This window comes from Rhodovulum sulfidophilum DSM 1374, from assembly GCF_001633165.1.
GTDB classification, from domain to species: Bacteria; Pseudomonadota; Alphaproteobacteria; order Rhodobacterales; family Rhodobacteraceae; genus Rhodovulum; species Rhodovulum sulfidophilum.
The window spans coordinates 2617657-2844299 of record NZ_CP015418.1 but is presented as its reverse complement, the minus strand read 5'-3'; the positions used below and the strand labels follow the sequence as shown (position 1 = coordinate 2844299).

Here is a 226643-nt window from a genome sequence, read left to right as displayed (position 1 = left end):
GCGTAGAAGCCCCGCGCCGCGACCGAGACGGTGGCGAAGTCCGCTTCGCTTTCCACCACCGGATCGGCATCGGCGATCAGCCCGGACAGGGTCCTCGGCGTCATCCCGCGCGAGTCGGGCCAGAAGGCCAGCGCGAAGGCGCGATTGTCGGTCTCGGTCGGGCCGAGCCGCAGATGGCTGACCGCAAGCCAGGCATCGAAGGCCTCGTTCCAGGCGGCGCGAAGCGGCTCGGAGCCGGGATCGCAATCGGCCTCGGCCGCGGCTTGCAGCTTGGCGGTCGAGGCTTCGAACCGGGCGAAACCGGGCAGCACATGGCGGTCGATCACCGCATCGGCAATATCGGCGGGCGCGGCAGCGAGAGGGCTGGCCAAGGGGGTGGCGCCGAGCGCCAGCGCGAAGGCAAGGACGGTTCTTCGGATCATAGGCTCTCCAGGAAACGGATCAGGGCGGCACGGTCGCTGGCGGGCATCGTCGCGACCCGGTCGCGGGCGGGGGCGGCCTCGCCACCATGCCAGAGCACGGCTTCAAGCAGGGTCCGGGCGCGGCCGTCATGCAGATAGCCCGCCTGCGGTTCCAGCGCACGGGCCAGCCCCAGACCCCAGAGCGGCGGCGTGCGCCATTCCCGCCCCGAGGCCCCGGCACCGCCCCCGGCCAGACCCTCGCCCATGTCATGGAGCAGAAGATCGGTATGGGGCCAGATCAGCTGAAAGCTCAGCGCGGGCGCCTCGGGCAGGCGGCGGGTGACGAAGGCGGGGCGGTGACAGGCGGCGCAGCCGGTATCGTGGAACAGCTTCTTGCCCGCCAGCACCTCGGGCGCATCCGCGTCGCGCCGGGCCGGCACGGCGGTATGGCGGGCATGCCGGGTCACCAGATCGAGCGCGGTGGCCGAGATCTCGAAGCCGTCCTGTTCGGGATCGCCGCCATCGGGCGCGGCGCGGCAACCGGTCTGGACCGGGGTGCAGTCGCCATGGCCCGAAGGGTAAAGCGGCGAGCTCAGCCCGATGTCATGGGCGAAGGCATGGGCGATCTGGGCCTGAAGCGTCGGCTGCGCGGCGGTCCAGCCGAAGCGGCCCAAGACCGGCTGGCCCCCGGGGCCGGGCAGCAGACTGGCCCGCCCGGAAATGCCGTCGCCATCGGCATCATCGGGATCGGCCAGCGCAAGGATCGCCTGTTCGGGGATCGCCTCGAGCAGCCCCAGCCCGGCCAGCCCGGGCGCGATGCGCGGGCTGATGACGGTGGCCTCGTCCAGCGGGCCGAAACCGGGCTCGGCCAGCTCATAGCGGGGCCGGCGCAGAGTCGCGCTTTCGCCCTCGGACAGCGTGACCGCGATCTCGTCATAGGCGACCCGGGGGCGGCCTTCGGCGGTTTGCCCGGGCAGGCCCAGCGGCTGGATCTGGCGGCCATAGACCGGGTCGGGATGCGCGCTCAGATAGCCCTCGATGGCGGCCGGGTCGGGGACCCCGAGCTGAAGCATAAGTGCTGCGGGCAGGTCTCCGGGGCCCGCAGGCGCCGCGCCGCGGCCGCCGCCCGGATGGCAGGCCAGGCAGGAGCGCGCGTTGAACAGTGGCCCGAGCCCGTCCGAGGCGATGGTCGAGGCGGGGGCCGAGACCCAGCCGCGGTCGAAAAGCGCCTGCCCGCCGCGAAAGTCGAGCCCCTCGCCCGGGGGCAGGTTTGCCAGCGGCGAAGAGAAGGCCGCCGCCCCCGCGACCGTGCCCGCCCCGCCTGCCAGCGCCTCGAAGGGCTGCGGGCGCGTGAAATCGCGCGGCAGGGCGGTTGCCTGTGCGATGCGGGCCTGTTCGGCGGCGGTGAAGGGCAGGGCGGTGAAAGGCAGGGGGGACAGAGCCGGGCCGGTGACCACCTGGGTCAGGGGGCCGGCGACGGCCGCCGACCCCATCCAGATCCCGAGAAGGGCGGCCTTACCCGGCCTCGTCCATCTTCGAGGCGTTGAGCAGCGCGTAATTCTCGTCACCGACACGGCCGTAAAGGTCGAGCTGGGTTTCCAGGAAGTCGATATGGCCTTCCTCATCGGCCAGAAGCTCATCGAACAGCTCCTTGGTGACATGATCGCCGACCTCGGCGCAGTATTCCCGCGCTTCCTTGTAAAGCGCACGGGCATCCTGTTCGGCGGCCAGATCGCATTCGAGGGTCTCCTTGGGGGTCTGCCCGATCCGGAGCGGGTCGAGCTTCTGCAGGTTCGGGTGGCCTTCGAGGAACAGGATCCGCGCCATCAGCTTGTCGGCGTGGTTCATCTCTTCGATGCTTTCCTCGCGGCTCTTCTTGGCCATGTGGCCGAGCCCCCAGTCATCCTGCAGACGGTAGTGAAGCCAGTACTGGCTGATGGCGGTGAGTTCGCTGCGGAGCGCGCTGTTCAGGTATTCGATGACCTTGGGGTCGCCTTGCATGAGGTCTTGTCCTTTCGATGCTGGGGCCTGAGGTTCTGTAGGTCCGGTGGAACCTCAAGATTAGCGTTTGCGCGCATCGTGTCTAGGAAGAGAGTCATGCAGTCGCCGCAGTCGGCACGTTTGCCGAGCGAACGGAATACCTTGCCAGGGGTGACGATGGTCTTGGGATCCGACGCCCGCATCCAGTCGATGGCGGCGTTGATGTCGTGATCGGTGATGCACTGGCAGTGACAGACGATCATGCGGGGGGCTCCTTCAGGAAGGCCCGGGGCCCCGCGAACGGGGCCCCGGGGTCAGAACCTCACTGGAAAACGGCGGTCGGGTTGTCGAGGCTGTCCGAGCCCTCGACCGAGACCCCGCCGACGCCGAGCGCCTCGACCACGCGCTCGATGCTGGCGGTCTGGGCGACCAGCCCGTTCACGCCGCCCATGATCAGCGCCTCGCCGGCCTCGTTGCCGCGGGCCAGCATCTGGTCATAGGCAAAGCCCGCCTCGGCGGCGGTCTTCAGCCGGGCAAGCGCGGCCATGGTGGTGTCGAGCTTCATCTTCATCTCGGCGTCGAGATCGGCATCCTTCGCCGCGACCAGATCCGAGACCGAGGGCCCCGAGACCTCGGTGCCGTCGATCCGGGTATAGCTGCCCAGATAGACGTTCCGGATGCCCAGCCCGTCATAGTAATGGCTGTTATGGGTGTTGTCCGAGAAGCAGTCATGCTCTTCCTCGGGGTCGTTCAGCATCAGCCCGAGGCGCATCCGCTCGCCGGCCTGCTCGCCATAGGACAGGCTGCCCATGCCGGTCAGGATCGCCGAAAGCCCGGCCGCGCTATCGGCCATCACCGCCTCGCGGGCCTCGCCGCCCTCTTGCCATTGCGCCACCATCCAGCCGAGATCGGAGACCAGAAGGTCGGTCGCGGCCTTGAGATAGGCGCCGCGCCGGTCGCAATTGTCGTTGGTGCAGGCCTCGCCCTCGGCATAATCGGTCCAGGACCGCTGGCCCGCGCCCGCGTCGGTGCCGTTCAGATCCTGGCCCCAAAGCAGGAATTCGATGGCGTGATAGCCGGTCGCGACATTGGCCTCGATCCCGTCGGCCTCATGCAGCGTCTCGGCCAGCAATTCGGGGGTGATCTCCGAGGCGTCGACGGTCTCGCCCGCGATCTCGAAGCTCGGCGAGGCGATGACGTTGATCGCGGCCAGCGGGTTCTCGTCGGTCGCGCCGCCATAGCCGGCATCGACATAGTCGATCAGCCCCTCGTCGAGCGGCCAGGCATTCACCTTGCCCTCCCAGTCATCGACGATCGGGTTGCCGAAGCGGAAGGCCTCGCTTTGCTGATAGGGAACGCGGGCGGCCAGCCAGGCGCGGCGCGCGGCGTCGAGCGCCTGCGGCGAGGGCTCGGCGACCAGCGCGTCCACCGCCTTTTGCAGCCGCTCGGCGCCGGTCAGCGCATCGCCATAGGTGGCGGCGGCGATGTCGGCATAGGTGGACAGCACCGCATCCGGGGCCGGGGCGTCGGCCAGGGCTGCCGTCCCGGCCAGTCCCATGGCCAGCGTGCAGGTGGCGAGCGTCGGTTTCGTCATGCGTTCCCTTCCTTCTGTCTTCGGGTCTTGCGTCAGTGCAGTGTTGCCCGGCGCGAGGGCCGGACGTTCGGGGCGCTGTCGGGCGCCCTTCGGGCCGATACCGCGGCAAGCGCGAGGCGCCGGAGCGCCATCGCCAGCCGCGCCGCCGGATCGACCAGGCCCGGCGCCATGTCGGCCCGGACCAGCATCGTCGCCATCAGCATCGCATCTTCGCGATCTCCCGCGCCGGCGGCGGCGACAAAGGTTGCAAAACAGGATTCGTCTGCCCCCAGGCAGGGGCAGGAGGCCGAGTGCCGCATCAGCGGCCGTCGGCCATACATGGCGCAGAGCGAACAGATCATGTGCAGGCTGTCGGCCGCATCGCTGCCCTGACGCGGCCCGAGCCGGTCCGAGAACTCGCTGCGCAGACGCTCCTGCGCGTCGTCGCCATCGGCCCAGAGCCGGAGACAGCGCACCGCGCCCGCCTCCACCGGATCAAGATCGTCGAGAAAGCCCACGGCGGCGCTGCCGCGGCGATTTGGATCGGCATTCATCTGTCGGTTCTCCTCAGCATCCGGCCAGGCCGGAGCCGGGCTGACCCGCCCTGCCTGTACCGTCATGTCCTGGTCGGTCAGAATGCCCGGGCCTTCCGTCAGGTGGGTTCGGGTCGGTGTTCGCGTTGGCTAGAAAGCTGACGAAAATGCTCGGATAAGTCAACCTGAGTTTTTCTCTCGGATAAACGTCGGGCCGCCCCGCGACTGGCCCCGACTGCCCCGGGGCCGCCCCTTCGGCGCCACGCCGAAACGAAACAGGGGCGCGCCAGACCGGCACGCCCCTGCAGGGAAACGCGGTTGCGGCGGGGGCTCAGCCCACCTTCAGCGCCGCGCGTTCGGGAAAGAGGCGCGCCAGGCCCTCGGCGCTGGCCTCGGCCACGCCGCGCTCGGTGATCAGCCCCGAGACCAGCCGTGCGGGCGTCACGTCGAAGGCCGGGTTGCGCGCGGGCGTGCCATCGGGCGAGATCTGCACCAGCCCGACCACGCCGCCCGGCATCCGGCCCTGGACATGGGTGACTTCTCCGCCGTCGCGTTCCTCGATCGGGATCTCCTTCACCCCGTCGCGCACCGTCCAGTCGATGGTGGGCGAGGGCAGGGCCACGTAGAAGGGCACGCCGTTGTCCTTCGCGGCCAGGGCCTTCAGATAGGTGCCGATCTTGTTGCAGACATCGCCCTGCGCCGTGGTGCGGTCGGTGCCGACGATGCAGAGGTCGATCTCGCCATGCTGCATCAGGTGGCCGCCGGCATTGTCGACGATCAGATCATGGCTGACACCGTGATGGTTCATCTCCCAGGCGGTGAGCTGGGCGCCCTGGTTGCGGGGCCGGGTCTCGTCGACGAAGACATGGACATCGATGCCGGCCTCGAGCGCGTGATAGATCGGCGAGGTCGCGGTGCCCCAGTCGACCGTGGCCAGCCAGCCCGCATTGCAATGGGTCAGCACATTGACCCGCCTGCCGCCCTTCCGCTCGGCGATGGCGCGGATCAGCTCGAGCCCGTTCAGCCCGATCTGCCGGTTGATCTCGACATCCTCGTCGCAGATCTCGGCGGCGCGGCGGAAGGCGGCCTCGGCGCGGTCGGCCGGGGCCAGCGGTTTCAGCACCCGTGTCATCTCGTCAAGCGCCCAGCGCAGGTTGATCGCGGTCGGCCGGGTGGCGTGCAGCACCTCCCAGGTCTCGGCCAGCGCCGCGTCCGAGGCGTCATGGGCCATCTGCACTGCCACCCCATAGGCGGCCGTGGCCCCGATCAGCGGCGCGCCCCGGACCCACATGTCGCGGATCGCCGAGGCGAAATCCTGCCGGTTGCTCAGCGCCACGATCCGCAGCTCGTGCGGCAGCCAGCGCTGGTCGATGATCTTCACTGTTCCATCGGCCTCGCGCCAGATGGAGCGATAATGGGTCCCGTCGATCTTCATGGCCCCTCGGTCCTTTCCTTCACCCTGTCCACCCCGCCGTCTTTTCGCCTGCCCGGTGCCGGTGCGAAAACGCGGTCAGTCGTCTCACTCGGTCCTTGCCAGAAAGCTTGCGCATCCGGTCAGCGCCGCGAAATCGTCGATCACGGTCGAGACCCGGAACTCGGCCATCAGCGCCGAGAACCGGCCCTTGCGCCGGAACGTCCCGGCAAAGCCCATCGCCCCGGCATGGGGCGTGACCGCGCGGGCCATGCCGCCGATCAGGTAGATCCCGCCATAGGGCAGATGCTGCAGCGCCAGATCGCCCGCGACCGTGCCCAGAAGCCGCACGAAAGTCTCGGCCGCCCGGAGCGCCTGGGGATCGGTGTCGAGCGCGGCCAGAACGCCATGGCCGTCCAGCTTGCGTGGCGTTCCGGCCCCGGCCGTCGCCCAGTCGTACAGGCGCCCGAGCCCGCGCCCCGACAGCGCCTCTTCGACCGCGGCGAAGCCGTCGGCTCCGGCCAGGAATTGCGCCAGCGACAGCGCCTCGGCATCGGCGACCGGCAGCGAGACCTGGCCCGCCTCGGCCTCGCCGACCATCAGCCCGCCCGGCAGCGCATGCACCGCCGCCGCGTTGAACCCGGTGCCGATGCCGATCACCAGCCGCGTCGCGCCGGGCTGGGCGGGGCCGTCCAGGACCGGCACCAGCGCCTCGGGCGCGAGCTGATCGAGCGCATGGCCCTGGGCGGCCAGATCGTTCAGAAGCTTGACCCGCGGTGTGCCGCTGACCCGCGCGATGGCGGCTTCCTCGATCGTCCAGTCGAGATTGGTCAGCCGCCCCCGCCCGTGCCGGACCGGCCCGGCCAGCGCCGCGCAGGCGCCCGCGATCTCGGGCGAGCCCGCTTCCCGCAGATAGTCGGTCAGCACGTCGGTCAGGTCGGCATGGTCGGCATTGCGGTAGCGCCGGACCGTATCCGGCATCAGACCGGGCCCTTCGGCCAGAGCGACACGGGTATTGGTGCCCCCGATATCGGCAACGAGCGATGTCACGGCGCGGCATCCTCCAGCATGCGTCTCAGCGCGTGGTAGGACGCCTTGGGGGTGCGCTGCAAGCTCTCGAAATCGACATGGACGAGGCCGAAGCGCCTGTCATAGCCGAAGGCCCATTCGAAATTGTCCAGCAGCGACCAGATGATATAGCCCTTCAACGGCACCCCGCCGGCAATGGCCTCGCGCGCGGCGGCCAGATGGCTCGACAGGTAGGCGATGCGGTCCTCGTCGCGGATCTCGGGGCCGTCCTTGCCCATGACGAGGGCGTCGGGCGCGGCCATGCCGTTCTCGGTCACGTAAAGCGGCAGATCGCCGGTATGGCTGCCGCTGATCCAGCGCAACAGGTCCGGCAGGGCCATCGGCGCGATTTCCCAGCCCATGTCGGTCTTGCGCCCCGGCCCGGGCCTCTCGGCCCAGTTGGGCCAGGGGCCGGGGGCATGGGCGATGCGCTTGACGGTGTAATAATTCACGCCGAGCCAGTCGATCGGCGCCGAGATCGCCGCCATGTCGGCCTGCCATCCCGGCGGCAGATGCGGTCCGAGCCCCTCGAGCGCCGGTTCGGGATAGTGCCCGCGGGTCACGCCGCCCAGAAAGAAGCGGTTGAAGACCGCGTCATAGCGCAGGCTCGCCGCACGCGCTTCCTCGCCGGGTTCGGCCGGGAAGGCGGGTTCGAAATTCAGCACGATCCCGATCTCGCCGACCCCGGAGGCGCGCAGCGCGGCGAGGCTCAGCCCGTGGCCCAGCGCCAGGTGGTGCATCGCCCGGGCGGTGGCGCGGATGTCGCGCAGGCCCGGCGCATGGCCGCCCTCGAAATGCGCGAGCCATCCCGCGCACCAGGGTTCGTTGACGGTGGCCCAGGACCAGACCCGGTCGCCCAGCCTGTCCGCCATCAGCGCCGCGAAATCGGCAAGGCGGAGCGCCGTGTCGCGATTGGCCCAGCCGCCCAGATCGGCCAGCGCCGAGGGCAGGTCCCAGTGATAGAGCGTCAGCGCGGGTTTCAAGCCCCGCGCCAGCGTCGCGTCGACCAGCCGGTCGTAGAAGTCGAGCCCGGCGGCATTCGGCGCCCCCGCCCCCTCGGGCAGCACCCGCGGCCAGGAGGTCGAGAAGCGGTAGATGTCGAAGCCTGCGGCTGCGACCAGATCGAGATCGGCCTCGTAGCGGGTGAGGTGATCGCAGGCCCGTGCCCCGGTCGCGCCATGCGCGACATTGCCGGGCGTGGCGGCGAAGCTGTCCCAGTGGCAGGGGCCGGCGCCGCCCTGGGCCGCGCCCTCGATCTGATAGGCCGAGGTGGCGGTTCCGAACAGGAAACCGGGCGGAAAATCGGCGCGGGTCGGGATCATGCGCTCCTCCGGGGCGGGCCGGGGGCCGGGCTTTTGCCTCGGCCGGTCCCGGCGGGTCAAGGGGCCGGGGCGTTGGGCGGGGGTGCTGCGATCTGGTTCGCCTGCATGCTTGCCTTCGGGACGGGGCGCGTCAAGCCTGCCGCCGCGTTTCCCGGACAGAGCGGGGAAAAGCGGGCCGTTACGGGCGACGTGCGCGGACAGACGCGGAGCGGCGCAAGCGGGCAGGGGGCGGACGAATCGGGCAGCTGCAACGTCTTTCCGGGATGCGGCAGGGCCATGCCTCGCGCCTCGGTTGACAGCTTCGCGACCATCGGCCACCGTTCTGAGGCGACTCCCCCCGGGGCGTGCCTGCCCCCGGACGGGAGCAAGACGACATGACGGCAAGATAAAACGACAAGATAAAACGACAGGGGCCTGTCCGGTTCGGTCAGGTCCGAGGGGAGGTCGATATGCAACTGATCGCGATGGCGGGCCCTGTGGCCGCCGCGCTGACCCTTGCGGCGGGGGCGGCCCATGCGCAGGGCCTCGTATTCACCCCCGGCGAGGATGACCGGTTCTCGTGGCCAAGCTATGAGGCCTTTGCCGAAAGCCACGATCTGAGCGGGAAGACGCTCGACATCTCGGGGGTCTGGACCGGCCCCGACAAGGACCTGGTGGAAAGCGTGCTGGCCTATTTCGAGGCCGCGACCGGTGCCCGGGTGCGCTATTCGGGCTCGGAAAGCTTCGAACAGGATATCGTCATCGCGGCCCAGGCCGGATCGGCGCCAAATATCGCGGTATTCCCGCAGCCGGGGCTGGCCGCCGACATGGCACGGCGCGGCTTTCTTTCGCCGCTGGGTGCGGACACGGCCGACTGGGTGCGGGCCAATTACGCCGCGGGCGAGAGCTGGGTCGATCTGGGCACCTACGAGGACGAGATCGGCGCCGAGGCGCTGTACGGCTTCTTCTACAAGATCGACGTGAAATCGCTGGTCTGGTACGTGCCGGACGCCTTTGCCGAGGCAGGCTACGAGGTGCCCGACACGCTGGAGGATCTCAAGGCGCTGACCGAGCGGATCGCCGAGGAGGGCGGGACGCCCTGGTGCATCGGGCTGGGCTCGGGCGCGGCCACCGGCTGGCCCGCGACCGACTGGGTCGAGGACCTGATGCTGCGCCGCGAGGCGCCCGGGACCTATGATGCCTGGGTCAGCCACCAGATCCCGTTCAACGACCCCGCGGTGGTCGGCGCGATCGAGGATTACGGCTGGTTCGCGCGGAACGACGCCTATGTCGAGGGCGGCGCGCAGGCAGTCGCCACCACCGATTTCCGCGAAAGCCCGGCCGGGCTCTTCACCTTCCCGCCGGGCTGCTACATGCACCGCCAAGCGAGCTTCATCGACACCTATTTTCCGGAAGGCAGCGAAATCGGGCTCGATGTCGATTTCTTCTACTTTCCCGCCTATGCCGAACGCGATCTCGGCAGGCCGGTTCTGGGTGCGGGCACGCTCTGGGCGATCACCCGCGAGAGCGAGGCCGCGCATGTCTTCATCGACTTCCTGAAGACCCCCATCGCGCATGAGGTCTGGATGGCGCAGTCGGGCTTCCTGACGCCCTTCACCGGCGCCAGTCCCGAGGCCTACGCGACCGACAGCATGCGGGCGCAGGGCGAGATCCTGACCAGCGCCACCACCTTCCGCTTCGATGGCTCGGATCTGATGCCGGGCGAGATCGGGGCGGATGCGTTCTGGAAGGGCATGGTCGCCTACACCACCGGCCGGAGCGATGCCGAGACCGCGGCGCAGGAAATCGAGCGGCGCTGGAACGCGATCCGCTAAAGCGCGCCCGCCTGTCCGGGGTCGCCTTGACGGGGCGCTGGCCTCGGGGGCTGCGGGCGCGTTCGAGGGAGGGGGCCCGGAGAAAGGGGCGGGCCCGGGAAGCAACGCCGGAGATGCCGGCAAGCCGCGCGAAAGGAGCGCCGATGTCGCCGCTGCTGCAGGGGATCGCGACGATCCTGATCGGGGTCGGGGGCTGCGTCGGCTATTTCTACGGCGCCAATCTGCTGCTCGACCGGGTGATCTTTCCGCCCTCGGGCCGCGATCCGGGAGCCAACATCTCGCGCGCGAATGCCGTCAGGCCCTGGCTGTTCATGGCGCCGGCGATGGCGGCGCTGGGGCTTTACCTCGTCTATCCGGTCCTGGGCTCGTTCTGGCGCTCGCTGTTCAACCGCGACGGCGGGAGCTTCATCGGCCTTGGCAATTACACCGACCTGGCCGCCGATCCGGCCTTCCGCACCGCGGTTCTCAACAACCTTCTCTGGGTGCTGGTGGTGCCCGCGGCCTCGACCTTCCTCGGGCTTGTCGCGGCGCAGCTGACCGACCGCATCCGCTGGGGCAACATCGCCAAGTCGATCATCTTCATGCCGATGGCGATTTCCTTCGTCGGCGCCTCGCTGATCTGGAAATTCGTCTACGCCAACGAGGCCGATATCGGGCTTCTCAACGCGATCCGGGCGGCGCTGGGATTCGACGATCCGATAGACGTGATCCAGATCCCGTTCTGGAACAACTTCTTCCTGATGGCGATCCTGATCTGGATCCAGACCGGCTTTGCCATGGTGATCCTGTCGGCCGCGCTGCGCGGCATTCCCGACGAGACCATCGAGGCCGCGATCCTCGACGGCGCCAATCCGTTCCAGATCTTCTTCCGGATCATGGTGCCGCAGATCACCGGCACCATCCTCGTGGTCTGGACCACCATCACCATCCTGGTGCTGAAGGTCTTCGACATCGTCTACACCATGACCGGCGGCAATTTCGGCACCCAGATCCTGCCCAGCTACATGATGAGCTACATGTTCAAGGATGACGGCCGCGCCACCGCCGTGGCCTTCGTGATCATGCTGATCGTGCTGCCGGTGATGGTCTGGAACATCCTTCAGGCCCGCAAGGAGATGCGGTGATGGCGGGACATGCGGGGCGGAAATCGGGGCTGGTCTGGGCGGTGCACCTGAGCGTGGCGGCGCTGGTCGTGATCTGGCTGTTGCCGACCGTGGGGCTGTTGGTGTCCTCCTTCCGCGATCGCGACCAGATCTCGGCCTCGGGCTGGTGGAAGGCGCCGCTGCCGGTCGAACAGACCTACCGGGTCCGCACCGATCCGGAGGCGGCGGTCGAGCGCCACGGGCGGGTCATCCTCAGCGGCAATGTCTTCGACAGCGAGGACAGCGCCGGGGCGGGCACCGTCACGGGCTTCGGCGTCACGGGCCGCGCGCCCGCCGAATTCGCCCCGGGCGAGAGCGCGCCCCTGCGCGGCGGCGGCCGGCTGACGGTGGCGCCCGATGGCAGCTTCACCGCCGAGGCCGGGTCGCCCTTCGGCCGGCGCGGGCCCACGATCTATTTCGAGGCCGCGAGCCCGCCCAAGGTCACGCTCGACAATTACCGCATGGTTCTGGGCGCCGACGGCATGGACCGGGCCTTCATCAACACGCTGACGGTGACGATCCCGGCCACGGTCATCCCGATCCTGATCGCGGCCTTCGCGGCCTATGCGCTGTCCTGGATGGAGTTCCCGGGCCGGGGCCTTCTGATCGCGGCGGTGGTCGGGCTTCTGGTGGTGCCGCTGCAACTGGCGCTGGTGCCGCTTCTGCGGCTGCATGAGACGGTGGGGATCGGCCAGAGCTTCATGGGCATCTGGTTCGCCCATACCGGTTTCGGTCTGCCGCTGGCGGTCTATCTCTTGCGCAACTACATGGCCGGTCTGCCGCGCGACATCATCGAAAGCGCCAGGGTCGACGGTGCCACCGATTTCCAGGTCTTCACCCGGATCGTGCTGCCGCTGAGCTTTCCGGCGCTGGCAAGCTTCGCGATCTTCCAGTTCCTCTGGACCTGGAACGACCTCCTGGTGGCCAAGGTCTTCCTGCCCGCCGCCTCGGAAACCAAGGTGATGACGGTCAAGATCGCCGATGACCTCCTGGGCTCGTACGGGGGCGACTGGGGCATCCTTGCGGCGGCGGCCTTCATCTCGATGGCGGTGCCGCTGGTCGTCTTCTTCGCGCTGCAACGCTATCTGGTGCGCGGCCTTCTGGCCGGGTCGGTGAAATGAGGAGGCGGCCTTGGCGCTGAGCGAGGACCCCGACTGGTGGCGCGGCGCGGTGATCTACCAGATCTACCCGCGCAGCTTTCAGGATTCGAATGGCGACGGGATCGGCGATCTCGGCGGCATCCTCGCGCGGCTGCCGCATGTCGTCTCGCTCGGCGTCGACGCGATCTGGATCTCGCCCTTCTTTCCCTCGCCGATGAAGGATTTCGGCTACGACATCTCGGAATATTGCGACGTCGATCCGATGTTCGGCAGCCTTGCCGATTTCGACGCGCTGGTCGCGGCCGCGCATGGGCTGGGGCTGAGGGTGCTGATCGACCTGGTGCTGTCGCATTCCTCGGACCGCCATCACTGGTTCGTCGAAAGCCGCTCGAGCCGCGACAATCCGAGGGCCGAGTGGTATGTCTGGTCGGACCCGAGGCCCGATGGCACGCCGCCCAACAACTGGCTGTCGATCTTCGGCGGGTCGGCCTGGAGCTGGGACCCGGGGCGCGAACAGTATTACCTGCATAATTTCCTGGCCTCGCAGCCCGACCTGAACCTGCATTGCGAGGCGGTGCAGCAGGCGATCTTCGAGACCGCGCGGTTCTGGCTGGATCGCGGCGTCGATGGCTTTCGCCTCGACACCATCAATTTCTACTTCTGTGACAAGGAGTTGAGATCCAATCCTGCGCTGCCGGTCGAAGACCGCAATGACAATATCGCGCCACGGGTGAACCCCTATAATCACCAGCTGCATCTTTATGACAAGAACCAGCCAGAAAATATTGAATTCCTGAAAAAATTCAGATCCATCCTGGATGAGCACGGCGCCGTCGCCCTGGGCGAGGTGGGCGATGCGCAAAGCGATCTGGAAATCCTCGGGCAATATACCTCGGGCGGCGACAAGGTGCAGATGTGCTATGCCTTCGATTTCCTCGCCTCGACGCCTTTGACCGCCGCGCGCATCGCCGCCGTCTATGAGCGGCTCGACCGGGTCGCGGGCGATGGCTGGGTCTGCTGGGCGCTGTCGAACCATGACGTCATCCGCCACCCGACCCGCTGGAACCTGTCGCCCGCAGCGCTTCGCGGGTTCCTGACCCTGACGCTCTGCCTCAAGGGGACGGTCTGTCTTTATCAGGGCGAGGAGCTGGGCCTGCCCGAGGCCGATGTGCCCTTCGAGGCGCTGCAGGACCCTTACGGCATCGCCTTCTGGCCCGAATTCAAGGGCCGTGACGGCTGCCGTACGCCGATGGTCTGGGCCGCCGAGGACCTGCATGCCGGGTTTTCGCGCGCGCCGCGCACCTGGCTGCCGATCCCCGAGACCCATATCGGGATGGCCGTGGCGGCACAGGAACATGCGCCCGAGGCGCCGATCCACCATTACCGCCGCGCCATCGCCTTTCGCCATGCCAATCCGGTGCTGGCGCGGGGTCGGATGGAACAGGTCCGCGCCGAGGGCAACGTGCTGTCCTTCCGGCGCTGCGACGATGCGGCCGAGATGTTCGTGGCGATCAATCTGGATGAAAACCCGGCTGCCATGCCCGCCCCCGACGGCGACTGGCGGCCGCTGGGCGCCGAAATCAACGCGGCCCGGCCGGGGGCGGACGGGCTGGTGCATCTGGGGCCCTGGCAGCCCTCGCTCATGATACGGCGAAAGGAGACGGGATGGCGGGTCTGACACTCAGCGGCGTGGGCAAGAGCTATGGCGCGGTCGAGGTGCTGAAGGGGATCGACCTCGAGATCGAGACCGGCGAGCTGGTGGTGTTCGTGGGGCCCTCGGGCTGCGGCAAGTCCACGCTTCTGCGGATGATCGCGGGGCTCGAAGGCATCACCGCGGGCAGGCTGACGATCGACGGGGTGCCCATGAACGATGTGCCGCCGGCGCAGCGCGGCATCGCCATGGTGTTCCAGTCCTACGCGCTTTACCCGCATATGAGCGTGCGCGACAACATGGCCTTCGCGCTGAAGATCGCGGGGCAGTCGCGCGACGAGATCGACGCCGCCGTGACCCGGGCCGCGCGCATGCTGCAGCTGGAGCCCTATCTCGACCGGCTGCCCAAGGCGCTGTCGGGCGGGCAGCGCCAGCGCGTGGCCATCGGCCGGGCCATCGTGCGCGACCCCAAGGTCTATCTCTTCGACGAGCCGCTGTCCAATCTCGACGCGGCGCTGCGCGTGGCCACCCGGATCGAGATCGCCCAGCTGAAGGAGGCGATGCCCGACAGCACGATGATCTATGTCACCCATGACCAGGTCGAGGCGATGACGCTGGCCAGCCGCATCGTGGTGCTGGCCGACAAGGGCGTGGCCCAGGTCGGCCCGCCGCTCGAGCTTTACGAGAAGCCGCGCTCGGAATTCGTGGCGCAGTTCATCGGCAGCCCGGCGATGAACCTGCTGGAGGGCGCGATTTCGGGCACCGGCGAGACGACCGAGGTGCGGCTGACGGCGGGCGGCGGCACGATCCGGGCGCGGGTGCCGACCGAGCCCGGCGACAAGGGCCGCAAGGTCCGGGTCGGCATCCGCCCCGAGGACATGGCGGCGACCGATGGCGCGGATTACGCCTTCGAGGGCCGGGTCGAGATCCTCGAGGCCCTGGGCGAGGTCACCCAGCTCTATTTCGAACGCGAAGACCCCGAGGCCGATCCGGTGATCGCCAAGCTGTCCGGGGTCCATGCCGGGCTGCGCGGCAAGACCCTCAGGATGACCGCCGATCCGGGCCGTGTGCATCTTTTCGCCGGCGGGCGGTCGCTGCTCTGGCGATAGCCCGCCGAGGCGCGCGGGCGGCGCTTGACGGGGCGCGGGGCAGGGCCGAGAAGGGCGCGAAAGCCCTCCTGGTGCCGGATCTGCCCGGGACGGGCAACCATGAAGGAAGGATCCCCTCCGATGCCGCGTTCTATGGCCCGCCGGTCGCTGCTTGCCGCGCTTCCGCTCTTGTTTCTGGGGGGCTGTGTCCAGACCGGGCCGATGGGCTCGATGGCGCCCGGGGTGATCGGCCCGGTGGCGCCCGGCAGCATCTGGGCGGGCCGGATCGGCCGTGTCACCGGCACCGACGGGATGGTCGACAATCCGCTCTGGACGGCCGAATTCTCGGAGCCGGGCTTCCGGTCGGATCTGGCAAGCTCGCTGACGCGGGCGGGGATAATGACCCCGGGCGGGACCAACAGGCTGAATGCCGATGTCGAAAGCGTGACCCAGCCCCAGACCTGGACGAAGGTACAGGTGACGATGGTGGTGCATTACACCATCCATGACGCGACCGGCCGGACCGTGTTCGACCAGACCGTGACGACCTCCTATACCTCGCCGCTGGGGCAGTCGGTGCGCGGCATCGACCGGCTGCGGATTGCCAGCGAAAACGCCGCCAAGGACAATATCGCGCTGCTCCTGCATGCGCTTGGCGCCAGCGCCGAGGGCGCGCCAACGGGTGGGCCGTTCTGAGCCCGGCCGGTTGCGGCAAGCGGTCGTCTCGCGGGGTGGCTCGGGTCTGGCATTCTATTTGAGACGCCGCCCGGCGCGGCCCGTGACGGAAGAGGGCCATGCCTATGATCCGTCCTTTCGGACCGCTTGCGCTTTGTGCGGTTCTGGTCGCCTGCGCCCATGGCGCGGACGAGACCGCGATGGTCCCCGCCGCGATCGCGCCGCTCTCGCCGGGCAACCCGCATCGCGGCGCGATTTCCGATATCGAGACCGCGGGCGGCAAGGAGACCAATCCGGCGCTGGCCTCGCAGATCGCCGATGCCGATTTCAAGGCGGCGCTGCGCAGCGCGCTGCTGTTGTCGGGCGCCCTGTCGGCCTCGGGGCGCTATGTGCTGAGCGCCGAGATCGAGGACATCACCCTGCCGCTTTTCGGGGTCGACATGCAGGTCGGGCTGACGGTGCGCTACCGGTTGCAGGACCGCGCCGGCAAGACCCGCTGGGAACGGCGCATCGTCACCCGCCATACCGCGCGGCTGGGCGAGGCCTTCCTCGGGTCCGAGCGGCTGCGCTATGCCAATGAGGGCGCGGCGCGCGAGAATATCGCGGCCTTCCTGCGTGCGCTTGGCGCCGAGGCACGGGCCGGGGGCGTTGCGGGCGTCTCGTAGCGGCCCGGGCGATCAGGCGAGGCCCGGCAGCCACAGCACGATGCCCGGCACCGCGATCAGCACCGCGATGGTGATGGCATCGGCCAGGAAGAAGGGTGCGACGCCGCGAAAGACGTCCTGAACCGTCAGATCGTCGCGGACCCCGGCCACCACGAAGCAGTTCAGCCCGATCGGCGGCGTGATCAGGCAAAGCTCGGCCATCTTGACGACGAGGATGCCGAACCAGATCGCGCACATCGGCCCCGACATGCCGAAGGCGCTGTCCGCGGCCGATACATATTCGCCCCCGTTCAGCGCCATCACCGCCGGAAACACGACCGGCAGCGTCAAGAGCAGCATCCCGATCGCATCCATGAACATGCCCAGCACCGCATAGGCCAGCAGGATCATCACCAGCGTCAGCAGCGGCGGGTGGGACAGCCCGGCGATCCAGTCGGCAAAGGCGCCCGGCAGATCAGCGAAGCCCAGAAAGCGGACATAGATCAGCACCCCCCAGATGATGGTGAAGATCATCGCCGAGAGCTTGGCGGTCTCTAGCAGCGCGTCCTTGAATTGCGGCCAGCGCATCCCGTGCGCCAGTGCCATCAGGAAGACCACGAAGGCGCCGATGGCTCCGCCCTCGGTTGGCGTGCCCCAGGCATCTCCGCCGAACGGGTTGTAGACGAAGAAGACGATGGTCCAGACCACGAAGAGGATCGGCAGCGCCTTGGGCAGGGCGCGCAGCCGCTCGCCCCAGCTGAAGCCCCGGACGGCCGGGCCGAAGCGGGGCAGGGCCAGCGCCATCGCGACGATCAGAAGCGCATAGATGCAGGCCGAGACCATGCCCGGCACGAAGCCCGCCAGCAGCAGCTTGCCCACATCCTGCTCGACGATGATGGCATAGATGACAAGGATGGCCGAGGGCGGGATCAGGCTGGCCAGCGTGCCGCCCGCCGCGACGACGCCCGCGGCAAAGCGCTTTTCATAGCCGATCTTCAGCATCTCGGGGATGGCGATCCGGGCGAAGACGGCCGAGGTCGCGACCGAGGCGCCCGACACCGCGGCAAAGCCCGCCGTGGCAAAGACGGTCGAGACCGCAAGCCCGCCCGGCAGCCAGCCGAACCATTTCTTCGCCGCATCGAACAGCGCCCGGGTGAGCCCCGCATAATAGGCCAGATAGCCGATCAGGATGAAGGTCGGGATCAGGCTCAGCGCCTGGCTTGCCACCTTCGAATGCGGCACCTGGCCTGCGGTCTTGACCGCGACCGTCAGCGCCCAGCCGAAGGCCTCCGGATCATAGCCCTTCTTCGACCAGAAGATCCAGACCAGCCCGACCAGCCCCGCCAGCGCGGCGGCAAAGCCCACCCGCATGCCCAGCAGGACCGTGACGAAAAGAAACCCTGTGACCGCGAGGCCGATCTGGATCGGATCCATGGCAGCCTCCTAGTCGTCCGCGCCCGAGACATGGGTCGCCTCGGACGCCGCCTGATCGGCCACCGACACCACCAGCGGCACCGCCACCGGGGCGCTCAGCCCCAGCAGGAAGGCCCGGCCATAGCCCCAGAGCTGAAGCGCAAGCCGCAGGCACAGGACCGAGAAGGCGACCGGCGCCAGCAGCTTGGCGGGCCAGAGCGGCAGGTTGATGTCGATCGAGCTGTCCCGGCTGAAGAGCGGCGCGCCCCAGTCGAAGCTGCGCTGGAAATGCGCGAAACTGCCCCAGACCAGCAGCGCCATGACAACCAGCATCGCCAGCGTCGTCACCGTCTCGGCCGCCCACAGGGCCCGGCCCGACAGCCGCGAGACAAGGATATCCATCCGGATATGGCCGCCATCCCTCTGGGTATAGGCGATACCCAGAAAGGCGATCAGCGGCATGCCCTGCTGGATCCAGTCGACAGAGCCGGGCAGCGGCTGGTTGAAGAAATGTCGCCCGCCGACCGAAATCACCGCCAGCAGCATCAAGACGAAGACGGTGAGCCCGGCGACCAGCGCAAGCTGGCGTTCAAGCCGGTAAAGCCCGCGATCGAGCCGCGAGAGCGGGCTGTCATCCTCCAGCACCGGGGCATGGATGGCCATGGGCGGTATCCTCGCAGGTTCTCAGGGCGGGCTGTGGCTTGGGCCGGGCCGGGGGCGCCCGTCCCGAACCTGTTTCCGGATCAGTTTCGGGGCCGGGCGGGGGACTACTGTCCGATCTGCCCGGTCACGCTGTCGTAAAGCTCCTGCGCGGGCAGGCCGCGTGCGCTCATCTCCTCGATCCAGGCCGTGGCCACCGGGCCTGCCGCCGCCTCGCGGAACTCGGCCATCGCCTCGGGCGCGAAGGTGATCCGCTCGATCCCGCGCTCGTCAAGCGCCGGGCCCCAGCGCGACATCGTCTCGCTGTTGTAATAATCGATGTAATGCGCCAGCGCCTCGTCGACCGAGCCCAGAAGGGCCGCGCGATGGTCCTCGGACAGCGCTGCCAGCGCGTCGCTGTTGACCACGACCGGGCAGTTGACCGTGCCGGGGTTGAGGTTCGTCGTCCACCAGCTGCCGGTGTCGATGGTGCCGAAGGACATATGCGCATGCGGCGCGAAGGAGACCGCCTTGACCACGCCGGAATCAAGCGCCTGGCGCACCTCGGTCGCACCCATCGAGGTCGGCACCGCGCCGACGATCTCCATCGCCTCGCCGATACCGCCGGTTGCGCGCACGGTCATGCCCTTGAAATCGGCAAGGCTCCGGGGCGGCGCGCCGACGCCCACGAAATTGTATTGCGGCATCGGTGTCGGCATCAGCAGGGTCGCGTTCCAGCGCGCCAGATCGGCCTCGACCGCCGGATGCCGGTACAGCGCCATCGACAGGTCGCGTTCCTGTTCCAGGCTGTCGACGCCGAGGAAGGGCAGCTCCAGCACGGTCAGCGTCGGGTTCTTGTCGCGGTGATAGCCGGCGCAGATCTGCGCCATCTCGAAGGCGCCGATCTCGATGCCGTCGAGGTTTTCGGTGCTTTTCGACAGCCCGCCATAAGACAGCGACAGCGTGAATTCACCGCCGGTCTTCTCGCTGACCAGCTCGGCCAGCTTCTCGACATTCTCGGTGAATGCGCGCCGCTTGCCCCAGAGCGAGACATTCCAGGTCTCGGCCAGCGCCTCGCCCGCCAGACAGCAGCCGAAAGCGCCCAGCGTCATGGCGCCGATCGCAGCTTTCATCGGTGGATCCTCCCTGATCTCCCTGTCCGATCGAGAGTAACCGGCCGCGCGCATCGGTAAAGCAAAAACTGGCGCCCGGGCGATGCGCTTGCCCGGAGCGGCCCGCCATGGCACATCGGAGCCGCACAACAAGGAGAGACGGTCCGATGTTCGCCCCGCGCCCGCGTTTCGGCAGCCAGACCCCGCCCGCCATCTTCCCCCCGGTCCTGGGCGCCTTGGGGCTCGGGCTTGCCTGGCGGCGGGCGGCAGACCCCTTCGGGATGCCCTCGGCCGCGGGCGATCTGATCCTTGGTGCAATCACCATGCTTTTTATTTTTATCATAGTGGCTTACGGGCTGAAGCTCTGGCGTCGCCCGAAGGTCGTGGCCGAGGATCTGCGGGTCCTGCCGGGCCGGGCCGGGCTCTCGGCGGCGGTGCTGTCGGTATATCTGCTGTCGGCGGCGCTGGTACCGCTGATCCCGGCGCTGGCCGAGATCCTGCTCTGGGCGGGGCTTTTGCTGCAGGCCGGGCTGGTGGGGCTGCTGCTATGGCTTTTCGCCACCGGCCCGGCCGAACAACGCCGGGTCACGCCGGTCTGGCACCTGCATTTCGTGGGCTTCATCCTCGCCTGTCTTTCCGCCGTGCCGCTTGGCCATACGGGGCTGGCCACCGTCCTGCTTTACGCAACGACCGGCGTCGCGCTGGCGATCTGGGCGGCGAGCCTCGTACAGATGCTGCGCCAGAGGCTGCCCGCGCCGCTGCGCCCGCTGCTGGCGATCCATCTGGCCCCGGCCTGCCTGATCGGCAGCGTGGCCGCATCGCTGGGCCTGATGCCGCTTGCGCTGGCTGCGGCGGCGGTCGCGGTGGCGCTGCTGGCGGCTCTGCTGGTATCGGCGCGCTGGCTGCTGGCGGCGGGGGTCTCGCCGCTCTGGGGCGCGCTGAGCTTTCCGATGGCGGCCTTCGCAAGCCTGATGCTGGCGCTGGCCGCGGCGCTCGAGGGTCAGGCCCCGGGCGAGGCCTTCCGCATCGCGGGCGGCATCGCGCTGGTCGCGGCGACGCTGGCAATTCCGCCGATCCTCGTTTTCGTGATGCAGCTTTGGGCAAAAGGCCGGCTCGCGGCGCAGACCAATGCCGCGTGCGCCTGAGCGGCTCTGGCCTTGGGCCGCCGAGGCGCGCTAGGATCTGACCATGCAGGATGTCGCCACATGTCCCCATTCCGCCTGGATCGGCGAGCTGCCCGGCGGGCTCCGCCGCCGGTTCGAGCCGGGCGCGGCCATCGCGCGGCCCGGCGACGTGGACGGATACGGCGATGGAAAGGGCCCCGACCGGCTTTTCGTTCTGGACGAGGGGCTTGCCCGGATCTGCCTGAACGGCGCGGCGCGCGCGCTGACCATCGGCTACCTGCGCCCGGGCGGCGCCTATGTCACCCATACCCGGGCCTGGGTCGAGGCGGTCAGCCCCTGCACCGTGATCTCCTGGCCGGTCGGCGAGATGCTGGCGCTGCTGACCCGCCAGCCCGCGCTTGGCCTCGCCGCCTTTCGCGAGGTGGGCCAGCTTCTGCACGGCGCGCTGAACCTGATCGAGGATCTCGCCTTCCGGCCGGTCGAGTCGCGCTTCGCGCGGTTCCTGCTGAACGAACGCGCCCTGCAAAATAGCGATCTGATCCGGCAGATCGACAGCACCGAATCCCTCGCCGCGGCGCTCGGCACCTCGCGGCAGACGCTCTCGACCCTGATCAACCGGCTGATCCGCGAGGGCGTGCTGGCCCGCCCGGACCGCCGCCATCTGAGGCTTCTCGACATCGCCCGGCTCGAGGCCATGGTCGACCTGTCGGCCGGCTGACAGAACCGCTCGCCGCCATCGCCTATCAGCACCCGGTCCCCGGGCGACCTCCGGGCCGGAAGAGGAGCGCATGGCCATGACCGACCAGACCCCCGACCGTTACGTGAGCTTCTGCGGGATCGAGTGCGACCGCAAGGCCGACCGCCTGATGGCGATGCTGGCGGCGCATATGGCCGAAAGCCAGTCCCGCTGGGTCGGCTATTTCGAGCAGAAGCTCGCCGAGAAGGCCCGCATGGGCAATGACAACCTGCATTTCGTGGGCAGCCAGGTGAACAGCCTCTCGGCCTTCTTCGAGGAACTGGGCGACAGCGCCGCCGAAGATCTGCTCTACGATCTCGAACAGACCTGCTGCTGACCCGGACGCCCACCCTAAAGCCCGGTCTTCTTCTTGGCCGAAATACCCCCGCCGGAGGCGCCTTGCGGTCCCCGGAACGGGGCCGCAAGGCCCGGCCCAAGGCCGGACCAGCGGCGCCACCGGCGCCGTGCAGGCCGGGGGCGCGAGAGCTTTCCGGCCGATTGGCCCTTTTCTTTTCTTCCCTTGCGTGAAATAGGGAAGCGCCAAACGAAAACTCCCCCAGGAGAACTCCCATGGAGATTCGCGAGGCCCTCACCTTCGATGACGTCCTTCTCGTTCCCGCCGCAAGCTCGGTTCTGCCCAGCACGGCCGATACCTCGACCCTTGTCAGTCGCAAGATCAGGCTGAACATCCCGCTTCTGTCTTCGGCCATGGATACCGTCACCGAGGGCCGCATGGCGATCGCCATGGCCCAGGCCGGCGGCATCGGGGTAATCCACCGCAACCTGACGGTCGAGGAACAGGCGCGCGAGGTCAGCCGCGTCAAGCGCTTCGAATCCGGCGTGGTCTACAACCCGATCACGCTGCGTCCCGACCAGACCCTGGGCGATGCCAAGGCGATGATCGAGCGCTACAACTTCACCGGCTTCCCGGTGGTCGACGAACGCGGCCATGTGGTGGGCATCCTCACCAACCGCGACATGCGCTTCGCCTCCAGCGACGCGATGCCGGTCAGCGCGATGATGACCGGCAGCGAGCTTGCCGTGCTGCGCGAGCCGGTGGATCGGAGCGAGGCGCTCAACCTGATGAAGGCGCGCCGGATCGAGAAGCTTCTGATCACCGACGACAAAGGCAAGCTGACCGGGCTGCTGACGCTGAAGGATACCGAGAAATCGGTCCTGAACCCGCAGGCGGTCAAGGACGAGCTCGGTCGGCTCCGCGTTGCCGCCGCGACCACGGTCGGCGATGCCGGGTTCGAACGCTCGCTGGCGCTGGTCGATGCCGGTGTCGACATGATCGTGATCGATACCGCGCATGGCCATTCCGAGGGCGTCGCGAAGGCGGTCGAGCGGCTCCGGAAGGCCTCGAACGACGTCCAGATCATGGCCGGCAACGTCGCCACCGCCGCGGCCACCCGGGCCCTGATCGATGCCGGCGCCGATGCGGTCAAGGTGGGCATCGGCCCGGGCTCGATCTGCACCACGCGGATGGTGGCGGGGGTGGGCGTGCCCCAGCTGACCGCGATCATGGATTGCGCCACCGCGGCGGGCGATGTGCCGGTGATCGCCGATGGCGGCATCAAGTATTCGGGCGATTTCGCCAAGGCGATCGCGGCGGGCGCCTCCTGTGCCATGGTCGGCTCGATGATCGCGGGCACCGACGAGTCGCCGGGCGAGGTGGTGCTGTATCAGGGCCGCTCGTTCAAGGAATATCGCGGCATGGGTTCGCTCGGCGCGATGGCGCGGGGCTCGGCCGACCGCTATTTCCAGAAGGACGCGGCTTCCGACAAGTTGGTGCCCGAGGGGATCGAGGGTCAGGTGCCCTACAAGGGGCCGGCCGGCACCGTGGTGCATCAGCTGGTGGGCGGTCTTCGAGCCGCGATGGGCTATACCGGCTGCGCCACCGTCGAGGAGATGCGCCGGAACTGCAACTTCGTCCGGATCACCGGCGCGGGGCTGAAGGAAAGCCATGTCCATGACGTGACGATCACGCGCGAAAGCCCGAATTACCGCGTGATGTGAGGCGGCGCAGGGCCCATGAGCAGGGCGCGGGATCGGGGCTTCGGCCCGTTTCCGCGCCCGCTGACAGGTGCTGAAGCCCATGGCCAGAGCCATCCGCCGGTCCTGCCTGAGCCTCACCGCCGACAGTGGTGCTCGCCTGAAGATGGTTTCGCGGGTGTGCTAGACTGCAAGGGCGGGCTCGATCCGACCGCCTAAGGCTGCATTGCCATAATCTCTCTGGCTGGCGACCTGACCGACATCGGTGCCAGGGGCTGCATCGCTGTGAAGGGGCGCGTGGTGATGAAACCGAGCATGGCTTGTGCCACCTGCCTGACCCGCATCCATAACAGCCAGATGCAATCCCAAGGCCCGCGTCTATGGTCTAGGCACCATCGTCTGCGCGATTCTGTTCTTCGGGCTGCGGGTCCGGCGTCGCGAGGTCAGCCGGGAGCGCGAGACCCGGGATGAGAGCCGGATGACCGTCTTTCCCGATCAGGAGCTTCCACGTACCGATACCCGGCATGGCGTTCTGTTTCGGTTTTATGCCGAGAAGGGCAAACTGGTCGCGGGCACCCAATCTCATTCAATACCTTAGATATTATTCGTAAGTTTATGTAAATGAATGAATATAATTCATAGAAACTGGGGCTTCATTAACCCCTGACTTACCTGTTTCCCCTGATCCTCGGTTCGGGCGCAACCCGCGTCCCGAGGAGGATCGGAATGAGTATCGCAGCGTTGCAGGCGCCTGCCGCCAAGGCGGGGGCGATACCGACGGACCGGCTGGGCGGCTATCAGGGCAAGCGGGCGCTCGACCTGCTGGCCGCGGCGCTGCTTCTGGCGCTGACGGCACCGCTGATGCTGCCGATCTGGCTGCTTCTGTGGGCGGAAACCGGGCAGGGCTTCGCCCGCCGCCTGCGGATCGGGCGTGGCGGCAGACACATCCGCTGTCTCGTCTTTCACGTTGAGCGTCGCGGCGCGATGCTGGCGGGGCCGGTCGCCCTTTGGGTGCGGCGCGCCGGGCTGTCCGGGCTGCCGCTGCTCTGGTCGGTGCTTCGGGGCGAGATGAGCCTTGTCGGCCCGCGCCCGGCCACGCGCGCGGATCTGGCGCGTTACGGTCTGGCGCAAAGCGGCTATCTGGCGATGCGGCCGGGGTTGACCGGGCTTGCCGATGCCCGGGACGGCGGGCGTTTCTGCGACCGGGTCCATGACGATCTGCGCTACGGCCGGATCGCCAGCCCCAGGGTCGATCTGGGGCTGATCGCGGCGGCCCTGATGCGCCGATGGCGGTCGGGCAGGCCTCAGCCGGACCTCGCACTCCTGTCCGGGAGGGTGCCGCTGATAGTCAGCTCTCATAGCGGGTCTTGCCGCGCCGGTCGGCATCCATCGGCAGGTCCATGTGCAGCGGCTGGTGGGCGCGCTGCGAACAGGCCTGGCGCGGACAGAGCTGGCAACTGACCCCGATCTTCGCGACCGGCCCCTCGGCGTCCAGATTGACCGCCTGGGCATAGCCGATCCGATGCGCCTCGCCGCGTTCGCAGCCCAGCGCCACCGCCAGCCGGTTGTCCTGCAGATGCGGGCTGAAGACCGGGCGCTTGACGGTGCGGCTGAGGGTGAAGAACTGGCTGCCATCGGGCATCTCGACCAGCTGCGGCAGGATCACCCCGGGCGTCGCGAAGGCGTTATGCACGTTCCAGACCGGGCAGGACCCGCCCTTTTCGGCCAGCGCGAAGGGGGTGGCATTGACCCGCTTGGTGACGTTGCCGGCCTTGTCGACCCGGATCAGGAAGAAGCCCACGCCGCGCGCGCCGTCGCGCTGCAGCGCGGTCAGTCGGTGGCTGACCTGCTCGAAGGAGGTGCCGAAGGCCGCCCCCAGCCGGTCGACATCATAGCCGGTCGCTTCGGCCAGGGCGAGGAAGGGGGCATAGGGCATCAACAGGGCTGCCGCGAAGTAGTTGGCCAGCTCGACCCGGCAGCGGGCGGCGGCCAGATCGCCGTCGATACCGCCTTCGCCGATCATAGAGTCGAGCAGATAGGGAATGTCGGCCAGCGCCAGGACATGGGCCAGCTGGAACGCCCGGTTGGCATGGTCGAGCGCCTGCGACAGCCGGACCTCGCCCGCCTGCCGGTCGAACACCCTCAGCGCGTCGGGCATGTCATCTGCGGGGGCGAGCCGGACCTCGATGCCGAGCTTCTGCCGCAGGTAGCGCTTGAGCTGGGCATATATGTCATCGGCATCGCCCGCGAACTGGCCGCGCACATTCTCTGCCGCGGTTTCCAGCGCGTCGAAATAGTTGCGGTTGTCGCGGAAGAAATCATGCACCGCGGTTTCGGGCGAGGTGACCAGCAGCGCGGGCTCGGTGCCACTGCCGCCGATCCGGGAGATCCGGTCGACGGCGGTGCGGTGGCTGCGATAGAGCTGCAGGAACAGATCGACGAGCCGGGGGGCGTGATCGACCGCGCCGCGCAGCTCCTGCAGGTCGGGACGGTCGCGGCCGAAGGCCGGGTCGGCGACCGCCGCGCGCAGATCGGCCAGCCGTCCGGCATTGCGGTCGCTCAGCAGCTCGCGGATCTCGATGCCATAGGCCTCGGCCAGCGCCATCAGCACCTTGACCGACAATGATCTCTGATTGTTTTCCAGAAGGTTGACATAGGCCGGGCTGATATTCAGCTGCCGCGCCATTTCGGCCTGGGTCTGACCATGATCGCGCCGCAACTGACGCAGTTTCGATCCGATTAACGCTTTCCGCATGATTTACAACATTACACAACTGGCGCTTGTGAACTCCGACCTTAACAGATCAACGCGGTTTCGTGTGAAAAATCAGGCGCCATGCCTATTCTCGACACGGCGTCGCGACGGGATCTGCGGGCAGGGAGGGAACACGCCCGCAGGTTCTGTGCCGCGCTCAGTTCGGGAGGATCAACATGACACAGCACCTCACACGTCGGGCAAGCCTCGCCCTGATGAGCGCCGCGGCCCTGACCGCCGCAGCCCCCGCCCTTGCCGATGACTGGAAGCCGATCAAGCCGGTCGAGATGGTGATCATGGCCGGGCAGGGCGGCGGCGCCGACCAGCTGGCGCGGCTGTTCCAGGCGATCATCCAGAAACAGGGCCTGTCGCGGATGCCGATCCTGCCGGTCAACAAGGGCGGCGGCTCGGGGGCCGAGGCGCTGCGCTATCTCAAGGACCGCGAGGGCGATGCCCATACCATCATGGCGACGCTGAACAGCTATTACACGACGCCTCTGCGCACCGATATCGGCGTCGATATCGCCGAGTTCACGCCGATCGCGCGAATGGCGCTGGACAGTTTCGTGCTGTGGGTCTCGGCCGACAGCGACATTCACAGCCTCGACGATTATGTCGCCGCGGTGAAGGAGGCCGGCGGCGGCTGGAAGATGGGCGGCACCGGCACCGGGCAGGAGGACAGCCTGGTCACCGCGATGCTGGAAAAGGAATTCGGCATCGACGTCACCTATGTGCCCTACAAGGGCGGCGGCGACGTCGCGACCGCGCTGATCGGCGGGCATGTCTCCTCGACCGTCAACAACCCCTCGGAACAGATGGGCTTTTACCGCGCCGGCAAGTCGCGCCCCATTGCCGCGCTGACCGCCGAGCGGCTGACCCGCTTCCCCGATCTGCCGACCTTCACCGAGCTTGGCCATCCGCTGGTCTATACCATGCAGCGTTCCTTCGTCGGGCCGAAGGACATGCCCGCGGGCGCGGTCGATTACTATACCGAGATGTTCCGCCAGCTCAGCGAGACCCAGCAATGGCGGACCTATACCGAGGAACAGGCACTGCTGGCCGATTTCCTGACCGGCGAGGCGCTGCAGGACTATTTCCTCAAGGAACGCGACAAGCATGCCGAGATCCTGCGCGGCATGGCCTCGTCGAGCTGAGCCTGACCCGGCCCGAGCTGGCGGGCGCCCGCATCATAGCGCGCCCGCAGGTCTGGCATCCCCGGCAGAAGGAGGACCGACGCCCATGCTTGCCGCCGACCGTCTCATCGCCCTGGCCCTGATGGGCTTTTCCGTCATCGTCATGTGGTATGCCCAGCGGTTGCCGGTCGGCTGGGAGGCCGAGACCGGACCGGGGGCGGGCGCGTTTCCGTTCTGGCTGGGCCTCGGGATGCTGCTGGCCTCGGGGGCGATCCTGGCGCGCAGCTTCGTGACGCGGCCGCATTCGGGCGAGACCTTCATCCCCGATGCCGATGCGATCCCGCAGGTTCTGGGCGTGGTCGGGCTGCTGCTGGGGGCGATCGCGCTGATCCCGCTGCTGGGCGCCTATATCGCGCTGATGCTGTTCCTGCTGGCCTATCTCAGGCTCATGGGCGGGCATGGCTGGCTGCTGACCGGCATCCTGACGCTGACGACGCCGGTCTTCCTGTTCTTCTTCTTCGAGGTGACGCTGAAGATCCTGCTGCCCAAGGGCGTTACCGAGCCGCTGTTCTATCCGCTTTACGCGATGTTCTTCTGAGGAGGCCCGGAGATGGACGTTCTTGCGCTTCTGGCCGACGGTTTTGCCGCCTCGATCTCGCCCCTGAACCTGATGATCGTGCTGATCGGGGTGACGGTCGGCATCTTCATCGGCGCGATGCCGGGGCTCGGGTCGGTGAACGGGGTGGCGATCGTGCTGCCCTTGACCTTCATCGTGCCGCCGGGATCGGCCATCATCCTTCTGGCCGCGATCTATTACGGGGCGATGTATGGCGGCGCGATCAGCTCGATCCTGCTGGGCATTCCCGGCGCCTCGACCGCCGTGGCCACCACCTTCGACGGCCGCCCGATGGCCCAGAAGGGCGAGGCGGGGCTGGCGCTGATCGTGGCGGCCGTCGCCTCCTTCATCGGTGGCACGATCTCGGTCCTGCTGTTCACCGTCTTCGCGGTGCCGCTGGCCGACATGGCGCTGGCATTCGGCCCGGCCGAGGAATTCGCGCTGGTCCTGCTGGCCTTCACCACCTTCGTGGGGCTGGGCGGCGACGACATCCTCAAAACCATCGTCATGATCTGCTTGGGGCTCGTACTCTCGACCGTCGGGCTCGACATCATCTCGGGCGAGCCGCGGCTGATCTTCGGCGATCTGCCGGGCTTCTATTCGGGGATCTCGTTTCTGGTGCTGGCGATCGGGGTCTATGGCGTGGGCGAGGTGCTTTACACCATCGAGACCTCGCGCAACGCGCCCATGGTCACGCCCGCGCGGCTGACCTTTTCCGAACTGCGCGCGGGGCTGTCGAAGATGCGCGGCATGTGGCGCACCATGAGCCTTGGCTCGGTCATGGGCTTCTTCGTCGGCATCCTGCCGGCCGCGGGCGCGACGCCGGCCGCGCTGATGAGCTATGGCGTGGCGAAGTCGATCTCGAAACGTCCCGAAAGCTTCGGGCGGGGCAACCCCGAAGGCGTGGCCGCGCCCGAGACCGCCAACAATGCCGCCTCGACCGGCTCGCTCCTGCCGATGCTGACGCTGGGCATTCCGGGCTCGCCGACCACGGCGCTTCTGCTGGGGGGCATGGTGATGTGGGGGCTGACGCCCGGGCCGATGCTGTTCGTCGAGCAGAAGGAGTTCGTCTGGGGGCTGATCAGCTCGCTTTACACCGCGAATGTGGCGGCGGTGCTGGTCAATATCGCGCTGATCCCGGTCTTCGTCTGGGCGTTGAGGATGCCTTTGACGGTGCTCTGCGCCATGGTGCTGGTGCTCTGCATCGTCGGCGGCTACGCGCCCGGCCAGCGGCTGCACGATGTCTGGATGATCGCGGGCTTCGGGGTCGCGGGCTACCTGTTGCGCAAGGCCGATTATCCGCTGGCGCCGCTGGTGCTGGCGCTGGTGCTGGGCCCCTTGATGGAAAAGAGCTTCCGTCAGACCATGATCGCCGAACATGGTGATGTGACCGTCTTCGTCGAGCGGCCGATCGCGGCGGTCTTCGTGGCGATCTCGGCGCTGCTTTTCGCGCTGCCGCTGATCCGGGCCCTGCGCCGGGGCCGCAATGGCAGCGCCCGTCCGGCTCCGGCCGAGTGATGTAACGAGACAGAAAGGACATGACCTTGCAGACCATCTCGGATCTTCTTCAGGGACAGGACGGCAACCGTCCCGCCATCGGGGCGCCGGGGCGCGACTGGCTCGATTTCGCCGGGCTTCGCGACCAGGCGCGGCGGGTGGCGGAGGCGCTGCATGGCGCCGGTATCGGCCGGGGCGACCGGGTGGCCATCGTGCTGCCGAACGGGCCCGAGATGGCCGCGGCCTTCGTCACCCTGGCGCAGGCGGCGGTGACGGCACCGCTGAACCCGGCCTATCGCGAGGAGGAATTCGCCTTCTATCTCGAGGATCTGAAGGCCCGGGCCATCGTCCTGCCCGAGGGCTATGACGGTCCGGCGGCGGCCGCGGCCGAGCGGCTCGGGCTGATCGTGCTGCGGCTTTCGGTCGATCCGTCCGAACCCGCCGGGCGGTTCTCGCTGAGCGCCGGAGGGGCGGGCGGCGATTGCGACGCGGGCGCGCCGGGTCCCGGGGATGTGGCGCTGATCCTGCATACCTCGGGCACCACCTCGCGGCCGAAGATCGTTCCGCTCAGCCAGGCGAATGTGGCGGCCTCGGCGGTTCATATCCGCGACTCGCTGGCGCTGAGGCCCGAGGATCGCTGTCTGAACGTGATGCCGCTGTTTCACATTCACGGGCTTCTGGCGGCGGTGACGGCGTCCTTGTCGGCGGGGGCCTCGATCTGGTGCGCGCCGGGCTTCGATGCGCTGAAATTCTTCGGCTGGATGTCCGAGGCGCGGCCCAGCTGGTACACCGCCGTGCCGACCATGCATCAGGCGATTCTGTCGCGCGCGGCGCGAAACCGCGATGTGATCCAGGCGGTGCCGCTGCGCTTCCTGCGGTCGTCCTCGGCCTCGCTGCCGGCGCAGGTGATGACCGAACTGGTCGAGACCTTCGACGCGCCGCTGATCGAGGCCTATGGCATGACCGAGGCCGCGCATCAGATGTGCTGCAACCCGCTGCCGCGCGGGTCCCAGAAGCCCGGATCGGTGGGCGTGGCGGCGGGCCCCGAGGTGCGCATCGCCCATGAGGCCGAGAGCCGGCTGATCGAGGGCACCGGCGAGGTGGTGATCTCGGGGCCGAACGTGACGCCGGGCTATGAGGGCAATCCCGAGGCCAATGCCAGGAGCTTCTTCGAGGCCGAGGGCCGGCGCTGGTTCCGCACCGGCGATCAGGGGGCGTTCGATGCCGAGGGCTATCTGCATCTGACCGGCCGTCTCAAGGAGATCATCAACCGGGGCGGCGAGAAGGTGAGCCCGCTCGAGGTCGATGGGGTGCTGATGGACCATCCGGCGATTGCCCAATGCGTGAGCTTCGCGCTGCCGCATCCGAAGCTGGGCGAGGAGGTCGCGGCGGCCGTGGTGCTGAAGGAAGGCGCCGAGGCCGACGAGCGCGAGATCCGCGAGTTCGCGGCCGCGCGCATGGCCGATTTCAAGGTGCCGCGCAAGGTGGTGATCCTCGACGAGATCCCGAAAGGGGCGACCGGCAAGCTGCAGCGGATCGGCCTGGCCGAGAAACTGGGCCTGTCGGAACCCGCCTGAGCCGGTTTCCGGGCTTTGCCCGGACGCTGCGCGGCGGGTATTTTTCCCAAGAAGAAGATGGAAGCGGCGGGCCTCGCGGGCCCGCTGGCGGGATCAGGGACATGTGTGCATGAAGATCTGTGTGTTCGGGGCGGGCGCCATCGGCGGCTATATGGGGGCGAAGCTGGCGCAGGCGGGCGCCGAGGTGAGCCTTGTCGCGCGCGGTCCGCATCTGGCGGCGATGCGGGCGCGGGGACTTCGGCTGATCGAGGAGGAGAGCGGCACCGACGAGACGGTGCCGGTGCGGGTCGCGGAGGATGCGGCCGAGCTGGGCGAGCAGGACTATGTGATCGTCACGCTGAAGGCGCATTCGGTGCCGCCGGTGGTGGGCAAGATGCAGCCGCTGATCGGCGCGGGCACCACCGTCGTTTCGGGGGTGAACGGCGTGCCCTGGTGGTATTTCCACAAGATCGGCGGCCCGCTTGAGGGCACGCGGCTGGCCTCGGTCGATCCGGGCGATGCGCAATGGACCGGCTTCGGGCCCGACCGGGTGCTGGGTTGTGTGGTTTATCCGGCCGCCGAGGTGATCGAGCCCGGCATCGTCCGGCATATCGAGGGCAACCGCTTTTCGCTAGGCGAGCCGGATGGGTCCAGATCCGAGCGCGCGCTGCGGCTGTCGCGGGCGCTGGCCTCGGCCGGGCTGAAGGCGCCGGTGCGCCCGAAGCTCCGCGACGAGATCTGGGTCAAGCTCTGGGGCAACCTCTCGTTCAACCCGATCTCGGCGCTGACCCATGCCACGCTTGACGTGCTGTGCACCGATCCGGGCACGCGGAGCGTGGCGCGGGCGATGATGCTGGAGGCGCAGGCGATTGCCGAGAAACTGGGGGTGAAATTCCCGATCGATGTCGAGCGCCGGATCGAGGGCGGCGCCGCGGTCGGGGCGCACCGGACCTCGATGCTGCAGGATCTCGATCTCGGGCGGCCGATGGAAATCGACGCGCTGGTGGGCTCGGTGCAGGAGCTTGGCCGGATCACCAGTACGCCGACGCCCGCCATCGACACTGTGCTGGCGCTGGTTGCGCTGCGGGCGCGGGTCGCGGGGCTTTACGGCGGGTGATCCGGGGCGCTCGGGCCCGTGTTTCAGGCCCGTTCGCGCTGTGCGATCTCGGCGAAGAAGGCGCGAAGCGCCGCGGGCGAGAGCGGCTTGGTCAGAAGCTCGGCGCCGCGCGCCCGGCAGGCGGCGGCAAGATCCGGGCTGCGCTCGGCGCTGACGATGCAGGCCGGGATCGGGCCGTAGCGGGTCTCGATCAGGCTCAGCGCCCCGAGCCCATGGCCCGGCCCGGTTTGGGCGCCATGGCGGTGTTCGATCAGCGCGGCATCGGGCTTGAGGTCGATCTCGGCCAGAAGCGTCAGCGCCTCGTCGATATCGGCGACGTCGATGACATCGACCCCCCATTTCCCCACCAGCATCGGCAAGGCCCGGCGGATCTCGGGATCGGCCTCGATCAGCAGCGCGACGAGTCCCGGCGAGGGCTCGGCGGCTGGGGCCTTCGGGGCGGGCTTCGGGGCGGCGGTTTCGGCCAGCGGCACGGTCACGAAAAAGCCGCTGCCATGCCCGGGGCGAGACCAGAGCCCGAGCGGATGGCCGAGCCGGGCGCAGGCCCGCTCGACGATGGCAAGTCCGAGCCCCATCCCCTCGCTGGCCGAGGCGCGGGCGTTCAGGCGATGTAACTCGCGGAAGATCGCCTCCTGATCCTCCTCGGCGATGCCGGGCCCGGTATCCCAGACCTCGAGCCGGAGCGACTGGCCCTGACGCCGCGCCCCGACCAGAACCCGGCCGCACCCGGTATAGCGGATCGCGTTCGAGACCAGGTTCTGCAGGATCCGCCGGATATAGCCCGGATCGGTCCGCAGCGTCAGATCGCGCGGCAGCACCCGCAACTCGAGCCCCTTCAGCGCGGCATGGGGTGCGAAATCGGTCTGAAGACGGGTGTACAGCTCGCGGAGCGGGACCGGCCCCGGCGCGACCGCCGCCTGGCCGCTGTCGAGGGTCGAGATGTCGAGCAGCGCCTCGAGGATCTGCTCGACGCTTTCCAGCGCGGTCTCGGCCCGGCCCAGCACCTCGCGATGGGCGGGCAGGGTCGCGTCCTCGGCGATGGAGGAGACATAGAGCCGCGCGGCCGAGAGCGGTTGCAGCAGATCGTGGCTGGCGGCTGCGACGAAGCGCGATTTCGAGGCATTGGCGCGCTCGGCGACGGAGAGCGCATCCTCGAGAGCGAGCGTGCGGGCAAGGACGCGCTGTTCGAGATGGGCCTTGGCCTCGGCCAGCGCGCCCGCGGCGCGGCGCTCGGCGGTGATGTCCGAAACCGAGATCACGAAGCCGCGGTCGGGCATCTCCTCGGCCAGAACGTCCAGCATCAGGGTCTCGCCCCGGCCGAGCCCGAAGCGCAGCGGCGGGCGGCGGTCGATGTGATGCACCCAGTCGAGCAGCTCGGTCGGGGCGATGTCGAAGCGCAGCGCCCGGTCGGCGGCAAGCTGGCCGAAGAGCCGGTCGAAATCGGCGCCAAGCCGGAACTGCGCCACCGGGATCGAGAGCATCGCGCCGACCTTGCGGTTCCAGCCCACCAGCCGGTGCGCGCTGTCGAAGATGCAGACCCCCTGGTTGATATGGTCGAGCGTCGCGCGCACCAGCCGGGCCTGATCGTCCAGCATCCGGCTGCGCTCGCGCCGTTCGCTGCGCATGATGTCGGTGATGTCGGTCTGCAGGATCACCGTCTTGCCGTCTTCGGTGCGATGGTCGCTGACCTGCACCCAGCGATGGCCGAGCAGGCTGATATTGATCACGGTATGGGGGTTGTCGCGATGCCGGGCGCGGCGGCGGCTGGCCCAGATCTCGGGCGTCTCGCCCTCGGGCAGGGTCAGGTAGCGCGAGCGCGAGACCGCCTCGACATAGTCGTGAAAGCGGAGCCCGGGGCAGAGCCGGTCGCGCACATCCGGCATCTGCATCACGAAGCGGCTGTTGAACAGCACCAGATGGTCGGACTGGTCGAACAGCGCGAAGCCCTCCTGCAGCGTCTCGATGGCATTGGCAAGATCGGCGCGGGCGGTTTCGGTGGCGCGGTTGGCCTCGGCCAGCCGGGCATTCGACTCGTTGAGAAGATCGAGCGCATGTTCCAGATCGCGGGTGCGGGCGCGGACCTGATCCTCGAGCAGCACCGCGCGCTGGAACTGCGCATAGGCCGCGCCGCCATCGTCGGTGGCCTGCTCGACCCTGCGCATCAGCACCTCGGCGATCTGGCGCAGCTTCTCGGCCTGGCGCTCGGGCGGGTCGGTCGGGTCGATCAGGCTGTCGGACATGGCGGGGCCTGCTCGGGATCGGGGCCGGAGGCCGGTGGCGGGTAGATCGCGAGGCCGGTCAGGGTCTGGTTGACATGCAGCCCGCTGATCTGTTCGCCATAGGTGGAAAAGCCGCGCACCCGGTGGCGCGCCAGGATCGTGGACAGCGCCGGGCGCAGCTGGCGTTCCTCGGCCTCGATCCGGCGCAGCACGCAATCGCAGCCCAGGATCACGTCGGGCGGCTTGTGCCGGGCCAGCCCGGCCAGTTCCGCCTCGATCCGGTCGGCCATCGGCAGGGCCTCGGCCAGGGTCAGCACCAGCCCCTCGTCGATGGCCGAGAAGAAGACCAGATCGCCGTTCTCGGCGACGCGCTGGATCGCGCGGACATGGTGCCGTCCACCGATCCGTACCACGACCGGATGCGCAGCGAAGGTCAGCGGCGAAAGCTGGTTCGGGTCCTTGCCCAGCAGCCTTGCATATTCGCGCGCGGCGGGCTCGGCATTGATGCGCTCGACGATGCGGCGCTTCGGATCGGCCGCGGTCACCACCATCCGCACCCGGCCGGGCATCAGGTGGTCGTGGCTGAAGGCCCGGACCGGGCAGTCGGTCCGCACAAAGCTGAGCACCGCAGCCGAGCGGAAGGCGCGCCCGCCCGCGCCGACCAGGGTGCGGCCGAACCGGGTGCCGTCGCCCGCCGAGCCGCCGATCAGCGGCGCGGTGCCAAGCCCGGCCAGCATCGCCGAGGTCAGGGCGTCCTCGCAAAGCGACAGCCCGTCGACCATCAGGAAGGCGAAATCCTGCGGCCAGCCGGGCGCGGCCCGGGCCAGCGCCACCCGGCGGCGGATCATTTCGCCGATCAGCGTTTGCGGGTCGAGCGCGGCGAGGTTCTCGATCACCATCGTCTCGGCCCGGAAATGCGCCGCGGGCAGGGCGAGGGCAATGATTGCGCCTTCGGCATAGCCCTCGGGCCCGATCTCGCCCGCGGTGGTGCAGCCGGTCACCGAGACATCGGGATAGGCCTCCTGGGTCCCGGCCATCACCGCGGCGAAATCGGCATCGGGGCTGACGAAGAGGGTGATGAGGGCGAAGGGACCGGGACCGAGCCCGCGCCTCAGATGCCCGACGGCCCCGGGGTCGCGGCTGTCGGCAACGGCTTCGCGCACCAGCGGCGGCTGGCGCGAGAGCGTCCGCGCGGGCGTCGCGTTCCGGTCCATCCATCCCCTCCCAAAGACGGTCTTCGCCAGAAACGGCCGCCGTCTTCGCGGGATGCGCCTAGCCTGGATCGCTCATCACCCCGGAGAAGCTGGCCTCCTGGGCGATCAGCACCGCCTGGGTGCGGCTCTGGACCCCGAGCTTGCGCATGATCGCGGTGACATGGGCCTTAACAGTGGTTTCGGCAATCGAGAGGTCGAATGCAATCTGTTTGTTGAGCTTGCCTGCACAGATCGCCTGCAGGATCCGTCCCTGCTGCGGCGTCAGCAGCGCCAGCCGCCGGATCGCATCGTCGCGGCCGGTGGCGGCGGTTTGTCCGGGATCGCCGAGCTCGATGCCCTCGGGCACATAGACCCTGCCCTCGGCAATGGCGGCGAAGGCGGCACGGAACACATCGCGCGGGCTGTGCTTGGGCACGAAGCCGATCGCGCCGGCCCGGATCGCCGAGCCGATGATCCGTGGATCGGCCATCGAGGAGACGACGATCACCGGTATGTCCCCGACCGCGGTCTTGAGCCGGATCAGCCCGTCGAGCCCGCTTACATCGGGCAGGTTGAGATCGAGCAGCACGATATCGGGCCGCGGCGCCCTGTCGAGCCGGCTGAGCGCATCCTCGAGATGGTCGCTGGTCTCGACCTTGCCGATGCCGACCGCCGATTTCAGCGTCATCGACAGGGCGTCGCAGAACAGGGGGTGATCGTCGATCACCATCGCGCTGGCGAAGCGTCTGGGGACGGTCGGGCGGATCGGATCGGGGCTCATGGGGCATCTGCCTTTCGGCTGGTCGGACGTCAGGACCGAGCAGGGACCCGGGTAGGATCGAAGCCTAGCACGCGGCTTGAGCGGCGCCCATCGGCACCAAGGTCGAAGCGCGGTGCGGCGGCTCTAATCCATTGGTCGAATAGCAGGCCGGGCGGGCAGGTCCTAGTCTGAGCACCGGGACGGGGAGGACGAAGGGGGAGAGGCGCAGATGAAATTCGCCGCCACGCATGACATCGCCGCACCGCGCGCGACGGTCTGGGAGGCGCTGTTGTCCGAGGCGGTGCTGGAGGAGTGCCTGCCGGGCTGCCGCGAATTGTCGGGCACGGCCGAGGACGGCTTCGAGGCGACGGTGGTCCAGAAGATTGGCCCGGTAAAGGCGACCTTCAAGAGCCATGTCAGCCTGAGCGACATGGAGGCACCTTCGGCGCTGACCCTGTCGGGAGAGGGCAAGGGCGGCGCGGCGGGCTTTGCCAAGGGCAGCGCCCGGGTCACGCTTGAGGAGATCGCCGAAGGCACGCGGCTTGCCTACGATGTCGATGTCGAGATCGGCGGCAAGCTCGCGCAGCTCGGGAGCCGGATGATCCATGGCGTGGCGCACAAGCTGAGCGACCAGTTCTTCACCCGTTTCAAGGAGGTGGTCGAAGGCCCCGAAGAGGCGGAAGACCCCGCCGCCGAAGAGAGCGCGGAGGCGCCCAAGGGCAAGGGCTGGCTCGGTCGGATGATGACCCGCAAGGCCGAGGCGGAATGACGGGGACCCAGGGAGGACAGGAATGACCAAGGTCAGCATGAAGGTGAACGGCAAGCCCGTCTCGGGCGAGATCGAGGGCAGGACGCTGCTGGTGTCCTTCCTGCGCGACAATCTGGGGCTGACCGGCACCCATGTCGGCTGCGATACCAGCCAGTGCGGCGCCTGCGTGGTGCATGTCGATGGCAAGGCCGTCAAGTCCTGCACCATGTTCGCGGCCGAGGCGGAAGGCCGAGATGTGACGACGATCGAAGGTATGGCCAATGCCGACGGCTCGCTGTCGCGGATCCAGCAGGCCTTTCAGGACCATCACGGGTTGCAGTGCGGCTTTTGCACGCCCGGCATGGTGATGTCGGCCGCAGCACTTCTGGCCGAAACGCCGAAGCCGAGCGAGGCCGAGGTGCGGCACTATCTCGAGGGCAATATCTGCCGCTGCACCGGATATCATAATATCGTCAAGGCGATCCTCGCCGCCTCGGGCCAGGATGTCAGCGGCATCGGCGGCGACGCGATCGCCGCGGAATAGGGCGGGCACGAATTTTCGTCGAAAATTCGGACCGATCTTTCGCTGAAAGATCGTATCAGGGAGGAGAACAATGCCGAAAGACCACGGCATCGGCGCCAGTTCGAAACGGCGCGAGGACAAGCGGTTCCTGACCGGGAAAGGTCGCTATACCGACGACATCAACCTGCCCGGACAGGCTCATGCCTGGTTCGTGCGATCGCAGGTCGCCCATGGCCGGCTGACCAGCGTCGACACCTCCGAGGCCGAGGCCATGCCGGGCGTGCTGCGCGTCTTCACCGGCACCGATTTCGAGGGCGTTGGCGGTCTGCCCTGCGGCTGGCTCATCACCGACCGGTTCGGCCAGCCGATGCAGGAGCCGGGCCATCCGGTGCTGGCCAGGGACAAGGTCCGCCATGTCGGCGATCCGGTCGCGGTGGTCGTGGCCGAAACCGCGGAACAGGCCCGCGACGCCGCCGAGGCGGTCGAGGTCGAGATCGACGAGCTTCCGGCCGTTCTCGACATGAGGGCCGCGCTCACAGCCGACGCGCCGCTTGTCCATGACGGACTCAAGAACAACCTCTGCTACGATTGGGGCTTCGTCGAGGAGAACCGCGAGGCGGTGAATGCCGCCTTCGAGACCGCGGCCCATGTCACCACCCTCGATCTGGTCAACCAGCGTCTGGTACCGAACGCGATGGAGCCGCGCGTCGCGCTGGGCGATTTCAACCCGGCCACCGAGGATTCGACGCTTTACACCACCTCGCAGAATCCGCATGTGATCCGGCTTCTGATGGGCGCCTTCGTGCTGGGTATCCCCGAGCACAAGCTGCGCGTCGTCGCCCCCGATGTGGGCGGCGGGTTCGGCTCGAAGATCTTTCATTATGCCGAAGAGGCCTTCTGCACCTTTGCCGCCAAGCAACTCCGGCGTCCGGTGAAATGGACCTGCACCCGGTCCGAGGCCTTCATCTCCGACGCCCATGGCCGCGACCATGTCACCCGGATCGAGCTTGCGCTGGATGCCGAGGGTCATTTCCAGGCGCTCCGGACCGAGACCCATGCCAATATGGGGGCCTATCTCTCGACCTTCGCGCCTTCGGTCCCGACCTGGCTGCATGGCACGCTCATGGCGGGCAATTACAGGACGCCTCTGATCTATGTGAACGTCAAGGCGGTCTTCACCAATACCGTACCGGTCGATGCCTATCGCGGCGCCGGACGGCCCGAGGCCACCTTCCAGCTCGAGCGTGTCATCGACAAGGCCGCCCGCGAGATGGGGATCGACCCGGTCGAGATCCGGCGCCGGAACTTCGTCACCGAGTTTCCCTATTCGACGCCCGTCGCGGTCGAATACGATACCGGCGATTACCATGCGACCATGGACAAGCTTCTCGAGATCGCCGATGTCGCGGGCTTCGAGACGCGCCGGGCCGATAGCAAATCCCGGGGCAGGCTGCGCGGGCTCGGGCTCAACTGCTATATCGAGGCCTGCGGTATCGCGCCCAGCCAGCTTGTCGGTCAGCTCGGCGCCCGCGCCGGGCTTTACGAAAGCGCGACCGTCCGGGTCAATGCCACCGGCGGGCTGGTGGTGATGACGGGCTCGCACAGCCACGGCCAGGGGCACGAGACGACCTTTGCCCAGGTCGTGGCCGACATGATCGGCATCGGCGAGGACATGGTCGAGATCGTCCATGGCGACACCGCCAATACGCCGATGGGCATGGGCACCTACGGCTCGCGCAGTCTCGCGGTCGGCGGGTCCGCCATGGTGCGGGCGACCAACAAGATCATCGCCAAGGCGAAGAAGATCGCGGGCCACATGATGGAGGCCGCGCCCGAAGACATCGAGCTGAAGGATGGCAGATTCACCGTCGCCGGCACCGACAAGTCCGTGGCCTGGGGCGATGTGACCCTCGCGGCCTATGTCCCTCACAACTACCCCCTGGAGGAACTCGAGCCCGGGCTTGAGGAGACCGCCTTCTACGACCCCAACAACTTCACCTATCCCGCCGGGGCCTATGCCTGCGAGGTCGAGGTCGATCCCGAGACCGGCAAGGTCACTATCTGCTCTTTCGCCGCGGCCGACGATTTCGGCAATATCGTCAATCCGATGATCGTCTCGGGGCAGGTCCATGGCGGGGTGGCGCAGGGCATCGGCCAGGCGCTGATGGAGGCGGCGGCCTATGATGAATACGGCCAGCTTCTGTCGGGCTCCTACATGGATTATGCCATGCCGCGCGCGGATGATGTGCCCTTCTACCGGGTCGATCATTCCTGCGCGACGCCCTGCACCCATAACCCGCTGGGCGTGAAGGGCTGTGGCGAGGCGGGCGCGATCGGGGCGCCGCCCGCCGTCGTCAACGCGGTGATCGACGCGCTCCATCGCGGCGGTTTCACCGATGTGGCGCATATCGACATGCCGCTGACGCCGTCGCGCGTCTGGGCGGCGATGCAGGGCTGAGGAGGGGACCATGTACGCGTTCGAATTCGACCGTCCGACCACGCTCGATGCGGCCGTCGCCGCACTCGGGCAGGAAGAGGCGCAGGCGCTGGGGGGCGGGCAGACCCTGATCCCGGCGCTCAAGCAACGCCTGGCAAGCCCGGCGCGGCTGGTCAGCCTGACCGGCATCGAAGAATTGAAGGGGGTCCGCAACACGGCCGACGGCGTTCTGTGCATCGGCGCCGCGACACCGCATGCGGTGGTGGCGGCCGAGGCCGCCGAGACCTACCCGGCGCTTGCCGATCTCGCGGGGCATATCGGCGATCCGGCGGTGCGCAATCGCGGCACCATCGGCGGATCGCTGGCCAATAACGACCCCTCGGCCTGCTACCCTGCGGCCGTGCTGGCCTCGGATGCCACGATCCGCACCCATACCCGAGAGATCGCGGCCGGGGATTATTTCGACGGCATGTTCGCCACTGCGCTGGAAGAGGGCGAGATCATCACCGAGATCCGCTTTCCGGTGCCCCGGCAGGCGGCCTATGTCAAATTCGTCCAGCCGGCCTCGCGTTTTGCATTGGTCGGCGTCTTCGTGGCACGTTTCGCCGACGGGGTGCGGGTGGCCGTTACCGGCGCCGCCGAGGAAGGGGTGTTCCGCTGGGGAGATGCGGAAGAGGCGCTGTCGGCGGATTTCCGGCCCGAGGCGGTGTCGGAACTGACGGTCGCAGCCGAGGGCATGATCGGCGATCTGCATGGCAGTCCCGACTACCGCGCGCATCTGGTTCGGGTGCTGACCGGACGGGCGGTGGCCGGGGCCTCCTGAGCCTTGGGCCGCCCCTTCATGGAGCGGTGGCATGCCGCCCGGGCAGACCATACGCGGGGCAGACCAGACAAGGCCCCCGATCCTTTGTCCGGGATCGGGGACCGGTCTGTCCGGGGCGCAATGGGGATGACGCCAGTCGCGGACGAAGAGGCAGGGCGTAGCGTCAGGCGCCGAACCGCCGTTCGGCCGCGGAACTGCCTTCGAGCAACTGACTGACCATCGCAGCGATGCTCTCCTGGGTCGCGTTCAGCCGGTCGAGCACGGCATCGAGATTGCCCTGCCGCTCTTCTCCCCGGCCGGCCATCAGCTGTTCCGACAGCGCGGTCACGAGGCTTGACAAGGCATCGATCTCGATGGCTCGGGCGGCGATATCGTCGGCACTGACGCTGCCCTCGGGCTGGGCCTCGGCCAGTCGCTCGATCCGTTCGAGCAGGGCCGCGATCTCGCCCGAATGCGAGGACTGGACGTCGCCCAGACGTTCGGCAATGGCTTCGATCCGCTCCTCGATCGCTTCGATGGCGGCCTGCGAATTGTCGGTATCGTCGGCATCTTCTTCCGGGGCGGTCGACGGTTGGGCGAGCGTGTCAAGCGCCGCTTCGATCCGCGCGACGGCGACTTCGACCCGTTCGAGGCCCTCGGCCAGACGCTGTTGGTTGGCCTCGACCCGTGCCATTGCGGCCTCGATGGTCGCGATGCGCGTTCCGAGGCTTTCGCCGGGATCAGCGTCGCCCAGATCGTCGCGCGGACTGCCGAGCATGAATTCGATCAGGTCGAGCCTGTCCATCACCCGGTCGAGAGCCGCGCCGAACGTCTCATCCGAAGCTTCTGCCGGTTCGGCAGTGTCATCGGGGCTTTCGTTCCCGGTTTCGTCCAGTGCCGCGATGTCCGAGCTGTCGGTTGCGGCCAGATCATCTTCGGCCGCTGCCTCGGCCTCGGGCATGTCGGGAAGGATGTCGTCTTCTCCGAGCCCGATGTCGGGCCCGGGACCGGCCTCCTTCGGGAGGTCGGCCAGGCCGGTGGCGGTTTCGTCCCCGGTCTCGGGCTCCGGGGCATTCGGCAACTCTTCCTCCGCACCCGCTTCGGGCGTCGGGTCGGCGAGGGAGGCTTCCGTGTCGGGCGCGTCGACGTCCTGGCCTTCCGAGCTGTCGAAATCGGCTGCGTCCTCCTCCGCGACGACTGTCTCGGAGGCGGCCTCGTCTTCCGCCTCTTCGGGCATCGGGAGCCCGGGGTCGGAAAGCTCATCCTCTGCGGCGGCATCAGCGGCGATTTCGTCGCGCATTCCAGCCGTTTCGTCCGCATCCCCGACAGGGGCGGTCTCGGCCTCCTCTTCGCGCAGGCCCGCCTCGAGACCGGGATCATCACTGGGATCATCGGGGACGACCCCTGCCTCATCTTCGGCGGCGGGCGCGGGGGCCAGATCGGTAAGCCGGAACGGGTCGAGCCGCAGGAAATTCGGGATCTCGCGCCGGAAGGTCAGGCCGACGCCCTCGCCGGGCATCATCACCGCCTCGACGCCCATCGCGCGGAGCACGCGCATCGCCGAGGCCGGAACCGCCTCTGGCGCGCCGCGCGACATGGTCAGAAGGTGTGTGGGCCGAGGCTCGACGGTGGCATCCGCCGCCGCGGCCGCGCTGTCCGGGCCGGAGCTTGCCGACGCCGGGGACATCTCGTTCGCAAAACCAGTCACGGGATTCTCCCTGCTCATCCAGTCACTCCCGGTGGTACGCCCAATGGGTTACGAAAGTCTTGAAGCCTGGCGGAACAGGCCGCCGCCACATGGGTCAGGCGACCGAGGAAGCGCCCGGGCGGCGGTCGCCGAACCGGCCCGCGGCCAGCCGGGCGCAGAAATCGTCCGCCGCCAGCGGCCGGGCGAAATGAAAGCCCTGCAACGTGTCGCAACCGAGCCCGGCCAGGATCTCGGCATGGGCGGAGGTCTCGACACCTTCGGCCGTCACCCCGATCCCGAAGGTCCGGCCGATATCGACGATGCTGCGCACCAGCCGTCGGGCGCGCTCTGTCCGGGTGACGGGAACGACCAGACGCTGGTCGATCTTCATCACATCGGGCGCAAGCTGCATCAGCCCCACGACCGAGGCATGGCCCGATCCGAAATCGTCGATCTCGATGCCAAAGCCCTGTTCGCGCAAGAGATCTATGTGAAAGCCGAATTCGTCGCTTTGTTCTTCGACCAGCACGCTTTCGAGCACTTCGAGCGCGATCCGCGTGGGCCCGATATCGATGGTCGCGGCGATGCCGGGCAGGTCGGTATCGCGCAATTGGGCGACGCCCGCATTGAACGAGATTTTCGGGATCGAGAAGCCCGCGCGGTTCATCGCGGCGACCTCCTCCAGCCCCTTGCGATAGATGATGCGATCAATCTCGGGCAGCACCGACATCTGCCCCGCCAGCCCGAGAAACGCCGCCGGGGTCAGGATGCCGCGCAAGGGATGGCGCCAGCGCGCCAGCGTCTCGATCCCGACCAGGGCATGGGTCGCGGCATCGAACTGGGGCTGGAAATAGGGCAGGAATTCCTCGCGCAGCACGGCATGCTCGATCTCGAGGGCAAGGCGGCGCTTTTGCTGGACGTCGCGGTGCAGGGACGGGGTGTAGAGCGTGATCGCGTTGCGTCCGCCGTCCTTCGATGCGTAAAGCGCGGCATCGGCACTGACCAGCAGCGCGGAATTGTCGACCAGCCGCTTGTCCGCGGCGCAGATGCCGAAACTGGCCCCGATCCGACAGGTCTTGTTCTGGAACGGGATGTCGCGCAGGATCTCGTCGCGCAGCCGCTCGGCCATGGCCTGCGCCTCAAGGGCATCGCGCCCGGGGCCGAGCAGGATCACGAATTCGTCGCCGCCGATCCGTGCCGCGACATCGCCCGGCGCGATGCCCTCGCGCAGGATCTCGGCGATCCGGATAAGCACATGATCGCCCGCGGCGTGGCCATGGGTATCGTTGACGTTCTTGAAATGGTCGAGATCGATGCGGATGATGGTGCGGGGATCCGCCTCCGAAGCGAGCTCCTCGAACAGGTTTTCAAGCGCGCGCCGGTTCGGCAGGCCGGTCAGGCTGTCTTGCAGGGCCTGCTGTTCAAGCTTGTGCCGGGCGGCCTCGAGCTGGGCTTCATAGGCCTTGCGGCGGGTGATGTCGGAGGAAATCGCCGCGAAACGGGTCACCTGCCCGTGATTGTCGAAGATCGGCGTGATGCTGAGATAGGCCCAGAACGGCGTGCCGTCGCGGCGGTAATTCAGGATTTCGGCGCGAACCGGACGTTTTTCCGCGATCGCCTCGCGCAGGGTGCGGCTGACGGCCGGGTCGGAGCCGGGCCCCTGAAGCAGCGCGTCCGCATCCCGGCCGAGCACCTCTTCCGCCGCGTAGCCTGTCAGGGTCAGAAAGGCCGGATTGGTCCAGACGATACGCCGGTCGCGGTCCGAGACCATGATCGAATCGTGGGACATCCTGGCGATCTGCGCCAGTTCGGCCAGTTCCGCCTTTTGTGCGGTCAGGCGTCGTCGGCTGTCTTCCAGCGCGCGATGCGGCGCGACGATAAAGCGGTGCCCGGCCAGCCCCATCGCCATGAAGGGCAGCAGCAATGCGAGACCGGTGAACAGGAAGACCTCGCTTCCCATTTCCCAGGCGAGCCGGGCGGTCAGCCCGGTATTGCGCGCGATCATCACGTAAAAATCGGTGCCTGCGACCGGCGCGGCGATCAGATCGTCGCGGTCGCCGCTCCAGTCGGGATACATCCGGACCTGAAACCCGGTGGCCAGCCGTGTTGCCGCCGAGACCGCGTCGCCCGCCAGAATCCGGCTGAGGTCGAGATGCTTCTCGATCACCAGCATGCCGCGCGGCTGGCCGTCGGACAGGATGGGCAGCGAAATCAGGAAGGCCGATTCGACCGGGGTCTTGCCGGGCCGGTACGACACGATGGGCGCGCCGCCGAGGCGCCCGCTTTCGAGAAGGCTGAGCCCCTGGCGGGTTTCGGCCAGGCCGAAGACCGGATGCCCGATCCGGCCCGGCACCCTCAGCCGGACATTGCCCCGACGGTCGAACAGCAAGGCCTGCGCCGTCACCCCGTCGACAAGCCGTTCGAGGTCGCGGCGCATCTGTGCGGGACGAACCCGGCCCGACCCGGCAAGATAGGCGGCCGTACCCGGGGCCTCGGCCAGCGTCCGGGCATCCGCCAGAACCAGCGTCAGCGCATCCTGCACTCCGGCCGCACGGGTCTGGGCCTGGGTCTCGAGCGCGGCCCGGTGCAGCTTGTGCAGCGTGGGTATGGCCACCAGCCACAGCGCCGCGGCAATCGCGGCCAAGGCTGTCAGATAACCCGCCGCCGTCAGCAGCAGGAACCTTCGGTCGACATCGAGCCGGGTCATCGGAACGGCATGGCCGGTCGATGCGCGCCGGACCGGTCGGTGGGGGGCGGGCGGTGGCGGGGCATTTCCGTTCACAATTTGTTCGCCCGGCCATCCTGCGGTACGGGATTTGGCGCAGTCTTAACGCGCCCGAAGAAAGCCCGGACAATTCGAGCTGTCCGATGCGGGGCGGCAGGTACAGCGGCCGGGTCGGGGTTTCGGCCCTTGCCTTGATCCCTGCCTGAGGTCACACTTTTCGGCATCCGGTCCGGGGGGACCGCTTTGACGAGGCGAGGGACGGATGCGTTACGCTTGGCTGGCCGCGGCGGCGGCCGTGCTGTCCGTATCGGGCACGATCGGAAACTGTCAGGAGACCGAAACGCCGGGCGAGGCCGGTGTCGGCGCTTTGTCGGAACAGGCGGCCTCTTACCGACGCATCATCGCGGCCCTTTCCGAAGAGAGCGCCCAGGCCGAGGCGGTTCTGGAAAAGACGCAGGAGCGTTTGCGCAAGGCGCTGAACGCGCTGGCCGAGGCCGAGGCCGAGCTGGAACAGACCACCCGGCACCAGTCCGAGGCCGAGGCGGCGGGAGAGGCCCGGCTCGCGGAGCTGACGGCCCGTATCGAGGCCGCGCGCGCCGAGCTGGCCGGTCTGGAGGCCGAGCATTCCGCGCTGACGGCCCGGATCGAGACCGCGACCGGGGCCGCCGAGACGGCGGAGCGTGCGGCTGACGAGGCCCGCGCCGCGCGCGATGCCGCCGGAACCGAGGCGGCGGATCTTGCCGAAACGGTTGAACGGGCGAAGGCCTCGGCCGAGACCGCGCAGGCGGAACGGCGCGAGACCGAGGCGGCGCTGGCCGATATGCAGGCCCGGCTCGAGGCCGAAACCGCGCGGATGGCCGAGGCCCGGGCCGCATTCGAGACGATCCGCGCGCAGACTGCCGACGCCCGGACGGCGCTGGAGACGGCCGAGACACTCCGGGAGGAGAACGAGGCCGCGGCAAGACAGGCCGGGTCGGATCGCAGCGCGGCAGAGAGCCGACTGGCCGCTCTTGAGGCCGCGCAGGAAAAGGCGGCCGAGGCCGAACGCGCCGCTCGGGAACGCGCGGCAACCGCCTCGGCGGCGGCCGATGCGGCCGAAGCCAGGGCCGCCGCACAGGCCCGGAAGATCGCCGAGGCCGAGGCCCGGCAAGAGGCCCTGCTGGCGGAAGGACAAGAGACCGAAACCGCTCTGGCGGCCTTGCGCGAAGAGCTCGAGGCGGCGGCCGGGGCGCGCGATGCGGCCGAGGCGGCACGGCAGGCGGCCGAGACCGCGGCGGAAGACGGCCGCGCCCGGGCCGCGACGCTGGTCGAGGAGGCGCGGGTCATGGCCGAAGAGCGCGAGCGGGCGGCCGAGGCGAAGGTCGCGGCACTCGAGGCGCGGGCAGCACAGCTTGCCGCCGATATCGAGGCCGCGCGGCGCCTGCTGCCCGCAACCGGTGCAGACATGACCGAAGCCGCGGAGGCCGCGCCGCCTGAACCACCGGCGCCTGCTGCCCGCGCGCCGGGCGCGCGGCCGGCCTTTCGTGCCGGACCCGCGCCCTCGGCCGAGGCGGTCGCCCGGGCGGTCTCCGAGGCGCCCGGGCTTGGCGAGGCCAGCGCGGCCGAACGTGCCGAGCTTGAACGGCTGCTCGGCGAGGGCATGTGCGCGCCCGACGCGCTGCGCACCGTGTTCGGCGGGATCAACCGCCAGACTCTCGTTTCGCTGATCCGCGGTCTCGGCCGGTGCTAGCTATCTGGTGCCGCCCGGCCGCACCGTGAGGAGTGTTGCCGAATGTCCCTTTTCAGTCGTCCCTTTTCCGGCCTGCAGGCAGGCCTTCTTGTCATTTTCACCGCAATCGCGGGCCTGGTTACGGCGACGTCCGTCCCGGCCCAGACCTTCGAGAAGAACATCCTGACCGGCGGCCCGACCGGCACCTATATCCAGTTCGGCCGCGACATCGCCGGTATCGCCGCGGAATGCGGCATTACGCTCAATGTCCGGGAAAGCGCCGGCTCGCTCGAGAATTTCGTCGGCGTCCGGCAACGGAGCTTTACCCAGTTCGGCATCGTCCAGAGCGACGTGCTGGAATATCTGCGCACCTATGCCGCGAACGATCCCGAGATGGCGCGCACCATCGCCGGCGTGCGGATCGCCTTTCCGCTTTACAACGAAGAGGTCCATCTGCTGGCCCGCGCCGATATCGGCAGCCTTGCCGATCTGGCGGGCAGGCGCGTCGCGGTGGGCGTCGAGAACAGCGGCACCCATGTCACCGCGACGCTGGTGCTCGACCTTGCCGAAGTGGCGGCAGAGCGCGTGCAGATCGGTCCCGACGAGTCGCTGCGCCAGCTGCTGGCAGGCGAGATCGACGCCTTCTTCTATGTCGCTGGGGCGCCGACGAAGCTGTTCCAGACCCCCGAGATCGCGGCCGGGCAGTTCCATCTTCTGGCGCTGACGGACCCGGTGCTGCAGGCGGTCTATACGCCCGCGACGATCCCCGAGGGCACCTATCCGTTCCAGACCGGGCCGGTCGAGGCGGTGGCGGTCAAGGCGGTGCTGATGACCTATGATTACCGGATCCGCAAGAACCGCTATCACCGGGCAAGCTGCGACGCGGTCCGCAGCATCTCGCATCTGGTGCTGAGGAGGTTCGATGCGCTGAAGGAGACCGGCCACTCGAAATGGAGCCAGGTGGACCTGACCGATATTCCGCCCGGCTGGGAGGTCGCAGCCTGCGTCAATATGGGGATAGATCCCGAATTCTCGCTGCCCTGCACGCGTGAGGACGCCACAGCCGGTCCCGGTGCGAATGAGGCAAATGCGCTCTATCGCCGCCGGGTCTGCGCCGCCATCGGCGGCTGCTGATCCGCGCGCGCTGCAAGTCGGCAGTCCGAAGCAGGGCGTGCCGTTTCCGCGCTCGGATCTGAGCGCGCCGGGGCGGTCTCCAACTGGGGACGCGGCCTGCTAGCGCGGGTCGATCCTCTGCCACTCGGTGGGGGCGCTGCGCCCGGCGCGTATCCGCCACCACAGCAGGGACGGGTGCGCGGGCAGGGTCAGGCGCGCCGCCGTCAGAGCCGTTGCGAAGCGGGCCGCGGGCGGGCCGGGCTCGGCGGCCAGTTCGACCACGAAGGGACCGCTTCCCTGCCAGACCAGTTCGATCACGCCATCGCTCCGGCTTGAGGCCAGCGGCCGGGCCGTGGCCCGGTCGGGATCGGCGGGAGCTTCGGGCAGGTCCTCGAGCCTGACCTGAGCCGCTGCCACCTCGGCCGCGGCGATCCGGTACCATTGCCGCGCGGTGTCGATATCGCGCTCGACGCCGTCGCCGACCTCGTAGATCTGGCCGAGGTAATAGGCGGCGCGGCTCTGCCCGTTCACCGCCGCCCGGGAATAGGCGATGGCGATATCAAGCGGATCGGTGCTGCCGAGCGCATGCCGGTACTGGCGCTGCGCCACCCGTGGATCGGCCGACGCGGCGTCGAGCTCAAGCGGCGAGGTGGCCGGGAGCGGCGCCGGGGCTGGATCAGACCGGGGCTTGGGGGCGGGCGGCGCGGCGGTGGCCTGCAATCCGGTCAGCCGGTCGGCGTCGCCCTCGGCCAGCCGTCGGTCCAGCGCGTCGAGGCGCAGTTCCGCTTCGGCGATCCGGTCCTGCAATTGCGCGAAGTCGGCCGCGGCGCGCTTGGCCGCGTCCCGCGCCGCGTCGCGCCTGGCTTCGGCCGCGCCGGTTTCTTTGGTGGCGTCGCGCAGCCGTGCCGCGAGCCGCTCAAGCTCGCTCAGGGTGTCCGCAAGCCGGGTCTCTGCCGCCTCGATCCTGGTTCGGGTCCGGGCCAGCCGCTCGGCCGCAGAGCCTGTTTCCGTGGACCCTGTTTCGGCGCTTCCTGCGCCGGGGACCGTCCCCGCCGCCTGCGACCGATCCGAAAGCCGCGCCGCGCGACGGCTTTCGGGAACCGCGCCCGCACCGGCCAGGCGGGGGGAGGTCGCGTCGATCGGCGTTCCGGGCCCGCTCGGCAAGCCGACGATCAGGGCGCCTCCGACGAAGACCGCCGCAAGGCCGAGCCCGGCGCCGGTCGAGGCCGCCAGAAGCCGCCTGCCGCGCGGACGGCGGCGCGGCGGCGGCGCGGGTGAGGGCCCAGGCGCAGAGACCGCCCCGGAAGCCGATACGGAAGATGACGCGGAAAGCGGCGCAGATATCGGCGGTGGCGGGATGGAGGGGACCGCGGCCGCGTCGGGCGGCGGAGGCTGCGCAACGGGGCGCGGGCGGGCGCCGGGTGGGGCCGTCTGTGGCGCCCGCGGCGGCGAGGGGGCGGGGCACTCCAACAGGCAGAGGGGGTCGCCGCTATCCTCCTGCCATTCGGCCAGCACCTCGCGGATGAAAGCGCCATCGAGGCGGGGCCGGCCCGCGCCGAAGGCGGCGTTCAGGCTACGGTCGCAGATCGTATTGACCAGACGCGGCAGGCCATGGGCCTGGTCATGGATCAGCGCCAGCGCCCCGGGGTCGAAAAGCCCATCGGCATCGCCTCCGGCAGCCACGATCCGGCTGCGGATGTAATCGGCGGTTTCGGCCGCGGTCATCGGCTGCAGCCGGACCATGCTGTCCCGTGACAGGCCGAGACGCGAGGGATGGCTCTGTTCGAGATGCGGTTCGAGATCGGGCAGACCGGCCAGCACGATCTGGAGGGCCGCACCTTCGCCTTGCAGGGCGCCTTGCCGGGGGCACGCCACCCGGTCGAGCATCTGAAGACCGGCAGCGGACAGACCCTGTGCCTCGTCGATTGCCAGCAGCGGCAACCGGCCGGCAGCGCGGATCTCGGCCAGCACGGTCCCGACCCGGGCCAGGAGCCTGTCGGGATCGGCCGCGCCCGCTTCGGCGCCGAAGGCCGAGAGGATCCAGCGCAGGAGTGTGGGGCCATCTCCGGTGGGATTGGTGTGGAAGGCCGGCCGGAAGATGTCGGTCAGGGTTTCGTCGCGAAGGAGCGCGCGCAGAAAGGTGGTCTTGCCGGTGCCGGGCCTGCCCAGCACCAGCGCCAGAGGCGCGCCGTCGATCAGCGCCAGGCGCAGGCGCTCGAAGTCATGCCAATGCGGGTCGGTCCAATGCAGGGACCCCTGGCATGGCGCGGGGCCGAACGGTCGATGCGCCAGTCCGAAGAATGCAACATACATGCGTTATGCCGTGTTGCCCTTGCTACCTGAGCGATCATGCGGCAAGGCGGCCGCCCCGTCGAGTCCCGCGTGTTGCGGGTGTGATCTTCGGCCGGGAGCGCCCAGCGAAGACCGGGGCGTCGGCAGCGCAGTCCGACACCCCCGGGGCTGCACCGTCTCAGGTCAGAAGCCAGGCCCGGCCGGCAGCATAATCGTCCTCGTCGAAATACTTGGCCTTGGCGTCGAGCATCAAGGGCAGCAGGGTTTCGGCCAGCTTCATCCACGACTTGTCGCCGACGACGGCGATCCGGTAGGGTTGATGGCGGTGGTGGCGGACCAGGTTGACATGCTCGCCGAGCGCCGACGGCCCCTGCCAGCCCTCGAAACGGCGCAAGTCGACCATCAGGCGGAACCGGTCATGGGCGGCGGCATAGGCGTCGAGATCGGGGCTGCGGGTCTTGTAGCTGGCGCTGTCGAGCCGCCCGATGAGCTGGACCTGAAGCGCGTCCGCGCCGATTTCCTCGAAATGGATCGTGCCGAGCGATTCGCGCAACCAGAGCCGCGCGGCGTCGATCTCGTCCAGATCGAAGGTCCGGACCGGGCAGGGCAGGGTGAAGCCGAACATCCGGACCCCGGCCTCGATCTTGTCGCTGTCGGTGACGACGGCGATCTTTCCGAAACCGCGCCAGTGCTTCAGCCCGAGCCGGGCATCGGCCCAGAGCGCGCCTGCGGAATAGCCCTCGAAATCGGGGCCGACCTGATAGAGCAGCCGGACCGGCGCGCCCCAGTCGAGGGCGCGGGTGAGGGCGGGGATCAGGATGGTTTCGTAATCCTGTTCGGTGACGCGACCGGTGGCCCGGATTTCGAGCAGGCCTTCGGCGGTCTCTTCGGTAATGTCGATCATGGGTCGGGGATCCTCGCTGATGACGTCTCGAAGAATATGTAGGAACGTCCCGCCGCGGGTCCATCCCCGGGCGTCGGGACGGCAGGCGGGCCGGGTCATGGGTATTTTCGCCAAGAAGAAGGGGCCGCGCCTTTCGGGGGATCAGCCGGCCGGGCAGGGGCGGCAGAGCGCGGGGAGGGTCGCGTGCAGCCGGGCGATCCCGCCGGGTTCCCAGCCGAGGGAGGCGAGGCGGTCGCATCGCATGGCGCTGACCGGGCTGTCCGAGCGGGGCGGCAGGAGGCGCTCGATGCGTTCGGCCCGCGCCATGAGCGCCAGGAGGTCGTGGCGGTCGAGCAGGATGTCGGAGGCGTTGAAGATCCCGCGGGCGCCGGTGTCGCGCAGTATCCGGGCGGCGGCGGCGAGGTCCTCGCCATGAAGCTCGGTGCCGCGGCGGGGCGAAATCGGGCGGCCCTGGCGGAAATCGTCGAAGAGCGATTGCCATTTATGGGCCCGGCCGGGGCCTGCGGGGCCGTAGATGCCGGTGGCGCGCAGGGCGACCGGGGCGAAGCAGTCGCTGGCGAGGGCGAAGAGGCGGCGTTCGGCCTCGGCCTTGACCTTGCCGTAAAGCGTGTCGGGATAGGGGGGCAGGGTTTCGGTCAGGCCGGTGCCGGGCGGATAGCGGCCATAGACCGCGCGGCTGGACAGGAACAGGACGGTACCGGTTCCGGCCGCGCGCGCGGTTTCGAAAAGCGCGACCGAGCCATCGAGATTGGCGCGGGTGAAGCCCTCGGGGTCGCTGCCCTCGCCGCCCCGGTATCGCCCCGGCAGATGCGAGAAGGCGCAATGGATCAGCGCGTCGATGCCGCTCAGGTCCGGGCGGTCGCCAAGCGCGTAGGGGCGAAACCCGGTCGGGGCGGAAAAGAAACCGGGCGGCGGCGGCGTGCGGCCCAGCACGGTGACGGGCTCGCCCGCCGCCAGCGCCTCTTCGACGAAGAAGCGCCCGACAAGGCCGGTGGCACCGGTGACGGCGAGGCTCATGGCGCGGGCGGTCCGGGCAGGGTGGTGGTATCGGGGATGGCGGCGCCCTCGGCATGGGCGCGCCAGAGATCGATCAGCGGCTTGAGACGGTCGGCCTTGGCGTGGTCCTGCCAGGGCTTTTCATACTGGAAATGCAGCACGCGGATATCGGGCCAGGACCAGAGCCCGGGCAGGTTGAACCACACATATTGCAGCATGTTGCAGAAGACCGGCAGCCCGTGCCAGTCCGGGAAGAACGCCTGCAGGAAGGTCTGGTCGGTCCTGCGCCAGAACGCGCCCGGCGCATCGAGCCGCGTCATCATTGCCTCGAAGGTGGCGGGATCGGGGCGCGCGCTGAAGACGCCCGAATTCATCCGCCGGAAATCGGCGAGGCTTTCATAGACATTCGGCGCGGCGCAGAATTCGGGATAATCGAACAGCCGGTCGATCGGTTGCAGCACCAGCGTATCGGCATCGAGAAAGATCACCCGCTCGTAATCGAGCTGCCAGAGCCTGAGCTTGCAGAAATTGTCGAGGGGCGTGTGAAAGGCGGGCTTGGTTCCCTTGGTGAATGGCGCGTCCCGGTGCAGCTTGTCGCGGGCATGGGCAACGTTGAAGGCGTCCGATGTCGGCAGCAGGTCGGTCTCGACCAGCCGCGCGCCCAGATCGGCCAGGGGCGCCAGATCGGCCTCGGCCACGCCGCCGGTATGCAGCACGCATATGTCCGAGGCCCGGCCGTCCGTCCGTTTCAGGGACCGCAGCAGGGCCCTGGCCCCCAACGCGAAATCCGCGTTGGTGACCAGGGTGACATAGGCATTCGGGCTGCCCGCCGGACGGGCGGGCCTCAATCCGTCTGTCACGCGAACGCCCCGGTCACGAGACCGATTTCAGGCGCTTGCCTTCGGGATCGCGCTCGACCCGGCTGGCAAGATCGCGGGTCCAGGCCGAGACGCAGGGCACGCGCTTGCGGTCGACCCGGTGGGCGAATTTCTTCGCGATCTCGACCACCTCTTCCAGAAGCCCCTCCTGCAGGGTGATCGGATCGAGCCCGAGGCCGAGGAAATTGTCGTTCTTCACGATCAGCTCGTTCTCGGCGGCTTCCTTGCGGGGGTTCGGCAGATAGGCGATCTCGGCGCCGGTCATCTTCGCCACCAGCTCGGCCAGATCGCGGACCCGGTGGGTCTCGGTCATCTGGTTGAAGATCTTGACCCGCTCGCCCTTGGCGGGGGCATCCTTCAGCGCGAGCTCGATGCAGCGCACCGTGTCCTGGATATGGATGAAGGCGCGGGTCTGCCCGCCGGTGCCATGCACTGTCAGCGGATAGCCGATGGCGGCCTGGGCCAGGAAGCGGTTCAGCACGGTGCCGTAATCGCCGTCATAATCGAAGCGGTTCACCAGCTGCGGGTGGCGCCGGGTCTGGTCGGTATTGGTGCCCCAGACGATGCCCTGATGCAGGTCGGTGACGCGCACCCCGTCATTCTGGGCGTAGAACTGGAACAGGATCTGATCGAGCGACTTGGTCATGTGATAGACCGAGCCGGGCCGGGTCGGATAGAGGATCTCCATCTCCTTCGACCCATCGGGCGTGTCGATCGAGACGTCGAGATAGCCCTCGGGGATCGGCGCGCCGACCGTCGAATAGCCGTAGACCCCCATCGTGCCCAGATGCACCAGATGCGCGTCGAGCCCGGTTTCGACCATCGCCACCAGAAGGTTGTGGGTGGCGTTGATGTTGTTGTCGACGGTGTAGATCTTGTGGCGGTCCGAGATCATCGAATAGGGCGCGGCGCGCTGCTCGGCGAAATGGATCACCGCGTCGGGGCGGTTTTCCGACAGCCAGTCGCGCAGGCGGTAATATTCCTTGGCGAGGTCGATCAGGTGGAAATGGATCTGCTCGCCCGAGGTTTCCTTCCATATCCGGCAGCGTTCCTGGATCGAATCCATCGGCGTCAGCGACTGTACGCCAAGCTCGGTATCGATCCAGCGTCGGCTGAGATTGTCGATGATGTGAATCTCGTGACCGAGGCTGGACAGGTGCAGCGAGGTTGGCCAGCCGCAGAAACCGTCGCCGCCAAGTACCGCAATCTTCATCGACATCTCCTTTCGGGGTCTCAAAACCGGCGGCATCGTGCCGCCCATGCGGCGTTCGTTACCGGAGCGGCGTGGGGACTGTCATTTGAAACTTTCATGTCAGCCGCCTTGACAGGGAAATCACTCTGGGTCCGGGCGCTTTTTCCAGCCGATGCGGGGCCGGGATTGCGCGGAATCGTGCTCAGGGCGCCGGCGGGTCGGAGCCGAGTCGCGGATTGGCCTGACATGAGGAACCGAACGGCATGTCCGGCGTTGGGAGGGCATGAGGTCGAAGACGCAACCGATCTGCGAGAGGCTTCCGGGGCGGGCCATGCCAGGCAACCGCCCGCCGCAACACGACTGGCGGCGCGGCTTTTGCAGGCCAGCGCAGTTCCAGCCCGCTTGGACGCGGCCCACGTCATTCGGAAGTCTCGCCGGGCGCGCCTCAGCGGCCCCAGCTGCGCACCGGCCCGCAATCCATATGCACGAAGTTGGACCGCGAATAGCGCCCGACGCCGCCGGCATGGCAGGCCCCCGCCGCGCGCGCGATCTGATCGACCGAGCGGCTCTTGAGACGGACATCCGCGGCCTGTCCCTTGATGTGCAGGGATTTCTTGGCCACGCCCGACGAGCGCGACCGAAGCATCGCGTTGGTCTGCGCGGTGCGATAGCCCGACAGCAGCATATAGGGTTCCTGCAGGTCCATGAGACCATGCGCAGCCGCCAGGATGTCGAAATTGCGAAGGTCCATCGGGATCACCGAGCCCGAGCGCCAGTCGCGCATGAAGTGGTTAATTTCCTTCACGGCCTCACCGATATACTCGCCGTCGATCCAGTAGACCGTGTCGATGCTTTCGCCGGTCCGGCCGGAATACATTCGCAGGCGCCGGACATCGCCGGCCCCCCGCATCAGCCCGAAAGCATTCGAATATGTCGGTGCAGCCACCGCGGCCGTCGCCGCAAAAGCCGCCAACACGCCACGGCGTGTCAAACAGTGTCTGGGTGTCGTCATGTTTACTCCGCCCGCCCCAATTCGCTCCAATCCCGCGTTTTCGCGGTGTTTTTTATGGTCGGGTCCGTCCCCGGAGCCCTGTCACCCTATCTCACAACTCGACGACCGGGCCAAGAAAGGAATCGCCGCACCCCCTTCGGGGCGGCCAAATTGGCAAGATCTTGCTCATTTCAGGGGTGCTGTGCGCTTTTTTTTCGTGATGCGGCGGAACGGCCACGGTTAACCTCGCGTTGTGGTTTAGGCGCCTAATGGATGTGGACAGAGGTCGGCAATTGACCGATTGTGGGCGCCATTCGCGCGACTGGAACTGCCTGACGGGAAAGAATTGATGCCCATATCCTTCCTCCGCGGGGCCGCTTTTGCGGGCCTTGCTGCTGCTTGTATTGGGGTTGCGGCCCCGGCGCTTGCCGAGACCGAACTGACTGCCTTCAAACAAGCGGTCGCCGTGGCCGCCGCGCAGGACGATGCGATCGCCGCCTTCTATCGCGACCGCGACTACGCGCCGTTCTGGACCTCGGCCGATGGCGAGGCCCGGCGCCGCGCGCTGGTGACGGTGCTTCAGGAGGCGCCGGCGCAGGGGCTCCCGGCCGCGCGCTACGATGTCGGGCGCCTGGTCGAGACCTTCCAGGACGCCCGCACCCAGCGCGGCATCGGCCGGGCCGAGGTCGCGGCGATGCGGATGTATCTCGACTATGCGCATGATGCGAGCCGGGGCGTGCTGACCCCCGGGGCGGTGGTTTCGGACATCAAGCGCAAGCTCGACCGGCCCGCCCCCGCGACGCTGATCGCCGGACTTGCCGAGGCATCCTCGCCGCTGGCCTATCTGCGCGGGCTTTCGCCGCAAAACCCCGAATATGCCCGCCTGATGCGCGAGAAGATCCGGCTTGAACGGCTGATCGCCGAAGGCGGCTGGGGCGCCGAGATCGGGGCTGGCGGCAAGATCGAACCCGGCCAGTCCGGCCCGCGCGTCGTCGCGCTGAGAAACCGCCTGATCGCGATGGGCTACCTGCCGCGCATCGCCACACGGACCTATGATGCCACGGTGCAGAAGGCGGTGCAGGCGTTCCAGTTCGATCACGGGCTCAACGCCGACGGCATCGTCGGTCCCAGCACCCGCGAAGAACTCGACGTGTCGGCCGAACGCCGGTTGCGCTCGGTGCTGGTGGCGATGGAGCGCGAGCGCTGGCTGGGCAATGCGCGCGGCGACCGGCATGTGCTGGTCAATATCGCCGATTTCCATGCCAGTATCGTCGATCACGGCGAGACCGTCTTCGAGACCCGTTCGGTCGTCGGCCGCAATGCGCGCGACTACCGCACGCCGGAATTCTCGGACATGATGAACCACATGGTCGTCAACCCGACCTGGAACGTGCCGCGCTCGATCGCGGTGCGCGAGTATCTGCCGAAGTTCCAGAACAACCCCAACGCGGCCGGGCATCTGATGCTGGTCGACGGGGCAGGGCGCGTGGTCACCCGCGCCGCGGTCGATTTCAGCCAGTATACCGCCTCGAATTTCCCCTTCGATCTCAAGCAGCCGCCCTCGAACGGCAATGCGCTGGGACGGGTGAAGTTCATGTTCCCCAACCGCTACAACATCTACCTGCATGACACGCCGTCGAAGTCGCTGTTCAATCGCGAGACCCGCGCCTTCAGCCATGGCTGCATCCGGCTGAGCGACCCGTTCGACTTTGCCTATGCGCTGCTCGCCGGACAGACCGACGACCCGAAAGGCCTGTTCCAGTCCAAGCTGCGCAGCGGTCGCGAAACCCGTGTCAATCTTGACCCGCCGCTGCCGGTGCATCTGATCTACCGCACCGCGATGGGCAAGCCCAAGGGGCGGATGCAGTATCGCCGCGATATCTACGGGCGCGATGGTGCCATTTTCGACGCATTGCAGGCCGCCGGGGTGGCGCTGCCCGAGGTTCAGGGGTAGATCTCCGCCAGAACCAGCCGGTGCGCCCCGCGGTGGACCGGATAATCGGGCAGGAGGATGGCATGAGCTTCACGATCCAGGAGATCGCAACCGCCCTCGGCGCACCTGCCGAGGGCGATCTCGACTTCAAGGTAACCGGTGCGGCCGAACCGACGATGGCAGCCGGGGACCAGCTGGCCTTGGCCATGGACCCGAAATATGCGGACGGTCTGGCCGAAGGCGGGGCGCAGGCCGCGCTGCTGTGGTCCGGCGCCGACTGGCGCGCGATGGGGCTGAAGGCGGCGATCTTCGCGCCGCGCCCCCGTCTTGCCATGGCCGGGCTCACCCGGATGATGGATCCGGGGCCTGAAATCGGACCCGACATCCACCCGACCGCCATCATCGATCCGTCGGCCATGATCGGGCCGGGGGCGGCCATCGGCCCCTATGCGGTGATCGGCGCGCGGGCCCGGATCGGGGCCAATGCCCGGATCGCCGCCCATGCGGTGGTGGCCGAGGATGTGCGCATCGGCGATGACGTGCTGCTGATGTACGGCGTCCGGATCTGCGCCCGGGTCAGGATCGGCGACCGCTTCATCGCCCAGCCGGGCGCGGCGGTGGGCGGCGACGGCTTTTCCTTCGTCACGCCCGAGAAATCGGCAGTCGAGGCGGTGCGCGAGACCCTGGGCGAGACCGGCAGCGCCCGCCAGCAGCATTACACGCGCATCCATTCGCTGGGCTCGGTCACCATCGGCGACGATGTCGAGCTCGGCGCCAATTCGACCATCGACCGCGGCACGATCCGCGACACGAGCATCGGCTCGGGCACCAAGATCGACAACCTCGTGCAGATCGGCCACAACTGCCAGGTCGGTGAAGACTGCCTGATGTGCGGCCTGGTCGGCGTTGCCGGCTCGGCCCGGATCGGCAACCGCGTGGTGCTGGCCGGGCAGGTCGGCGTCAATGACAACATCTTCGTCGGCGACGACGTGATCGCGGGGGGCGCGACCAAGATCTTTTCCAATGCGCCGGCCGGCCGGGTGCTGCTGGGCTATCCCGCGATGCGGATGGAAACCCATATCGAAGCCTACAAGGGCCTGCGCCGCCTGCCACGGCTTTTCGCACAGGTGGCCGAGCTGCAAAAAGCGGTTTCAAAGCTGGCCGATAGAGACTAAACCCACGCTGATTCAAGGGCAGAGAGGCTTTTCATGTCTGATAGCGTCAAGGACAAGGTGATCGAGATCATCGCCGAACAGGCGGTGCTGGAACCCTCGGACGTGAAGATGGACTCGACGCTGGAAGATCTGGGGATCGACAGCCTCGGCCTTGTCGAGTCGATCTTCGCCATCGAAGAGGCCTTCGACATCCAGGTGCCGTTCAACGCCAACGAACCCACCGAAAGCGAATTCGACATCTCCTCGGTCGAGGCCATCGTGAAAGCCGTGGAAGGCCTGGCAGCCGAAAAACAGGCATGAAGCGCGTCGTCATTACCGGTCAGGGCACGATCAACGCGCTTGGCCATTCGGTGAGCGAGACCCTGGCAGCCTTCCGCGAGGGACGCTGCGGCATCGGCGAGCTCGACATCCGCGATCTTGACCGGCTGTCGATCCGGATCGGCGGTCAGGTGCGGGGCTATGAACCCGAGGCCCATTTCAATCGTCAGCAGATCGCGCTTTACGACCGGTTCACCCAGTTCACGCTGCTCGCTGCCCGTCAGGCGGTGGCCCAGTCCGGGCTGACCTTCACGGACGACCTGTCGGAAGAGGCGGGGGTGGTGCTCGGGACCTCGGGCGGCGGCATGAACACGCTCGACGAGAATTACCGCTCTGTCTACGAAGAGGGCAAGAACCGCGTCCATCCCTTCGTCGTGCCGAAGCTGATGAACAACGCGGCCGCCAGCCATGTCTCGATGGCCTATAACCTCAAGGGGCCGAGCTTCACCGTGGCGACGGCCTGCGCCTCCTCGAACCACGCCATGGGGCAGGCCTTCCAGATGATCCGCGCGGGGCTGAGCCGGGTGATGGTCACCGGCGGCTCGGAATCGATGCTGTGCTTCGGCGGCATCAAGGCCTGGGAAGGGCTCCGGGTGATGTCGAAGGATGGCTGCCGCCCGTTCAGCGCCAATCGCAACGGCATGGTCCAGGGCGAGGGCGCGGCGGTCTTCGTCTTCGAGGAATACGAGCATGCCAAGGCCCGCGGCGCCGAGATCCTGGCCGAGGTGATCGGGTTCGCCATGACCTCGGATGCCTCCGACATCGTGATGCCCTCGCGGCAGGGCGCGGCCCGCGCCATTGCCGGGGCGCTGCGCGACGCGCGGCTCGCGCCCGGGGATGTGGGCTATATCAATGCCCATGGCACCGGCACGGCGGCCAATGACAAGACCGAATGCGCCGCGGTGGCCGATGTCTTCGGTGCCGATGCGGACCGGCTGATGATGTCCTCGACCAAGTCCATGCATGGCCATCTGATCGGCGGCACCGGCGCGGTCGAGCTTTTGGCCTGCATCATGGCGCTGCGCGAGGGGGTGATCCCGCCAACCGTGGGCTATCAGGAGCCGGACCCGGAATGCGCGCTCGATGTGGTGCCCAATGTGGCGCGCGAAGCCGAGGTGAGCGCAGTGCTGTCGAACGCCTTTGCCTTCGGCGGGCTGAACGCGGTTCTGGCGCTGCGCAAGGTCTGAGCAAGGTCTGAGTCGGCCGCGCTGCGGGATCGCCGAACGCAAAACGCCGCCCCTCGGGGCGGCGTTTTTCTGTTTCGCCGGAGCGGGAAGCTCCCGTGTCTCAGTTGCCGGACATCGTCGACAGGGCATCGTCGAACGCGGCGGTGAAGCCCGAAAGCGACATCTTGATATCGGCTTGCTGGTCGGGAGCGGCCAGCGGCACGATGGTGACAGAGGCTTCCTTGCCGCCCTTGAACGCGGCCAGATCCTCGGCCGACAGCGCAAAGCGCGCCACGCAGGCCTGCGGGGTGCAGAAGGAGAAGCGATAGCGCTTGGCCTGGCTGGAATCGATCTGGATCCGCAGATCCTCCGACAGCAACGTCTCAAGCGGGGTCGCGATTTCGACCGCGGCGACGCGCGGTGCGGCGGCGGGCGGCATCGGCGCCACCGAGACCTGCGCCACGGCATTGTCGTCGCTGTCGCGCATCAATTGCTGCATGTTGCAGGATTCACGCTCGTTGATCTCGACGCAGACCACGCGCCAATCCTTGAAGGTGTCCTTCACGAAGGCTTGCGGCGGCTGTTGTGCCTCTTTCTCGCCCATCTGCAAGTCTCCGGCCGGAGTGCTGTCGACCTGGGCCGGAGCCGCGTTGCCCTCGGGCTGGGCCGGGGCCTCCTGGGCCAGAGCCGGCGCCGCGATCGCGGCCATCATGGCCAGTCCAAGGGGTCCGATAAACTCTCGCATCGTCATGCCTGCCTTTCTTGGATGCTCGTCGCTGCCGGTCTACACCAGCTGCGGCGTGCTGTCAGTGGGCAATTGCAGGACAGGCGGGGCTTTTCCGAGCGTGAAAAAAGGGCCGCGCTGCGACCCTTTTCCCTTAGTTCTTGCTCCCTGTCGGACGGGCCGACCTTTTTTGTGAAGCTCAGGTTACGAAGTTTGCCGTGAAGCGTCAACATGCAAAGATTTCGCTAAATGCAACCTGAGGATGACAAAAAAGGCCGCATCGCGAAGATGCGGCCAGTCCATCAGGGAGGAAGACCCGCCCGAACCGAAGGCCCGGAAAGCGGGATAAAAACAAGATTGGCACTGAAAAGTTAAATAAGTATTGTCAAATCTGCATAAATCTTTCGAAGAAACGGAACTGACGGGCGGGATGCGGCTGACCGCGACAGTATGGCGCACCCCACAACCGAGCCGTCGCAGCTCGAAGTGACCGACCGCGCAGCCCGGTCATCGCTCCTCCCCGCACCGACAGGGCGATCCATCCTTTCGGCTGTGAGTGCGGTGTCCCGCGGCCACAGGGACCTGACCGTGCCGCTGGGAGAGGGGGCGGAGGGGCCTGCCTTTCGTGCGGACCCCAGAAATCGCCGCCCGGAAACCTACAAGGCTGGACAGCGCCGCCGCCTGCGTTTCCATGCCAGGGACGGTCGAGCCCTCACCGCCGATCCGCAGTCGCCCTTCGCCGCGACAGGCGCGTTCCGGAAGGATGCCTGCTCAGGCCCATCCCTTTTCTTCTTGGCAGAAATACCCCCGCCGGAGGCACCGCGCCCGGCACGGGCGCGGCCCGGCCCAACCCCGGACAAGGGGCGCCGGAGGCGCCATGCCGGCCGGGGGCGGGAGCGCCCGATCCTACAGCGGACGGATCTTCAGCCGGGTGATCCGGTTCGCCTGACGCTGCAACACCTCGAACCGGAAGCCGTGGAACGAGAAGACCTGACCCGGGGTCGGGATCGACTGGGCTTCGTGGATCACCAGCCCGGCGATGGTATTGGCCTCATCGTCGGGCAGGCTCCAGTCCATCGCCCGGTTCAGGTCGCGGATCGTCATCGCCCCGTCGACCAGAACCGCCCCGTCCTCGCTCCGGCGCAGCGGGCGCTCGCTGTCGACATCGAACTCGTCGGTGATCTCGCCGACGATCTCCTCGAGGATGTCCTCCAGCGTGATCAGGCCCCTCAGCGCGCCATATTCGTCGACCACCAGCGCAAAATGGGTGTGGCGACGGAGGAATTCGCGCATCTGATCGTCAAGCGTGGTGGTGTCGGGCACGAAATAGGGCTTGCGCGCCAGTTCGAGCACGCGCATCTCCGAAAGCTTCTCGGGCGCGCCCTCGGGCCCCCGCATCAGCCGCTCGACCGCCCGCAGAAGGTCCTTGGCGTGGATGACGCCGATGATGTTCTCGGGATCGTCCTTGTAGATCGGCAGCCGGGTATGCGAGCTTTCGAGGCATTGCGACAGGATCGCCTCTGGCGACATGTCGGCATCGACCACCTCGATCTGCGAGCGGTGCAGCATGATCTCCTCGACGGTCCGGTCGCCGAGATCGAGCGCGCCGAGGATGCGGTCGCGGTCTTCCTTTTCAACCACGCCCTCGGAATGGCCGAGCTGCAGCGCGCCGGCGATCTCGTCGCGCACCGCCATGATCTGGCTGTCGGGATCGGCCCGGACGCCGAACAGCGCCAGGATCTGCCGCACCAGCACCCGCACCGCGCTGACGACCGGCGACAGGATCAGGATGATCAGCCGGATCAGCGGCGACACCCGCGAGGCGGCGGTCTCGGGATTGGTGATGGCATAGGTCTTGGGCAGGACCTCGGCGAAGACCAGCACCACGAGCGTCATCACCAGCGTTGCCAGCGCCACGCCCGAATCGCCGAAGATTCGGGTGAAAAGCGAGGTCGCAAGCGAGGTTGCGAGGATGTTGACGAAGTTGTTTCCCAGAAGCACCGAGCCGATCAGGCGCTCGTTGTCCTCGGTGATGTTGAGCGCGGTCTGGGCGCCGATCTCGCCCTTGTCGGCCCGGGCCCGGAGCTTGCCGCGCGAGGCGGCGGTCAGCGCTGTTTCCGAGCCGGAGAAGAAGGCCGAGATCAGCAGCAGGGCAATGATGGCGCTGGCGGAAATGAATAAGGCCGCATCTGCGACCGCGGTGGGGCTGTCCATGGATCTCTCTGTTCGGGACCGTCCGTCTGGTTATGGGGGCAGGGGAGCCCCCGTTCAAGACGGGTCGGCGTCGCGGGCCAGCGGGTGATGCGTCAGAACCAGCTCGCGCAGCCTCTCGTCCAGCACATGGGTGTAGATTTCGGTGGTGGCAACATCGGCATGGCCAAGCAGGGTCTGGATCGCGCGCAGATCGGCCCCCCCGGCCAGAAGATGGGTTGCGAAGGCATGACGCAGCGTATGCGGCGTGACCCGGGCCGGATCGAGCTCGCCCGCCAGCGCGAATTCCTTGATCAGCACATAGAATCGGTGCCGGGTCAGATGCCCGTCCCGGCCGCGGCCCGGAAAGAGATAGCGGCTGGCGGGCAGCCCCCTGGCCTCTGCCGCCGCCTCTGCCGCGTCGCGCTCGGCCAGCCACGCGGTCAGCGCCTCGCGCGCGCCGGGCGTCAGCGGCACCATCCGCTCCTTGCCGCCCTTGCCCCTGACCAGCAGCATGCGCGGATCGCCCCGCGCCGCCGCCACCGGCAAGGTGACCAGCTCGCTCACGCGCATGCCGGTCGCATAGAGCACCTGCATCAGACAGGCGTTCCGGGTCGCGTCGCGGGGGCTTTGGCCCGCGGCCGCGATCAGCCTCTCGACCTCGTCATGGCTGAGCGTCATCGGCAGCCGTCGCGTCCTTCCGGGGCCGCGGATCTGCAACGCCGGATTGTCCGGGCGCCAGCCCTCCTCATAGGCGAAACGGTAAAGCTGCCTGATCGCGGACAGCCGCCGCGCGCGCGTCGTCCTGGCCAGCCCCTCGGCCTCGCAGGCAACGAGATAGGCGGTGATGACGGCCTCGTCCGCGGTCTCGAAACGTCCCCCACGGCGGTCGAGAAAACCCGCGAAATCCTTCAGGTCGCGGCCATAGGCAAGCTGGGTATTGGCGGTGGCATCCTGTTCGGCGGCCTTGGCCTCGAGAAAGGTCGAGATCCAGCGCGCGGCATCCGGTGTCATCCGCGCCGCTCCAGCAGCATCAGTTGCAGCGCCGATTTCCGGGCCGCATCCTCCAGCCCGAGTCGGCGCAACAGCCCGAGCCCGCGGGTCACGTCGAGAATGTCGCCCTGCGCGCCGTCGGTCAGCAGGTCGATGGCGGCAAGGACCGCCTCGCCAAGCCGGCCCTCTTTGATCAGCCGCGACGGTCCGGTCCCCAGCCCGGGCCGGTCGAACCCGTCCCGGAGCGCGGCGGCCAGCGAACCGAGCGGCGGCACCCCCTGCAAGTCGCCGCCCCGGGCGATGCCGATCAGGAAGGCCTCTTCATTGGTCTGCGGCTCGCGCCCCTGGGCCAGCGCCTCGTATTCGTCGCTGAGAAGCCCGATCCGGAAGGCCAGCGCTCCGGTCGCGCCGGGCAGGTTCATCCGGACCAACTGCGGCCCGTAAAGCTGGGCGAAGGGCACTTCGAGCTCGGCCGAGGCCATCGCCTTCCAGGCCGGTGCGAGGGTTTCGGTCACCGCATCGGGCTCGCCCGACAGAATCGCCAGATCGAAGGCCTGCAGGGCCGCAACACGGTCCCAGAGCCCGCCCGAGGCGGCGGGCTTGCGCTCGGTCCAGACCCCGAGCAGCTCGTTCGGCGCCAGCGCCCCGGTCCGGGCCAGACGTTCGGCGGCCTCGATCCGCGCCTTCCAGCCGGCGGTCGGGCGCATGTCGGCACGGGCGAAGGCAACGGGCAGGGTGGTGGTCGAGAGCGGCTCGCCGATCGCCTCGCGCATCCGGAAGATCAGCGGCGAGGGCCGGGTCGGCAGCCGCAGCGCCTCGCTCTCCTCGGCCAGCGCCGGGTCAAGAAAGCGGGCCAGAAGCGCGTCTTCCTCGGGTTTGACAAAGCCGAGCGCAAGCCCGGTTTCCAGCGTCAGGGCGGCCGCGTTCCAGTCGCCGCCGCGCGCAAGGCAGAAGATCCGCGCCGGGAAGGTGGGCGCGATGCCCGGATTGGCGCGCATCGCCGAACAGGCGCGGTCCTCCTGCCCGGTCAGCAGCGAGATGTCGAACCAGCGCCGGAACAGCGAGGGCGCGGTGGGGCCGGCGCGTTCGACCAGCGCCTGGGCCTGATCGAGCGCACCCAGATCGAGCAGCTTGTCGAGCCGCGCCAGCAGAAGCTGGCCGTCGGGGCCGCCGCCGGTCGGCGGGTCGAGTTCCGCCAGAAGCAGCTTGACCAGAAGCGCCTGTACCGCGGGCAGGGTATCGACCCGCTCGGCCCGCACCGCGCGGGCGATGGCCTGGGTCTCGCCCGGCCCCCAGAAGGTGCGCGGCAAGCCGCTGACCTGCGGCGGCAGCAATCCGACCGCATCGAGCAGCGTCGTGCCCAGCGGCATGACCGTGATCGGCTCGGCGCCGGGCACCGGGGTGATGGTGGGCGGGGGCCTCCGGGGGCCTGTGGCCGCGACCGAATCCGACAGCCAGTCGATCGCCGAAAGCGGCCGCTCGGCCAGCGCGGGCGCGGCCCATGCCAGGGCGCCCGCGACCAGTGCCGCGGTGCGCGCGCTAGTCGACATCGAGCGTCAGGCTTTCGGTCACCGTCTGCTGCGCGGGGTCCATGTCGCCCAGATAGGCAAAGCCCACCAGCCCGAGGAATAGGAGAATAATGATGATAAACAGTGCCTTGATCAGTCGCACCATGCTGCTCTGCCTTTTTTTGGTCTGCTCGCGCGTTTCCCGCTTTGGCCCGATTATAACTGGCATTTCTCCGGAGTTCACGCCATTCAGGGGCAGAAATCGACAACAGTGGCGGGAGGTTGCCCAGGTGGGCACACAGCTGAAGAAGACGGTGGTCCTGGTCGGGCTGATGGGGGCGGGAAAGACGGCGGTCGGCACGGCGCTGGCGCGGCGGCTCGGCGCGCCCTTTCTCGATTCCGACGCCGAGATCGTGAAAGCCGCCAACATGACGATTCCCGAGATCTTCGCACGCGACGGCGAGGCCTTCTTCCGGGCCCGCGAGGCGGAGGTGATCGCCCGGCTTCTGCGCTCGGCGCCGGGGGTGCTGTCGACCGGGGGCGGCGCCTTCATGGGGGCGGCGAACCGCGAGGCCATTTCCGAGCTGGGGGTCTCGGTCTGGCTCGATGCCGGTCTCGATCTGCTGTGGCAGCGGGTGCGGCACAAGGATACCCGGCCGCTTTTGCGCACCCCGGACCCCTATGCCACGCTGGCCGGGTTCTACCATGAGCGTCGGCCCGTCTATGCGCAGGCCGATCTGGCCGTCCGCGCCGATCCGGGCTATTCGGTCGAGGACATGGCCGGGCGCGTGATCGAGGCGCTGAAGACCCGGCCCGACGTATTGGAGGCGGCGTGAGCGCAACGATTGAAACGGTGCATGTGGCCCTGCCGGGGCGCGAGTATGACATCCGCATCGGCGAGGGGCTCCTGGCCCGGGCCGGGGCCGAGATCGGGCCGCTGCTGCAACGCCCGCGCGTCGCGATCCTGACCGACGAGACGGTGGCGGCGCGGCATCTCGAGGCCTTCCGCGCCGGGCTCGGGCCCATCGAGGCGCCGGCGCTGGCGCTGCCCGCGGGCGAGGCGACGAAATGCTGGGAACAGTTCGGCCGCGCCGTCGAATGGCTGATCGAAGAGAAGATCGAGCGGCGCGATATCGTGGTCGCGCTTGGCGGCGGGGTGATCGGTGATCTGGCGGGCTTCGCCGCCGCCGTGCTGCGCCGGGGCGTGCGCTTCGTGCAGGTGCCGACGACGCTTCTGGCCCAGGTCGACAGTTCGGTCGGCGGCAAGACCGGCATCAACTCGCCCCGCGGCAAGAACCTGATCGGCGCCTTCCACCAGCCCGCGCTGGTCCTGGCCGATACCGGCGTGCTGGAGACGCTCGCGCCGCGCGATTTCCTCGCGGGCTATGGCGAGGTGGTGAAATACGGGCTTCTGGGCGACGCGACCTTCTTCGACTGGCTCGAGGCGCAGGGCCCGGCGCTGGCGGGGGGCGATACCGCGGCCCGGATCGCGGCGGTGAAACGGTCCTGCGAGATGAAGGCGCGGATCGTCGAGCGCGACGAGACCGAGCAGGGCGACCGCGCGCTTCTGAACCTCGGCCATACCTTCGGCCATGCGCTGGAGGCCGCGACCGGCTATTCCGACCGGCTGCTGCATGGCGAGGGCGTCGCCATCGGCTGCGCGCTGGCCTTCGAGCTGTCGGCGCGGATGGGGCTCTGTTCGCAGGAGGACCCCAGCCGGGTGCGCGCCCATCTCGACGCGATGGGGATGAAGAAGGATCTGGCCGACATTCCGGGCGATCTGCCCGATGCCGAGGCTCTGATCGCGCTGATGGCGCAGGACAAGAAGGTGCTGGACGGCAAGCTGCGCTTCGTTCTTGCCCGCGGGATCGGCGCGGCCTTCGTTGCGCCCGAGGTCGATGCCGGGCAACTGCGCGACCTGCTCGACGAGGCGCTGGCCGGGCGCTGAAGCGTCCCGGCGCCAGGTCCCGGCCGCTCGGAACGGGCCGGGAGACGCGGGCGGGCGGCTAGATCCCGCGCCGCGCCATGAAGGCCAGCCGTTCGAAAAGCTGCACGTCCTGCTCGTTCTTCAAAAGCGCGCCATGCAGCTTCGGCAGCGCCGAGCGGCCCTCCTTGCGCAGATCCTCGGACGACATGTCCTCGGCCAGCAGCAGCTTGAGCCAGTCGAGTACCTCGGAGGTCGAGGGCCGCTTCTTCAGCCCGTCGGTCTCGCGGATCTCGTAGAAGCGGGTCAGCGCGACATGCAGGAGATCCTGCTTTATCCCCGGGTGATGGACCTCGACGATCTTCTTCATCGTGTCGAGATCGGGGAAACGGATATAGTGGAAGAAACAGCGGCGCAGGAATGCGTCGGGCAATTCCTTTTCGTTATTCGACGTAATTATGACAACCGGACGTTCCAGCGCTTTCACGGTTTCGCCGGTCTCGTAGACATGAAACTCCATCCGGTCGAGTTCCTGCAAAAGATCGTTCGGAAATTCTATATCCGCCTTGTCTATTTCATCGATCAGCAGCACGACCCGGCCGGGCGCGGCGAAGGCCTGCCAGAGCTTGCCGCGGCGGATGTAGTTGGCAACGTCATGCACCCGGGCATCGCCGAGCTGGCTGTCGCGCAGCCGACTCACCGCATCGTATTCGTACAGGCCCTGCTGGGCGCGGGTCGTGGATTTGATATGCCACTCGATCAGCGGCATGCCCAGCGATTGTGCAACCTGTCGCGCAAGCTCGGTCTTGCCGGTCCCCGGTTCGCCCTTCACCAGCAGCGGGCGCTCCAGCGTGACTGCGGCATTCACGGCGACAGACAGGTCGTCAGCCGCGACATAGGCGTCGGTAGAGCCGAATTTCATCGCAATTCCGCCTTTCAATACATTGAAATCGGGGGCGACCCTAGCACCCCTTCACAAAGCTTCAAGCGGCATGTAAGGGACCATAAACCTCGTGACACGATACGGCGATTGGGCTAAACGCGAGCCCAGATGCGCCGGGGGAGAATGATTATGAAACAGGTTTCACCCGGCCCGGCAGAAGGAGCAGGGATGAAAACCGAAGTTTTCTTGCCCGACGATTATCGTCCCGCCGAGGACGAACCGTTCATGAACGAACGCCAGCTTGAATATTTTCGCCGCAAGCTCATTGCCTGGAAGAACGACCTCATGAACGAAAGCCGGGAGACACTGGAAGGTCTCCAGGATTCGAGCCGCAACATTCCCGACATTGCCGACCGTGCCAGCGAAGAGACCGACCGCTCGCTGGAATTGCGGACCCGGGACCGGCAGCGCAAACTGGTTGCCAAGATCGACGCGGCGCTTCGGCGGATCGAAGAGGGTGAATACGGTTATTGCGAGGAAACCGGCGAGCCGATTTCTCTCAAGCGGCTCGATGCCCGTCCGATCGCGACCCTGAGCCTCGAGGCCCAGGAACGGCACGAGCGGCGTGAAAAGGTTCATCGCGACGACTGACGGCGGCGCGTGTGCGGGCCGGATGGCCCAGGTGTAAGAGGTGCCGGGATGTCGCTGGGCAATCGGAAGATCACGGTGCTCGGGGCCGGCATCGCAGGGCTGGCGGTCGCCACGGCCCTGGCCCGGCAGGGCGCCGATGTGGTGGTGCTGGAACGCGCCGACGCGATCCGCGAGGTCGGCGCGGGGCTTCAGATCAGTCCCAACGGGGTAGCGGTGCTGCGGGCTCTCGGGCTTGTCGAGGCGCTGGCCGCGCGGTCCGGGCGTGCCCGGGCGGTGGTGTTGCGCGACTTTCGCCATGGCAACCGGGTTCTGAAACTTGATCTGGGGCGGCAGGCGAAGGATTACTTCTTCGTCCATCGCGCCGATCTGGTCGACATCCTGGCAAGGGCCGCGCGGGCGGCGGGGGTGCAGATCCGGCTGTTGCACGAGGTCACGCGGCTCGATTTCGACGGCGCGCGGCCGGCATTGATCACCGCGCAGGGGGCGCGGTCCAGCAGCGACATCGTGATCGGTGCGGACGGGCTCCATTCGGTGGTGCGGGCTGCGCTGAACGGGGCGGTCGCGCCCGGTTTCACCGGTCAGGTGGCTTGGCGCGCGGTGATTCCGGCCCGCGGTCACGTCCCGGCAGAGGCCCATATCCATATGGGGCCGCACCGGCATCTTGTGCATTATCCGCTGCGCGGTGGCGAGCTGATCAACATCGTCGCCGTGGAAGAGCGCGAGGCCTGGGTCGAGGAGGGCTGGAACCGGCCCGGCGATCCCGACAGGATGCGCACGGTCTTTGCCGATTTCGGCGGCGAGGTGCCGCGCCTGCTGGAGCAGGTGCACAGCGTCAATCTGTGGGGGCTGTTCCGGCATCCGGTGGCGGAACGCTGGTATCGCGGCTCGTCGGCGATCCTGGGCGATGCCGCCCATCCGACGCTGCCCTTCATGGCGCAGGGCGCGAACATGGCGCTGGAGGATGCCTGGGTGCTGGCCGCGGCCTTGACGCGCCATCCCGAGCCAGAGGCGGCCTTCGCCTCCTATCAGGCCGAGCGGCGCCCGCGCACGCAGCGGATCGTCGAGATGGCCTCGCGCAATGCAAGGAACTACCATCTGAGCTTTCCTCCGCTCCGGGTCGCGGCCCAGACCGCCCTTCGGATCGGCGGGATGATGGCGCCGGGGGCCGCGTTGCGCCGGTTCGACTGGCTTTACGATTACGACGCCACGCTGCGCTATCCGGCGGCAAGCTGAGCGGCGTCCGGACGCGGGGCCGGACCGGACGACGCCCTTTGTCGCTAATCAGGATCCCGGGGCGGCTCAGGCGTCGAGGCTCAGCCAGACCGGAACGTGATCGGAGGGCTTCTCGCCCGCCCGAAGCTCGGTCTCGATCCGGCAGCCGGTCATCAGATCCGCCGCCTGCGGGCTGAGCAGCATGTGATCAATGCGGATCCCGTCATTCCGGTTCCAGGCGCCGGCCTGGTAATCCCAGAACGAATAATGCCCCGGGCCCTGCTCCCGGGCGCGGAAGGCCTCGGTGAAGCCGAGATTCAGCAGCCTGCGGAAGGCCGCGCGGGTTTCCGGCAGGGCCAGCGCATCCCGGGCCCAGGCCTCGGGCCGGGCGGCATCCTCGTCCTGCGGGATGACGTTGTAATCGCCTGCCAGAACCAGCGGTTCCTCGGTCGCCAGCAATTCCCGCGCGCGGGCTTCGAGCCGCGCCATCCAGGCCAGCTTGTAGTCGTATTTCGGCCCCGGCGCCGGATTGCCGTTCGGCAGGTAGAGCCCGCAGAGCCGGACCGCGCGCTTGTCGATCACGGTGGCCTCGATCCAGCGCGCCTGGCTGTCCTCGTCATCGCCGGGCAGGCCGCGCCGGACATCCTCGAGCGGGTATTTCGACAGGATCGCGACGCCGTTGAAGCCCTTCTGGCCGTGGGTTTCCAGATTGTAGCCGCGATCCTCGAACGGCGCGCGCGGGAAGGCCTCGTCGACCGACTTGATCTCCTGCAGCAGCGCGACGTCGGGCGCGGCCGCGTCGAGCCAGTCGAGCACCGTCTGCAGCCGGGCCTTGACGCCGTTGATGTTGAATGTCGCGATCTGCATGGGACCTCCGCTTCGGATCTCGGGGCGGACTATCCCTGCCGGGCCCGCGAATGTCCACGCGGAAACGGCCCGCCAAGGCGGGCCGCGCGGGGCTGTCTCAGGGGATGATGCGGGTGTATTTGGTGCCTTCGAGCGTCGCGCCGAAGATCAGCCCGGCCTGGCCGAAGACCACGGCGATCACCGGGTCGAGCGCGGTGATGGTATCGGCCGAGACCATGCCGCCATCATTGGTCACCGCATATTCCAGATCGGCCCCGGCCGACCAGCCCATGCCCGAGCGGAACTGCCGGAGCGCCTCGGGGGTCATGAAGAACAGCGCATGGGCATATTGCTGGGCGCCGATCTGCAGCCCGAAACTGGCCTGGGTCGCCGAATAGTAGTCGACCGTCACGTCGTCGATCCGGAGCGCCCCGCGCCCGTAGGCGCCGCCGAACCAGAGCCCGGCCTTGGTCATCAGCGGCATCCACAGGATGCCTTGCGCCTTTCGGGACAGATCGCGGGTGGCCGGGTAGCGGTTGAACAGGTAGCTGCGGGTCTTGTCGACGCGGGCATCGAGCGCGGCGGCGCCATTGCTGCCCACGCCGTTGCCGCAGGCCGCCAGCGTTGCCGCGGCGCCAGCCGACACGACGAAGCCGCGTCGCGAAATCAGGTTGGTGGTCTCGTCCTTGAACATTGCTCTCTTGCCCCATGCGGTTGTGGCCTTGGTGGCCTTTTGCGCAAACTATAGAGAGCAGAGGCGAAGCTGTCACCCAGCGAGACGACGCGGCAGGGGGCTTCGCGGTCGCATCGGCGCCGACCGGCCGATCGGGCCGGTCGGAACCTGCGCGGCTTCAGCGCGCGTTCAGGATCTTCGCCGCGGCGGGGGCGAAATAGGTCAGGATGCCGTCGCAGCCCGCGCGCTTGAACGCCATCAGGCTTTCCATCATCACCTTGTCATGGTCGAGCCAGCCGTTCTGGATCGCGGCCATCAGCATCGCGTATTCGCCGGACACCTGATAGGCATAGGTCGGCACGCCGAATTCGGTCTTCACCCGGCGGCAGATGTCGAGATAGGGCATGCCGGGCTTGACCATCACCATGTCGGCGCCTTCCATCAGGTCGCGCTCGATCAGCCGCACTGCCTCGTCGGTATTGGCCGGGTCCATCTGATAGGTCTTCTTGTCGCCCGTCAGCGCGCCCGCGGCGCCGACCGCGTCGCGGAACGGGCCATAGAAGGCCGAGGCGTATTTCGCCGAATAGGACATGATGGTCACGCCCTGATGGCCGTTTTCCTCCAGCGCCTTGCGGATCGCGCCGATCCGGCCGTCCATCATGTCCGAGGGCCCCAGGATGTCGGCCCCCGCATCGGCCTGGGCCAGGGCCATCTTGACCAGCGCCTCGACGGTCTCGTCATTGACGATCTCGCCATCGCGGACGATGCCGTCATGGCCGTTGGCATTGTAGGGATCGAGCGCGATATCGGTCATCACCGCGATCTCGGGCACCTCGGCCTTGATCGCGCGGATCAGTTGGTTCGACAGGTTGTCGGGGTTCCAGGCCTCCTCGCAGAGCTCGGTCTTCAGCGAGGCGTCGGTATAGGGGAAGATGCACACGGCCGGGATGCCCAGAGCCGCCGCCTCCTTGACTGCCTCGACCGACAGATCGACCGAGCGGCGCATCACGCCCGGCATCGAGGGCACCGGTTCCTCGATATTCTCGCCCGCGCGCACGAAGATCGGCCAGATCAGGTCGCCCACCGACAGCGTGTTCTCGCTGGTCAGTGCGCGCAGCGCAGCGCTGCGGCGGGTGCGGCGCAGCCGCGTGGTGGGGAAGGGGGCGACGGTCGGGCGCATGGCAAGGGCTCCTTCAACAATTGCTGCGACTGCGTTACACCCAACCGGGTCCGGCCGAAAGGGCGGGAATCGTCTCAGGCGCGGGCAGCGCCCGAGGCGGCGCAGGAAAGGCAGGCGGGTGGATCTTTACGGCAAACTCTTCGAGCTGATCGACATGCGGTCCTTCTCTAATCTGTGGTACTGGATCGCGCTTGCACTGCTGTGGTCGGGCGCGAGCCACTGGGTGCTGGGCGTGCCCTTTGGCCTGATCCAGCGCGCGCAGCGCCAGGGCGGGCAGGCGGCACGGGATGTGACGACCCTGGTCGGCGTCAATGCGCGGCGGTATCTCGCTGTCGCGTCCGAGGCCGGGCTGTGGATCGCAGCGCTTGGCGGCTTCGTGCTGACCCTGCTGGCGGTGCTGGGCTTCGGCTACCGGGTCGAGTTCTGTCAGGCGGTGTTCCTGCTCGTGGCGCCGATGACGCTGGTCGGGCTGTGGTCGGTCAGGACCGCGCGGCTTTATGCGGCATGCGGGCCCGAGGGCGAGGCGCTTTACGGGATGCTGCGCGGGCACCGGCTGGGGGTGCAGGCGATGGGCATCGTCTCGGTCTTCGTCACCGCGCTCTGGGGCATGTGGATGAACATGCTCGTGACCGGGCTCTAGACCGGTGCGGGTTGCGGTTGACACCGGCCGCCCCGCCCGTATCTGAACCGTCCCATGGAAGAGCTGCGTCACATCACTGCCGGCGGCGCCCCCGAAGGGTACGACGCCCGGCTTCTGGCCCGCGAGCTGACCCGGAGCGGCCGGCCCATCCTTCATGTCGCCCGCGACGACAAGCGCCTGGCGGCGATGCGCGCGGCGCTGGCCTTTTTCGCGCCCGAGGCGGTGGTTCTCGACTTTCCGGCCTGGGATTGCCTGCCCTATGACCGGATCTCGCCCAATGCCGATGTCGAGGCGGCGCGGATGGCGACGCTGGCGGGGCTGGCGGCGGGGCTGCCCGGCCCCTTCATCCTGCTGACCACGCTGAATGCCGCGACCCAGCGGGTGCCGGCGCGGGCGCTTCTGCAGGGCGCCTCCTTCACGGCGCGGGTCGGCATGCGGATCGACGAGGCGGCGCTCCGGGCCTTCCTTGTCCGGATGGGCTTTACCCAGGCGCCGACGGTGATGGAGCCCGGCGATTACGCGATCCGGGGCGGCATCGTCGACATCTATCCGCCGGGCGAGGCCGGGCCTGTGCGGCTCGATCTGTTCGGCGATGTGCTGGATGGCGCGCGCCGCTTCGATCCGGCGACCCAGCGCACCACCGAAAAGCTGAAAACGGTCGAGCTGGCGCCGGTCTCCGAGGTCATTCTGGACGAGGCCGCGATCACCCGGTTCCGGCAGAATTACCGGATCGAGTTCGGCGCGGCGGGCACCGACGACCCGCTTTACGAGGCCGTCAGCGCGGGGCGCAAGCATGCGGGCGTCGAGCACTGGCTGCCCTTCTTCCACGACCGGCTGGAAACCCTCTTCGACTATCTGCCGGGGGCGGCGGTCTATCTCGACGATCAGGTGACGCCGGCGCGGCTGGCACGCTGGGAGACCATCGAGGACCAGTACCAGAGCCGACGCGAGGCGATGACGCAGAAGGGCCGGATCGACACCGTCTACAAGCCCTGTCCGCCGGGGCTGATGTATCTTGACGATGCCGCCTGGGAGGCGGCGCTGGCCGATCACCGGCTGGTGCAGCTGGCGCCGCTGCAACAGGGGCTGGGCCCTGGCGTGATCGACGCGGGCGGCCGCATCGGGCGCAATTTCGCGCCCGAGCGCAAGCTGGAACAGGTCAGCCTTTTCAGCGCCCTGAAGGATCATATTCAGGCGCGGCGCGAAGAGGGCGCGGTGGTCGTCGCCTCCTATTCCGAGGGCGCGCGCGAACGGCTGAAGGGCCTGCTTGAAGACGAAGAGCTGACCGACGCGACGCTTGTCTCGGATATTCGCGAGGTGCCCGAGGGGCGCGGGCTGCATCTGGCGGTCTGGGCGCTGGAGCATGGCTTCGAGGGGCCGGGACTGACCGTCATCTCGGAACAGGACGTGCTGGGCGAGCGGCTGATCCGCGGCCCGAAGAAGCGCCGCCGGGCCGAGAATTTCCTGACCGAGACGCAGTCGCTCTCGCCCGGCGATCTGGTCGTGCATGTCGAGCACGGGGTCGGCCGCTACATGGGGCTCGAGACCGTGGCGGTGCCCGATCCGGCCACCGGCAAGCCCGGCGCGCCGCATGAATTCCTGCTTCTGGTCTATGCCGAGGATGGCAAGCTTTACGTCCCGGTCGAGAATATCGAGCTGCTCAGCCGCTATGGCCATGACGAGGGGCTGCTCGACCGGCTGGGCGGCGGCGCATGGCAGGCGCGCAAGGCCAGGCTCAAGGAACGCATCCGCGAGATGGCCGACAAGCTGATCCGGGTCGCGGCCGAGCGGGCGCTGAGGCAGGCCCCGATCCTCGAACCCGGTCATCACATGTGGGAGGCCTTCTCGGCGCGTTTCCCCTATCAGGAGACCGACGACCAGCTGGCCGCCATCGAGGATGTGCTGACCGACATGGCCTCGGGCACGCCGATGGACCGGCTGATCTGCGGCGATGTCGGCTTCGGCAAGACCGAGGTCGCGATGCGCGCGGCCTTCGTCGCGGCGCTGTCCGGGGTGCAGGTCGCGGTGGTCGCGCCGACCACGCTGCTGGCGCGCCAGCATGCCAAGGGCTTTGCCGAACGCTTCCGGGGCTTTCCGGTCGAGGTGCGGCAGCTGTCGCGTTTCGTCCCCGCCAAGGAGGCGGCTGCGACGCGGGCAGGGCTGGCCGAGGGCACGGTCGATATCTGCATCGGCACCCATGCACTTCTGGCCAAGAGCGTGAAGTTCCGCAATCTCGGCCTTCTGATCATCGACGAGGAGCAGCATTTCGGCGTCGCCCACAAGGAACGGCTCAAGCAGATGCGCTCGGACGTGCATGTGCTGACCCTGACCGCGACCCCGATCCCGCGCACCCTGCAGATGAGCCTGACCGGCGTGCGCGACCTGTCGATCATCGGCACGCCGCCGGTCGACCGGCTGTCGATCCGCACCTATGTCAGCGAATTCGACAGCGTCACCGTCCGCGAGGCGCTGTTGCGCGAACATTATCGCGGCGGGCAGAGCTTCTTCGTGGTGCCGCGCGTCAAGGACCTGCCCGACATGGAGCATTTCCTGCGCGAACAGGTGCCCGAGGTCAGCTTCATCACCGCCCATGGCCAGCTGGCGGCGGGCGATCTCGACGAGCGGATGAACGCCTTTTACGACGGCAAGTATGACGTGCTGCTGGCCACCACCATCGTCGAATCCGGGCTCGACATCCCGACCGCCAATACCATGATCGTGCACCGCGCCGACATGTTCGGGCTGGCCCAGCTTTACCAGATCCGGGGCCGGGTCGGGCGCTCGAAGGCGCGGGCCTATGCCTATCTCACCACGAAACCCCGCGCGCCGCTGACGCCGCAGGCGCAGAAACGGCTGCGCGTGCTGGGTTCGCTCGACACGCTGGGGGCGGGCTTTACGCTGGCCAGTCAGGATCTCGACATCCGCGGCGCGGGCAATCTGATCGGCGAGGAGCAGTCGGGCCATGTCCGCGAGGTGGGCTTCGAGCTTTACCAGTCGATGCTGGAAGAGGCGATTGCCAAGATCAAGTCGGGCGAGCTGGAGGGAATGGCCGATACCGACAGCGACTGGTCGCCCCAGATCAATCTGGGCGTGCCGGTGCTGATCCCGGACGATTACGTGCCCGATCTCGACGTGCGGCTGGGGCTTTACCGGCGGCTCTCGACGCTGACGACCAAGGTCGAGCTGGAAGGCTTTGCCGCCGAACTGATCGACCGTTTCGGCAAGCTGCCGAAAGAGGTCAACACCCTGCTGCTGGTGGTCCGCATCAAGGCGATGTGCAAGCGCGCGGGGATTGCCCGGCTCGATGGCGGGCCCAAGGGCGCGACGGTGCAGTTCCACAATGACAAATTCGCCAATCCCTCGGGGCTGGTGGCCTTCATCCAGGACCAGCAGGGGCTGGCCAAGGTCAAGGACAACAAGATCATCCTGCGCCGCGACTGGAAGAAGGACAGCGACAAGATCAAGGGCGCCTTCGCCATCGCCCGCGATCTGGCCGAAAAGCTGCGCAAGGCCGCCTGAGCGGCGCGCCTAGCGCTTGGGCACCGCCAGCATCACCGCCAGCGCCACGCCGACCGAGAGGAAGCAGCCGATGGCCAGCGGCCGGGGCGTGCCGTCGAAGAGAAGCCCGATCGGCGCCGCCAGCAGCGCCGAGACCCCGGTCGCGAAGGCGCCGATGATCGAGGCCGCCATCCCCGCGACATGGCCGAGCGGCTCCATCGCCAGCGCGTTCAGGTTGCCGATGGTCAGCGCGTTCATCCCGAAGAAGGTGATCGACCACAGCACGAAGGCCGGAAACTCGGCCCAGCCGGGCAGAAGATGCAGCCAGAACGCGGCCATCATCAGCCCCGACAGCACGAATTGGCCGATCAGCGCGCTCCGGATCATGAAGCGCATGCCCAGCCGTCCGACCAGCATGGCGTTGAGAAAGCTCGCCGATCCGGCGCAGAGCGCGACCACCCCGAACCAGAGCGGGAAGCTGTCGGCGCGGTCGAAATAGATGTCGTAGATCTGCTGGGTCGAGGTCAGGAAGCCGAAGAACCCGGCGAAGATGAAGGTCTGCACCAGGGTCGCATTGCGCGCGACCGGCGAGGCCACCACCTCGCGCGCGGCGGCCAGAAGCGGGCCGGGGCGCATCGGGCGGCGGTTTTCCTGCGGCAGGGTCTCGGCCTGGCGGAAGGCGAACCAGCCCATCGAGACCAGCGAGAAGACAAGGAAAGACCCGAAGATGCCGCGCCAGCCGAAGCCCGCCATCACCACCGCCCCGACCGAAGGGGCAAGGGCGGGCAATATCGTGAAGATGGTCATCACGAAGGAGACGATCTTGGCCATGTCTCGCCCCGAATAGAGGTCGCGCACCACGGCCAGCGCCACCACCCGGACGCCCGCCGCGCCGAAGCCCTGGATCACCCGCCCGATCAGCAGCCATTCGAGGCTTTGCCCGAGCCCGGCAATGGCCGCGCCCAGCATGTAGGCGGCGGCGGTGCCGAGGATGACCGGCTTGCGTCCGAAACAGTCCGAAAGCGGCCCCATGATCAGCGTGCCCGCGCCCATGCCCAGCATGAAGCTGGTGACCACGAATTGCGCCTTGTTCAGGTTGTCCGGGGTCAGTTCGGCACCGATTTCGGGCAGGGCGGGCAGCATCGCGTCGATCGAGAAGGCGACCGTGGCGAAGAGCAGGGCCGTCATGGCAACGAATTCGACTCGCATAAGACGCCTTGCGGCCATGGCAGGTCCTTTCAGGAAACGGAAGACATCCGCGCAGGCGCCCATCCTGCGAGGGGCAATCCGGCACGAGACAGGGCGGCGCGAGGCCGGAGCATGGGGGCTAGACCATTCGACCCGGCCGGACAAGGCACGCCCGCTGTGCGATGCCGCACAAGGAAGCGTGTCCCTGCGGCCTCCGGCCGGGCGTGGCGGCCGGCCAGGCCTATTGCAGACCGGCCTTCGGCGCCGCGCCGACCAGTTCGGCAATGACCTGCAGCCACAGCGCCGTCGGCTGCGCGCCGACCAGCACATGGGTATCGGCAACGATGAAGGTCGGTGCCCCGGTCACGCCGCGGGCGCGGGCATGGGCGTCGCGCTCGCGGATGCCGTCGAGATCGGCGTCGCTGGCCAGAAGCCGCGCGACCAGCGCGCCGTCCAGCCCGGCCGATGCGGCGATCCCGGTCAGCACCGCCGCATCGCCGATATCCTGCCCGTCGATGAAATAGGCCTGGAACAGCGCCTCGACGACCATGGACTGGCGATGCTCGATCCCGGCCCAATGGATCAGACGCTGCGCGTCGAGCGTGTTCGGGGTGCGGGCGATGGCGCCGAGGTTCAGCTCGATCCCGGCGGCGCGGGCGCGCTGGTCGATCTCGGCATAGGCGCGGACGGCCTCGGTCTGGCCGCCGAACTTGGCCTCGAGATAGGTGCGCCGGTCCATGCCCGCGCGCGGCATCTCGGGGTTCAGCTGGAACGGCTGCCAGGCGATGGTGAAGGGATGGTCGGGGCGCTCGGCCAGCGCCGCTTCCAGCAGCCGTTTGCCGATCAGGCACCAGGGGCAGATCGGGTCGGCGAAGATGTCAAGCCGGACCATGCGCGGCCTCATGGGTTTGCCGGATCAGGCGGCGGTTGAGCTTGCCATTCGGGTTCTTCGGCAGCTCGTCGAGATGGACGTAAAGCCGGGGCTGCTTGTAGCGCGCCAGACGCTCGGCGGCGAAGGCGGCAAGCGCGGCCTCGTCCTGCGGCGTGCCGGTATAGAAGGCGGCGATGACGGTGGTGTCGGCCTTGACCGCGATTTCTGTGGCGGCGACCTCGTGGATCCCGGGATGCTCCATCAGCGCGCGCTCGACCTCGAGCGGCGAGACCCGGACCCCGCCCGCGTTCAGCATGTCGTCGCCGCGCCCGAGATAGGCGATGGCGCCGTCCTCGGCCATCTCGACCATGTCGCCGGTCAGGAACCATTCGCCGTCGAAGCGCGCGCGGGTCTCGGCCTCGGCCTTGAGATAGCCCAGCATCAGCCCCGGATCGCAGCTCGAGATCGCCAGCTGACCGGGCTCGCCGCGCGCGACGGGGGCGTTGTCGGGGCCCAGAACGGCGATGCGGCGCCCGGCCTGCGGATAGCCCGAGGCCGGAAGCGGCGCGGGCCGCGCAGGGCTGCCCGAGACGAAGGTCGAACATTCCGACATGCCGAGCGCCTCGTAGACGAAGGTGCCGGTCGCCTCGCGCCAGGCGCTCCGGGTGGTCTCGGGCATCTTCTCGCCCGCCGACAGCCCGTGGCGCAGCTTGGGCAGCACGATCTGCGGATGCTTCTTCAGCATCTGGCGATAGACGCCCGGAGCGGCGGCGAAGAGGGTCGCATCGAAGCGGCGCAGCAACAGCGGCAGGTCGTCCGGCCGCACCCCCGGCGCCGGGATCAGCGCGGTCGCACCGATGGTCCAGGGATCGAGCAGACCGGTGCCCAGCGTATAGGTCCAGTTGAAGGCCCCGGCATGGAGCAGCCGGTCATCGGCGCGAAGCCCGTACCAGCCCTCCCACATCATCCGGCGCGCCCAGACCGCGCGATGGGCATGGATCACGCCGCGCGGCTGCCCCGAGGTGCCCGATGTGTAGACGATATAGGCCGGCCGGTCCGGATCGCCGAGGACATAATCGGCGGGCGCATCGTGATAGAAGCCGCGCTGGGTCTTTATGTCGAGCACCGGCGCCGGGCAGTCATCGGGCAGCGCCACGTTCGGCCCGGCGAGGATCGCCACCGGCTCGATCTGGGCGGCAAGCTTGCCGATCTCGGTCCGGGTCAGCATCGCCGAGGTCGGTACCGGCACCAGCCCGGCGGCGATGGCCGCAAGATAGCCGATCGGGAATTCGACCCCGTTGCCGAGCCGCAGCAGGACGCGCCCGCCCTCGGGCAGGCCCATCGCCTGCAGCCCCGCAGCAAGGCCGCGCACGGCAGCTTCGAGCCGAGCATAGGACCAGCGCTCGGCGCCATGCGGGCCGACGATGGCCAGCGCCACCTTTTCCGGGGAATGCGTTGCCGGGGCCAGCACATAGGCGGCCAGGTTGAACGGGGCGGGGCAGGGCGCGGGGGCGCCCTCATCGAAGATCGCATGCATGGGACCGGTGCTAGCCGCGCGGCCTTGCGGTTGCAAGGGGCAAGCACTAAGAGCCGGGGGCATGGCCGAGGAGCGCGAACATAGCCTGATCCGGATCATCCGTGCCGAGAGAGAGGCGGAGGCTGCCGAGCCGCTCGATCTGGGCCGCCGGGTCCGTGAATTGCGCAGCGAGAAGGGCTGGACCCTGGAACAGGCCGCCCGCCATGCCGGGCTTGCGCGCTCGACCCTGTCGAAGATCGAGAACGACCAGATGTCGCCGACCTATGACGCGCTGAAGAAGCTTGCCACCGGGCTGGGCGTGTCGGTGCCGCAGCTGTTCACGCCGATGCGCGGCGCGCGGGCGGGCGGGCGGATGGCGGTCACGCGCACCGGCGAGGGCGCGGCCCATGCCACGGCCACCTACGAGCATGAGCTGATGGCGGGCGCGCTGGCGCGCAAGCGCATGATGCCCTACCGGACCCGGATCCGCGCCCGCGATATCGGCGAATTCGACGGCTGGGTGCGCCACGAGGGCGAGGAATTCCTCTATGTGCTGACCGGGGTCGCGCGCCTTTACACCGAGTTCTACGCCCCGGTCGACATGCGCCGCGGCGACAGCGCCTATTACGACGCGACCATGGGCCATAACCTGGTCTCGATCAGCCAGGAGGACGCGACGATCCTCTGGGTGACCTCGGTCGAGTGAGAGCCGGACCGGCCCCCGTTAGGTTCAGGCCCCGGTGAGGTTGAGCCGCGGTCTCAGAGCGCGTTGCGCACGGTGCGGGCCCCGGCCGAGATGTCCTTGCCCACGCCCTCGACGGTGGAACAGCTCGCCAGCGTCAGCGCGAGCAGGATAAAAAGCAGTCGTGTCATCTCAGTTCTCCTCTGACCACCAGACATCCGGCAGGAAGCCGACCCAGTCGCCATAAACCGGAATCCGGGCCGGGTAATGCAGCCGCGCGGAATGGGCAAGATGGGACTGCGGCGCGTACCAGATCGGGATCACATAGCGCCCGCTTGTCAGCACCCGGTCAAGCGCCCGCGTGGCCGCGACGAAATCGGCGCGCTCATCCGCGCTCAGCAGGCGGCGGATCATCGCCTCGGCGGCCGGGCTGTCGATGCCCATCCAGTTGCCGGTGCCGGGGGTGTCGACCCCGGCCGAGCCCCAGTAGAGCCACTGCTCGTTGCCCGGCGAGAGCGACAGCGCCCGGGTATAGAAGGTCATGTCGAAGTCATAGCTGGTGGTGCGCTGGACATATTGCGCGGTATCGACCTCGGTCACGTGGACCTCGGCCCCCAGACGCTGCAGCGCATCGGCAAAGAGCGTCACGATCCGCGTGCTGTCGGTGGCGCCCTGGGACAGCAGGATCTCGAAGCGGAAGGGCTGTCCCTCGGCATTGCGCAGGACCCCGTCGCGGCCCACCGTCCAGCCCGCCTCGGCCAGCCGCGCGAGGGCCGCGCGCAGGTTCCGCCGGTTCTGTGGCCGGCCGTCCGAAACCGGCAGGGCATAGCCCTCGAGCGCGCCGGGCAAAAGCGTATCGGCAAAGGGGGCGAGCAGCGCGCGCACCTTGCCCTCGGCGGGGCCCGGGCGCATCCCGAGCTCGGAATTCGAGAAATACGAGGTGATCCGGGGCTGGACGCCGCCGGTCATGGTCTGGTTGATGAACTCGAAGTTGAAGGCGAGGATCATCGCATCGCGCACCCGCCAGTCGGCGAAAAGCGCCCGGCGGGTGTTCATCGCGAGCCCGGTGATGCCCGAGGGGCGGCCATGCGGGATGTCGGCCTTGACGACCGCGCCCGAGCGGATCGCGGGGAAGTCGTAGACGGTCTGCCACTTGGCCTCGTTGGTCTCGCGGAAGACGTCGACCTGGCCTGCCTTCAGCGCCGAGAACAGCGCCGCGCCGTCGGCGTAATAGTCGTGGCGGATCTCGTCGAAATTGTGCTTGCCGCGGTTGAAGGGCAGGTCGCGGCCCCAGTAGTCCGGGTTCCGCCGGAGCGTGACCTGACGCCCGGGCTCGGCCGAGGCGACCACATAGGGCCCGCTGCCGATCGGCGGTTCGAGCCCGCTTTGCGCGAAATCGCGGCCCTGCCACTGTGCCTTCTTCAGGATCGGCTTGAGGCCGAGGATCAGCGGCAATTCGCGGTCGGGCGCGTTGAAGGTGAAGCGCACGCTGCGCGGCCCAACCGCCTCGGCCCGGGCGATCTTGTCATGGCCGTTGCGATAGCGCGGATGGCCGATCCGGCCCAGCGTCTCGACCGACCAGAGCACATCCTCGACCGTGACCGGGCTGCCATCCGAGAACCGCGCCTCGGGGCGCAGGGTGAATTCGACCCAGTCCCGGTCAGGGCCGGTCTCGACGGTTTCGGCCAGAAGCCCGTAAAGGGTGAAGGGCTCGTCCCAGGACCGACCCATGAGGCTTTCATAGCTTTCATGCGCCAGTGCCCAGGGCGGGGTGCCTTTCAGGATGAAGGGGTTGAGGCTGTCGAAGCTGCCGGGCTCGCCCAGCACGATCCGGCCGCCCTTGGGCGCGTCGGGATTGACATAGGGCAGGGCCGCGAAACCGGCTGGCAGCGCCGGCTCGCCATACATGGCGATGCCATGGGCCGGGGTCCCGGCGGGAGCCTGTCCGGCCGAGAGAATCGCCGGGAGAATCGTGGTAAACGCGAATCCCGCGACTCGGGCTGCGCGCTGGAGAATGCCTGTCATGGGGCTCGGGCCTCGTTTCCGGCTTGGCCCTGTTCCGGGCCTTGTTTTACTTGCGTCGGACCCTACGCGGAGCGCTTTGGCTTTTCAAACTTTTAGCTTGGCCCTCGGCGCGAGATTGCGTATAAAGAGGGCACTGCTCGATAGGTTTCTTGCCTGTATGAAACCTGCCTCAATAACTTAACGCCCGCTTCGTGCGGGCGTTTTTTTTCATGTCATTCAGGCGGTATTTCCAATCTGAGCCCCGATGCGGGAATCGGTCCGCCCGGATATCCGGGCGCGAACTCCCTACAGCCCGCGCCGGGTCGAACCAATTCACGTTGGCTCCCGTTGCCGTGTGTTTCCCTGCTATCGCGCCTGTCGCGCGCCATGTAGGATTTCGGCAACCGCAGAATTCAAGAAAGAGGTTTCACATGTCGCTTTCCGGAAAGACCGCCATCGTCACCGGCTCGAATTCGGGGATCGGGCTCGGCGTCGCGCATGAGCTGGCCCGGGCCGGCGCCGATGTCGTTCTGAACTCGTTCACCGACCGGGACGAGGATCACAAGCTGGCCGAGGACATGGCCGCACAGCACGGGGTGAAGGTCCGCTACATCAAGGCCGACATGTCGAAGGGCGACGAGTGCCGCGCGCTGATCGAGACCGCCGGGGCCTGCGATATCCTGGTCAACAATGCGGGCATCCAGCATGTCGCCCGGATCGAGGAATTTCCGGTCGGGAAATGGGATGCGATCATCGCCATCAATCTGAGCTCGACCTTCCACACCACCGCCGCGGCGCTGCCGATGATGCGCAAGGCGGGCTGGGGGCGGATCGTCAACATCGCCTCGGCCCATGGCCTGACCGCCAGCCCCTTCAAAAGTGCCTATGTCGCGGCCAAGCACGGCATCGTGGGCTTCACCAAGGTCACCGCGCTTGAAACCGCCGAAGAGCCCATCACCTGCAACGCCATCTGCCCGGGCTATGTGTTGACACCGCTGGTCGAGGCGCAGATCCCCGATCAGATGAAGACCCATGACATGGACCGCGAGACGGTGATCCGCGAGGTGATGCTGGACCGTCAGCCCTCGAAGGAATTCGCCACCGTCGAGGAAATCGGCGGCACCGCGGTGTTCCTGTGTTCCGATGCGGCGAAACAGATCACCGGCACGACGATCAGCGTCGATGGCGGCTGGACCGCGCTGTGAGCCGGCGATGACAACCCTGCGTATCAATCTGGCGCTTCAGGGCGGGGGCGCGCATGGCGCCTTCACCTGGGGCGTGCTCGACCGGCTGCTGCGGGACCCCGAGATCGAGATCGCGGCGATCTCGGGCGCCTCGGCCGGCGCGATGAACGGCGCGGCGGTCAAGTCCGGGCTGGTTTCGGGCGGCTGCGAGACCGCGCGCGAGAATCTCGACTGGTTCTGGCAACAGGTCGGCGCGGTCGGCGACATGCGGCTGACCAGCTGGATGATGGCCTTCCTGCCCGGCGCGGGCGCGGTGGCGCAATTCATGGAACAGTCGATGCCGATCTCGCTGATCGACACCGCCAGCCGCTCGGTCAGCCCCTATGCGCTGGGGCCGTTCTACCGCAACCCGCTGGAGCGGGTCGTGCGCCGCCTGGATTTCGAGCGCGTCTGCGCCCGGGCCGAGCCGCTTCTGTTCGTCGGCGCCACCAATGTGCGGACCGGCAAGGTGCGGATCTTCAAGGGCGACGAGATCGACGGCGACGTGCTGCTGGCCTCGGCCTGCCTGCCGACCCTGTTTCAGGCGGTCGAGATCGACGATCCCGATACCGGCCGGACCGAGGCCTATTGGGATGGCGGCTATACCGGCAACCCGGCGCTGTTTCCGCTTTTCGCGCCCGAACTGCCCGAGGATATCGTCGTGGTCTCGATCAACCCGATGGAGCGCGACGAGGTCCCGACCACGCCGCAGGACATCCAGAACCGGATCAACGAGATCAGCTTCAACTCGTCCCTGCTGCGCGAGCTGCGGACGATCTCGCAGCTTGAACAGCTCATTGCCGAGGGCCGGATCGATCCCGGCTCGATGAAGCTGCCGCGCATTCACATGATCTCGGATGACGGGCCGATGAACAGCCTCAGCATCGTCACCAAGCTGATGCCGAGCCCGATCGTGCTGGCCGAACTGAAGGCAGCCGGAGAGGCGGCGGCCGAGCGCTTCCTGTGCGAGACCAAGCCCAACCTGCAGAAGGCGAGCAGCGTCGATCTCAGGCGGATCTGTGCGGATGGCTGAGCCGGACCCGGCTCAGCCCCCCGGGATCAGCCTCCCAGAAGCAGCCGCGCCGCGATGATCCACATCACCACCGCGATCAGCGCGTCGAGCAGCCGCCAGGCGAGCGGGCGCGCCATGGCCGGGGCAAGCAGCCGCGCGCCGTAGCCGAGCGCGAAGAAGAAGCAGAACGAGGCGGCGACGGCGCCAAGGCCGAAGGCCATCCGCGCCGCGCCGGGGGCGAAGTCGGTCGAGATCGCGCCGATCAGACCCAGCGTGTCGAGATAGACATGCGGATTGAGCCAGGTCAGCGCCGCCGCCGTGCCCAGCACCGCGCGGACCGAGCCCGCCCGGCCTCCGGCTTCGAGCCGGTGCCCGCCCTGCCAGGCGGCGCGGGCGCGAAGTGCTCCATAGACGATCAGGAAGGCCGCGCCGCCCAGGCCGAAGGCGCGCGGCAGCCAGGGCAGGGCGCCCGTGATCGCCCCGAACCCGGCCACACCGGCCGAGATCAGCAGCGCATCCGACATCGCGCAGAACAGGCACAGCGCGAAGACATGGGATTGCAGCAGACCCTGGCGCAGCACGAAGGCGTTCTGCGCCCCGATCGCCAGGATGAGAGACAGCGAGGTGGCGAAACCGGTCAGCGCCGGAGCAAGCAAGGTCATTGTTCAGTCACGTGTCTCAGGCGCCGATCTTCTCGCGGTCGCGTGCCCGACGCGCGGCCTGCTGGATCGGCCGCGGCGCCGCGGCGGCGGCGGCCAGAACCTGCGGATCCTCGGGGGCGACGAGCCCGGCCGAGATCACCAGCTTGGCGGCTTCCTCGACGCTCATGTCAAGTTCGATCACGTCGCTCTGCGGCACGAACAGAAGAAAGCCCGAGGTCGGGTTCGGCGTGGTCGGAAGGAACACCGACAGGATCGGGTCATCGGCCGGGACCAGCCGCCGGATCTCGCCCTTGGCATTGGTCGAGACGAAGGCGATGGCCCAGATGCCGGGCCGCGGATACTGGATCAGCACGACGCGGTCGAAGCTTGTCTCGGTCTGGGCGAAAACCGTCTCGGCGATCTGCTTGAGCCCGTTATAGACCGAGCGGATCACCGGCATCTGGCCCACGACCCGCTCGCCCCAGCCGATGAACGAGCGGCCGACCATGCCCTTGGCCATCCAGCCGACGACGAGCGTGAAGACGAGGAAGAAGATCACGCCGAGGCCACGGATGTCGATGCCGATATACTGTTCCGGCTGGAACTTCTGCGGCACGAAGGGCAGGACGAAGCCGTCGATCCAGCCGGTGACGGTCCAGATCAGCCAGACGGTCAGCCCGACCGGGGCGATCACCACCAGACCGGCCAGAAAGTTGTTGCGCAGCCGGGCCAGGACGCCGCGCCAGAACCGGCGCTGATGCGGTTCCTGCGGATCGGACGGCTCGGCGGAGGGCTCTTTGGATTCGAACATGTTCGGCTGGATTCTCCCGTGTCGCCCCTTAGCTAGGGGCAGGGCCGCCGCGCGACAATAGCCTCGCTCTGCCTGCGGACCGATTTAGAGGCAGAGACCCCGGCGTGGCCCGGATCTGCCTGTTTGGCGGGCGCTTCGCCAAGCCCGTGCAGGGCTGAGAGTGCAAGGTTGGGGCGGCTATATGGTCGGCCGAGGGTTCTGACGCGCGGCCGCTTGGCGCCCGGAGAGAAGCCCAAAAGGCCGCCGCCGCTCTTCAGGATCGGGCAACTCCGGCCCATATCGGCCTTGCGGGGTCCGGCAGGCGCGCCGGCAAGCCGCGGAAACGGGGTTTTCGCGGTATTTTCGCCAGGAAGAAGACGGCGGGGCTTGCAGGGCGAGGCGAATGGGGGTATGGGCGCCTCACTTCGACAGGCGGGGCTGGGCCCTGCGGGGAGACATCCCGCAGCGGTCCGCCGGTTGGGCATATGCCCTTGACGCTCCGCCCAGGCGCAAACCGGAAAGGACAAGACATGGCGCTTCCCGATTTCTCCATGCGTCAGCTGCTGGAAGCTGGCGTTCACTTCGGTCACCAGACGCAGCGGTGGAACCCCCGCATGGCGCCCTTCATCTATGGCGACCGCAACGGCATCCACATCGTCGACCTGACCCAGACCGTCCCGATGCTGGACCAGGCGCTGAACGTGATCCGCGACACCGTGGCCCGCGGCGGCCGCATCCTCTTCGTCGGCACCAAGCGGCAGGCGCAGAAATCGGTGGCCGATGCCGCCGAGAAATGCGCGCAATACTACATGAACCACCGCTGGCTCGGCGGCACGCTGACCAACTGGAAAACCGTGTCGCAGTCGATCAAGCGTCTGAACGAGATCGACGAGCGCATGGCGACCGGCGCCGAGGGCCTGACCAAGAAGGAACGGCTGCACATGGAGCGCGAGCAGACCAAGCTGCAGGCGTCTCTGGGCGGCATCCGCGAAATGGGCGGTCTGCCGGACCTGCTGTTCGTGATCGACGTGCGCAAGGAAGATCTGGCCATCCTCGAAGCCCGCAAGCTGGGCATTCCGGTGGTCGCGGTGGTCGATACCAACTGCTCGCCCGAGGGCGTGGACTACATCATCCCGGGCAATGACGACGCGGCCCGCGCGATCCAGCTTTACTGCGACCTGGCCAGCCGTGCCGCGCTTGACGGCATGAGCGCACAGATGGACGCCGCCGGCGTCGATCTCGGTGCGCTGGAAGAGGCCCCGGTCGAGGAACTGCTGGCCGACGCACGGTCCGAGGGCGAGGCCTGAGCCTCACCCCTGTCACGGAATTGATACCGGGCGCGGCGAAAACCCGCCCGGTCACCCAAGGATTACGAGGAGAGCCGAACCATGGCGATCACCGCTGCACTGGTGAAGGAACTGCGCGACAAGACCGGCGCGGGCATGATGGATGCCAAGAAGGCGCTGACCGAGAATGACGGCAACATGGATGCCGCCATCGACTGGCTGCGCACCAAGGGGCTGGCCAAGGCCGCCAAGAAATCGGGCCGGACCGCCGCCGAGGGCCTCGTTGCCGTCGTCGTCGAGGGCGGCAAGGGCGTCGCGATCGAGGTCAACTCGGAAACCGACTTCGTCGCCAAGAACGCCGAATTCCAGGCGATGGTCTCGGATATCGCCAAGGTGGCGCTGGGGGTCGACGATGTCGAGGCCCTGAAGGCGGCCGATCTCGGCGGCAAGTCGGTGGCCGACACGCTGACCGACAAGATCGCGACCGTCGGCGAGAACATGACGCTGCGCCGGATGGCCCGGATCGAGGGCGAGCAGGTCGTGGCCTACGTCCATAACGCGGCGGCAGAGGGCATGGGCAAGATCGGCGTTCTGGTCGCGATGACCGGCGGCGATGCGGCCTTCGGGCGTCAGGTGGCGATGCATGTCGCCGCGGTGAACCCGGCGGCGCTGTCCGAGGCCGACATGGATCCGGCCGTGCTCGAGAAGGAACTGGCCGTTCAGACCGCCAAGGCGCTGGACGAGAACGCCACCGCCGCCAAGCCGAAACCCGAGGCGGTGATCACCAACAACATCATCCCCGGCCGGATGAAGAAATTCATCTCGGAATCGACCCTGATGGGTCAGGCCTTCGTGGTGAACCCCGACATGACCGTCGAGGCCGCTGCCGAGGCCGCCGGCGCCACCATCACCGGCTTCGTCCGGCTCGAGGTCGGCGAAGGCATCGAGAAGGCCGAGGAAGACTTCGCGGCCGAAGTGGCGAAAGTCGTCCAGGGCTGATCGAGCCCCAAGGCTTGCAGAAAGATGCGGCGCGGCACCCGGACGGGGCCGCGCCGTTTTCATGCCGGCTTCCGGCTGGCGGGGGCAGGGGTGGTTTCAGGAGACCAGACGCGGTGGCGTCCTCCGGGCGAGGGGGCCGACCGCCGCCTCGGCCTCGCACAGGGCGGCGGCCGACATGACGCGGTTGCGGCCGCCAATCTTGGCGGCGTAAAGCGCGGTGTCGGCACGGCGGATGGCGCACCCGATGCCGGCCTCGCCGGGCTGGACCATGCTGACCCCGAAGGAGGCGCTGACCGGATGCGGCATCGCCCCGATCCGCATCGGCGCATGACCGGCAATGCTCTGGCGCAGCCGTTCCGCCATCTGCACCAGAAGCACCTCGGCCGAACTGGCCATCACCAGCAGGAATTCCTCGCCGCCCCAGCGGACGAGAAGATCGCTTTCGCGGATGTTCCGGTTGGCGATCTGCGCGATGTCGCAGAGCAACCTGTCGCCCGCATCGTGCCCCAGCGCGTCATTGACCGCCTTGAAGTGATCGAGATCGAACAGCACGACGCCACGGGCCTCGTCGCGGTTTCCAAGCGCCATCGCCAGGCCGCGCCGGTCAGGGGGTCGTGCCGGGCGGCGTATTCGAGCGCGAGGCTGGATTTCTCCATCAGATGGCCGATGACCAGCACCAGCGCCAGCATGATCCAGCCGGTGAAACCGAAGGCCAGCTCGAGCGCGAGATGGCTGGCCGGATCGGGGCGGACATTGAGGAAATAGAGAAACCCCGACATCCAGGGAACGAGCAGCGCCCCGGTTACCAGTGCACGGGTATAGGTGCCGTAGCTGGTCCGGGCGAAGAGCGGCCGCAGGAAGGGCTGATCGCGCAGTTTCAGCGTCTGGGCGGAACAGACCAGGATCATGATCGCCAGCGCATAGGGAGACATCTCTCCGCGCCAGAGCGTGAGGTTGAAGGCGAGCTTGAGCACGCCCATCGTGGTGCCGACCCAGGCCGCGGCAAGAAACAGCAGCGATGTCTGGCGTTGATGCGGTTCCGCCAGCAGTGCCAGATTGAGCATCGCCAGCACGAAGGCGGTCTCGACGGAGAGAACGCCCTGCAACCCGGTGCTTTCCAGGGCGTGTTCAATCCGGGGATGCCCGACGATCCGGATCCAGCCGGGAACGGAGGCCTCGAACAGCCGCTCGATGGCCAGAAGCGCGACGATGCAGGCCAGCATCCGGACCGGGCCGCGCAGGCCCGAGGGCTGACGGCGCAGCAGGAACAGCAGTCCGAAGACGGCAAATCCGGTCGCGGGAAGAAGATGCAGCGCGGCGGCGGTGTCGGCGGGCGGATCGAGCAGGTTCTGCAACAGGCCCAGGCCGATCGCGACCAGAATGGTCAGCCCCAGAACGCGGATCGCGAGGGTCGTTCGGGGCCTCTGGTCTGCGCTTGCCATCCTGTTGCTCGCTCGACACGAAAACTGCCTCAGGATAGGGTCGCTATAGGCTTAATATTTGGTTACCCGGGGCGGGCTTTGCGCGTCTGCGACGCAGGGTCATTAACCTTAACTTCGATTTAGGCGCGAAAAGTTACTCTGGCGAGACCGATCCACCGTCTTACCGGGGCTCTTGACCGTGTTCACGCCAACCGCCAGTCCTGCTCAGCCGCTGCTGCCTCAGGCCCTCCGCCTGCTTTGTCTGGCGCTGCTGGTCACCGCGGTCTTCGGGGCCTTGCATTACATTCTGGTCGCGCCGTCGCGCCATGTGCCCGTCCTGCATCCGGCCGGGGCGTTCGGCTTCGTGCTTTTCGCGCTTTCGGTGCTGCTGCGCGGCTCGAAAGCCTGGGGACTGCGTTTGTGGACGGCGGTCGGGGGCGGCGTTGCGCTTCTGGCGGGGTTGCGGTTGATCGACGGGCTGCTGCCGGGCGGTCCCTACCTGAGCGGGGCGGTCCCGCTCTGGCCCGGGCGGTCGCCGGGACCCGCCGATCTGTCCACGACCTATGCAATCCTGACCCTGCATCTCTGCCTGGCGCTCCAGCCCTTTCATCGCGGCGCGGCGATGGCGGTGCTGGTGGCGGCCTGGACCGGGATCTGGTGGAGCGCGATGACGGATCTGTTCGAGGCGACGACCTGGGGGCGCCCGGTTTCCGCCTTTTCGCTCAGCTGCATGGGACTCGCAGGCTTGGCCATGACGCATATCCTGCGTGCCGAATGGCTGCTGCGTCCGCTCTTTTCGCGCGAACGGCATGGCCCCCGGATGCGCATACTTCTGGTCCTGGCGCTGATCGGGCCATGGCTTGTCGGCATTGCGACCCTGCATGCGGTGCCCGAAACCGTCTCGGCGCGGCTGCTGATTGCCCCTCTGCTGGGCCTGTTCGGCTTGGCCCAGCTGGCACTGGTGCTGACGGTCGGGGCGCTGCTCGAGCGGGCGGCCCGTGCCGATGCACGCGCCGAGCTGTTCGACCCGGTCGCGGGCCGGGCCAGCAAATTCCGGCCCGACCGGGATCTGCTCGACGGCAAGGGGCCGGTCGGCGTGATCCTCTGCGCCCCCGGGGCGGGCGTTAACGGAGCCGATCCGGAGGCAGATGAGCGTGCGATGCGGTCGGCATTGCAGCGAACGGTTCGCCATGTCCGCGCCGAGGACAATATCGGGCGCTGGCGACGGCACATGCTGATGGTGGTGGCACATGTCCCGAGCGAGGCCGATCTGGCCCGGATCGGCGAGAGGCTGGAACGGAAGCTGCGGCCGCAGCCGGATCTGCCGGTCGCTGCCATCGGGATCAGCATGTCGGCCTTCGACGAACCCAACCTCGAGGCGGCGCTGCAACGCGCCGAAAGCGCGCTTTACGTCGCCGAACGCCGCGGCGGCGGAACGCTGGTTCGGGTCTCGGACCTGGCGGAAACGGGGCAGGGGGCGGAAGCCCGTAACACCCCCGTGACATGGGAGGGGCGGCGAGGCCCCCCTAAATAGCCCGCCGCCCCTTTGGCCTTTCTGCAAAACCGCCCGCTGAGGGCGGCCTGAGCGAAAAGGCGCAGAATCTGACCGACGAAGAATAGACCGCCCGATCCTGCTCCGGTCTCCCGGTACGGCGTTCGCCGCGAAACTGTGCGGTACTGCGCGCCGACAATGTTCCCTGGCCCAAGGCCACCACTCACGGAACGGCTAAAAATTGCCGATATCCTGACCAAAAAGATAGTCAGGGAATCCGTACTTCGTCGGGTTTAAAAAACGAACAAATTCAACCTTTAGGCGATATAACCTCGCGTGGAAACGCGCCAGAAGTAACGTAGCGTCACTTCCGGTTGTCAGAATGCGGGCAAGGATCTGCTTATGGCGTGTTGGCGCGGAAGATCTGATTCTGGAACCACGCCTTCAATACGGCCTGCGCGGTGGTCTCGACATCCAGCGCCTCACGGGCGAGCCGGAGGTGTTTTTCGACCGTTGCCTGGGTAACGCCGAGGATGGTGGCGATATCGAGCGTGGTCTTGCCGTCGCCGACCCATTCCAGAACCTCGCGCTGGCGCGGCGTCAGCGGCGGGCGTTGCGCGGCATATGGCAGGTTGTGCACCTTCAGATGCATCACATCGTTCATCAACTGGATCACGTCGCCATGCTTGGACCAGATCCGCTCGACATCGTCCTGGTTCAGACCCGGCCGGGCCGTCAGGCCGATCGCACCCTTGGCGCGGACCGATACCTCGCTGAAACTGATCGTATAGCCAGCGACCACACCCATGCCGCGGTTGAACTTCAGGACGTCCAGTTCCTCTGGCGTCAGCTCGCCGCGCGCCAGCCGCTCGGAGACCTGCCGCCAGCTGCTGGTGCCGACATGCTTCGCGGCCCAGCGGACCATCGGCGCGTTCTTGTAAAGCCCCTTGTCGACGAAGTTGCGCACATATTCGGGCGAATGGTTCGACAGCACGATCACGTCGTCGCGGTCGCCGAAGCTGTTGGCGGCGCGAAAGCGGGTGAAACCGTAGATCAGCCGGTCGAAACCGAAATCGGCCATCTTGCGGGTGTGAAGCGCCCAGAGCTCCTCGAGGCTGCGCGCGGCGATTATAATGCGCTCAGATATTCGAGGCTCATGAAGCCCCCATTCGGCCGCGTTGTCGGACATGCCGACACGGCAACACGGCCCGCTGAATTCTGGCTATCATAACGTTACCCCTCCAGAATGGTCTTTAGTGCAGGCCTGCAGGTTCTGTCGAGCGCGGCCAGAGCGCAGTCGGACCGGGAGATATGGAACCCGGCCGGCTGCGTTGAGGTGGTTTTCTGGGCACAAACTCGGACAGGCACCGTCTAGCCCTTGTTATCAGGCGATATTGTTCCGCCAATTGGAACACGCGGCGACGCCGAAGCAAACCCCTGAGTTGCATCACATGGCGAATTGGTCGCAGCTCAGGTGTGCGTCAGGTGTGCGCAACGCCGAATATTAACATAATACTGATTATCGGATATTTATACTTGGCATTAGAAAGCTCGATGGCACCATATCCACGAAACCAGATCTGAACGGCCCCACACTCCGTAACGGCCCGCCTTCGTCATGACGGGTCGTAAGACCGAGCACGACAGGAGATCATCCTCGCCCTCCTGTCGTGCTCGCGGCGACATTTACATCGAAAAGAACCGCCTGTTTGCAGCAGGACGCTGGAATTGCGACGGTTCGCCAAGCGTGATTTCGGGGCACGCCGGGAGGATCACCGGTCTGTGTCTGTGCCTCCGGTCCCTGCCGAGGCGGTGTCCCGGTCAAGCAGGTATGCGTAGCGGCTGTCGGTCAGCGTCTCGAGAAACGCAACCAGGGCGTCGATCCGCTCGTCATCGAGCGCAGGCCCCGTGGTTAGCTTGTCCATCGAGAGCGTTCCGGGAACCTCGGGTGCGGCCCAGGCTTCGCCGGTCTCGGGGTCGATCTGGCGCGCAGCCGCCTTGCTGTTGTACTTGTTGTAGAACAGGATCACGGTGCGCAGGTCCTCGAACACGCCATTATGCATGTAAGGCCCGGTCACGGCGACGTTGCGCAGCGTCGGCACCTTGAACTTGCCCGCCGCCGCGGGATCCTCGACCGCCGGGTTGGCCAGCAGCCCGAGATCGGGCCCCGCAGCCCCGTTGACCGCCCGCGCCGCCGCATTCGCCGGAACGCCGATATTGTGATAGCTGTAATCGGTGAAGGTCTCATCCGCGGCGATCGCCGACTTGCGCAACTGATGGCAGAGATTGCAGTTGGTGAATTGCTGCGAGAAGAACAGGATCCTGCCGAGCTCTTCTTCATCGGTCAGCTGAGCTTCGCCGCGCAAGTATCTGTCATATTTGGAATCGAAGGGCGCGAAGCTGTCTGTGCCTTCGAACGCGGCGATGGCGGAGGTCGCGGCGCGGAAGACGGCTTCGGGATCGCTTGGCGTCGCGGCGCCGTAAAGCGCGCTCAGCGTTGCGTCATAGCGCGGGTTCTCGAGGATGCGCGCGGCCGCCTCCTCGACATCCGCCAGCCCCATCTCGATCGGGTTCAGCGGCGGTCCGGCGGCCTGCTCGGCCAGACCGGCGGCGCGGCCGTCATGGAACTGGCCGCCGACATAGGTGCCATCGGCGCGCTGGCCGAAAGGTGGCGAGAACCGGGCATAGGCGGCGGTCGGCGCGTTGCGGTCGCCAAGCGACTGCCCGTCAGCACCAAGCGAGACCGCCCGCCCGGCCAAGGTCGGCCGCGGATCGATGAAGGCATGGCCCGGATCGTGGCAGGTGGCACAGGCCTGGGTCCGGGTCTTCGAGAGATTGACGTCGAAGAACAGCGCCTCGCCGAAAGCCTCGGGAGAGCTATAGGCGCCCTCCTCCGGATCGGCGCTGGCGGCACCGCATGCCAGCAGCGCCGCGGCCAGTGTCAGTCCGGTTCCCGTACCGGTTCGTGTCATATATCCGATCCCCTGCTCGCTCAGATCATCGCGGCCCGCTGCTCCCGCAGCCGCCCCGAAACGCGGGCACCATAGGCGCCGCCTGCCCCGGGATCAATTCCTGAGGAAAAAAATCGGAAACCCCCGGCCGGTCTTGCTGCAGATCGCCTTACCCAAGGGCGTAGCCTGCCCCGCGGACGGTACGCACCGGGTCCGGGCCGCCATGCTGGCAAAGCGCCTTCCTGAGCCGCCCGATATGGACGTCGACGGTGCGGGTGTCGACATAGATGTCGCGCCCCCAGACCCGGTCCAGAAGCTGTTCGCGGCTCCAGACCCGGCCGGGCTTTTCCATGAAGGTCGACAGAAGCCGGAATTCGGTCGGGCCGAGCTTCAGCGGCTTGTCCGAGCGGAACACCTTGTGGGTTTCGGCATCGAGCAGGATATCCTCGAATTCGAGCCTCTGGCCCACGGTCGCCGGACGGGTGCGCCGCAGCTGGGCGCGGACCCGGGCCAGCAGCTCGACCACCGAATAGGGCTTGACCACATAGTCGTCGGCCCCGGTTTCCAGCCCGCGGACCCGGTCGACCTCTTCCGAGCGGGCCGAGAGCATGATGATCGGCACGCCGCGGGTCTCGGCCCGGGTCTTCAGACGCCGACAGATCTCGATCCCCGAGACCGAGGGCAGCATCCAGTCGAGCACGATGATGTCGGGCGCCTGTTCCTCGACAAGCAACAACGCCTCCTCGCCATTCTCGGCCTTCGACACCCGGAAGCCTTCGGCCTGCAGGTTATAGGCCAGCACTTCGCGTTGCGCGGGTTCGTCCTCGACGATCAGCACCGTGGGGCGTTCGCTGGGGCTCATTGGGTCAGCTCCTGAGCGCTTCGACCGAGGTGCGGTCGGCCTTGGGCCGTTCATCCTCGGGCATGTGGCCGGTGGCCAGATAGATCACCTGCTCGGCGATCGAGGTGACATGATCGCCCATCCGCTCGATGTTCTTGGCGATGAAATGCAGATGCATGCAGGCGGTGATGTTGCGCGGGTCTTCCATCATGAAGGTCAGGAATTCGCGGAACAGGGCATTGTACATCTGGTCGACCTCGAGGTCGCGCTGGCGGACATCCTCGGCCAGTTCGGCATCGCGCTGGATATAGGCGTCGAGCGCGTCCTTCAGCATCAGCTCGACCGCCTTGGCCATGCGCCGGATCGCCCCCGCCGCGCCCTCCATCGGCGCCATCTGCACCAGAACGCCGGTGCGCTTGGCCATGTTCTTGGCATAGTCGCCGCAGCGTTCGAGATTGGCCGAGATCTTCATCACCGAGAGCACCGTGCGCAGGTCGCCCGCCGAGGGCTGGCGCAGCGCAAGCAGTTGCGCGGCCTCCTCGTTGACCTTCTCTTCGAGGGCGTCGATGGCCTTGTCGCCGGCGCGCACGCGCTCGGCCAGTTCCTCGTCGCGGGCCTCGAGCGAGGTCGCGGCCTCCAGGATCGCGATCTCGACCAGCCCGCCCATCTTCATGATGAGCGCCTGGATCCCTTCGAGGTCGCGGTCGTAGGATTTGACGATATGCGGGTCTTTCATCACATCCGACATGGACGGTCCTTTCTCAGCCGATGCGGCCGGTGATGTAGCTTTCGGTGCGGGGATCGCTCGGATTGGTGAAGATCTTCGCGGTATCGCCATATTCGACCAGGCTGCCGAGATGGAAGAAGGCCGTCTTCTGGCTGACGCGCGCGGCCTGCTGCATCGAATGGGTCACGATCACCACCGAATATTGCGCCCGCAGCTCGTCGATCAGTTCCTCGACCTGGGCGGTGGCGATCGGGTCGAGCGCCGAGCAGGGTTCGTCCATCAGCAGGACCTCGGGTTCGGTCGCGACGGCGCGGGCAATGCACAGCCGCTGTTGCTGGCCGCCCGAAAGCCCGGTGCCCGGCGCCTGCAGCCGGTCCTTGACCTCGTCCCAGATCGCGGCCCGGCGCAGCGAGCGTTCGACGATCTCGTCGAGATCGGCCTTGTTGCGCGCCAGCCCGTGGATGCGCGGCCCGTAGGCGACATTGTCATAGATCGACTTGGGGAACGGGTTGGGTTTCTGGAACACCATGCCGACCTTGGCGCGAAGCTGCACCGGATCGACGCGCGGATCGTAGATGTCCTCGCCATCGAGCCGGATATCACCGATCACCCGGCAGATGTCGATGGTGTCGTTCATCCGGTTGAGGCAGCGCAGGAAGGTGGACTTGCCGCAGCCCGAGGGGCCGATGAAGGCGGTGACGGTGTTGTCGGCGATATCGATATCGACATCGCGGATGGCCTGGCTGTCGCCGTAATAGACCTGGCAGCCATGGGCCGCGATCTTGGTCTCTCCGGTCACCGTCGCCCTCGCAAGATCGGAATTGTCATACATGTCGGAGGTCCTTTCGCAGCCGATCACCACCGGCGCTCGAAGCGGCGGCGCAGCAGGATGGCGATGATGTTCATGGTCATCAGGAAGACGAGCAGCAGGATGATGCCGCCCCAGGCCCGTTCGTAGAAGGCCGGATCGGCGCGCTTGGCCCATTCGTAGATCTGGGCCGGCATGGCCGAGTTCGGCGCCATGAAGCCCGCAACGGCGCCGTCGGGATAGTTCGAGGCGACAAAGCCCACCATGCCGATCAGCAGAAGCGGCGCGGTTTCGCCCAGCGCCTGCGCCAGCCCGAGGATGGTGCCGGTCAGGATGCCGGGCATCGCCAGCGGCAGGACGTGGTGGAAGACCGCCTGCATCTTCGAGGCCCCTACCCCGAGCGCGGCATCGCGGATCGAGGGCGGCACCGCCTTCAGCGCGGCGCGGGTCGAGATGATGATGGTCGGCAGCGTCATCAGCGACAGCACCAGCCCGCCCACCAGCGGCGCCGATTGCGGCAGATGCACGACCTGGATGAAGACCGCGAGCCCGAGGATGCCGAAGACGATCGAGGGCACGGCGGCGAGGTTCGAGATGTTCACCTCGATCAGGTCGGTGATGCGGTTCTGCGGCGCGAATTCCTCGAGATAGATCGAGGCCCCGACCCCGATCGGCAGCGCCAGTGCCAGCACCACGATCATCATGTAGAATGACCCCAGCATGGCGACCCCGATCCCGGCCTGCTCCGGCCGCGCATCCGAGGCGTCGGGCCCGGTGATGAAGGCAAGGTTGAAGGCCTTGGTCGCGACGCCCGCGTCGCGCAGCTTGTCGATCAGATCCAGGTGGACCGCGTCGAGGTTCTTGTCGCGCTCGATCGACTCGCGGCTGACGCGCCCCTTGAGATAGCCGTCGACCCGCGACGAGGCGAGGATGCGCACCTTTACGGTCTGTCCGATCAGGCTCGGATCGGCCAGCACCATGTCGCGCAGCGTCGAGCGCGCGCCGTCCGAGAACAGCTTGTCGAGCGGCGAGGAAAAGCCCTTGACCTTGGCCTTCGCCAGCGGCGTCTCGATGCCATGGGTCTCGATCTCGCGCAGCATCGCCTCGCGCAGCAGCGGCGAATAGGCGAAGGTCCGGACCGATTTGAGAGCCTCGGGATCGCGGGTGCCGGACTTGTCCAGAACGTCTTCGCGAAACTCGATATTCAGCGTGTAGCCGGTCTGCTGGAAGGCACCGATCCCGTTGGTGACGATGGCGTAAAGCAGGGCCGCCAGGAAGAAGAGCCCGATGCCCACCGCCACGATCCCGTAGAGCCGGAACCGGCTTTCGGCGGCGTTGCGGCGGCGGGTCCGGGCATCGGCGGTCAGCAGAGACCCTGTGCGGGCGGGCGCGGCCGGAACCGGGCGCGCATCCGAGACGGGGATGTCGGTCATTCGTACTGCTCCCGGTATTTGCGCACGATATAGAGGGCGAGGATGTTCAGCCCCAGCGTGATGACGAAAAGCGTCATCCCGAGCGCGAAGGCGACCAGCGCCTCGGGGCTCGCGAAATCGGCGTCGCCGGTCAGCTGGCTGACGATCTTGGCGGTGACCGTGGTCATCGCATCGAAGGGGTTCATCGACAGCTTGGCCGCGGCCCCTGCCCCCAGCACCACGATCATGGTCTCGCCGATGGCCCGGCTGGCCGCCAGCAGGATCGCGCCGACGATGCCCGGCAGGGCGGCGGGCAGCACCACCTGCTTGACGGTCTCGGAGCGGGTGGCGCCGAGCCCGAGCGAGCCGTCGCGCATCGATTGCGGCACCGCGTTGATGATGTCATCGGACAGCGAGCTGACAAAGGGGATCAGCATGATGCCCATCACCAGCCCCGCGGTCATCACCGCCGTTCCGGCCTGCATCAGCCCGACCCCGTCCTGCCCGAAAACCTTCAGCAGCAGCGGCCCGACCGTGAGCAGTGCGAACAGCCCGTAGACGATGGTGGGAATGCCCGCCAGCACCTCGAGCAGCGGCTTGGCAATGGCCCGGACATGGGAGGAGGCATATTCCGACAGGTACAGCGCTGCGAACAGCCCGATCGGCACCGACACCGCCAGCGCGATGACCGAGATGTAGAAGGTGCCCCAAAGCAAGGGGAGGATACCGAGCTCGGAGCCGCCGCCGAAGCTCGGGCTCCAGGTGGTGCCGAAGAAGAAGTCCCGCGCCGGGTAGAGCCGGAAGAAATCGATGGTGTTGAAGATCAGCGACAGCACGATGCCGATGGTGGTCAGAATGGCGACGGTGGCGGCGAAGATCAGGGCGTAGCGGATGCCCGCCTCGACCGAATTGCGGGCGCGATAGGCGGGCGTGGTCCGGATCAGGGACAGCGCGAAGCCGCCCAGCGCCAGCGCCAGCACCGCGGCCGTCATCGCGACCCGGCCCTCGCCCGACAGCGTGCGGTAGCGCTGAGCGGCGTAAAGCTCGGGCGCGCCGACATTCGATCCCAGCGCCACGCCGACCGCACCCAGCCGATTGCGGATATCGGTGAACCCGGCGCGGATGTCGCGCGCCTCGCGGCGGGTCATCTCGCCTTCGGCCACCGCCTTGTCGAGCCCCTCGGCCACCCGGCGCACATCGCTCATCACCAGATCGCGTGTCATGCCCTCGGAGATGGCCGCGTCGGGCAGCAGCGCCGAGACCCGGGCATCGATCGCGACGGGCTGAGCCAGCAGCCAGATCCCCAGCAGGAAGAAGGCGGGCACCATGGTCACAAGCGCCACATTGGTGCCGTAATAGGCGGGTAGCGAATGCAGCAGACGTATATCGCCTCCCGCCCCGCCAAGCGCGCGGCGCCGCCCCAGCACGAAGCCGAGCGCGCCGAGGGCGAACAGGATGAGCACGAGCCAGAGAACAGGCATGACCGCTCCGTCTTTGAAATGACATTCCCTCGAACCGGGGCGGCCGGCCGATCCGCCGCCCGCCCCGAAGCTGAGGGCTTAGTTGCTCATGGTCTCTTCATTGGCAACCTTTTGCTGGGTCGCGGCCAGCTCGGGGTCGGAGACGAGGCCATAGGCCGCCAGCGGGCCGTCGGGGCCGGCCATCTCGTCGGAGACGAAGAATTCGGCGAATTCCTTCAGGCCGGGGATCACGCCGATATGGGCCTTCTTGATGTAGAAGTAGAGCGGACGCGACACCGGGTAATCGCCCGAGGCGATGGTTTCGGTCGAAGGCGCAACGCCCGACATGGTCGCCACTTTCAGCGTGTCGGTGTTGTTCTCGTAGAAGGCCAGTCCGAACACGCCGATACCGTTCGGGTTGGAGTCGATCCGGGCCAGGGTCTCGGTATAGTCGCCGTCGATATCGACCGATTTGCCATCGGTGCGGACGCTCTTGCAGGCCTTCTCGGCGGCCTTCTCGTCCATCCCGATCGCTTCCATCTCGGCCATCGCGCCGGTCTCTTCGCAGCCCTGGATCAGGACCTTCTCCTCGAACACCTCCCGGGTGCCGTGCTTGGTGCCGGGGATGAAGGCGGCGATGTCGACCGCGGGCAGCTCGGGATTGGCATCGGCCCAGGTCGCGTTCGGGTTGGCGACCATCTTGCCGTCGACCGGCAGCTCGGCGGCCAGCGCGCGGTAGATGTCGGCGGGGGTGAAGGCGGTGAAGGCCGGGCCGTTCAGCTGGCTGGCGAAAACGATGCCGTCATAGCCGATCCGGACCTCGATGATGTCCGAGACGCCATTGGCCTTGCAGGCCGCGACTTCCTTGTCCTTGATCGCGCGCGAGGCATTCGCGATGTCGATCGAGGTTTCGCCGACGCCTTCGCAGAAGCGTTTCAGGCCGGCCGAGGAGCCGCCCGATTCCACGACCGGGGTCGGAAAGTCGAAATTCTCGCCGAAGGCCTCGGCAACGATGGAGGCATAGGGCAGCACGGTCGAGGACCCGGCCACCTGCACATTGTCGCGCGCGGCGGCGGCGGTCGCGGAAACGGCGGCGATGGCCAGCGCCGAAGCGGTCAGTTTCGCAAGGGACATGGAAAGCTCCTGATTGGTTCTGGCCACCCGATTTGCGGCGGCCTCGGGCGGGTCGTAATCCTGCGGCACCAATCTTTTGTGACAGGGACGTAACGGTTTCATGACATGCGCCCGGCCCGGCTGCGACATCTCGGACCGATGCGAAATTATGCCACCTCAGGTTGCTAAACCGTTGGAAGCGTCACCGAAAACGTGCTCCCCTTGCCGGGCGCGCTGTCGATGCGGAAGCGGCCGCGATGGCGGTTGACGATATGCTTGACGATCGCAAGCCCCAGCCCGGTGCCGCCCATCTCGCGCGAGCGGTGGTTGTCGACGCGGTAGAACCGCTCGGTCAGGCGCGGGATATGCACCGGGTCGAAGCCCTCGCCCTCGTCGATCACGTCGATCCTGAGGCCGGGCCCCCGAAAGGCCAGTTCGCGTTCGGACCGGGTCATCTCCAGCCGCAGCACGCCGCCCGAGCCGCCATATTTGATGCCGTTCTCGATGAGGTTGTGAAACACCTGGGTCAACTGGTCCTCGTCGCCCAGGACATGCGTCTCCGCCTCGGCCCCGCTCAGCGTCAGCGCGACCCCGGCCTCCTCGGCAAGCGGGCGCAGCGTCTGCACCGCGCTGCGCAACAGCGCCGCCACATCGACCCGCGCCCCGGGCCGCATCCGTTCCTCGGCCTCGACCCGGCTGAGCGACAGAAGGTCGGAAACCAGCCGGTTCATGCGCTCGGCCTCGCGCGCCATGATGTCGAGGAACCGATCCCGCGCCGCCTCGTCATTGCGCGCCGGCCCGCGCAGCGTCTCGATGAAGCCCATCAGCGCGGTCAGCGGCGTCTTCAGTTCATGGCTGACATTGGCGACGAAGTCGCGACGGATCTGCCCGGCCTGCTCGAGATCGGATATGTCGGTGAAGCTGAGCACGACGCCGCCCGCGGCGACCCCCTCGAGCGGGCTGGCGGTGACGTCATAGGTCGCGTCGCGGCCGAAGGCGCTGCGCGGATAGCGCGCCCGGCGGGACTGGCGCAGCCGCAAGGCCTCCTCGACGCAATCGAGCAGCGCCGGATGGCGCAGGACGGTGATGTAATGCCGTCCCGCTCCGGACGGCCCGAACAGCGCCTCGGCAGCGCCGTTCATGCCGCTGACCCGCTCGTCCGCCCCGATCAGAAGCACCGGAACCGGCACCCCCGCAATGATCGACAATCCCAGAGAATCGTTCACCTTTCACCCCATTTCCGGCAGTGGGTCCGGTCGCCCGTGACGTGACGGCCCGACGCGACGGAACCGACCTATGGACAATTGCCAGATCGGGCGGGCTCGCGTTATAGCCTGACAAATGTGCATGGCGTAACAGATATCCTGACGGTTTGGTTAACTAAGATTTTTCAGACATCGGGCCATGACGGCCAGTCGCCACAGGGAGTGCGACTATGGGAAACACAGGCACCGACCGTTCCGCGCAGATGGCCCCCGGGGTGGACAGAAACGGGATGGCGCTTCTGATCGGGTTCGATCGGGTCGATCAACCGCAGCGGGGAATGCCTTTCATCGGAGCGCGTTGCGAGCACCTGCCCTATGACCTGGTCCAGGCCGCGCTGCCGTCGCTCCAGGGGATCGAGATGATCGTTTCGCCGCTGCTGACCGACCAGTTCGACGCGATGGACCTGGCCCAGCAGCTTCAGCTTGGCGGCTATCGCGGGCTTTACGTGGTGGTGACCCCCGTCCTGCCCAATAGCGAGATCGTCCGGCGCGAAATCGCGGCGCTCTGTCCGGGGATGACGGTGCAGATGATCCCGCGCACGCGGCATTAGCAGCCCTCTCCGTACGGTCGTCGGGCGCGGCGCAAGACGGTCCTGCCGCCGACAGGCGCCTCAATGCTTACCCGGCGGTCAGGCCGGTGCGGAAGCGCGCCGCATTCTCGCGATAACGGCGCGCGGACTGGCGCAGCCCCTCGATCGCCTCCGCGTCGAGCTGGCGCACGAACTTGGCCGGCGCCCCCATCACCAGGCTGTTATCGGGGATCTCCTTGCCCTCGGTCACCAGCGCCCCGGCGCCGATCAGGCAGTTCCGGCCGATCCTGGCCCCGTTCAGCACCGTCGCGCCCATCCCGATCAGGGTGTTCTCGCCGATGGTGCAGCCATGCAGCATCGCCTTGTGGCCGATGGTGCAGCCCGCGCCGATGGTCAGCGGAAAGCCCATATCGGTATGGCAGACGGTGTTTTCCTGGATATTGGTCCCCTCGCCCACCGTGATCGGCTCGTTATCGCCGCGCAGCGTGGCGCCGAACCAGACCGAGACGCCGGCTTCGAGGATCACCTTGCCGATCACATTGGCATCGGGCGCGATCCAGACATCGCCATCCTCGGGCAAGGTGGGCGCAACTCCGTCAAGCGTGTAAAGGGTCATGGCAGGGCCTCGAATTCGGCCTGAAGCGCGCGCACATGCTCGGTCAGGCCGGGCTGCTGGCTGCGCCGCAGGCGGGTGGCGGTCAGGATGGTCTTCAGTTTCGCCTCGGTGGCGTCGAGATCGTCATTCACCAGCACGAAATCGTAACCGTCCCAATGGCTGATCTCGTCCCAGCTTTTCTGCATCCGTCCGGCGATGGTCTCGGCGGTGTCCTGGCCGCGCTCGACCAGACGCCGGCGCAGCTCGGCGATCGAGGGCGGCAGCAGGAAGACCGACAGCGTGTTCTGGCCAAGCGCCGAGGCGCGGATCTGTTGCGCCCCCTGCCAGTCGATATCGAACAAGACGTCCTGGCCGGCCTCGATGGCGGCGCGCACCGGCGCCTCGGGCGAGCCGTAGAAATTGCCGAAGACGAAGGCGTGTTCCAGCATCTCGCCCCGCGCCACCTGCGCCTTGAAGGCGGGTTCGGTCAGGAAGTGGTAATCCTTGCCGTCGACCTCTCCCGGCCGCGGAGCCCGGGTCGTGGCCGAAACCGAAAACGCGATCTCGGGGTCCCAGGCACGCAGCCTGCGGGCCAGGGTCGACTTGCCCGCGCCCGAGGGTGAGGACAGGATGATCAGCAATCCGCGCCGTATCGCCATCGGCTCTTACTCCACGTTCTGGACCTGTTCGCGCATCTGATCGATGGTCGCCTTAAGGTCAAGCCCAACCCGGGTCAGCCCGGTCGACTGGGCCTTGGAACAGAGCGTGTTGGCCTCGCGGTTGAATTCCTGCATCAGGAAGTCGAGCCTGCGCCCGACCGGCTCGCCCGAGGCCAGAAGCGTCTCGGCGGCGGCGACATGGGCGCGGAGCCGGTCGAGCTCTTCGGTGACATCGGCCTTGACCGCGATCAGCGCCAGCTCCTGCGCCACCCGGTCGGGATCGACCCCCGCGGCAGTCTCCATCACCCGGGCCAGGCTGGCCCGCAGCGTCTCCTCGATCTGGTCGCGCCGGGCCTCGGCGACCTCGGCGGCACGGCTGGTCAGTGTCGAAATTGTGGCGAGATGGTCGCAAAGCACCGTGGCCAGTGCCGCCCCTTCCGAGGCCCGCATTGCCATGAACTCGTCAAGAAGCGGGGTCAGATCGGCGCTCAGCGCGGCCAGAAGCGGGGCGGTCTCGGGCTCGGTCTCTGTCTCTGGCGCGGCGCTGTCGGCCAGCCCGCGCAAGCCGAGGATCTCGACCGCGCTCGAGGGCGCCAGCGACAGTCCCTGCGCGGCCGCCTCGGCCTCGACACGCCCCAGCATCGCCAGCACCGAGCGCAGTGCCACCGGATCGATCTGCAGCGCGCCATGGCCCGAATCGCGGGCCGAAATCCGCAGCCCCAATGTCACGCTGCCGCGCGCCACACGGCTCTGGACCGCGGCGCGCACGACCGGTTCAAGCCCGGGGATCCAGTCCGGAAGCCGCAGCCGGAGGTCGAGCCCCTTGCCGTTCACGCCGCGCAATTCCCATGTCCAGGCATGCGTTTCCGTCTGCCCGGAGCGGGCGGCAAAGGCGGTCATCGATTGCAGCATGGAGGCGTTAACCTTTGGTATAGAAAAGGCGCGAATACGTGGCCATTTTGTGGCAAATTCCTTTCAACGGGGGTCATCCCGCGATAGCACTTATGGCAGGGGGCGACAATGTCGCGGTCTACCTGCCCGCGGCGACACCGAGATGCAAGGAGACAGCCATGGTGGAGTCCGAGACCCATCCCCGCGCTGCGGTGATCGCATTGTCGGGATATCGAACCGGGGGCGCCCTGTCCGCTCTGGACGACATCGAACGCTACTGGACGCAGCTGCGCGACGATCAGGGCTCCTTGCCCAGCCGGGCCCAGCTTGACCCGCGCGGCTTCTCGCGGGCGCTGTCGAACTGTTTCGTGGCCGAGGCAATGGCGCCGCGCCACCTGCGGTTGCGGCTGACCGGCCAGCACATGACCGATCTGATGGGCATGGACATGCGCGGCATGCCGCTTTCGGCGGTGATCCTGCCGGAATCGCGGCCGATGCTGGAGGACAAGATCGAGGCGCTCATGACCGGCGACGGTACAGGTGTCCGGCTGACGCTGATCTCGCCCAGAAGCTACAACCGGCAGGCGCTTTTCGCGGGCATGCTGCTGCTGCCGCTGGCGCGCGAGAACGGCACCCCCGCCAAGGTTATCGGCGCGCTGGCCACGGTGGGCACCGTCGGCTGGACGCCCCGGCGCTTCCAGATCCTGGGCGAAACCGCCAATCCCGCCCGGCGCCCTGACCTTGCCGAAGGCGATGCCGAAAGCCGCCGCCCGACCCTGACGGTCATCCAGGGCGGTGTCGTCGAACCGGCCTGCTGAGCCGGTCTGCCCACTTTTCCGAACAGCCCTCTCCTGCCCCCGGTCGACAGGCATCGCCTGTCCCGGGCAAGCAGCCCACCCGCTAGGATGGAAAGCGCCCCTTTGAGGCCATATTTTTTTTAAAAACAGAAACCTACGGGCATCACCTCATGCGCCGCATGAGGTTGTGGGCAGCGGCGGCGCCAGGCCCCCCCTGCCCGTCAGGCCCGATCAGATCGCGGCGGCGGCGGCCGCGGCGTCATTGCGCGCCGACAGCTCCTCGGCCACGAGGAAGGCCAGTTCCAGCGCCTGGCTGGCATTGAGCCTCGGGTCGCAGGCGGTGTGATAGCGCGACGAAAGATCCTCGTCGGTCACGGCGCGCACGCCGCCGGTGCATTCGGTCACGTCCTTGCCGGTCATCTCGAAATGCACCCCGCCCGGGATCGAGCCCTCGGCCTTGTGCACCGCGAAGAATTCCTGCACCTCGCGCAGCACCGCATCGAAGGGCCGGGTCTTGAAGCCGCTGGCCGATTTGATGGTATTGCCATGCATCGGGTCGCAGACCCAAAGCACCTCGGCCCCGATCTCGCGCACCACGCGGATCAGACGCGGCAGGTGATCGCCCACCTTGCCCGCCCCGAAGCGCGAGATCAGCGTCAGCCGCCCCGGCACATTGTCCGGGTTCAGCTTCCCGATCAGGATCTTCAGGTCGTCCTCGGACATCGAGGGGCCGCATTTGAGCCCGATCGGGTTCATCACGCCGCGGCAGAACTCGACATGCGCGCCGTCGATCTGACGGGTGCGGTCGCCGATCCAGATCATGTGGCCCGAGCCCGCGATCCAGTGCCCCGAGGTCGAGTCGATCCGCGTCAGCGCTTCTTCATATTCCAGAAGCAGCGCCTCATGCGAGGTGAAGAAATCGACCGACGAGAGCCCGTTCATGGTCTCGCCATTGACGCCCGCGGCGTTCATGAAGGCCAGCGTGTCGCTGATCCGGTTGGCCATGTCGCGGTATTTCTCGGCCTCGTCGCGCTCGAGAAAGCCCAGCGTCCAGGCATGCACCCGGTGGATATCGGCGAAGCCGCCCGTCGAGAAGGCGCGCAGCAGGTTCAGCGAGGCGGCGGCCTGGGTATAGGCATGCAGCATCCGCGACGGATCGGGAATGCGCGCCTCGGGCGTGAAATCGAAGCCGTTGACGATATCGCCACGATAGCTGGGCAGCTCTGTCCCGTTCACGGTCTCGGTCGCGGTCGAGCGCGGCTTGGCGAACTGGCCCGCCATCCGCCCGACCTTGACCACCGGCACCTTGGCGCCCCAGGTCAGCACGATGGCCATCTGCAGCAGCACCTTGAAGGTGTCGCGGATGGTGTCGGCGGAAAACTCGGAAAAGCTCTCGGCGCAGTCGCCCCCCTGCAGCAGGAAGGCCTTGCCTCGCGCCGCCTGTCCCAGTTTCGCCGTCAGGTTCCGGGCCTCGCCCGCAAAGACCAGCGGCGGATACTTGGCAAGCTGCGCCTCGACGGCGGCCAGCGCCGCCGCATCGGTGTAATCGGGCATCTGCACCCGCGGGCGCGCACGCCAATCCGATTTCTGCCAGGTCGTCATCGTCATGGTTCCATGCTCGTCATCAGTTCCGGCCTTATAGGTCTTCAGGGCGCATCCGGCTACCCGGAATTCGCCTTTGGCGCGGCCGGAGGCGATCCGGGTGGCCCCACGGCAAGCTGCGCGACGCTGCGCTACATTGCGCCGGACCGTGCCGGGCCTTGATCCCGGTCGGCAAACCTGTATCGCTGGCAGGACAGGACGCGCGGAGGGATGTTTGAAAGCAGTTCCCGAGAGATCCGGCCCGAGCTTCGGGGCCGCAGCCGAAGGCCGGACGCAGGACCTCGTTTTCGTCCTGCTCGACCGTTTCACCATGATCAGCTTCGCGGGCGCCATCGAGCCCTTCCGCATCGCCAACCGGATGGCGGGCCGGACGCTGTACCGCTGGCGCCTGGCCGCGGAAGGCGGCGAGGAGGTGACCTGCTCGAACGGCACGCGGATCCGGCCCGATATCGGCTTCGAGCCGCTCGGACGCGACGAGATGGTGATCATCTGCGGCGGCCTCGACGTGCAGGCCGAGACCACGCGCGGGCTGGTGGCCTGGCTCCGGCGCGAGGCACGCAAGGGGCTGGCCATGGCCGGGCTCTGCACCGCCGCCCATGCGCTGGCCAAGGCCGGGCTGCTCGACGGCAGGCGCGCGACCATCCACTGGGAGAACCAGGACGGCTTTCTCGAGGATTTCCCCGAGATCGAGCTGACCCGGTCGGTCTTCGTGATCGACGGCAACCGGATGACGACGGCCGGCGGGACCGCCTCGATCGACCTCGCGCTGACGCTGATCGCCCGGACCCATGGCCAGGACCTGGCCAATGCGGTGGCCGACCAGCTGGTCTACTCCTCGATCCGCACCGATCAGGACACCCAGCGGCTGTCGATCCCGACCCGGATCGGGGTGCGCCATCCCAAGCTCAGCCAGGTCATCCAGGTGATGGAGAAGAACCTCGAGGACCCGATCTCGCCCGCGACGCTGGCGCGCGATGTCGGCATGTCGACGCGGCAGCTGGAACGGCTGTTCCGGCGCTATCTGAACCGCAGCCCGAAGCGCTATTACATGGAACTGCGGCTGTCCAAGGCGCGCAACCTGTTGATGCAGACCGACATGAGCGTCATCAACGTGGCGCTGGCCTGCGGCTTTGCCTCGCCCAGCCATTTCTCGAAATGCTACCGCGCGCATTACGACACCACGCCCTATCGCGAACGAGGCAGCCGCAGCGGCCGCACCGAGGCGTGAGGGTGCCCCCGACCGCCCCGCGCACCCAGCCCCGCCGCCTGCCCGGCCCTGCGTCATTCCGCGCCTGGACATGTCCTGACCCGGAAGACCCCCTTTTCTTTACGAAACTTGCAAATTAACGTTCCTCGGGATTTCATTCCAACAGGGGAGTTGACAGTATGAAGAAGCTGCTTCTGGCCAGCGCGGCCACATTGGGCTGCGCGGGCGGCGCAAATGCCGAGGATATCAAGATCGGCGTTCTGCTGGGCTTCACCGGCCCGATCGAGTCCATGGCGGTTGCCATGGGCGCCGGCGCCGATCTGGCGATCAAGGAGGTCAATGAAAGCGGCAAGCTTCTGGACGGCGATACCGTGGTGGCGGTGCGCGGCGACGCGACCTGCATCGACAGTTCCGCGGCGACGGCCGCGGCCGAACGCATGATCACCTCGGATGGCGTCAAGGGGATCATGGGCGCGGGCTGTTCGGGCGTGACCGGCGCGGTCCTTCAGAACGTGGCGCGCCCCAACGGCATGGTGATGATCTCGCCCTCGGCGACCTCGCCGGCGCTGTCCGATGTCGAGGATGACGGGCTGTTCTTCCGCACCGCGCCCTCCGATGCCCGTCAGGGGCAGGTCATGGCCAATATCCTGAAGGATGACGGCGTCGACTCGGTCGCGCTGACCTATACCAACAACGATTACGGCAAGGGCCTGGCCAACAGCTTCGAGACCGCCTTCACCGCCGCGGGCGGCACGGTGACGATCTCGGCCGCGCATGAGGACGACAAGGGCGACTATTCCGCCGAAGTCGGCGCGCTGGCCGCCGCCGGGGGCGATCTGCTGCTCGTGGCCGGCTATGCCGACCGGGGCGGCGCGGGCATCCTGCGGTCGGCCCTCGACCTGGGCGCCTTCGACCGATTCCACTTCCCCGACGGCATGGTCTCGGACGCCACCACCGATACCTTCGGCGACGAGATCGACGGCTCGACCGGCCAGCTGCCGGGCAACGACACTCCCGGCGCCGAGAAATATGCCGAGATCGTCGATGGCGCCTTCGATTCCACCGCCATCTTCTCGGGCGAAAGCTACGATGCGACGGCGCTGATCCTGCTGGCCATGCAGGCGGCGGGCTCGACCGATCCGCAGGTCTACAAGGACAAGATCATGGATGTGGCCAACGCGCCCGGCGAAGAGATCTATCCGGGCGAGCTGGACAAGGCGCTGCAGATCCTCGCCGATGGCGGCGATATCGACTATGTCGGCGCCACCGCGCTGGAATTCATCGATGGCGGCGAGAGCCGGGGCAATTACCGCGTGGTCAAGGTGGAAGACGGCAAGTTCGTGGCGACCGGCTATCGCTGAGCGACACAAAATTGCGTTTTTCCGCCTCGAAATGCGGCAAACTGTCGGTCTGGCGGAAGAAAAGGCGGCCCGGGGTTTTCCGGGCCGCTTCCATGATGTAGTCACGCGGCTCGTATCGGGAGGCTGGGCGTGATCCGGGTAGAAAATCTTCACAGGCATTTCGGGGGGTTCCACGCGGTGGATGGCGCCTCGATCGAGATCGCCACGGGGTCCATCACCGGCCTCATCGGACCGAATGGCGCGGGCAAGTCGACGCTGTTCAACGTGATTGCCGGGGTGCTGCCGCCGACCTCGGGTCGGGTGATGATGAATGGCGAGGACATCACCGGGCTGAAGCCGCATGAGCTGTTCCACAAGGGGCTGCTCAGGACCTTCCAGATCGCGCATGAATTCTCGTCGATGACGGTGCGCGAGAACCTGATGATGGTGCCCGCGGGCCAGTCGGGCGAAAGCCTGTGGTCGGCCTGCTTCCGCCGCGGACGCATCGCCGAGGAAGAGCGCGCGCTGGCCCGCAAGGCCGACGAGGTGCTGGACTTCCTGACCATCTCGCATGTCGCCGACGAGAAGGCGGGCAATCTTTCGGGCGGGCAGAAGAAGCTTCTGGAGCTTGGGCGCACGATGATGGTGGATGCCAGGATCGTGTTTCTCGACGAGGTCGGGGCGGGCGTGAACCGGACGCTGCTGAACACCATCGGGGACGCCATCGTGCGGCTGAACCGCGAGCGCGGCTACACCTTCTGCGTGATCGAGCATGACATGGATTTCATCGGCCGGCTCTGCGATCCGGTGATCGTGATGGCCGAGGGCAAGGTGCTGGCCGAGGGCAAGGCGGACGAGATCATGCAGAACGAGGCGGTGATCGAGGCCTATCTGGGCACCGGGCTGAAGAACAGGATCAAGGCGGGTCCGGTCTCGGAACCGGTCTCTGAAGCCGGCGCCTGACCGGCGTCTCAGACCGGCCGTCCGCGCCTCTGTCGGGCGTTGGCGGGGGTATTTGGACCAAGAAGAAGGACGAGAAGGCGCGCGGATGGCAGATCCTTTCCTGATCGGAGACCGGATGACCGGCGGCTATGGCGGGGCCGATATCCTGCATGGCTGCACGGTGGCGGTCGAGAAGGGCGAGATCGCGGTGATCGTGGGCCCGAACGGCGCCGGCAAGTCGACCGCGATGAAGGCGGTCTTCGGGATGCTCGATATCCATTCCGGCGCGGTGCGGCTGAATGGTGAGGACATCACCCGGCTGAGCCCGCAGGCGCGGGTCGCCAAGGGCATGGCCTTCGTGCCGCAAACCCAGAACATCTTCACCTCCATGACCGTGGAGGAAAACCTCGAGATGGGGGCCTTCCTGCGCCGCGACGACATTTCGGCCACGATCGAGGAGGTCTATCAGCTCTTTCCGATCCTGCGCGAAAAGCGCCGTCAGGCCGCGGGCGAGCTGTCGGGCGGGCAGCGCCAGCAGGTCGCGGTGGGCCGCGCGCTGATGACCCGGCCTTCGGTCCTGATGCTGGACGAGCCGACCGCGGGCGTCAGCCCGATCGTGATGGACGAGCTGTTCGACAGGATCATCGAGGTCGCGCGCACCGGCATTTCGATCCTGATGGTGGAACAGAATGCGCGCCAGGCGCTCGAGATCGCCGACAAGGGCTATGTGCTGGTGCAGGGCCGCAACGCCTATACCGATACCGGTCGCGCCCTGCTCGACGATCCCGAGGTGCGGCGCACCTTCCTGGGGGGCTGATAAATGCGATTTTTCTTCATGATGGCGGGGCTTCTGGCCGTATCTGCCGGTGCGGCGGAGGCCCGGGACCTGCGGCTCGACTGCGTGGCCCGGCAGGTCTGCGTCAGCAATATCGAGCCGGGCCGCGCGAGCTGCCAGCAGACCGAATTGCGCTACCGGCTGGAGGTCGGGCGCAAGACCGGCGCCAAGGTGGTGATGACGCCCGAGGGCGACGATGCCGGAATGTTCTACGAGTTCCGCCGCCTGCCCGGGCGCGCGGGCATCCGGCTGCAGGCCAGCGGCGGCGCGCTCGAAGCGGGTCAGGGCGCGGGTGCGCTGACCGTCTTCGAGACGCTCGATTTCGTCCTGACCCGCCACAACGCCCTGCAGCTGGACCCGGAAGACGGCGCGCTGCAGGCAATCGCGGTCAACGTGCATGGCAGCTGTGCCGAGAGTGAATGAAGCCGGTCGGGGCGCCCCACGGCGCCGGACCCGTTCGAAGGAGAGACGCGATGGCCGATGACGCAAGCACCGCCCGGGCGCCGCTGCGGCGGCCCGCCCCAGATCATTGCCGTCCGGAGGGCGCTGCTGCGCGCGGTGGCGGAGGCGGGAAATACCCCGTCTTTCCGGCCGGGCGGCCGGTTGCCGCGACCTATATCGGGACCTGCCAGTGATGGATTTCATCAACGCGCTCGTGACCTTCTCGAATTTCGTTCTGGTTCCGGCCACCGCCTACGGGGCGCAGCTGGCGCTTGGGGCGCTCGGCGTCACGCTGATCTACGGCATTCTCCGTTTCTCGAATTTCGCCCATGGCGACACCATGGCCTTCGGAACGATGATGACCATTCTCGCAACCTGGGCGCTGCAGGCAGCGGGCGTCTCCTTCGGGCCGTTGCCGACGGCGCTTCTGGCCCTGCCCTTCGGGATTGCCGCGACCGCGCTTCTGGTGCTGGGAACCGACCGGCTGGTCTATCGCTTCTACCGGGCGCAGCGCGCCAAGCCGGTGATCCTGGTGATCGTGTCGATGGGGATCATGTTCATCCTCAACGGCGTGGTCCGGATCGTGATCGGGCCCGGCGAACAGCGCTTCGCCGATGGCGAGCGCTTCATCATCACCGCGCGCGAGTTCAAGACCCTGACCGGGCTTGACGAGGGGCTGGCGATCCGCACCACGCAGGGGCTGACGATCGTGACCGCGGTGATCGTGGTGGCGCTGCTGTTCTGGTTCCTGAACCGCACCCGCACCGGCAAGTCGATGCGGGCCTTCTCGGATAACGAGGATCTGGCGCTGTTGTCGGGGATCAACCCCGAGCGCGTGGTCGCGATCACCTGGATCATCGTCGCTGCGCTCGCGACCATTGCGGGCGTGCTTTACGGGCTCGACAAGTCGTTCAAGCCCTTCACCTATTTCCAGCTTCTGCTGCCGATCTTCGCGGCGGCCATCGTCGGCGGGCTCGGCAGCCCGCTTGGCGCCATCGCAGGGGGATTTCTCATCGCCTTTTCCGAGGTCACCGTGACCTATGCCTGGAAGAAGGTGCTGACCTATATCCTGCCCGACACCCTGGCGCCTGACGGGCTGGTCCAGCTTATGAGCACCGATTACAAGTTCGCGGTCAGCTTCGTGATCCTGGTGATCGTGCTCCTGTTCCGCCCGACGGGGCTTTTCCGGGGGAAAACGGCATGACCAAGCGCGATATCGGGCTTTTCGTATTGGTGGCAGTCCTGCTCGTCGGAACCGGCCTGCTGCAAAGCTGGAACGCGGCTCTATACATCCTGAATTACGGCCTGATCTCGGCGGTCATGGCGCTGGGTGTGAACATGCAATGGGGCTATGCCGGGCTCTTCAATATCGGCGTCATGGGCTTCACGGCACTGGGCGGGCTGGCGGTGGTGCTTGTCGCCATGGCACCGGTCGGCGCGGCCTGGTCGGCCGGGGGCAGCCATGTCCTGCTGGCGCTGGCGGTCGGGCTCGGGGTGATCCTCGGTGCGATCCAGATCTGGCGCCGGGTCGGCCGCGGCGCGCTTCGCGGGCTGGCGATGGTGGTCTGGCTGGTCGCCGGGTTCTTCATCTACCGCGCGATCTTCGATCCCGCCGTCTCGGCAATCGAGGCCATCGACCCGGCCGCCACCGGCTATCTCGGGGGGCTCGGATTGCCGGTGCTCTTGGCCTGGCCGGTCGGGGCGCTGTTTGCGGCGGGAGCTGCCTGGGTGATCGGAAAGACCGCGCTGGGGCTGCGGGCCGACTATCTGGCCATCGCCACGCTCGGCATCGCCGAGATCATCATCGCGGTTCTGAAGAACGAGGACTGGCTGAGCCGGGGCGTCAAGAACGTGAACGGAATTCCCCGCCCGGTACCCTATGAAGTCGACCTTCAGGCCAGTGCCGCCTTCGTCGAGAAGGCCCAGGCGCTTGGCCTCGATCCGACCACCGCCTCGACCATCTTCGTCAAGCTGCTTTATGCCGGGCTTTTCGCGGTCGTCCTGATCGCCCTGCTCTGGCTGAGCGAGAAGGCGCTGAAATCGCCCTGGGGCCGGATGATGCGGGCGATCCGCGACAACGAGACCGCCGCCGCCGCCATGGGCAAGGATGTCACCCGCCGGCATCTGCAGGTCTTCGTGCTCGGCTCGGCGATCTGCGGGCTCGCGGGGGCAATGATGATCACCTATGACAGCCAGCTCACCCCGGGCTCGTTCCAGCCGCTGCGCTTCACCTTCCTGATCTGGGTGATGGTGATCGTCGGCGGCTCGGGCAACAACTGGGGCGCGGTGCTGGGCGGCTTCCTGATCTGGTTCCTCTGGGTCCAGGTCGAACCCCTGGGCGCCTGGTTCATGGGGGCGATCACCTCGGGCATGGCCGATGGCTCGGCGCTGAAGACCCATCTGCTGGACAGCGTGGCGCATATGCGTCTGCTGACCATGGGCGTGGTGCTGCTGGTGGTTCTGCGGTTCAGCCCGCGCGGTCTGATCCCGGAACGCTAGGCCGACCGCTAGCCGTTACAGGCGCAACCGGCTCCCTTGCGGCATGTCCGGTCGCGACTGATGCAGCTGTCGCCGCAAGCCTTGCCCTTGCGGCAGACCCTGCAGCAGGCGGCCTGATGAATGGTCGCCTCAAGCGGCTTTCCGACCGAAAGCAGCCGCTCGACAGGCGATGGCGCGGCCGACAGCATCGGCCCCTGCCCCTGTACCTGGGCTTGCGCGACGGCGCTTCCTGCCCATAGGATAAGGCAAAGACCGAGAAGCACCTGCTTGAGTTGTCTGACCATCCGACAGTCCTCCTTGAATGGCATGTTCAATGCTTTTCGCCGCTGTCGGGCAAATATGTGACGTAAATACGGCTTTGCGCAAAAAGCAATAAGCGGACCGGCACGACCGCGACGATCGCCACAGACCGTTCGAAAGGGGGAACGGCCGTGAAGACCGACATCCTGATCCTGGTTCCCGCCGCGGGAGCCTCGTCTCGCATGCATGGGCGCGACAAGCTTCTTGAATGCGTCGGGGGCGAGGCGCTCCTGCGCCGTCAGGTGCGGGCCGCGGGGGCAAGCGGAGCGCAGGTGCTGGTGCTGGTGACCTTGCCGCGCCATGCGGCCGGGCCGAGGGGCGAACAGCTCGACGCCCTGCCGCGCCTCAAGGTCGCCTATGTCGATCCGGCCGAGGGGATGGCCGCCTCGCTTCGCGCCGGCGCGGCGGCGGCCAGGGCGGCGGGGGCGCGCGGGCTGATGGTGTTGCTGCCGGACATGCCCGACATCGAGACCGGCGATGTCGTCCGGATGATCGAGGCTTTTGCCAAAGCGCCCGATCGGTGCCTGCGCGCGACCACCGAGGATGGCCGCCCCGGGCATCCGGTCCTGTTTCCGGCGCGTCTGTTTCCGGGGCTCGAAGCGGTTGCGGGCGACACTGGTGGGCGCGATATGCTGGCCGCCGAGACCGTCTGTCCGGTCGTCCTTCCGGGCGAGCGCGCCGTGACCGATCTCGACACGCCCGAAGCCTGGGCGGCCTGGCGCGCGCAAACCGGCCACTAGGCGTTCCGTCCCGGCATCCGGCGGGCCTTGGCCGATGATGAAACTGTCCGGCTCCGGGCTCCGAAGGTTGCAAATCCATTCGCATGGACTGAACCCGCCGGGGATTTTCAGCCTCCGGGCCAGCTTCGCAGGGCGCGGGTGCAAAGCTGCCCGTGGCCGCGCTCAAGGCGAAGCCGTCCTTCCGTTCCGCGGCTGGCGCGCGACCCGAACCGGAGGATCACATGGCCCGGAGCCCGGGCGGCGCGGCAGGGACAAAGGCCCTTCGACCCATGTTCAGATCTCTCCCGCGACCCGCATCTGCCTTGCATAGGCATAGAACAGGATCGCCATCGCCGCCGCGCCCGCGATCATCGCATCGCCGAAATAGCCCGCGACCTCGGTCAGGCCGGGGGTGGCGAAGACGATCAGCCAGACGGCGGCGACGGTCATCCCCAGCGCCGAGAAGCCCAGTATCCAGGGCGCCACGCCGACCCGGAGAAACAGCAGCACCGCGCCGAGCAGCCCGCCCCAGACCGCGACCGCCCAGGCGCCGTCGACAAAGGCCGGAACCGAGGTGAAATACGCGGCCTGGCTCTGGGTGAAAAGCTGCAGATACGGGGCGACGCCATATTGCGTCATCACGTAATCGGCGCATCCGGCAAGGTTCCAGAGGATTGCCAGGATCGCCACCGGCATCATGTGCCAGGCCTCGGACTCGTCGGACATCTTCCATCCTCGGTTTTCAGACGCGCGCGCCGTTGGATCGTGCCGCCTTGGGCAGATCCTGTCCAGCGGGTGCGACGTTATGCAAAAGCCGCGCGCCGGGCGCAAGCCCCGGTCTTCGGTCTTTCCGCGCTCCGCGGCCGATCCTTGCCCGATTTTGACCGCGACTGCCCGCGAAACGCGCAAGGATCGCTTGACAGGAGTCACGCCCCGTTTCCGATCTGCCGTCAGGGCGATGGCGGACCGGTGGGGCCTGCGGCAAGTTTCAGGCCGATACTGTTGAAAAACTCGCCTGCGGGGGCGCAGAGCAAAAGCTCATGGGACATGGTTCCGCGTTTCCGCAATCGCGTCTCGCAATCGGACCTTTGCTGCCGCTTTGAAGAACGACGTTCCAAACCCGGGCGATCTCTCATCCGCTTCCGGAGTTTTTCAACACAATCGGGACAGTCGCCGACGCCGTCCGGCTGGCCTTTGTCCGGAAACGCCGCGGAACCAGCCTTTTCGCTGGCGACCCGGCGACGGGCGGACCGGAAAGGTGACGTGGTTGCCGAAACGCGGCCCCGTCATTCCGAGGCGTAGACCTTGAGATTCGTCAGCGAGATCAGCGGCACCTCCAGCGCCCGCATCGCCGATAACGAAACCCGCGTGCCCGCCCCGGTTGCGCCGCCACTCGGGCGCAGTTCGACCTGCACGCTCTTGCCCGATACCGGATCGGCCAGCCGCCCCCTGCGGATCTCGTCGGTAAGCGGGGTCAACGCCCAGAAACCGGCATCGGTCGGATCGCCGAGCGAGGCCGTGGTCACGCCGAGATCGCGCTCGAAGCCGAAGACCGGGGCCGAGGCCTCGTCGAGCCCGGCAGGCGCGGTGGCACCGGCCATTCCATCCGTTGCAGAAGCCGGATCGCCAGGTTCGGGCGGAAGCGCTTCGAGCACCGACAAAGGGGCGCCCGGGGCGGTCTCGTCGGGGCGTTGGGACGCCTCTCCGCCGGGCGCCATGGCAGCGTTGCACCCGGCCAGCGCAAGGAGGAGACCAGCCATCCCCAGACCGGGCATTACCAGCCCCGGCAGACCAAGACCCGGCCCCCGGAAAAGGCCGGCATTTCTGTCAGCTCGGAGGGCTGTTCCCGGTGCTCTGGCCCCGGCTCTGGGGCGCCCGATATCGCGCGGCATCGACGGTCTCCTTGATCGCAGCCTTGTTTCCAGCCTAGCGGCTTCGACCCCGAGCCGAAAGGCGCTTGCCGAAGGTCTGCCCTGCCCTTAGTGTCATGCGACATGATGCAGCAGACGCCCCTTGTCGATCCCTTCGCCCGCGCGATCACCTATCTCAGGGTCTCGGTCACCGACCGATGCGACTTCCGCTGCGTCTATTGCATGGCCGAGAACATGACCTTCCTGCCCAAGCGCGAGCTGCTGACGCTGGAAGAACTCGACCGGCTCTGTTCGACCTTCATCGGGCTCGGGGTGAAGAAGCTTCGGATCACCGGCGGCGAGCCCCTGGTCCGGCGCGATATCCTCACCTTCTTCGGCGCCATGGGGCGCCATCTCGAGAGCGGCGCGCTCGACGAGTTGACCGTGACCACCAATGGCTCGCAGCTGGAAAAGCACGCCGCCGCGCTGTATGCGGCCGGGGTGCGCCGGGTGAATCTCAGCCTCGACACGCTGAACGAGGAGAAATTCGCCTGCGTCACCCGCTGGGGCCGGCTTGCGCAGGTGATGCGCGGGATCGACGCGGCGCAGGCGGCCGGGCTTCGGATCAAGATCAACACCGTCGCGCTGAAGGGGTTCAACGAGGACGAGCTGTTCGATCTGGTCGACTGGTGCGCGTCCCGCGACATGGACCTGACCTTCATCGAGGTCATGCCGATGGGCGATCTCGGCAATGATTACCGGGTCGGCCAGTACTGGTCGGTGGGCGAGGTGCGGGCGCAGCTCGAGGAACGGTTCACCACCGTCGATCTGGCCGAGCGCACCGGCGGCCCCGCGCGCTATGTGCGACTGGCCGAGACCGGGCAGAAGATCGGCTTCATCACGCCGCTGTCGCATAATTTCTGCGAAAGCTGCAACCGGGTCCGGCTGACCTGCACGGGCGAGCTTTACATGTGCCTGGGGCAGGAGGACCGCGCCGATCTGCGCGCGCCGCTGCGCGAGCATCCCGACAGCAACGCGCCGCTGATCGGGGCGATCCGCGCCGCCATCGCGGCCAAGCCCGAGGGCCATGACTTCGACTATTCGCGCCAGCGCGCCGACGGTCAGGTCAGCCGCCACATGAGCCATACCGGCGGCTGATCCCGGCGCGCTTGCCACGGGCAAGGATGCCGCAGGCATTGCCGGAATTCCACATGGAAATCAGTCATTAAGCGGCGTATGAAAGATAAGTTCAGCTGCCCCTTGCAGACCGGGCGGGATTACTTATTCGCAGAAGTCACCACCAAATGAACAAGACCGCGCTGACCGCCGCTTCCGAGGACATTATTCCACTCGACCCGAAGGACAGCATCGCCGAAGGCGGCGAACGCTGGGTTTTCCGGCATCCGGATTATTCGCATATCCTGATCAAGATGCTGAAGCGGCGCAAAACCGAGATGTTCAACCGTTGGTGGACCTTCGGGCACCTGTCGCAGAGGTTTCTGCCCGCCTCACGTTACCGATCGACTGCCAAGCAATATGACGAATACCGCCGTCTGGTGATGGAGAACCTCTTCGACCCGGGCTTCGAGCTGCCGGTCGCGCATCTTTACGGCTTTGTTAAGACCAGTCTCGGCTATGGCTGTCTGACCGAGCGGATCACCGACGAGACCGGGCGCACCGCGCCCAACCTGCAGCAGCGGATAGAGGCCGGAACATTCACAGAGGCCGACCGTAAAGGCCTGAACCGCTTTGTCGCGCGGCTTTACGACATCAGCATCTGCGCCGCCGATATGGGACCTGCGAATTTCGTCCATGGATATCGTGGCGCCAGCCGTCCCGGCAGCAATCGCGTACCGCAATGGGTCTTGGTCGACGGGTTCGGCGACCGCTATGCCATCACCGCACGCACCTATTCGCGCCGGATCCGTCTACGCGGAATGGACAGCCGGTTCCGCAAGGGCAAGAAGGTCCGGGGCCTGCGCTGGTGCCCCGAAGCGCGCCAGTTCGAATTCGCGGACGACTACCGCCCTGCGACCTGAGCGGGCGCGCCATGGCGGCGCGCCCCTTCCCGTTTGGGGTCAGCCCAGAACCGCCTTGACGGCCTTCGCTGTCACGTCGACCACGCGGTCGGCCTCTTCCTTCGAGAGGCAGAGCGGCGGGGCGAAACCGATGATGTCGCCCTGCGGCATGGCCCGGGCGATCACGCCCGATGTCGCCATCTCGGCCACGACCGCGCCCGCGACCTTGCCCGCCGGATCGTAGAAGGTCCGCGAGCCCTTGTCTTCGACCAGCTCGACCGCGCAGAGCATCCCCTCGCCGCGGATGTCGCCGACATGGGCATGCTCGCTCAGCGCGGTCTTCATCGCATTGACGAAATAACCGCCGGTCTCGGCCGCGTTCCTCACCAGACCCAGATCGTCGATCAGCTTGAGGTTGGCGACACCCGCCGCCGCGCCGATGGGGTGCGCCGAATAGGTCCAGCCATGGCCGATGGGGCCGAATTCGTCGGTGCCCTCTTCCAGAACCTTCCACATCCGGTCCGACACGATCGACCCCGACAGCGGCGCATAGGCCGAGGTCAGGCCCTTGGCGATGGTGATGAGATCGGGTTTCAGCCCGTATTTCGACGACCCGAACATCTCGCCCAGACGGCCGAAGCCGGTGACGACCTCGTCGACGATCAGGAGGATGTCGTGCTTTTCGAGGATCGGCTGGATCGCCTCCCAATAGCCCGCGGGCGGCGGCACGATGCCCCCCGTCCCCAGCACCGGCTCGCCGATGAAGGCGGCGATGGTGTCGGGGCCCTCACGCTCGATCAGCGCCTCGAGCTCGGCCGCGCAATGGGCGACGAAATCGGCCTCGGTCATGTCGAGATCGGGGCGGCGGTAGTAATAGGGCGCCTCGGTATGCAGGATCGGCGCCAGCGGCAGGTCGAACTTGTTGTGGAAGCCCGCAAGCCCGGTCAGCGAGCCCGTCATCAGCCCCGAGCCGTGATAGCCCCGCCAGCGGCTGATGATCTTCTTCTTCGCAGGCCGCCCGCGTACGTTGTTGTAATACCACACGAGCTTGATGTTGGTCTCGTTCGCATCCGAACCGCCAAGACCGAAATAGACCTTGGACATGTGATCGGGGGCGCGGTCCATGACCATCTTGGCAAGCGTGATCGAGGCTTCGGTGCCGTGGCCGACATAGGCATGGTAATAGGAGAGCTGGCGCGCCTGCTCGGCGATGGCCTCGGAAATCTCGCTTCGGCCATAGCCCACATTCACGCAGTAAAGACCGGCAAAGGCGTCCAGCAGCCGGTTGCCGTCGCGGTCCTCGATGAACACGCCCTGCCCGCCCGAGATCACCCGCTCGGGCGCCTCGCCGCGGGCGAATTGCGCCAGATGGGTCGAGGGGTGGAAGAAACTCTCCCGGTCCCACTGTTCCAGCATGTCGTTCTTCAGCATCCGCCGTGTCCTTTCTTCCGGCATCGCGACCGGCCGGATGCCGGGACGCGATGCGTTTCAGTCCGGGGCATGGGCCCCCTGCCCCTCACACCTAGCCCGGAACGCGCTCTCTTCCCACCCCATCGCCCGGAAAGGCGGCAGCCGGGCCGACCGCTTCGGGGCACCGGCCGTTCGCCCCTGCCCGCCCCTTGACGCGGCAGGGCGGCTTCTGTCTCATCGGGCGCATCGCCCCCTTTCCCCCCTTCCGCCCCGGCCCGCCCGGCGGCGGCCTGCCGCGAGGAGCCCTCTGCCCATGACCGAAGAAATCGTCCAGTTCGGCTATGCCGCCGAGGGCCGCGCCCCGTTTTCGCTGGCCGAATACGAGCGGCGGCTTGGACTGGTCCGGCGGGCGATGGACGAGAAGGGCATCGACATCCTCTTTGTCGAGGATCCGTCGAACATGGCCTGGCTGACGGGCTATGACGGCTGGTCCTTCTACGTGCATCAGGGCGTGCTGGTCTTTCACGACGCCGATCCGATGTGGTGGGGCCGCCAGATGGACGCAAACGGTGCGGTGCGCACGGTCTGGATGGCGGGCGCGCATATCACCCATTATTCCGACGCCTTTGTGCAATCGACCGAACGCCACCCGATGCAGCATCTGGCGGGGCTGCTGCACGATCTGGGCTATGGCGCCCGGCGGATCGGGGTCGAGATGGAGAATTACTATTTCTCGGCCAAGGCCTATGTGACGCTGCGCCATGCCCTGCCCGAGGCGCATCTGGTCGACGCCACCGCGCTGGTGAACTGGCAGCGCACGGTCAAGTCCGACGAAGAGCTCGACTTCATGCGCCGCGCCGCCTCGATCTCGGAACGGATGATCGACGGCGTGCTCGAGCGGATCGAGCCCGGCCTGCCCAAGAACGAGTTGGTGGCCGATCTCTACCGCGATGCGCTGGCGGGCAATGGCGATTGGGGCGACTATCCGGCCATCGTGCCGCTTCTGCCCTCGGGCAAGGATGCCTCGGCCTCGCACCTGACCTGGGACGGGCGGCCCTTCGAGAGCGGCGAGGCCACTTTCTTTGAAATCTCGGGCTGTTACCGCCGCTATCACGCGCCCTTCTGCCGGACGATCTTCCTGGGCGAGCCGCCCGATTACATGCGCACGGCCGAAGCCGCGCTGATCGAGGGGATCGAGGCCGGGCTCTGGGCCGCCAAGGCCGGCAACCGCGCCTGCGACATCGCCAATGCGCTGGCAGCGCCGCTGGAACGCGCGGGCATCCGGCGCGGCGCGCGCTGCGGCTATCCGGTCGGGCTCAGCTATCCGCCCGATTGGGGCGAACGCACGATCTCGCTGCGCGAGGAGGACGACACCGTGCTGGAGGAAGGCATGACCTTCCATTTCATGCCCGGCCTCTGGATGGAGAACTGGGGGCTCGAGATCACAGAATCCATCCTGATCCGCGAGGAGGGCCCGGCCGAGACCCTGTGCAACCGCCCCCGCAAGCTCTATGTGAAATCCTGATGACCCGGCTCGATGACACCTGCGCGATCCTCGCCGATCTGGTGGCCTTTCCCACCGTGTCGTCGGAGTCGAACCTTGAAATGATCGTTCATATCGCCGCGCTGCTGGGCGATCTGGGCGCGCGGGTCGATCTGTTTCACGACGCGACCGGGCACAAGGCGAATCTTTTCGCGACGCTGGGGCCGCGCAACACCGATGGCGGGATCGTGTTGTCGGGCCATACCGACGTGGTGCCGGTCGCCGATCAGGACTGGTCGACCGACCCCTTCGCCCTGCACGAGGCCGGTGGGCGGCTTTACGGGCGCGGCACCTGCGACATGAAGGGGTTCATCGCCGCCTGCCTTGCCATGGCGCCGGTCTATGCCGGGCTCGAGCTCACCCGCCCGCTCCATTTCGCCTTCACCCATGACGAGGAGGTCGGCTGCCTGGGCGGTCAGGCGCTGGTGGCCGAGCTGTCCGCCCGCGGGCTGCGCCCCGCCATCGCGCTGATCGGCGAGCCGACCGAGATGCGCATCGTCGAGGCCCATAAGGGCTGCTGCGAATACACCGTCGAATTCCACGGCCGCGAGGGCCACGGCTCGAACCCCGATGCGGGCGTGAACGCGGCCGAGGCCGCCGTGCGCTACGTCACCCGGCTGATGCGGCTGGCCGAAGAGCTCAAGACCCGCGCACCGGAGGACAGCCCGTTCGAGCCGCCCTGGACCACGGTCAATCTCGGCCGGATCTCGGGCGGGCAGGTCCATAACGTGATCCCCGGCAAGGCCGAGGTGGCCTGGGAAATGCGGCCGGTGCGCTCGGACGATATCGGCTTCGTCAAGGAGGCGATGGCCCGCCATGTGGCCGAGCTTCTGCCCGCCATGCGCGCGGTTGCCCCCGAGGCCAGCATCCTGACCCATGTGATCGGCGAGGTGGTCGGGCTCGAGCCCCTCACCGAGAATGCCGCGCGCGCGCTCCTGTCCGAGCTCACCGGGCAGCCCCGCGCCGAGACGGTGCCGTTCTCGACCGAGGCCGGGCTGTTCCAGAGCCTCGGCTGCGCCGCCGCCGTCTGCGGCCCCGGCGCCATCGCCCAGGCCCACAAGCCCGACGAATACGTCACCCGCGACCAACTGGCACAATGCCTCGCAATGCTGGAGGGGCTGACCGGAGTGCTGACCGCCTGAGGTCCAGTGAGCCCCTCCGGCCAAGACAGCCCCTGATCGTTCAGTTCCGCCAAAAAATACGCTTCTCCGCCCGATTGGCGGCGGTCAGAGGCGGCGGCAGGCCTGCCGCCAACCCTCCCTTCTGATCGCATCGCTCTTCGTAGCGGACCATCTTGCGATCCGCGCCGACAACCCGGCACGCCCGCCGTTCTGACAGCCCGAAAAGGGCCTTCAGATGCGCGACCGCCTCGCGCTTCACGACAGGCGTCATCGTTCAGGCATTCCATCGAACCGATGGCGTTCATGCCTTCACTTTGAAACCAGCCCCTTCCTCGCGGCGAGATCGAGCATCTGCTCGGCCAGCAGCTTTTTCAGCTTCCCGTTCTCATCATCGAGCGCCTTCAGCCGCTTCGCCTCCGACACCGTCATGCCGCCGAACTTGGCTTTACAGTTGTAGAAGGTGCCTTCCGAGATACCGTTCGACGCTACAAACGGTCCCCCGGACCGTTTGCTCGACGCTTGAACTGCGGCACAGGTCCGCGCACGTCGTACCAGCCTCGTGCTCGGTCAGAATGCCGATGATCTGCTCGTCCGTGACCCTTGTTTGCTTCATTGTCCGTCCTCAGGTTGAGGCGGACTCTTAATCGGCGGTGGAGGGAAAAGCCCGTGGCAGGTCACACAGCCGGAAACTCCAGCCGGAGGCGATCCGTGATTGGGGAGCAGAGCAAGTTGGTGCAGCCTCTACATTGCGGTGATGGGAATTCGCGGCGGGAAGGTCATTCAATTCGAAACTCCGCGACGACCTCCTGAATGGCGAAATATTCTACACACTCGCCGAGGCCCGCGTGGTGATCGAAACATGGCGGGCCGAGCAAGGGCCGTGTTGCCGAGACCAAACCCGTTCTGGACGCGACCGCGATCCGAATGCGGGGGCGCCTCACGGGTATCGACAGCAGGGAGGCAAGGCGATGGGTCGGGGGTCGGCACCCTGCGGCCCAAGGTCATCGGGACGCCGCGGGGACAGAGACCGCAGCCATCGCAATCTCGGAAAACGCTCGGGTCCAGGCTTCCAGCGTGTAGGGATAGCCGACCACATCCATGTCGGAATAGGCGGGCAGAGGCAGGATGGCATCGGCTGCGACGGCCGGGATGCCTGCGAGGGCCGGCACTGCGGCTGTTGCACGCCGCAGCGCCGCGCGAACCTGGTCGGCATCGCCGGTTGCGACGATGACATCCGGCTCGGCCGCAGCGATCGCATGCCAGTCGACGCGCATGGGGGCGCCGCCGGCATCGGGCACCGCTGTCGGGGCGCCGACCGTTTCGACGCCGATGCGGTCAAGAAGGGCGAGATCGGTCGGACCGCCCGGACGTTCCACCGTCACGGCCATATCCCCGCCATCGGCACCATGCAGCACCGTCGCCCGCATCGGTCGGTCAAGAGGCAGCAGCGCCTCGACCGAGGCAATCCGGGCCTCACGTTCGTCAAGAAGAGCGGCGGCCTCGGCGCTGCGCCCGAACATTTCGCCGATCTGAAAGATCGCAAGGTCCGCGCCGATCGTGAAATCGACGGTCTCGATCGCGGTCCCCATATGCTCGACCAGGTCGGCCTGCGTGATCAGCGGCATCAGACGCTGTGGATCCTGTGCGGGATCGGTGACATCGAATGGGTCGGAGCTCTCGACCACGATCCGCGGCGCCTCGGTCTCGAGCAGCGCCACGAGGATCGCGCAGGGGTTTTCGTCGACCATATGAGCCGGGGTGCCAAGCGGGAGGCTGCCCGCGCTTTCGAGGAGCGTGTCCAAGGCTGAATCGGTCTGTCGGATCGAATAGGCCTGCGGCACTATTCCCAGATGGGTGGCGACGTTCAGAAGACGGTCGCCGATCAGGATGCCGGGTGTCGGTTGGGTATTGGCTTCAATGGCCAAGGAAGGCGTCGCCGCTGCCAGCGCCGCCAGGACTGCAAGAACGCGCATGACGATCTCCTGCCTGAGATGGAGGGTCAGCACCTCGCCTGGCGCGGGCTGGGATCGTGCTGACCTGTGCTTCTTACAGCTCCAGCCGGGTGTCAACCTGCCTCGCTAACAAAGGCCCAGATACTTGACAAAAAAAGTAGGGCAGTATTTTTGGCGACTCGCCAGCCCACCGCCAGCTCTTTGCAATGTAAGGGGTGCGGAATGACGTTTTGCAGGCGGCAGGGCTTGGTGCTTGCCACAACTATCTTGTCCGGCAGTCTGCCGGCGCTGGCCGATGAAGATGCCAGGTTGGGGATCATCTATCTTGAAGAAGAGATAGACTGGGGCGCGCTTGCTCCGCTCACCATGGACCGGGAGGATACCGATACTTTCGGCGACACCTCGGGGGATGTGAACGAAGCCATAGCGACCCTGCCCAATGTGCAGAACGAGACCCAGCGCACCGTCGGCGGGGTGTCGGATAACGGGGTCAGTTCGGACAGCATGCTGGACCTGCAGCCGTCCAAGCTTTCGATTTCAGGGGCTGCAGTCACCGAGAACAACATCATGATAAACGGGATCGGCATCAACAGCATCGTTGCCGCCGAACCCTTCGCCGTCGGATCCCTGGACAAGAACACGGGCAGCACCGGCATCGATACGATCTACGGCCTGCACCCGCAGACCCAGTATGTGCCCGAAGCCTTCATCGACGGCGTCGAGGTTCAGACCTCAAACGTCTCGGCGCGATATGGCGGCTTTCAGGGCGGCGTGGTGAATTACCTTCTGCGCGAGCCCACTGGCGAAAGCCGGGGCCTGCTGAGCTTCGGATTTTCCAGCGACGATCTGACGACATACAACCTGGAAACCGAAAGCGGCACCAACCCGCTGAACCGGGCCAAGCCGGAATGGACCCGCAAGGAGGTGGGTGTCGAATACGAGACGCCGCTGACCGATACCACATCCGTCCTGCTGTCGTTCAGCCGCAACACCGCCTGGGGACGCAAACCCATCGGCCATCAGTATATCGGCGACCGTGTGGAGTCGGAGTCGAGCAGCGATTTCGGCCGGGTCGTTCTGCGCCACGAACTGCAGGATGGCGGCGTGTTCAAGCTGTCAGGCGCCGCCACCGAATACGAGCAGGAATGGCAATCGAACTACAGCTATGGCTATCAGCTCGACACGAAGACCAGCGGACGGACGCTGAGCGGGGAATACGCCAACATCTTCGGCGCCTGGGATCTGAGCGCAAGGCTGACCTATTCGCGCAACAAGGTCGCCAATGACAGCAACGTGGATTACTACGCCAACTGGATCGGCCGCAATACTGACGACACGCTTTACGACGGTGCGCTCGACTGGTGCAACGTCTCGCCGCTGACCACGGGCTATGTCTCGTGCATGGAGGGCGGGTTCACCGGCAACAAGCGCTATGACGACAAGACGCTGCATGCCGATCTGGACCTGAGCCGCGACCTGGCAGGCGGGCGGCTGAACTTCGGCGCCTCGGTGATCAAGTCCCAGGCGAAACGCGCGCGGCTGAGCGACACGACGGCCTATGCGGCGTTCATGCCCAACACGCTTGGCATCTGCCCGCCCGGAGACCTGTTCTGCAATGCCGACCAGTTCTGGTTCGTCCGCGTGATCTATCCGGCCTATGCGCTGGAGGTGGACGCGATGAAATACGAAACCTTCCTGGAATGGGAAAGGAGTTGGGAACGCTTCGATCTGCGCGCCGGGCTGCGGCTGGACCGAAACGACGTGATGGACAACACCGATATCGCGCCGCGCCTGTCGCTGGGCTACAGGCTGTCGGACACGGTGCGCGCGGATCTCGGGCTGAACCGCTATTACTCCGACGACTACATGGCCTATGCGATCCACGACAAGACGCCCCGCGGCATCAACGAAACGCGCCCCGTGCCGACCATGGACCCGGTCCCCTACGATTTCGGGGAATACCGCTATACCCAGCAGGGGCTGAAGACGCCCTATACCGACGAGGTGGCGCTGGGGCTGACCGCGGCGGATCCCTGGACCGGCGGCACCTGGCGGATGACACTTCTGAACCGGCACGGACGCGACCAGTTCGCCCATTCCTCGGTCCCGTCCGGCGGAACCTATCCCGACAACGTACTGACCAACGATGGCTGGAACCGCTACCGCTCGGCCACACTGGAATATGCCCGGGTCTGGGACCGGCCGGGGCCGCGCCTCCTCGACAGCGTCGGGCTGCGCGTCAGCGGGGTGGTGGCCGACCGCGAGACCTCGTCCAGCGGCTATTACAACGCCTCGGACGAGCTGAACGAGATCGACCTGATCTGGTACAACGACAAATCCTATACCAACGAGCAGTTCGACCAGTTGACGGGCAATTACGACATCCCTGTGCGCGCCGCGGTCGAGGTGCAGACCAGTTGGGACCGGGGCCGCTACGGTCTGGGGCTGGGGGCCGATATCAATTTCGGATATGAAGGGGTGCGCGACACCGATGAAGACGAGACCCATGTCAACCCGGTCTACGGCTCGCGCCCGCACAGCGTCTACGAGGACTACCGCTTCAAGACCTATGCGCGGCTGAACCTGTCGGCGCAGGCGCGCGTCTATTCCGCGGCCGGTCGCGACGTCCATCTCAAGCTCAAGGTGGCGAACCTGCTGAACAAGAGCCTGGGCGGCTCGACAGATATGCACCCCTGGGTCGAAGGCCGCAGCTACTGGCTGGGAACCGAAGTCACCTGGTAGGCCCCCCACGCGCCGCAAGGTGCCCTCTGGTGAGGCAGAGAAGTCCGGCGTCTGAGGAAGGATCAGGCGCCGGACCGGCTGTCTGATCCCATTGTGTGGGGGCGATCCATCCAAGGGCATGGCAGGACGCCTCTGGACCAAGGTCGTCACGACAGCGCCACGGTGAGGCATCGAGCCGCCATTGGTCCCGGGCGCTTGGGATCGGGGCGGCCGTCGCGGCCGCGGCCAGGTCGAGCTTCGAGATGGTCGATGCGCAGGCCAAGCTGGCGCAGTCCCTCGAGACCTCGACCAGATCGGTGCAGCTGCTGGGCCGCGCCGCCGATCTGTCCGGCGTGCCGATGTCCCAGCTGCAGCAGGCCGCGCTGGCGCTGAACAAGCGCCTCTCGGAGGCCTCGTCCGGCGCGGGCCCGGCGGTGAAGGCGCTGCGGGCCCTGGGCCTGGAGGCCCGGGACCTGCTCGGTCTCGATCTCGATCAGCGCTTCGACAGGATCAACGGCGCCATTGCCGGGCTGGAGGATCCGGCGAAGAAGGCTGCGGTCGCGGCCGCGCTCTATGGCGACCGGGCCTATGCCGCCATCACCCGGCTGGACAGCGCGACGCTCAGCCAGGCGGCCCGCGATGTCGATCAGTTCGGGGTCGCGCTGTCGGAGCTGCAGGCCGACAATATCGAGGCCGCCAACGATGCCATGTCGACGCTGGGCGTGGTCATGCGCGGGGTCGGCAACCAGGTCGCGGCCAGCATGGCCCCGGCGATCACCGCGCTGGCCACGGGCTTCACCGACCTGTTGCGCGAGGGCACGCCGCTGCGCGCGATGCTGGACGGGCTGGGCGCCAGCGTGAGCGGCACGTTCCAGGTCATGTCCGGGACCATCGGCCGGCTCATGTCCTATGCCGGCACATTCGCGTCCTTCCTGGCGGGGCGGTTCGTCACCAGCATGTCGCTGGCCGCGGCCTCGGTGGTGACGCTGAACGCCAAGCTGCTGCTGACCCGGGCGGCCCTGATGCGCACCGGGTTCGGCGCGCTGGTCATCGGTGTCGGCGAGCTGCTCGACCGCGCGATGAGCCCGCTCTCGGACGCTCTGGGCTCCATGTTCGACGGGCTGTTCTCGGGGCTCTTCGGCGGCCGCGCAAGCGGCGGCGGCGGGACGGTCAAGCCCATCGGGGATCTGATCGGCAAGGTGATGGAGGCCGGGTCGTTTGACGGCGGCGGGCGCACGCCCCTCGGGCCGCGCGCGGGCGGGCTCGACGGCAAGGGTGGGTTTCTGGCCATGCTGCACCCCAATGAAAGCGTGATCGACCATACCCGCGACAGCGGCGGCTTCGGCGGCTTCGGCGCGGTCCGGGGCGGCGACGTCTATGTGAGCGTGCAGGGCTCCAATGCCAGCCCGGAACAGATCGCGGCCGCCGTGCGGGCGGAAAGCCGACGCCAGGCCTCGGAGATCTATGACCGCCGCAAGCGGATGGCCCGGGCGGGAGGGGCGAGCTGATGGCCTTTCCACCGAAGAGCGTGCGGGTCGCCGCCTTCACCCTGACCCGGATCACCAGCAGCCTGCGGGTGCAGAGCCCCTACAGTTTTGCGCAGACCGCCTATGACTTCATGGGCGGCATGTGGGCGGCCGAGCTGACCCTGACCCATGTCTCGGCGGCCGAGAATGCCGCGACCGAAGCCTGGCTGGCGGGCCTGAACGGGATGGCCGGGACCTTCGAGATGGGGCCGGTCGATTACGAAGGCCCCCATGGCGCGATCTCGGCCGATCCTGTCGTCGCGGTCGCGGCCAATGCCCGGGCGCAGGCGCTGGTGCTGCAGCTCGCCAGGGCGGGCGACCGGGCGCTGCCGGGCGATTACCTGACCCTCGGCCGCCATCTGCATATCGTGACCGGGACCGAGGCCCCCACCCCCGCCTTCCGGCAGAGCGTCACGCTCTGGCCCCGGCTGCGCCGCCCCATCGCCCCGGGCGATCCGGTGGCGATGCGCGCGCCCTTCGGCACCTGGGCGCTGGCCGGTCCCGAGACCAGCTACAGCGGCAGCCAGTCCCGGGGGCTTGTTGCACAAAGCGGTAAGGAGGATTCATTGCGCGCATCCCGTGCTTTAGATCGATGCCATGCCGAAGCCCTCTCCCACCCGCTATCTCACGACGAACTGGTCCGAATACAACGCCGCGCTCCGCCAGCGGGGGGCGCTCTCGGTCTGGTTTGATCCCGGCAGAGTCTGGCAGGCTGGAAAGACCGGCAAGCGGGGGCGGCCCGAGACGTTCTCTGATGCGGCGGTCCAGGTCTGTCTCACGCTGAAAGTGCTCTTCGGCCTTCCGCTTCGGCAAACGGTTGGGCCGGTCGAGAGCCTGATCCGGATGGCTGGGCTCGACTGGCCGGTGCCGGACTATTCGACGCTGTGCCGACGCCAGGCGCGGATCGGGGTGCAGGTCCCGTATCGCCGTTCGGGCAAGCCCTTGACCCTCCTTGTCGACAGCACCGGTATCGAGTTCCGTGGCGATGGCGAATGGCTGGCCCGCAAGTATGGTCCGTCGCGTCGCAGGCAATGCGCAAGGTCCACATCGCCATGGACACGCAAACCTGCGACATACGCGCGGTCGAGTTCACCTCGAGCCGCCAGGGCGACAGCCCCCTGCTGCCCGACCTGCTGTCGCACATTCCCGAGGATGAAGAGAGTGCCACCGTCACCGCGGACGGCGCATACGACAGGCGGCGATGCCCCACTGCCATCATCGCGCGCGGCGCGGATGCCGTCATACCCATCCGCCGGAACGGCCGCGCCTGGAAAGAAGACTGCCCCGCAGCATCGGGGCGCAACGAGATCCTGCGGGCGACGCGGCACCTCGGCAGGGCGCTCTGGAAGAAGTGGGCCGGCGACCATGTCCGAAGTCGGGTCGAGGCCCAGATGAACCGCCTGAAGCTCTTCGGTGAGCGGATCATGTCACGAGAACCCGACCGCCAGACCGCCGAAATCCAGATCCGCATCATTCGCCATTGTCGCTCGGACCAATGGCGCGACATGGCTCATTCATGAATCGCTTCTCGGCCCTCGGCAGGGCCGAGATCGAGGCCGTCGCCTGAACGGCCACGGGAAAGGGTACAGTCAGCACGAACGCTGATTTGCGCAACAACGCCAAGCGGCCTCCCAGCGGTCTCGTTCCCGGCGCGCGTCGGCCAGCCCGACCTCCGGCCATGAGCCGAGCCCCATGTTGCGCCGGGTCCCAAGAAACGAATAGCGGAGGTTCCGTTTCCCCGAGTCCTGGCTCGTCTTGATGAGGGACAGACCGCCCGCGTCCCCTTAGCGCCCCGCGGGCGCCGCCTTGATTTCCCTGACCGTCAGCATACCACCTAGCATACCATCTTGCAGCGTGTTCCCCCGGCATCATGTGGATCTCGCTGGAGTAGTCCCGCCCCTAACCGACGGCAGCTATGCCTTATGCAATATGGCTACCTGCAATACTCTGAAACACTAGTTTGGTGCGGGTGGTCGGACTCGAACCGACACTCCTTGCGGAAAGGGTGTTTGAGACCCTCGCGTCTACCATTCCGCCACACCCGCACCTGCCTCCCCGCCGGTAACCTCGGGGAGAGGAACCCTTTGTAACCCGCCGCGCCGTCGGGCTCAATCCGACGCGAACGGCCCGGTTCGGCACCGGGCGCGGATCGGACAGAGCGCGGCGTTCTGAAAACGATTCGCCTTGCCTAGCGTGAAACCGGGGGCATTGCCCTGCCCCGGCCCGCTCTCTCCGGGATCCTCTCAGATCCTCTACCGCGCACATCCGGGACGGTCAATCGTCCGTCACCGGCCCCGGCCCGGCTTGACGCGGCCTGCCGCGCATGGCTTCTGGGCGGCAGACTTGCCGGGGGCCAGAATGATCCGACGCCTTTACGACTGGACGCTGTCGCTGGCCGACAGCCGGAACGCGATGTGGGCGCTGTTCATCGTGGCCTTCGTCGAAAGCTCGATCTTCCCGATCCCGCCCGACGTGCTGATGGTGCCGATGATCCTCGCGCGGCCCTCGCGTGCCTTTGCCATTGCCGGGATCGCGCTGGCGGGCTCGGTGCTGGGCGGGCTGGCGGGCTATGGCATCGGCTGGGCCTTCTTCGAACAGATCGGCCGCCCGGTGCTCGAATTCTACGGCAAGGAGGCCTATTTCGAGCAATTCGGCGCGCGCTATAACGATTATGGCGCCTGGGCGGTGCTGATCGCCGGCGTCACGCCCTTCCCCTACAAGGTGATCACGATCCTGTCGGGCTCGACCGGGCTCAATCTCGGCGTGTTCATGCTGGCCAGCTTCATCGCGCGTGGGATCCGGTTCTTCCTGGTCGCAGCGCTGTTGTGGAAGTTCGGCACCCCGGTGCGCCGCTTCATCGAGAAGTATCTGGGGCTTCTCTTCACGCTTTTCGTTCTGCTGCTGATCGGCGGCTTCTATGCAGTGAGGTTCCTGTGACCGCAACGCGCAACCAACTGATCCTGCTGGCGGCGGCCGCCTCCGCAGCCACCCTTCTGGCCGGTTTCGGCTTCGAGCATCTGGGCGGGCTTGCCCCCTGCAAGCTCTGTCTCTGGCAGCGCTGGCCGCATGCCGTGGCGCCGATCCTCGGGCTGCTGGCGGTGGCGATCGGCGGGCGCATGCTGCCCCTGAGTGGGATGGTGACGATGGCAGCCTCGACCGGGCTTGCGATCTATCACTCGGGGGTCGAGCGGCACTGGTGGGCCGGGCCGTCCTCCTGCACCGGCAGCGGGCCGAGCCTGTCGCAGATGACGCCCGAGCAGATATTGACCCCCAGCCTCGTCGAGCCCGTCGTGCTGTGCGACCGGATCGCCTGGGAGCTGTTCGGCTTGACCATGGCCAATTACAATGTCCTGCTTTCGGCATTTCTGGTCGTGGTCTGGGCGATGGCCCTGGCGCGCGGCCGCGGCTGACGGCCGGGGGCGCGATCAGTTCAGCCGGAATTCGGCCACGACATTGCGCCATTCGCCGGAGGAGATCCTCTTTCTGTGGGTGAAGCGCACCGAATGCAGCGGTCCCTCGATCGACTCCTGCCAGAACTGGATGAACCTGAAGAGCCGCGGATGATCGGGCGCAAGATCGTAGTCCTGCCAGATGAAACTGTTGAGAACGTTCCTGAAATCCGGCATACGGTAATAAAGTTCGGCGGTGGTGAGGCCGTAGCCCCTTAGCATCAGTTCGGTCTCCGAAAGCGGCATGTCCGAGCCCTCCTGTCACTGCTGGATCTGGACAGCTTGCCAGAGCACTATTGATTTTCAATGAAAACAGGATGTTGGCAGTTTATCGCAGAGGCTGCCAAAGGCCCGGCCGGTCTGCGGTTGCACCCAACATGAAGCTTCTGATAAAGTTCCTCCAACAATATCTAGAATTTCCCCGAAAGGCCGGGTCCCAAGTTGAACGACACGCCGGAAACCCCCGAAAACGAAGACGAAAACGGTTCTGGTAAGGGGCCCGAGCGTCCCGGATATGACGGTCCTGTCATCGCCATCGAGAAGGAGATGCAGACATCCTATCTCGATTACGCGATGAGCGTGATCGTGAGCCGCGCGATCCCGGACCTGCGCGACGGGCTGAAACCCGTGCACCGCCGGATCCTGTTCGCGATGCACGAGACCGGCAACACCCATGACAAGCCCTACCGCAAGTCGGCGCGGGCGGTGGGCGACACGATGGGGAAATACCACCCGCACGGCGATTCCGCGATCTACGACGCCCTGGTGCGGATGGCGCAGCCCTTCTCGATGTCGCTGCCGCTTCTGGACGGTCAGGGCAACTTCGGCTCGATGGACGGCGACAGCGCTGCGGCCATGCGTTATACCGAGGTCCGGATGGCCAAGGCGGCGCAGGCGCTGCTGACCGATATCGAAAAGGATACGGTCGACTTCCAGGACAACTATGACGGCAAGGACAAGGAACCGACGGTCCTGCCGGCGCGGTTCCCCAACATGCTGGTCAACGGCGCGGGCGGCATTGCCGTCGGCATGGCCACCAACATCCCGCCGCATAATCTGGGCGAGGTCGTCGACGCCACGCTGGCGCTGATCGAGGACCCCGACCTGACCAGCGAACAGCTGATGCAGTACGTCCCCGCCCCCGACTTTCCGACCGGCGGGCTGATCCTCGGCCGGTCCGGCGCACGCAAGGCCTATCTCGAGGGGCGCGGCTCGGTCATCCTGCGGGCCAAGACCCGGATCGAAGAGATCCGCAAGGACCGCCACGCCATCATCATCGACGAGATCCCCTATCAGGTGAACAAGTCGACGATGATCGAGAGGATCGCCGAGGCCGCTCGCGAAAAGCGGATCGAGGGCATCGCCCATGTGCAGGACGAATCCGACCGGGTCGGCGTCCGGGTGGTGATCGAGCTGAAACGCGACGCGACCCCGGATGTGGTGCTGAACCAGCTGTTCCGCTTCACGCCGATGCAGACCTCCTTCGGCTGCAACATGCTGGCGCTGAACGGCGGCCGGCCCGAGACCCTGACGCTGCGCGATTTCCTGTCCCATTTCGTCGCCTTCCGCGAAGAGGTCGTGGCCCGGCGCACCGCCTTCGAGCTGAGAAAGGCGCGCGAGCGCAGCCATATCCTCTGCGGTCTGGCGGTCGCGGTCTCGAATGTCGACGAGGTGGTGGCGACGATCCGCGCCTCGGCCGATGCGGCCGAAGCCCGCGTCAAGCTGATGGAGCGGCGCTGGCCCGCCCGGGAGATCGCCGATTACATCCAGCTGATCGACGATCCGACCCACAAGATGAACGAGGACGGCACCTACAACCTCTCCGAGACCCAGGCCCGCGCGATCCTCGATCTCAGGCTTCAGCGCCTGACCCAGATCGGCGTCAAGGAAGTCACCGACGAGCTCGAAGAGCTGGCCGCCAGGATCAAGGACTATCTCGACATCCTGCGCTCGCGCGAGCGGATCATGGCGATCATCGCGGCCGAACTCGGCGAGGTGCGCGCGCAATTCGCGGTGCCGCGCCGGACCGAGATTGCCGACTGGTCGGGCGACATGGAAGACGAAGACCTGATCGAGCGCGAGGACATGGTGGTGACCGTCACCCAGTCCGGCTATATCAAGCGCACGCCGCTGGCCGAATTCCGCAGCCAGAACCGGGGCGGCAAGGGGCTTTCCTCGATGGCGACCAAGGAAGACGACGTGGTCACCACGCTCTTCGTCGCCAACACCCATACCCAGCTTCTGTTCTTCACCACCGACGGCATGGTCTACGAGCTGAAATGCTGGCGCCTGCCCCAGGCGGGCCGGACCGCGCGCGGCAAGGCAATCGTCAACATCCTGCCGATCGGCACCGGCATCTCGATCGCCGCCTTGATGAAGATCGACGAGCCCGAGGACGAATGGGAGAACCTGCAGGTCGTCTTCGCCACCTCGGCGGGCGACGTGCGGCGCAACCGGCTGTCGGACTTCACCAATATCAAGCGCAACGGCAAGATCGCGATGAAGCTGCCCGAGGCGGTCAGCCTCGTGAATGTCTCGATCTGCGATGCCGAGGACGACGTGATGCTGGTCACCGCAACCGGCCGGGCGATCCGTTTTGCCACGACGGATGTGCGGGTCTTCTCCGGCCGCGATTCGACCGGCGTGCGCGGCATCCGGCTGGCCGAGGGCGACAGCGTCGTCTCGATGTCGGTCATCCGCCATTTCGCGGCCGATCCGGCCGAACGCGCCGCCTATCTGAAACAGCGCCGCCTGATGGCGGGCGTCACCGACGAGAATGGCGAGGCCGACGAGGACGAAGAGGCGGTCGAGGCCGGGCAACTTTCGCCCGCGCGCTATGCCGAGATGTCGGCGGCCGAGGATCTGATCCTGACCATCACCGCGCGCGGCCAGGGCAAGATCAGTTCCAGCCACGACTATCCGGTGCGCGGCCGCGGCGGTCAGGGCGTGCAGGCCATCGACAAGGCGCTGCGCGGCGGCCCGCTGGTCGCCTCCTTCCCGGTCGAAATGGACGATCAGGTGATGCTGGCCACCTCGCGCGGGCAGTCGATCCGGGTGCCGGTCGATCAGATCAGCTTCCGCTCGCGCTCGGCCGGGGGCGTGCGGGTTCTCGATGCGGCGACCGGCGAAGAGGTCGTCTCGGTCGCGCGGATCGCCGATCATGGGGAAAATGGGGACGAGGACGAGGTTTCGGCCGAATAAGGCCGGATCGCGTCCTCGCCGCCGCCTCAAGACAGCATAAACCCGAAGTTTCCTCCATGTTGGCGCCCTCATTTGCGGCGCCAACCGGCCTTACCTCCCTTCCCTGAAAACGCCGTCGCGCGAATGAGGAATGAGGATCCTGGCCGGGGGGCTTGGGCGTCTGTCCATCACAGGGGCGGCCCATCCCTTTTCATGTGTGGTGGCGCATTATCCTGGCGGTTTGCATGATCGCGGCATCGGCGGAAATTGCCGCCCGATCAGCACAGCGTTCCGAACCGCGCCAGAGCGACCCTAATCCGGTTTGCACCGCCCGCCGGTTCGCCATCGGCCCGGGCACGCTTCCGCCGCCACCGAAGGTCGTCCTCCGCAGTCCGTCGGAGCCGGAGCCCCTTTCCTTCGCCGCGTCCGCCCGCTAGATCGGGCGGCATGACAGAGACACTTCATATCGTCGGCGGCGGCATGGCCGGAGCCGAGGCCGCCTGGCAGGCCGCTCAGGCGGGGATCGACGTGGTGATCCACGAGATGCGCCCCAAGACCGGCACCTTCGCGCATAAATCCGGCGATCTGGCCGAGATGGTCTGTTCGAACTCGTTCCGCTCGGACGATGACGAACAGAATGCCGTGGGGCTGCTGCATTGGGAGATGCGCGCGGCGGGCAGCCTGATCATGGAAATGGCCGATACCCACCGCCTGCCCGCGGGCGGCGCGCTGGCCGTCGACCGCGAGGCGTTTTCGCAGGGCGTCACGGCCCGACTGATGGATCACCCGAAGATCCGGCGCGAAGATACTGAAATCACGTCTCTTCCCGAGGACGGCCACTGGGTTTTCGCGACCGGCCCGCTGACCTCGGACGCGCTTGGCCAGGCGATCCGGGCCGAGACCGGGGCCGAGGCGCTGGCCTTCTTCGACGCCATCGCCCCGATCGTGCATTTCGACAGTATCGACCTCACCAAGGCCTGGTTCCAGTCGCGCTACGACAAGGGCGAGACCGAAGCGGAACGCACCGCCTATCTGAACTGCCCGATGGATCGTGCGCAATACGAGGCCTTCATCGACGCGCTGCTGGCGGCCGAGAAGACCGCCTTTCACGAGGGCGAGACGGCGGGCTATTTCGACGGCTGCCTGCCCATCGAGGTGATGGCCGAGCGTGGCCGCGAGACCCTGCGCCATGGCCCGATGAAGCCCGTGGGGCTGACCAATCCGCATGCGCCCGAGGCCAAATCCCATGCCATCGTCCAGCTGCGCCGCGACAATGCTCTGGGGACGCTCTACAATATCGTGGGCTTCCAGACCAAGATGAAATACGGCGCGCAAACCGATGTTTTCCGGATGATTCCGGGTCTGGAAAACGCCCGTTTCGCGCGCCTTGGCGGCATCCACCGCAACACCTTCCTGAATTCGCCGACCCTGCTCGACGCCGAATTGCGGCTGAAATCCAGGCCCCATATCCGCTTTGCCGGACAGATCACGGGGGTCGAGGGCTATGTCGAATCCTCGGCGATGGGGCTTCTGGCCGGGCGGCTGAGCGCGGCGGCGATCCTGGGCCGCGCCCTGCCCGCGGTGCCCGCCACCACCGCGACCGGGGCGCTTGTGACCCATATCACCGGCGGCGCCGAGGCGAAGACCTTCCAGCCGATGAATGTCAATTTCGGGCTCTTCCCGCCGGTGGAGGGGCTGAAGGGCGGACGCCGCGGGCGGCGCGACCGCTACAAGGGCTATACCGACCGCGCCAAGGCCGACTGGACCGGCTGGCTGGGCGCGGCGGGCTGAGCGCTTCACATCCGCACCGCGCGCCCCATATCGGAAGAAACGTTCTCAAGCGACAGAGACCCGATGCTGTACGTTCTCGCCCTGTTCCTGCCGCCGCTCTCGATCCTGCTGATCGGGCGCTGGTTCGTTGCGCTGATCACCTTGCTGATCTGGATCCCCGCGATCTTCTTCTCGGGCGGACTGACCCATCCGATGTTCATCATCCTGGCCTGGATCCTTATCTTTCAGCGCGGTGCCGACCGCCGGGCCGGGCTCTGAGCCCTCCATTCCGAGCCCTCTGGCCCTGATGCCCGGCCCGCGCTAGTCCTCCGGCCATGCGTACCCGCTTTGCCCCGTCTCCGACCGGCCCGCTGCACCTGGGCCATGCCTTCGCCGCGCTGACCGCCTTCGAACGCGCGGGCGACGGCGAGATGCTGCTCAGGATCGAGGATATCGACCGCGCCCGGTCGCGCCCGGAATGGGAAGCGCAGATATATGACGATCTGGCCTGGCTCGGGCTCGACTGGCCGCGCCCGGTGCTGCGCCAGTCGGACCGGCTGGCGGCCTATCGCGACGCCCTCGACCGGCTGGGGGCAATGGGGCTGACCTATCCCTGCCGCTGCCGCCGTGCCGATATCCGGGCGGCCCTGTCGGCACCGCAGGCGGGCGCGCCGGTGATCGGGCCCGACGGGCTGGTCTATCCCGGCACCTGTCGCGGACGGTCACTGGCCGAGGCCGGCCCCGAGGACGCGATCCGGCTGGACATGGCCCGGGCACTCGACCGGCTCGGCCCCGCCCTGCCCGCCTTCACCGAGACCGGCCCGGCGCATGCCGGACGGCACGTGCTGGAGGCGCAGGCGCTGATCGGCACGGTGGGCGATGTGGTTCTGGCCCGGCGCGACCTTGGCACATCCTATCATCTGGCGGTGGTGGTCGATGACGCCTTCCAGCAGATCGGCGAGGTCACCCGCGGCGAGGATCTGTTCGAGGCGACCCCGATCCATGTGCTGCTGCAGGCGCTGCTGGGGCTGCCGACGCCCGCCTATCACCACCACCGGCTGATCCTGGACGAGACCGGCAGGCGGCTGGCCAAGCGCGACGATGCCCGTGCCATCGCCGCCTATCGCGCCGAGGGGGCAAGCCCCGCCGACATCCGCCGCATGATCGGGCTTTGAATGGCGGCCTTCAATCCGCCATCGGGGTGAGGATCTCGACCTCGGCGCCGTCGCGGATCGCGGTGTAGAAACAGCTCCGCCGATTGGTGTGGCAGGCCGGCCCCGCCTGCTCGACCAGCATCAACAGACAGTCGCGGTCGCAATCGACGCGCATCTCGATCAGGCGCTGGACATGGCCGCTGGTCTCGCCCTTGACCCAGAAGGCCTTGCGCGAGCGCGACCAGTAGGTTACCCGCCCGGTCTCGAGCGTCCGCGCCACCGCTTCGGCATTCATCCAGGCCATCATCAGCACCGTTCCGGCCGCGTCCTGGGCAATGGCCGGGATCAGCCCGTCCGCGTTATAGGTCAGGCTTGCGGGGTCGAAGGCCATTCTGGAACTCCTTTGAAATCGGGCGCGCGCGGGTTATTTATGAGAGATGCGCGGGGAAGGAAACGCCATGCAGGCCCAGAACGATCTGATCAAGCTCTATTCGCAGAAGATCCTGGCTCTCGCCGCCGAGATCCCGCATCTCGATCGGCTCGAGGCCCCGATGGGTACGGCGCGCAAGCGCTCGCCGCTTTGCGGCTCGACGGTCACGGTCGATCTCGATGTCAAGGACGGGCGGATCGTGCGGTTCGGGCAGGATGTGAAGGCCTGCGCGCTGGGTCAGGCCGCGGCCTCGGTCGTGGGCTCGGCCATCCTCGGGCGGACCCGCGCCGAGATCGAGGCGGCGCGCGACCAGCTCAGGGCGATGCTGAAGGAGGAGGGCCCGGTGCCCGCCGCGCCCTTCGAGGGGCTCGAGGTGCTGCTGCCCGCGCGGGACTACAAGAACCGCCATGCCTCGATCATGCTGTCGCTCGAGGCCACGCTCGACGCCTTCGACGCGGCAGAGGCCGCCGCCTCCTGCGCCTGAACCTCACTTTCCCAGATTTCGAGATCCGGATTGGCGGCCGGTCCGGCAGGGCTGCGCGCGCCCCCTGAAATCCTGCGCCGGGCCCGGTGCCGGGCGTTGGGCCCAGGCGCAAGACCCGGCACAGGACCCGGCGCAGGGCCGGATCTGTTGGTGATCAATTGGTGATCAGTTCCGGCCCCATCAGCGATGTCGGCAACCAGGTCGACAAGACCGGGACATAGGTCACCAGGATCAGGAACACGAACAGCACCGCGAGGAAGGGCATCGCCGCGCGCACCACCCGCATCATCGGCATCCCCGCCACGCCCGAGGTCACGAAGAGGTTCAGCCCGACCGGCGGCGTGATCATCCCGATTTCCATGTTCACCACCATGATGATGCCGAGATGGATCGGATCGACGCCCAGCTCGATGGCGATCGGGAAGACCAGCGGCGCCACGATCACGATCAGCCCCGAGGGCTCCATGAACTGGCCGCCGATCAGCAGGATCACGTTGACCAGGATCAGGAACATGATCTTGCCGAAACCGGCGTCGAGCATCGCGCCCGCGATCTTCTGCGGAACCTGTTCATCGGTCAGCACATGCTTGAGGATCAGCGCATTGGCGATGATGAACATCAGCATGATGGTGAGCTTGGCCGCATCCAGCAGCGTGCGCCGGGTGTCGCGGTGGATGAAGCCGGTCAGAAGCGCCACGGGCCTCTGCCACAGCGCCACCGGCCCCTGCCCGCCCTGCGCCTTCAAGGGCCCCATGTCGCGATAGACGAAGGTCGCGATCAGGAAGGCATAGACAGAGGCGACGGCGGCGGCTTCGGTGGGCGTGAAGATGGCCGAGGCGACGCCCGGAATGCCGTAGATGCCGAGCATGATGATGGCGATCAGCATCAGCCCCCAGAAAGCGTCGCGGAAGCTCTCCCAGACCTCGCCCCAGCCCAGCCACTCGCCCTTGGGCATGCCCTTCACATGGGCCATGACATAGATCGCGGTCATCAGCATCAGGCCCGCAAGCGTGCCTGGGACGACGCCCGCGAGAAACATCCGCCCGACCGAGACATCGGTCGCCGAGGCATAGACCACCATCACGATGGAGGGCGGAATGAGAATGCCGAGCGTGCCGGCATTGCAGATCACCCCGGCGGCGAAATCGCGGCTGTAGCCGACCTTGCGCATCGCCGCGATCACGATCGAGCCGATCGCCACCACGGTCGCGGGCGACGAGCCCGAGAGCGCCGCGAACAGCATGCAGGCGAAGACCCCGGCAATGGCCAGACCGCCCCGCAGATGCCCGACGCAGGCGATGGCAAAGCGGATGATCCGCCGCGCCACGCCGCCCGTCGACATGAAGCTCGAGGCCAGGATGAAGAACGGAATGGCCAGCAGCGTGTAATGCCCCGCCATCGCCTGATAGAGCGACTGCGCCACCGACGCCAGCGAGGTGTCGGAGAACAGCAGCAGGAAGATGATCGAGGCCATGCCCAGCGAGACCGCGATCGGCACGCCGATCAGCAGGAACCCGACAACCATGACAAACAACAGAACGACATGCATGGTTCAGGCGTCCTTCTCGCGGGCGGCTTCTTCGACCGCGTCCTCGGCTTCGTGACTGACGATCAGCCCCTGCTGGCGTCCGGAGACGATCCGGAACGCCGCCTCGATCAGCCGGTACAGCATCATGGCCACGCCGAACGGGATGATCGCATAGGGCACGGCGATGGGCAGCTTCTCATAGGGTTCCTCTCCCTCGGGCAGGAACAGGTATTCGAGCGGCGCGCGCAGGACCTCTGGCAGCGGAATGCGCTCGGTCGGCACGTAGCCGCGATAATCCCAGGGCTTCATCTCCTTGAAACCGGTCGGGAACCAGTGCCCGGTGGTCGGCGCCATGTTGGCAAAGGGCGCCCAGTAATCCCAGGCCCCTTTCATCATCAGCGCCGCATAGACCAGACAGATCGCCACCGCGACCAGCGACAACAGCCGCTGGGACCGCGACGACACCATGTTGAGGACCGCGTCCACGCCCAGATGCATGGTGATCTTGAAGCCATAGGCGATGCCGAACAGCACCAGCCAGGCAAACAAGGTCAGCGTCAGTTCGAGGCTCCAGACCAGGCTGTCATTGAAGACATAGCGCAGCACCACGTTGACAAAGGTGACCAGCACCATGAGCCCCATAAGAAGGGCGATCACCGTCTCTTCGACGGAATGAACCGCGCGTCCCAGCGCGGTCCTTGGCCGATAGGCTCCACTCATCGCCCCAAGCCTCCCCTGGCATGGCGAACAGGTGCCGAAAACGGCGGCCCCCGTCAGGGGAACCGCCGCCCGGCGCGTTCACGAAGCGTCAGTATTGTTCGTTGATTTCCTGAGCCACCGCGATGGCATCGGCACCGACATCGGCCTCGAACTCGGCCCAGACCGGCTTCATCACATCGACCCAGGCCTGACGCTCCTCGGGCGTCAGCGTGCGCACCGTGGTGCCCGCATCGATGATCGCCTGCTTGGCGGCCTGGTTGACGGCGGTCGACTCGGTGTTCCGCGTGACCGTCACCTCCTGCAGGATCGTCGCCAGCTGGTCGCGGATCTCGGGATCGAGCCCCTCCCACCATTCGACCGAGGTCACGACCATGTAGTCGATCACGCCATGGTTGGATTCGGTGATGCCGTCCTGCACCTCGAAGAATTTCTGGGTGTAGATGTTCGACCAGGTGTTTTCCTGACCGTCGACGACACCGGTCTGCAGCGCGCCATAGACCTCGGAGAAGGCCATCGGCTGCGGGCTGGCATCGAGCGCCTCCATCTGCGCCACCAGAACGTCCGAGGCCTGCACCCGGAATTTCAGCCCCTTGGCATCCTCGGGCAGCAGAAGCGGCTTGTCGGCCGAGAACTGCTTGAGCCCGTTATGCCAGAAGGCCAGCCCCAGAAGGCCCCGGCGCATCATCGACTGCTTCATCGCCTCGCCGGTCTCGGAGGTCTGGAACGCGTTGATCGCCTCCATGTTCTTGAACATGAAGGGCAGGTCGAAGATCCGCAGCTTTTTGGTGTATTTCTCGAATTTCGACAGCGAGGGCGCAGCCATCTGCACATCGCCGTTCAGCATCGCCTCCAGCACCTTGTCATCGTCGTAGAGCGTGGTGTTGGGATAGACTTCCATGCAGACCTTGCCGTCCATCTCCTTGTTGACGCGCTCGGCGAGCAGGTCGGCGGCAAGGCCCTTGGGGCTGGTCGAGCTGGTCACATGGCTGAACTTGATGACGGTCTCGCCCGGATCGCAGTCCGCAAAGGCGGCTCCGGCGGACAGGGTCAGCGCCACGGCCGTGGCAGCGGTAGTCAGAGCTTTCATGCGATCCTCCCATGAGATCTGTTTTTGGTATCGGACACCCTCCCCCTCGGGGGCGTAGGGTCGATTTATTGCTGATGATACATCTAGTCTCAAGTGGGACCAATTGCCCATCCTCCGATCCTGCGCGCAAAAGTCGCCCCGGACAAAGCGGCCCCCGACAAGGTAGCCACCGACGCGGCGCGCGCTCAGGCCTCGACCGGCTGCCGGTGGACATCGATCCAGTCGGGCAGATGCGCGCGCACCAGACGCGCCGAAAGCCGCGACGGATCGAGGATGCGGATCCAGCCATAGCCGGTCTCGATCAGCCCGTCCTCGACCAGCACCCGCACCACGCGGTTGGCCGAATTGCGCGAAAGCCCCGCCATCTCGGCCAGATCGGTCTGGGTCAGCGGAAATTCGGTGGCGCCATCGTTGAAATCATGCAGCCGCCGAAGCGTGATCAGAATCCGGACCACATTGTCGCGATGGACATTTGCATGCAGCAAAAGCCCGAGATTGTCGAAATGGTTGACGATATTCGAGGCGATATGGCGCCAGGTCTCGCCATCGGCCAGCGCCACGGTTTCGATATGCTGGGCCGAAACCGACAATATCGTGACATCGCGACGGGCAATGGCGGAAATGCGGCGCAGCGAGGTTCCGGGCATGCCGACCCCGCCCAGCCAGTTGCCGGCCTTGGCCACGAATCCCAGCCGCGGCCCGTCGATCCCGGGCTCGAGCACCACATCGACGACTCCGTCAGCGATTCCAATCATGTCATGCGAGGGATCGGCCATATGGAACAGGGCCTCGCCCCGGCACAGATGGCGCTGCCGCGCCCCGGCCAGAAGCATGTCGACAAAGGGCACGGGAAGAGACCGCAACCAGCCGATCTGGCGGATTCGGTTTTTTGTCTGCTCGATTTTCATGCTTGGCCAGATATCAGACACCCAGAAGGCGATTGCACCGGGGATGACATTCTGCGGTTGCAACGCAGCGTAACGGCGATCGGGCCTCCGCAAGCCGGTTTCGGCAAAACCGAACGGCCATATGCGGGCCCCAGAGCTCTGCCCGCAGCTCTCCCTCCGGCTGCGCGCAGGCAGGGGTGTTCAGCAGTCATGATGCGGCATGGTTTCGTCTCCGACATTCGCGCTTGATTTGAGTCATGGTGCCCGCTACCGCAATTGGCGAAAACCCGGCCCGCCGGGTGGTAACGGCATTGCGACCCGCCAGAGGCCGCTATTGGGGTTTTCCCGCCCGAGAAGGACACCTAGAAGGAGGAACGGGGCATCGCCCCGTCACGTGACACTGATGAACCAGCAGACTGCCGTGACAGAGCCCGCCAAGAAGACCCTGCCCGATGCGCAGACCGTGACCGAGGTCCGCCACTATACCGACCGGTTGTTCTATTTCCGCACGTCGCGGCCGCAATCGCTGCGGTTCCGCTCTGGCGAGTTCGTGATGATCGGACTGCCCGGCGATAACGGCAAGCCGATCATGCGGGCCTATTCGATCGCCTCGCCGTCCTGGGATGACGGGCTCGACTTCTATTCCATCAAGGTGCAGGACGGCCCGCTGACCTCGAAGCTGCAGCATATCCAGCCCGGCGACGAGATCATCCTGCGGCCCAAGCCCGTGGGCACGCTGGTGCTGGACGCACTCCTGCCCGGCAAGCGGCTGTGGTTCCTCGCGACCGGCACCGGCATCGCCCCCTTCGCAAGCCTGATGCGCGACCCCGATACCTATGAGCGGTATGACGAGGTCATCATGATGCATACCTGCCGCGAGGTGGCGGAACTGGAATTCGGCCGCCAGTTGGTCGAGAGCCTGCCCGAAGACCCGCTGATCGGCGAATTCGTCGGCAACAAGCTGAAATACTATCCCACGACGACCCGCGAGAGCTCGAAATGGATGGGTCGGGTGACCGACAACCTCGCCTCGGGCAAGGTCTTCGCCGATCTCGGCCTCGAGGGCACGCAGATGGACCCGGCCACCGACCGCGCCATGGTCTGCGGCTCGCTCGACTTCAACAAGGACGTAATGGCGATCATGGAAGGCTGGGGCCTCAACGAGGGCGCCAATTCCGAGCCCGCCCAATACGTGGTCGAGAAGGCCTTCGTAGGCTGACATCCCGCCACCCGGCAGGTTCAGACATTTAGACGCCCCGCCCGGATTTCCCCGGGCGGGGCGTTTCTCGTCTGGCCCCCGGGCCACTGAAACCGCAGACCACAGAAAACACGGGCCGCGGAGGATAAAAAAACCGCCGCACTCCCGGGCAGGAGGCGGCGGTCAGGAAGCGGTCCGGCGCGGCGAAGAAGGCAGGCTTCGCGAATACCCGGGGACGGGTCCGACACTGGACAGCAGGCAGAGGGAAAAGTTTCAGACGAGGCCCGGCAGATGCAGCCCCGCGATCAGCAGAACCATCAGCGCAGCGGCCCCTGCGGCATCCTGCCAAAGCGTGGCACGGCAGCGGGTCAGAACGGATCTCAGCTCGGTCAGCATGGGTTTGGGCTCCCGTTGGATCTTTGTTGCCATTTTGTTCTCATTTTCCGGGGCGCCTGTAAAGAACTTTTTAGGAACATTTTGATCTGTGCCCCGACTCGGGGCGTCAACCGACCTTGAGGAGCCGGATCGCCTTGTCGCGTTCCATCAGCCACAAGAGCACCCGCGCCGCCTGCCCGCGCGACCCGGAAAGGCCCGGATCTTCGGCCAGAAGCCTGCGGGCATCGCTTTGCGCCACCGCCATCAGGGCGGCCTGCCGTTCCAGATCGGCGATGCGAAAGCGCGGCAGACCCGATTGCGCGGTGCCGATCAGATCGCCCGCGCCGCGCATCGCCAAGTCTTCCTCGGCGATGCGGAAGCCGTCCTCGGTCTCGCGCAGGATCTCCAGCCGCCGCCGCCCGGCCTCGCCCAGAGGCGCCTGATACATCAGCAGACAGGTCGAGGCCGCCGCCCCGCGCCCGACCCGGCCGCGCAACTGGTGCAGCTGGGCAAGCCCGAAGCCCTCGGCCCGCTCGATCACCATGATCGAGGCATTGGGCACGTTCACGCCGACCTCGATCACCGTGGTCGCGACCAGAACCGAGGTCTCGCCCTGCTGGAAGGCGCGCATCGCGGCATCCTTCTCGGCCGGCGGCAGCTGGCCATGCACCAGCCCGACCTTGTCGCCGAAAACCGCGCGCAACCGCTTGAAGCGTTCCTCGGCGGCGGTCAGGTCCGAAACCTCGGATTCCTCGACCAGCGGGCAGACCCAGTAAGCCTGCCGCCCCTCGGCCACCGCCTTCTGCAGATGCGCCACCACCTCTTCCATCCGCTCGACCGAGACCAGCGCGGTCTTGACCGGGGTCCGGCCCGGCGGCTTCTCGTCCAGCACCGAGACGTCGAGATCGCCATAGCCCGCCAGCGCGAGGCTGCGCGGGATCGGGGTCGCGGTCATCACCAGCATGTCGACGCCCCGCCCCTTGGCCCCAAGCTCCAGCCGCTGGGCCACGCCAAAGCGGTGCTGTTCGTCGACGATGGCAAGCCGCAGGTCGCGGAACGCCACGTCCTTCTGGAAGACCGCATGAGTGCCGACCAGCACCTGGATGTCGCCCGCGGCCAGCGCCGCCAGCTTCGCCGCACGGTCCTTGCCCTTGTCGCGGCCGGTCAGGATCTCGATCACCACGCCCGCGCTTTCGGCCAGCGGTTGCAGGCTTTCCAGATGCTGGCGGGCGAGGATCTCGGTCGGGGCCATCATCGCGCCCTGCCCGCCCGCCTCGACCGCAACCAGAAGCGCCATCCAGGCGACCAGCGTCTTGCCCGCACCGACATCGCCCTGCAGAAGCCGCGTCATCCGCGCCTCGGAGCCCATGTCCTCGGCAATTTCCTCCATCGCGCGGGCCTGGGCATCGGTCGGGCGGAATGGCAAGGCGGCCAGCGCCTTCTGCCGCAGCCGCCCGTCGCCCCGACTTGCCCGGCCCTTGCCCCGTCGCTGATCGGCCCGCGCCAGCGCCAGCGTCAGCTGATGGGCCAAGAGTTCGTCATAAGCCAGCCGCTGCCGGGCGGGCGCGGTCGCCGCTATGTCGCGCGCCGATTGCGGTGCATGGGCAGCCGTCAGCGCCGCGCGCCAGCCCGGCCAGCCTTCATCCGCCAGAAGCGCCGGGTCGATCCATTCGGGCAGATCGGGCGCGCGGGTCAGCGCCGAGGCCACGGCCCTCGTCATCGTTTTCAGCGTCAGCCCGGCCGTCAGCGGATAGACCGGCTCGAATTCCGGGATTTCCCCGGCCTCCTCTGGCGGCAGGACATGATCTGGATGAACGATCTGGGCCATGCCGTCGAAGACCTCGAGCTTGCCCGAGATGATCCGCCGCGCGCCTTCGGGCAGGATCTTCGCCAGATACTCGCCGCGGGCATGAAAGAAGACCAGTTGAAAGGCGGTCCCGGCATCCTGGACCTGAATGCGATAGGGGCGGCCCTTTCGCGGTGCGGGCATATGGGCGCCGACCAGCACCTCGACCGTCGCGACCTCGCCCGGCGCGATGTCCGCGACCGTCTCGACCGGGCGGCGGTCGATGGCGGTATGGGGCAGCGTGAAGATCAGATCGCGCGGCTTCTCGACCCCGAGCTGGGCCAGCAGCCTGGCCGATTTCGGCCCGATCCCGTCCAGCGTGTCGAGCGCCCCGAACAGCGGGAACAGGATATCGGGCCGCCCGCTCATGCGCCCTCGATCAGTGCCAGCCAGCCGTCCTCGTCGACGGTCTCGACCCCCAGTTCCTCGGCCTTCTTCGCCTTCGAGCCCGCACCGGGGCCCAAGACCACCAGATCGGTCTTCTTCGAGACCGAGCCCGCGACCTTGGCCCCCAGCGCCTCGGCCCGCGCCTTGGCCTCGGCCCGGCTCACCTTCTCGAGCTTGCCGGTAAAGACCACGGTCTTGCCCGCGACGGGGCTGTCGACGGCCGCCCGCGGCGCCACCGGTTCGACCGTCAGATGCGCGACCAGCCGGTCGATCGAGGCCCGCTCGGCCTCCTGGTGGAAGGCGGTGATCAGCGATGTGGCCATCACCGTGCCGACCCCGTCGATGCTCAGAAGCGCCTCCCATTCCGGGCCCTCGCCCACCGTAGCCTGCGTGACTGCCGCTTCGAAGGCCGCCCATGTCTGGAAGTTGCGGGCCAGAAGATCGGCCGCGGCCTCGCCCAGATGGCGGATGCCGAGCGCGAAGATCAGCCGGTCGAGCGGGATCAAACGCCGCGTCTTGATCGCCGCGAATAGATTGGTGGCGGATTTCTCGCCCCAGCCTTCACGGTTCTTCAGTTGCCTGCCGCCCTCGCCATATCGCGCCTCGAGCTCGAAGATGTCGGCGGGCTCGGTGATCCAGCCGTCCTTGTAAAGCGCCTCGACCTGCTTGGCGCCCAGCCCCTCGATGTCGAAGGCGCCGCGGCTGACGAAATGCTTGAGCCGCTCGACCGCCTGGGCCGGGCAGATCAGCCCGCCCGAGCAACGCCGGACCGCATCGCCCTCTTCGCGGATCGCCTCCGAGCCGCATTCGGGGCACAGGCTGGGAAACCGGTAAGGCAGGGTATCAACGGGGCGCTTGGCGAGATCGACATCTGCCACTTTCGGGATCACGTCGCCCGCGCGATAGACCTGCACCCAGTCGCCTTCGCGGATGTCCTTGCCGCCCCGGATCTCGTTGCCCTTCGAATCGCGGCCGGCGATGTAATCCTCGTTATGCAGCGTCGCGTTCGAGACGACGACGCCGCCCACCGTCACCGGATGCAGCCGTGCCACCGGCGACAGCGCCCCGGTGCGGCCGACCTGGATCTCGATCCGGTCGAGCCGGGTCCAGGCAAGCTCGGCCGGGAATTTATGGGCGATGGCCCAGCGGGGCGTGGTCGCGCGAAAGCCCAGGCGCTCCTGCAGGGCGAGGTCATTCACCTTGTAGACCACGCCGTCGATGTCATAGCCCAGCGTCGCGCGGCGCTGTTCGATCCCGGCGTAATGTGCGGCCAGCGCCTCTGGGCCATCGCAGAGGACCGTCAGCGGATTGACCTGGAACCCCAGCGCCTTCAGCCGCTCGATCGCCTCCATCTGGGTCGCGGCCAGGGGTGTCGAGACCTCGCCCCAGGCATAGGCGAAGAATTTCAGCGGCCGGGCGGCGGTGATGGCGGGATCGAGCTGGCGCAACGAGCCGGCGGCGGCATTGCGCGGGTTGGCGAAGGTCTTGGCCCCGGTCTCGGCCTGACGCGCGTTCAGCGCTTCGAAATCGGCATGGGCCATATAGACTTCGCCCCGGACCTCGAGGATGTCGGGGGCATCCGCCAGTATCCCGGGGATGTCGGCGATGGTGCGGGCATTGGCGGTGACATTCTCGCCGACCTCGCCATCGCCCCGGGTCGCGGCCTGGACCAGCCGACCGCCTTCATAGCGCAGGGACAGCGAGAGCCCGTCTATCTTGGGCTCGGCGGTATAAAGAAGCCGCGCCTCGGTCGCGAGCCCCAGATAGCGGCGGATACGGGCATCGAACTCGGCCACATCCGTGCCGTCAAAGGCATTGGCCAGCGACAGCATGCGCCGGACATGCGCAACCTTGGCGAAGCCTTCGGCGGGGGCGGCCCCGACCCGGTCCGACGGGCTGTCGGCGCGCTTGAGCGCCGGGAACCGGGCCTCTATCGCCGCATTGCGCCGCTTGAGCGCGTCATAGGCCGCGTCCGACAGGGTGGGCGCGTCTTCCTGGTGATAGGCGGCATCGGCCTTGGCAACAGCCTCGGCCAGCCGGGCCAACTCTGCCCGTGCCTCACTCTCCGACAGCGCTTCGACTGGACGTTCGTCGGTCATTCCGACCCCCCGCATTGCCCCTGGCAGAGTGATAGGGGCGCGGCGGCCGGATTTCCAGCGGATGCGTTCGCCGCCTCAGGCGCCGAGCGCGAAGGAGCCCGACATGGCCTGGTCCGGCTCGGGGTCGCGCAGCACATAGCCGCGGCCCCAGACCGTCTCGATATAGGTTTCGCCGCCGGTGGCCTGGGCCAGCTTCTTGCGAAGCTTGCAGATGAAGACGTCGATGATCTTCAGCTCGGGCTCGTCCATGCCGCCATAGAGGTGGTTCAGGAACATCTCCTTGGTGAGGGTCGTCCCCTTCCGGAGCGAGAGCAGTTCGAGCATCTGGTATTCCTTGCCGGTCAGATGCACCGGCTTGCCCTCGACCTCGACTGTCTTGGCGTCGAGATTGACCTCGATCTTGCCGGTGCGAATCACCGACTGGGAATGTCCCTTCGACCGGCGGATGATGGCATGGATGCGCGCCACCAGCTCTTCGCGATGGAACGGCTTGGTCATGTAGTCATCGGCGCCGAAGCCGAAGCCCTTGATCTTGTTCTCGGTATCGGCGGCCCCCGACAGGATGAGGATCGGGGTGTCTATGCGCGCCAGCCGCAGCTGACGCAGGACCTCATGCCCGTTCATGTCGGGCAGATTGAGGTCAAGAAGAATCAAATCGTAGTCATAGAGCTTTGCGAGATCTATGCCTTCTTCCCCCAGGTCCGTGGTATAGACGTTGAGGTTGGCATGGGTCAGCATAAGCTCGATGCTCTTCGCTGTGGTCGGATCATCTTCCACCAACAGAACGCGCATGGCTAGGTCTCCGCTAAGTACCGTGGACTTTGTCGAAACCTGACGAACAATGGTTAATTGCACGTTACCTTAATATTTACCCTAGCATTTACAATTTAAGGTTGTCTAGTCGCAATCCGATTCATGCGCTCTCAAAGCTCGCTTCGGCGTGTGGATTTCAACGAGGTTACCTTCAGCCCGGCGATGCCGTGATCACGTACCGCCTTCTTCCAACTGGCGAATTCCTCGGAGGAGAGCCGGTATCGCTCTAGCGCCTCCTCCTCGGAAATCAGCCCGGCGGCAACCGCCTTGACGACGGCCGCCTTGCGGCTGGCCACCCAGCGTCGGGTATCCGCCGGAGGAAGGTCGGCCCGGCTCATCGTGCTGCCATCGGGCAAGGTAACGGTGCGCGGACCGTCGATGCGTTTCAGGAACATGCCTACTTATCCCTTGCAAATCCGGCGCGAGGGTGGCGTTTTCCTGCTTAAAGGAGGGTGAAGGCGGGACTTGAGAGTATCTCGCATTTTCCTATATTGTCCGAGACTTGTTCCCTGGAGTTCCAACAATGCCTCTCGACGGCGCCGCGCGCCCTCTGAATTCGCTGGGCTTTGCGAAGCCCGAATCCGAAACCCGCGTCCTCGTTGCCATGTCCGGCGGGGTCGACAGTTCGGTGGTGGCCGCGCTCTTGGCCGAGCAGGGCTATGACGTCGTGGGAATCACCCTGCAGCTTTACGATCACGGCGCGGCCCTGGCCAAGAAGGGCGCCTGCTGCGCGGGACGCGACATCCATGATGCCCGCCGGGTGGCCGAAAGCGTCGGCTTCCCGCATTACGTGCTCGATTACGAGAACGTGTTCCGCGACGCGGTGATCGAGGAATTCGCGGACAGCTATCTGGCGGGCGCGACGCCGGTGCCCTGCATCCGCTGCAACGAGCGGGTCAAGTTCCGCGACCTGCTGGCGACGGCGAAGGATCTCGAGGCCGACTGCATGGCGACCGGCCATTACATCCAGCGCAAGATCGGACCGAACGGGCCCGAACTGCATTGCGCGGCCGATCCGGCGCGCGATCAGTCCTATTTCCTGTTCTCGACCACGCCCGACCAGCTCGACTATCTGCGCTTCCCGCTGGGGCATCTGCCCAACAAGGATGCGACCCGGGCGCTTGCGGTGAAATACGGCCTTCCGGTGGCCGACAAGCCCGACAGCCAGGACATCTGCTTCGTGCCCGAGGGCAATTATGCCTCGGTGATCGAGAAGCTGCGCCCCGGGGCTGCCGAGCCGGGCGATATCGTCCATGCCGATGGCCGCGTGCTGGGGGCCCACAAGGGCGTGATCCATTACACCGTCGGCCAGCGCCGGGGGCTGGGCATCGGCGGGCTTGAAGAACCGCTTTACGTCGTCCGGCTCGATGTCGAGACCCGCCAGGTGGTGGTCGGCCCGAAGGAGATGCTCTCGACCCGGATCGTGCCGGTGCGCGAGATCAACTGGCTGGGCGACCGGCCGCTGAGCGCACAGCGCGAATGGGAGGTGTCGGTCAAGGTCCGCTCGACCCGGCCGCCGCGCAGCGCGATCCTGCGGCCGCTTTCCGAGACCGAGGCCGAGGTCGAGCTGCTGACGCCGGAAGAAGGTGTGAGCCCCGGTCAGGCCTGCGTCCTGTATGAAACCGGCAACAGTCGGGTATTGGGCGGCGGCTGGATCTGGCGCGGGAATAATCGGGGTTGAGGCGCCGCGCCGGGCGTGCATCCTGACCAGATCAAATGAAATGGAGGATATCCGGATGCGCCCTTGCCTTGCCCTTGTTCTTGTCGGGATGCTCCTTGCCCCGCCGCTCTGGGCCGACGCGAGCCGCGACGAAAGGCTCGAGGCGGCCCATGACTATGTCCAGCGCGCGGTGGCCGATATGGATCTCGAGGAGATCGTGCGCTCGATGTGGCGCCCGACCGTCGCCAGCATCGAGGCCTCGGGCACACAGCTGACGTCCTCGCAACGCCGCCGGATCGAAACGCTTTATTACGATATATATACGGATCGCCTGCGGGACCTGATGCTGTCGCAGGATGAGCTGATGGCCGATCTGATGACGCTGGACGAGATACAGGCCTTGCGCGACTTCTATGCCACGCCCGAGGGCCGCTCGGTGATGCAGAAGCTGCCGAAAATCCTGAACGCGCAGCAGCCGCAGATCATCGAGCTGGTGAAGAGCACGATGCCAGAGGTCCTGTCGAAGATGCAGGGAATCGTCGACACGCCCTGAAAGACGCTTTCGGGGGCGGCGCGCGCGCTCAGCGGCCGGCGCCCAGCCCGTCCATGACCGCGCGCGCCGCCCGCAGCCCCGGCCTCTCGCCACCCTGCCCCAGCCGGTCCATCGTCAGCCGCATCGCCTCGAGCTGGGGCGCCCGGTAGGTCGGATCCTCCAGAAGCAGGCAAAGCGCCGCGGCGATCGGGCCGGGCTGGCAGTTGGCACCGAGGAATTCGGGCACCGCAAAGGTGTCGCTGACGATATTGACGAGGGTCACGGTCGGCAGCCGCAACATCCGGCCGATGATCTGACGGCTGAGCCAGTTCATGTCATGGGCAATGACCATGGGCGTATCTGTGGCGGCGAGCTCCAGCGAGACCGTGCCCGAGGCCGCCAGCGCCAGATCGGCGGCGGCAAAGGCCGCGCGCTTGTCCCCGGCCGCGCCTTCCGGATCGCCGCGCGGGTCGATCACCAGCGGCGCGACGGGCCAGGCGGCGGTCAGCTCGGTCACAAGCGCCGCGACGCCCGGGGCGGCGGGCAGCACGATCCGCAGGTCGAGATGCTGGGCCAGCACCGTCTGCAGCGCCCGGCCGAAGACCGGGGCCATACGCATGACCTCGCCCCGGCGCGAGCCCGGCAGCGCCAGACAAAGCGGGGCCTCGCGGGCGATGCCGTGGCGGTCGCGAAAGGCAAGCGCCTCTTCGGCAGAGGCGCGGGGCTGGGCCACGACCGGATGGCCGACGAAATCGCAGCGCAGCCCGACTTCCTCCATATAGGGCGGCTCGAACGGGAACAGCGCCAGAACCTGGTCGATCACCTCGGCCATGCGCGCGGCCCGCCCCGGTCGCCAGGCCCAGACCGTCGGCGCGACGTAATGCACGGTGCGCACACGGCTTTGCGCCTTCACCCGGCGTGCCACGCGCAGGCAGAAATCGGGGCTGTCGATGGTGATCAGCGCATCGGGCGAAAGCCGCACCACCTCGGCCGCGCATTGCTTGATCCGGCGCATCAGCGCCGAATAGCGCGGCAGCACCTCGGCAATGCCCATCACCGACAGCTCGTCCATCGGAAACAGGCTCTCGAGCCCCTCGGCCGCCATCTGCGGCCCGCCGACACCGAAGAAGGCGACCTCGGGATCGAGCTGGCGCAGCCCCGCCATCAGTGCCGCCCCGAGTGCATCGCCCGAGGCTTCGCCGGCGATCAGGAAGATCCGGGTCACGGCTCGCGGACCCAGAGGAACAGCCCCAGCGCATCGGAGCGGGCAAGCGTCTTCTCCGGGTCAAGCACAAGCACGCCCCCGGCCTCGACCGCGATCCCCGCGAGCCCCGCGCGATATGCGGCCTCGACGGTGGCGGGGCCGATGGCCGGCAGATCGATGCGGCGGTCCTGACCGGACTTCGGCGCCTTGCAGAGAACGCCATGCGCGCCTTTGGGATCGGGGCGGCAGGCGCCCGCGACATCGGCGACCCAGGCCAGCATCGCATCGGTGCCGGGCAGGGTCTCGACCGCGAGGCAAAGCCCCTGCGCCACCACCGCGCCCTGCCCCAGATCCGAGGCACCGAGAGCCGCCAGGATGGTCGCGGCGCGGGCCGCATCGCGCCGGTCGGCCTCGGAGGGCTGGGCGGCGGTCGGAACACCGGGCGGCGGCAGCAGCCCGGGCGCCACCGCATCGGCGCCGACAACCTCGAAGCCGTCTTCCTCGAACAGCGCGATCACCGCCCGCAGCGCGCCATCGTCGCCCTGGGCCAGCAGCGGCAGGATGCGGGGCAACATCTGCGCGGTCCGGGGATCGATCCGCTCGGGCTCGAGCCGGGGCCGGTGCACCGTCCCGGCCAGCACCACCCGCTGCATGCCGCGCGCATGCAACAGATCGAACAGCAGCGCCAGCCGTTCCAGCGCGAAGGTCTCGACCGGCCAGTGCCCGGCCCCGGCCATCTCGTAGCCCTCGACCTGGGCAATCAGGAAGGGCGTGCCGGCGGCCTCCATGGCGCGGGCGAGATGGGCGGGCAGCGCGCCGCTTCCGGCGATCAGGGCTGTCGGGATCCCGGTCATGACTTGGGCGTCAGGAAGGAGCGGTCGGTCTCGGCCAGCACGAAATCGACCATCTGGCGCACATGATCGCTGTCGGTCGAGGCCGCAAGCCGCTCGGCCCGATCATGGAAGGTGCCGTCTCCGGTCCCGAGTTCCTGGAAGGCCGCGCGCAGCGCCGAGATTTCCTCGCGCGAGACGCCGCGGCGCTTGAGCCCGACAAGGTTCAGCCCGTCGAGACCGCCGCGCGGCCCCTGGACCAGACCGAAGGGGATCACGTCATTGGTGACCATGGTCACCGCGCCGATGATGGCGCCCTCGCCCACGCGCACCCATTGGTGGATGCCCGACAACCCGCCGATCACGACATTGTCGCCGATGATGCAATGCCCGGCCAGCGCCGCGTGATTGGCCATGATGACGCCATTGCCGACCTGGGCGTCGTGACCGACATGGCTGCCGGTCATGAACAGGCAGTCATCGCCGACCCGGGTGATGCCGCCACCGCCTTCGGTGCCGGTATTCATCGTCACCGCCTCGCGGATGCGGTTGCGCTTGCCTATGATCAGCCGGGTCTGCTCGCCGCGGAATTTGAGGTCCTGTGGGATGTCGCCGATATTGGCGAAGGGAAAGATCACCGTCCCCTCGCCGATTTCTGTCAGCCCGGTCACGATGGCATGGCTTTTCACCACCACGCCGGGGCCAAGCCGGACCTCTGGCCCGATCACCGAGAACGGGCCGATATCGGCCCCGGGGCCGATCTGGGCACCCGTCTCGACGACAGCCGAGGGGTGGATCGTCGCACTGGGGTCGATCGCCATGGCGGATTACTCCGGGTTGATATCCATCATCGCGGTGAATTCGGCCTCGGCCGCGATCTCGTCGCCGACCTTGGCCACACCCTCGAATTTCCAGATCTTGACCTTCTTCGAGCCGCCGCGCTTGACCTTCACATGCAGCTCGAGCACGTCGCCGGGAACGACCATCCGGCGGAACTTGCACTTGTCCATGCCCATGAAATAGACCAGCAGGTCGTCATCGGCCAGATCGACGGACCTGCCGACCAGCACACCGCCGGTCTGGCCCATGGCCTCGACGATCAGCACGCCCGGCATGATCGGCTTCGAGGGGAAATGCCCCTGGAAATGCGGCTCGTTGATCGAGACATTCTTGATGCCCACGGCGCTCTGGCCGGGGATGATCTGCGTGACCCGGTCGACCATGAGGAACGGGTAACGGTGCGGAAGGATCTGCTGGATTTCGTCGATATCGGCATCTGGGGCCTGGGCGTCGGACATCGGGCCTGTCTCCTTGCAAGGAAGCGACTGCAAACTGATCACGCGGTAGAGAGCGCAGTACCAACTCCCCCGGCCCGAGACAAGCCGGGCTATTCCCCGCCTTCTGTCGCGCCCCGAGGCGGCGCCGGTGCGGGCATTGGGCGCAGCAGCGCCCCGCCTGTCTCCGGCGCGGGGACGGAGGACGGCTCGCCGCCCGTCGCAGGCGCGTCCGGAGCCTGGCCGTCATCGGGGGTGAAGACGACACGCTCGTCCAGCAGCTTTATCGCCTCGTCAGTGATGTCGACCTGACCGGCCGACAGGACCACCGCGTCGCGCGCCAGAACCGCCACCGCGCCGCGTTCGCGCACGATCCCGGCCAGAAGCGGCAGCGCCTTCCGGAAGAAATCCTGCCGCTTTTCCTCGCGCCGCTGGCCCAGTTCGCGGGCCTTGCGGTCCTGGGTGGCGCGAATGGTCTCGACCTTGTGGTCGAAGGCCTCGGCCAGCGGGCGGAACTGGTCGGGCGGCAGCGTGGCGCGCCGTTCGGTCAGCGCACGCTCCTCGGCGACAAGCTCGGCCTCGATCCGGCGGTTCTCGGCGGCAAGCGCCGCCGTCGCGGCCTCGAGCTGCTCGTCCACCGCCTGACCGGCCTTGCTGTCCTCGAACAGCCGGTCCTGATCGAGGGTCAGGATCGGGCTGACGAAGACCGGACGTCCCTCCTGCGCCGGGGCGCCGGAGGCGGCAAGGCCAAGCATTGCGGCCAGGACCGGCGCCGTGAGAGACCGGCGCATCGGATCAGAACTTCGTCGACACAGTGAAGTCGAAGTTCTGCTCCTTGTCGTAATCTTCCTTGATCACCGCATTCGAGAAGTTGAAGCGCAGCGGCCCGATCGGGGTTTTCCAGAACACCGAGAAGCCGACAGCCGAGCGCAGATGGAAGCTGTCATCGATGGCGCCGCCATCGTCGAGCCCCCAGACCGAGCCGAAATCGGCGAAGAGGCCGCCGGTGATGCCGTATTCGGCCGGCAGGCCCAGCGGGAACTCGGCCTCGAACCGGGCCACGGCATACATGTTGCCGCCAAGCGCCTCCTTGTCGGCGCCGTCGCGCGGGCCCAGACCGTTGCCGTCGAAGCCGCGGATCTTGCCATTGAGGAAATAGCGCTCGGTCACCCGGCTTTTCGAATTGCCGAGCATCGACAGCACCCCGCCCTCAAGCTCGGCGCGCAGGGTGACTTCCTCGTTCCAGACCATCTGCTGGGCCCCGGCCAGCGCCGTGGTCTCGACGAATTCGAGATCGCCGCCCAGACCGGCATAGTCCTGGTTGAATTTCAGCACGATCCCCGAATTCGGGTCGAGCCCGCTGCGGCGGGTATCGTAGGTGAAGCCATACCCGATCTTGGAATAGGTCTGACCCGGATCCTCTGCCTCGGCCTGAAGGTAGCTCGACGACCCCTCGTAGTTCTTGAAGGTGTTCTCGCCGACCGCATAGCGCAGCTCGAACCGGCCATTCTCGGAGATCGGGAATTCGAGCGACGGCGAGATCTCGATCTTCTGGGTGTCGTATTCGCTGTCATAGTTGCCGCTGTCGGTCTGGGCATAGGTGGCCGCGAAGCGGAACCGGACATTGCGGCCCAGGAAGGCCGGCTCGACGAAGACAAAGCGCGAGGTGGCGTTGTCGGTGCCGGTATCGAGCCGGAAGCTGAGATACTGGCCGCGGCCGAGGAAGTTGTTCTCGCTGAACGAAAGCGCGGCGCCGGCCCCGTCGATCTGCGAATAGCTCAGACCGAAGGAAAGCGACCCGGTGGGCTGTTCCTCGACATTGACGTCAACGATCATCTGGTCGGGGCTGGTGCCCTCGCGCGCCGAGACCTCGGCATTGGCGAAGAAGCCAAGCGCGCGGAGACGGTCCGCGGTCTGGCGGATCTGACGCGGGTTGAAGGGGTCGCCTTCGACGGTGCGGAACTGGCGCCGCACCACCCGGTCGAGCGTGGTGGCGTTGCCCTCGATATCGATCCGCTCGACGAAGACCCGCGGCCCCTTCTCGACCACGAATTCGACATCGAGCGTCAGGTCGCGGTCATTGCGGGTGATCCGCGGGGTGATGCGGATGAAATTCAGCCCCTTCTGGACGGCAAGCCGCTCCATCCGGGCGACGGTATTCTCGATCGCCAGCGGCGTGTAGGTATCGCCTTCCGAGACCTTTGCCGCGGCCATGAACTCGTCGGGGTCGATCTCGGACAGGTCCGAGCTTGTGGTGACGCTGCCGAAATGGAACTTCTGCCCTTCCCGGATATTGTAGGTCAGCAGATAGGCATCGCGGTTGCGCGTCAATTCGGGCGTGACCGACAGGACCTGGAAATCGACATAGCCGCGGGACATGTAGAAATCCCTCAGCACCTGCTTGTCGAACTCGATCCGGTCGGCGACGAAGGTGTCCGAGCGGATCACGCGCCGCAGGATGCCGGCCTGCTTGGTGCCGAGCGCACGGCGCAGACGGCCTTCGGAATAGGCGCGGTTGCCGACGAAAGAGATGCGCTCGATCTCGACCACGGCACCTTCAACGATCTCGAACACCAGATCGACGCGGTTCTCGGACCGCTCGATGATCTTGGGCGTGACCGTGGCGGCGATGCGGCCGGATTGCTCATAGGCGGCGATGATGGCGGCTACATCGGCCTCGGCGGTGGCAGGCGAATAGACCCGGCGCGACTGGGACTTGATGATCCTTTGCAGATCCTCGTCCTTGATGCGCGCATTGCCCTCGAAGCTGATGCGGTTCACCGTCGGATATTCGGTCACCTTGATGACCAGCGTTCCGCCCTGCGGCACCAGCTCGACGGATTCGAAAAGACCGGTGTCGACAATGGCTTGATAGGCATCGTTCAGCCGCGCGGCCGAAACGGTCTCGCCCCGGCCGATATCGGCATAGGTGGCCACGGTCGAGGCATCGACCCGCTCATTGCCTTCGACGCGCACATTGGAAAAACTGTAGCTCTGCGCCAGGGCAAGTTGCGGCATCCCCGCGCCGAGCCCGACGGCCAGCGCGACGGCCGAGAAGGCGAGGTTTCGAGCCCCCGGCCCGGTGCCGAGAAATCCCTGCGAAGCTTTGGTCATGTACCCGTCCCAAGGTGACGCTTTGTTTCCGCCTTGCTAGCCCGCGGGCGGGGCTTTGTCAAAAGGCCGAAGCCAGGAAAATGACCTAACGTTGCCCCCCTTTCCCCAAAGTGGCGGCGGGCACCGGCCGCGCGGCGGCCCGACGCCCGGAAGGACGCGACCGCTGCGCGATATCCTGCGGCACCAGGACAAGCGCAATCCCGGCAGGAAAGAGCGCCCGGTCCCGGTTCAGATCGGACCGCGATGCCTTCGCCGCTGCGCCCCATACCCAGACTACGTCCGTGCGATATGCGCAGGGGCTGTTCGGTCCGCATCCTGCGCTCCGCCACAGAGAGACGGCCTTCCCTCACATGCCGCATCGGGGCAGCGATCTGACGAAGGAGACCGGCTCCCGCAAAGGGCGGAAGATCAGGGGCAGAAGATGTCGTTGCTGAGCGCGAACACCATCAAGCCGATCAGCAGCGCGAAACCGGCCGCCATCAGAACCCGGAGCGCCTTGTCGCTGGGCGGACGCCCCACCACCGCTTCATAGGCGTAAAACACCAGATGCCCGCCATCGAGAACCGGGATGGGAAACAGGTTCAGAAGCCCGACCGCGGTCGAGAGCATGGCGATGAACCAGACGAAGCTTTCCAGCCCCTGGCTGGCCGCGGCGCCCGAGGATTCGGCGATGCCGAGCGGCCCCGAGAGGTTGCACGAGCTGATCTTGCCCGCGATCATGTGATACAGCCCCGAAAGGCTCGACTGCACGATGAAGCCAAGCTGATCGGCGCCATAGGACAGCGCCTCGAGAGGCCCCGCCATCCGGGTCGCGGGCTCGAAGGCCAGCCCGCCGGTCATGCCGATCAGCCAGCGCGTCTCGAAGCCGCCATCGGCATTGGGCATGTCCATCCGCCTGGGCGTCAGCGACAGGTTCAGCGTCTCGCCATCGCGCCAGACGGTCAGGTCGATGGGCGCGCCCTCCGAGGCGGTCACCACGTCCTGCAACTGGCTGAAGGCCCGGATCGGCTTGCCGTCGATGGCGGTCACCACGTCGCCTTCTTTCAGTCCGACCTCCATCGCGGCCGATTTCGGCTGGATCGCCGAGACCACCGGCGGGAAGGGATAGGGCCCGGCGACCTCCTGTTCGACCCCGTCGCGGCGCACGAGATAGGCGGTCTCGCCATCGACCGGCAGGTCCGCCACGGCATCGTAGAAGGTGCTGTAATCGGGCGTCGCGCGGCCGTCGAGCGCGAGGATCGTGTCGCCCTCGCGAAGCGCGGATTGCGCGGCGGGCAAGCTTTGCAGCTTGCCCACGGTCGGCGGTTCGATGGCGACCCCGCTGACCACCGCCAGCATCGCGAAGACCGCAATCGACAGCACGAAGTTGAACACCGGCCCCGCCGCCACGGTCAGCACCCGCGCCCAGAGCGGCGCGCCATGCATGGTATGGCGCCTGTCATCCGCATCCATCCCGGCCATGGCGGCGGCGTCCTTGCCGCTGGCCCCGTCGGAGTCGCCCAGAAAGCGCACATAGCCGCCAAGCGGCAGCGCCGCGATCTGCCAGCGGGTGCCGCGCCGGTCGACCCGCGAGGCCAGAACCGGCCCGAAGCCCAGCGAGAACACCTCGGCCCGGATCCCGGTCCAGCGGCCGACGATGTAATGGCCGTATTCATGTACGGTGACGATCACCGACAGCGCCACGACGAAGGCAGCGACGGTGAAGGCGGCATTCCCGAAAGAGGGAATCAGCGAAGCGATATCCAATGAATTCCAGCCTTGTTCTTGTTCAGTGCGGCATCTTCAGTGCAGCATCGACCGGACGGTGCGCGCGGCCTCTTCCCGTGCCAGATGGTCCACCCGCAGCACGTTCTCAAGGTCGAGCGCGGAATTCATCAATGCGGTATCGGCGGAAAGCCGGTCAAGAACCTCGGCAACCACGTCCGACATCCGGGTGAATCCGATCTCGCGGGCGAGGAAGGCATCAAGCGCCGCCTCCTTGCCGGCGTTGAAGATCGCCCCGGCCATGCCGCCCGCCTCCATCACCTCGCGCGCAATCCGGAGCGCGGGCCAGCGCGTCTCGCAGGCCGGGCGGAAGGTCAGCCGAGCGATCTTGGTCAGATCGAGCCGCTCGACCGGCAGCGCCGCGCGCTCGGGCCAGTTCAGCGCATAGCCGATGGCATGGCGCATGTCATGCGGACCGACATGGGCCATGATCGCGCCGTCGCGATAGCCGACCATGGCGTGGATCAGGGATTCCGGGTGGACCAGGGCCTCGATCTTATCGGGCGCGATCCCGAAATATTCCTTGGTTTCAATCAGCTCCATGCCCTTGTTGAACATCGAGGCGGAATCGATCGTGATCCGCCGCCCCATCGCCCAGTTCGGATGCGACGAGGCCTGTTCGGGCGTGGCCCTGGCCAGATCCTCGATAGGCCAGTCGCGGAAGGCGCCGCCCGAGGCGGTGATGATCACCCGCTCGACCGCCGCCATGTCCTCGCCCACCAGCGCCTGGAACACCGCCGAATGCTCGCTGTCGACCGGCAGCACCCGCGCGCCATGCTTGGCGGCGGTGCCAAGCAGCAGCGGCCCGGCAGCCACCAGGCTTTCCTTGTTCGCCAGCGCCAGCGTCGTGCCATGTTCAAGCGCCCTCAGCCCCGGCGCCAGCCCGGCAAAGCCCACGATGGCCGACATGAACCAGTCGGCGGGCCGCGCCGCCGCCTCGATCAGCGCGGCCGGACCTGCCGCGGCCTCGACCTCCGATCCGGCCAGCGCCGCCCTCAGGTCGTCCAGACAGTCGTCGAAGGCGGTCACGGCCAGATCGGCCTTCAGCGCGATGGCCTGCTCGGCCAGACGTTTCACGTTCCGGCCGCCGGTCAGCGCGACGATGTCGTAGGTCCCGGCCCCGCCCTGCCGGGTCAGAAGGTCGATGGTGTTTTCGCCGATCGAGCCGGTCGCACCGAATACGGTGATCCGCCGTCTTTGCATGCCGTTCAGAACCTCACTTCAGGGACATAGACAAGCTGAGCCACCAGAAGCATGAACAGGGAGGCGCCCAGCAGACCGTCGAACCTGTCGAACAATCCGCCATGGCCGGGCAAGAGCGACGAGCTGTCTTTCACGCCGACGCGGCGTTTTAGCGCGCTTTCGGCGGCGTCGCCCATCTGGCTGGCAAAGGACAGCGCCATCGAGATCCAGGGCAGATCGGGACCCGCCGTGGTGAAGCTGAGGAAGATCAGCCCGATCAGCATCGCCGCGAACCAGCCGCCCAGGATCCCCGACCAGGTCTTCTTGGGGCTGACCCTGGGCCAGAACTTGGGCCCGCCGATGAAGCGGCCGGCGAAATACCCCGCCACATCGGTCGCGATCACCACGAGGATCAGCCAGACCAGCCAGACGATGCCGTGATCGGCGCGGAAGCTCGCCAGCCCGTAGCCCGTGACCAGCATCGCCATGGCGAAGGCCAGATAGATGCCGCGGTCGCGCGGCAATTGCCAGGCGCCGATCACGCAGGGAATGGCCAGCAGCGGGAAGGCCGCATAGGGCGGCAGAAGCCAGGCGACGAAAACCGTCGCGCCCGAGACCAGCGCCATCTGGATCGGCAGCCGTCCGGACGCGCCCGGCACCATCATCCGCGTCAGTTCCCAGACCATCGTGCCCGAGACCAGCGCCGCGAGCCCGGTGAACCAGGCCCCGCCCAGCCAGACCGCCAGCACGCCGATGGTCGCCATTACCGCTGCCGACCCCAGACGGGGCAGCAGATCTTCCCAGGACCCACCCGAAGCCATCAGCTCAATACCGCTCCATAGCGCCGCTCGCGCGCACTGTAATTGCCGACGATCTCGGCGAAATGCGCCGAGGTGAAATCGGGCCAGAGCACGGGCGTGAATTCATATTCCGCATAGGCCGACTGCCACAGCAGAAAGTTCGAGATCCGCGCCTCGCCGGAGGTCCGGATCACCAGATCGGGGTCGGGCAGCAGGCAGGTATCGAGGAAATGCGCCAGCGTCTCGGCATCCACATCCTCGGGATCGAGCCGCCCGGCCGCCACCTCGCGCGCCAGCCGCTTGGTGGCCCGCGCCACCTCGTCGCGGCCGCCATAATTGATCGCGACCGTCAGGTTCACCTTCTCGTTGCCGGCGGTGATCTTTTCCAGCGCCTGCATCATGCCGACGAGCTTGGGATCGAGCCGGTCGCGGTCGCCGATGAAGCGCACCCGCACGCCCTTTTGCAGAAGCGCCGTCGCCTCCTTCTGGATGTACCGGCGGAACAGCGTCATCAGCCCGGTGACCTCGACCTGGGTCCGGCGCCAGTTCTCGGTCGAGAAGGCGAAGATCGTCAGATAGCGGATGCCCAGATCGGGACAGGCCTCGACGATCTCGCGCACCCGCCGCGCCCCGGCCTGGTGCCCGAAGAGGCGCGGCCGCCCGCGCATCTGCGCCCAGCGGCCATTGCCGTCCATGATGACGGCGACATGGACGGGTCCGCTCTGGTTGTTGTCCTTCGCGGCCACGCCGCCTCCCTTTCCGACCCTGCCGGACCAACCGAGGTCAGACCTGCATGATTTCCTGCTGCTTGGTCTCGAGCGCCTTGTCGACCTGGGCGATGTACTTGTCGGTCAGGGTCTGGATCTCATCATGCCAGATCTTGTTGTCATCCTCGCCCATGCCGGCTGCCTTGGCCTTCTTGAGCTGCTCCATGCCGTCGCGGCGCACGTTGCGCACGGCCACGCGGGCCTGTTCGGCATATTGGGCCGCGACCTTGGTCAGTTCCTTGCGGCGCTCTTCGTTCAGTTCGGGGATCGGCAGCATGATGATGGTGCCGTTGGTCTGCGGATTGATCCCCAGCCCCGATTCCATGATCGCCTTCTCGACCTTGTTCACCATCGACTTGTCCCAGACATTGATGGTGACCATCCGCGGCTCGGGCACGTTGACCGTGCCCACCTGGTTGATCGGGGTCGGCGTGCCATAGGCCTCGACCGTGACCGGGTCGAGCATGCTGGCCGAGGCGCGCCCCGTCCGGAGCGAGGAAAACTCGTGCTTGAGCGACGCCATGGCGCCGTCCATCCGGCGGGTCAGGTCGTCAAGGTCGATATCCAGCTCGTCTTCCGCCATGGTCTCTTCTCTTCCCGTTGCCTCGTGAAGTCGTGTGTTTCGGTTGCTATACCGTTATCCGTGCACGATTGTATAGGTGCCTTGCCCGGCAAGGATGCCGCGGAAGCCGCCCGGCTCGTCCAGGCTGAAGACGATGATCGGCAGGTCGTTGTCGCGCGCCAGCGCGATCGCCGAGGCGTCCATCACCTTGAGATTCTTCACCAGGCAATCGTCATAGCTGATCTCGTCATAGCGCACGGCATCGTCATGCTTGACCGGGTCCTTGTCATAGACCCCGTCGACCTTGGTGCCCTTGAAGATCGCCTCGCAGGCCATCTCGTTGGCGCGCAGCGTCGCCGCGGTATCGGTGGTGAAATAGGGGTTGCCGGTGCCCGCGGCGAAGATGATGACGCGCTTCTTCTCGAGGTGCCGCACCGCGCGGCGGCGGATATAGGGCTCGGCCACCTCGTCCATCCGGATCGCCGAGACCACCCGGCAGAAAACGCCCATCTCTTCCAGCGCCGACTGCATCGCCAGCGCATTCATCACGGTCGCCAGCATCCCCATGTAATCGGCGGTGGTCCGCTCCATCCCCTGGGCCGAGCCCTGCAGCCCGCGGAAGATGTTGCCACCGCCGATCACCATGCAGATCTCGACGCCCAGGTCGCGCACCGCCTTGACCTCGCGGGCGATGCGCTCGACCGTCGGCGGGTGAAGGCCGTAGCCCTGATCGCCCATCAGAGCTTCGCCCGAGATTTTCAGAAGCACGCGGTTATAGGCCGGCTTCGGTTGATCGGCGCTGCCGTCGCTCATATGGTCTGCCTCTGTTTTCAGGAATGTCAGTCGGGCGGCACCATGTCGGAAAAGCGGGACGGGTTCAACGCCCAACAGGTCGGAACCGGGGCGACAGGTCTGCCCGATCTCGACCCTGACCGGCCGGTTCTGATCGCGGGGCCGACCGCCAGCGGCAAGTCGGCGCTGGCGCTGGCCATCGCCGAGGCGCAGGGCGGCGTGATCGTCAATGCCGATGCGCTGCAGGTCTTCGAGGGCTGGCAGGTGCTGACCGCGCGCCCCGGCCCGGACGAGACGGCGCGGGTGCCGCATGCGCTTTACGGCCATGTCCCGTTCACGGCGGATTATTCGGTCGGCCATTGGCTGCGCGATCTGGCGCCCCTGCTGGAAGGCCCCGAACGCCCGATCGTGGTCGGCGGCACCGGGCTATACTTCACCGCACTGACCGAGGGGCTGGCCGAGATCCCGCCGACCCCGCCCGAGATCCGAGCCGAGGCCGACCGGCGCCTGGCCTCCGAGGGGCATGAGGCGCTGCTTGATGCGCTCGATGCCGACACCCTTGCGCGGATCGACCGGCGGAACCCGGTCCGGGTGCAGCGCGCCTGGGAGGTGCAGCAGGCCACCGGCCGCGGGCTTGCCGCCTGGCAGGACGAGACCCCGCCCCCGCTGCTGCCGCCCGGCGCCGCGCAGCCCATGGTGATCGAAGCCGGGCGCGACTGGCTGAATGCCCGGATCGATGCGCGCTTCGAGCGGATGATGGCGGAGGGTGCGCTGGAGGAGGTCCGGGCCAACCTGCCCCGCTGGGATCCGGCGCTGCTCTCGGCCAAGGCCATCGGCGCGCCCGATCTGGTGGCGTATCTGCGGGGCGAGATGCCGCTTGCCGAAGCCATCGCCGCCGCCAAGACCGCCTCGCGCCAATATGCCAAGCGACAGCGCAGCTGGTTCCGCTCGCGGCTGGGAAACTGGCCGCGCCGGCCTGCGGGCTGAACCGCCCTCCCCCGCCCGGGCATGCTTTACCGGTCCTCCGAATCGGACCAAGATCGGCGCGCTGCTAAGCTTTGCGCCCCCCTTGCGCCCGGGATTTTTCTTGATGTCGCTGTTTTCCGAACTTCGCCTGGTTCCGTTCTCGCGCCTGACCAATGGCAGCCGGTGGCGGGTAGAGGCGATGCGGAGCTATTCGGCGCCACAGCTTCTCTGGATCACCAAGGGCCAGGGCCGGATCACCGTCGGCGGCGTCACCCGGGGCTATGGCGCCCATAACGCCGTCTTCATCCCGGCACACACCATGCATGGCTTCGAGATGACAAGCCAGGTCTACGGCACCGGCATCGTCTTCGCGGGCCTGCCCGATATCGAGCTGCCCGAGGGGCCGCATCACCTGCGCATCCGCGACGGCGCGGTGCAGGCCGAACTGACGTTTCTGGTCGAGAGCCTGCAGCGCGAACTTGAAGGCAAGCGGCCCGAAGCCCGGCGTGCGATCCGGCATCTCGCGGGGCTGGTCTCGGTCTGGCTCGACCGTCAGATCGCCCTGGACGAGGCCGGGACCGGCCGCCCCGATCCCGCGCGCAGGCTGGCCTCGGGCTTCGCCGCGCTGGTCGAGAAGGACTTCCGCTCGGCCAGGTCCGTCTCGGACTATGCGGCCGCGCTGGGCGTGACGCCCACCCATCTGACGCGGGTCTGCAACCGCACCTGCGGGCGCAGCGCCTCCGAGCTTCTGGCCGAGCGCAAGATCAGCGAGGCAAGGCGGCTTCTGGCCGATACGAGGGCGCCGATCAAGGAAATCGCCTCGGCGCTTGGCTATGCCTCGCCCGCCTATTTCACCCGCGCCTTCCAGGCCCGGGCGGGCGCCTCGCCCAGCCGGTTCCGCAAGGGTCACTGACGCGATGCGGGTATCGGGCCCGCGACAACGGCTGATCTGCGCAGGGCTTGCGCGGGGCGTTCCCCGGAACCGAAGCCGAGGGTTGCATCGCCGGGGGATGTCGTCTTTGCTGAACCATATGCCGTGAGAGGCGACGGACGCAGGGAAGGTCCGGACGATCGCGGCGCCCCAGAGCCCCGTGCGCCCGCGCGCGCGGCCAGGCAAAGCCGCCCCGGCCGCTCGCGCCAGGTGCGGCGCGTTCGACAGGGAGATCCGAGCCATGACCACGCCGTCCGACCGCCCCGACCGGCCCCATCCGGCCGCAGAACTCTATGCGCGCGAATATCGGGCGGGCCTGATGGACCGGCGCGAGTTTCTGGGCCGGGCGACGGCGCTGGGCCTGAGCGCGGGCGCGGCCTACGGGCTGATCGGCCGGCCTGCCCCCGCCCGCGCCCAGCCCGCGCCCCGTCGGGGCGGCACGCTGCGGATCCAGATGGATTGCCGCGAGCTTTCCGATCCGCGGACCTATGACTGGTCGGAAAAGGCCAACGAGAGCCGCGGCATCGTCGAATACCTGGCCGAGCTGAAACGCGACGGCACCCTGCGCCCGATGCTCTTGGAAAGCTGGCAGGCCAATGGCGACGCCACCGAATACACGCTGAAGCTCCGCCCCGGCGTGACCTGGAACACCGGCGAGGCCTTCACCGCCGAGGATGTGGCGGCGAACCTCGCGGGCTGGTGCGACAGCTCGGTCGAAGGCAATTCCATGCCGTCGCGGATGGCGGCCATGGTCGAGAACGGCCAGGCCGCCGAGGGCGCCATCGAGATCGTCGACGATCTGACCGTCCGGCTGCACCTTCTGCGCCCCGACGGCACGCTGATGTTCGGCATGACCGACTATCCGGCCGCGGTGATGCATCGCGACAGGATCGGCACCTCGGTCGCCGATCACGGCATCGGCACCGGCGCCTACATGTTCGAGGAGTTCAGCGTCGGGGAACGCATCGTCCTGGTCCGCAATCCCGAGCACAGCTACTGGGGCGACGGCGCCTGGCTCGACCGGATCGAGTTTCTCGACTATGGCACCGACCCGGCCGCCTGGCTTGCGGGCGCCGATGCGGGCGAGTTCGACATGACCTATGAGACGGTGTCGGATTTCATCGACATCTTCACCGCGCTGGGCTGGGTGGAAAGCACGGTCGGCACCTCCTCGACCGTGGTGATCCGGGCCAATCAGGAGGCCGAGATCGAGGGCATCCGGCCCTATGCCGATCCGCGCGTGCGCCGGGCGCTGGCGCTGGCGGTCGACAATGCGGTGCCGCTGGAGCTGGGCATCTCGGGGCGCGGCCGGGAATCGCGCAACAACTTCCATGTCGCGCCGGGGGTGCATCCGGACTATGCCGAGATCGCGCCGCACCGGCAGGACATCCCCGAGGCGCTCCGGCTGATGCGGGAGGCCGGGATGATGGAGTATGAGCACGAGCTGATCTCGATCGACGACGATTACCGCAAGAACACCACCGATGCGGTCGCGGCACAGCTCCGCGATGCGGGCTTCAAAGTGCGGCGGACGGTGCTGCCGGGCTCGACCTTCTGGAACGACTGGACCAGATATCCGTTCTCCTCGACCAACTGGAGCCACCGCGAGACCGGCATCCAGATGCTGAACCTCGCCTATCGCTCGACCGCGGCCTGGAACGAAACCGGCTTTCGCAATGCCGACTTCGACGCGCTGCTGGACCAGGCGACCGCCATTGCCGACGATACCGCCCGGCGCGAGGTGATGGCGCGGCTCGAACAGATGATGGTCGATGAGGGCGTCGCGATCATCCCCTATTTCCGCTCGCTCTACCGCCATGCCCGCGAGGGCGTGCTGAATGCCGGGATGCATCCGAAATACGAGATCAACGTCCACCATCTGGGCTGGGCCTGATCCGGCGCGCCTGTGCGAGGGAGCGGCATGATCGGGTTCATTCTCGGGCGTCTGGGAGCCATGGTGCTGAGCGCGCTCTGCATGAGCTTCGTCGTCTTTATGCTGACCAATCTCGCGCCCAATCTCGAGAAGCTTGCCAAGACCCAGGCCGGCGCGCGGATCACCGATGCCGAGGTCGCGCGCTGGCTCGAGAAGAACGGCTATGCCGAACCGATGCTGAGGCGCTATGGCGAATGGCTGGGCGTGCTGCCTGCGGCAGGCGCGACCGATGCGGCGGGAAAGCTCCTGGGCGGGCGCTGCCTGCGCGGCCGTCCCGACCCTGCGCCCGCGCCCCGCTTCTGCGGCGTGCTGCAGGGCGACTGGGGCTATTCTACCAAGTTTCGCCAGCCGGTGGCCGGGGTGATCGCCGAACGGCTGAAGCGGACCGGGGTCCTGATGGGCTGGGCCTTCGCGGTAATGGTCCCGCTTGCGCTGGCGATCGGGGTGCTGGCCGGGATGCGCGAGGGCTCGGCGCTCGACCGTGGGCTGTCGACATTCTCGATCGCCACGACCTCGACGCCGGAATATGTCTCGGGCGTGATCTTCGTCGCGCTCTTCGCCTCGTCCATGGTCGGGCTGAAATGGTTCACGGGCTCGGCGAAATCGGCGGTCGACGGCGTGACATTCCATAACTTCACCCTGCCGGTCGTGACGGTGGCGCTTTACGGCATGGGCTATATCGCCCGCATGACGCGGGCCTCGATGGCCGAGGTGATGACGGCGCAATATATCCGCACCGCCCGGCTGAAGGGGCTGAGCTTTCGCGCCGTGGTGCTGCGCCATGCGCTGCGGAACGCGCTGATCGCGCCCTTCACGGTGATCATGCTGCAATTCCCCTGGCTCCTGACCGGGGTGGTGATCGTCGAGGCGCTGTTCGTCTATCCGGGCTTCGGCGATGCGCTGGTCCAGGGCGCGCAGAACAACGACATCGACCTCTTGCTGGCGGTCTCGGTGGTGGCGGTGATCGTGGTGCTGGCGACGCAGCTTCTGTCCGATATCGGCTATGCGGCTCTGAACCCGCGGATCCGCGTGGCATGAGGGGGCCGGGATGGAGCGGCTGAGCTGGACCGGCGCGCTGGGCCCCTGGCTGGTCCCGGCGCTGGAGACCGCGCTGGTCGTCCTGACGCTTGCCGCGCTCGCCCATCCGGTCGCGCTGCTGGCCGGGGGCCGGATCGCCCCGGGGTCCGAGGCTGCGCGGTTCCGCCCCGGCAAGGCGGCGCGGGTGACGGGTGGGCTTTTCCGCCTGTCGCTCGGGGCCGTGGCGGCGGTGATCCTGGCCTTCGTGATCGGCGGGATGCTGGCGCCGCCCGAGGCGAAGGGCATTCTGGGGCGGATCGCGACCCGGCTCTGGCCGGTCTGGCTGTCGCTTGGGGCGAGCCTCGCGCTGATCGCGCTGTTCCGCAGACGGCTGGGCCTGCTCGGCCACCTGCCGGGCAACCCGGCCGGCGCTGTCGGGCTCGGGCTGGTGCTGTTCTGGATCTTCGCCGCGCTTTTCGCCGGGCAGATCGCGCCGTTCGACCCGGTCACCGACGTGATTGCGGGCATGAAGAACAAGCCGCCCGGCACCCCCCTGCCCGGCCATGACGGCACAGCCTATGGCTACTACCTTCTCGGCGGCGACGCGCTCGGACGCGATGTCTTCTCGCGCGCGGTAAGCGGCGCGCGGGTGGTGCTGGCGATTGCGCCCGCCGCGACCGTCTTCGCCTTCATGGTGGGGATCACGCTCGGGCTGCCGGCCGGCTATCTCGGCGGCCGCCTGGATACGGGGCTCACCTTCCTCGCCAATCTGGTGCTGGCCTTTCCGGTGATCCTGCTTTTCTTCCTGCTGGTGACGCCCGAGATCGTGGCGATGGGCGTGCCGCGCTACATGGCGGGAGTGCTGTTCCTCTTCCCGCTGATCTTCCTGACGATCCTGTGGAAGTCGCGCTTCCGGACCCGCCCGCCGCTCTGCGCCGGACTGATCGCGACAACGCTGGTCCTGGGCGGCTGGCTTTATGCCGGGCTCGCCTGGGATGCCGATCCGCTGGGGCTCGTGGCCTTGCCCCCGGGCGCGCTGATCGTCTTCGTCTCGGTGGTCTTCGTCAACGCGCCTTCGGTGTTCCGGATCGTGCGCGGACTGACGCTCGATCTCCGCAGCCGCGATTACGTGGCCGCGGCGCAGACCCGCGGCGAGGGAGCGTGGTACATCATGCTGTGGGAGATCCTGCCCAATGCGCGCGGGCCGCTGCTCGTCGATTTCTGCCTCAGGATCGGCTACACCACCATCCTTCTGGGCACGCTCGGCTTCTTCGGTCTCGGCCTGCCGCCCGAAAGCCCCGACTGGGGCACGTCGATCAATGCCGGCAGGGGGCTTCTGCAATTCGTGCCGTTTCCGCCGCTGGTGCCCGCGATTGCGATCATGAGCCTCGTTCTGGGCCTGAACCTGCTTGCGGACGGGCTCCGCGAGGAAAGCCTGAAGGATTGACGCGATGACGAATTTTCGTCGAAAATTCGTGCCCCTTACCGAGCGGATCGCCGGATGACCGAGCCGCTCCTTGTCATCGACCGGCTTTCCATCGGGTTTTCCTCGCGCAAGGGCGACATTCCCGCGGTCGAGGCATTCTCGCTCTCGATCTCCGCCGGTGAGGCGGTCGGACTCGTGGGCGAATCAGGCTGCGGCAAATCCACCGTCGCGCTCGGCATCCTGCGCGATCTCGGCCCGAGCGGCCGCATCACCGGCGGCACGATCCGCTTTCGCGGACGCGACCTCGGCCAGCTTCCGGCCGCCGAGCTCCGCCGCATCCGCGGCAACGAGATCGCGATGGTCTACCAGGAGCCGACGGCAAGCCTCAACCCGGCGATGCGGATCGGCCGCCAGCTGATGGAGGTGCCGATGCTGCACCGCCGCGCCTCGCGCGCCGAGGCAAGGGCATTGGCCGAGGCGATGGTCGCCGATGTCGGCCTGCCCGATCCCGGCCGCATCCTGAACGCCTATCCGCACCAGCTTTCCGGCGGACAGCAGCAACGGATCGTGATCGCGATGGCGCTGATGTCGCGACCGGACCTGCTGATCCTCGACGAGCCGACCACCGCGCTCGACGTGACCGTCGAGGCGGCCATCATCGACCTGATACGCGGCCTCGGCCGGAAATACGGCACCGCCCTTCTCTTCATCTCGCATAATCTCGGCCTGATAGGCGAGGTCTGCGACCGGATCTGCGTGATGTATTCGGGCGAAGCGGTCGAGCGGGGCCCGGTGCGCCAGGTCTTCGAGCGGATGCGTCACCCCTATACACAGGCGCTCTTCCGCTCGATCCCGCGACCCGGCAGCGACAAGACCACGGGGCGGCTCGAGACCATCCCGGGCAGTTTCCTGATGCCGCAGGACCGCCCCCGTGGCTGCAACTTCGCGCCCCGCTGCGCCCATGCCGTCGCCGGGCTCTGCGACGCCACCGAAATCGCCATGCGGCCGGTGCCCGACCCCACGACCCGTCAAAGCGGCCATGAGGCGCGTTGCCTCCGTTTAGAGGAGATCGACTGGCAAAGCCGCGCCTCCCGACCGGCAAACGCGCCCCAAGGCGGGGTCGGGCCGCCGGTGCTGACCGTCACCGATCTGCGGAAACACTATGAGGTCTCCTCCGGAGGCCTGTTCGGGCCCCGCCGTCGCGCGCTTCTCCGCGCCAATGAGACCGTCAACTTCGAGGCCCGCACCGCCGAGACGCTGGCCATCGTCGGCGAATCCGGCTGCGGCAAGTCCACCCTTGCCAGGGTGCTGCTCGGGCTCGAGACCGCGACCGCCGGGCAGATGCTGCTGGACGGTCACGAGTTGCAGAACACCCCGGTGCAGAAGCGCAAACGCCGGACCGTCGCAGATCTGCAGATGGTGTTTCAGAACCCGTTCGACACGCTCAACCCTGCGCAGCGGGTCGGCCGCCAGATCCTGCGTGCGCTCGAGGTCTTCGGCATCGGCAAGAGCGGCCGCGCGCGACGCGAACGGATGTTCGAGCTGCTCGATCTAGTCGGGTTGCCGCGCGATTTCGCCGATCGCATGCCGCGCCAGTTGTCGGGCGGGCAGAAGCAGCGCGTGGGCATCGCCCGCGCCTTTGCCGGCAATGCCCGCATCGTGGTGGCCGACGAGCCGGTCTCGGCGCTCGATGTCAGCGTCCAGGCGGCGGTGACCGATCTGCTGATGGAGATCCAGCGCGCGCACCGGACCACACTGATCTTCATCTCGCATGACCTCTCGATCGTGCGCTATCTCGCCGACCGGGTGATGGTGATGTATCTCGGCCATGTGGTCGAGATCGGCCCCACGGCGGAGGTCTTCGCGCCGCCCTACCACCCCTATACCGAGGCGTTGCTCTCGGCGGTGCCGGTCCCCGATACGCGCATCGAGAAGACCCGGATCGTGCTTGAGGGCGAGGTGCCCTCGGCCATGAACCCGCCGCCCGGCTGCCCGTTCCAGACCCGCTGCCGCTGGGCGCAGAGGGTTCCGGGCGACCTATGCTCCCGCGAATTGCCGCCGATGGTCGAGCTTGGGCCCGGCCATTCCATCCTCTGCCACCTTCCGCCCGAGACGCTCGACGAGATGGAGCCGGTCTTCCGCAGCGCGGCCGAATAGCAGGGCAGCAGCCTTCGCCGTCCATGCGAGGCGCCGTGACCTTTCAGGCGATTGCCTTCATCCTTGCAAAGTCTCGCGTCCTGCTCTGCTGTCGCAGGCGATCAGGCGATCAGGCGATCAGGCGTTCCGAGCGAAGGCCCCTTCCCGGTTGCTGGCGACAGCACGCTTGGCAAGGCCGACATGATCGCGCAGGCCGATCCGGACGGTAGCGCCCGTCCCTTTCCGGCACCTCGCCCCCGCGCCGAGGCGCGAAGACGACCTGATCCGCGGATCCAAACGCGCGCTGATCTCCGACCGGGTCCCGCGGGCGATGCCCGGCCGTCATGCAAGGAAGCGTTGACGGTCCGGCCCGCAAAGGAAAAGGGCCGCACCTTTCGGCACGGCCCTTCGAAATCCGGAAAACGCGGATCAGCGTTTCGAGAACTGGAAGCTCCGGCGGGCCTTGCGGCGGCCGTATTTCTTCCGTTCCACGACCCGGCTGTCGCGGGTCAGGAAGCCGGCCGCCTTGAGCGCGCCGCGCAGGCTCGGATCGTAGAGCTGCAGCGCCTTCGAGATGCCGTGCTTGACCGCACCGGCCTGCCCCGACAGGCCGCCGCCCGCAACCGTCGCCATCACGTCGAACTGGTCCTCGACACCGGCCACGGTGAAGGGCTGGCGCAGGATCATCTGCAGCACGGGACGCGCGAAATAGGCGTTGATGTCCTTGCCGTTGACGGTGACCTTGCCGGAACCCGGCTTGATCCAGACACGGGCGACCGCGTCCTTCCGCTTGCCGGTGGCATAGGAACGGCCGAGCGAATCGCGAACCGGTTCACGGGGCGTATCCTCGTCCGCCGAAGCGGCAGGCGTGCCGGACACGACCGACTGCAGCTCGTCGAGAGATTTGATTTCTTCGGCCATCACGCGCTCCGGGTGTTCTTCGAGTTCATGGACTTGACGTCCAGCACTTCGGGATTCTGGGCCTCGTGGGGATGCTCGGCCCCGGCATAGACGCGCAGATTGGTCATCTGCTGGCGGCTCAGGCGGTTGCCCGGCAGCATGCGCTTGACGGCGGCAGTCACGACGCGCTCGGGATGGGCGCCTTCGAGGATCTGCGCGGCGGTGCGGTGCTTGATCCCGCCCGGATGGCCGGTATGCCAGTAGTATTTCTTGTCGCTGCGCTTCTTGCCCGTCATCTGCACCTTGTCGGCATTGATGACGATCACGTTGTCGCCCATGTCCATGTGGGGCGTGAAGGACGGCTTGTGCTTGCCGCGCAGACGCATGGCGATGATCGAGGCAAGACGGCCGAGAACGACGCCCTCGGCGTCGATCACGATCCATTTCTTCTCGATATCCGCCGGGGTAGCGGTAAAGGTTTTCATTGGCTCTGCCCTGTATCGGCTGAAAGATCGGCCCGGGAACGGTGGACCGCCCCGGAACTCGGATGGACGCTTTCTAAGCATTTCCCCGCGCAGGTCAAGAGCGCTGACGCCTGATTAATCATTATAATTCATGCGCTTATGAATTAGGTATCAGAATACCCCATTTCCAGGCACATCAGGTCGCCCCGAAATGCAGGACGCCGGCCCTTTCCGGCCGGCGCCCGCCATTTGAAGCCGCTGTGGGCTCAGCTCGGGCGGCGGCGCATCAGCCCGACCAGGCCGAGGCCCGCGGCAAGCATCGGCAGCGTGGCCGGAAGCGGAACCGGGGCCGGATCGGTCGGAGGCAGCTCGCCCGCGAAGGGCTGAAGATGAACCTGACCGCGCAGAACGGCCGAGGCCGCGAAGACATTGCCCTCGATGGCCGTCGAATTGGTCAGCGCGGCATTGCCGGCCAGCACCGTTCCATAGACCATCCGATCGATATCGACCGCGGTCGCCTCGTAGAAATTCCAGATGATGCGCTGGCCGTCGGCGGCCTGCAGGCCCAGCAGATTGTCCTCGAACAGGATCGAAGACCCCGACACATTCAGGATCAGGGTGTCGGTCGCGCCCAGGCTGAAATCGATCTGACCGATGGCGCCGCCGAAATCGGAGATATCGAAATTGTAGACGTTGAGCCCGCCGCTGGTGGCGTCGATGTTCAGCGTGTTGCCGCCGCTGACCGTGGCGGCTCCGGTCGCTGCAAGCGCCGACAGATCCTCCGACGCCCTGTTCAGGGTTTCGACCATGTCGGTCGGGAACAGCGCCTCGAAACCGGGATCGCCCGCAAGTCCGCTTTCGACCCGGACACCGTCGAAGGTGGGCGTTTCCTTGTTGTTGATATTCTGTCTCGTGCTCTCCGACAGCGTCCCGCCGACCAGCACCTCGCCGGTCCGCTCGACCCCGAACTGCACGGTATCGACAGAGACGTCGCCCCGGACCGCCAGGGTGGTTCCGCCGGAGCCGACCCGAATGCTGCCCGGCCCGCGCGCATTGCCCTCGACGATCACGTCGGGATAGGCCGAGACCGGCATGTCGCGATTGGCGAAATCGGCCTTGCCCGAGGTTTCCAGATTGCCGCCGACATAGGCGCGGCCGTAATTGTCCTGGTTGGTGTCGAGATCGCCGGCGGTCACGATCGAGAATTGCGAGAGGATCTCCGATGCCGACAATGTCGCCGCGGGCGCAGCCGCTCCAAGAGAGACCGCCAACGCGGCCCCGAGCAGGAATTCCGTTTTCATATCAAGTCGTCTCCAAAAGAACTTATACAAATGGCTGACCGCCGCGGCCCCACCCGGAACGGCCCCCATGCGTTGGTTTTAATCGTTCAAACTTGACCCGACAAGAATTTCCCATGGCCTCCGCTTCTGCGAGACGCCGTCACGTCATTGCCCCGTCACGCCCCCGACGCGGCCGCCGCAAGACAGATTTCTGCACGACTCGCGGCGCTTTCTGGGCTTTTTCCAGAATTTGCTATTGATCGAATCCCCAACCTTCCATAGGTGACGCAAACGATCGGACCCGATCCCAACTTCGGATCTTCCCGGGGGGGCGCTAAGGGACCGGCTGGATTCAATCTACTGGTAAGAAGGGGCGCGCCATGTCTGACGCCAACCTCTTCCGACTGGGGATCGGTCTGGAGACAGGCGCCCATGCGGAAGATCACCACGGCCACCCGGCCGTCGACGCCACTCGCGACGTCTTCGACGTTGCGCGTGACGACCATTTCATTCGCCGTGAAGGCCGGATCTTTGCCGGCACCCATCTGATCATCGAGGTGGTCGATGGCGACGGTCTCGATGACGAGGACCGGATCCAGAAGGCGTTCCGCGACTGCGTCGACGAATGCGGCGCGACGCTTCTGCATATCCACACGCACAAGTTCAGCCCGCAGGGCGTAAGCGGCGTGGCGGTGCTGGCCGAAAGCCATATCTCGGTGCATACATGGCCCGAGATCGGCTATGGCGCCTTCGACGTCTTCATGTGCGGCGATGCCGAGCCCTGGCGGGCGGTCGAGGTGTTGCGCGCGGCCTTCGATGCGGGCGACGTCCGGGTCAAGGAGCTGCTGCGCGGCGAGGACGTGGTGGCCGCGCGCGTCGCGGCCTGACCGCGGGGACGACGTGCTCATCGCTGACAGAACGGGCGCGCTGCCTCGCGGCGCGCCTTGTTTTAATAGGCCCATATCCTGCAACAGATGCGGTGACAGCCCGGCAAGGTCGGCACGAGGCGCAGCAGCTTCCGAGCCAATGCGCGCAGATCCGGCCCGGCGCGCGGCGGATCGACGGCCCTGCACTCCGGCCGTCATGCCTGTCGGTCTCTTTCCCCTTGAGGCGGTCTGCCGAACGGCCCCCGAGCCATTCATTCTCCCGGAACAGGCGGTCCGGCGCTTCCCGAGGGGCACGCACAGGGCTTTCGGCTTGCCCCCGAAGCCAAGGCCCGGAAGGCTTGCGCCATGAAGGATGGCCCCGACATTTCGCCCATCATCGCCGCACGGATCGACGCCCCGAGACGCGCCTCTATCCTGACGGCGCATCTGGCGGGACGGGCGTTGAGCACGGCCGGGATCACCCCCGCCGTCGCCTCGGGGCATCTGCCACCGCAAGCCGAGGCCGGGCCGATCCGGCCGCGCAAGCAGAACCGCCACCGCCATTTCGCGCTGGCCCGGGACGCGGCCGACAGGCTGAGCCGTCCCCTGCTGCACGAGCACCATCTGCATCCGACCCCGGCGGGCGCGCATGCCCCGGCCGGGGCCTTTCAGACCTGAGCCCAAAACCGGGTCTTCCAAACGATAGAAGTCAAGGAGCAACGCAATGACAGACACCCCGATCCCGGGCTGGACCCTCGAACGCCTGCACAAGGGCTATGGCCAGGCGCTGCAGGAGACCGAGGTGTTCTATGACAGCCAGACCGAACACCAGCGGCTGAGGGTCTTCGACAATCCGAGTTTCGGCCGGGTGATGACGCTGGACGGCGTGGTGCAGGTGACCGAGGCCGACAATTTCATCTATCACGAGATGCTGACCCATGTGCCGATCCTCGCCCATGGCGCGGCCAGGCGGGTGCTGATCGTCGGCGGCGGCGATGGCGGGATGGCGCGCGAGGCGCTGCGCCATGCCTCGGTCGAGGAGGTCACCATGGTCGAGATCGACGCGGGCGTGGTCGAATTCTGCAAGACCTACCTGCCCGGCATCAGCCAGGGCGCCTTCGACGACCCGCGGCTGAACCTGGTGATTGATGACGGCGCCGCCTTCATGCGCAATACCCAGCAGAAATACGACGTGATCGTCATCGATTCCACCGATCCGGTCGGCCCGGGCGAGGTGCTGTTCACCGACAGCTTCTACGGCCATGCCAAGCGCGCGCTGACCGAGGGCGGCATCCTGGTGACGCAGAACGGGGTGCCGTTCGTCCAGGGCAAGGAACTGACCAATTCGATGCGCGCCTTCAAGGCGCTCTTTGCCGACTGGGGATGCTACCTGGCAACGGTGCCGACCTATGCCGGCGGGCCGATGGCCTTCGGCTGGGGCACCGACGGGCCGGGGCGTGCGGTCACCCTGGCCGAGCTCGAGGCCCGGGCGGCAGCAGCCGGGCTCTCGACCGAGTATTATACGCCCGAGGTCCACAAGGCCGCCTTCGCGCTTCCGGGCTATGTCCGCCGCCTGATGCCCTGACCCCGGGCGGCGACGACCGGGGCCGTCGACAGGGCGGCTCCGGCTAGCCGATCATGCCGCCATGATCGCCAAGGGTCTCGTAATGCCGCTTGAGCCGCTGCAAAGCGATCCTGAGCACGATCTTGCCCGAGCGGGCCGACCAGCCCATGCGCTTCTCGGCCTGTTCCAGGCCCTCGAGGAAACAGCAGCAGCGCAGCGCCACATCGCCAAGCCCCGGTCCCAGCTCGCGCAGGGCGGCATTCACCCGCGCCCGTGCCGCGCTCGCCCCCTCGGCCGGACCGTCATGGCCGAAAAACGCGCCGCGATCGCCGCCGGTCAGGAACCGGTCCCAGTTCTGCGCCACCCGCGGGCCAAGCTGGGCCACCTCGAAATCCTCCCGCAAGCGCTCGCCCGCCGCGACCAGATCATGGGTCAGGAAGGGCTTGCCGTCCTTTTCCTTGCGCCGCGCCAGTATCGACAGCGGCGACTCGGCCCGGTTGAAGCGGATCCGTTCGGCCCGCGCCGTCTTGCCCTCGTCCCAGTCGCGATGCTGCTCGGCAAAGGCCGAGGCCGGCTCGGTGGCGCCGTCGCGACGCGCGGCCTCGCGCGCCTGCAGCCGCTTCAGCGCCGCCCGCCCCGCCGTGCTGATATCATAGATCGTGACCCGGCCGCGGTTGCGGCAGACGATCCAGTCCTTCAGCGCGAAGGCCTCGGCAACAGAGCGGTCCACGACCGCCGTCCGCGTCGTCTGGCCTTCGGCACTTTCACGCAGGATCGCGGCCTTCTCCATGTCGCGGGCAACGGCCATGAACGAACCCGGTTCGTTCAGGCGCCGCAGGATGCGCAGCGCCTCGCGACTGATCGTGGCCTCGTCCGCCACCGGACGACACGAACGCATTGTCGAGGACATGTAGGGAGTCTCCTTGTGGGATTCGGGCTGGGCGACCTGACCGCCAAGGCGGCTCAGCGCATCGTCGATCAGGGGATCGTCGCGCCGGGTCTCGACCCGACGCACCTGCCGCATCACGGTCGAGGGATGACACCCCTCGATCCGGGCAAGGGCGCGCAGCGACACGCCCCCTTCGGTATGCGCCAGATAGAGCCGCGCTGCCTGGGGCAGCCATGCCGGCGCGGATTGCAACTGGCGATGCGTAACCACTGCACACCCTCCTTCGGCTCTCTGGAAATGCGGCCGAGGCACGGATGCCGCCAAGTCGCATTTTCAATTCAAGGTTGATTTAGTTACGTTACAGTTAACCCTTTAATCGAGCATTCATTATTGTTTCCAAATCACAAAGATTTCTGTGGATAGAGTTCGCAGCCTTCATCGGGGGCGCAACACCCGCTTAGGTTGTGCAAGGGTGCTCCGTGTCATTACCCGGAGATCCTGCCATGAACATGCTTCCCGCAACTCTTGCCACGCTCTGTCGTCCCCGCCTGCTGGTGCGGGCCGCCCGGTTCGGTCTGGCCGATTACCGCCGCGACCGCGACCTCATCCGACTGATGCAGGGACGGATGCCGGGCAGCGCGCGCACCGTGCTGAACTGGCTGATCGAACAGGAAGAGCGCATGGAAGAGATCCGGCAGTCGGGCGACGCCGGGTATTCGATCGCACGGCATGTCGAATTGCTGATCGCGCTGGTGGCCGAGGCCCGGCTGATCTGCGACATCGACAGCCCGCGCTCGTCCGGTTGAGGGGCGGGCCCGGCCAGGGCCGCGCCGCCCCCTGTGCGGCGGCCTCGGGTCAGACGAAGGCGTCCGGCATTTCCGCCTTGCGCCGGGCCATGTAATCCTCGACCGCCTCGCGCCGCGCCGGATCGAGCGCCGGCGCCTCGAAGCTGGCCAGAAGCTTGCGGACCCGGTCCGAGGCCAGCGTGGCAGTGTCGCGCGCGCCTTCCTCGTCCCAGGTCTCGAACGGCTTGTAGTCAAGCAGATCGGTCCGCCAGAACGCCTCGCGGAAATGCGCCTGGGTATGGGCGCAGCCAAGGAAATGCCCGCCCGGGCCCACCTCGCGCAGCGCGTCCATCGCCTGTGCCGCCTCGTCGGTCGCGACCCCTGCCGCCATCCGGTGCAGCGCCCCGAGCTGATCGGCATCCATCACGAATTTCTCGTAGCTCGCGACCAGCCCGCCTTCCAGCCAACCGGCCGAGTGCAGCATGAAGTTGACGCCGCCCAGCAGCGCCGCGTTCAGCGTGTTCGCGGTCTCGTAGGCGGCCTGCGCATCGGGCAGCTTCGATCCGCAAAGCGCGCCGCCCGAGCGGAATGGCAGCCCCAGGCGCCGCGCCAGCTGACCCGCGCCCGAGAGGATCTGGCTCGCCTCGGGCGTACCGAAGGTCGGCGCACCCGAATTCATGTCGATCGAGGTCACGAAGGCGCCGAAGATTACCGGCGCGCCGGGCCGCACCAGCTGCGAATAGGCCACGCCCGCCATCACTTCGGCCAGCACCTGGGTCAGCGTGCCCGCCACCGTCACCGGCGCCATCGCCCCGCCGACGATGAAGGGCGAGATGATGCAGGCCTGGTTGGCCGCAGCATAGACCTCGAGCGCGCCCATCATGGTTGCATCGAAGGTCAGCGGCGAGTTGAGGTTGACCAGCGAGGTCATCACCGTGTTCTCGGCCACGAAATCGGCGCCGAAGAGCTGTTCGCACATCGCCACCGAATCCCGGGCCCGCGACGGATCCGTGACCGAGCCCATGAACGGCTTGTCCGACAGCGTCATATGGGCATGCAGCATGTCCAGATGGCGCTTGTTGACGGGGATGTCGGTCGGTTCGCAGACGGTGCCGCCGGAATGGTGCAGCCATTTCGACATCTGCCCCAGCTGCACGAAGCGGCGGAAATCCTCCATCGTCGCATAGCGCCGCCCGCCCTCGATGTCGCGCACGAAAGGCGGACCGTAGACCGGCGCCAGCACCAGATTGCGGCCTCCGATCTCGACATTGCGCGCGGGGTTCCGGGCATGCTGGGTAAAGCGCGCGGGCGCGGTGGCGCAAAGCTTGCGCGCAAGCCCGCGCGGGATGCGCACGCGTTCGCCCTCGAGCTCGGCCCCGGCCTCGCGCCAGCGCGCAAGCCCGGCCGGATTGTCGACGAAGTTGATGCCGATCTCGGCCAGCACCGTCTCGGCATTGGTCTCGATGATTTCCAGCGCCTCGGGCGTCAGGACCTCGAAATCGGGGATGTTGCGGGTAATGAACCGCGCCGTCTCGATGCCCGGATTGCTGCGCGCCGCACGCCGCGCGGCACCGCCACCGCCGCGGCCCCGGCGCCCCGTCGTCGCCTCTGCCTCGCTCATGCACGTCTCCCGTCGTTCTGGCATTGCCTGCCCAGCGTTCTAGGCCGTTCGCCCGCGCCGGGCCGCGCGGTTTGCGGCCTTTCCTTTGCCGTCCGCGACATCGGCGGCGCGCCCTGCCCCGCTTCTGCCCGAATTCGGCGCTTCCGGCCCTTCTCAGCTCGGAAAACACCCGGATGCGGTCCGCAATCTGCCCCGCGATGGCCTTGATCGATGACGATAACTCCCAACGAGTTGCCGTCCATCAGCGGTTCGTACCGCCCCGCCCGGCTCCGGACAAGACCCGGCTCCGGACAAGAGAGGACCCGATGCCGCGTCGCCTGACCGCCTTCCTGGCCATGACCGCCCTTGCCTTCATCGGCGGCCTTCTGACCACCCCCGCCCCGGCCGACGGCTCGAGACAGCAACCGGATCACGGCACCCGGATGGCCGCCGCAGATCCCGCCGCGCACGGTTCCGCCCAGCATGGTTCAGCCCAGCATGGCCCCGCCGAGGCGCATGGAGCCGGTCCTGCCGCCTCCGTTCCGGCCGACGGCATCTGTCGCGGCTTCGGCCCGCAGGCGCCGCGCGACATCTCGGCACCCGCCGGCCGCAATGCGCGCATCTTCAACATGGCGCCGCCCGCCTCGCGGATGAATCTCTGCAACATCCACACCCATACCAATGCCGAACATGCCGGGCCGGGATTCGCGCTCGGCGCCGGCAGCGGCACGCATGGCGGCTTCAGGTGCAACGAGACCGCGCGCCTGACAGAGAAGGAACTGAAGGATCCCGCCGCCGGTCTCGGCGCCTTTCACGGCGCGAAGCCCGGCGATACAATCGAGGTGCATTGGGTGTTCAGCTCCTGCGAGGTGGCCCCGGGCAAGGGGCTCGGGTCCTGCATGTCGGAAAGCTGCCAGAACCCGCAACTGCGCGTCGAGGCCCAGGCCTTTCTTCTGGTCAACGACCACACCGCGCTGGATTTCAAGGACTACATCTATCGCGGCACTCAGGTGAATGGCCTGCACCAGCCGCGCGCCCTGCCCGCAGGGACGGGCACCCCCGTCATCTATGGCGGCTCGACCACCGGGCCGCGCTACAATCAGGCCATCTGCTCGCCGCTGCAGGTGACCTGGTCGGTCCGGCCCGACTGCGCCAGGCTCGACATCAACTCGCTTCACGAATGGGCCGCCCTCGGCAACGTTTTCGAAGAAGATCACAGCCATGGCGTGCGCCCGCTCGTGACCGCCGAGGAGCTGCTCTCGCAAATCCGCTGACCGCACCCGCATCGGGCGGATTGCCACGGCGCATGGGGTCGCATAATGAGGCGCCATGAGCACGCATGACCGCCTTCTTATCATCGACTTCGGTTCCCAGGTGACGCAGCTGATCGCGCGCCGCCTGCGCGAATTGAACGTCTATTGCGAAATCCATCCCTACCAGAACGTCACCGACGCCTTCCTGCGCGACTTCGCGCCGAAGGCGGTGATCTTCTCGGGCGGGCCCGCCTCGGTGCTGGACGAGGGATCGCCCCGCCCGCCGCAAAGCGTCTTCGATCTCGGGGTGCCGATCCTCGGGATCTGCTATGGCCAGCAGGTGATGATGCAGATGCTGGGAGGCCGGGTCGAGCGCGGCCATGGCACCGCCGAATTCGGCCGCGCCTATGTCACGCCCGAGGAGGACCGGATCGACCTGCTGAAAGGCTGGTTCTCGGAAAACCGCGAACAGGTCTGGATGAGCCATGGCGACCATGTGGCTGAAATCGCGCCGGGTTTCGCGGTTTACGGCACCTCGCCCAACGCGCCCTTCGCGATCACGGCGGATCTTTCGCGCAATTTCTTCGCCGTGCAGTTCCACCCCGAGGTGCATCACACCCCGAACGGCAAGACGCTTTACGAGAATTTCGTGCGGCTTGCGGGCTTCACCGGCGACTGGACCATGGGCGCCTATCGCGAAGAGGCGATCCGCAAGATCCGCGAACAGGTCGGCGATGCCAAGGTGATCTGCGCGCTGTCGGGCGGGGTAGACAGCTCGGTCGCGGCGGCGCTCCTGCATGAGGCGGTGGGCGATCAGCTGACCTGCGTCTTCGTCGATCACGGGCTTCTGCGGCTGAACGAGGCCGACGAGGTGGTGGCGATGTTCCGCGACCACATGAACCTGCATGTGATCCACGCCCAGGAACAGGACCTCTTCCTTGGCGAGCTCGAGGGCGTCTCCGACCCCGAGACCAAGCGCAAGACCATCGGCCGGCTCTTCATCGACGTGTTCCAGAAATATGCCGACCAGATCGAAGGCGCGCGCTTCCTGGCGCAGGGCACGCTTTACCCCGACGTGATCGAATCCGTCAGCTTCTCGGGCGGGCCCTCGGTCACCATCAAGTCGCACCACAATGTCGGCGGGCTGCCCGAAAAGATGGGCCTCAAGCTGGTCGAGCCGCTGCGCGAGCTCTTCAAGGACGAGGTCCGGGCGCTGGGCCATGAGCTGGGCCTGCCCGCCAGCTTCATCGGCCGCCATCCCTTCCCGGGACCGGGGCTCGCGATCCGCTGCCCCGGCGAGATCACCCGCGAAAAGCTGGAAATCCTGCGCAAGGCCGATGCCGTCTATATCGACCAGATCCGCAAGCACGGGCTTTACGACGAGATCTGGCAGGCCTTCGTCGCGATCCTGCCGGTGCGCACCGTGGGCGTGATGGGCGACGGGCGCACCTATGACTATGCTTGCGCGCTGCGGGCCGTGACCTCGGTCGACGGCATGACGGCGGATTATTACCCCTTCACCCATGACTTCCTGGGCGAGACCGCGACGCGGATCATCAACGAGGTCAAGGGCATCAACCGGGTGACCTACGACATCACCTCGAAGCCGCCGGGGACGATCGAATGGGAGTGACCGTCACCGGCTGGATCGAGGCCACGCCCGACCGTCTTGCCGCGCTTCGGGCGGCGGCGGCCGAGCATGTGCGCCTGACCCGCGCCGAGCCCGGCTGCCTGCGCTTCGAGATGCGGGAAGACCCCGACCGGCCGGGACGGTTCCTGCTGGACGAGGAATTCACCGACGCCGCCGCCTTCGCCGCCCATCGCGCCCGCAAGGAGGGCACGGCCTGGGAACTGGCGGCCGCCGGTCTGCCGCGCGAGATCGAGATCGCGGGCCTGCCCGAGTGAGCGCCCGGCCATGAGCCCCCTGCTTCGGGCCGCCCTTTGGATGACCGGAGCGATAACCGCCTTTTCCTCGATGGCGGTGGCGGGGCGCATGGTCTCGGTCGAGCTCGATACCTTCGAGCTGATGCTCTACCGCTCGCTGATCGGCCTCGGACTGGTCCTGACGATCGGCGGCGCCTTCGGGCGGCTTGGCGAGATCTCGCATCGCCAGCTCGGACTGCATTTCATCCGCAACCTCTGCCATTTCACCGGCCAGAACCTCTGGTTCCTGGCGCTGGGCCTGATCCCAATGGCGCAGGTCTTCGCGCTGGAATTCACCTCGCCGATCTGGGTCGCGGTGCTGGCCCCGGCGATCCTGGGCGAGAGGCTGACCCGGATGCGGGCACTGGCCGCCTTCGTGGGCTTTCTCGGCATCCTGATCGTGGCCCGTCCGGACCCGACCGCGCTCGAGCCCGGCGCCATCGCCGCCGCGGGCGCCGCCATCGGCTTTGCCGGATCGGCGCTGTTCACCCGGCGGCTGACGCGCACCCAGTCGATCATCTCGATCCTGTTCTGGCTGACCGCGATGCAGGCCGCGATGGGGCTGATCTGCGCAGGCCTCGACGGCGAGATCGCCTGGCCCTCTCCCGCCGCCTGGGTGCCGCTTGGCGTGATCGGCCTGGCCGGGCTGACGGCGCATTTCTGCCTGACCAACGCGCTCTCGGTGGCGCCTGCCAGCATCGTTATGCCGCTCGACTTCCTGCGCCTGCCGGTCATCGCCGTGGTCGGAATGCTGCTTTACGGCGAGCCGCTCGACCCCAATGTCATGATCGGGGCCGCGATCATCCTGGTGGCCAATTTCCTCAACCTTCGCGGTGAATCGCGTCAGGCAAGACACGCGCGCCGGAAAACAGGGGCACCGCCCCCCACAGGTCGCGTTAAGGATTGACCGCTGAAGCGTCAGCCGGCTAGCGTTTTCGCAAAAGTAAAAAAGAGGGAGGAGAAAATGAAATACGCCGTTGGGGCGGCGGCATTGGCCGCCGTGACGACAGGGCCCGCCCTCGCGGGCGGAATTGAAAGATCTGTGCCGTCGGTCGGGATACTGTTCGAGCAGGGAAATTACGTCGAACTGGGGTTCAGCCGCTTCGATCCAGACGTGTCCGGCTCGGTCGCAGGCGTATTCCCCTCGGGCGAAATGGCGCCGGGCTTCAACAGCTACTCTTTCGCGTATAAAGGCCAATTCGGCGAAAACCTGCATTTCGCACTTATCCTCGACGAGCCGATCGGGGCGGATATCGCCTATCCGGCAGGAACCGGATACCCCTCTCTTGCAGGCGCGTCCGCGGATGTCGACGCGCTCGGCACGACCCTCATGATGCGCTACGAAATTCCGTCGAATTTCAGCGTGATCGGCGGGGTGCGATCCCTGCGCACATCGGGCAGCGTCGACTTGCCTCAAGTCGCAAGCTACAGGCTCGATTCCTCGACCGAGACCGATTTCGGGTATCTCATCGGCGTCGCCTGGGAGAAGCCCGAAATCGCGGCCCGCGTCGCCCTGACCTACTATTCCTCGATCACGCATGATTTCACCGCCGACGAGTCATTCACATACCCCGGTCTCACGCCGGGCAAAACCTCTCTTGAGACCGAAATACCGAAAGCCGTGAACCTGGAATTCCAGACCGGGATCGCTATGGACACGCTTCTGTTCGGGTCGATCCGCTGGACCGAGTGGAGTTCATTCAGGATCACCACCCCCGACTACGAGGCCATCGTGGGCCGCCCGATCGTCTCCTACGACGAAGACGTGATCACCTATAACCTCGGGGTCGGCCGTAAGTTCAACGAGCACTGGTCCGGCGCCGTCCTCTTAGGCTACGAAAGACACGAGGGAAATTTCAAAGGAAACCTCGGCCCGACCGACGGCTTCCGCTCGCTCGGGCTGGCGGCCACCTACACCTCCGGACAGTTCAAGATCACGGGCGGTGTCCGCTATGTCGAGATCGGGGACGCCAAGACCCGGCTCGGTTCTAATCCGACCCGCTTCGACGGCAATGACGGGGTCGGGTTCGGCCTGCGGGTCGGGTATTATTTCTGACCCCGGCGCCGCGGCTGTAAACGACGCCCCGGCCAACACGTCGGGGCGTTTGCGTTCCGTCCGCCGCGAATGGGTTTGACCGTTCCGCGACGCCGGGATAGGACGCGGCCGCGCATCGAGGGATGGTCGGATGATCTATGACACGGCAGAGGCCTGGCGGCAGGCAGAGAGGCGGCACGTGCTGCTGTTCGGCATGTCGGGCCTGGGCAAGACCCATGTCTCGAACATGCTGCGCGCCGAGGGCGGCTGGTTCCATTACTCGGTCGATTACCGCATCGGCACCCGCTACATGGGCGAATTCATCGCCGATAATTTCAAGCGCGAGGCGATGAAGGTGCCGCTCCTGCGCGAGCTCTTGCGCACCGACAGCGTGTTCATCGCCTCGAACATCACCTTCGACAACCTCGCGCCGCTCTCGACCTATCTCGGCAAGCCCGGCGCGTCGGACAAGGGCGGCCTGCCCTTCGACGACTACATGCGCCGCCAGGAACAGCACCGCGAGGCCGAGATCTCGGCGCTGCTGGATACGCCGCGCTTCATCGACCGTGCGGCCGAGCTGTACGGCTATGACGATTTCGTCTGCGATTCCGGCGGCTCGATCTGCGAGGTGGTCGACCCCGAGGATCCGGCAGATCCGGTGCTGTCGGCGCTGGCCGCGCGGCTGCTGCTGGTCTGGATCGAGGGCAGCGAGGCCCATACCGCCGAGCTGGTGCGCCGCTTCGACCGGGCGCCGAAACCGATGTATTACCAGCCTGCCTTCCTGCATGAGGCCTGGGCCGACTACCTGTCCCGGACCGGGCTTTCCGAAGCGGCGGTCGATCCCGACGCCTTCGTGCGCTGGACCTATGCCCGCGCGCTGGCCCATCGTCAGCCGCGTTACGAGGCGATGGCGCGGAACTGGGGGGTGAGGGTCACCGCCGAAGAGGTGGCGGCGTTGCGCGGCCCCGAGGATTTCACCGACCTGATCGCAGAGGCTATCGACAGAGCGCCAGCGCGCCGCTGATCGCATCCCCCGCGCCCGCCAGCGGGAAACGGCCCAGCCCCTGCCCCTGGCCCGCGTCGCTGCGGATCTCGAGCATCTGACCGCGCTGGAGCGCGCCCAGCACCGCTGCCGAAGGCGGCAGCCGGGCAAGCATGCCGCCCTCGCTGCCCCCGCCGAAGGTGACCGGAAATCCCTGCCCGTCAATGATCAGGCTCAGCACATTCGGACCGGGCTCGCCCCCGGCCCCGTCAAGTTGCAGGAGCCGTTCGCCGCCGCGGGCGCAGAAGACATAGAAGATCACGTCCTGACCGCCCTCGGCCCGGACCCCGGCATAGGCGCCGTGCCCGTCCGAGGTGGCGCCGCTCGACCAGCGCGGCGCGGGCGCTGGGGCCGTCGGCTCGGAACAGTTGCGCGAAACGCAGGCGGCATAGGCCGGATTGTCGGCCGGGCCGAATGCCGACAGGCAGCTCCAGATGCAACGCTGCAGATCCCATTCCGGCCCCTCCTGCTGGGCCCGCACCGCACCTGCCGCCGCCACCAGACCGGCGGCAAAAGCGGCCGCACTCCACCCGGCACCGCTTTTCCAGCCTCGCACCCACTCCCCCCGCTTCTTGCGAATTGTTCCGATAAATGGAACACCGCATTGCATCTTCTGTCAATCGACTGACGCTACTCTTGAGAGACGGCCGCAACTCGCCTATGGTCGCGCGCCGTTCGAGTGGAGATGTCCGATGCCCATCAAGTTCCCGTCCGACCTTCCCGCCTATGACGTCCTGTCGCGCGAGGGGGTGATGGTCATGGGCGAGGACGAGGCCTCGCGTCAGGACATAAGGCCGCTGAAGATCGCGCTTCTGAACCTGATGCCGAAGAAGATCCAGACCGAAACCCAGTTCGCCCGCCTGATCGGCGCGACGCCGCTGCAGATCGAGCTGAGCCTGGTGCGGATGACCGAGCACAAGACCCGGAACACCGCCGCCGCGCATATGGAGACCTTCTATCGCCCTTTCGCCGAGGTCGAGGCGAGCGGCGAGAAATTCGACGGGTTCCTCATCACCGGCGCCCCGATCGAGCATCTGCCCTTCACCGAGGTCACCTACTGGGACGAGCTGACCCGGGTCTTCGACTGGACCCAGAGCCATGTGCATTCGACCTTCGGCGTCTGCTGGGGCGGGATGGCGATGATCTACCATTTCCACGGCGTCCAGAAGCACATGCTGCCCGCCAAGGCCTTCGGCTGCTTCCGGCATCGCAACCTGGCACCGGCCTCGCCCTATCTGCGCGGCTTCTCCGACGATTGCGTCATTCCCGTCAGCCGCTGGACCGAAATGCGCCAGGACGAGATCGATGCCGCACCCGGGCTGGTGACGCTGCTTGGCAGCGACGAGAGCGGCCCCTGCCTGGTCGAGGATGCGGGCCATCGCGCGCTCTACATCTTCAACCATTTCGAATATGACAGCGACACGCTGAAACAGGAATACGACCGCGACATCGCCAACGGCACCTCGATCAACGTGCCGCAGAACTACTATCCGGACAACGATCCCTCGCAGGCGCCGCAGAACCGCTGGCGCAGCCATGCGCATCTGCTTTACGGCAACTGGATCAACCAGATCTACCAGACCACCCCTTTCGACCAGAACCGGATCGGAGCATATTGAGCATGGCCGAGGATTATGCCCCGACCGGACGGCTGATCGAGATCGACGGACGCCAGGTCCATGCCCATCAGGAGGGCAGCGGGCCCGACGTGATCCTGCTGCATGGCGCGGGCGGCAATACCCGCGACTTCACCTTCGATCTGCTCGACCGGCTGTCGGCCGACTTCCGCGTCACCGCCTTCGACCGGCCCGGGCTCGGCCATACCGACCCGCTGCACCCCAATGGCGAAAGCCCGGCCGAACAGGCCGCGGTGCTGGAGGCCGCGAGCCGCAGGCTGGGACTTGGCCCGGCGGTGCTGGTCGGGCATTCCTTCGGCGGCGCGGTGGCGCTGGCCTGGGCGCTCGATCATCCCGAACGCGCTGCGGCCATCGTTTCGCTCGCGGGCGCGGCGATGCCCTGGCCGGGCGGTCTCGGCCCCTATTACGAACTGGTGTCGTCGGATTTCGGCTCGATGTTCATGGTGCCGCTGATCTCGGCCTTCGTGCCGCGCTTCGTCGCCGAGCAGACCATCGCCCGGATCTTCGAGCCCGACCCGGTGCCCGAGGGCTATGGCGACCATATCGGCATCGCGCTCAGCCTCCGCCCCGAAACCTTGCGCGCCAATACGCGGCAGGTGAACGGGCTGAAGCCCCATATCCGTGCCATGGCCGACCGCTATGACGACTTGAAGATGCCGATCGAGATCCTGCATGGCACCGCCGACCGCATCGTCCCGATCGAGGTTCATTCCCGGCCGCTGGCCGAGCGGCTGGCCAATGTCCATCTGACCGAACTCGACGGTATCGGCCACATGCCGCATCACGCCGATCCCGAGGCCGCGGTCGCGGCGATCCGGCGGGCGGCGAAACGGGCCGGATTGCGCGCGACCGCCTGATCGCGATACTGCTCGGGCAGGACCCGGAGCATGCGATGACAGATCTTCCCTTCGACGGTGCGATCACGCAGTTTTACGAACAGGACTCCCCCGACGAGATCCGCCGTGCCATCGCCGATGGCGGCAAGCGCGACATTCTGGCCGATGACTACCCCTATGACCGGCGGCTGCGCCATGCCGCCTATGCCGCCGATCTCCAGGCGCTGCAGATCGAGCTGGCAAAGCTGCAGGCCGATGTGAAGGCCACGGGCAAGCGCATCGCGGTGCTGTTCGAAGGCCGCGACGCCGCCGGCAAGGGCGGCACCATCAAGCGGTTCCGCCAGAACATGAACCCGCGCGTCGCCCGGCTGGTGGCGCTGCCCGCGCCCTCGAACCGCGAGAAAAGCGAATGGTACTTCCAGCGCTATGTCGAGCAGCTCCCGGCGGGCGGCGAGATCGTGCTGTTCGACCGTTCCTGGTACAACCGTGGCGTGGTCGAGCATGTGTTCGACTTTTGCACCCCGGAGGAGCGCGAGCGGTTCTTCGGCCAGCTTCCCGCCTTCGAACGGATGCTGGTCGATGAGGGCATCCTGCTGGTCAAGTTCTGGCTTACCGTCGGCCGGGCCGAACAGCTGCGGCGTTTCCTGCAGCGCGAGAAGGACCCGCTGAAGCAATGGAAACTCTCCTGGGTCGATATCGAGGGATTGAAACGCTGGGACGCCTATTCCGCCGCGATCCGCGAGACCTTCGCCCGCAGCCATAACGGCCATGCGCCCTGGACGGTGATCCGCTCGGACGACAAGCGCCGGGCGCGTCTGGCCGCCATCCGCCACGTGCTGTCGCTGGTCGATTACAAGGGCAGATCCGACAAGGTCGTGACCGCTCCCGACCCGCTGATCTGCGGCGGCCCCGAAATCTGGACGCCCTGAACGCCGCGCGCGGTCAGGCGAACAGCACCAGCGAGCGCGCGTCCCAGGCCACCCGGGCGGCGGTGCCGCGCTCGAGGACCGGGCGCCCGACGAGGTTCTTCATCGAGATCGTCATCGGCCGGTCGACCCCGTCGAGCCGCACCACGTAATAGGTCATGTCACCATAATAGGACAGATCCTCGACCGTGCCGGTCGCGACGCGGCGCTCGGTGGTCTCGCCCGGAAACAGGATCGACATGGTCTCGGGGCGGATGCCCACGCTCTGGGTCTGGCCGGGATGCCAGCCGCCGGGCAGCTGGTCGGGGCCGATCACCGCCCGGCCGAGCCCGGCCGCCTCGACCTCGATATCGGCCTTGTCGCCGACGGTGGCGGTCGCGGGCAGGAAGTTCATCACCCCGATGAATTCGCCGACCTGCCGGGTATTGGGCCGCCGGTACAGCTGTTGCGGCGTATCGAGCTGGACGATCTGGCCCTCGAACATCACCGCGATCCGGTCGGACATGATCAGCGCCTCTTCCTGATCATGGGTGACCAGGATGAAGGTGATGCCGACCTGCCGCTGCAGCCGGCGCAGTTCGATCTGCATCTGCTCGCGCATCTTCTTGTCGAGCGCCGAAAGCGGCTCGTCCAGGAGCAGCACCTTGGGTTCGAGGATCAGCGCACGCGCCAGCGCCACCCGCTGGCGCTGGCCGCCCGACAGCGCATGGGCCGCGCGCGCGCCAAAGCCCCTCAGCCCGACCATCTCGAGCGCCTCGGCCACCTTCGCCGCCTTCCGCTCCTTGCTCAGGGCCTCGCGCCGCAGCCCGAACCCCACATTCTCGGCCACGCTCAGATGCGGGAAGATCGCGTAGGACTGGAACACCATGTTGGTGGGCCGGACATTGGCGGGCACGCGCTTCATGTCCCTGCCATCGATCGTCAGCCGCCCGCCCGACAGTTCCTCGAAGCCCGCGATGGTGCGCAGAAGCGTGGTCTTGCCGCAGCCCGACGGCCCCAGCAGCGAAAAGAACTCGCCCTGCCGGATCTCGGCCGAGATGCCGCGCAGGGCGTGAAACTCGCCGTAATATTTCTCGACATTCTCGAGCGCGATGATGGGGCGTTCGACGCCCAGCGTGTCTTTCACAGGAATCCTCCGGCATCGGCCTTCCCGGTGCGCGCGGCGCCCCGGCGGCGGACATATTCGGCAACGGTCAGCAGGATCACCGAGGTCAGCACAAGCAGCGTGCCGAGCGCCATGATCACGGGAATCTTCTGCGGAAAGCGGAGCTGTCCCCAGATATAGACCGGCAGCGTCGGGTTGGTGCCGGTGAGGAAGAAGGCGATGATGAACTCGTCGAGCGAGATCGTGAAGGCGATCAAGAGCGACGAGACGATGCCCGGCATCACCAGCGGCAGCGTGATCAGCCGGAAGCTCGACCAGCGGCTCTCGCCCAGATCAATGGCGGCCTCCTCCAGCGAGACATCGAGGCTCTGGAAGGCCGAGTTGAGGATCGCGATGGAAAACGGCGTGCACATCAGCACATGGCCCAGCACCACCGTCCAGGACCCGAGCGGAAGACCCAGTTGCAACAGCACCACCAGAAGCGAGACCGCGACGATGATCTCGGGCAGGACCAGCGGCAGCATGATCAGCCCAAGGATGCCCTTCTTGCCCGGAAAGGCAAAGCGCGTGCCCGCCCGCGCCGCGCAGATCCCGAGGCAGGTCGCGATCACCGCCGAGGAGACCGCGATCGCCAGACTGTTCAGCACCGCCGCATGCAGTGCCGGGATGGTCATGAGCTCGCGGAACCACTCGAACGTGAAGCCCCTCAGCGGAAAGGCGATCACGGTGCCGTTGTTGAAGGCGAAGACCGGCAGCAGCGCGATCGGCGCATAGAGGAAGAGCAGATAGAAGATCGCGTAAAGCCGGAGGCCTTTCATTTCCGTCCCCTCAGGTAGCGGCGGTTCAGAACCAGGAACAGCACCGCGACCGCCGTCACCATCGCCATGGCCAAGACCGCCAGCGCGGCCCCCATCGGGGCGTTGTTGAGCTTCAGGAACTGGGTCTGGATCATGTTGGCGATCATCAGCCCGTCCGGCCCGCCGACCAGACGCGGCGTGACATAGTCGCCGATGGTCGGGATGAAGACGATCAGCACCGCCGCCACCACCCCCGGCATTGCCAGCGGCAGCGTCACCCGCAGAAAGGTCATCGTCCGGCTCTCGCCCAGATCGCGGCTGGCCTCGAGCAGCGAGCGGTCGATCTTCTCGAGCGCGACGAAGATCGGCAGGATCGCGAAGGGCGCATAGGCATGGGCCAGGGTGATCACCACCGCATTGGCATTGTAGAGAATGAAGCTCAGCGGCTCGTCGATGATGCCAAGCCCGCTCAGCGTGGTGTTGAGCACGCCGTTATAGCCAAGGATCACCTTCCACAGAAACACCCGCATCAGATAGGAGGACCAGAACGGGATGGTGATGAGGAAGATCCACATCGACTTCTGCGAGGGCGGCACGCTGAACGAGATGAAATAGGCGATCGGAAAGGCGGTCAGCACCGTCGCCGCGGTCACCGCCCCCGAGATCAGCAGCGAGCGCAGCAGAAGCTGACCGTAAAGCGGATCGGAGAACGCCTCGCGGTAGTTCTTGAGCGTCAGCGTGGTGTCGAGCGTCAGGTAATCCTGGCTCCAGAAGCTGAACAGCAGGATGGCCGCCAGCGGCACCGCCAAAAGCAGCAGCGCATAGAGGAAGGGAGGCGCCACGAGGAAATACCCCTGTGCCGCCTCGCTTCGGCCCAGCCGGGGCCTTGCCTTGGTCTCGTTCATTGGAATCGCGCCACTCCCGCTTTCGGACGCGATCATGGAAACAGACGCCGCCCTGCGCAAGGGCGGCCGGGCCGCCCCGGGCAGCTTCCCTGGGCACCTGCCCGGAATTTCGGCAGAATTGTCCCGGTGCCCGATCTGAGCAGGACCCGCGACGGGATCAGCCCATCGCCCGCAAGCGCTTGATCAGGCTCGACGTATCCCAGCGGGCGCCGCCCAGCTTCTGGACGTCCTTGTAGAACTGGTCGACCAGCGCCGTGACAGGCAGGCTGGCGCCGGTGCGGTCGGCGGTGGCCAGACAGATGCCCAGATCCTTGCGCATCCAGTCGACCGCGAAGCCATGGTCGAACTCGTCGTCCAGCATGGTCTGATAGCGGTTCATCATCTGCCAGCTGCCGGCCGCGCCGCCGCCGATCACCTCGACCACCGCGCGCCCGTCAAGCCCGGCCTTCTCGGCGAAATGCAGTCCCTCCGACAGACCCTGCACCAGCCCCGCGATGCAGATCTGGTTGACCATCTTGGTCAGCTGGCCGGCGCCGGTCCCGCCCATCCGTTTCGAGAGCTTCGCATAGGCCGCCATCACAGGCTCGGCCTTGGCATAGGCCTCTTCGGGTCCGCCGCACATGATCACCAGCTGGCCGTTCTCGGCGCCCGCCTGACCGCCCGAGACAGGCGCATCGACAAAGGCGATCCCGCGGGGTTCGGCCAGCGCCGCCATCTCTTCGGTCACCATCGAGGACACCGTGGTATGGTCGACGAAGACCGCGCCCGCCGCCATCCCGGCAAAAGCACCGCTCTCGCCCTCGCAGACCGCGCGCAGATCGTCATCATTGCCGACGCAGGCCATGACCAGATCCGCCCCCTCCGCAGCTTCGGCCGGGCTCGGCGCCGACCGGCCGCCATGACGGGCGCCCCAGTCCTCGGCCTTGGCGGCGGTCCGGTTGTAAACGGCGACCTCATGGCCCGCTGCGGCGAGATGTCCCGCCATCGGATAGCCCATTACCCCAAGACCCAGAAATGCGACCCGTGCCATGCGGCTCCTCCGCTCGTTGCATGAAACGTCTTTTTCTCTTACCTAACGGCCTCATCCGAGGCGTCAACAACAGGTGCGCCATGCCCCATCTCTTCCGCTGGCTGTTGCGGATCTTCACCGCCGTCGTGATCCTGGCCGCTCTGGGCATCGGCGGGGTCTATTATCTCGCCTCGCGCTCGCTGACCGATTACAGCGCCACCCACGTGGTCGACGGGCTGAGCGCCCCGGTCGAGATCGTGCGCGACCATTCCAGCGTGCCGCATATCTTCGGCAAGACCGACGAGGACGTCTTCTTCGGGCTGGGCTACGCCCATGCCCAGGACCGGCTCTGGCAGATGACGGTGCTGCGCCGGACGGTCCAGGGGCGCCTGTCCGAGCTGTTCGGGGCCCGGACGATGAAGATCGACGAGCTGATGCGGCGGCTCGACCTCTACCGGCTCGCGCAGGATTCGGTCGATGCCCAGGACCCGCAGACCCTGGCCGCGCTCGAGGCCTATTCCCGTGGCGTCAATGCCTGGATCGAGACCGTGAACACCGAGGCCCGTGGCCGTGGCGCGCCCGAATTCTTCCTGTTCCGGCCGGAAATCGCCTATTGGCAGCCCGCCGACTCGATCGCGCTGGTCAAGCTGATGGGGGTGCGGCTGTCCTCGCATCTCGATGCCGAGGTCCTGCGGGCCCGGGTCTCGCTGCTGATGGAGCCCGAGCGGGTGAAGGACATCCTGCCCGACGCGCCCGGACCGGGGCTGGCGGCCCTGCCCGACTATGCCGACCTCGCCCCCGGGGTCATCCCCTCCTCGGCGCCGCTGGCGCGCTATGCCGAAGGCCCGCTCTCGCCCTTCCTCGGACCCGATTTCGCCGGCGCCTCGAATGCCTGGGCCGCCGCGCCGAAACGCTCGGCCGCGGGCGGAACGCTTCTGGCCAACGACCCGCATCTGGGCTTTTCCGCGCCCTCGATCTGGTATCTCGCGCGGCTCGAGCTGTCGACCGGCGGGGTGATCGGCGGCACGATCCCCGGCATCCCCACCATCCTGTCGGGCCGCTCGGCGAAACTCGGCTGGGGGCTCACCACCTCCTATCTCGACGATCAGGACGTGTTCCTCGAACAGCTGAACCCCGACAACCCGCAGGAATACCGGACCCCCGACGGCTTTCGCCCCTTCGAGACCCGACGCAGCATCATCAAGGTCGCCGATGCCGAACCGGTCACCATCACGCTGCGCTGGACCGAGAACGGGCCGGTCCTGCCCGGCACCCATTACGACCTGGCCTCGATCACCCCGCCCGGCCATGTCGCGGCGCTGGGCTGGACGCTGCTGAGCGGCGCCGACACCTCGATCAGCGCGGCGATGCAGGTCATGCGCTCGCAAAGCGTCGACGAGGCGATCGAGGCCGGTCGGTTCTTCGTCGCGCCCTCGCTGAACCTGACCCTGGTCGATGCCGACAACATCGCACTGCAGATGATCGGCGCAATGCCCCGGCGGATGGCCGGCAACCAGAGCAAGGGCCGCCTGCCCCAGCCCGGCTGGAAGGAAGAAAACCGCTGGCAGGGCTGGCTGAACTATGCCGCCAATCCCAGCTTCAGGGATCCCGCGGGCGGCATTCTCGGCAACACCAACAACAAGCTGGTCGACCGGCCGTTTCCGCTTCATGTCAGCTTCGACTGGGGCGACAGCCAGCGGATCCAGCGCTGGAAGCGGCTGATGGAGACCCGCAAGGTCCATACCCGCGAAAGCTTCATCGAGGCCCAGCTCGACACCGTCTCCTTCACCGCGCGCTCGCTGCTGCCGCTGGTCGGCAAGGATCTGTGGTTCACCGGCGAAGCGGCACCCGCGGGCAGCCCCGAAAGGCGGCGCCAGCGCGCGCTGGAACTGCTGGCGGGCTGGAACGGCGAGATGAACGAGCATCTGCCCGAGCCGCTGATCTATGCCGCCTGGATGCGCTTTCTGCAGCGCGACCTGATCGAGGACGATCTCGGCCCGCTCGCGCGCGAATTCACCCATGTCGAGCCGCTGTTCATCGAGCGGGTGTTCCGCGACATCGACGGCGCCTCGGTCTGGTGCGACATCCGCCAGTCGGCCGCGATCGAGACCTGCACCGAGATCGCCCGGAAGTCGCTCGACGAGGCGCTGCTGTACCTGTCCGAAACCTATGGCGGCTCGCTCGAATCGCTGCGCTGGGGACAGGCGCATCAGGCCTGGCACGACCATCCGGTGCTGGGCGAGACGCCGCTGCTGAAATGGATCGTGAACATCCGCCAGCCGACCTCGGGCGGGGACAACACGCTCAACCGGGGCCTGACCAAGGGCACCGATCCTTTCCCCTTCGCCAATCTGCATGGTGCGGGCTATCGCGCGGTCTATGATTTCGCCGACCCCGACAGCTCGGTCTTCATCATCTCGACCGGACAGTCGGGCCATCCGCTGAGCCGTCATTACGACGATCTCGGCGAACTCTGGCGTCGGGGCGAATATATCCCGATGACGCTCGATCCCGCCCTTGCCCGCGCCGCCGCGGTCGGCATCACCAACCTGATCCCGAAATCCCGCTGAGCCATCCCCCAGACGACGCCAGGGCACGAACCGAGCCCTGGCACGTCCTACCGCTTCGTGCCGGGGCGGATCGGCCGCGAGGCGTTCGGGGCGTAAGCGGCTTGATCCGGCGCGCGAATGCAATCGCCGCGAGGCCTTTGCCAGCCGTCGGCGCCGAAGGCGATGAACCGCCGGGGTCGTTCTGAAGCGCGGGGCCATTGTCTTAGCGTTTTCCGCGTCGGATCGCGAAAAGCCTCCGACCGGGCGCGTTTCGCACAGGGCGGCCGCGATGGTGAGCTGCTTTCCGGCAACCGCCGTATCGATCGCATTCTGCCGTGACGGGCGGCAACAGGCAGGTCTTGTCCAAAAGGCCTCTGCAACTCGACAGATGATTGCGATTTCCCGAGCGACGCGCACCGATGCAGGCCACAGCCCAAGGGACAAGAGACCCGAAAGCGTCAGGCGCATGTTCGACGCCACACCCTCAGCTCGGCCCGCTTCGGGATCTCGCAAAGGCAGGGTGTCCGAGCACAGAACCAGAACCGCGACCTTTCGCGAGCGTGCACCATGATGCAGGGGGCCGCTTCGGCATGCTCTCCATAGAGCATGCGCGCCCGGCGGAAACGGCTCCGGAGCCTTTGCCTCTGACGACCGCAGCACCGGCCGCGGGCACGCCCGCGTTCAGCCGTCCTTCTGCGTCCCTCCCGGTCCCGGCGCGATCCGCGACATTGCCGCCTCGAACTGCGTCCAGGTCATCGTCGCCCGGTTCCCCGCGACACCATGATAGTAGGACCGACCGCTGGCCGTCGGCAGCCCGGCCCAGATCCGCGAGAGGTTGTGCATGAAGGCCTCGCGCTTCATCTCTCCTGCCCCGAAGGCGCTGAGCCCGGCCTCTTCGAGCAGAAGATCGGCGAGGCGGTCCTGAACCGGCGCCGAGAACCGTGTCTTTTCGTCAAGCCCAAGCTCGGCCACAAGGCGGCGCAGCGTGTCGGGAATGAACTGATACCGGCCGATCGCATGCGGCTGGCCCGGGGTCTCGGCGATCCACTTGTAGATCTCGGCGATGGTCAGCCGGGTCGGAGGCCCCGGCGGCCGGATTTTGGCGCCATGCTGAACCGCATCATAGTCCATCCGCCCCGCTTCGGCCCGGCCGATCAGAATCCGGATACCCTCGGCCAAAGCCGCATTGCCGCCCCCCGGACGAAGCGGCGCGACCTGCGCGGCTGGCCCGGGCTCGGCCATCTGCTGCGCCCGGACCGGATAGGTCGCAAAGAGGCTTGCCCCGCCCCGCCCGGCAAACAGGCTGGCACCACTTGCCCCCGAGACACGGCCCGGCGCGCCCTCGGGCCCCGGCCCCAGCAACGGCCCCCGCATCTGCGTCAGAAGCGGCCCCGAGGCCCCCCCGCGCTGCAGAAGACCGCCCGCCCCGATCAGCGACACCGGCTCGGCTGCCGCGACACGGAGGAAACAGACAAGCGCCAGCCAGAAGCCAAAGGCAAGGACCCGCGCCGGAGCGCGGTTTCGCAGCAGGGTCATCGGCACCTCGTTCTGAGCGCGTGATTTGCCCGCTACCCTGAATGCCAGAAGTTCAGATTTCCTTGCCGAAGATCCGCCTGCGCCGCGTCACCTGACCGCTAGAGGCTGCGGAAGCGCTGTTCCTGGCGCGCCGTCCAGTTGACCGTCAGCGTCGAGCCCTCATCGTCGGGCACCTCGCCCTCGACAATGCCCTGCTCGTAAAGCCAGGCGCGGCGGCGTCCGTCGTCATGCGCCAGATGCAAGTCGCGGCGTTGCCGCGCCGCGTCGAGACGCTCGGTCACCGCCTCGAGCAGCGGTCCGACGCCCTGCCCGGTCCAGGCCGAGATCGCCGCGACCTCGTCATGGCGCGCGGCCGCCGCTTCGGTCGCGGCGCGGCGCTCGGGATCGAGCAGGTCGGTCTTGTTCCAGACCTCGATCTGCGGCGTCTCGCGCGCCACGCCCAGATCGACGAGAATCGCGCGCACATCCTCGGCCTGGGCCTCGCTGTCGGGATGGGCGATGTCGCGCACATGCAGGACCAGATCGGCTTCCAGCACCTCTTCCAGCGTGGCGCGGAAGGCCGCGACCAGCTGGGTCGGCAGGTCCGAGATGAAGCCCACCGTATCGGACAGGATCACCTTGAGCCCGGTCGGCAGCGCAACCGCCCGCATCGTCGGGTCGAGCGTGGCGAACAGCATGTCCTTGGCCAGCACCTCGGCCCCGGTCAGCCGGTTGAACAGCGTCGACTTGCCGGCATTGGTATAGCCCACCAGCGCCACGATCGGGAACGGCACCTTGCGCCGGGCGGCGCGGTGCAGGTCGCGGGTCTTGACGACCTTCGACAGCTGCCGCCGGATCCGGGTGATGGCCTCGTCGATGGCGCGGCGGTCGGCCTCGATCTGGGTCTCGCCGGGGCCGCCGACAAATCCCAACCCGCCCCGCTGGCGCTCGAGATGGGTCCAGGCCCGCACCAGCCGCGTCCGCTGATAGCTGAGTGCGGCAAGTTCGACCTGCAACACACCCTCGCGGGTCCGCGCCCGGTCGGCGAAGATCTCGAGAATCAGACCGGTCCGGTCAAGGATCTTGACCTTCCAGGCCTTCTCCAGATTGCGCTGCTGCACCGGGCTGACCGGCCCGTCGATCAGCACCAAGTCGACCTCGGCCTCGCCCAGCCTCTCCTTCAGCTCGTCGATCTTGCCCGACCCGAAAAGATGGCCGGCCCGGGGCCGGGCCAGCGGCACGGTCTCGGCGCCCACGACCTCGAGATCGGGAAGCGCGCCCGCCAGTGCCACGGCCTCTTCAAGCGCGGGGCCGGCATCCCGGCGCTCGCGGTCCGACGCGATGTCGGGATGCAGCACCCAGGCGCGGGTGATGCGAGGCTCGGAGCCCTCCGCTTCGGAAGGGCTCAATCCTCACCTTCGTAAAGGTTGATCGGCTGCGAGGGCATGATGGTCGAGATCGCATGCTTGTAGACCAGCTGGGACTGCCCGTCCCGGCGCAGCAGCACGCAGAAATTGTCGAACCAGGTGATCACGCCCTGCAGCTTGACCCCGTTGATCAGAAAGATCGTGACCGGGACCTTCGTCTTGCGAACATGGTTAAGAAACGCGTCTTGCAGGTTTTGCTTATCGGCAGCCATTTTTTCTTTGCCTTGTTGTCTATCTGCCCGTCGGCGGACAGCCGTCTCCCTCTGGGGGCGAGTATGAAGGGAGGTTTACCGAGTTTCCACCCCTGTTCAACGTCTGGCGGGGGTGAAATTTGCAGCATTCCAAACTCACTTGCGCCAGAACTCGGGATTGAAGAGCGCGATGATCGCCAGGGTCTCGAGACGGCCCAGCACCATGGTCGCGGCCAGCACCATTTTCGGGCCATCGCCAAGCGCGGCATAGGACAGCGGGGGGTCGGTCGCGGCCGCGGCCAGCGGACCGGTCGTGGTCAATGCGGCGACCGTCAGCACCATCGAGGCCTCGAAATCGAGCCCCAGAAGCCCCAGCGTCACCATGACCACCGCCACCGACAGCGCGAAGAGCATGAAGAAGACGAAGGCGATCTGGGCGCCCTGACGCCGGATGCGACGGGCAAAGGCGCCCGCGCCGCCGACCGAGGAGGGATGCACCAGCTTTTCCATCTCGCGGATGCCATGCTTGTAGAGCGCATAGATCCTCAGCAGCTTGACGCCCCCGGCGGTGGTCGCGACCCCGCCCCCGAAGACCGCGAGCCCGACCAGAATCAGCCCCGGCGTCGCCAGCCCCGACCATTGCCGGGCATCGATCCATTCGACCGAGGCGAATCCGGTCGTGGTGAGGTAGGAGGTCACGGTGAAGATCGCCCCCCAAAGCGCGCGCAGCGCGGCCATGCCGTTCTCCTCGGCCGCGACCTCATAGGCGCCGACCCAGTGCCGGGCGAACAGAAAGACCGTCACCACCCAGGCGATGCCGACGCCCATCCGCAATTCGAGATCGGCCTTCAGCCTGCGCCAGCTTTCGGGGCGGAAATCGAACATGAACATCTGCCGCGAGATCGCGAAGACCATGAAGCCCCACAGCATGATCTCGCCCGGGACGCCGCTCTGGCCACCCGCGACCCCGCCGACCGGCGAAATCCCCGAGGTCGAAAGCACCGACATCGCATGGCAGGCCGCGACCAGCGGCCCCTCGCCCGCCACCACCATCAGCACCCAGAGAGTGGCCGTCAGCCCGATATAGACCGGGGCAAGCTGATGGGCGAAACGCAGCAGGCGTTCGCGCGGATCGTGGGCGGGACTGACCTCGCCGCGTTCGGAGCCGATCCGGCCCGCGATGCCGCCGGTCCCGGCCGTGACCTCGAACCCGCCCAGATTCATCGGCGCGAGAATCGCGATCGCCGTCACCCAGACGAAGAAGCCGCCCAGCCATCCGACCGTCGCCCGCCAGAGATGAACCCCCGGGGACAGCCGTTCGGGGCTGTCGAACAGCGTCGCCCCGGTCGTGGTCAGACAGGAGACCATCTCGAAATAGGCGTTGAGAAAACTGGTATCTCCGACCGCCTCCGAGACCGGCACCGCCAGCATCAAGGGCAGCAAGGTGTAGAAGCCCAGCATCGCCAGCAGGTGGCTGCGGGCCTGATTCTGCACCGGCCGGTTGATGGTCGACAGCCCGATCAGCACCGCCAGAACGAAGAACAGAAGACCCGAATTGAAGAAGGCGCGGGCCGTCTCCCAGTCGCGCTCGGCCAGGGCCAGAACGACCGGCGGAAACATCGCCAGCGCCCCGATCCCCATCAGGATCACCAGGAAGGGAAGATCGGCCAGGCGACGCATGGGTCAGAAGAAGTCGATGGACACCTGCAGCAGGCGCTCCACCTCGGGGACGTCGGCGCTGAGTGCAAAGATCACCACCATGTCGCCCTCCTCGATCCGGGTATCGCCGCGCGGCAGGATCACCTTGCCCGATTTCATCACAGCGCCGACCAGCGCGCCCTCTGGAAAATCGATATCCTGAACCCGCTTGCCGGCCATGGGCGAGGTCGACAGCACCTGCGCCTCCAGCACCTCGGCCTCGGCATCGCCGATCGAATAGACCCCCCGCACCCGGCCATGGCGGACATGGCGCAGGATCGAGCTGACGGTGGTGGCGCGCGGGTTGATATAGGCGTCGACCTCGAGCGCGCCCATCAGCGACACCAGCGAAGGGTCGTTGACCAGACAGATCGCCATCGGGCAGCCCGCCATCTTGGCGCGCACCGCGGCCAGCAGGTTGGTCTTGTCGTCATCGGTCACCGCCAGCACGGCATCGGCGCGCTTGATATTCGCCTCGGCCAGCAGGTTGATGTCGAGCCCGTCGCCGTTCAGCACGATGGTGCGCTCCAGCGCATCGGCCGCCACCTCGGCCCGGCGGCGATCCTTCTCGATCACCTTGGCCCGGATCCGCTGTTCATGTGCCTCCAGCGCCTTGGCCACCGACAGCCCGACATTGCCGCCGCCGATGATGACCACGCGCTCCTGCTTCTTGGTGGACTTGCCGAAGATTTCCAGCGTGCGGTTCAGGTCCTCGACATGGGCGAAGACATAGATCTGGTCCTCGGGAAACAGCTGATCGCCCGGCTCGGGCGCAAACAGCGTGCCCTCGCGGCGCACCCCCACCACCAGCGCCCGCAGCGTCGAGAACAGGTCGGTAAGCTGGCGCAGCGGCGTGCGCAGCACCGGGCAGTCTTCCTCCAGCGTGATCCCGAGAAGCTGCGCCTTGCCGCGCAAAAAGCTCTCGGTGTCGAAGGCGGCAGGCGCGGCCAGCCGCTGCAGCGCGGCCTCGGCCACCTCGCGTTCGGGGCTGATCACCACGTCGATCGGCATGTGATCGCGGCGATAAAGGTCGGAATAGATCGCGGTCAGGTAGGACTGGGCCCGAAGCCGGGCGATCTTGCGCGGCACGGCAAAGATCGAATGCGCCACCTGGCAGGTCACCATGTTGACCTCGTCCGACTGGGTGGCGGCGATGATCATGTCGGCATCGCGCGCGCCGGCGCGTTCCAGCACGTCCGGATAGGAGGCATGGCCCGCGATCCCCTGCACATCCAGCGCATCGGTGGCCCGCCGGATCAGATCGGCGTTCCTGTCGACGATGGTGACGTCGTTCTTCTCGCCCGAGAGATGGCGGGCGATCTGCCAGCCGACCTGGCCCGCACCGCAGATGATGACCTTCATGCGCCCCGTATCCGTCAGCGAAAACTGCGCCAATCCTTCGCAGAAGCGGCATGTAGGGTCAATCGGCGGCGGTCTGCTCTTCCTCCTCGACATGCGCGACCCGGCCGCCCGCCCGCGCCGTCGTCACCACGCCCAGCGACTTGAGCTTGCGGTGCAGCGCCGAGCGTTCCATGCCGACGAAATTGGCAGTCCGCGAGATGTTGCCGCCGAAGCGGTTGATCTGGGTCAGCAGGTATTCGCGCTCGAACAGCTCGCGCGCCTCGCGCAGCGGCAGCGTCGCCAGCGCGCCCGCCAGCACGATCCGCCCCTCCTCGGCCGGGCCGTCGGTCTGCATCGGCAACTCGGTCGCGAGGATCGGATCGGTGCCCTCGCCAAGGATCAGGACCCGCTCGATCACGTTCTTCAGCTGGCGCACATTGCCGGGCCAGGACATGGTCTGCAACAGCGCCTCGGCCTCCTCGCCAAGCGCCCTCAGCGGCAATCCCTGGGTCTTGTTGAACCCGGCGATGAAATGGCGCGCGAGCTCGGGAATGTCCTCGCGCCGCTCATCCAGCGCGGGCACGTCGATCGGCACCACGTTGAGCCGGTGATACAGCTCCTCGCGGAAGGTCCCGGCCTGGATTTCCGCGGTCAGATCGCGCGTGGTCGAGGAGATCACGCGGATATCGACCCGCACCTTGTCCGTGCCGCCCGCGCGCTGGAACTGCTGGTCGACCAGCACCCGCAGGATCTTCGATTGGGTCCCCAGCGGCATATCGGCGACTTCATCGAAGTAAAGAACCCCGCCATGCGCCTGTTCCAGAAGGCCTTTCTCTATTCCCCGCGTGGAGCTCTCGCGGCCGAACAGAACCTCTTCCATGCGCTCGGGTTCGATCGATGCGGAATTGACCACCACGAAGGGGCCCGAGGCGCGGCCGGAATTGGCATGGATATAGCGCGCGGCGACCTCCTTGCCGCAGCCCGAAGGCCCTCTCAGCATCACCCGCCCATTCGAGCGGGTGACCTTCTCGAGATTGGATTTCAACATCTTGAAGGCCGGGCTGGACCCGATCATGTCGAATTGCGTCACATCCTTGCGGCGCAGTTCCTGGTTCTCGCGCCGGAGCCGCGAGGCCTCCATCGCCCTGCGAATGACGACCAGCAACTGGTCAATATTGAAGGGCTTTTCGATGAAATCATAGGCGCCCTGCTTGATCGCGGCGACCGCGATCTCGATATTGCCATGCCCCGAGATGATGACGATCGGAATATCGGGATTGTCGCGCTTGACCCTCGACAGGATGTCGATCCCGTCCATGGTGCTGTCCTTGAGCCAGATATCAAGCACCATCAGAGCCGGTTCGGCCGCGTTGATCTCGGCCATGCAGGCATCGGAATTGGCGGCCAGCCGCGTCGTGTAGCCTTCGTCCTGCAGAATATCCGAGACCAGTTCCCGGATGTCGCGCTCGTCGTCGACGATGAGGATGTCGCCCATGTCCTACTCCCCGGTTGCCGCGGTTGCGGATGTCGTGTCGCTGCGGGCGGGCTCCGCCGCGCCCTGCGCCGGGGCCTGCACGAGGCTGACCGGCAGCGTGATTTCAGCCAGGGCGCCGCAATGGGCGCCCTCGGCGAAGGGCTCTGCATCGCGCAGATCGAGCCGTCCGCCATGTTCCTCGATGATCTTCTTGACGATGGGAAGGCCAAGCCCTGTGCCGTGATCGCGGGTCGTGACATAGGGCTCGAAAAGCCGACTGCGATCCTGCGGAAGGCCGATGCCGTTATCGGCGATCAGGATCACCGCATTGCCCTCCTCGACCGAGAATGTCACCCGGATCTCTGGACGATAACCTTCCGGCTCGCCCTTTTCACGAAGACTTTCAATCGCTTCCCCCGCATTCTTCATGATATTCGTGAAGGCTTGGGCGATCATCGTCGCGTCAAGTTCGGCGGGCGTCGGCTCCGGCGGAATGTCGGCCCGGAAGGCGACCCCCGGCTGGCCCGCCTCCTGCAGCATAACCGCGTCGCGCAAAAGCGCCGCCAGATCGACCGGCTTGCGGTCGGGCTCGGGCATCCGGGCGAATTTGGAAAACTCGTCAACGATGCGGCGCAAGTCATTGGTCTGGCGCACGATCACGTCTGTCATCTGATCCAGCGCCTCGGCCTGATCGCCGACCGCGCCACGGAACTTGCGCTTGATCCGTTCGGCCGAAAGCTGGATCGGGGTCAGGGGGTTCTTGATCTCATGGGCGATCCGGCGCGCCACGTCGCCCCAGGCCGCCATCCGCTGCGCCGTCACCAGATCGGTGACATCGTCGAAGGCGACGACATAGCCCTCGGCCCCGCCATCGGCGCGCTTTCTCATCGCCATGCGCACCAGCAGATGCTCCATGTTGCCGCCCCGCAGCAGCCGGACCTCTTCCTGCGCGGTTCCGCGGCGGCTGGACTTCAGCTTCTCCAGAAGATCGGCGAATTCCGGCACCGCCACGCAAAGCTCCTGTCCTTCGGCCTCGGCCGCATCCAGTCGCAACAGCGCCAGCGCCGAGCGGTTCATCACCTCGACCCGGCCCTCGGCATCGAGCCCCATCACCCCCGCCGTCACCGAGGACAGCACGGAATCGAACAGCCGCCGCCGCCGTTCGATCTGGCGGGTATTGTCCAGCAGCGCATCGCGCTGCAGCTTGATCTGCCGGGTCATCTGGTTGAACATCCGCCCCAGCATCGCGATTTCGTCATCGCTGGTCTCCTCCGGCACCCGCACGTCGAAATCGCCCGCGCCGACCCGCTGCGCGGCCCCGGCAAGCCGGCCCACCGGGCGCGACAGCCGCTCGGCGAACCACAGCCCCAGCCAGACCGCGGCCAGGATCAGGATCATCGCGAAGCCAAGATAGAGCAGCCCGAATTCGAACAGGACCCGGCCGCGCTCATGCTCGAGCTGCTGGTACAGCCGGACCGATTGCTGGGTATCGTCCAGAAGGCTCAGGATGTCGCCGTCGACGGTGCGCGAGATGTAGAGATAGCGGTCGAGATAGCCGTCGAGCTTGACCAGCGCGCGGAACTCGTTGTTGTCCCAGTCCTGGATCACAACCGCCTCGCCCGTACCCGCCCGCGCGATCTGCGCGTCGTCGGGACGTTCGTAATTGAAGAGGTAGGACCGCTCGCCCCGGGCCCGGATCTCGCCCGAGCCGTCGATCACATAGGCCTCCTTCAGGCCGCGCTGCACCCGTGCCTGGGCCTGGGTCAGGATCTGGCGCATGTCGCCGTCGGACAGGAAGATCGTGGCCTGACGCGCCGCCGCCAGATAGCCCACAAGCGTATGGGCGTCCGAGACCAGATCGCGGCGGTGCTCCTCCTCATAGGCCTCGGCCGCGGCCAGCGAGGCCCCGACCACATTGCGCACCCGCTCCGAGAACCAGCCCTCGAGCCCGATATTGATGGTCAGCCCGGCGAAGATCGCGACCGAAACGGTCGGGATCAGCGCGATCAGCGCAAAGACGCCGGTCAGCCGCAGATGGAGCCGCGAGCCCGCCGAATGCCGCCGCCTTGCGGCCACCATCCGCGCGATGCGCTGCACGACGAGGGTCGCCACCACCAGCGCATAGACCAGATCGGCCAGCAGCACGATCCGGAGCCCGTGCGAGGAGGCGCCCTGATCGAGCGGGCCGAGTGTCAGGAAGGTCAGGACGGCCAGAACCGGGCCAAGCACCACGACGCTCAGCGTGGCGGCATTGCCCGCCTGGCGCGATCTGCGCAGGCGTAAAAGCCTTTCCAGGGCCAGAAGGCCCTTGGCATGTGTCACCGCTCGCCTCGTGTCGTTGCGCCGCCACAACGCGGCATCAGCCCGATCGCGCGACCGCCGACCCTATGTCCGGTCGGCCACGCGTTGTTGCCAATTTACATCAACTTGCGACGCCGTGTCACGCGAATATCGAGATCGGTGATCTTCTTGCGCAAGGTATTGCGGTTGATCCCCAGAAGATCGGCACATTTGGCCTGATTGCCGCCGGTCGCATCCAGCGCGATCTCGATCAGCGGCATTTCGACCTCGCGCAGGATGCGGGCATAAAGCCCGGGCGGCGGCAGCACGCCGCCATGCAGATCGAAATAGCGCCGAAGATGCTTGGCGATCGAGGCCGACAGCTTCTCGCCGTCGCCGCCGCCGACCAGCGGTTCGATTTCGGGCTGGTTGCCCAGAACCGCCTCGACCTCGGCCCGGGTGATCACCTCTTCGGGGCTGGTGACGACGAGGCGGCGGATCGTGTGCTCGAGCTGGCGCACATTGCCGGGCCAGCTATAGGCGCGGATCAGGTCCATCGCCTCCTCGGCCAGCCGCCGCGGCGCGGTGCCGTCGCGTTCGGTGCGGCCGAGGAAATGCTCGGCCAGCAGCGGAATGTCGTCGACCCGCTCGCGCAGCGACGGCACCGCGACGCTGACGCCGCCCAGACGGTAGAACAGGTCATGACGAAACTGCCCCGCCTCCATCCGCGCCATCAGGTCGGACTGGCTGGTGGCCATCACCCTTGGGGCGTTGTCGCCGAAACTGTCGAGCATGCGCACGATCCGGCCCTGCGCCTCCTCGCTCAGATCGGCCACCTCGTCGAACAGGATCGAGCCGCCGCGGGTCCGCGACACCAGCGCCGAGGGACCGTCGATGCCTTCCATGTCGGCGGCGGTCGCGATCACGAAGGGCAGCGAGCGCCGGTCAGAGAAATCATGGATCGCGCGGGCGATCAGCGACTTGCCGGTGCCGGATTCGCCGGTGATCAGCACCGGCAGATCGGCATTCATCACCCGCGCCACCAGCCGGTACAACGCCTGCATCTGCGGCGTGCGCCCGACCAGCGGCAGGTCGTCCTGGGTATCGCCCCCGGTCGGCGGCGCGGTCTCGCGCGGACGGCCGACCCGGCGCTTGGTCTCCAGCGCACGCGCCGCCCGCTTCATCAGGTCGGGCAGATCGAAGGGCTTGGGCAGATAGTCATAGGCCTCGGCCTCGGCCGCCTGAATCGCGGTCATGATGGTGTTCTGGGCCGAGATCACGATCACCGGCAGGCCCGGCCGCTCCTGGCCGATCTTGGGCAGCATCTCGAGCCCGTTGCCATCGGGCATGATCACGTCCGAGATCACCAGATCGCCCTTGCCCTCGCCGACCCAGCGCATCAGCGTGGTCAGGGACGAGGTCGCATGCACCTTGCAGCCCGCCCGGGTCAGGGCCTGGGTCAAAACGGTGCGGATCGTGCGGTCGTCATCGGCGACAAGTACGGTTCCGTCCATCAGCTCTCATCCTCTTCGGGTTTCGGGGCAACCGGCAGCGAGACGCGGAACACGGTGCGTCCGGGCACCGAATCGACCGCGATCCAGCCGCCATGATCGCCGATGATCTTCGAGACCAGCGCAAGCCCAAGCCCGGTGCCGTTCTCGCGGCCCGAGACGAAGGGCTCGAAGATCTCGGCAGAGATCTCCGCGGGCAGGCCCGGCCCGTCATCGGTGATCTCGACCTGCAGCGGCACCGGCACGCCGGACCCGTCGGGATGGCGCAGCCTGAGCGACAGGTCGTAGAAGGTGCGCAGCCGGATCGTGCCGCCGCGCGGACCGGCCGCCTGGGCGGCATTGGTGATGAGGTTGGTGAAGACCTGCATCAGCTGGTCGGGATCGGCCCAGGTCGCCGGCAGCGAGGGGTCGTATTCCTCGAGAATCGCCATATTCGCCGCATAGCCGACCGTTGCCGAGCGGCGCACCCGGTCCAGCACGTCATGGATGTTGACCGGTTTGCAGGCCGGCGGGCGCAGATTGCCGAACTGCTCGACCTGTTCGAGCAGCTTCACGATCCGGCGGCTCTCCTCGACGATCAGGTCGGTCATCTCGAGATCGCCATTCGAAAGGTTCATCGACAGTAGCTGCGCCGCCCCGGTGATCCCTGCCAGCGGGTTCTTGATCTCATGCGCCAGCATCTCGGCCATGCCGATCGCCGACCTGGCGGCCGATTTCACCGAATGCACCCGGCCCAGCCGCCCGGCGATCTCGCGCGGGGTGACCAGCAGCAGCAGATGCTCCTCGGTATCGTTCATCGGCGCCACCTGCACATTGCACAGGACCGGCGGCTTGTTGCCCGCGCTGACATCGACATCGTTGATGAAAAGCGGCGCGCGATTGGCGCGGACCCGAGCGAAGGCCTCGTCGAGCGGCGCATCGACCGCCAGCCGGTCGAAGACCGGCACCCCGCTCAGGGTCTTGATCGTGGCATTCACGAAGAGCTCGGAAGCCGGGTTGATATTGCTTATCCGGTCCTCCGCATCGAGCAGGAAGGCCGGAATGGGCAGCGCGGTCCAGATTGCATCCTGATCGAGCGTCATGCCGCGGCCCTCCCCTCTACAGCCAGCGCTTCTGGCAGGAGCGCCAGCACCGCCGCCCCGGCAGGGGCCGTCAGCACCCGGCGGCGCAGGGCCCCGGGCGTGCCCGCGCGATCCATGTACCAGCCCAGATGCTTGCGCGCGACGCGGCCCCCGAGACCCGTGCCGTAAAAGCCCAGCATGTCCTCGTAATGGCGCGCGACCATGTCGGCCAGCGCCGCGCCCTCGGGCACCGCAGGCGCCGGGCGCCCCGCGATCCGGGCGCCGATCTCGGCCAGCAGCCAGGGCCGCCCCTGCGCGCCGCGCCCGACCATGACCCCGTCCGCGCCCGATTGCGCCAGCGCCGCCGACGCGGTCTCGCTGCAGACGATGTCGCCATTGGCCACGACCGGCACCGAGACCGCCTCCCTGACCTCGCGGATCGCGCGCCAGTCGGCCCGGCCCTTGTAGAACTGACAGCGGGTGCGGCCATGGATGGTGATCATCCGCACCCCCGCCGCCTCGGCCCGGCGCGCCAGCTCGGGCGCGTTGCGCAGATCGTCATCCCAGCCGAGCCGGGTCTTCAGCGTCACCGGCACCGACACCGCCTTCACCACCGCCTCGATCAGCCGCAGGGCCCGGTCGAGATCGCGCATCAGCGCCGAGCCCGACAGCCCGCCGACAACCTTCCTGGCCGGACAGCCCATGTTGATGTCGATGATCCTGGCCCCCTGCTCTTCCACCATCCGCGCCGCCCGCGCCATCCAGTCCGGGTCGCGTCCGGCCAGCTGCACCGCGGTCGCGGCCTCGCCAAGCCCCAGCGCGGCGCGTTCGCGAATGCCGGGCTTGGCCTGAACCATTTCCTGGCTCGCGACCATCTCGGACACCACCAGTCCAGCCCCGAAGGACGCAACCAGCCGTCGAAACGGCAAATCCGTGATTCCCGCCATCGGAGCAAGGAGAACCGGCGGATCGAGCGAGATACCTGCCACACGAATGGCCAATTGATTAATCCTTGTGCATTTGGGATTGATTTATCTTCCGCGCCCGGCAATGGCAATTGTTCTGACCTCATTTGCCCGTCCGGAAAAGCCGTTTGCACAAAAAACAGGCAGGACCGGCCGCCAGTTTGCCCCATTGCCCCGCAGCAAAGGCTTGCCTAAAACCCCGGCGGGCAGCAGGGGGCAAGAGATGACTGTCACGGCGATCATCGTGGCCGCGGGCCGCGGCACCCGGGTCGGGGGCGACAAGCCCAAGCAATATCAAGAACTTGCGGGCCGCCCCGTGCTGGCCCGAACGATAGAGGCCTTTGCCGCGCATCCCCGGATCGGGGCCATCGTCGCGGTGCTGCATCCCGAGGATGGCGATCTTTTCGAAACCGCCCTTGCGGACAGCGCGGCCGAGGTCACGACCGTTCCGGGCGGGGCGACGCGCGATGCCTCGGTCATGGCCGGGCTGCGCGCCGCGCCCGAGGGCACGACTCGGGTGCTGATTCACGATGGCGCCCGGCCGATGGTTCCGGCCGCGCTGATCGACCGGGTGATCGACGCCCTCGACGAAAGCCCCGGCGCCGCCCCCGCCCTGCCGGTCACCGATGCGCTCTGGCAGGGGCGCGAGGGCAAGGTCGCCGCGCCCCATCCGCGCGACGGGCTCTACCGGGCCCAGACGCCGCAGGGCTTTCACCTGCGCGCCATCCTCGCCGCGCATGAGGCCCATGCGGGCGGCGCTGCCGACGATGTCGAGGTCGCCCTTGCGGCGGGCCTTGACGTGGCCATCGTCGAGGGCGACGAAGACAACCTCAAGATCACCCACAAGGTGGATTTCGCCCGCGCAGAGCGGGTCCTGCGGGAGAGAAACATGGACATTCGCACCGGTAACGGCTTCGACGTGCACGCCTTCTGCGAGGGCGACGGGGTGATCCTCTGCGGCATCAAGGTACCGCATGACAAGGCGCTGAAGGGCCATTCCGACGCCGATGTCGGCATGCACACGGTCACCGACGCGATCTATGGCGCGCTGGCCGAGGGCGATATCGGCCGGCATTTCCCGCCCTCCGATCCGCAATGGAAGGGCGCGGCCAGCGAGATCTTCCTGAAACACGCGGTCGCGCTGGCGGCAGAGCGGGGCTTCCGCATCGCCAATGTCGATCTGACGCTGATCTGCGAGCGCCCCAAGATCGGCCCCGTCGCGGGCGCGATGCGGACCGAGATGGCGCGGCTGATGGGGATGGAAGAGGCCCGCGTCAGCGTCAAGGCCACGACCTCGGAGCGGCTGGGCTTCACCGGGCGCGAGGAAGGGATCGCGGCACTCGCCACCGTGACGCTGGTGGCGCCATGAGCCTCGCGATCAACATCGCCACCGTCTTCGGGGTCGGCCGCCTGCGCCCGGCACCGGGCACCTGGGGCTCGCTGGCGGCGATGCCCGCCTTCTGGGCGCTGGACGTGACCGGCGGGGTCGTCCTGGCCGCCCTGGCGACGCTTGCGGTGATCCCGCTCGGCATCTGGGCGGTGCGCGAGGCGGCGGCGGGCGCGCCCGACCCGGACCGCTCGGAATATGTGATCGACGAGGTCGCGGGGATGTGGATCGCGCTGTTGCCGGTCTCGTTCGGGGCGGCCGCGGCCGGGGTCGATGCGACCGCACTTTACCCCGGCTGGATCGCGGCCTTCCTGGGCTTCCGGCTGTTCGACATCTGGAAACCGGGGCCGATCGGCCGCGCCGACCGGATGAAGACGCCGCTCGGGGTCATGCTCGACGACGTTCTGGCGGGCGTGGCCGCGGCGGTCGTGACGCTTGCGCTGGCCGCCCTGTCGCATATCTTTTTGATGTGAGCGACAAGGCCGCCCTTCTCATCGCCGGGGCCCGCGCCGCGGGCCTGGCGATCGCCACCGCCGAAAGCTGCACCGGCGGGATGATCTCTGCTGCCATCACCGATGTGCCGGGCTCTTCCGCCGTCTTCGACCGGGGCTTCGTGACCTATTCGAATGCCGCCAAGCAGGCGATGCTGGGCGTCCTGGCAGAAACGCTCGACGCCCATGGCGCGGTCTCGGAACAGGTCGCGGCCGAAATGGCCGCGGGCGCGCTCGCGCATTCGGCGGCCGACCTCGCCGTCGCCGTCACCGGCATCGCGGGGCCCGGGGGCTCCGAGTTCAAGCCCGAGGGCCGGGTCTGTTTCGGGCTCGCCCGGCGCGGCGCCGACGGCCGCATCGAGACCCTGACCGAGACCGTCGAATTCGGCGCGCTCGGCCGCGACCGGGTGCGGTCCGCGACCCGCGACCATGCTCTGACGCTGCTGCTGGCGGCGCTCGAACCGCGGCCTTCCGCGAACTAAGCTCTGCCTCGCAATCTCAGGGACGCGACCCGTAAAGCGCCCGCGCCCGGTCCTCGAAGGCCCGCACGATCCGCAGCATCGCCTCGTTGAAGACCGCCCCGATCACCCCCTGCAGCACCCGGTTCTTGAACTCGAAATCGACGAAGAACTCGACCTTGCAGCGGTTCTCGGCCACATCCTCGAAGCGCCATTGCGACTTGAGGTAGCGGAACGGCCCGTCGAGATACTCTGTATCGATCCGGAAATCCCCCGGCCAGAGCGTCACCCGGCTGCCGAAGCGTTCGCGGAAAACCTTGAACGAGATCACCAGATCCGCCTCCATCAGCTCGTGATCGCCGAAATCCTTCCGCGAGCGGATGCGCGCCGCTGCGGTCCAGGGCAGGAATTGCGGATAGGACCCGACATCGGCCACCAGATCATACATCTGCCGGGCGGTGTAAGGCATCTCGCGGTTTTCCGAATGGCGCGGCATGGGATCCCGTTCGCTGCTGACAATGGGACGCCATTTCTGCTAGAAGCCCGCCAAAATCAAGGGGGTCCCATGGCCGAGAGACCATATGTCATAGACGAATTGCTGTCGGCGAAGACCATTGCCGCCCGAGTCGAATCGCTTGCCACCGAGATTACCGCGCATTTCGCCGATACCGAAAAGCTGGTCGTCGTCGGGCTTTTGCGCGGCTCGTTCATCTTCATCGCGGATCTCGTGCGCGAGCTGGACCTGCCGGTCGAGGTCGATTTCATCGAGACCTCCTCCTATGGCAATTCGACCAGTTCCTCCCGCGAGGTGCGCATCCTCAAGGACCTGCGCGGCGAGATCGAGGGCCGCGACGTGCTGGTGGTCGAGGATATCGTCGATACCGGCCACACGCTGAAACACGTGCTGCACCTGCTGGGCGGTCGCAAGCCCGCGCGGCTGGAATGCTGCGCGCTTCTCGACAAGCCGGCGCGGCGCGAGGTCGATGTCTGCGCGCGCTGGGTGGGATTCGAGATCCCCGACCGCTTCGTGGTGGGGCTTGGCATCGACTATGCACAGCGCAACCGCAACCTGCCCTATATCGGCGCGGTGCGCTTCACCGACTGAAGCCCGGCTGCCGCGCCCCCGAACCGGGGCCCGCCAGCCGCGCCGTCGCCCGGGCGTCAGACCCCTTCGACGATGCCCGCGGCCTGGGTCCGGATGCGTTCGACCATTGCGCGCAGCCCGTTCGAGCGCTGCGAGGACAGATGCTCGTCAAGCCCGAGGCGCGCCATCTCGGCGCCTGCATCGGTATCGAGCACCGCGACAACGTTCAGCCCGTCGTAAAGCGCGCGCAGCACGGCGATCAGCCCCTTGACGATCATCGCGTCGCTGTCGCCCTTGAAGTGATAGATCGCCTCGCGCCCCTCGCCCTCGACATCGGCCATCAGCCAGACCTGGCTGGCACAGCCATCGACCTTGGTCGCGGGCACCTTGAACGCCTCGGGCAAGGGCTCCATCGCCTTGCCCAGCTCGATCACATGACGATAGCGGTCCTCCCAGTCCTCCAGGAACTCGAAGGTCTCCACGATCTCCTCGAAGGCCTCACTTGCCACGTCGTTTCTCCTTGCCTGACCGGTCCTGATTAGCCGCCACCCGGTCAAAGGTCCAGCTTCGGGACCGGACCGGCTTTTCAAAGGCGCCGGATTCGGCTAACCGATTGGACGAAGCAACCGGGGGCCTGCCCATGAAATCATCGCTTTCGGCCGCCCTGTGCGCGGCGCTCGCCGTCTCATCCTGCGGCACGGTGCGCGAGTCGCGTCTGAACCCGTTCAACTGGTTCAGCAGCTCGACCGAGACCGAAACCGCCGCAGAGCAGCCTCTGCGCCGCAACGAGGTTGCCGATCCCCGGCCGCTGGTGGATCAGGTGACCGGCATGACCGTCGACCGCGCCCCGGGCGGCGCCATCCTGACCGTGACCGGCCTGCCCGCGCGTCAGGGCTTCTGGGATGCCGCGCTGGTGCCCGCCGCCGCCGCCGAGGACGAGGCGCCTGCCGACACGCTGGTCTTCGATTTCCGCATCGCGCGCCCCGGCACCGCGACACCGGTCGGCACCGAGCCATCGCGACTGATCACCGCCGGGCGGTTCATTTCCGAAGACGATCTGAAGGGCATCCGCATGCTGGTGGTCCGCGGCGCCCAGAACCAGAGGCAGTCCCGCCGCTAGGCGCGCGGGCCGGCCGACAGGACGTATCCAGAAGGCACCGCCCGCCACAGCGCGGGCGGATCGAGTTATCTGACGACTGCCATGACGGAGGACTCCATGACCCCAAGGCCCGTTTCCCTCATCCTGTGTGCCACCGCGCTTGTCGCGGCCTGCCAGTCCACGACCACCGCCCGCGAGGCCGCACAGCCCGCCCCGCAGGGCCGGAGCGCCGAGACTGAGACCGAGACACCGCCCGAATACCTGCCCTGCCGCGATCTCGAACAGGCGCTGAGCATGAGCGATGCCAGAATGCGCCGCCTGAATGCCCGCGACATGTCCAGCGAGGCGACCTACCTGCGCGACCGCAACAAGCGCCTGATCGCCCGCGCCTATGAATGCCGACGCCCATCGTGACCGGACCGTTCTGACAGGGACCAGGCCTCACACGGCCTGCAGGAAGCAACCGTGCCTGAGGGAAGTTTCAGGAACAGGACCAGGACCGACGCTCCCGGCAGACGAGAGCGTCGTCGGACAGGCTAGAGCGGAACCACCGCCACGTTGCTGCCCTTGGCGGCAAGCGCGATCTTGCCCGCGCAAAGCCTCAGCGCGTCATCGCCGAAGACCTCGGCCCGCCAGCCCCGCAGCGCCGGGCCGTCGCGCCGCCCGGCGGCGATGGCGTCAAGCTCGGAGGCGGTGGCGATCAGCTTCTGCGCCACGCCGGCCTGTTCCGACTTGGCCTTCAGCAGTACCCGCAGCAGATCGGCCAGCGCCGGGTTCACCTGCAGCTTGTCATCGGTCTCGGGCATCTTCGGATAATCGGCCTGCGGCGTCTCGGCCGCGGCCTTGATCGCGGCGATGATGCCCTCGGCAATGTCGCCGCGCCGTGCCTCGCGCAGCAGCAGCCGCGAGCGTGACAGGTCTTCGAGGCTTTGCGGCTTGGTCGAGGCCAGCTCCAGCAGCGCGTCATCCTTGTAGACCCGGTTGCGCGGAATGTTGCGCGACTGGGCATAGGTCTCGCGGAACCGCGCCAGTTCCTTGACCGCGACGAGGAACTTGCCCGAATGGGTACGGGTCTTGACCCGGTGCCAGGCCTCGCCGGGACGCACGATATAGGTCTCGGGATCGGTCAGGACGCCCAGCTCTTCCTGAAGCCATTTGGCCCGGCCGGTCTTTTCCAGCTCGGCCGCGAGATATTCGTAGATCACCCGCAGATGGGTGACATCGGCCAGCGCATAGGATTTCTGCGCCTCCGACAGCGGTCGGCGCGACCAGTCGGTAAAGCGCGAGGTCTTGTCGAGGCTCGAACGCGCGATCTTGCGCACCAGCGTCTCGTAGCCGACCTGCTCGCCGAAGCCGCAGACCATGGCCGCGACCTGGGTGTCGAACAGCGGCTCGGGGAAGACCTTGCCTTCGGTGAAGAAGATCTCGAGATCCTGGCGCGCGGCGTGGAACACCTTGACCACGGCGGAATTGCGAAACAGCGCGTAAAGCGGCTCGAGCGACATGTCGCCCGCCAGCGGATCGACCAGCACCGCCTCGCCGCCATCGGGCCCGTCGCGTCCGGGAAGCGCAAGCTGCACGAGGCAGAGCTTGGCGTAATAGGTTCGCTCGCGCAGGAACTCGGTGTCGATGGTGATGTAAGGGGCGCTTGCGGCCTTCTCGCAAAAGGCGGCCAGCGCCTCGGTCGTGGTCAGTGTCTTCATCTCAGCCCGTATCACCCCAGTCGCATCTCCATGACCCTCGACCCGTTCCTGATAGGGAAAACGTCGCAAAATGGAAAGGCCGCATCGTATCGCCCCCGCCCCGCCGCCTGCTCATGGCAGATAGAGAGGCGTCCGGTCGCCCGATGCAAAGCGGCGCAGCACCGCCGGATAAAGCGCATGTTCCTGCACCAGAACCCGCGCCGCGAGGCTGTCGGCGGTATCGCCCGCCAGCACCGGCACCCGCGCCTGCCCGAGAATCGGGCCGCCATCGAGCTCGGCCGTCACCTCATGGACCGTGCAGCCCGCCTCGGCATCGCCCGCCTCGAGCGCGCGCGCATGGGTATGGAGCCCGCGATATTTCGGCAAGAGCGAGGGGTGGATGTTCAGCATCCGCCCGGCCCAGGCCTCGGTGAAGCCCGGGGTCAGCACCCGCATGAACCCGGCCAGGCACAGGATGTCGGGCCGGGCCTCGGCCAGCCGCGCCATCAGCGCCGCCTCGAAGCCCGCGCGGTCCTTGCCGAAGGGGCGGTGATCGATGCCCTCCGCCGCAATCCCCAGCGCCCGCGCCCGGTCGAGCCCCTTGGCCGCAGGATCGTTCGACATCACCAGCACGGGGCGCGCCGGATGATCGCCGGTCATGCTTTCGGCCAGCGCCACCATGTTCGAGCCCGATCCCGAGATCAGGATCGCGACGCGCTTTGCCTCGCTCACAGCAGGCGCCCCTCGTAGGCGACCCCCTGCTGCCCCGGCCCGACCCGGCCGATCCGGGCCACGGTCTCGCCGGCCTCTTCCAGCAGCGCCGTCAGCGCCTCGGCCCGGTCCCCGGCCACGACCAGCACCATGCCGATCCCGGCATTGAAGGTCTTCAGAAGCTCGGCCTCGGCCAGCCCCGCGGTCTCGGCCAGCCAGCGGAAGACCGGCGGCAGATCCCAGGACGACAGATCGACCGTCGCGCCCAGCCCCTCGGGCAGCACGCGCGGCAGGTTCTCGGTCAGCCCGCCGCCGGTGATATGCGCGAGCCCATGCACGCCGCCCGCCCGGATCGCGGCCAGAGCAGGCTTGACGTAAAGCCGGGTCGGCGCCAGCAGCGCAGCCCCCAGCGGCCCGTCGGCGAAGGGCGCGGTCGCGTCCCAGCCAAGGCCGGCATGCTCGACCACCTTGCGGACCAGCGAATAGCCGTTCGAATGCACCCCGTCCGAGGCCAGCCCCAGAAGCACGTCGCCCTCGCCCACATGGGCAGGCAGATCGTGGCCGCGCTCCATCGCGCCGACGGCAAAGCCCGCCAGATCGAAATCGCCGCCATGATACATGCCCGGCATCTCGGCGGTCTCGCCCCCGATCAGCGCGCAACCGGACCGCAGGCAGCCCTCGGCAATGCCCTCGATCACCCGCGCGGCCTCGTCGATCTCGAGCTTGCCGGTCGCGAAATAGTCGAGGAAGAACAGCGGCTCGGCGCCCTGGCAGACCAGATCGTTGACGCACATCGCCACCAGGTCGATGCCGACCCCGTCGAGATGGCCGGTATCGATGGCGATCCGAAGCTTGGTGCCGACGCCGTCGGTGGCGGCAACCAGCACCGGATCGAGATAGCCCGCCGCCTTCAGGTCGAAGAGCGCGCCGAAGCCCCCGAGCCCCGCGAGGGTGCCGGGCCGTCCGGTCCGCTTGGCGGCCGGCTTGATACGCTCGACCAGGGCATTGCCTGCATCGATATCCACGCCTGCCCCGGCATAGGTCAGGCCGTTCTTCCGCTCGCTCATGGGGCTCTCCCGTCTGCTTGGCTGCGCTTTAGCGCAACGCCCGCGCAATGAAAAGCACGCGACGAAAAGCAGCGGGTGTTCCTCGCTGCATCGGGAAAAACGGAACGCATCCGTGCCGGGCGGTCCGGGAAAACCCGTTCAGTCCGCTGCGCGGTCATACTGACGGTTCTGCCGCTCGATGGGCTTGGAAAGCGGTGATCCCGGAAGCGGCGAAAAGCGCCCTGAAAGGGGCGAAAACTGGCGGATGCCGATGCCCGCAGCCACACTGCCGGGCAGGCCTCGGATCGCCTCCGGCGCCGTCGGGAACAGGACAGCGGACGAGGCCGGCCCCATCTGCCCGCTCTCGGACGCGAGGCCCTTTCGCGGCCAAGCCAGCCCGCCTCTCACCCTAAGCTCTCGGCGCAGGAAGAAGATTCTCTGGCCGGTCGCAGCGATGACATGGCCGCGACGACCACGCGACGCACCCGCGACGCACCGGCCCGTCACCCCTGCGGCACAGAGACGCCGCAGGCTCGGATCTCCCTCCTGCCCGGGGCATCAACCTTGTGATGAAGCGGTACGACGCGTCGGGGACAAGCCAAGGCCCCGCGCTCCGGAAACAGCCCACCTGTCGGCATTGCTCTCTGTGCGAACGGCGCGCGCGCCGAAGGCAGTCAGCCCATGGGGGCGGCCCCTGGACGCCCCGCGCCTGCTTGCGGCGGAAGGATTTCCGATGAAACCAACCCGGTTTTCGGCCCGGAACCGGCGCGCCAATCCGCCGATTCCCCCTCTGGACGGCGGTTTTCGCATTCCTTATATAATTGCTAGGATTTACAGGAGCAGCCATGACCGAGCCGCAGGGAAAACTTGAAGGCACGCCGCTCATCGAGCCCTCGACCACCGACCACCCGCTTTACGATCAGGTCGTCGAGGCCTGCCGCAGCGTGTACGACCCGGAAATTCCGGTCAATGTCTACGACCTGGGATTGATCTACACGATCACCATAGACGCCGAGAACGTCGTTCACCTGACCATGACCCTGACCGCGCCCGGCTGTCCGGTGGCAGGCGACATGCCCGGCTGGCTGCAGGAGGCGGTCGAGCCGCTGCCCGGGGTCAAGCGGGTCGATGTCGACATCACCTGGGATCCGCCCTGGGGCATGGACATGATGTCCGACGAGGCGCGGCTCGAACTCGGCTTCATGTAAGGGACGGCCAGGGGCGGCGGCGCGCGCGTGGCGGCCCTTGCGAGACGGGCGCCGCGCCCTACCCTTCGCACAGCAGAAACGAGGTACGAAATGTTCGCCATTCCCGGAAAGCAGGCAGTCAGCCTCACCCCCGCCGCGGCGGCAGAAGTCGCCCGGCTGATGCAACAGGAGCGGGCCCAGGGCCTGCGCATCGGTGTCAAGAAGGGCGGCTGCGCGGGCATGGAATACACCATGGACTACGTCGCCGAGCTCGACCCGATGGACGAGATCGTCGAACAGGACGGCGCCCGGGTGGCGATCGCGCCGATGGCGCAGATGTTCCTGTTCGGCACCGAGATCGATTACGAGGTCTCGCTGCTGGAATCGGGGTTCAAGTTCCGCAACCCCAACGTGGTCGATGCCTGCGGTTGCGGCGAATCGATCAAGTTCCGCGACGCCGACGACCCCCAGGAAGGCCCCGCGACCGCCTGAGGCGGCACGCGCGCCTGTCCCGGCCCCCCGCGTGGAACCTGCGTGGAAAAGGGCCGTTCCTCCCGGCCGGGAAATCGCCTAGGAAGGCCGGAATCATCATCATTGGCGAGGAGCGAACGCATGCGCAGGAAGCTGGCGGCTGGGAACTGGAAGATGAACGGGCTGAGCGGATCGCTGGGCGAAGCCGTTGCGCTGGCTGCTACCCATCCCGCACCGGGTGTCGACATCCTGCTGTGCCCGCCGACCACCCTGCTCGACCGCATGGCGGATGCGGTCCATGGCTCGAAGGTCGCGGTCGGCGGTCAGGATTGCCACCCGGCGGTTTCCGGCGCCCATACCGGCGACATCTCGGCCGAGATGCTGGCCGATGCCGGTGCAGGCTACGTGATCCTCGGCCATTCCGAGCGCCGCGCCGATCACGGCGAGAGCGACGCGCTCATCCGCGCCAAGACCGAGGCCGCGCTGGCCGCCGGGCTTGTGGCGGTGGTCTGTGTCGGCGAGACCGAAGCCCAACGCGACGCGGGCGAGACCCTGGCCGTGGTGGGCGCGCAGCTTGCCGGGTCGCTGCCCGATGACGGCGTCACCGGCGACAGCGTCGTCGTCGCCTACGAGCCGGTCTGGGCCATCGGTACCGGCCGGGTGCCCACGCTCGAACAGATCGCCGAGGTCCATGATAGCCTGCGCGCCGCGCTGAGCGCGCGCTACGGCGCCGCGGCCGACGCCATCCGTCTGCTTTATGGCGGCTCGGTCAAGCCCGGCAATGCCGCCGAGATCTTCGCGACCTCCAATGTCGATGGCGCGCTGGTCGGCGGCGCCTCGCTGACGGCAGCCGATTTCTCGGCGATCATCGCCGCCCTCGAAGCCGCTCCCGCGGCCTGACCGGCGCCGATCCCGAACCGGCCAGATCCCGAAACGAAACGCCCGGCGCAATGGCCGGGCGTTTTGCGTTCATGAACCGTCCCGGGCAGAGACCTCGACCGCGGGACGCCCCCTGCGCCTCGGCGATCCGAACCGCCACGACAGCCACCAATGCCGGGGCGGCCGCCGCCAACGGCGTCTTCCCGTCCTTCGGCAGGCCCCGTGCCGCGATCCGCACAGCCGCCTCGCCGGCATCGACCCGGCCCGAGGTCAGGGGTTCGGGCAGCGCTCCGGCCAAAGCTTTGGGCAGCTACTCCTCAGCCTCGGGCACCACCGCCCCTTCTGCTGCAGCCCCGGTGCCGCGCGTTTCCGGGTCGGGTTCCGCTCCGGCCGCGTCGGAGGGCGCCGCCTCAGGCGCCTCAGCGGCCGGGGCCTCCTGCATCGCGCCCGGAGCGGACGATGTCTCCTCTTCGGGCGCCATGGCCTTGACGCTGCCATCGCCCGAGCCCGGGGCTTCGGTTTCCAGGCCGGCATCGGGCTTGGAAACCGCCTCGGGGCGCGTGTCGCCCTCGCTCCGGGGCATCTCGGCATCTGTTTGCGACTCGGCCGCCGGAATGTCCTGCCCCGTTCCGCCCGGCCCGCGCCCCTCTTCGGGCATGGCCTCTTCGGCGGTCGCCCCGGTCCCGCTTTCGGCCCCTGAACCGGTCATGTTGCCCAGATACCAGAGGACGCCGCCAAGGCCGAAGGCGGCAAGAATGACGATCGCAACCAGAACCTTCTTCATCGAAACCTCCTTATCCGCCGGACCCTCCGGTTCCGGCCCCTCCTCCGGTGGTTTTCTCACGCTTTCCCGGCCTGCGGCAAACGGCCCATCGCCGCAGGGGCCAGACCATTGTCGGTAAGGGAAAACCGCCTTGAAGCGAACCCGCCCCGGCGGTAACTTGGGGCCTACGCAATCGCAACGATCCAAGGAGCGACACCATAGCCCGCCGACCTCACAACGCGCCTCCCACGCGCGATACCGGCCCTCGCATCAACGGACGCATCCGCTGTCCGGAAATCCGCCTGATCGGCGCAGAGGGCGAAAACCTCGGAGTCGTGACCCCCGCCCGCGGCGTGGAACTGGCCGAACAGGCCGGGCTCGACCTGGTCGAGATTTCCCCCAATGCCGCGCCGCCGGTCTGCAAGATCATGGATTTCGGCAAGTTCAAGTATGAACAGCAGAAGCGCGAATCCGAGGCCCGCAAGAAACAGAAGGTGATCGAGGTCAAGGAAATCAAGTTCCGCCCCAACACCGACAGCCACGACTACGAGGTCAAGATGCGCTCGGTGGTCAAGTTCCTCGAGAACGGCGACAAGGTGAAGATCACGCTCCGGTTCCGCGGCCGCGAAATGGCGCACCAGAATCTCGGGCGCGAGCTGCTCGAGCGGGTTGCCGAAGAGATCAAGGAAATCGGCAAGGTCGAGAACATGCCCAAGCTCGAAGGCCGCCAGATGGTGATGATGATCGGCCCCGCCAAGTAACGGCGGTTCCGAATGCTCTTTGAATGGCCGCCCTCCGGGGCGGCTTTTTCATTATGATTGAGCGCATCCCCCTCTGAAGGTAACGCAAGGTCAATCATCCTGGCCGATAGTCCTGACGCATCCGCTTGCGTAACAGGGAGGCCGCCAGCGCCATGGCCGAGAACAGGAAACGATCGGCCCGGCTCCAAGCCTATGGGCTTCAGGGGGACACCCGCGACCGGGTGAAAGAGGTGGGCAAGATCCTGTTGCCCCATCTCGACGAGGTGCTCTCCGATTTCTACGAGGAAATCTCCGACACCCCGGACTGGAACGCGTTCTTCCCGACCCAGGCGCTGCGCGATCACGCCCGCCAGAAGCAGAAGCAACACTGGGTGCTGATGCTCACCTCGGATTTCTCGCAGCAGTATTTCGAAGGCGCCGAGAAGATCGGCCAGGTGCACAACCGGATCGGCTTGCCGATCAGCTTCTATACCGCGGCCTATGCGCGTGTCGGATTGGCATTGCAGGGGATCATCATGAACGAGGTCGGCCGGAACGCCTTCTTCCGGCGTCGGGATCCCACCCCGCTGATGGATACGCTCTCGCGGGTACTGATGCTCGATACCGAACTCGCCAACTCGGCCTTTTTCGCCGCCCAGGCCGCTCAGTACGAAAACCGCCTGAACGAGATCAGCCGCAATTTCGAGGATGAAATCGGCCGCGTCGTCGACGTGCTCTCAACCTCTATGCATCAGCTCGACGATGCCGCCAATGGCATGACCACAGAGATTTCCCGCGCGCGCCAGGGCGCCGACTCGCTGTCCGACAACGCGTCCCGCATCGCGACCAGCGCCCAGTCCGTCGCCTCCGCCATCGAGGAACTGTCGGCGTCGATCACCTCGATCACGCAGGACGTCAACAATGCCGCCACCGCCTCGGCCAACGCGATGGAAGAGGCCACGGCCTCCTCGGAACAGCTTGAAAGCCTGCAGGCCGCCGCCGAGGAAATCGACGAGGTCGTCAACATGATTGCCCAGATCGCCAAGCAGACCAATCTGCTGGCGGTAAACGCCACGGTCGAGGCGACCCGCGCGGGGGATGCGGGCAAGGGCTTCGCGGTGGTCGCCTTCGAGATCAAGGCCCTGGCCGAGCGGATCAGTCAGGCCACCAGTTCGATCAATGACAGGATCAGGCGGATCCAGTCCGAAACCCGGTTGATGAGCACCCGGATCTCCGGCATCGGCGATTGCGTGGAACGGGCCCGCTCCTTCTCGGACAGCATCCGCGTCGCGGTGACCGAACAGACCCAGGCCGCGCAGCATATCTCGCAGCATGCCGATTCGACGGCCTCCAGCACCACCGAAATCGCCCAGATGATCCGTGACGTATCGCATCGGGTGGAGCGTTCCGGTGACACATCGCTGACGCTGAAGGACGCGGTCGGCACGGTCTCGGACGAGGCGGGCACCCTGTCGCAACGGGTGCGGGCCTTCCTGACCGCGCTCCGCGCCGCCTGATCCCCGGCGCTTTCCTGCCATCCGGCCGCCCGCCCCGGAAGCCATCAGCTCGGCACGGGTTGCCGCAGGGGCCCAAAAGGCATTGCCATCTGCCTGCAGGGGCTCGGCTTCCCCCTTGATCGCGGGTTTCCCCATAAGGTTGGTGATGCAGTCCATCCACATTGGGAAGATGGATCATGTCAGACCCTTTGCCGGCGGCACGTCGCAAGCGGTTTCGGGACTATATTGAAGACGGGTTGGGCGGCGTTGCGGTTGGATCGCCAGCCGGCGACCATATGCTTGGCCAGGCAGGGCCGCAGGAAAGGCAGTCGCCCACACGCCAAGGTCCTCCGCGCGGCCCCCCGATCAGGACATCACTGGGGACCTGATCGCGCAAGAGCCCCCATCACGCTTTTTGAATGCCGCGATGTCCTGGGTGAAGCAGAGGGCGTAGAGGTGCATCCCTCCGCCATCGCCAGCCTGTTATCCCGTCACGGCATCACATAGAGAAACGTCGCGGGTCATGCCCGGACACCACCATGCCAAGGTGAGGCCGGAGCGAACGGATCGGTTCGGACATCGGTGCCCAGCCATCGCAGCCTCGGCTGACCGCATTGCCTTCATTTCCGAAACGGTGGTCAAAGGAAACCCGACCCGGCTGCGCATTCAGGCCCCGCAGTCTCAGCCGATATGCGCCCCCCTTTTCGGGGACCCCGCCCCCGCCCGAGCACCAGGTTGTCATCCTCGACACCCTTGCGCCCCTATCAACGCGGAGCGGGAGAGTTGCTGGGAAAGGACCAAGGGATCCGCCCCGGTCGCGACCGGCTTCAGGCCTCGCGCGGTTGCGGGCGGGACGGGATTTCCTTGAGAAGCCCGCCCACCGCCATCGCGGCAAGCGCCTCGGCATCGACCTCGATGCCACAGGCCGTCCGTTCGAGAACCCAGTCGGCCCCGTTCAGCGCGGGCGCCCGGGCGCAGCCCGGCAGCCCGATCACCGGACGCCCGTCCTGCTCGCCCAGAAACAGAAGATTGCCGGGATCGACCGGC

At 67.1% G+C, this 226643-nt stretch carries 208 protein-coding genes, 1 tRNA gene and 3 pseudogenes (2 of these 212 only partly in view); 100 read left to right on the top strand and 112 right to left on the bottom strand.

All coding sequences use genetic code 11. The features are described 5' to 3' along the window. The 9 genes from A6W98_RS13395 to A6W98_RS13360 all read right to left on the bottom strand — a co-directional run. Positions 1–422, bottom strand: the beginning of a protein-coding gene (locus A6W98_RS13395; RefSeq protein WP_081251931.1) for an imelysin family protein. 601 nt of this gene lie to the left of the window's left edge; 422 of the gene's 1023 nt are visible here — the first part of the coding sequence; its start codon is at positions 420–422; its stop codon lies beyond the left edge, outside the window. Next, positions 419–1894 carry a di-heme oxidoreductase family protein gene (locus A6W98_RS13390; protein WP_072071695.1) on the bottom strand — a complete coding sequence of 492 codons (1476 nt, stop codon included), beginning with the start codon at positions 1892–1894 and terminating at the stop codon, positions 419–421. The genes A6W98_RS13395 and A6W98_RS13390 overlap by 4 nt, the downstream gene beginning before the upstream one ends. Positions 1895–1916: 22 nt before the next feature. Then, positions 1917–2402 (bottom strand): bacterioferritin, encoded by a 486-nt coding sequence (bfr, locus tag A6W98_RS13385; protein ID WP_042462227.1) that lies wholly within the window; start codon positions 2400–2402, stop codon positions 1917–1919. Beyond that, positions 2369–2644, bottom strand: coding sequence for a (2Fe-2S)-binding protein (locus tag A6W98_RS20410; RefSeq protein ID WP_072071694.1), 276 nt, complete (start codon positions 2642–2644; stop codon positions 2369–2371). The genes bfr and A6W98_RS20410 overlap by 34 nt, the downstream gene beginning before the upstream one ends. Before the next feature lie 59 nt (positions 2645–2703). After that, a complete protein-coding gene (locus A6W98_RS13380) occupies positions 2704–3975 on the bottom strand; it encodes an imelysin family protein (protein WP_042462225.1) in 1272 nt (423 codons plus the stop codon). 32 nt (positions 3976–4007) lie between these two features. Then, positions 4008–4508 (bottom strand): hypothetical protein, encoded by a 501-nt coding sequence (locus A6W98_RS13375; protein WP_042462223.1) that lies wholly within the window; start codon positions 4506–4508, stop codon positions 4008–4010. Between the two features lie 310 nt (positions 4509–4818). Further along, positions 4819–5922 (bottom strand): S-methyl-5-thioribose-1-phosphate isomerase, encoded by a 1104-nt coding sequence (gene mtnA / locus A6W98_RS13370; RefSeq protein ID WP_042462221.1) that lies wholly within the window; start codon positions 5920–5922, stop codon positions 4819–4821. Positions 5923–6006: 84 nt separating this feature from the next. After that, a complete protein-coding gene (locus A6W98_RS13365; protein ID WP_042462219.1) occupies positions 6007–6948 on the bottom strand; it encodes a glucokinase in 942 nt (313 codons plus the stop codon). Continuing rightward, positions 6945–8288, bottom strand: coding sequence for a GH1 family beta-glucosidase (locus A6W98_RS13360; RefSeq protein WP_042462217.1), 1344 nt, complete (start codon positions 8286–8288; stop codon positions 6945–6947). The genes A6W98_RS13365 and A6W98_RS13360 overlap by 4 nt, the downstream gene beginning before the upstream one ends. A 449-nt stretch (positions 8289–8737) precedes the next feature. Between A6W98_RS13360 and A6W98_RS13355 the strand changes: the two genes are divergently transcribed. The 7 genes from A6W98_RS13355 (at position 8738) to A6W98_RS13325 (ending at position 16423) form a co-directional block, all read left to right on the top strand. Further along, entirely contained in the window at positions 8738–10102 is a 1365-nt protein-coding gene (locus A6W98_RS13355) for an ABC transporter substrate-binding protein (protein WP_042462215.1), read from the top strand. A 143-nt stretch (positions 10103–10245) separates the two neighbouring features. Then, positions 10246–11226, top strand: a complete 981-nt coding sequence (locus A6W98_RS13350; protein WP_042462213.1) for a carbohydrate ABC transporter permease — start codon at positions 10246–10248, stop codon at positions 11224–11226. Next, entirely contained in the window at positions 11226–12365 is a 1140-nt protein-coding gene (locus A6W98_RS13345; RefSeq protein WP_042462211.1) for an ABC transporter permease subunit, read from the top strand. Before A6W98_RS13350 ends, A6W98_RS13345 begins: the two co-directional genes overlap by 1 nt. A 16-nt stretch (positions 12366–12381) precedes the next feature. After that, positions 12382–14022, top strand: coding sequence for an alpha-amylase family glycosyl hydrolase (locus tag A6W98_RS13340; RefSeq protein ID WP_042465108.1), 1641 nt, complete (start codon positions 12382–12384; stop codon positions 14020–14022). Next, complete coding sequence (locus tag A6W98_RS13335; RefSeq protein ID WP_042462209.1) at positions 14010–15104, top strand: ABC transporter ATP-binding protein; 1095 nt, start codon at positions 14010–14012, stop codon at positions 15102–15104. The genes A6W98_RS13340 and A6W98_RS13335 overlap by 13 nt, the downstream gene beginning before the upstream one ends. A 120-nt stretch (positions 15105–15224) precedes the next feature. Further along, positions 15225–15779, top strand: a complete 555-nt coding sequence (locus tag A6W98_RS13330) for a hypothetical protein (RefSeq protein ID WP_155734809.1) — start codon at positions 15225–15227, stop codon at positions 15777–15779. A gap of 98 nt (positions 15780–15877) precedes the next feature. After that, positions 15878–16423, top strand: coding sequence for a hypothetical protein (locus tag A6W98_RS13325; RefSeq protein WP_155734808.1), 546 nt, complete (start codon positions 15878–15880; stop codon positions 16421–16423). A 12-nt stretch (positions 16424–16435) separates the two neighbouring features. Here A6W98_RS13325 and A6W98_RS13320 read toward each other — a convergent pair whose 3' ends face one another. The 3 genes from A6W98_RS13320 to A6W98_RS13310 all read right to left on the bottom strand — a co-directional run bounded on the left by A6W98_RS13320 (position 16436) and on the right by A6W98_RS13310 (position 19587). Next, positions 16436–17836, bottom strand: a complete 1401-nt coding sequence (locus A6W98_RS13320) for a TRAP transporter large permease (protein ID WP_042462206.1) — start codon at positions 17834–17836, stop codon at positions 16436–16438. A gap of 9 nt (positions 17837–17845) precedes the next feature. Further along, positions 17846–18478, bottom strand: a complete 633-nt coding sequence (locus A6W98_RS13315) for a TRAP transporter small permease subunit (RefSeq protein WP_042462204.1) — start codon at positions 18476–18478, stop codon at positions 17846–17848. A gap of 104 nt (positions 18479–18582) precedes the next feature. Further along, the gene (locus tag A6W98_RS13310) at positions 18583–19587 is read right to left on the bottom strand and encodes a C4-dicarboxylate TRAP transporter substrate-binding protein (protein WP_042462201.1); all 1005 of its coding nucleotides are present in this window, start codon (positions 19585–19587) and stop codon (positions 18583–18585) included. Positions 19588–19733: 146 nt separating this feature from the next. On the opposite strand from A6W98_RS13310, the gene A6W98_RS13305 reads away from it, so the two are divergent. From A6W98_RS13305 to A6W98_RS20405, 5 genes are all read left to right on the top strand, one after another. Further along, positions 19734–20711, top strand: coding sequence for a TDT family transporter (locus A6W98_RS13305; protein ID WP_155734807.1), 978 nt, complete (start codon positions 19734–19736; stop codon positions 20709–20711). 43 nt (positions 20712–20754) lie between these two features. Then, complete coding sequence (locus A6W98_RS13300) at positions 20755–21408, top strand: Crp/Fnr family transcriptional regulator (protein ID WP_042462199.1); 654 nt, start codon at positions 20755–20757, stop codon at positions 21406–21408. A 76-nt stretch (positions 21409–21484) separates the two neighbouring features. Continuing rightward, on the top strand, positions 21485–21763 hold the full coding sequence (cowN, locus tag A6W98_RS13295) for a N(2)-fixation sustaining protein CowN (RefSeq protein WP_042465104.1): 279 nt from the start codon (positions 21485–21487) through the stop codon (positions 21761–21763). 233 nt (positions 21764–21996) lie between these two features. Next, on the top strand, positions 21997–23445 hold the full coding sequence (gene guaB / locus A6W98_RS13290; protein ID WP_042462197.1) for an IMP dehydrogenase: 1449 nt from the start codon (positions 21997–21999) through the stop codon (positions 23443–23445). Positions 23446–24147: 702 nt separating this feature from the next. Then, positions 24148–24882, top strand: coding sequence for a sugar transferase (locus A6W98_RS20405; RefSeq protein ID WP_081251930.1), 735 nt, complete (start codon positions 24148–24150; stop codon positions 24880–24882). Here A6W98_RS20405 and A6W98_RS13285 read toward each other — a convergent pair. Beyond that, positions 24770–26176 carry a helix-turn-helix domain-containing protein gene (locus A6W98_RS13285; RefSeq protein ID WP_042462193.1) on the bottom strand — a complete coding sequence of 469 codons (1407 nt, stop codon included), beginning with the start codon at positions 26174–26176 and terminating at the stop codon, positions 24770–24772. The genes A6W98_RS20405 and A6W98_RS13285 overlap by 113 nt on opposite strands. Positions 26177–26352: 176 nt before the next feature. On the opposite strand from A6W98_RS13285, the gene A6W98_RS13280 reads away from it, so the two are divergent. From A6W98_RS13280 to A6W98_RS13260, 5 genes are all read left to right on the top strand, one after another. Further along, a complete protein-coding gene (locus A6W98_RS13280) occupies positions 26353–27330 on the top strand; it encodes a tripartite tricarboxylate transporter substrate binding protein (RefSeq protein WP_042462191.1) in 978 nt (325 codons plus the stop codon). Between the two features lie 85 nt (positions 27331–27415). Continuing rightward, on the top strand, positions 27416–27907 hold the full coding sequence (locus tag A6W98_RS13275) for a tripartite tricarboxylate transporter TctB family protein (RefSeq protein ID WP_042462189.1): 492 nt from the start codon (positions 27416–27418) through the stop codon (positions 27905–27907). 12 nt (positions 27908–27919) lie between these two features. Continuing rightward, positions 27920–29443 carry a tripartite tricarboxylate transporter permease gene (locus A6W98_RS13270; RefSeq protein ID WP_042462187.1) on the top strand — a complete coding sequence of 508 codons (1524 nt, stop codon included), beginning with the start codon at positions 27920–27922 and terminating at the stop codon, positions 29441–29443. A 20-nt stretch (positions 29444–29463) separates the two neighbouring features. Next, the gene (locus A6W98_RS13265; protein WP_042462185.1) at positions 29464–30999 is read left to right on the top strand and encodes an acyl--CoA ligase; all 1536 of its coding nucleotides are present in this window, start codon (positions 29464–29466) and stop codon (positions 30997–30999) included. Between the two features lie 109 nt (positions 31000–31108). Further along, positions 31109–32095: a 2-dehydropantoate 2-reductase gene (locus A6W98_RS13260; RefSeq protein WP_042462184.1), complete on the top strand. Its 987-nt coding sequence runs from the start codon at positions 31109–31111 to the stop codon at positions 32093–32095. 23 nt (positions 32096–32118) lie between these two features. On the opposite strand, the gene A6W98_RS13255 is transcribed toward A6W98_RS13260, so the two are convergent. The 3 genes from A6W98_RS13255 to A6W98_RS13245 are packed head-to-tail and all read right to left on the bottom strand — an operon-like array spanning position 32119 to position 36288. Then, on the bottom strand, positions 32119–34335 hold the full coding sequence (locus tag A6W98_RS13255) for a hybrid sensor histidine kinase/response regulator (protein WP_042462182.1): 2217 nt from the start codon (positions 34333–34335) through the stop codon (positions 32119–32121). Continuing rightward, positions 34320–35528 (bottom strand): FIST N-terminal domain-containing protein, encoded by a 1209-nt coding sequence (locus A6W98_RS13250; RefSeq protein WP_052678046.1) that lies wholly within the window; start codon positions 35526–35528, stop codon positions 34320–34322. Before A6W98_RS13250 ends, A6W98_RS13255 begins: the two co-directional genes overlap by 16 nt. A gap of 58 nt (positions 35529–35586) precedes the next feature. After that, complete coding sequence (locus A6W98_RS13245; protein WP_042462180.1) at positions 35587–36288, bottom strand: response regulator transcription factor; 702 nt, start codon at positions 36286–36288, stop codon at positions 35587–35589. Between the two features lie 208 nt (positions 36289–36496). Between A6W98_RS13245 and A6W98_RS13240 the strand changes: the two genes are divergently transcribed. From A6W98_RS13240 to A6W98_RS13225, 4 genes are all read left to right on the top strand, one after another. Then, positions 36497–37036 (top strand): SRPBCC family protein, encoded by a 540-nt coding sequence (locus A6W98_RS13240; protein WP_042462178.1) that lies wholly within the window; start codon positions 36497–36499, stop codon positions 37034–37036. 22 nt (positions 37037–37058) lie between these two features. After that, on the top strand, positions 37059–37559 hold the full coding sequence (locus A6W98_RS13235) for a (2Fe-2S)-binding protein (protein WP_042462176.1): 501 nt from the start codon (positions 37059–37061) through the stop codon (positions 37557–37559). A gap of 70 nt (positions 37560–37629) precedes the next feature. Next, a complete protein-coding gene (locus tag A6W98_RS13230) occupies positions 37630–39996 on the top strand; it encodes a xanthine dehydrogenase family protein molybdopterin-binding subunit (RefSeq protein WP_042462174.1) in 2367 nt (788 codons plus the stop codon). A 10-nt stretch (positions 39997–40006) separates the two neighbouring features. Next, entirely contained in the window at positions 40007–40798 is a 792-nt protein-coding gene (locus A6W98_RS13225; RefSeq protein WP_042462172.1) for an FAD binding domain-containing protein, read from the top strand. Between the two features lie 163 nt (positions 40799–40961). On the opposite strand, the gene A6W98_RS13220 is transcribed toward A6W98_RS13225, so the two are convergent. Beyond that, positions 40962–42485, bottom strand: a complete 1524-nt coding sequence (locus A6W98_RS13220; protein WP_155734806.1) for a hypothetical protein — start codon at positions 42483–42485, stop codon at positions 40962–40964. A gap of 94 nt (positions 42486–42579) precedes the next feature. Further along, positions 42580–45171: a putative bifunctional diguanylate cyclase/phosphodiesterase gene (locus A6W98_RS13215; protein WP_042462167.1), complete on the bottom strand. Its 2592-nt coding sequence runs from the start codon at positions 45169–45171 to the stop codon at positions 42580–42582. Between the two features lie 280 nt (positions 45172–45451). Here A6W98_RS13215 and A6W98_RS13210 point away from each other — a divergent pair, with 280 nt between their 5' ends. Together A6W98_RS13210 and A6W98_RS13205 are read left to right on the top strand one after the other, a co-directional pair. Further along, positions 45452–46918: a coiled-coil domain-containing protein gene (locus tag A6W98_RS13210; protein ID WP_042462164.1), complete on the top strand. Its 1467-nt coding sequence runs from the start codon at positions 45452–45454 to the stop codon at positions 46916–46918. A 42-nt stretch (positions 46919–46960) separates the two neighbouring features. Then, positions 46961–48031: a TAXI family TRAP transporter solute-binding subunit gene (locus A6W98_RS13205; protein WP_081251929.1), complete on the top strand. Its 1071-nt coding sequence runs from the start codon at positions 46961–46963 to the stop codon at positions 48029–48031. Between the two features lie 99 nt (positions 48032–48130). Here A6W98_RS13205 and A6W98_RS13200 read toward each other — a convergent pair whose 3' ends face one another. The 6 genes from A6W98_RS13200 to mepK all read right to left on the bottom strand — a co-directional run bounded on the left by A6W98_RS13200 (position 48131) and on the right by mepK (position 55284). Continuing rightward, on the bottom strand, positions 48131–50323 hold the full coding sequence (locus tag A6W98_RS13200; protein WP_042462162.1) for an AAA family ATPase: 2193 nt from the start codon (positions 50321–50323) through the stop codon (positions 48131–48133). 157 nt (positions 50324–50480) lie between these two features. After that, entirely contained in the window at positions 50481–51206 is a 726-nt protein-coding gene (locus A6W98_RS13195) for a SpoIIAA family protein (protein WP_042462160.1), read from the bottom strand. A 141-nt stretch (positions 51207–51347) separates the two neighbouring features. Further along, positions 51348–52223 carry an NAD-dependent epimerase/dehydratase family protein gene (locus tag A6W98_RS13190; protein WP_042462158.1) on the bottom strand — a complete coding sequence of 292 codons (876 nt, stop codon included), beginning with the start codon at positions 52221–52223 and terminating at the stop codon, positions 51348–51350. Continuing rightward, positions 52220–53062, bottom strand: a complete 843-nt coding sequence (locus A6W98_RS13185; protein WP_081251927.1) for a glycosyltransferase — start codon at positions 53060–53062, stop codon at positions 52220–52222. The genes A6W98_RS13190 and A6W98_RS13185 overlap by 4 nt, the downstream gene beginning before the upstream one ends. A gap of 13 nt (positions 53063–53075) precedes the next feature. Next, positions 53076–54293 carry an NAD-dependent epimerase/dehydratase family protein gene (locus tag A6W98_RS13180; RefSeq protein WP_042465098.1) on the bottom strand — a complete coding sequence of 406 codons (1218 nt, stop codon included), beginning with the start codon at positions 54291–54293 and terminating at the stop codon, positions 53076–53078. 424 nt (positions 54294–54717) lie between these two features. After that, the gene (mepK, locus tag A6W98_RS13175; RefSeq protein WP_042462154.1) at positions 54718–55284 is read right to left on the bottom strand and encodes a peptidoglycan L,D-endopeptidase MepK; all 567 of its coding nucleotides are present in this window, start codon (positions 55282–55284) and stop codon (positions 54718–54720) included. Between the two features lie 328 nt (positions 55285–55612). Between mepK and A6W98_RS13170 the strand changes: the two genes are divergently transcribed. The 4 genes from A6W98_RS13170 (at position 55613) to A6W98_RS13155 (ending at position 59876) form a co-directional block, all read left to right on the top strand. Further along, entirely contained in the window at positions 55613–57217 is a 1605-nt protein-coding gene (locus A6W98_RS13170) for a L,D-transpeptidase family protein (RefSeq protein ID WP_042462151.1), read from the top strand. A gap of 62 nt (positions 57218–57279) precedes the next feature. Further along, a complete protein-coding gene (gene lpxD / locus A6W98_RS13165; protein ID WP_042462150.1) occupies positions 57280–58371 on the top strand; it encodes a UDP-3-O-(3-hydroxymyristoyl)glucosamine N-acyltransferase in 1092 nt (363 codons plus the stop codon). 33 nt (positions 58372–58404) lie between these two features. After that, positions 58405–58671: an acyl carrier protein gene (locus A6W98_RS13160; protein WP_042462148.1), complete on the top strand. Its 267-nt coding sequence runs from the start codon at positions 58405–58407 to the stop codon at positions 58669–58671. Beyond that, on the top strand, positions 58668–59876 hold the full coding sequence (locus tag A6W98_RS13155; protein WP_042462146.1) for a beta-ketoacyl-[acyl-carrier-protein] synthase family protein: 1209 nt from the start codon (positions 58668–58670) through the stop codon (positions 59874–59876). Before A6W98_RS13160 ends, A6W98_RS13155 begins: the two co-directional genes overlap by 4 nt. Positions 59877–59976: 100 nt before the next feature. On the opposite strand, the gene A6W98_RS13150 is transcribed toward A6W98_RS13155, so the two are convergent. The 5 genes from A6W98_RS13150 to A6W98_RS22135 all read right to left on the bottom strand — a co-directional run bounded on the left by A6W98_RS13150 (position 59977) and on the right by A6W98_RS22135 (position 65436). Beyond that, complete coding sequence (locus A6W98_RS13150) at positions 59977–60567, bottom strand: invasion associated locus B family protein (RefSeq protein ID WP_168161831.1); 591 nt, start codon at positions 60565–60567, stop codon at positions 59977–59979. 918 nt (positions 60568–61485) lie between these two features. Beyond that, positions 61486–62793 (bottom strand): HlyC/CorC family transporter, encoded by a 1308-nt coding sequence (locus tag A6W98_RS13145; protein WP_042462144.1) that lies wholly within the window; start codon positions 62791–62793, stop codon positions 61486–61488. Positions 62794–62847: 54 nt separating this feature from the next. Further along, the gene (locus A6W98_RS13140; RefSeq protein ID WP_042462142.1) at positions 62848–63783 is read right to left on the bottom strand and encodes a tyrosine recombinase; all 936 of its coding nucleotides are present in this window, start codon (positions 63781–63783) and stop codon (positions 62848–62850) included. Then, the gene (locus A6W98_RS13135) at positions 63780–65312 is read right to left on the bottom strand and encodes a hypothetical protein (RefSeq protein ID WP_042462140.1); all 1533 of its coding nucleotides are present in this window, start codon (positions 65310–65312) and stop codon (positions 63780–63782) included. Before A6W98_RS13135 ends, A6W98_RS13140 begins: the two co-directional genes overlap by 4 nt. Beyond that, positions 65302–65436, bottom strand: coding sequence for a hypothetical protein (locus tag A6W98_RS22135; protein WP_256714516.1), 135 nt, complete (start codon positions 65434–65436; stop codon positions 65302–65304). The genes A6W98_RS13135 and A6W98_RS22135 overlap by 11 nt, the downstream gene beginning before the upstream one ends. A gap of 124 nt (positions 65437–65560) precedes the next feature. Here A6W98_RS22135 and A6W98_RS13130 point away from each other — a divergent pair, with 124 nt between their 5' ends. Together A6W98_RS13130 and aroB are read left to right on the top strand one after the other, a co-directional pair. Beyond that, entirely contained in the window at positions 65561–66106 is a 546-nt protein-coding gene (locus tag A6W98_RS13130) for a shikimate kinase (RefSeq protein ID WP_042462138.1), read from the top strand. After that, on the top strand, positions 66103–67218 hold the full coding sequence (gene aroB / locus A6W98_RS13125) for a 3-dehydroquinate synthase (protein ID WP_042462136.1): 1116 nt from the start codon (positions 66103–66105) through the stop codon (positions 67216–67218). Before A6W98_RS13130 ends, aroB begins: the two co-directional genes overlap by 4 nt. Before the next feature lie 58 nt (positions 67219–67276). On the opposite strand, the gene A6W98_RS13120 is transcribed toward aroB, so the two are convergent. Next, entirely contained in the window at positions 67277–68116 is an 840-nt protein-coding gene (locus A6W98_RS13120) for an AAA family ATPase (RefSeq protein WP_042462134.1), read from the bottom strand. A gap of 189 nt (positions 68117–68305) precedes the next feature. Here A6W98_RS13120 and dksA point away from each other — a divergent pair, with 189 nt between their 5' ends. Next, positions 68306–68728, top strand: a complete 423-nt coding sequence (gene dksA / locus A6W98_RS13115) for an RNA polymerase-binding protein DksA (protein ID WP_042462132.1) — start codon at positions 68306–68308, stop codon at positions 68726–68728. A gap of 48 nt (positions 68729–68776) precedes the next feature. Continuing rightward, positions 68777–69961, top strand: coding sequence for an FAD-dependent monooxygenase (locus A6W98_RS13110; RefSeq protein WP_042462130.1), 1185 nt, complete (start codon positions 68777–68779; stop codon positions 69959–69961). Positions 69962–70027: 66 nt separating this feature from the next. Here the strand turns inward: A6W98_RS13110 and xth are convergent, their stop codons facing one another. The 3 genes from xth to hemB all read right to left on the bottom strand — a co-directional run bounded on the left by xth (position 70028) and on the right by hemB (position 72639). Then, positions 70028–70807 carry an exodeoxyribonuclease III gene (gene xth, locus A6W98_RS13105; protein WP_042462128.1) on the bottom strand — a complete coding sequence of 260 codons (780 nt, stop codon included), beginning with the start codon at positions 70805–70807 and terminating at the stop codon, positions 70028–70030. 97 nt (positions 70808–70904) lie between these two features. Then, entirely contained in the window at positions 70905–71480 is a 576-nt protein-coding gene (locus A6W98_RS13100; RefSeq protein ID WP_042462126.1) for a lipid-binding SYLF domain-containing protein, read from the bottom strand. A gap of 157 nt (positions 71481–71637) precedes the next feature. Further along, positions 71638–72639 carry a porphobilinogen synthase gene (gene hemB, locus A6W98_RS13095; RefSeq protein WP_042462124.1) on the bottom strand — a complete coding sequence of 334 codons (1002 nt, stop codon included), beginning with the start codon at positions 72637–72639 and terminating at the stop codon, positions 71638–71640. A 118-nt stretch (positions 72640–72757) separates the two neighbouring features. Between hemB and A6W98_RS13090 the strand changes: the two genes are divergently transcribed. Then, positions 72758–73279 (top strand): hypothetical protein, encoded by a 522-nt coding sequence (locus tag A6W98_RS13090; protein ID WP_042462122.1) that lies wholly within the window; start codon positions 72758–72760, stop codon positions 73277–73279. Between the two features lie 54 nt (positions 73280–73333). Beyond that, positions 73334–76798, top strand: coding sequence for a transcription-repair coupling factor (mfd, locus tag A6W98_RS13085; RefSeq protein ID WP_042462121.1), 3465 nt, complete (start codon positions 73334–73336; stop codon positions 76796–76798). A gap of 9 nt (positions 76799–76807) precedes the next feature. Here the strand turns inward: mfd and A6W98_RS13080 are convergent, their stop codons facing one another. From A6W98_RS13080 to A6W98_RS13070, 3 genes are all read right to left on the bottom strand, one after another. Further along, entirely contained in the window at positions 76808–78004 is a 1197-nt protein-coding gene (locus A6W98_RS13080) for a multidrug effflux MFS transporter (protein ID WP_081251925.1), read from the bottom strand. Between the two features lie 202 nt (positions 78005–78206). Beyond that, positions 78207–78857 (bottom strand): DsbA family oxidoreductase, encoded by a 651-nt coding sequence (locus A6W98_RS13075; protein ID WP_042462117.1) that lies wholly within the window; start codon positions 78855–78857, stop codon positions 78207–78209. Further along, the gene (locus A6W98_RS13070; protein ID WP_042462115.1) at positions 78844–80373 is read right to left on the bottom strand and encodes a class I adenylate-forming enzyme family protein; all 1530 of its coding nucleotides are present in this window, start codon (positions 80371–80373) and stop codon (positions 78844–78846) included. The genes A6W98_RS13075 and A6W98_RS13070 overlap by 14 nt, the downstream gene beginning before the upstream one ends. 61 nt (positions 80374–80434) lie before the next feature. On the opposite strand from A6W98_RS13070, the gene A6W98_RS13065 reads away from it, so the two are divergent. Then, entirely contained in the window at positions 80435–81058 is a 624-nt protein-coding gene (locus A6W98_RS13065) for a helix-turn-helix domain-containing protein (protein ID WP_042462113.1), read from the top strand. A gap of 53 nt (positions 81059–81111) precedes the next feature. On the opposite strand, the gene A6W98_RS21150 is transcribed toward A6W98_RS13065, so the two are convergent. Beyond that, complete coding sequence (locus A6W98_RS21150; RefSeq protein WP_063490926.1) at positions 81112–81225, bottom strand: hypothetical protein; 114 nt, start codon at positions 81223–81225, stop codon at positions 81112–81114. Between the two features lies 1 nt (position 81226). After that, positions 81227–83059 (bottom strand): extracellular solute-binding protein, encoded by a 1833-nt coding sequence (locus A6W98_RS13055; protein WP_042462111.1) that lies wholly within the window; start codon positions 83057–83059, stop codon positions 81227–81229. 410 nt (positions 83060–83469) lie between these two features. Here A6W98_RS13055 and A6W98_RS13050 point away from each other — a divergent pair, with 410 nt between their 5' ends. Beyond that, a complete protein-coding gene (locus A6W98_RS13050; protein ID WP_042462109.1) occupies positions 83470–84243 on the top strand; it encodes a 3-hydroxybutyrate dehydrogenase in 774 nt (257 codons plus the stop codon). A 7-nt stretch (positions 84244–84250) separates the two neighbouring features. Next, the gene (locus A6W98_RS13045) at positions 84251–85294 is read left to right on the top strand and encodes a patatin-like phospholipase family protein (protein WP_042465095.1); all 1044 of its coding nucleotides are present in this window, start codon (positions 84251–84253) and stop codon (positions 85292–85294) included. 26 nt (positions 85295–85320) lie between these two features. Here the strand turns inward: A6W98_RS13045 and A6W98_RS13040 are convergent, their stop codons facing one another. Then, entirely contained in the window at positions 85321–85935 is a 615-nt protein-coding gene (locus A6W98_RS13040) for a LysE/ArgO family amino acid transporter (protein WP_042462107.1), read from the bottom strand. Positions 85936–85951: 16 nt separating this feature from the next. Then, entirely contained in the window at positions 85952–86725 is a 774-nt protein-coding gene (locus A6W98_RS13035; RefSeq protein WP_042462105.1) for a DUF502 domain-containing protein, read from the bottom strand. Positions 86726–87234: 509 nt separating this feature from the next. On the opposite strand from A6W98_RS13035, the gene rpsB reads away from it, so the two are divergent. Both rpsB and tsf read left to right on the top strand, forming a co-directional pair. Next, complete coding sequence (gene rpsB / locus A6W98_RS13030; RefSeq protein ID WP_042462104.1) at positions 87235–88011, top strand: 30S ribosomal protein S2; 777 nt, start codon at positions 87235–87237, stop codon at positions 88009–88011. Positions 88012–88092: 81 nt separating this feature from the next. Continuing rightward, a complete protein-coding gene (gene tsf / locus A6W98_RS13025) occupies positions 88093–88989 on the top strand; it encodes a translation elongation factor Ts (RefSeq protein WP_042462102.1) in 897 nt (298 codons plus the stop codon). A 96-nt stretch (positions 88990–89085) separates the two neighbouring features. Here tsf and A6W98_RS13020 read toward each other — a convergent pair whose 3' ends face one another. Both A6W98_RS13020 and A6W98_RS22220 read right to left on the bottom strand, forming a co-directional pair. Next, positions 89086–89499, bottom strand: coding sequence for a GGDEF domain-containing protein (locus A6W98_RS13020; RefSeq protein WP_331250196.1), 414 nt, complete (start codon positions 89497–89499; stop codon positions 89086–89088). Then, positions 89385–90431, bottom strand: coding sequence for a hypothetical protein (locus A6W98_RS22220; RefSeq protein WP_052678043.1), 1047 nt, complete (start codon positions 90429–90431; stop codon positions 89385–89387). The genes A6W98_RS13020 and A6W98_RS22220 overlap by 115 nt, the downstream gene beginning before the upstream one ends. Before the next feature lie 178 nt (positions 90432–90609). Between A6W98_RS22220 and A6W98_RS13010 the strand changes: the two genes are divergently transcribed. Next, positions 90610–91944, top strand: a complete 1335-nt coding sequence (locus A6W98_RS13010) for a nucleotidyl cyclase domain-containing protein (protein WP_155734805.1) — start codon at positions 90610–90612, stop codon at positions 91942–91944. Between the two features lie 358 nt (positions 91945–92302). On the opposite strand, the gene A6W98_RS13005 is transcribed toward A6W98_RS13010, so the two are convergent. From A6W98_RS13005 to A6W98_RS12965, 9 genes are all read right to left on the bottom strand, one after another. After that, positions 92303–93091, bottom strand: a complete 789-nt coding sequence (locus A6W98_RS13005) for a LuxR family transcriptional regulator (RefSeq protein ID WP_081251923.1) — start codon at positions 93089–93091, stop codon at positions 92303–92305. A gap of 583 nt (positions 93092–93674) precedes the next feature. Next, the gene (locus A6W98_RS13000; protein WP_042462098.1) at positions 93675–94874 is read right to left on the bottom strand and encodes a cytochrome-c peroxidase; all 1200 of its coding nucleotides are present in this window, start codon (positions 94872–94874) and stop codon (positions 93675–93677) included. A 148-nt stretch (positions 94875–95022) separates the two neighbouring features. After that, a complete protein-coding gene (gene phoB / locus A6W98_RS12995) occupies positions 95023–95715 on the bottom strand; it encodes a phosphate regulon transcriptional regulator PhoB (RefSeq protein WP_042462096.1) in 693 nt (230 codons plus the stop codon). Positions 95716–95719: 4 nt separating this feature from the next. Continuing rightward, complete coding sequence (gene phoU, locus A6W98_RS12990; RefSeq protein ID WP_143540372.1) at positions 95720–96430, bottom strand: phosphate signaling complex protein PhoU; 711 nt, start codon at positions 96428–96430, stop codon at positions 95720–95722. Between the two features lie 25 nt (positions 96431–96455). Then, positions 96456–97253, bottom strand: a complete 798-nt coding sequence (gene pstB / locus A6W98_RS12985; RefSeq protein ID WP_042462094.1) for a phosphate ABC transporter ATP-binding protein PstB — start codon at positions 97251–97253, stop codon at positions 96456–96458. Positions 97254–97276: 23 nt separating this feature from the next. Further along, positions 97277–98662, bottom strand: a complete 1386-nt coding sequence (gene pstA / locus A6W98_RS12980; RefSeq protein WP_042462093.1) for a phosphate ABC transporter permease PstA — start codon at positions 98660–98662, stop codon at positions 97277–97279. Further along, on the bottom strand, positions 98659–100122 hold the full coding sequence (gene pstC, locus A6W98_RS12975) for a phosphate ABC transporter permease subunit PstC (protein WP_042462091.1): 1464 nt from the start codon (positions 100120–100122) through the stop codon (positions 98659–98661). The genes pstA and pstC overlap by 4 nt, the downstream gene beginning before the upstream one ends. A 78-nt stretch (positions 100123–100200) precedes the next feature. After that, complete coding sequence (locus A6W98_RS12970; RefSeq protein WP_042465083.1) at positions 100201–101235, bottom strand: PstS family phosphate ABC transporter substrate-binding protein; 1035 nt, start codon at positions 101233–101235, stop codon at positions 100201–100203. Positions 101236–101399: 164 nt separating this feature from the next. Then, positions 101400–102440: an ATP-binding protein gene (locus tag A6W98_RS12965; protein ID WP_042462089.1), complete on the bottom strand. Its 1041-nt coding sequence runs from the start codon at positions 102438–102440 to the stop codon at positions 101400–101402. A 317-nt stretch (positions 102441–102757) separates the two neighbouring features. On the opposite strand from A6W98_RS12965, the gene A6W98_RS12960 reads away from it, so the two are divergent. Continuing rightward, positions 102758–103030, top strand: a complete 273-nt coding sequence (locus tag A6W98_RS12960) for a hypothetical protein (protein WP_155734804.1) — start codon at positions 102758–102760, stop codon at positions 103028–103030. 67 nt (positions 103031–103097) lie between these two features. Here the strand turns inward: A6W98_RS12960 and A6W98_RS12955 are convergent, their stop codons facing one another. The 3 genes from A6W98_RS12955 to A6W98_RS12945 are packed head-to-tail and all read right to left on the bottom strand — an operon-like array spanning position 103098 to position 105175. Further along, entirely contained in the window at positions 103098–103625 is a 528-nt protein-coding gene (locus A6W98_RS12955) for a gamma carbonic anhydrase family protein (protein ID WP_042462085.1), read from the bottom strand. After that, positions 103622–104263 carry a guanylate kinase gene (gene gmk / locus A6W98_RS12950; protein ID WP_042462083.1) on the bottom strand — a complete coding sequence of 214 codons (642 nt, stop codon included), beginning with the start codon at positions 104261–104263 and terminating at the stop codon, positions 103622–103624. The genes A6W98_RS12955 and gmk overlap by 4 nt, the downstream gene beginning before the upstream one ends. 6 nt (positions 104264–104269) lie before the next feature. Further along, positions 104270–105175: a YicC/YloC family endoribonuclease gene (locus tag A6W98_RS12945; protein ID WP_042462081.1), complete on the bottom strand. Its 906-nt coding sequence runs from the start codon at positions 105173–105175 to the stop codon at positions 104270–104272. 158 nt (positions 105176–105333) lie between these two features. On the opposite strand from A6W98_RS12945, the gene A6W98_RS12940 reads away from it, so the two are divergent. Next, complete coding sequence (locus tag A6W98_RS12940; protein WP_052678042.1) at positions 105334–105972, top strand: PAS domain-containing protein; 639 nt, start codon at positions 105334–105336, stop codon at positions 105970–105972. Between the two features lie 210 nt (positions 105973–106182). Here A6W98_RS12940 and A6W98_RS12935 read toward each other — a convergent pair whose 3' ends face one another. Beyond that, on the bottom strand, positions 106183–107553 hold the full coding sequence (locus A6W98_RS12935) for a class II 3-deoxy-7-phosphoheptulonate synthase (protein WP_042465080.1): 1371 nt from the start codon (positions 107551–107553) through the stop codon (positions 106183–106185). A 310-nt stretch (positions 107554–107863) separates the two neighbouring features. On the opposite strand from A6W98_RS12935, the gene A6W98_RS12930 reads away from it, so the two are divergent. From A6W98_RS12930 to A6W98_RS12890, 9 genes are all read left to right on the top strand, one after another. Continuing rightward, entirely contained in the window at positions 107864–108781 is a 918-nt protein-coding gene (locus tag A6W98_RS12930) for a GlxA family transcriptional regulator (protein ID WP_155734892.1), read from the top strand. Between the two features lie 158 nt (positions 108782–108939). Then, positions 108940–110121 carry an ABC transporter substrate-binding protein gene (locus A6W98_RS12925; protein WP_042462078.1) on the top strand — a complete coding sequence of 394 codons (1182 nt, stop codon included), beginning with the start codon at positions 108940–108942 and terminating at the stop codon, positions 110119–110121. A 129-nt stretch (positions 110122–110250) separates the two neighbouring features. Next, positions 110251–111063 (top strand): ABC transporter ATP-binding protein, encoded by an 813-nt coding sequence (locus A6W98_RS12920; protein ID WP_042462076.1) that lies wholly within the window; start codon positions 110251–110253, stop codon positions 111061–111063. Between the two features lie 85 nt (positions 111064–111148). Then, positions 111149–111859, top strand: a complete 711-nt coding sequence (locus tag A6W98_RS12915) for an ABC transporter ATP-binding protein (protein WP_042462074.1) — start codon at positions 111149–111151, stop codon at positions 111857–111859. Between the two features lie 3 nt (positions 111860–111862). Continuing rightward, entirely contained in the window at positions 111863–112300 is a 438-nt protein-coding gene (locus A6W98_RS12910) for a hypothetical protein (RefSeq protein ID WP_042462072.1), read from the top strand. Positions 112301–112350: 50 nt separating this feature from the next. Continuing rightward, positions 112351–112512: a hypothetical protein gene (locus tag A6W98_RS21145; protein ID WP_155734803.1), complete on the top strand. Its 162-nt coding sequence runs from the start codon at positions 112351–112353 to the stop codon at positions 112510–112512. Continuing rightward, positions 112512–113522, top strand: a complete 1011-nt coding sequence (locus A6W98_RS12905) for a branched-chain amino acid ABC transporter permease (protein ID WP_042462070.1) — start codon at positions 112512–112514, stop codon at positions 113520–113522. The genes A6W98_RS21145 and A6W98_RS12905 overlap by 1 nt, the downstream gene beginning before the upstream one ends. Next, the gene (locus A6W98_RS12900; protein ID WP_042462068.1) at positions 113519–114817 is read left to right on the top strand and encodes a branched-chain amino acid ABC transporter permease; all 1299 of its coding nucleotides are present in this window, start codon (positions 113519–113521) and stop codon (positions 114815–114817) included. Before A6W98_RS12905 ends, A6W98_RS12900 begins: the two co-directional genes overlap by 4 nt. 431 nt (positions 114818–115248) lie before the next feature. Further along, positions 115249–115857, top strand: coding sequence for a nucleotidyltransferase family protein (locus tag A6W98_RS12890; RefSeq protein ID WP_406678823.1), 609 nt, complete (start codon positions 115249–115251; stop codon positions 115855–115857). 273 nt (positions 115858–116130) lie between these two features. On the opposite strand, the gene A6W98_RS12885 is transcribed toward A6W98_RS12890, so the two are convergent. Both A6W98_RS12885 and A6W98_RS12880 read right to left on the bottom strand, forming a co-directional pair. Beyond that, positions 116131–116562: a hypothetical protein gene (locus tag A6W98_RS12885; protein ID WP_052678041.1), complete on the bottom strand. Its 432-nt coding sequence runs from the start codon at positions 116560–116562 to the stop codon at positions 116131–116133. Positions 116563–117122: 560 nt separating this feature from the next. After that, positions 117123–117596 (bottom strand): hypothetical protein, encoded by a 474-nt coding sequence (locus tag A6W98_RS12880; protein WP_155734802.1) that lies wholly within the window; start codon positions 117594–117596, stop codon positions 117123–117125. Between the two features lie 237 nt (positions 117597–117833). Between A6W98_RS12880 and moaA the strand changes: the two genes are divergently transcribed. Continuing rightward, positions 117834–118844, top strand: a complete 1011-nt coding sequence (gene moaA / locus A6W98_RS12875) for a GTP 3',8-cyclase MoaA (protein ID WP_042465068.1) — start codon at positions 117834–117836, stop codon at positions 118842–118844. Positions 118845–118990: 146 nt separating this feature from the next. Beyond that, complete coding sequence (locus A6W98_RS12870) at positions 118991–119725, top strand: YrbL family protein (protein ID WP_052678039.1); 735 nt, start codon at positions 118991–118993, stop codon at positions 119723–119725. Between the two features lie 39 nt (positions 119726–119764). Here the strand turns inward: A6W98_RS12870 and A6W98_RS12865 are convergent, their stop codons facing one another. Continuing rightward, positions 119765–121135 carry an aspartate aminotransferase family protein gene (locus A6W98_RS12865; protein ID WP_042462063.1) on the bottom strand — a complete coding sequence of 457 codons (1371 nt, stop codon included), beginning with the start codon at positions 121133–121135 and terminating at the stop codon, positions 119765–119767. 292 nt (positions 121136–121427) lie between these two features. On the opposite strand from A6W98_RS12865, the gene A6W98_RS12860 reads away from it, so the two are divergent. Together A6W98_RS12860 and argE are read left to right on the top strand one after the other, a co-directional pair. Continuing rightward, positions 121428–122639 carry a M24 family metallopeptidase gene (locus A6W98_RS12860; protein WP_042462062.1) on the top strand — a complete coding sequence of 404 codons (1212 nt, stop codon included), beginning with the start codon at positions 121428–121430 and terminating at the stop codon, positions 122637–122639. Then, positions 122639–123799: an acetylornithine deacetylase gene (gene argE / locus A6W98_RS12855; RefSeq protein ID WP_042462060.1), complete on the top strand. Its 1161-nt coding sequence runs from the start codon at positions 122639–122641 to the stop codon at positions 123797–123799. Before A6W98_RS12860 ends, argE begins: the two co-directional genes overlap by 1 nt. 130 nt (positions 123800–123929) lie before the next feature. Here argE and A6W98_RS12845 read toward each other — a convergent pair. After that, positions 123930–124391, bottom strand: a pseudogene (locus A6W98_RS12845) (transposase); the annotation flags it as partial. A gap of 160 nt (positions 124392–124551) precedes the next feature. On the opposite strand from A6W98_RS12845, the pseudogene A6W98_RS21140 reads away from it, so the two are divergent. Continuing rightward, positions 124552–124644: pseudogene (locus tag A6W98_RS21140) on the top strand (integrase core domain-containing protein); the annotation flags it as partial. A gap of 135 nt (positions 124645–124779) precedes the next feature. Here the strand turns inward: A6W98_RS21140 and A6W98_RS12840 are convergent. Next, on the bottom strand, positions 124780–125847 hold the full coding sequence (locus tag A6W98_RS12840; protein ID WP_155734801.1) for an ABC transporter substrate-binding protein: 1068 nt from the start codon (positions 125845–125847) through the stop codon (positions 124780–124782). Between the two features lie 192 nt (positions 125848–126039). Between A6W98_RS12840 and A6W98_RS12835 the strand changes: the two genes are divergently transcribed. From A6W98_RS12835 to A6W98_RS12820, 4 genes and pseudogenes are all read left to right on the top strand, one after another. After that, a complete protein-coding gene (locus A6W98_RS12835; RefSeq protein WP_168161830.1) occupies positions 126040–128472 on the top strand; it encodes a TonB-dependent receptor in 2433 nt (810 codons plus the stop codon). Between the two features lie 242 nt (positions 128473–128714). Continuing rightward, positions 128715–129959 (top strand): phage tail tape measure protein, encoded by a 1245-nt coding sequence (locus A6W98_RS12830; RefSeq protein WP_052678038.1) that lies wholly within the window; start codon positions 128715–128717, stop codon positions 129957–129959. After that, positions 129959–130669, top strand: coding sequence for a hypothetical protein (locus tag A6W98_RS12825; protein ID WP_042462053.1), 711 nt, complete (start codon positions 129959–129961; stop codon positions 130667–130669). The genes A6W98_RS12830 and A6W98_RS12825 overlap by 1 nt, the downstream gene beginning before the upstream one ends. Continuing rightward, positions 130575–131544 (top strand): annotated as a pseudogene (locus A6W98_RS12820) (IS5 family transposase). Before A6W98_RS12825 ends, A6W98_RS12820 begins: the two are co-directional and overlap by 95 nt. Positions 131545–131566: 22 nt before the next feature. Here the strand turns inward: A6W98_RS12820 and A6W98_RS22215 are convergent. Together A6W98_RS22215 and A6W98_RS12815 are read right to left on the bottom strand one after the other, a co-directional pair. Further along, positions 131567–131746 carry an Arm DNA-binding domain-containing protein gene (locus A6W98_RS22215; RefSeq protein ID WP_331250195.1) on the bottom strand — a complete coding sequence of 60 codons (180 nt, stop codon included), beginning with the start codon at positions 131744–131746 and terminating at the stop codon, positions 131567–131569. Between the two features lie 192 nt (positions 131747–131938). After that, a tRNA-Leu gene (locus A6W98_RS12815) sits at positions 131939–132022 on the bottom strand. A 313-nt stretch (positions 132023–132335) separates the two neighbouring features. Between A6W98_RS12815 and A6W98_RS12810 the strand changes: the two genes are divergently transcribed. Together A6W98_RS12810 and A6W98_RS12805 are read left to right on the top strand one after the other, a co-directional pair. Next, complete coding sequence (locus tag A6W98_RS12810; protein ID WP_042462051.1) at positions 132336–132914, top strand: YqaA family protein; 579 nt, start codon at positions 132336–132338, stop codon at positions 132912–132914. After that, positions 132911–133387 (top strand): disulfide bond formation protein B, encoded by a 477-nt coding sequence (locus A6W98_RS12805; RefSeq protein WP_042462049.1) that lies wholly within the window; start codon positions 132911–132913, stop codon positions 133385–133387. Before A6W98_RS12810 ends, A6W98_RS12805 begins: the two co-directional genes overlap by 4 nt. A 15-nt stretch (positions 133388–133402) precedes the next feature. On the opposite strand, the gene A6W98_RS12800 is transcribed toward A6W98_RS12805, so the two are convergent. Next, a complete protein-coding gene (locus A6W98_RS12800) occupies positions 133403–133672 on the bottom strand; it encodes an usg protein (protein WP_042462046.1) in 270 nt (89 codons plus the stop codon). Positions 133673–133867: 195 nt separating this feature from the next. Here A6W98_RS12800 and gyrA point away from each other — a divergent pair, with 195 nt between their 5' ends. The 4 genes from gyrA (at position 133868) to gluQRS (ending at position 139551) form a co-directional block, all read left to right on the top strand. Continuing rightward, the gene (gene gyrA / locus A6W98_RS12795; protein WP_042462044.1) at positions 133868–136627 is read left to right on the top strand and encodes a DNA gyrase subunit A; all 2760 of its coding nucleotides are present in this window, start codon (positions 133868–133870) and stop codon (positions 136625–136627) included. A 426-nt stretch (positions 136628–137053) separates the two neighbouring features. Further along, positions 137054–138397 (top strand): methylenetetrahydrofolate--tRNA-(uracil(54)-C(5))-methyltransferase (FADH(2)-oxidizing) TrmFO, encoded by a 1344-nt coding sequence (gene trmFO, locus A6W98_RS12790; protein ID WP_042462042.1) that lies wholly within the window; start codon positions 137054–137056, stop codon positions 138395–138397. 63 nt (positions 138398–138460) lie between these two features. Beyond that, complete coding sequence (locus A6W98_RS12785) at positions 138461–138655, top strand: hypothetical protein (protein WP_042462040.1); 195 nt, start codon at positions 138461–138463, stop codon at positions 138653–138655. Positions 138656–138711: 56 nt separating this feature from the next. Beyond that, positions 138712–139551 (top strand): tRNA glutamyl-Q(34) synthetase GluQRS, encoded by an 840-nt coding sequence (gene gluQRS, locus A6W98_RS12780; protein WP_042462038.1) that lies wholly within the window; start codon positions 138712–138714, stop codon positions 139549–139551. A 10-nt stretch (positions 139552–139561) separates the two neighbouring features. Here gluQRS and hisI read toward each other — a convergent pair whose 3' ends face one another. After that, positions 139562–139921 carry a phosphoribosyl-AMP cyclohydrolase gene (hisI, locus tag A6W98_RS12775; RefSeq protein ID WP_042462036.1) on the bottom strand — a complete coding sequence of 120 codons (360 nt, stop codon included), beginning with the start codon at positions 139919–139921 and terminating at the stop codon, positions 139562–139564. 67 nt (positions 139922–139988) lie between these two features. Here hisI and A6W98_RS12770 point away from each other — a divergent pair, with 67 nt between their 5' ends. Beyond that, positions 139989–140444, top strand: a complete 456-nt coding sequence (locus tag A6W98_RS12770; protein WP_042462034.1) for an iron-sulfur cluster assembly scaffold protein — start codon at positions 139989–139991, stop codon at positions 140442–140444. Between the two features lie 154 nt (positions 140445–140598). Here the strand turns inward: A6W98_RS12770 and A6W98_RS12765 are convergent, their stop codons facing one another. The 4 genes from A6W98_RS12765 to A6W98_RS12750 all read right to left on the bottom strand — a co-directional run bounded on the left by A6W98_RS12765 (position 140599) and on the right by A6W98_RS12750 (position 144627). Beyond that, positions 140599–141993: a TRAP transporter large permease gene (locus A6W98_RS12765; RefSeq protein WP_042462032.1), complete on the bottom strand. Its 1395-nt coding sequence runs from the start codon at positions 141991–141993 to the stop codon at positions 140599–140601. 3 nt (positions 141994–141996) lie between these two features. Beyond that, the gene (locus tag A6W98_RS12760) at positions 141997–142692 is read right to left on the bottom strand and encodes a TRAP transporter small permease (protein WP_042462030.1); all 696 of its coding nucleotides are present in this window, start codon (positions 142690–142692) and stop codon (positions 141997–141999) included. Positions 142693–142780: 88 nt separating this feature from the next. After that, on the bottom strand, positions 142781–143779 hold the full coding sequence (locus A6W98_RS12755; RefSeq protein ID WP_042462028.1) for a TRAP transporter substrate-binding protein: 999 nt from the start codon (positions 143777–143779) through the stop codon (positions 142781–142783). Between the two features lie 185 nt (positions 143780–143964). Continuing rightward, a complete protein-coding gene (locus tag A6W98_RS12750) occupies positions 143965–144627 on the bottom strand; it encodes a Crp/Fnr family transcriptional regulator (RefSeq protein WP_168161829.1) in 663 nt (220 codons plus the stop codon). Between the two features lie 442 nt (positions 144628–145069). Here A6W98_RS12750 and A6W98_RS12745 point away from each other — a divergent pair, with 442 nt between their 5' ends. Beyond that, on the top strand, positions 145070–145885 hold the full coding sequence (locus A6W98_RS12745) for a ferredoxin--NADP reductase (RefSeq protein WP_042462024.1): 816 nt from the start codon (positions 145070–145072) through the stop codon (positions 145883–145885). A 252-nt stretch (positions 145886–146137) separates the two neighbouring features. Here the strand turns inward: A6W98_RS12745 and A6W98_RS21135 are convergent, their stop codons facing one another. The 5 genes from A6W98_RS21135 to sciP form a co-directional block, all read right to left on the bottom strand. After that, on the bottom strand, positions 146138–146293 hold the full coding sequence (locus tag A6W98_RS21135) for a hypothetical protein (protein ID WP_155734799.1): 156 nt from the start codon (positions 146291–146293) through the stop codon (positions 146138–146140). A 73-nt stretch (positions 146294–146366) separates the two neighbouring features. Continuing rightward, positions 146367–148454 (bottom strand): ATP-dependent DNA helicase RecG, encoded by a 2088-nt coding sequence (gene recG, locus A6W98_RS12740; RefSeq protein WP_042462021.1) that lies wholly within the window; start codon positions 148452–148454, stop codon positions 146367–146369. Then, entirely contained in the window at positions 148451–150571 is a 2121-nt protein-coding gene (gene ligA / locus A6W98_RS12735; protein WP_042462019.1) for an NAD-dependent DNA ligase LigA, read from the bottom strand. Before ligA ends, recG begins: the two co-directional genes overlap by 4 nt. 75 nt (positions 150572–150646) lie before the next feature. Next, positions 150647–151363: a response regulator transcription factor CtrA gene (gene ctrA, locus A6W98_RS12730; RefSeq protein WP_042462016.1), complete on the bottom strand. Its 717-nt coding sequence runs from the start codon at positions 151361–151363 to the stop codon at positions 150647–150649. Positions 151364–151494: 131 nt separating this feature from the next. After that, positions 151495–151779, bottom strand: a complete 285-nt coding sequence (gene sciP / locus A6W98_RS12725; RefSeq protein WP_042462014.1) for a CtrA inhibitor SciP — start codon at positions 151777–151779, stop codon at positions 151495–151497. 128 nt (positions 151780–151907) lie between these two features. On the opposite strand from sciP, the gene mnmA reads away from it, so the two are divergent. Beyond that, positions 151908–153065, top strand: a complete 1158-nt coding sequence (gene mnmA / locus A6W98_RS12720; RefSeq protein ID WP_042462012.1) for a tRNA 2-thiouridine(34) synthase MnmA — start codon at positions 151908–151910, stop codon at positions 153063–153065. A gap of 55 nt (positions 153066–153120) precedes the next feature. Continuing rightward, positions 153121–153597, top strand: a complete 477-nt coding sequence (locus A6W98_RS12715; RefSeq protein ID WP_042465060.1) for a DUF2059 domain-containing protein — start codon at positions 153121–153123, stop codon at positions 153595–153597. 28 nt (positions 153598–153625) lie between these two features. Here the strand turns inward: A6W98_RS12715 and lpxB are convergent, their stop codons facing one another. From lpxB to pyrH, 12 genes are all read right to left on the bottom strand, one after another. Further along, positions 153626–154801 carry a lipid-A-disaccharide synthase gene (gene lpxB, locus A6W98_RS12710; RefSeq protein WP_072071690.1) on the bottom strand — a complete coding sequence of 392 codons (1176 nt, stop codon included), beginning with the start codon at positions 154799–154801 and terminating at the stop codon, positions 153626–153628. After that, positions 154798–155634 carry an LpxI family protein gene (locus tag A6W98_RS12705; protein WP_042462010.1) on the bottom strand — a complete coding sequence of 279 codons (837 nt, stop codon included), beginning with the start codon at positions 155632–155634 and terminating at the stop codon, positions 154798–154800. Before A6W98_RS12705 ends, lpxB begins: the two co-directional genes overlap by 4 nt. After that, entirely contained in the window at positions 155631–156431 is an 801-nt protein-coding gene (gene lpxA, locus A6W98_RS12700) for an acyl-ACP--UDP-N-acetylglucosamine O-acyltransferase (RefSeq protein WP_042462007.1), read from the bottom strand. Before lpxA ends, A6W98_RS12705 begins: the two co-directional genes overlap by 4 nt. Positions 156432–156437: 6 nt before the next feature. Continuing rightward, complete coding sequence (fabZ, locus tag A6W98_RS12695) at positions 156438–156908, bottom strand: 3-hydroxyacyl-ACP dehydratase FabZ (protein WP_042462005.1); 471 nt, start codon at positions 156906–156908, stop codon at positions 156438–156440. 89 nt (positions 156909–156997) lie between these two features. Then, entirely contained in the window at positions 156998–157675 is a 678-nt protein-coding gene (locus A6W98_RS12690; RefSeq protein ID WP_042462003.1) for an OmpH/Skp family outer membrane protein, read from the bottom strand. Between the two features lie 4 nt (positions 157676–157679). Continuing rightward, the gene (bamA, locus tag A6W98_RS12685; RefSeq protein WP_081251919.1) at positions 157680–159998 is read right to left on the bottom strand and encodes an outer membrane protein assembly factor BamA; all 2319 of its coding nucleotides are present in this window, start codon (positions 159996–159998) and stop codon (positions 157680–157682) included. A gap of 408 nt (positions 159999–160406) precedes the next feature. After that, positions 160407–161744 carry an RIP metalloprotease RseP gene (rseP, locus tag A6W98_RS12680; protein ID WP_042462001.1) on the bottom strand — a complete coding sequence of 446 codons (1338 nt, stop codon included), beginning with the start codon at positions 161742–161744 and terminating at the stop codon, positions 160407–160409. 36 nt (positions 161745–161780) lie between these two features. Continuing rightward, positions 161781–162965 carry a 1-deoxy-D-xylulose-5-phosphate reductoisomerase gene (dxr, locus tag A6W98_RS12675; RefSeq protein ID WP_042461999.1) on the bottom strand — a complete coding sequence of 395 codons (1185 nt, stop codon included), beginning with the start codon at positions 162963–162965 and terminating at the stop codon, positions 161781–161783. Between the two features lie 5 nt (positions 162966–162970). Next, entirely contained in the window at positions 162971–163765 is a 795-nt protein-coding gene (locus A6W98_RS12670; protein WP_042461997.1) for a phosphatidate cytidylyltransferase, read from the bottom strand. Beyond that, positions 163765–164490 (bottom strand): polyprenyl diphosphate synthase, encoded by a 726-nt coding sequence (gene uppS / locus A6W98_RS12665; RefSeq protein ID WP_072071689.1) that lies wholly within the window; start codon positions 164488–164490, stop codon positions 163765–163767. Before uppS ends, A6W98_RS12670 begins: the two co-directional genes overlap by 1 nt. Before the next feature lie 37 nt (positions 164491–164527). After that, positions 164528–165094, bottom strand: a complete 567-nt coding sequence (gene frr / locus A6W98_RS12660; protein ID WP_042461995.1) for a ribosome recycling factor — start codon at positions 165092–165094, stop codon at positions 164528–164530. 54 nt (positions 165095–165148) lie between these two features. After that, entirely contained in the window at positions 165149–165886 is a 738-nt protein-coding gene (gene pyrH / locus A6W98_RS12655) for a UMP kinase (protein WP_042461993.1), read from the bottom strand. A gap of 42 nt (positions 165887–165928) precedes the next feature. On the opposite strand from pyrH, the gene miaA reads away from it, so the two are divergent. The 6 genes from miaA to A6W98_RS12625 all read left to right on the top strand — a co-directional run bounded on the left by miaA (position 165929) and on the right by A6W98_RS12625 (position 174295). Further along, positions 165929–166852 (top strand): tRNA (adenosine(37)-N6)-dimethylallyltransferase MiaA, encoded by a 924-nt coding sequence (gene miaA, locus A6W98_RS12650; RefSeq protein ID WP_042461991.1) that lies wholly within the window; start codon positions 165929–165931, stop codon positions 166850–166852. A gap of 103 nt (positions 166853–166955) precedes the next feature. Further along, positions 166956–167744, top strand: coding sequence for an AraC family transcriptional regulator (locus A6W98_RS12645; protein ID WP_042461989.1), 789 nt, complete (start codon positions 166956–166958; stop codon positions 167742–167744). A 259-nt stretch (positions 167745–168003) separates the two neighbouring features. Beyond that, positions 168004–169656, top strand: a complete 1653-nt coding sequence (locus A6W98_RS12640) for an ABC transporter substrate-binding protein (RefSeq protein ID WP_042461987.1) — start codon at positions 168004–168006, stop codon at positions 169654–169656. 27 nt (positions 169657–169683) lie between these two features. Beyond that, positions 169684–170733 (top strand): ABC transporter permease, encoded by a 1050-nt coding sequence (locus tag A6W98_RS12635; protein ID WP_042461985.1) that lies wholly within the window; start codon positions 169684–169686, stop codon positions 170731–170733. 10 nt (positions 170734–170743) lie between these two features. After that, the gene (locus A6W98_RS12630) at positions 170744–172159 is read left to right on the top strand and encodes an ABC transporter permease (protein WP_042461983.1); all 1416 of its coding nucleotides are present in this window, start codon (positions 170744–170746) and stop codon (positions 172157–172159) included. A 54-nt stretch (positions 172160–172213) separates the two neighbouring features. Further along, a complete protein-coding gene (locus A6W98_RS12625; RefSeq protein WP_042461981.1) occupies positions 172214–174295 on the top strand; it encodes an ABC transporter ATP-binding protein in 2082 nt (693 codons plus the stop codon). 408 nt (positions 174296–174703) lie between these two features. Here A6W98_RS12625 and rpsI read toward each other — a convergent pair whose 3' ends face one another. The 3 genes from rpsI to A6W98_RS12610 all read right to left on the bottom strand — a co-directional run bounded on the left by rpsI (position 174704) and on the right by A6W98_RS12610 (position 176939). Continuing rightward, positions 174704–175195, bottom strand: coding sequence for a 30S ribosomal protein S9 (rpsI, locus tag A6W98_RS12620; protein ID WP_042461978.1), 492 nt, complete (start codon positions 175193–175195; stop codon positions 174704–174706). Continuing rightward, positions 175195–175659, bottom strand: a complete 465-nt coding sequence (gene rplM / locus A6W98_RS12615) for a 50S ribosomal protein L13 (protein ID WP_042461976.1) — start codon at positions 175657–175659, stop codon at positions 175195–175197. The genes rpsI and rplM overlap by 1 nt, the downstream gene beginning before the upstream one ends. Positions 175660–175904: 245 nt before the next feature. Beyond that, complete coding sequence (locus A6W98_RS12610; protein WP_042461975.1) at positions 175905–176939, bottom strand: collagen-binding domain-containing protein; 1035 nt, start codon at positions 176937–176939, stop codon at positions 175905–175907. A 359-nt stretch (positions 176940–177298) separates the two neighbouring features. Here A6W98_RS12610 and speD point away from each other — a divergent pair, with 359 nt between their 5' ends. The 3 genes from speD (at position 177299) to speE (ending at position 179369) form a co-directional block, all read left to right on the top strand. Next, a complete protein-coding gene (gene speD / locus A6W98_RS12605; protein WP_042461973.1) occupies positions 177299–177805 on the top strand; it encodes an adenosylmethionine decarboxylase in 507 nt (168 codons plus the stop codon). A 345-nt stretch (positions 177806–178150) separates the two neighbouring features. Continuing rightward, the gene (locus A6W98_RS12600) at positions 178151–178462 is read left to right on the top strand and encodes a hypothetical protein (protein ID WP_052678036.1); all 312 of its coding nucleotides are present in this window, start codon (positions 178151–178153) and stop codon (positions 178460–178462) included. A gap of 46 nt (positions 178463–178508) precedes the next feature. After that, a complete protein-coding gene (gene speE, locus A6W98_RS12595; RefSeq protein WP_042461971.1) occupies positions 178509–179369 on the top strand; it encodes a polyamine aminopropyltransferase in 861 nt (286 codons plus the stop codon). A gap of 43 nt (positions 179370–179412) precedes the next feature. Here speE and A6W98_RS12590 read toward each other — a convergent pair whose 3' ends face one another. After that, complete coding sequence (locus A6W98_RS12590; RefSeq protein WP_042461969.1) at positions 179413–180507, bottom strand: DUF6456 domain-containing protein; 1095 nt, start codon at positions 180505–180507, stop codon at positions 179413–179415. Between the two features lie 233 nt (positions 180508–180740). Here A6W98_RS12590 and A6W98_RS12585 point away from each other — a divergent pair, with 233 nt between their 5' ends. After that, on the top strand, positions 180741–181043 hold the full coding sequence (locus tag A6W98_RS12585; protein WP_042461967.1) for a DUF6477 family protein: 303 nt from the start codon (positions 180741–180743) through the stop codon (positions 181041–181043). A gap of 49 nt (positions 181044–181092) precedes the next feature. On the opposite strand, the gene A6W98_RS12580 is transcribed toward A6W98_RS12585, so the two are convergent. Further along, entirely contained in the window at positions 181093–182643 is a 1551-nt protein-coding gene (locus tag A6W98_RS12580; RefSeq protein WP_042461965.1) for a trimethylamine methyltransferase family protein, read from the bottom strand. A gap of 197 nt (positions 182644–182840) precedes the next feature. Between A6W98_RS12580 and A6W98_RS12575 the strand changes: the two genes are divergently transcribed. From A6W98_RS12575 to A6W98_RS12550, 6 genes are all read left to right on the top strand, one after another. Next, positions 182841–183896, top strand: coding sequence for a delta-class carbonic anhydrase (locus A6W98_RS12575; RefSeq protein WP_231098275.1), 1056 nt, complete (start codon positions 182841–182843; stop codon positions 183894–183896). Positions 183897–183951: 55 nt separating this feature from the next. Continuing rightward, on the top strand, positions 183952–185508 hold the full coding sequence (gene guaA, locus A6W98_RS12570; protein WP_042461961.1) for a glutamine-hydrolyzing GMP synthase: 1557 nt from the start codon (positions 183952–183954) through the stop codon (positions 185506–185508). Beyond that, entirely contained in the window at positions 185499–185780 is a 282-nt protein-coding gene (locus A6W98_RS12565; RefSeq protein ID WP_042461959.1) for a putative quinol monooxygenase, read from the top strand. The genes guaA and A6W98_RS12565 overlap by 10 nt, the downstream gene beginning before the upstream one ends. Before the next feature lie 10 nt (positions 185781–185790). Further along, a complete protein-coding gene (locus A6W98_RS12560; RefSeq protein ID WP_042461958.1) occupies positions 185791–186705 on the top strand; it encodes a DMT family transporter in 915 nt (304 codons plus the stop codon). 57 nt (positions 186706–186762) lie between these two features. Beyond that, a complete protein-coding gene (locus A6W98_RS12555; RefSeq protein WP_042461955.1) occupies positions 186763–187854 on the top strand; it encodes an outer membrane protein transport protein in 1092 nt (363 codons plus the stop codon). Positions 187855–187984: 130 nt separating this feature from the next. Then, on the top strand, positions 187985–188857 hold the full coding sequence (locus A6W98_RS12550; protein ID WP_042461953.1) for a hypothetical protein: 873 nt from the start codon (positions 187985–187987) through the stop codon (positions 188855–188857). Here the strand turns inward: A6W98_RS12550 and A6W98_RS12545 are convergent. Continuing rightward, on the bottom strand, positions 188829–189431 hold the full coding sequence (locus A6W98_RS12545) for a hypothetical protein (RefSeq protein WP_155734798.1): 603 nt from the start codon (positions 189429–189431) through the stop codon (positions 188829–188831). The two genes, A6W98_RS12550 and A6W98_RS12545, sit on opposite strands and share 29 nt — an antisense overlap. A 136-nt stretch (positions 189432–189567) precedes the next feature. Here A6W98_RS12545 and metA point away from each other — a divergent pair, with 136 nt between their 5' ends. From metA to ppk2, 3 genes are read left to right on the top strand one after another with little or no spacing between them, the layout of a single operon-like run. Continuing rightward, complete coding sequence (metA, locus tag A6W98_RS12540; protein WP_042461949.1) at positions 189568–190494, top strand: homoserine O-acetyltransferase MetA; 927 nt, start codon at positions 189568–189570, stop codon at positions 190492–190494. 2 nt (positions 190495–190496) lie between these two features. Beyond that, a complete protein-coding gene (locus A6W98_RS12535) occupies positions 190497–191369 on the top strand; it encodes an alpha/beta fold hydrolase (protein WP_052678035.1) in 873 nt (290 codons plus the stop codon). A 35-nt stretch (positions 191370–191404) separates the two neighbouring features. After that, the gene (ppk2, locus tag A6W98_RS12530; protein ID WP_042461945.1) at positions 191405–192277 is read left to right on the top strand and encodes a polyphosphate kinase 2; all 873 of its coding nucleotides are present in this window, start codon (positions 191405–191407) and stop codon (positions 192275–192277) included. Between the two features lie 13 nt (positions 192278–192290). Here the strand turns inward: ppk2 and A6W98_RS12525 are convergent, their stop codons facing one another. The 4 genes from A6W98_RS12525 to A6W98_RS12510 all read right to left on the bottom strand — a co-directional run bounded on the left by A6W98_RS12525 (position 192291) and on the right by A6W98_RS12510 (position 196111). Then, positions 192291–193400 carry an ABC transporter ATP-binding protein gene (locus A6W98_RS12525; RefSeq protein ID WP_042461943.1) on the bottom strand — a complete coding sequence of 370 codons (1110 nt, stop codon included), beginning with the start codon at positions 193398–193400 and terminating at the stop codon, positions 192291–192293. Beyond that, positions 193397–194197 (bottom strand): ABC transporter permease, encoded by an 801-nt coding sequence (locus A6W98_RS12520; RefSeq protein ID WP_042461941.1) that lies wholly within the window; start codon positions 194195–194197, stop codon positions 193397–193399. Before A6W98_RS12520 ends, A6W98_RS12525 begins: the two co-directional genes overlap by 4 nt. Then, positions 194194–195081, bottom strand: coding sequence for an ABC transporter permease (locus A6W98_RS12515; RefSeq protein WP_042461939.1), 888 nt, complete (start codon positions 195079–195081; stop codon positions 194194–194196). Before A6W98_RS12515 ends, A6W98_RS12520 begins: the two co-directional genes overlap by 4 nt. A 157-nt stretch (positions 195082–195238) precedes the next feature. Further along, entirely contained in the window at positions 195239–196111 is an 873-nt protein-coding gene (locus tag A6W98_RS12510) for an NAD(P)-dependent oxidoreductase (protein WP_042461936.1), read from the bottom strand. An 80-nt stretch (positions 196112–196191) separates the two neighbouring features. Here A6W98_RS12510 and A6W98_RS12505 point away from each other — a divergent pair, with 80 nt between their 5' ends. Then, positions 196192–198660, top strand: coding sequence for a penicillin acylase family protein (locus A6W98_RS12505; protein ID WP_042461934.1), 2469 nt, complete (start codon positions 196192–196194; stop codon positions 198658–198660). 660 nt (positions 198661–199320) lie between these two features. On the opposite strand, the gene A6W98_RS12500 is transcribed toward A6W98_RS12505, so the two are convergent. The 10 genes from A6W98_RS12500 to dusB all read right to left on the bottom strand — a co-directional run bounded on the left by A6W98_RS12500 (position 199321) and on the right by dusB (position 212138). After that, positions 199321–200175: a lysozyme family protein gene (locus A6W98_RS12500; protein ID WP_155734796.1), complete on the bottom strand. Its 855-nt coding sequence runs from the start codon at positions 200173–200175 to the stop codon at positions 199321–199323. 98 nt (positions 200176–200273) lie between these two features. After that, entirely contained in the window at positions 200274–201527 is a 1254-nt protein-coding gene (gene hflX, locus A6W98_RS12495) for a GTPase HflX (RefSeq protein WP_081252051.1), read from the bottom strand. 32 nt (positions 201528–201559) lie between these two features. Beyond that, positions 201560–201793, bottom strand: coding sequence for an RNA chaperone Hfq (gene hfq, locus A6W98_RS12490; RefSeq protein ID WP_042461931.1), 234 nt, complete (start codon positions 201791–201793; stop codon positions 201560–201562). 135 nt (positions 201794–201928) lie between these two features. Then, positions 201929–203452, bottom strand: a complete 1524-nt coding sequence (locus A6W98_RS12485; protein WP_042461928.1) for a TrkH family potassium uptake protein — start codon at positions 203450–203452, stop codon at positions 201929–201931. A gap of 3 nt (positions 203453–203455) precedes the next feature. Further along, positions 203456–204925, bottom strand: coding sequence for a Trk system potassium transporter TrkA (gene trkA, locus A6W98_RS12480; RefSeq protein ID WP_155734795.1), 1470 nt, complete (start codon positions 204923–204925; stop codon positions 203456–203458). Beyond that, complete coding sequence (ntrX, locus tag A6W98_RS12475; protein WP_042461926.1) at positions 204891–206306, bottom strand: nitrogen assimilation response regulator NtrX; 1416 nt, start codon at positions 206304–206306, stop codon at positions 204891–204893. The genes trkA and ntrX overlap by 35 nt, the downstream gene beginning before the upstream one ends. A gap of 3 nt (positions 206307–206309) precedes the next feature. Further along, entirely contained in the window at positions 206310–208607 is a 2298-nt protein-coding gene (locus A6W98_RS12470; protein WP_052678034.1) for a sensor histidine kinase NtrY-like, read from the bottom strand. Positions 208608–208702: 95 nt separating this feature from the next. Further along, positions 208703–210079 carry a sigma-54-dependent Fis family transcriptional regulator gene (locus tag A6W98_RS12465; RefSeq protein WP_042461924.1) on the bottom strand — a complete coding sequence of 459 codons (1377 nt, stop codon included), beginning with the start codon at positions 210077–210079 and terminating at the stop codon, positions 208703–208705. Beyond that, positions 210079–211158, bottom strand: coding sequence for a two-component system sensor histidine kinase NtrB (locus tag A6W98_RS12460; RefSeq protein WP_042461921.1), 1080 nt, complete (start codon positions 211156–211158; stop codon positions 210079–210081). Before A6W98_RS12460 ends, A6W98_RS12465 begins: the two co-directional genes overlap by 1 nt. Then, positions 211155–212138, bottom strand: coding sequence for a tRNA dihydrouridine synthase DusB (gene dusB / locus A6W98_RS12455; RefSeq protein ID WP_042461919.1), 984 nt, complete (start codon positions 212136–212138; stop codon positions 211155–211157). Before dusB ends, A6W98_RS12460 begins: the two co-directional genes overlap by 4 nt. Positions 212139–212325: 187 nt before the next feature. Here dusB and A6W98_RS12450 point away from each other — a divergent pair, with 187 nt between their 5' ends. The 3 genes from A6W98_RS12450 to A6W98_RS12440 are packed head-to-tail and all read left to right on the top strand — an operon-like array spanning position 212326 to position 214462. Next, complete coding sequence (locus tag A6W98_RS12450; protein ID WP_042461917.1) at positions 212326–213471, top strand: bifunctional 2-C-methyl-D-erythritol 4-phosphate cytidylyltransferase/2-C-methyl-D-erythritol 2,4-cyclodiphosphate synthase; 1146 nt, start codon at positions 212326–212328, stop codon at positions 213469–213471. After that, a complete protein-coding gene (locus A6W98_RS12445) occupies positions 213468–213962 on the top strand; it encodes a phosphatidylglycerophosphatase A family protein (RefSeq protein ID WP_042461915.1) in 495 nt (164 codons plus the stop codon). The genes A6W98_RS12450 and A6W98_RS12445 overlap by 4 nt, the downstream gene beginning before the upstream one ends. Next, positions 213959–214462 carry a CinA family protein gene (locus A6W98_RS12440; protein ID WP_042461913.1) on the top strand — a complete coding sequence of 168 codons (504 nt, stop codon included), beginning with the start codon at positions 213959–213961 and terminating at the stop codon, positions 214460–214462. Before A6W98_RS12445 ends, A6W98_RS12440 begins: the two co-directional genes overlap by 4 nt. Positions 214463–214478: 16 nt before the next feature. Here the strand turns inward: A6W98_RS12440 and A6W98_RS12435 are convergent, their stop codons facing one another. Further along, on the bottom strand, positions 214479–214934 hold the full coding sequence (locus A6W98_RS12435; protein ID WP_042461911.1) for a type II toxin-antitoxin system RatA family toxin: 456 nt from the start codon (positions 214932–214934) through the stop codon (positions 214479–214481). A 69-nt stretch (positions 214935–215003) separates the two neighbouring features. Between A6W98_RS12435 and hpt the strand changes: the two genes are divergently transcribed. Then, positions 215004–215543 (top strand): hypoxanthine phosphoribosyltransferase, encoded by a 540-nt coding sequence (hpt, locus tag A6W98_RS12430; protein WP_042461909.1) that lies wholly within the window; start codon positions 215004–215006, stop codon positions 215541–215543. A gap of 56 nt (positions 215544–215599) precedes the next feature. Here hpt and A6W98_RS12425 read toward each other — a convergent pair whose 3' ends face one another. After that, a complete protein-coding gene (locus A6W98_RS12425; RefSeq protein WP_042461907.1) occupies positions 215600–216031 on the bottom strand; it encodes a SufE family protein in 432 nt (143 codons plus the stop codon). 131 nt (positions 216032–216162) lie between these two features. Between A6W98_RS12425 and A6W98_RS12420 the strand changes: the two genes are divergently transcribed. Beyond that, a complete protein-coding gene (locus A6W98_RS12420) occupies positions 216163–216642 on the top strand; it encodes a hypothetical protein (protein WP_042465042.1) in 480 nt (159 codons plus the stop codon). A gap of 96 nt (positions 216643–216738) precedes the next feature. Next, on the top strand, positions 216739–217035 hold the full coding sequence (locus tag A6W98_RS12415) for a hypothetical protein (protein WP_042461905.1): 297 nt from the start codon (positions 216739–216741) through the stop codon (positions 217033–217035). A gap of 122 nt (positions 217036–217157) precedes the next feature. Here A6W98_RS12415 and rnd read toward each other — a convergent pair whose 3' ends face one another. From rnd to purM, 3 genes are all read right to left on the bottom strand, one after another. After that, positions 217158–218324, bottom strand: coding sequence for a ribonuclease D (gene rnd, locus A6W98_RS12410; RefSeq protein WP_042461903.1), 1167 nt, complete (start codon positions 218322–218324; stop codon positions 217158–217160). 111 nt (positions 218325–218435) lie between these two features. Next, the gene (gene purN, locus A6W98_RS12405) at positions 218436–219035 is read right to left on the bottom strand and encodes a phosphoribosylglycinamide formyltransferase (protein WP_072071688.1); all 600 of its coding nucleotides are present in this window, start codon (positions 219033–219035) and stop codon (positions 218436–218438) included. Continuing rightward, positions 219032–220081: a phosphoribosylformylglycinamidine cyclo-ligase gene (gene purM, locus A6W98_RS12400; protein ID WP_042461901.1), complete on the bottom strand. Its 1050-nt coding sequence runs from the start codon at positions 220079–220081 to the stop codon at positions 219032–219034. Before purM ends, purN begins: the two co-directional genes overlap by 4 nt. 824 nt (positions 220082–220905) lie before the next feature. Between purM and A6W98_RS12395 the strand changes: the two genes are divergently transcribed. The 3 genes from A6W98_RS12395 (at position 220906) to tpiA (ending at position 222618) form a co-directional block, all read left to right on the top strand. Next, positions 220906–221268, top strand: coding sequence for an SUF system Fe-S cluster assembly protein (locus A6W98_RS12395; RefSeq protein WP_042461899.1), 363 nt, complete (start codon positions 220906–220908; stop codon positions 221266–221268). Positions 221269–221358: 90 nt separating this feature from the next. Continuing rightward, complete coding sequence (locus tag A6W98_RS12390) at positions 221359–221739, top strand: HesB/IscA family protein (protein WP_042461897.1); 381 nt, start codon at positions 221359–221361, stop codon at positions 221737–221739. Positions 221740–221859: 120 nt separating this feature from the next. Then, positions 221860–222618: a triose-phosphate isomerase gene (gene tpiA / locus A6W98_RS12385; RefSeq protein WP_042461895.1), complete on the top strand. Its 759-nt coding sequence runs from the start codon at positions 221860–221862 to the stop codon at positions 222616–222618. 289 nt (positions 222619–222907) lie between these two features. Here the strand turns inward: tpiA and A6W98_RS12380 are convergent, their stop codons facing one another. Beyond that, positions 222908–223381 carry a hypothetical protein gene (locus tag A6W98_RS12380; RefSeq protein ID WP_042461893.1) on the bottom strand — a complete coding sequence of 158 codons (474 nt, stop codon included), beginning with the start codon at positions 223379–223381 and terminating at the stop codon, positions 222908–222910. A 197-nt stretch (positions 223382–223578) separates the two neighbouring features. Between A6W98_RS12380 and infC the strand changes: the two genes are divergently transcribed. Both infC and A6W98_RS12370 read left to right on the top strand, forming a co-directional pair. Beyond that, on the top strand, positions 223579–224121 hold the full coding sequence (gene infC / locus A6W98_RS12375; protein WP_072071687.1) for a translation initiation factor IF-3: 543 nt from the start codon (positions 223579–223581) through the stop codon (positions 224119–224121). 152 nt (positions 224122–224273) lie between these two features. Further along, the gene (locus A6W98_RS12370) at positions 224274–225617 is read left to right on the top strand and encodes a globin-coupled sensor protein (protein ID WP_042461889.1); all 1344 of its coding nucleotides are present in this window, start codon (positions 224274–224276) and stop codon (positions 225615–225617) included. 806 nt (positions 225618–226423) lie between these two features. Here the strand turns inward: A6W98_RS12370 and A6W98_RS12365 are convergent. Then, on the bottom strand, positions 226424–226643 hold the 3' portion of the coding sequence (locus A6W98_RS12365) for a molybdopterin-binding protein (RefSeq protein ID WP_042461887.1). Its footprint extends 779 nt past the window's final position; only the last 220 of its 999 coding nucleotides appear in the window; its start codon lies beyond the right edge, outside the window — the gene reads right to left on this strand; the stop codon is at positions 226424–226426.

Bases quoted from the DNA above. Each gene is read 5' to 3' on its own strand.
- pstB (WP_042462094.1), bottom strand. From the start codon at position 97,253: ATGTATGACAATTCCGATCTTGCGAGGGCGACGGTGACCGGAGAGACC.
- purM (WP_042461901.1), bottom strand. From the start codon at position 220,081: ATGAGCGAGCGGAAGAACGGCCTGACCTATGCCGGGGCAGGCGTGGAT.
- A6W98_RS12450 (WP_042461917.1), top strand. From the start codon at position 212,326: ATGACTGTCACGGCGATCATCGTGGCCGCGGGCCGCGGCACCCGGGTC.
- frr (WP_042461995.1), bottom strand. From the start codon at position 165,094: ATGGCGGAAGACGAGCTGGATATCGACCTTGACGACCTGACCCGCCGG.
- A6W98_RS13205 (WP_081251929.1), top strand. From the start codon at position 46,961: ATGTCCCTTTTCAGTCGTCCCTTTTCCGGCCTGCAGGCAGGCCTTCTT.
- pstA (WP_042462093.1), bottom strand. From the start codon at position 98,662: ATGACCGACATCCCCGTCTCGGATGCGCGCCCGGTTCCGGCCGCGCCC.
- A6W98_RS13170 (WP_042462151.1), top strand. From the start codon at position 55,613: ATGCCCATATCCTTCCTCCGCGGGGCCGCTTTTGCGGGCCTTGCTGCT.
- tsf (WP_042462102.1), top strand. From the start codon at position 88,093: ATGGCGATCACCGCTGCACTGGTGAAGGAACTGCGCGACAAGACCGGC.
- A6W98_RS21145 (WP_155734803.1), top strand. From the start codon at position 112,351: ATGGCCGATGACGCAAGCACCGCCCGGGCGCCGCTGCGGCGGCCCGCC.
- argE (WP_042462060.1), top strand. From the start codon at position 122,639: ATGACCCGGCTCGATGACACCTGCGCGATCCTCGCCGATCTGGTGGCC.
- A6W98_RS13145 (WP_042462144.1), bottom strand. From the start codon at position 62,793: ATGGACAGCCCCACCGCGGTCGCAGATGCGGCCTTATTCATTTCCGCC.
- A6W98_RS13120 (WP_042462134.1), bottom strand. From the start codon at position 68,116: ATGAAATTCGGCTCTACCGACGCCTATGTCGCGGCTGACGACCTGTCT.
- A6W98_RS20405 (WP_081251930.1), top strand. From the start codon at position 24,148: ATGAGTATCGCAGCGTTGCAGGCGCCTGCCGCCAAGGCGGGGGCGATA.
- A6W98_RS12760 (WP_042462030.1), bottom strand. From the start codon at position 142,692: ATGAGTGGAGCCTATCGGCCAAGGACCGCGCTGGGACGCGCGGTTCAT.
- A6W98_RS12635 (WP_042461985.1), top strand. From the start codon at position 169,684: ATGATCGGGTTCATTCTCGGGCGTCTGGGAGCCATGGTGCTGAGCGCG.
- A6W98_RS13245 (WP_042462180.1), bottom strand. From the start codon at position 36,288: ATGAGCCCCGATCCGATCCGCCCGACCGTCCCCAGACGCTTCGCCAGC.
- hfq (WP_042461931.1), bottom strand. From the start codon at position 201,793: ATGGCTGCCGATAAGCAAAACCTGCAAGACGCGTTTCTTAACCATGTT.
- A6W98_RS12580 (WP_042461965.1), bottom strand. From the start codon at position 182,643: ATGAGCGAGGCAGAGGCGACGACGGGGCGCCGGGGCCGCGGCGGTGGC.
- A6W98_RS12415 (WP_042461905.1), top strand. From the start codon at position 216,739: ATGACCCCAAGGCCCGTTTCCCTCATCCTGTGTGCCACCGCGCTTGTC.
- mtnA (WP_042462221.1), bottom strand. From the start codon at position 5,922: ATGAAGATCGACGGGACCCATTATCGCTCCATCTGGCGCGAGGCCGAT.
- A6W98_RS12960 (WP_155734804.1), top strand. From the start codon at position 102,758: ATGCCTTTCATCGGAGCGCGTTGCGAGCACCTGCCCTATGACCTGGTC.
- A6W98_RS12510 (WP_042461936.1), bottom strand. From the start codon at position 196,111: ATGGCACGGGTCGCATTTCTGGGTCTTGGGGTAATGGGCTATCCGATG.
- A6W98_RS12880 (WP_155734802.1), bottom strand. From the start codon at position 117,596: ATGGCTGGTCTCCTCCTTGCGCTGGCCGGGTGCAACGCTGCCATGGCG.
- A6W98_RS12575 (WP_231098275.1), top strand. From the start codon at position 182,841: ATGGCCTTGATCGATGACGATAACTCCCAACGAGTTGCCGTCCATCAG.
- lpxD (WP_042462150.1), top strand. From the start codon at position 57,280: ATGAGCTTCACGATCCAGGAGATCGCAACCGCCCTCGGCGCACCTGCC.
- A6W98_RS13100 (WP_042462126.1), bottom strand. From the start codon at position 71,480: ATGTTCAAGGACGAGACCACCAACCTGATTTCGCGACGCGGCTTCGTC.
- A6W98_RS12630 (WP_042461983.1), top strand. From the start codon at position 170,744: ATGGAGCGGCTGAGCTGGACCGGCGCGCTGGGCCCCTGGCTGGTCCCG.
- A6W98_RS12860 (WP_042462062.1), top strand. From the start codon at position 121,428: ATGACCGAAGAAATCGTCCAGTTCGGCTATGCCGCCGAGGGCCGCGCC.
- A6W98_RS13180 (WP_042465098.1), bottom strand. From the start codon at position 54,293: ATGAAGATTGCGGTACTTGGCGGCGACGGTTTCTGCGGCTGGCCAACC.
- A6W98_RS12935 (WP_042465080.1), bottom strand. From the start codon at position 107,553: ATGACGACCTGGCAGAAATCGGATTGGCGTGCGCGCCCGCGGGTGCAG.
- A6W98_RS13315 (WP_042462204.1), bottom strand. From the start codon at position 18,478: ATGGCCATCCATGCCCCGGTGCTGGAGGATGACAGCCCGCTCTCGCGG.
- A6W98_RS13075 (WP_042462117.1), bottom strand. From the start codon at position 78,857: ATGGTCCGGCTTGACATCTTCGCCGACCCGATCTGCCCCTGGTGCCTG.
- A6W98_RS13310 (WP_042462201.1), bottom strand. From the start codon at position 19,587: ATGAAAGCTGCGATCGGCGCCATGACGCTGGGCGCTTTCGGCTGCTGT.
- A6W98_RS13305 (WP_155734807.1), top strand. From the start codon at position 19,734: ATGTTCGCCCCGCGCCCGCGTTTCGGCAGCCAGACCCCGCCCGCCATC.
- A6W98_RS12940 (WP_052678042.1), top strand. From the start codon at position 105,334: ATGGTGGAGTCCGAGACCCATCCCCGCGCTGCGGTGATCGCATTGTCG.
- A6W98_RS13035 (WP_042462105.1), bottom strand. From the start codon at position 86,725: ATGTTCGAATCCAAAGAGCCCTCCGCCGAGCCGTCCGATCCGCAGGAA.
- A6W98_RS13200 (WP_042462162.1), bottom strand. From the start codon at position 50,323: ATGTATGTTGCATTCTTCGGACTGGCGCATCGACCGTTCGGCCCCGCG.
- A6W98_RS13140 (WP_042462142.1), bottom strand. From the start codon at position 63,783: ATGACACCGGATGCCGCGCGCTGGATCTCGACCTTTCTCGAGGCCAAG.
- bamA (WP_081251919.1), bottom strand. From the start codon at position 159,998: ATGACCAAAGCTTCGCAGGGATTTCTCGGCACCGGGCCGGGGGCTCGA.
- tpiA (WP_042461895.1), top strand. From the start codon at position 221,860: ATGCGCAGGAAGCTGGCGGCTGGGAACTGGAAGATGAACGGGCTGAGC.
- A6W98_RS12370 (WP_042461889.1), top strand. From the start codon at position 224,274: ATGGCCGAGAACAGGAAACGATCGGCCCGGCTCCAAGCCTATGGGCTT.
- guaB (WP_042462197.1), top strand. From the start codon at position 21,997: ATGGAGATTCGCGAGGCCCTCACCTTCGATGACGTCCTTCTCGTTCCC.
- A6W98_RS13380 (WP_042462225.1), bottom strand. From the start codon at position 3,975: ATGACGAAACCGACGCTCGCCACCTGCACGCTGGCCATGGGACTGGCC.
- A6W98_RS13195 (WP_042462160.1), bottom strand. From the start codon at position 51,206: ATGATCGACATTACCGAAGAGACCGCCGAAGGCCTGCTCGAAATCCGG.
- A6W98_RS13050 (WP_042462109.1), top strand. From the start codon at position 83,470: ATGTCGCTTTCCGGAAAGACCGCCATCGTCACCGGCTCGAATTCGGGG.
- A6W98_RS12770 (WP_042462034.1), top strand. From the start codon at position 139,989: ATGCAGGCCCAGAACGATCTGATCAAGCTCTATTCGCAGAAGATCCTG.
- A6W98_RS12445 (WP_042461915.1), top strand. From the start codon at position 213,468: ATGAGCCTCGCGATCAACATCGCCACCGTCTTCGGGGTCGGCCGCCTG.
- cowN (WP_042465104.1), top strand. From the start codon at position 21,485: ATGACCGACCAGACCCCCGACCGTTACGTGAGCTTCTGCGGGATCGAG.
- A6W98_RS12435 (WP_042461911.1), bottom strand. From the start codon at position 214,934: ATGCCGCGCCATTCGGAAAACCGCGAGATGCCTTACACCGCCCGGCAG.
- A6W98_RS13275 (WP_042462189.1), top strand. From the start codon at position 27,416: ATGCTTGCCGCCGACCGTCTCATCGCCCTGGCCCTGATGGGCTTTTCC.
- A6W98_RS12870 (WP_052678039.1), top strand. From the start codon at position 118,991: ATGAACAAGACCGCGCTGACCGCCGCTTCCGAGGACATTATTCCACTC.
- A6W98_RS12915 (WP_042462074.1), top strand. From the start codon at position 111,149: ATGGCAGATCCTTTCCTGATCGGAGACCGGATGACCGGCGGCTATGGC.
- A6W98_RS12505 (WP_042461934.1), top strand. From the start codon at position 196,192: ATGCCCCATCTCTTCCGCTGGCTGTTGCGGATCTTCACCGCCGTCGTG.
- A6W98_RS12670 (WP_042461997.1), bottom strand. From the start codon at position 163,765: ATGGCTTCGGGTGGGTCCTGGGAAGATCTGCTGCCCCGTCTGGGGTCG.
- A6W98_RS20410 (WP_072071694.1), bottom strand. From the start codon at position 2,644: ATGATCGTCTGTCACTGCCAGTGCATCACCGATCACGACATCAACGCC.
- gmk (WP_042462083.1), bottom strand. From the start codon at position 104,263: ATGGCGATACGGCGCGGATTGCTGATCATCCTGTCCTCACCCTCGGGC.
- rnd (WP_042461903.1), bottom strand. From the start codon at position 218,324: ATGAAGACACTGACCACGACCGAGGCGCTGGCCGCCTTTTGCGAGAAG.
- A6W98_RS12755 (WP_042462028.1), bottom strand. From the start codon at position 143,779: ATGAAAGCTCTGACTACCGCTGCCACGGCCGTGGCGCTGACCCTGTCC.
- A6W98_RS13150 (WP_168161831.1), bottom strand. From the start codon at position 60,567: ATGATGGCCGCGATCGCGGCGCCGGCTCTGGCCCAGGAGGCCCCGGCC.
- hpt (WP_042461909.1), top strand. From the start codon at position 215,004: ATGGCCGAGAGACCATATGTCATAGACGAATTGCTGTCGGCGAAGACC.
- A6W98_RS13300 (WP_042462199.1), top strand. From the start codon at position 20,755: ATGCAGGATGTCGCCACATGTCCCCATTCCGCCTGGATCGGCGAGCTG.
- A6W98_RS12465 (WP_042461924.1), bottom strand. From the start codon at position 210,079: ATGGACGGAACCGTACTTGTCGCCGATGACGACCGCACGATCCGCACC.
- A6W98_RS13335 (WP_042462209.1), top strand. From the start codon at position 14,010: ATGGCGGGTCTGACACTCAGCGGCGTGGGCAAGAGCTATGGCGCGGTC.
- A6W98_RS12785 (WP_042462040.1), top strand. From the start codon at position 138,461: ATGCTGTACGTTCTCGCCCTGTTCCTGCCGCCGCTCTCGATCCTGCTG.
- A6W98_RS13330 (WP_155734809.1), top strand. From the start codon at position 15,225: ATGCCGCGTTCTATGGCCCGCCGGTCGCTGCTTGCCGCGCTTCCGCTC.
- A6W98_RS12905 (WP_042462070.1), top strand. From the start codon at position 112,512: ATGGATTTCATCAACGCGCTCGTGACCTTCTCGAATTTCGTTCTGGTT.
- A6W98_RS12955 (WP_042462085.1), bottom strand. From the start codon at position 103,625: ATGACCCTTTACACGCTTGACGGAGTTGCGCCCACCTTGCCCGAGGAT.
- A6W98_RS12910 (WP_042462072.1), top strand. From the start codon at position 111,863: ATGCGATTTTTCTTCATGATGGCGGGGCTTCTGGCCGTATCTGCCGGT.
- A6W98_RS13265 (WP_042462185.1), top strand. From the start codon at position 29,464: ATGACCTTGCAGACCATCTCGGATCTTCTTCAGGGACAGGACGGCAAC.
- A6W98_RS13210 (WP_042462164.1), top strand. From the start codon at position 45,452: ATGCGTTACGCTTGGCTGGCCGCGGCGGCGGCCGTGCTGTCCGTATCG.
- A6W98_RS13240 (WP_042462178.1), top strand. From the start codon at position 36,497: ATGAAATTCGCCGCCACGCATGACATCGCCGCACCGCGCGCGACGGTC.
- A6W98_RS12865 (WP_042462063.1), bottom strand. From the start codon at position 121,135: ATGCTGAAGAACGACATGCTGGAACAGTGGGACCGGGAGAGTTTCTTC.
- A6W98_RS13255 (WP_042462182.1), bottom strand. From the start codon at position 34,335: ATGTCCGACAGCCTGATCGACCCGACCGACCCGCCCGAGCGCCAGGCC.
- A6W98_RS13000 (WP_042462098.1), bottom strand. From the start codon at position 94,874: ATGACACGAACCGGTACGGGAACCGGACTGACACTGGCCGCGGCGCTG.
- A6W98_RS13055 (WP_042462111.1), bottom strand. From the start codon at position 83,059: ATGACAGGCATTCTCCAGCGCGCAGCCCGAGTCGCGGGATTCGCGTTT.
- A6W98_RS13390 (WP_072071695.1), bottom strand. From the start codon at position 1,894: ATGGGGTCGGCGGCCGTCGCCGGCCCCCTGACCCAGGTGGTCACCGGC.
- A6W98_RS13260 (WP_042462184.1), top strand. From the start codon at position 31,109: ATGAAGATCTGTGTGTTCGGGGCGGGCGCCATCGGCGGCTATATGGGG.
- mnmA (WP_042462012.1), top strand. From the start codon at position 151,908: ATGCCTCTCGACGGCGCCGCGCGCCCTCTGAATTCGCTGGGCTTTGCG.
- A6W98_RS13250 (WP_052678046.1), bottom strand. From the start codon at position 35,528: ATGGACCGGAACGCGACGCCCGCGCGGACGCTCTCGCGCCAGCCGCCG.
- mepK (WP_042462154.1), bottom strand. From the start codon at position 55,284: ATGACGACACCCAGACACTGTTTGACACGCCGTGGCGTGTTGGCGGCT.
- A6W98_RS12625 (WP_042461981.1), top strand. From the start codon at position 172,214: ATGACCGAGCCGCTCCTTGTCATCGACCGGCTTTCCATCGGGTTTTCC.
- A6W98_RS12640 (WP_042461987.1), top strand. From the start codon at position 168,004: ATGACCACGCCGTCCGACCGCCCCGACCGGCCCCATCCGGCCGCAGAA.
- A6W98_RS12945 (WP_042462081.1), bottom strand. From the start codon at position 105,175: ATGCTGCAATCGATGACCGCCTTTGCCGCCCGCTCCGGGCAGACGGAA.
- A6W98_RS12600 (WP_052678036.1), top strand. From the start codon at position 178,151: ATGAAGGATGGCCCCGACATTTCGCCCATCATCGCCGCACGGATCGAC.
- hemB (WP_042462124.1), bottom strand. From the start codon at position 72,639: ATGCGCCCGACCGTCGCCCCCTTCCCCACCACGCGGCTGCGCCGCACC.
- A6W98_RS13225 (WP_042462172.1), top strand. From the start codon at position 40,007: ATGTACGCGTTCGAATTCGACCGTCCGACCACGCTCGATGCGGCCGTC.
- A6W98_RS13045 (WP_042465095.1), top strand. From the start codon at position 84,251: ATGACAACCCTGCGTATCAATCTGGCGCTTCAGGGCGGGGGCGCGCAT.
- A6W98_RS22220 (WP_052678043.1), bottom strand. From the start codon at position 90,431: ATGGCAAGCGCAGACCAGAGGCCCCGAACGACCCTCGCGATCCGCGTT.
- trmFO (WP_042462042.1), top strand. From the start codon at position 137,054: ATGACAGAGACACTTCATATCGTCGGCGGCGGCATGGCCGGAGCCGAG.
- A6W98_RS13375 (WP_042462223.1), bottom strand. From the start codon at position 4,508: ATGAATGCCGATCCAAATCGCCGCGGCAGCGCCGCCGTGGGCTTTCTC.
- A6W98_RS13155 (WP_042462146.1), top strand. From the start codon at position 58,668: ATGAAGCGCGTCGTCATTACCGGTCAGGGCACGATCAACGCGCTTGGC.
- A6W98_RS12810 (WP_042462051.1), top strand. From the start codon at position 132,336: ATGATCCGACGCCTTTACGACTGGACGCTGTCGCTGGCCGACAGCCGG.
- A6W98_RS12390 (WP_042461897.1), top strand. From the start codon at position 221,359: ATGTTCGCCATTCCCGGAAAGCAGGCAGTCAGCCTCACCCCCGCCGCG.
- A6W98_RS13285 (WP_042462193.1), bottom strand. From the start codon at position 26,176: ATGCGGAAAGCGTTAATCGGATCGAAACTGCGTCAGTTGCGGCGCGAT.
- A6W98_RS12520 (WP_042461941.1), bottom strand. From the start codon at position 194,197: ATGAAAGGCCTCCGGCTTTACGCGATCTTCTATCTGCTCTTCCTCTAT.
- rpsI (WP_042461978.1), bottom strand. From the start codon at position 175,195: ATGGCCGAAGAAATCAAATCTCTCGACGAGCTGCAGTCGGTCGTGTCC.
- A6W98_RS12380 (WP_042461893.1), bottom strand. From the start codon at position 223,381: ATGAAGAAGGTTCTGGTTGCGATCGTCATTCTTGCCGCCTTCGGCCTT.
- rpsB (WP_042462104.1), top strand. From the start codon at position 87,235: ATGGCGCTTCCCGATTTCTCCATGCGTCAGCTGCTGGAAGCTGGCGTT.
- speD (WP_042461973.1), top strand. From the start codon at position 177,299: ATGTCTGACGCCAACCTCTTCCGACTGGGGATCGGTCTGGAGACAGGC.
- A6W98_RS12800 (WP_042462046.1), bottom strand. From the start codon at position 133,672: ATGCCGCTTTCGGAGACCGAACTGATGCTAAGGGGCTACGGCCTCACC.
- A6W98_RS13005 (WP_081251923.1), bottom strand. From the start codon at position 93,091: ATGTCCGACAACGCGGCCGAATGGGGGCTTCATGAGCCTCGAATATCT.
- ntrX (WP_042461926.1), bottom strand. From the start codon at position 206,306: ATGGGCGACATCCTCATCGTCGACGACGAGCGCGACATCCGGGAACTG.
- ppk2 (WP_042461945.1), top strand. From the start codon at position 191,405: ATGACAGATCTTCCCTTCGACGGTGCGATCACGCAGTTTTACGAACAG.
- gluQRS (WP_042462038.1), top strand. From the start codon at position 138,712: ATGCGTACCCGCTTTGCCCCGTCTCCGACCGGCCCGCTGCACCTGGGC.
- A6W98_RS12585 (WP_042461967.1), top strand. From the start codon at position 180,741: ATGAACATGCTTCCCGCAACTCTTGCCACGCTCTGTCGTCCCCGCCTG.
- A6W98_RS12610 (WP_042461975.1), bottom strand. From the start codon at position 176,939: ATGAAAACGGAATTCCTGCTCGGGGCCGCGTTGGCGGTCTCTCTTGGA.
- ligA (WP_042462019.1), bottom strand. From the start codon at position 150,571: ATGACCGACGAACGTCCAGTCGAAGCGCTGTCGGAGAGTGAGGCACGG.
- mfd (WP_042462121.1), top strand. From the start codon at position 73,334: ATGGAAGAGCTGCGTCACATCACTGCCGGCGGCGCCCCCGAAGGGTAC.
- dxr (WP_042461999.1), bottom strand. From the start codon at position 162,965: ATGCAAAGACGGCGGATCACCGTATTCGGTGCGACCGGCTCGATCGGC.
- lpxA (WP_042462007.1), bottom strand. From the start codon at position 156,431: ATGGCGATCGACCCCAGTGCGACGATCCACCCCTCGGCTGTCGTCGAG.
- sciP (WP_042462014.1), bottom strand. From the start codon at position 151,779: ATGTTCCTGAAACGCATCGACGGTCCGCGCACCGTTACCTTGCCCGAT.
- A6W98_RS13230 (WP_042462174.1), top strand. From the start codon at position 37,630: ATGCCGAAAGACCACGGCATCGGCGCCAGTTCGAAACGGCGCGAGGAC.
- A6W98_RS13280 (WP_042462191.1), top strand. From the start codon at position 26,353: ATGACACAGCACCTCACACGTCGGGCAAGCCTCGCCCTGATGAGCGCC.
- A6W98_RS12705 (WP_042462010.1), bottom strand. From the start codon at position 155,634: ATGACCGGGATCCCGACAGCCCTGATCGCCGGAAGCGGCGCGCTGCCC.
- pyrH (WP_042461993.1), bottom strand. From the start codon at position 165,886: ATGAGCGACGGCAGCGCCGATCAACCGAAGCCGGCCTATAACCGCGTG.
- A6W98_RS13135 (WP_042462140.1), bottom strand. From the start codon at position 65,312: ATGTCGACTAGCGCGCGCACCGCGGCACTGGTCGCGGGCGCCCTGGCA.
- phoB (WP_042462096.1), bottom strand. From the start codon at position 95,715: ATGAGCCCCAGCGAACGCCCCACGGTGCTGATCGTCGAGGACGAACCC.
- pstC (WP_042462091.1), bottom strand. From the start codon at position 100,122: ATGCCTGTTCTCTGGCTCGTGCTCATCCTGTTCGCCCTCGGCGCGCTC.
- speE (WP_042461971.1), top strand. From the start codon at position 178,509: ATGACAGACACCCCGATCCCGGGCTGGACCCTCGAACGCCTGCACAAG.
- A6W98_RS13160 (WP_042462148.1), top strand. From the start codon at position 58,405: ATGTCTGATAGCGTCAAGGACAAGGTGATCGAGATCATCGCCGAACAG.
- A6W98_RS13235 (WP_042462176.1), top strand. From the start codon at position 37,059: ATGACCAAGGTCAGCATGAAGGTGAACGGCAAGCCCGTCTCGGGCGAG.
- A6W98_RS12765 (WP_042462032.1), bottom strand. From the start codon at position 141,993: ATGCATGTCGTTCTGTTGTTTGTCATGGTTGTCGGGTTCCTGCTGATC.
- A6W98_RS12500 (WP_155734796.1), bottom strand. From the start codon at position 200,175: ATGACCCTGCTGCGAAACCGCGCTCCGGCGCGGGTCCTTGCCTTTGGC.
- A6W98_RS12885 (WP_052678041.1), bottom strand. From the start codon at position 116,562: ATGTCCGACGAGTCCGAGGCCTGGCACATGATGCCGGTGGCGATCCTG.
- A6W98_RS12515 (WP_042461939.1), bottom strand. From the start codon at position 195,081: ATGAACGAGACCAAGGCAAGGCCCCGGCTGGGCCGAAGCGAGGCGGCA.
- A6W98_RS13345 (WP_042462211.1), top strand. From the start codon at position 11,226: ATGGCGGGACATGCGGGGCGGAAATCGGGGCTGGTCTGGGCGGTGCAC.
- A6W98_RS12830 (WP_052678038.1), top strand. From the start codon at position 128,715: ATGGTCGATGCGCAGGCCAAGCTGGCGCAGTCCCTCGAGACCTCGACC.
- A6W98_RS12745 (WP_042462024.1), top strand. From the start codon at position 145,070: ATGAACCAGCAGACTGCCGTGACAGAGCCCGCCAAGAAGACCCTGCCC.
- A6W98_RS13325 (WP_155734808.1), top strand. From the start codon at position 15,878: ATGCCTATGATCCGTCCTTTCGGACCGCTTGCGCTTTGTGCGGTTCTG.
- A6W98_RS12550 (WP_042461953.1), top strand. From the start codon at position 187,985: ATGATCTATGACACGGCAGAGGCCTGGCGGCAGGCAGAGAGGCGGCAC.
- fabZ (WP_042462005.1), bottom strand. From the start codon at position 156,908: ATGTCCGACGCCCAGGCCCCAGATGCCGATATCGACGAAATCCAGCAG.
- A6W98_RS12395 (WP_042461899.1), top strand. From the start codon at position 220,906: ATGACCGAGCCGCAGGGAAAACTTGAAGGCACGCCGCTCATCGAGCCC.
- A6W98_RS12565 (WP_042461959.1), top strand. From the start codon at position 185,499: ATGGGAGTGACCGTCACCGGCTGGATCGAGGCCACGCCCGACCGTCTT.
- A6W98_RS12970 (WP_042465083.1), bottom strand. From the start codon at position 101,235: ATGTCCCTTGCGAAACTGACCGCTTCGGCGCTGGCCATCGCCGCCGTT.
- A6W98_RS12460 (WP_042461921.1), bottom strand. From the start codon at position 211,158: ATGACGCTCGATCAGGATGCAATCTGGACCGCGCTGCCCATTCCGGCC.
- bfr (WP_042462227.1), bottom strand. From the start codon at position 2,402: ATGCAAGGCGACCCCAAGGTCATCGAATACCTGAACAGCGCGCTCCGC.
- rplM (WP_042461976.1), bottom strand. From the start codon at position 175,659: ATGAAAACCTTTACCGCTACCCCGGCGGATATCGAGAAGAAATGGATC.
- A6W98_RS13190 (WP_042462158.1), bottom strand. From the start codon at position 52,223: ATGAGCCTCGCCGTCACCGGTGCCACCGGCCTTGTCGGGCGCTTCTTC.
- A6W98_RS13080 (WP_081251925.1), bottom strand. From the start codon at position 78,004: ATGGCCGCAAGGCGTCTTATGCGAGTCGAATTCGTTGCCATGACGGCC.
- dksA (WP_042462132.1), top strand. From the start codon at position 68,306: ATGAAAACCGAAGTTTTCTTGCCCGACGATTATCGTCCCGCCGAGGAC.
- A6W98_RS12535 (WP_052678035.1), top strand. From the start codon at position 190,497: ATGGCCGAGGATTATGCCCCGACCGGACGGCTGATCGAGATCGACGGA.
- A6W98_RS13270 (WP_042462187.1), top strand. From the start codon at position 27,920: ATGGACGTTCTTGCGCTTCTGGCCGACGGTTTTGCCGCCTCGATCTCG.
- phoU (WP_143540372.1), bottom strand. From the start codon at position 96,430: ATGAAAGACCCGCATATCGTCAAATCCTACGACCGCGACCTCGAAGGG.
- trkA (WP_155734795.1), bottom strand. From the start codon at position 204,925: ATGTCGAGGAGGAAGAGCAGACCGCCGCCGATTGACCCTACATGCCGC.
- A6W98_RS12925 (WP_042462078.1), top strand. From the start codon at position 108,940: ATGAAGAAGCTGCTTCTGGCCAGCGCGGCCACATTGGGCTGCGCGGGC.
- A6W98_RS12825 (WP_042462053.1), top strand. From the start codon at position 129,959: ATGGCCTTTCCACCGAAGAGCGTGCGGGTCGCCGCCTTCACCCTGACC.
- moaA (WP_042465068.1), top strand. From the start codon at position 117,834: ATGCAGCAGACGCCCCTTGTCGATCCCTTCGCCCGCGCGATCACCTAT.
- A6W98_RS13215 (WP_042462167.1), bottom strand. From the start codon at position 45,171: ATGACCCGGCTCGATGTCGACCGAAGGTTCCTGCTGCTGACGGCGGCG.
- A6W98_RS12560 (WP_042461958.1), top strand. From the start codon at position 185,791: ATGAGCCCCCTGCTTCGGGCCGCCCTTTGGATGACCGGAGCGATAACC.
- recG (WP_042462021.1), bottom strand. From the start codon at position 148,454: ATGAGCGGGCGGCCCGATATCCTGTTCCCGCTGTTCGGGGCGCTCGAC.
- hisI (WP_042462036.1), bottom strand. From the start codon at position 139,921: ATGGCCTTCGACCCCGCAAGCCTGACCTATAACGCGGACGGGCTGATC.
- A6W98_RS13070 (WP_042462115.1), bottom strand. From the start codon at position 80,373: ATGCATGCGATCTTCGATGAGGGCGCCCCCGCGCCCTGCCCCGCCCCG.
- A6W98_RS12930 (WP_155734892.1), top strand. From the start codon at position 107,864: ATGATCAGCTTCGCGGGCGCCATCGAGCCCTTCCGCATCGCCAACCGG.
- A6W98_RS12555 (WP_042461955.1), top strand. From the start codon at position 186,763: ATGAAATACGCCGTTGGGGCGGCGGCATTGGCCGCCGTGACGACAGGG.
- A6W98_RS12420 (WP_042465042.1), top strand. From the start codon at position 216,163: ATGAAATCATCGCTTTCGGCCGCCCTGTGCGCGGCGCTCGCCGTCTCA.
- A6W98_RS13040 (WP_042462107.1), bottom strand. From the start codon at position 85,935: ATGACCTTGCTTGCTCCGGCGCTGACCGGTTTCGCCACCTCGCTGTCT.
- metA (WP_042461949.1), top strand. From the start codon at position 189,568: ATGCCCATCAAGTTCCCGTCCGACCTTCCCGCCTATGACGTCCTGTCG.
- xth (WP_042462128.1), bottom strand. From the start codon at position 70,807: ATGCAGATCGCGACATTCAACATCAACGGCGTCAAGGCCCGGCTGCAG.
- A6W98_RS12715 (WP_042465060.1), top strand. From the start codon at position 153,121: ATGCGCCCTTGCCTTGCCCTTGTTCTTGTCGGGATGCTCCTTGCCCCG.
- A6W98_RS13065 (WP_042462113.1), top strand. From the start codon at position 80,435: ATGGCCGAGGAGCGCGAACATAGCCTGATCCGGATCATCCGTGCCGAG.
- A6W98_RS22135 (WP_256714516.1), bottom strand. From the start codon at position 65,436: ATGGTGCGACTGATCAAGGCACTGTTTATCATCATTATTCTCCTATTC.
- A6W98_RS13320 (WP_042462206.1), bottom strand. From the start codon at position 17,836: ATGGATCCGATCCAGATCGGCCTCGCGGTCACAGGGTTTCTTTTCGTC.
- A6W98_RS13355 (WP_042462215.1), top strand. From the start codon at position 8,738: ATGCAACTGATCGCGATGGCGGGCCCTGTGGCCGCCGCGCTGACCCTT.
- guaA (WP_042461961.1), top strand. From the start codon at position 183,952: ATGAGCACGCATGACCGCCTTCTTATCATCGACTTCGGTTCCCAGGTG.
- A6W98_RS13360 (WP_042462217.1), bottom strand. From the start codon at position 8,288: ATGATCCCGACCCGCGCCGATTTTCCGCCCGGTTTCCTGTTCGGAACC.
- ctrA (WP_042462016.1), bottom strand. From the start codon at position 151,363: ATGCGCGTTCTGTTGGTGGAAGATGATCCGACCACAGCGAAGAGCATC.
- A6W98_RS13350 (WP_042462213.1), top strand. From the start codon at position 10,246: ATGTCGCCGCTGCTGCAGGGGATCGCGACGATCCTGATCGGGGTCGGG.
- A6W98_RS13110 (WP_042462130.1), top strand. From the start codon at position 68,777: ATGTCGCTGGGCAATCGGAAGATCACGGTGCTCGGGGCCGGCATCGCA.
- miaA (WP_042461991.1), top strand. From the start codon at position 165,929: ATGTCGGAAAAGCGGGACGGGTTCAACGCCCAACAGGTCGGAACCGGG.
- A6W98_RS12645 (WP_042461989.1), top strand. From the start codon at position 166,956: ATGTCGCTGTTTTCCGAACTTCGCCTGGTTCCGTTCTCGCGCCTGACC.
- A6W98_RS12900 (WP_042462068.1), top strand. From the start codon at position 113,519: ATGACCAAGCGCGATATCGGGCTTTTCGTATTGGTGGCAGTCCTGCTC.
- A6W98_RS12690 (WP_042462003.1), bottom strand. From the start codon at position 157,675: ATGCGCCGGTCTCTCACGGCGCCGGTCCTGGCCGCAATGCTTGGCCTT.
- A6W98_RS21150 (WP_063490926.1), bottom strand. From the start codon at position 81,225: ATGACACGACTGCTTTTTATCCTGCTCGCGCTGACGCTGGCGAGCTGT.
- A6W98_RS12485 (WP_042461928.1), bottom strand. From the start codon at position 203,452: ATGCGTCGCCTGGCCGATCTTCCCTTCCTGGTGATCCTGATGGGGATC.
- A6W98_RS21135 (WP_155734799.1), bottom strand. From the start codon at position 146,293: ATGGCAACAAAGATCCAACGGGAGCCCAAACCCATGCTGACCGAGCTG.